This is a genomic window from Micromonospora sp. GCM10011541 (genome assembly GCF_042650725.1).
In the GTDB taxonomy this organism is placed as follows: domain Bacteria; phylum Actinomycetota; class Actinomycetes; order Mycobacteriales; family Micromonosporaceae; genus Micromonospora; species Micromonospora sicca.
The window spans coordinates 113,538-339,896 of the sequence record NZ_JBHSBP010000010.1 but is presented as its reverse complement, the minus strand read 5'-3'; the positions used below and the strand labels follow the sequence as shown (position 1 = coordinate 339,896).

The window sequence follows — 226,359 nt, the reverse complement described above, 5'->3', positions numbered from 1 at the left end:
AGCGGCCCCGGGTCTGGCGGAAGGCGCCGCGTGGGGGGCGCATGTTCTTGGGGATCGCGCCCTTGGGCATCTGCGGACGGGCGGTGAGCGCCTTGAGCCGCTTGTCCAGGGCGTTGACGTCCTTGGGGGCCAGCGTGCGGGGCAGCCGCATCAGGGTCATCCGCAGCTTGCGGATGGGTAGCTCATCCTCGCCCTGACCGATCACGTAGTCGTGCAGCGGGGCGGAGCCGATCACCTTGGCCAGCCGCCGCTTCTCCTGCCCGAGCAGGCCGCGGACCCGCTGCGGGTTCCCCTCCGCCAGCAGGATCACGCCGGGCCGGCCGATGACCAGGTGCACCATGTCCATCTGGGTGGTGGAGCTGACCGCCGGGGTGACCCGCCAGTCGCCGCGCATGCTCTCCATGATCTGCGCCGCCGCGCCCGGCTGGCCCTCGGCGGCGTTCATCATCGCCTTGTTGGACCGCAGGTTCAGCACGATCAGCACGGCGAGCAGGATGAACAGGATGCCGATCGGCAGCCAGATCCAGCCCCGGAGGATCACCGCGACCACGGTGAGCGCGAGCGGGATCAGCACCGCCGCGGCGGTCAGCGGCGCGAACCACCTGTCCTGCTTGGCGGTGAACTGGAACACCATCCCGATCTGCTTCAGCCGCTGGCCGAACGAGACCTTCTCCTGGGGCTTTGCCATGCCGAAGAGTCTAGTGGGCGCCGCACGCCCCGTTGATCCGCGGCCGCCCCTCCGCCAGGGGCTGAGTACCTTACGTCGCCGCCCGGCCGCTGAGGCCCCCCGGTAAGGAGGGGGAGGGGGTGAAGATCAGGCGGCGGACCCATGCCCCGGGGCCACCTTCGCGCGGAAAGTGAATCTCGACAGCGAGCACACCGCACGACAGGGGAACCGAGAATGTTCGGCAACGACGCAGACTTCCTGCTCACCATCCACCGTACGCACGCCTCCGAGCTGCAGGCCGACGCGGCCGCGGACCGGCTCGCCCGGGCGCTGCCCCGCCGCCACCCGCGCGGCTGGCTGAGCCGGCGGACCCACGCCGGCCGCGCCGTCGACGCCCGCCGGTGACCGCCGCCGCGCTGCCGGCGCCGGCCGCCGGCCGGGCCGCGCCCGCGGCGGGGGCGCCCACCGTCGCCGGTCCCGGACCGACGAGCCCGGCCGGGTCGGCGGCGGTCGACCGGACAGCCGGACCGGCCGCCACGGGGGCGGCCGGTCCGGGCCCGGCGGACGGCGACGTGCACAGCCCGGCGGGCGCCGACGGCCCGGTGCCCGGGGCGGCCACCGCCGACCGGCCACCGGTCGGCCCGGCGCCCGGGGGCACCCGGGGGCGGCCCGGGGACCGGCCGGTCGGCGGGGCCGCCACCGGCGGCCGTCATGGCATGCTCGACGGCGTGACCGTACGCGCCGCCAGCACCGTCCTCGTCGGCCGCCAGCACGAGGTGGCGGCGCTGCGCGACGCGCTCGTCCGGGCCCGCGCCGGCGAGCCCACCACCGTCCTGGTCGGCGGTGAGGCCGGTGTCGGCAAGACCCGGCTGTTGGAGGAGTTCGGCGGCCTCGCCACCGCCGCCGGGGCGCGCGTCCTGGTCGGCCAGTGCCTGGAGCTGGGCGAGGCCGGGCTGCCCTTCGCGCCGTTCGCCGCGGCGCTGCGGGAGGTGTTGCGCCGCGACGGCCGGGACGTCTTCTCCGGGTACGAGCCGGAGTTCGCCCGCCTGCTGCCGGAGTTGGCCCGGGTGCCGGCCGGGGTCGCCGCACCGACCGGCCTGCCCGTCTCGGACACCCCGCGCGGCTACCTTTTCGATCTGGTGGGCGACCTCTTCCAGCGGCTCGCCGCCGGGCAGCCCCTGGTCCTGGTGATCGAGGACCTGCACTGGGCCGACCGGTCCACCCGGGACCTGATCGGCTTCCTGGTCCGGGCGGCCCGGACCGCCCGGCTGCTGCTGGTCTGCACCTACCGCACCGACGAGCTGCACCGCGGGCACCCGCTGCGGCCCTTCCTCGCCGAGCTGGACCGCGCCCGCGGCGTCGACCGCGTCGAGCTGGGCCGGCTGGACCGGGACGGCACCGGCGCGATCCTGGCCGACCTGCTGGGCGCCGAGCCCGCTCCCCGGGCCGTCGACGACGTGCACGACCGGACCCAGGGCAACCCCTTCTTCATCGAGGAACTGGCCGCCGCGGGCGACCCGGTGGGCTGTGCCGCGCTGCCGGAGACCCTGCGTGACCTGCTGCTCGCCCGGGTGGACCGGCTGCCGGATCCGGCCCAGCGGGTGCTGCGGATCGCCGCCGCCGGCGGCACCCGCTTCGCCCACCAGCTCCTCGCCGAGGTCGCCGGCCTGCCCGAGTCGGACCTGGAGGACGCGCTGCGCGCCGCGGTGGCCGCCCAGCTCGTGGTGGCCGACCCCGACGGCGACTACGAGTTCCGCCACGCGCTGGTCCGCGAGGCCGTCCACGACGAGCTGCTCCCCGGCGAGCACGCCCGGCTGCACGCCCGCTACGCCGCGGCGATCGAGGCGCAGCCGCACCTGGTGGCCGCCGGTCGCGCTCCGGCCGAGATCGCCCACCACTGGTACGCCGCGCACGACCACCCCCGCGCCCTGGTCGCCGCCCGCGCGGCGGCCTGCGCCGCCGCCGACCGGTACGCGTACGCGGAGCAGAGCCGGCTGCTGGAACGGGTGCTGGAACTGTGGGAACTGGTGCCCGACGCCGCCGACCGGCTCGGCATGGACCACCTGCGGGTGCTGGAGGAGACCCTGGCGGCGGCCAGCACCGCCGGTGACTACAACCGCGCGGCCACCCTCACCCGCGCCGCGCTGGCCGAGGTGGACACCGCCGCCGAGCCGCTGCGTGCCGCCCGCCTGCTCCACCAGCGGGGACGGCTGCTGGCGCTGCTCGGCAAAAGCGACGGCACCGTCGAGCTGCGCGAGGCGTACCGGCTGGCGGCCGAGGTGCCGGACGGCCCGGAGCGGGTCGGACTGCTCGCCGACATCGCCGCCCACCTGGTGAAGATCGATCCGGTGCAGGCCGCCTCGGTGGCCGCGGAGGCGATGACCGCGGCCGAGCAGATCGGCGTGGACGTCGCGCTGCTGCCCACCCGGATCGCCCTGCTCTGTCGCACCGACAAGGCCCCCGACCTGGGACTGGCCGAGCTGCGCCGGGCGGAGGCCGTGGCCCGGGCCACCAGCAACGCCCCCGCCCTGGTCAGCGCCCTGGTGCACCTCTCGGACGTGCTGTTCGAGCTGGGCTGCTACGCCGAGTCGGAGCAGGCCGCCGCCGCCGGGGTGAGCGAGGCGCGCCGGGTCGGGATCAGCCGCTCCACCGGGGCGTACCTGCTGTCGAACCGGGCGGAGGCGCTGATCGCCCTGGGCCGCTGGGACGAGGCCGACGCGGCCTGCGCCGAGGCGGCCCGGATCGACCCGCCCGGCGTGTCCGGCCTGCACTGGCTCCAGCTCCGCGCCGGGCTGCGGCTGGCCCGGGCGCACCCGGCCGCGGACGAGCTGGTCGGCCGCGCGCTGGCCTTCCTCGCCCGGCCGTACCTCTGGCCGAACCACCGGCTGCCGCTGCACGAGCTGCGCGTCGAGGCGGCGCTCGCCGCGGACGACAAGCTCGCGGCGGTACGGGCGGCCCGCACCGCCCTGGCCGACGAGCGCCTGCCCGACCTGCCCCGGGAGGGGTGGCCGGTGCTCAGCGCCGTCGCCCGGGCCGCCGCCCTGGCCGGGGACGCCGGCCTCGGCGCGGAGGTGTCCACGGTGGCCGCCGCCCTGCCCGCCCGCTATCCGGCGGAGCGGGCGCACGCCGCCCAGGTCACCGCGATCCTGGCGACCGGTGGCGCGGCGCTGCCGGCCTGGCAGGCGGCGGTCGAGGCGTGGCGGGCGTGCGGGCAGCCGTACCCGCTGGGTCGGGCGCTGCTCGGGCTGGCCGAGGCGGCCGCCGCGGCCGGGGAGCGGGACGCGGTGGCCGCGGCGGTCCGGGAGGCCGCGGATCTCGCCGCCCGGCTCGGCGCGGCGCCGCTGGCCGAGCAGGCCGCCGTCCTGGCCCGCCGGGTCGGGCTGCGCGGCGGTGGCCGTCCCGGCCCGGACCTGCTGACCAGCCGGGAGCAGGAGGTGCTGCGGTTGGTCGCCGAGGGGCACAGCAACAGCCGGATCGCCGAACGGCTCTTCATCTCGCCGAAGACGGCCAGCGTGCACGTCTCGCGGATCATCGCCAAGCTGGACGTCACCAACCGGGTCGAGGCCGCCGCGCTGGCCCACCGGCTCGGCCTGCTGGACCGTCCCACCGCGACCGTCCCGCCGCCGCGCGCCCGGTAGCCACCCGGGCCGTCGGCCGCGCGCCGGTGGTCAGCGGCGCGGCAGGTAGACCCGCCAGCCCTCGACCGTGACCACGTCCAGCTCACCGCGGTCCGGCCCCAGTCGCTGGTCGAGTCGGACGGCCAGCGGCGAGCCGACCGGCGCGACCCAGCCCGCGCCCGGGTCGGCGTCCACCGCCCGGCGGTACGCGGGGTACCGGTCGAAGCCGGGACGCAGCTCGTCGTCGACCACCGCGCAGAGCACGTCCTCCCCACTGGCGAAGGTGAGCCGGTTGCACGTCCAGTAGCCGGCGCGGACGTGCCGTACGCCCAGCTCGTCGAGGGTGGCGACCAGCGTGCGGTGCCGGTCGGCCTCGGCGTGCGTGGCCGGCACGGTCCGGACGGCGGCGGCGGTGGCGACGGCGGCCGTGCCGAGCAGGGCGGCCAACACGGCGACGGCGGCGATCCGGGGCACTCCGCGGCCGCCGCGCGTCGCTGCGCGGAGCGGCCACAGCAGGGCCGGGGTGGCGACCGCCAGACAGGACAGGTAGCGGGCACTCTCCACCGGGGTACGCCCGGCGGCGCTGCTCGCCACGTACGCCCCCAGCACCGCCGCCGCCCCGACGACCAGTGCCAACCGCACCGCCGCCGACACCGCTGACGGCGGCGGCGTGGCTGACGGCGACGGCGCGGCCGGCGATCCCGCCGGCGGCGGCACGGACCGGGGTGGTCGGGCCGGCGGCGGGACGGACATGGGTGGTCCGGCCGGCGGCGCGGGCGATGCGGCCGGGCGGAGGGCGCGCCAGGCGGAGAGGCCGGCGAGCGCCAGCAGGACGGGGAACGCGAGGGCCCACCAGAGCTGCCAGGTGGCGCAGTGGCCCGGCGAGCAGAAGCCCATGCCGAGCGGCGGGCCCAGCACCAGCCCGCCGTGCAGCCGCTCGCCCCAGCCGGCCGCCGCATCGCCGCCGCTGGCGGCGAGGACGGCGGTGAAGGGGTCCCGTCCGTGCCGGAGGCTGTCGAGCAGCATCGGCGCCGCGCCGAGCAGGAGGGCCGCCACCGTCACGATGCCGGCCCGGCCGGCGAGCTCCCGCCGCCGCCACGCCACCAGCACCGCGCCGGTGCCGGCGATGTATGGCAGCAGCAGCGGGTCGACCCAGAGCATCAGCCCGGAGATCAGCCCCCAGGCCGCCCAGCGGGGCAGCCGGGCGTCCGGCCGGCCGGTGCAGAGGTCCAGGGTGAGCAGGGCCAGCCCGACGCCGGCCGGGTTCAGCTCGGGGTAGCCGCCGCCGGCGATCAACTGGTTCTTGACGATCCGGTCGGAGCCGAGCGCGAGGAAGCCGACGACCAGCAGGGCGAACCAGCGGTTCCCGCCGAGTCGCCGGGTCAGCCGCCAGACCAGGAGGAGGAAGAGCGCGTAGAGCGCGAGGGTGGGCAGCCGCAGGGCGAGCACCGACGGCCCGGTCAGCGCGAGCAGCGGCGCGGCCAGGTACGCCTCCAGCGTGCCCATGTACGCCTGCCCGTAGAACCAGACCGGGAAGTCCTGGCCGCGGGCGATGTGCAGGGCGGCGAGCCCCATCGTCGCCTCGTCGCTGTTGGCCGGCGGCGCGTCGGCCAGCAGCAGGGCGAGCCGGTAGCCGACGCCGGCGACGCCGACGAGCAGGGCGAGCAGCGCCGGCAGCCGGGGACGCCGGGGCGTACGCGGGCGGGCTGCCCCGCGCGGCTCCTGGCGTACCCGGGCGGTCATGCCTGTGATCATGGCATCCGGGCACCGGCGGACGGCCGGTGACGCGGCATCTCCCCGGCCTCAGCCGGCGGCGACGATCCCCTCGCGGGCGTCCAGGGCCTGCTTGTAGAGCCGCCCGGCGCGGTACGACGAGCGGACCAGCGGGCCGCTCATCACGCCGGCGAAGCCGATCTCCTCGGCCTCCTCGCGCAGCTCGACGAACTCCTCCGGCTTGACCCACCGGGTCACCGGGTGGTGCCGGGGGGAGGGGCGCAGGTACTGGGTGATGGTGATCAGCTCGCAGCCGGCGTCGTGCAGGTCGCGCAGCGCCTGCGACACCTCGTCCCGCTCCTCGCCCATGCCCAGGATCAGGTTGCTCTTGGTGACCAGGCCGTCGGCGCGGGCCTGCCGGATCACGTCGAGGGACCGCTCGTAGCGGAACGCCGGCCGGATCCGCTTGAAGATCCGCGGCACCGTCTCGACGTTGTGCGCCAGCACCTCGGGGCGGGAGCTGAACACCTCGGCGAGCTGCTCGGGGACCGCGTTGAAGTCGGGGATCAGCAGCTCGACGCCGCAGCCGGACTGCAGAGCGTGGATCTGCCGGACCGTCTCGGCGTACAGCCAGGCGCCGCCGTCCGGCAGGTCGTCCCGGGCCACGCCGGTGATGGTGGCGTAGCGCAGCCCCATCGCGGCGACGGACTCGGCGACCCGGCGGGGCTCGTCGGCGTCGAACTCGGCCGGCTTGCCGGTGTCGATCTGGCAGAAGTCGCAGCGCCGGGTGCACTGGTCGCCACCGATGAGGAAGGTGGCCTCCCGGTCCTCCCAGCATTCGTAGATGTTGGGGCAGCCGGCCTCCTGGCAGACGGTGTGCAGCCCCTCGCGCGAGACCAGCCCCCGCAGTTGCGTGTACTCCGGGCCCATCTTGGCCTTGACCTTGATCCACGGCGGCTTGCGCTCGATCGGCGTCTCGGCGTTGCGCGCCTCGATCCGCAGCATGCGCCGCCCCTCGGGGGCGACCGTCGCGGTGCGTGCAGCCTGCTCAGTCGTCGGCGCGGAGTGCTCGATCGTCACAAAACCGAGCCTACGCCCGACGGTGGCCGTCGATGAACGTCGGGCGACCGGCGTCACGCCGTAGATGTTGTGACACCGGACACCGAGGGCCGAAAAGTCGTCGTCACACCGGCCCGGTCCGGTGCTAGCCTGCCCGGCAGAGCTGTGACGGAGCCGAGTAGCGCACCGATCCGCCAGCGCAGAGAGCCGCCGGTTGCTGGAAGGCGGTCTGGCGCCGGGGCGCGAAGACCCTCCCGAGCTGCGGGAAGAACGGCGCGTCCGCGCCCAGTAGAGCCCGCCCGGCTGGCCCCGGTCATCAGGCGACGAACGAGGCCCCCGTTCGCGGGGGCGAAGGTGTGGTGGCACCGCGAGGTTCCCGCTCGCCCACACCTCCCGGGGCTGAGGCGATGCTTCGCCGCCGGAGGGCGGCGCAGGCGTTGCGATCGACCGAGGAGCAGCCCACTATGCACCGCATCCTGTCCTCCCAGCTCACCCACCATGTCGGCGCGACCGTGCGGATCGCCGGCTGGGTGCACCGCCGCCGGCTGCTCAAGTCGGTGGCCTTCCTGATCGTGCGGGACGCCGCCGGCCTGGCCCAGGTGGTGGTCACCGACCCCGCCGCCCGCGCCGCGCTGGAGCAGCTCACCGAGGAGACGGTCGTCGAGGTCACCGCCACGGTGGCCGCGAACGCCGCCGCGCCCGCCGGGGTCGAGCTGACCCACCCGGCGGTACGTCCGCTCGGCCCGCCCGCCGTGCCGCCGCCGTTCGACCTGTACCGGCCGGCGCTCACCGCCACCCTGCCCACCCAGCTCGACAACGCCCCGACCGCGCTGCGCCACCCGTCGCGGTCGGCGGCGCTGCGGATCTCCGCGGCGGCGGTGGCCGGCTTCCGGGCCACCCTCGACGCCCGCGACTTCGTGGAGATCCACACCCCGAAGGTGGTCGCCTCGTCCACCGAGAGCGGGGCGAACGTCTTCGCGCTGGACTGGTTCGGCCGGCCGGCGTACCTGGCCCAGTCGCCGCAGTTCTACAAGCAGCTGATGGTCGGCGTCTTCGAGCGGGTCTACGAGGTCGGGCCGGTGTTCCGGGCCGAGCCGCACGACACCGTCCGGCACCTGGCCCAGTACACCTCGCTCGACGTCGAGCTGGGCTTCGTCGCCGACCACCGGGACGTGATGGCGGTGCTGCGGGACACCCTGGCCGGGATGCTCGGCGCGGTGACCGAGCGGGCGGGCGGCGCGCTGGCCACGTTGGGGATCGAGGCGCCGCAGGTGCCGGCCGACATCCCCGCCGTGCACTTCACCGAGGCGCTGAAGATCGCCGGGGCGCCGGCCGACGAGCCGGACCTCGCCCCGGCCCACGAGCGGGCGCTGGGGGAGTGGGCCCGGCGGGAGCACGGCTCCGAGTTCCTCTTCGTCACCGGGTACCCGATGGCGAAGCGGCCCTTCTACACCCACCCCGACCCGGCGCGGCCGGCGTACTCCAACGGGTTCGACCTGCTCTTCCGCGGCCTGGAACTGGTCACCGGCGGGCAGCGGCTGCACCGGTACGACGACTACCTCGCCGCCCTCGCCGCGCGCGGCGAGCCGGTCGAGCCGTACGCCGGCTACCTGGACGCCTTCCGGCACGGCATGCCGCCGCACGGGGGTTTCGCGATCGGCCTGGAACGCTTCGTCGCCCGGCTCACCGGCGCCGCGAACGTCCGCGAGGTGACCGCCTTCCCCCGCGACCTGCACCGCCTCACCCCCTGACCGTCCCGTTCCGTCCTCGTCCGGTTGATCATGAAGTTGTTGCCACGACCCGCCGACCGGGCGGACAGCAACTTCATGATCACCGGGGCGAGGTGGGGTGGGGTGGGGTGATCAGGCGGGGCCGAGGAGGTCCCAGGGGTTGCCGGCGAGGTCGCGGAAGACGGCGACCCGGCCGTACGGCTCGGTGCGCGGGGGCTTCACGAACTCGACGTTCGCCTCCCGCATCCGCCGGTAGGTGGCCTCGAAGTCGTCGACCTGGAGGAAGAAGCCGACCCGCCCGGCGGTCTGGTCGCCGACCGCCGCCTCCTGCCGCTCGCCGTCGGCGCGGGCCAGCAGCAGCCCCGTCCCGCCGCCCGGCGGGCGGACCACCACCCAGCGCTTCGGCCGCCCGTCGTTGGTGAGCGAGGGCTTGTCCTCGACCAGCTCGAAGCCGAGCACCTCGGTGAAGAAGTCGATGGCCGGGTCGTAGTCGGCGACGACCAGGGTGACGAGATCGATGCGCACCCGGTCAGCCTTCGAGCGTGACCAGGGTGGGCAGGTGGCGCTCGACCACCGGGAGCACGTCGGCGACGGTGACCGGGCGGCCCAGCTCGGCGGTGAGCGAGGTGGTGCCCGCGTCCCGGATGCCGCAGGGGACGATCCGGTCGTAGTAGGACAGGTCGCAGTCGCAGTTGATCGAGAAGCCGTGCTGGGTGACGCCGCGGGCCACCCGGATGCCGATGGCGGCGACCTTGCGGGCCGGGCCGCGGTCGTCCTCCGGCACCCAGACGCCGCTGCGCCCCTCGACCCGGCCGGCGGCCAGCCCGAACTCGGCGCAGACGTCGATCAGCAGCTGCTCGGTGCGGCGCACGTACGCCACCACGTCCACCGGGTCGGGCAGCTTGACGATCGGATAGCCGACGAGCTGCCCCGGCCCGTGCCAGGTGATCTTGCCGCCGCGGTCCACGTCGACCACCGGGGTGCCGTCCATCGGGCGGTCCCACGGCTCGGTGCGCTTGCCGGCGGTGTAGACGCTGGGGTGCTCCAGGAGCAGCACCGTGTCGCCCTGTTCGCCGGCCACCACGGCCTCGTGCAGCCGGCGCTGCTCGTCCCAGGCGGCCTGGTAGTCGAGGAGCCCAGCCCGAACGGCGGTCAAACCGGAAGTTGTCACGCTCACCCGTCCACCCTAGCCCCGCCGGCCGCCGGTGAGCTGCGTGAGCCTCGTCGCGTCAGACCGGCGGGACCTTCCAGAGCCAGACGTCGTCGACCCGTTGCGGGGGGCCGAGCAGGTCGGTGGCGGTGCGGCGCAGGGCGTCCTCGTCGATGTCGTACTTCGCGCCGTGCACCCGGTCGGGCAGGACCACCGCCTCGACGTGCCAGTAGCGCAGGTCGGCCAGGGACTCCTTGATGGTGCCGTCGGTGATGATCGGGACCAGGCCGGTCCGCCCGGCCTGGTCCATCAGCGAGTCGAAGGTGCGCGGCGGCGGCCCGATCCGGCCCCGGCCGTCCGGGCCGCCGGGGCCGAGGAAGAAGCCGGCCGGGATGCGGAACTCGCCCTGCCGGTGGGCCAGCGCGTACGCCTGCCAGCGCTGGCCGTCCGGCGTCACGTCGACGGTCAGCGGCAGCGGGGTCAGCACGCCGCCGGGGGAGACGTGCTGCTTCCAGGTGCCGGCGGTGATGAACGCCGGGATCGGCTCGCGCACGCTGGTCAGCAGCGGGGTGGGCAGCAGCGGCAGGAGCGCGGCGGCGAAGCCGAGCGCCCAGGCCAGCTCGGTGGAGCGGTGCCGGGGCGGCGCGGTGCGCAGCCGGTCGACGGTGTACGCCAGCAGCAGTCCGATCACCGGCGCCACGACCAGCGCCAGCCGGGAGGGCAGCGCCGCGTTGACCACCGGCAGGTTGTCGAGCACCCCGAACGGCAGCAGCTGGTCGGTGCGCCGGCCGTTCCACTTGGCCGTCGGCCCCCAGGACAGCACCGCGAAGACCACCGCGGTGACGGCCAGCGCCCAGAGGGTGGCCCGGAACGCCCGGTCGGCGCGCCGCCACAGCAGGACGAAGCAGGCGACGGCGAGCAGCAGCAGCGGGATACCGAAGAAGGAGTTCTCCTCGGTCGGGTTGGGCGCCAACGAGCTGCCCAGCCCGGCCCACCCGGCGAGCGACCGGCGCGGGTACGACCCGTACGCGGCGATGTCCTCGGAGTGGATGAACGGGTCGAAGCCGGTGCCGTGGAAGCGCTGCGGACCGGCGAAGTGCAGCCAGAGCGGGTACGCCAGCAGCACCCCGGCGACCAGCGCGGTGACCCCGAGTCCACGCAGGAAGGACGGCAGCGCGGCCCGGACCTCGGCCCGCCGGGACGGCTGCACGGCCCAGACGCCGAGGAAAAGGGCCAGCGCGAGGGCGGTGAAGAAGAGCCCCTCGGCGGCGATCGAGAAGGCGACCGCCACCAGCACGCCGAGCAGCACCCCGCCGCGGATCGCGTTGCCGGGGCGGCGCAGCGCGAACACGCCCTGGATCAGCAGCGGCACCAGCCAACCGGCGGTCCAGTTCAGGTGGGCGTTGGCGTGCGACACCATGGCCGGGCAGTAGCCCATGAAGAGCGCGCCGACCGCGGCGGCCAGCCGGCTGCGCACCAGATGCCGGCTGAGCAGCCAGTACCAGGCCAGCGCGGTGGCGGCCAGGTTGAGGGTGAGGATCACCAGGAACGTCGCGGGCGGCCCGATCAGGTACGTCAGTGGCGCGAAGACCCAGGCGTACACGGTGATCGAGGTGTTGACCGCGAGGTTCGCCCCGTCCGGCACGTTGATCAGGTGGGTGAAGAGCGGGTTCTCCCCGTGGGTGAGCGAGTGCCCGCCGAAGGCCAGCAGCCACTCGAAGAGGGCCTGGTCGCTGGAGTTGACGGTGATCGCCCGGGTGTTCGGGTCGCGCCACATGCCGCTGGTCACCCAGATCGCCAGGGCCAGCGCGGCCAGCACCATGATCAGGTCGGCGCGGCGGTCCCGGGCGACGGGCGCGGACCCGGACGAGGGGTCCGTGGCCAGGGACGGGGAGGTCGGCACGCAGCGGACGTTACCAACCGGACCGGGACACGCCGGTCAGACACGAAACCTCACTTCGCCACGTCCACTCCGGCCATATCTCGGCATCGACAAATGTGGCTGCCTCGGCCATGTCGGCGAGGTGAAACACGGACGTAACGTCTCGGCAACTCGGGGGTGACCCAGTTCACAATTCGCAACCGGGAGGTCGCCGTGCCCCGCTCCTCGTCCCTCCGCACCCGGCTCGCCGGGGCTGCCGCCGCGGTCGTGCTGGCCGCGGCCGCCGCGCTCGCCGCCGCCCTGCCCGCCCAGGCCGCCACCCTCACCCAGGTGACCGGCTTCGGCTCCAACCCCGGCAACCTGAGCATGTACGCCTACCGCCCGGACGGCCTGCCGGCCAACGCGCCGGCCGTGGTGCTGCTGCACGGCTGCACCCAGAACGCCGCCGGCTACTTCACCAACTCCGGCTGGCAGAAGTACGCCGACCTGTGGAAGTTCGCCCTGATCGTGCCGCAGCAGTCGTCGGCGAACCAGTCGCTGAGCTGCTTCAACTGGTTCACGGAGGGGGACATCAACCGGGGCCAGGGCGAGGCGCTGTCGATCCGGCAGATGGTCGACTACGCGAAGTCCACGTACGGGCTGGACGGCAGCCGGATCTACATCAGCGGGCTGTCCGCCGGTGGGGCGATGACCTCGGTCATGCTCGCCACCTACCCCGACGTCTTCGCCGCCGGCTCGGTGATCGCCGGGCTGCCTTACCGCTGCTCGCCACCGGCGTCGACCAGCACCTGCCAGTACAGCGGGGTGGACAAGAGCCCGGCCGCCTGGGGCGACCTGGTCCGCGCCGCCTACTCCGGCTACACCGGCCGGCGTCCCCGGGTGTCCATCTGGCACGGCACCTCGGACACCACGGTGGTGCCGATGAACGCCACCGAGTCGCGCGACCAGTGGACCAACGTGCTCGGCGTCTCGCAGACCCCGACCAGCACGGCCGCGCTGCCCGCCGGCACCAGCCTGGAGGTGTACGGCAACGACGCGGTCCGGCTCTACCGGGTCGCCGGGATGGGACACGGCACCCCGGTCGACCCGGGTTCGGCGGCCGACCAGTGCGGCACCGCCACGTCGTACTTCCTGGACACCATCTGTTCGACGTACCGGGACGCGCTCTTCTTCGGCCTCGACGGCGGGGTCACGCCCAGCCCGACGGCCACCGCCACCCCCAGTCCCACGGTCTCCCCCACGACCGCCCCGGTCTGCGTCACCGCCAGCAACTACGCGCACGTGACCGCCGGCCGCGCCTACCAGTCCGGCGGCTACGCCTACGCCCTCGGCAGCAACCAGAACATGGGCCTGTACAACACCTTCTACACCAGCACCCTCAAGCAGACCGGGCCCAACTACTGGGTCATCGGCTGCTGATCCGGCTGGCGCAGCGGTCCCCTGCCCCGGCAGGGGACCGCTGCGCTCATTCCGTCAGCGCGGCGTGCAGGGCGGATGGCAGGTCGGGGTGGCGGTACTCGAAGCCGGCCTTCGTGAGGACGGCGGGCAGGACGCGGGTGCTGGCGAGGATGTCCTGGGCGAAGCCGCCGAGGGCCACCTTCAGGGCCAGCGCGGGGATCGGGAGGATCGCCGGTCGGTGCAGCTGGCGGGCCAGCTCCCGGGTGAACTCCGCGTTGGTTGCCGGGTCCGGGCCGACCCCGTTGACCGGGCCGGCGATGTCGTCCCGCTCCAGCAGGAACGCCGACGAGTCCAGCCAGTCGCGCAGCGAGATCCAGGACCACCACTGCCGACCGCTGCCCAGCCGCCCGCCGAGGCCCAGCTTGATCGGGCGTAACTGCGGCTGGAGCATCCCGCCGTCGCGGTGCAGCGGCAGCCCGGTGCGCAGCCGCACCACGCGTACGCCGGCGTCCTCGGCCGGTCGGGTCGCGGCCTCCCAGACCCGGGAGACGTCGGCCAGGAAGCCCTCGCCCGCCGGGGCGTCCTCCTCGACCGTCCGGTCGCCGGTGTCGCCGTACCAGCCGATGGCGGAGGAGTTGAGCAGCACCGAGGGGCGGTCCACGGCGGGCAGCCCGGCCATGGTGATCGCGAGGGTGGTGGTGGTGTCCACCCGGCTGGACCGGATCAGGTTCTTGTAGTCGTCGCTCCAGCGTTTGTCGCCGACCCCGGCGCCGGCGAGGTTGACCACCGCGTCGGCCTCGGCCACCACCGCCGGGTCGAGCTGCGCGGCGGAGGGGGTCCACTGCCGCTCGTCCGGGGTGCGCGGCGGCCGGCGGACCAGTCGGGTGACCTGGTGCCCGTCGGAGGTGAGCCGGTCGACCAGCCGGGTACCGAGGAAGCCGGACGAGCCCGCCATGAGGATCCGCATGCCCATATCTTGGTGTACGGAATCTGGCTTGGATGCGTTCGCGGGATCTCCGTTCAGGTTGCGGGAACCGGCCGCAGATCGGCGAGGAGCCGCTCGACCTCGGTGAACGCGTCCGCCGGCAGCGGGCCGAGCGTGAGCGTGCCGAAGTTCTCATCGGCCTGGGCTACTGTGCGACAGCCCGGGATCGGCACGGTCCGGGGGCTGCGGGCCAGCAGCCAGCCCAGCGCACCTTGGGCGAGGGTACGTCCGTCGGCGGTGAGCGCCGCCCGGATCTCGGCCACCCGGGCGGACCACTCCGGTGTTGGGCGGCCGTCGGTGAACCAGACACCAGCCACTCCGGGGCCACCCCTCGCACGTCGTCCGTCCCGACCTTTCGCGTCGCGCCGGTGAGCAGCCCCATCGCGAGCGGACCGCGGTTGAGGCTGGCCAGGTCGAGCGCGTCGCAGACCGCGAACATCTCCGGGTTGTCCTTGAGCACCGACTCGTCGTGTTGGATCGCCGCGCAGTGCGGGCCGGCCTCGGCGAACGCGCGGGCGGACGCCGGGTTGTCGGTGCTCCAGCCGTACGCCCGGATCTTGTCCTGGGTGACCAGGCCCTCCAGGGTGTCGACCAGGTCGAGCGCGGCGGGCGCCGGCAGGTCGTTGATGTGCAGCTGGTAGAGGTCCACGTGGTCGGTGCCGAGCCGGCGCAGCGACTCCTCGAGGCTGGTCACCGCGAATGCCGGGCTGGCGTCCGTGCCGGTCCACCGCTGGCTGGCCTCGTCGCTGCGGTTGCCGAACTTGGTGGCGATCACTGCGCGGTCGCGGCGGCCGGCGAGGGCCCGACCGAGTACCCGCTCGCTGTGCCCGGCCCCGTAGTTGCTGGCCGTGTCGAAGAGGGTCACGCCCAGGTCGAGGGCGCGGTGAATGGTGCGGATCGATTCGTCGTCGTCCACCTCGCCCCAACCGAACGGCTGCCCGCCGTCGCCCCAGAGCGGGCCGCCGATCGCCCAGCACCCCATGCCGAGCGCGCTGACTTCGATGCCGCTGCGGCCCAGTGTCCGTGTCGTCGTCATGCGCCCAGCCTCCGCCTTCGAGCGCACTCCAGGTCAAGCGCTGCCCTGCCGCCATGAGCGGACACGCGCCGTCCGAGGCCGCTCGCCGCAGCGGCTTCAGCCTCGGCACCCTCCGCCTCTTCGGCAACGTCGGGCTCATTGCGGGCGGCGGGGCAGCGGCTCGGGTTAGACGCCGAGTGAGCGCCAGCGTTTGACCACGTGATCCACGTCGGCGACGAGGCGGCGCCAGCTATCGAGTCGAGCGACCGCGCCGGCGGGATCCAGGCGCTCCAACAACTGGCGGCGATGCTGATTGAACCGCTTCGCCACCCCTTCCCGACGTCGGCCGGTCACTTCCGCTGCGGTGAGGAGGCAGACGCGGAGGACCTCCTTGGGGTTGGCGATCGATTCGACCTCATGGGGCTTCGGCAGGCCTAGGCCCATCCGCCCCCGAGGGTTACCTGCAACCTGTCGGATTGCGGCCTCGTCCAGCAGCAGCCAGGCCTCGGTCATCCGCACCGGAATGACCGGCACGAGCTCTGCGGTGCCGCCCGACGAGCGCACCGCCGCCTCGATTTCCTGCTGTCGAGCATGACGTCCTGCATTGTCCGCGTCACGGTGTACCACGATCAGGTCGACCGGACCGCCTGCGAGGGCCAGACCGGCTCCGACCCGCGACCCCACGTCCTTGGCCACCTTGGGAAGCCGTGAGAAGTCGGGCCTGCTCAGGCTCACAGAGACGCCCTGGCAGAGGAACAGCCACTCGATGCGCTCTGCCAATGGCTCGTCAGAGGTGCCCTCGGATATGAACAACCCGGAGTAGGAACGGCCGGTCATGTCATCAGACCCGACGGAAGGCGGAGTTGGGCATCCGGCGGCTCGGCGAGGTAGGCGACGATGTCGGCCTCTGAAAAGGTGGGCTTCTCCGAAACGGCTCGCCAGGATTGCCGGAACGGCAGAAGGGACAGGGTCCGTGCCGCCCCGCCGCCAGGGGCGGGGCGTAGCTTCGCATCCGCCAGGAGCAGGTCGGAGGGGTCACAGAGCTGCACCACACCCGGCGAGTGGGTGTTGATGATGACCTGCCGGAAGGGATTGTTGTTGCTTGGCGGTTCGGTGGGATCGACAGCAAGGTCCCGTACGAGCTGCACCATTGCGGGCAGATTCCCGGGGTGGATACCGTTCTCCGGCTCTTCCATGCAGATGAGGCCGCTGAAGTCCGCGTCTTCGAGCAGTACGCAGAGCGCCAGGAACCGCAGCGTGCCCTCCGACAATGCCCGGGCCGGGAGCCGGAGGCCACCGCGCTCCTGGAGGAAGAGGGTAAAAGTCTGACGCACCTCGTCGAACTCGACGTCCAACGCCTCGACAGCGACGCCGGCAAGGTCTGAGAGCCTTCCCGCCACCGTGGCATAGATGCGATCAGGATCGCCGGACCAGTCCGGCGCGTGCGCTATCCGGTAGAGCGTGCTGGGCAGATGCCGACCCTCTGGGCCCAGTGACTCGGGGCCGGTCTCGTCGTCAGGCGTACGAAGCGCGGACGGCTCCAGTGCCAGGCGGCGCCAACGCCGCATCTCGTTCCGTGCGGCGAAAATGGTCGGGTTGTCGGCTGTAATCGTGGTGCTCAACACGGTGCGAGCGGCCCGGCCAACGGACCGCGATTTCTCCACTTTGTCGCCGTCGGCGTGGACATTGATAGAAACGCCCTGCATGCCCTGGCGGTCGGTGGATAGGAAGACCCGCCCGCCATAGTGGTCGAGGACGACTGAGTCGAGAAATGCCGAGCTTGCGGGAAACCTGATCTGAGCCCGCGCGTCCTCGACCTGTCGCAGGTCTTCGCGAAGCAGGTGGAGACGCCCGCTTCCGTGTTCGGCACGCGACGGCCCATAGCCAAGAGTGACTTCGTAGCGGAGGTATGTCGCGGTCGGTCGAGCTAGTTCACCGAGTTCGTCTTCGACCTCGACGGGCACGATCATCTCTGCGGCGAGTGTAATTCGATGTTCGTGTTGCCGATAGCCGTCCCAGAAGAGGTCGCGTGGGTCACCGCCGATGACTCCGGCGGTCCCGCGCACTCGTTGCGCAGCCTGGGCAAGGGGCTCGGTCGCCAGATAGGAGAGAAACTCGATGGCATCGAAGACGTTCGACTTTCCCATCCCGTTCGCGCCAGCGATGCAGGTGAAGGGGCCGAAGTCTATGGCGACGTCGAGCAGGTTCTTGAAGCCCTGCACCTCCAGCCGGGTCAGCATGACCAGAGCCTAATGGCAGGCGAGGGCATCAGCTACGCCACCTCGGGGACGGGCGTGGCCGTGGCGCGGACGGAGTCCAGGATCGAGACGATGCGGTCGATGTCGTCGGAGGGGAAGAGTCCGTCCGGCCCCTGCGGGGCGATTTCGGTGAAGGGCGACTCGTAGAGCCGGTCCACCTCCATCGCCCCGTTCCGGGTCAGGTGGCCGATGACCATGTTGATGAAGTGGATCTGGTTCTTGCCGAGAATGCGGCCGGCCAGGAACTCCCCGAACGCCTCCGTCGTGGCTTCCCGGTCGAGCCGCTCCTCCTTGGGGTGATCTCCACCGCCGTCTCTGTGACGAAGCCCAACTCGAAGCCGGAAGGCGAGGCGTAGCGGCTCTGGCGGGGTGGGAAGCATGACGGTCAGGTTCGCCCACGCGGGATGGCCCAGCCCAGGAAGCGGTCGAAGAGCTGGGCAGGCTCCGGAGCAGCCTGCGGGTTCAATGTGTGCAGTTGACCGGCCGCGTCGTGCAGCAGCCCGCCGAGGTAGACCAGCAGGGCCACCCGGTCGTGCGCGTACTCGCGGAGCAGGGTGAGGCGGGCCGTGGCGCACGGCCAGGGGGCGGCGCAGGCCCGGCAGAGCCAGAGCGGGCGCAGGGCCACGTGCGGCGGCGCGCTCACCACCGACCGCCGTTGGCCCGCCAGGTCTGCGCCGGGGTGAGCCGGCCGACCCGGCCGACCTGCGGGTTCGCCCGGGTCGGCTCGTCCCACCACCGGCTGTTGGGTGGCGGGCCGGGCGGCTCGGTCGGCACCGGAGCGTGCCGGTCCGGGCAAGCGGTCCAGCGTAGGCCGCACGAGCACCAGCGCCGTCCGCGCCGCCAGGTCCGCCGGTGCCTGGGTGCGAGCGGCACCGGCCGCGCGTTCCGTCGCGGCCACACCTCAGCGCCGCCCATCAGGTACGCGGACCTGCCGGTCGCCGCGCGCCACCAGCTTGCTGAGCACCTTCTCCATCGCGCCACCGGCTGATCGACAACTGACCGCACACTGCTCCGCCTCTCTGGTCGCGGCGCCGAGACGGGCTGGGTCGGCCTGTACGCCGGAGCCCGGCACCCGCCCCGGGCCTGCTCACGGGCCCGCCGACGCCAGGTCGCGGGCAGGGGGTGGCACCCGGCCGACTACCGGGGGAGTGGCCGGCCGGGTGGTTCTACGGGCGACCAGCTCCGGGTTTGCAGACCAGGGAGCGGGTCGGCACGAACTTATACTTAGTACTGCTCATAGGTCAACCACCGAGTACCTCTTACTTGTCGGTAGAAGACAGGCGTGATCAAATGGCGGTGCAGACCAGGGAGACCAGATGCCCGCCAAACCGAAGTGGGCGCAGCTTGCGGATCTCATCCGTGAGCAGATTGCGTCCGGAGAACTTGCACCCGGCGACAAGTTGCCGTCGACCGCTCAGTTGTGCCGCGCGCATGACGTGTCAGCGGGAGTGGTCAACCACGCCATGATCGTGCTCAAGACCGAAGGTCTGGTCGAGGGCGTGCATGGCCTTGGTGTGTTCGTCGCCGAGCGGGCAGAAGGCTGAGGCGGCGGCAGCTCGTGCTGCCGCCGCCGTTGAATACCGGCTACCGCTGCCGCCCCACGGTGCCGCCGCGGACCACCGGGCCCACCCCGATAACGACCGGTCGGGCGCCCAGGCACTGGGGTGCGAAGTGCGCCACGATGTAGTCCCACGCCGCCTTCGCCTCGTCGAAGGTGAACGTCGGCTCGCCGTCGAGGTAGACGCTCAGGATCGTGCGGGGGATCAGGTACCACTTCCGCCACCAGGTGTTGGTCTTCGGCGAGTACATGATCCGGTCCACCCCATCGGTGTGGCAGAGGCCGAAGGTGTGCCCCAGCTCGTGGATCGGCACGTACTTCCAGATCTGGTCCGGCGTGTTGTCGATGAAGGTGACGCCGGAGGTGTTCTTGCCGCTCAGCCCGCAGGCGCTCTCGTGCAGGTTGTTGGCCAACCCGCGCAGGGTGTCGGTGTAGCGGAAGACCCCGACGGCCACCGGGTGGCAGAGGTCGGCCGTCGCCCCGTCCGGTTCGCTGGACTTGTCGTGCCGGTGGATCACGTCCTTGAGGAACCGGGTCAGCGCGTCGTGCGCGCCGAACTGGTCGTACCCCTTGTGGACGATGTGGCCCGGGTCGGTGACCTCGCGGGTCTCCCGGTCGAAGTCCAGCATCAGCGCGAGTTCGCGCCCCTTCTCGCGGGCCGTGGCGACCTTGGTGTCCAGCGCGCCGTCCCGCATCGGCAGCACGACGAACGCCGGCCCCTGCGCGCCGCGCGAGCTGAGGTAGGTGTCCAGTTCGTCGGCGGAGATGGGGTTGTCAAATTCGCCGCCACCACCGCCACCCACGACGGTCCCCTTCTTGAGGGTCTTGTACCGCTTGCGGTTCCAGAACCCCTCGTGGAACTCGAAGCCGCAGAGCTCCCGCAGGTTGATCGCGCCCTGCTCGTGCAGCACGACCAGGTTGGGCGCGGCGGGTTCGCGCAGCGACGGGGTCTCCGAGTCCAGCGTCGTCCGGTACGCAGTGCCGTGCAGGCGCAGCCCGAACGCGCCGTGGTCGAGGCGGATCGCCTCCTTGATCTCGGTCAGCGTGTCACCGGAGTACTTCGCCTCGAGCAGTCCGCGCACGTAGCGGCGCAACCGCTCCCGGTTGATCTCCTCGATGATGTAGTCGATCGTGTCGCCGAGGAACACGATGCGGGCCAGCCGGATGATCCCCAGCACCAGGCCGATCACCGCCCGCAGCAGCCCGTCGAGGATCCGCCGCCAGTCGAGCGTGACGATGCCGACGACCACGTCCCAGAGCCCGGCCGCGATGTCGACCACCGCCTCGACGACCACCCCGACGAGCTTGCACACCGTACGGACCACCCACTTGCCGACCTTGACGATCACCCAGCGGACGACCTTCACGAAGTACGTGACGAACCAGCAGACCCAGCCCCGCGGGTCGTACCACGGGTAGTCCTTGCACTTCTTCTCCTGCCGTTCCTCCCACTCCTCGACGGGCTTGGAGACCTCCTCCTCGACCCATTCGGTGATTTCGGTGCAAACGAGTGCCATGAGAGATCCCCCCTCAGAGTCAGGAAGCCGCGCGCAGCGCGCGCAGTCGAAGAAGCAGGCGCCGCCGGCTCCAGGACAGCCCGAGGAGCTTGCCGGCGACCGCAGCCGCGAGGCAGCCGAGCACGGCCGCAGCGATTTCACGGCCGCCGCTCGGCCCGACCACGAGGACGCCGGCCACGGCGGCGACGAGGGTCAAGGCTCCCCAGTCGCAGCCGCAGTCGTTGAACAGGCGGCGGATTCTTGCTGCCGTACGCTCGCGCTCCGTCGCGTCGAGCCCGGGCAGTGTGACGGTGACCCGGTCGAGATGGGGACGCCGGAGCAACGAGACCAGCGCCTCCGCCCGATCGAGATCCGCGCGATCAGCGATCTCGATGTGCATGACGGTGTCACCTTCCAACTGACACCCTGACTGTGAGCGTGGTCGATCGCCAGGTCAACGATCTTTCAGCTACCCGACTGTGGCTGCGGCGCGAGGTCGGTTGGCGTCAATCAGGCGTTGAAGCGGGAACTCACCATTCACGGTCGAACGGGTCCTGCCCTATCGCCTCGTCGATGTCTCCACGGAACCTGGATTCGTCGAGCACCGGCGACGTCGCGAAGGCCGTCATGACTTCATCGCGGGGGACGGCTGGCAATCGGGGGAGCAGCGGAGCCAGCTGGTCGACGGCGTTCTCGCGTACGACGAAGCGGGTGATGCCCCAGCGGCGCCGGTGTTGCGCGACCGCCGCGACGATCTCCTCCGCCGTGCCGATCAGGACGAACGGGGTGGCCAGCAGCTCGGCGACGGTCAGGCCGGTGTCGGCGGCCGTCTTCGCGGCTGCGGCCTCGGCGTCGTCGGTCACCGCCACCTGCTGGACCAGGGCCTCCAGCGCGGGCGGCTCGGCCCGGCCGGCGGCCCCGGCCGCCACCTGCGCGAGCTGCGCGTCGATCTGGTCGGCCCGCCACCGCACGTCGTGGGCGTGCCCGTCGGCGAGGGTACGGCCGAAGCCGGTCAGGCCGACCACGTCGGCGTGCGCTCCGGCCCAGCGCAGCAGCGTCGAGTTCGCCGTACCCATGGTGAGCGGGACCCGGTCCTGGACGGGCCGCAGCTCGGTCAGCCGGGCCGCGTGGGCGGCCAGTTCCGGAGTGTCGACACTGACCTCCCCGCCGGCCAGCAGGTCCCGGACGGCCTCCGCGACGGCCACGCAGCGGCGTACCCGGGCGGCGACGTCGGGCCGCTCGCGGCCGACGGCCCGCCACTCGGCGGGGGTGTGGCCCGCGCCGAGGCCGAGGCGGGCCCGCCCGCCGGAGACCACGTCCAGGGTGGCCACGTCGGTGGCGAGCAGGATCGGCTCGCGGACGCCGGCGTTGGAGACGCACGAGCCGAGGCCGAGCGTCGAGGTCACCGCCGCGGCGGCGGCCAGCGAGACGAACGGCGACGCGCCGTGGCCGGGGTGGTCCGCGGCCAGCAGGGCGTCGAAGCCGGCGGCCTCCACCCGGCGGGCCAGGTCGAGCCAGCTCGCGGCGTCGGCGGGACGGGCCTGGACCGAGAAGATCGCCATCGGCCCAGCATCCGGCGTCCGCCGCGACGCGGCCAGCCCGGACCCGCCGATTCTGCTGACCGGCGAATCCGAGCCGGACCGGCGAGGCTCAGGCGGACCGGTGCACGGCCTCCAGCCGGGCCAGGTCGTCCTCGGTGAGGCGCAGGCCGCCGGCCGCCACGTTCTGGGTCAGGTGCTCCGGGTTGCCGGTGCCCGGGATGGCCAGCACGTTCGGCCCGCGGTGCAGCGTCCAGGCCAGCCGGACCTGGGCGGGGGTCACCCCGTGCGCCCGGGCGACGGCCCGGACCTCGTCGTGCTCGGTGCCGCTCGCGCCGGCCTCGCGCCCGCTGGTGGCGAGCGAGAAGAACGGCACGAACGCGATCCCCTGCGCCGCGCAGTCCCGCAGCAGCTGGTCGTGGCCCGCGCGGTAGCCGAGGCCGTACGAGTTCTGCACGCAGATCACCGGCGCGACGGCCTGCGCCTCGGCGACCTGGTGCGGGCGGACGGCGGAGACGCCGAGGTGGCGGATCAGCCCGGCATCCCGCAGCTCGGCGAGCGCGCCGAAGTGCTCCGTCAGCGGCTCCGGGCCGTACACCCGGAGGTTGACCACGTCGAGGTGGTCCCGGCCGAGCTGGCGGAGGTTCTCCTCGACCTGGCCGCGGAGCTGGTCCGGACGGGCCATCGGCAGCCATTCGCCGGACAGGTCCTTGCCCGGCCCGACCTTCGTGACGATCACCAGGTCGTCCGGGTACGGGGCCAGCGCCCGGTTGATCAGCTCGTTGGCCGACCGCAGCGGCGAGAAGTAGAACGCGGCGGTGTCGATGTGGTTGACGCCCAGCTCGACCGCCCGGCGCAGGACGGCGACGGCCCGGTCCCGGTCGCTCGGGCTCCCGTCGGCGTTGCTGGTCAGCCGCATGGCGCCGAAGCCGATCCGGTTGACCGCCAGGTCGCCCAGGCGCCAGGTGCCCGCCGTCGCGGCAGTGATCGTGTCGGTGGTCATCGTGTCTCCGTCCCCCTCGGAATTGTGGTCGGCATCCCGTCATCGGGCAGTGGGACGCCGAGCAGTTCCACGGTGTCGCCGGCCCTTCGGTTCACCGCGTCGAGCGCGGCGACCAGTTTCTTCTCCTCGTAGGTGAAGTGCGACTCCAGCAGCGCGGCGAGCCCGTCCAGCTCGGCGCGGACCGCCGCCCGGGCGGCCGCCGGGCCGGTCGTCAGGTCCTCGATCCGGCGCAGGATGCCCGCCACCATCCGGTGGTCCTCCGCCAGTTCGGCGAGGACCGGACGCAGCGCCGGCTCCCGTTCGGCGAGAACCCGGAACGCGCCGCCGTCCTCGCCGCCGTGATGCCGGGTGAGTGCCGCGCAGAAACCCAGGCAGTGGGCGCGCAGGTCCTCAGACGACCGGAGGTCGGCGCCGGGGGAGTCGAGGCTCGTACGGAGCCGGGCCAGCTCCTCGCGGAGCCAGAGGTGGATCTCGATCAACTGGTTGCCGAGGGCGGTCAGCCGCCCGTTCGGCTCGTGGGATGGGTGCACATGGTCCCCTGCTGTCCCGCGCCTCCATGCCCACGGCGGTCTCCGTGCCGGGCGCACCGCGACGCTGGGCCGACGATACGCGGTCCGTCCGCCGGCCGCCGTCCCGTCAGGTCGACGGCTCGCCGGGTTCCGGCTCGTGCCAACGGGCCCGCCAGGCGGCCTCGCGCGTCTCGTGGGTGGTCCGTTCCTCGACGACGACCTCGTGCAGGGCGTCGCGGGCCTCGCCCATGGTCAGCACCTCCAACGCCACCAGCCCCACGCAGCTGGCGGTCAGCAGCGTGAGGGCGGCCAGTCCCGGTAACCGACTGGCGATCGGGATGCTCACGGCGAGCGCCAGTACGGTGCCCACCCGGATCCAGGACAGCGTGTGCAGCGTGCGGAGCTGGAACAGCATGTTGCCGCAGAAATAGCAGATCACCCCGCCGAAGAGCAGCGCCACGCTGGGACCGTGCGCGCGTTCGGTCAGCGGAATGTGCGGATCGGCGATCTCGTGCACGATCCGCTCGGCGCCCAGGGCGAACAGGATGATCCCGGCGATCATCGGCAGGTAGAGGTAGGCGTACGCGTCCCGGGCCATCGCCACCCGGGGGCGTCCCTCGGCAGCGTGGAGGGCGATCCGGGCGGCCGGCCCCACCCAGTCGTAGTGCGCCCACCACAGGGCGGCGGTGAAGACGATGCCGAGGACGGCGGCGGCGACGGCCGGCCAGGTCGGCGGCTGACCGAGCAGGTTGCTGCCGACACCGACCGAAATGACCGACTCGCCCAGGGCGATGATCAGGATGAGGTCGTACCGCTCGGTCCAGTGCTCCGCGGAAGTGACGCGCCAGCCCCAGGTGCCGGCGAGGAGCCCGCTGCCGTACTGCAGCACCACGACGGTCGCCCACAGCCCGTCGCGGGTCAGCGCTGCCCGGCCGGGATCCTGGAGCTGCGCCGGGATCAGCGCGGCGGCGAGCAGCAGGACGGTGCTCAGCACCAACTCCGGGGCGAACCGGAGCAACTGCCGGCGCTCCTCCGGGTTGTCCCGGACGACGTGCCGGTAGAGGGCAAAGTGCACCAGGCGGATGATCACGTAGCTGCCCGCCGCCACCATGGGCCCGGCGGCGTTCTCCCCGGGGTCGCGGAACGCCTGCGGCAGCGCCAGCGCGAAGGTGAAGAGCGCCGCCATGCCGACCACCATCAGCACCGGGACGAAGCCCTCGCCGAGCCGGACCCGGGTGGCGACCACGCTGTGCACCACCCAGGACCACCAGAGCACGGCGAGCACCAGCAGGGCGTGCAGCAGGTTGGTGCCGTTGATGTCCAGGGCGGTGGCCCGGGTGATGATGAAGAACGAGAAGACGAAGACCAGGTCGAAGAAGACCTCAAAGCGGTCCACCCGTGCGCCGGGGGCGACGGCGACGGCGGGCCCCAACCGTCCGCGCCCCCGTTTGCCGCTCACCGGTCGAGTCTCCCAGCGCCCGGACGGCTCCGGTTCGGAATCCGCTCAGCCGGTGGCGCGGTGCCGCAGGCCGTCCATCAGCAGGTCGAGCAGTCGGCCGGCCTGTTCGCGCTGCTCGGGTTCGCCGGCGACCAGGGAGACCCCGCTCAGGCCGGCGAGCACATCCGTGGGCGCCACGTCGGCCCGGACGGTGCCGGCCGCGCCGCCCGCCTCCAACAGCAGGCCGAGCGCGGCGACCAGGCGGTCCCGGCTGTGCGCGTACGGGTTGGCGCCGGAGGCGATGACCAGCCGGAGCGCGTCCGCCATGCCCCGCTTGGTGGACAGGTAGTCGATGAAACGGTCCATCCAGGCGCGCACCGCCCGGTCCGGCGGCAGGCCGGCCAGCAGTTCCGGCGCGGCGTCGCAGAGCTTGGCCAGCTCGTTGCGGTAGGCCGCCTCGACCAGGGCCTCCCGGGTGGGGAAGTGCCGGTAGAGGGTGCCGATGCCGACCCCGGCCGCTCTGGCGATCGAGTCGAGCGTTACCTCCGGCCCGCCGTGGGAAAACGCGCGTACCGCTGCGTCCAGCAGCCGCTGCCGGTTGCGCAGCGCGTCGGCGCGCAGCGGTCGGGGGCCGGGGTCGGGCACGTCTCCTCCTCGGGGCGACCGGCCGAGGCGCGGCCGGGCTGGCAAACGGAGGAGTCTCCGGTTAGTCTCGACCGTAACGGAGGATCCTCCGATTCTCATCGTAGCGGCCGGACCGGGCGTCCGCGTCGCCACCGACAAGGATGGATCATGACCACCAGCACACCCGTCACCACGCCCTACTCCCGGGAGACCACCGCGATGGAGGTGGTGCGCGGCATCGACCTCACCGGGCGCCGGGCCGTCGTCACCGGCGGCGCGTCCGGGATCGGGGTGGAGACCGCCCGCGCGCTCGCCGCCGCCGGGGCCGACGTCACGCTCGCCGTCCGCAACATCGACGCCGGCCAGCAGGCCGCCACCGACATCACCGGCACCACCGGCAACGACCGGATCCTGGTGGCCCCGCTGGACCTCGCCGACCTGGCCTCGGTTGCCACCTTCGTCCGGACCTGGGACGGACCGCTGCACATCCTGGTCAACAACGCGGGCATCATGGCCTCGCCCGAGATGCGCACCCCGCAGGGCTGGGAGATGCAGTTCGCCACCAACCACCTGGGCCACTTCGCCCTGGCCACCGGGCTGCGCCCGGCCCTGGCCGCGGCCGGCGGGGCCCGCATCGTCTCGGTCAGCTCGGCCGCCCACCTGCGCTCGCCGGTGGTCTTCTCCGACATCCACTTCCGGCAGCGGCCGTACGACCCGTGGGAGGCGTACGGGCAGTCCAAGACGGCCAACGTGCTCTTCGCGGTCGAGGTCAGCCGGCGCTGGGCCGACGACGGCATCCTGAGCAATGCGCTCATGCCGGGCGCGATCCGGACCAACCTCCAGCGCTACCTCAGCGAGGAGGAGCTGGACCGGATGCGGTCGCAGAGCGGGGGCGGCGCCGCGTACTGGAAGAACACCGAGCAGGGCGCGGCCACCTCGGTGCTGGTCGCCGCCTCGCCGCTGCTCGACGGCGTCGGCGGGCGGTACTTCGAGGACGTTCAGGAGGCCGGGCCGAACCAGCCCGGCACCCGCACCGGATACGCCCCGTACGCGCGCGACCCCGAGGCCGCCGAGCGGCTCTGGCAGGTCTCCGAGGAGCACCTGCGCGGCTGACCGGCCCGGAAACGGCGAAAGGGCACCCCGGTCACCTGGACCGGGGCGCCCTTTCGCGCGGGTGTTACAGGCCCAGCTCGGCCTCGAAGTTGCCGGCCTCCAGCCGCTCCTTGACCGCGACCAGGAAGCGGGCGGCGTCGGCGCCGTCGATCAGCCGGTGATCGTAGGACAGGGCCAGGTAGACCATCGAGCGGACCGCGACGACCTCGCCCAGCTCCGGGTCGTTCACCACGACCGGACGCTTGACCACGGCACCCGTGCCGAGCATCGCCGACTGCGGCGACGGCACGATCGGCGTGTCGAACAGGGCGCCCCGGCTACCGGTGTTGGTCAGCGTGAACGTCGCACCGGCGATCTCGTCCGGGCTGATCTTGTTGGTCCGGGTGCGCTCGGCCAGATCGGCGACCCGCTTGGCGATGCCGCCCAGGTTGAGATCGCCGGCGTTGTGGATGACCGGCACCAGCAGGCCCCGCTCGGTGTCCACGGCGATGCCGAGGTGCTCCGCGTCCGGGTAGGTGATCGTCCCCGCCGCCAGGTCCATCCGGGCGTTGACGATCGGATACGCCTGCAGCGCCTCGACGGCGGCAAGTGCGAAGAACGGCAGGAAGGACAGCTTCACACCGTGCCGCTGCTGGAAGGAGTCCTTCGCCTGCGCCCGCAGCTTGGCGATTCTGGTGACATCCACCTCGATCACCGTGGTGAGCTGCGCCATCTCGTGCAGCGACTCCTGCATCCGCTTGGCGATCGCCGTGCGGATCCGGGTCAGCTTCTCGGTGGTGCCCCGCTTGCCGCTCGGCTGCGGCTTCGCGGCCGGCTTGGCCGGAGCGGGCGCTGCGGCGGCCGGCTGCGCGGCCGGGGCCGGCGCGGCCTTGGCCGCCTTGGCCTTCTCCGCCGCCTCCAGCACGTCCTGCTTGCGGATCCGGCCGCCGACGCCGGTCCCGTTGACCGAGGAGAGGTCCACGCCGTGCTCGCTGGCCAGCTTCCGTACCAGCGGGGTCACGTACCCGGCCGCCTCCTCGCCGCCGCCCGGCGCCGGGGCGGTCGGCCGCTGCGGGGTGGGGGTCGGCGCGGCTGGCTGGGCCGCCTGCTCGGCCTTCACCGGCTGGGCGGCGACCTCCGCCTCGGCCGCCGGCTCGTTGTACGACAGGCCCGGGGTCGGCTCCTCGACCTTGGGCTCCGGGGCCTCGGCCTTCGGCTCGGGCTTCGCCTCCGCCTTTGGCTCGGGCTTCGGCTCCGGCTTCGCTGGGGCGGGAGCCGGGGCCGGGGCGGCGCCGGCGGCGCCGATGATCGCCAGGTCGGCACCGACCTCGGCGGTCTCGTCCTCGGCGACCTTGATCTCCAGCACGGTGCCGGCCACCGGCGAGGGGATCTCGGTGTCGACCTTGTCGGTGGAGACCTCCAGCAGCGGCTCGTCCACCTCGACCGTCTCGCCGACCTGCTTGAGCCAGCGGGTGACCGTACCCTCGGTGACGCTCTCACCCAGGGCCGGCATCTTCACCGGGGTGCCCTCGCCCGACGGCGCCGGGGCGGCCTGGGCCTGCGGCTGCTCCGGGGCGGGCTGCTCCCGCTCGGGCTCGGGACCCGCGCCCTCGGCGGCGGCCGTCGGCTCGGCGGCCGGCGCAGCCTGCTCGGCCGGGGCCTCCTGCGGGGCGGCCGCGCCGGCCTCCTCGCCCTCACCCGCGATGACGGCCAGCTCACTGCCGACCTCGGCGGTCTCGTCCTCACCGACCACGATGCGGCTCAGCACGCCCGCCGCGGGCGACGGGATCTCGGTGTCGACCTTGTCGGTCGAGACCTCGAGCAGCGGCTCGTCGACCTCGACGGTGTCGCCCTCCTGCTTGAGCCAGCGCGTGACGGTGCCCTCGGTGACGCTCTCGCCGAGCCGGGGCATGGTGACCGATACCGGCATGTTCTCCAGACTCCTTCATTCCCCTGGTGGGATCATCGCCCGTCGCCGGACGCCGCGGTTGTCGTGATCAGGCGTGCGAGTGCAGCGGCTTGCCGGCGAGGGCCATGTGCGCCTCGCCCAGGGCCTCGGTCTGCGTGGGGTGGGCATGGATGAGCTGCGCCACCTCGGCCGGGTACGCCTCCCAGTTGTAGATGAGCTGCGCCTCGCCGACCAGCTCGCCCACCCGGGCGCCGACCATGTGCACGCCGACCACCGGACCGTCCTCCAGGCGGACCAGCTTCACGAAGCCGGCCGTCTTGAGGATCTGGCTCTTGCCGTTGCCACCGAGGTTGTAGTTGTAGGTCTTGACCTTGTCGCCGTACTGCTCCTTGGCCTTCGCCTCGGTCAGGCCGACCGACGCCAGCTCCGGGTCGGAGTAGGTGACCCGCGGGATGCCCGCCTCGTCGATCACAGCCGGGTTCTGGCCGGCGATCTCCTCGGCGACGAAGATGCCCTGCTGGAAGCCGCGGTGGGCGAGCTGGAGGCCGGGCACGATGTCGCCGACCGCGTAGACGTTCGGCACGCTGGTGCGCAGCCGCTCGTCGGTCAGCACGTAGCCGCGGTCCATCTTGACCCCCTGCTCCTCGTATCCGAGGTTGGCGGTGTTCGGGCCGCGACCGACGGCGACCAGCAGCAGCTCGGCCTCGACGGTCTCCCCGCCGGAAATCGTCAGCTTGACGCCGTTGTCGGTCTTCTCGACCTTCTCGAACGGCTTGCCGACCTTGAAGTTGATCTTACGTTTGCGGAAGGCCCGCTCCAGCGCCTTCGACGACTCCTCGTCCTCGGCGGCGACCAGGCGGGGCAGCGCCTCGACGATCGTCACGTCCACGCCGAAGGACTTCCACACGCTGGCGAACTCGACGCCGATCACGCCGCCGCCCAGCACGATCACCGATGACGGGACCCGGTCCAGGGTCAGCGCGTGGTCGCTGGTGATGATCCGCTCGCCGTCGATCTCCAGGCCGGGCAGGCTCTTCGCGTACGAGCCGGAGGCCAGGATGACGTTGCGGCCGGTGTAGCGCTTGCCGTCCACCTCGACGACGTTCTTGCCGACCAGCTTGCCGGCGCCCGCCACGAAGGTGATGTTCTTGGCGCCGCCGACCAGGCCCTGCAGGCCCTTGTACAGCCGGGAGATCACGCCGTCCTTGTACGAGTTGACCGCCGCCATGTCGATGCCGACCAGCTCGGCCTTGACGCCGAACTGCTCCGACTCGCGGGTCTGGTCGGCGATCTCCGCGGCGTGCAGCAGCGCCTTGGTGGGAATGCAGCCGTTGTGCAGGCAGGTGCCGCCGAGCTTGCCCTTCTCGATCAGCGCGACGGAGAGATCCAGCTGGGCGGCACGCAGCGCCGCCGCGTAGCCGCCGCTGCCACCTCCGAGAATGACGATGTCGAAGGTCGCTTCGTTCGGCTCGCTCACGTCCAACTCCCAGGTCGCGTCGCTGCATCGGGGGGTCACGGCGGGGTGACACGGACAGACCCCACCTCGGTCATCTTGTCACTCCGACCTCGAGGGCGCGTACTGAGGTGCCCAACGACACGTCGCGGACACGTACTCTTGGCACCGTCTTCGATGGTGCACGGGGGAGGAGAAGGTCCGGTGGGGTTGTTCCGTCGACGGAAGCGGACGAGCGTGGCGAGCCGCGACCGGGGTGCCGACCGCGCCGACCTGGACCATCTGGAGAACTTCGTCCGGACCCGGCGGGGGGTCGAGGCGTACATCGAGCCGCGGACCACGGTCACCGAGACCACCGTCATGCTGATCGCCGACGACGGCGAATGGACCCGGCGGCGGATCGACGGCCCGGAGGGCGCCCGGCGCTTCGCCCACCGGCTGGCCATCCCGATCTACGACGTCCGCCTGATGGGCTACCCGCAACGCATGCGCGACTACAACGAACGCCGCAAGCGCCGCCCCGAGCTGTTCTGAGGCCCGGAACGCGGACGGGGCGCCCCCGCGCAGGGGGCGCCCCGTCATGCCGTCCGGTACCCGTCAGCCGTTGGCGGCGACGTCCTCGACCAGGTGCACCAGGGTGCGGACCGGGACGCCGGTGCCGCCCTTGGTCAAGTAGCCGGTGGCCTCGCCGGAGTGGTAACCCGGCCCGGCGATGTCGATGTGCGCCCAGGCGACCTCGTCGGTGACGAACTCGCGCAGGAAGACGCCGCCCTGGAGCATGTGACCGGCCCGGTCCATCCCGGCGTTGACCTGGGAGATGTCCGCGACGTCGGAGTCCATGCCCTTGCGGACGTCGTCCGGCAGCGGCATCGGCCAGGCCGGCTCGCCGGTCGCCTCGCCGGCCACCTTGACCCGCTCGCACAGCTCCGGGGTGCCCATCACGCCGGCGATCCGCTTGCCCAGCGAGATCACCTGGCCGCCGGTGAGCGTGGAGGTCTCGAAGAGGTAGTCGGTGCCGTCCTCGCAGGCCCGCGCGATGGCGTCGGCGAGGATCATCCGGCCCTCGGCGTCGGTGTTGAGCACCTCGACCTTCTTGCCGTTGTACATGCTGATCACGTCGCCCGGCCGGTAGCTGGTGCCCGACGGCATGTTCTCCGCCATCGGCAGGTACCCGGTCACCGCCACCGCGGGCTTGAGCGCCGCGATCGCCAGCATCGCGGCGCCGACCGCCGCCGCGCCGGCCATGTCGGACTTCATCTCCCACATGCCCTGGGCCGGCTTGATCGAGATGCCGCCGGTGTCGAAGGTGATGCCCTTGCCGACCAGCGCCACCCGCTTGCCGGAGCCACCGCCCTCCGGGGTGTAGGTCAGCTTCACCAGCCGCGGCGGGGCCTCCGAGCCCTGCCCGACCGCCATGATGCCGCCGTACCCGCCGGCCGCCAGGGCCGCCTCGTCCAGCACCTCGACGCCGAGGCCGGCGTCCCGGGCGGCGCTCGCCACCGCGTCGGCGAACGACGGGGGTCGCAGCTCGTTCGGGGCGGTGTTCACCCAGTCGCGGCTGAGCCGGACCGCGCCGGCCACCGTCTGCGCCCGGGCGATCTCCGCCCGGGCGGTCGCGTCGCCGGCGTCCGGCACCGCGACCAGCACCTCGGCCACCGGCTCCCGCCGGGCCGGCTGCGGCTTCGTCTTGTACCCGGCGAACCGGTACCCGCCGAGCAGCGCGCCCTCGGCGACCGCGCGCAGCGCGGCCGGGGCGTCGGCGTCGTCCGGCAGCGGCAGCGCCAGCGCCACCCGGGGCGCGCCGGCGAGGGCCCGCACCGCCGCGCCGGCGGCCCGGCGCAGGGTCTCCGGGGCCGGGGCGGCGCCGGTCGGCTCCGGGCCGAGGCCGACGGCGGCGACGACCGGGGCGGTGACGGTGCCCAGCGCTGCGAGCTTGATCACCTCGCCGGGGCCGCCGGTCGCGCCGAGCAGCGCCAGCGTCTCGGTCAGCTTGCCGTCGAACGCGGCGGCGATGCTCTCCGCGCCGCTGGCCAGCAGCAGGGTGCCGGCGGGTCCGCTGGTGGCGTCCTGCCCTCCGGTCTGGCTGTGCACGCCGATCACGATGGCATCGACGGCGAGTTCGGCGGGGTCGGTGTCGACCAGGCTCAGGGTGGTGCTGGGCGATGTCACTGAAGCTACTCCGGGCGGGCCGGGCCGGTCGCGGGATGGCGTACCGGCGATGAAGGTCTCCGGCGGCAACCTACCCGCCGGACGTCGGGTGCGTCCCGCCGATCGTCCTGACGGGTCCCGCCGATGCTAACGAGCCGTCCAGGCCCCGGTAAGTTGCCACCCATGACCGACGTGACCTCCGACGCCGCCGCGACCCGGCTGCGCCGTTCCCCGCTGCACGAGCGGCACACCGCTCTCGGCGCCAAGTTCGCCCCGTTCGGGGGCTGGGAGATGCCGCTGGAGTACGCCGGTGGCGGTGTGCTCAAGGAGCACACGGCGGTCCGTACCGGGGTGGGCGTCTTCGACGTCTCGCACCTGGGCAAGGCGCGGATCACCGGGCCGGGCGCCGCGGACTTCGTCAACGCCTGCCTCACCAACGACCTCCGCCGGATCGGCCCCGGCCAGGCGCAGTACACGCTCTGCTGCGACGACGCCACCGGTGGCGTGGTGGACGACATCATCGCCTACCTGCACGCCGACGACCACGTCTTCCTGATCCCGAACGCGGCGAACACCGCCGAGGTGGTGCGCCGGCTGCGCGCCGCCGCGCCGGCCGGGGTCGAGGTCAGCGACGAGCACGAGGCGTATGCGGTGCTGGCCGTGCAGGGGCCGCGCTCGGCGGAGCTGCTCGCCGCGCTGGGGCTGCCCACCGAACACGGCTACATGAGCTTCTCCACCGCCACCCTGGACGGGATGGGGCTGAGCGCGTGCCGCACCGGCTACACCGGCGAGCTGGGTTACGAGCTGGTCGTGCCGGCCGCGCACGCGGTCGCCGTCTGGGACGCGCTCTTCGCCGCCGGGGCGGCGTACGAGCTGCGGGCCTGCGGGCTGGCCGCCCGGGACACGCTGCGCACCGAGATGGGCTACCCGCTGCACGGGCAGGACCTGTCGCTGGAGATCACCCCGCTGCAGGGCCGCTCCGGCTGGGCGGTCGGCTGGGACAAGCCGGCCTTCTGGGGCCGGGACGCGCTGCTCGCCGAGAAGGCCGCCGGTCCCCGGCGTACGCTGCGCGGCCTGGTGGCGGTGGACCGGGCCATCCCGCGCCCCGGCATGGCCGTGTACGTCGGCGACACCCGGGTCGGCACCGTCACCAGCGGCACCTTCTCCCCGACCCGCAAGGAGGGCATCGCCCTGGCCCTCCTGGACACCGACCCGAAGCTGGCCGACGGCGACGTGGTCGAGGTCGACATCCGCGGCCGCCGCGCCCAGATGACCGTCACCCGCCCCCCGTTCATCACCCCCTCGGTGCGGTGACGCTCAGTCGGGCTGCGGGCGTTCGCCGGCGTCGAGGACGGCCTGGGTCCAGCCGCCCTCGGTGACGCCGGTGCCATCGAGCAGGGCCCAGTCGACGACGTCGGTCGCCTCGATCACCACGGGGGCGCCGATCCGCACGGTCGGGTCGGTGGCGGCGTCGCTGGCGCTGACCCCGACGATCCGCTCCGCGCTGTCCCAGGAGGTCACCCCGGCCCAGACGAACTCGGGGCCGTCGTCGCCGGGCAGGCCGTACTTGACCACGAGCTGGGTCTCGGCGGGGAGCTGACCGGCGAGGAACCGGCCCCGGATGTCGCCCAACCCGGCCCGCGCGGTGGCGATCGCCTTGCTCATCGCGTCGCCGGGGCGGGCGTACCGGACGTCCGGCTGGATGCCGGCGAAGAGGGTGGCGCAGGCGGCGGCGAAGTACCGGCCGGCCGGCCCCGGGTGGCCGGGCGGCGGCCGCAGGCTGAGGAACGAGTCGGCGTCCGGGTCCGTCGCCGGGTCCAGCTCCAGCCGGAGCAGCACCGGTGCGGTCGCCCCGTGCTGCTCCGGATTGCCGTAGGCCACCGCGATGTCGTGACCGGTCACCGTGGCCAGCACGGGGAGCTGCACGAACGCCGGCACCTCCTCGCCGGCCAGTCCGTCGGTCCAGTCCCGCAGCAGCCGCCGGGCCGCGCCGGTCATCACCGCGCCCCAGGCCCGGGTGAGGTGGTCCGGCACCCCCTGGGCCTGCAGCTCCAGCAGCCCGAACCGGCGCAGCCCCTTGGTGGTGAACCAGAGCCCGTCGGCGTCCGAGGAGTAGGGCACCAGCACCCAGTCGACCAGCCGGATCCGGCCCTGCTCGTCGGGGAGCGAGCGCAGTGCCGCCGCCGGGTCGAGGAACTGCAGGCCGAAGACGTCCACCACGTCGCTGCCGACGGTCTCGGCCACCGCGGCGGCGACCGCCCGGGCCGCCCACTCGTGCGCGGGTGGCCAGCCCGGCCGGTACTCGGCCTGGACCACCACCAGGTGCGTCGCGGCGGCCAGCCGGGCCAGCTGGGCCTCGGTGGCGCCGAACGCGGTGAGCAGGTCCGGCGGCAGCTCCGGGAACTCGCCGATCGGCCGGGTGTCCACGGTCATCAGCGGGCTGTCGAGCATCTGCTTCGCCAGGCCGTGCACCGGCTCGGCGAGCCGCCCCGCGAGGGCCGCCACCGCCGTCTTCGGGCTGACCTTCGGCAGCCCGGCGATGGGCACCAGGTAGGTCGCGTCGAGCGACTCCGGCACGGGTACGGGCAGGAAGTCGTCCGTGATGAGCATGCCGTCCCCCATTGACCGCGCCGGTGCTGTCGTTGAAGAACGCTACCCGGCCGGGCGTGCCGCCCTCAGCCGGACAGCACCAGTCCCAGGTAGACCAGCGTGGTGACGATCTCCACGGTGGCGCCGAGCACGTCCCCGGTGACGCCGCCGAGCCGGCGTACCGCGTGCCGGAGCAGCCCCACCGCGACGGCGAGGGCGGCCAGGACGGCGAGCGGCCCCTGCCACGGACGGTCCGGCGCCGCCGGCACCGCCAGCAGCGCGACGGCCACCGTCCCGACGGCCAGCGCGACCGGCCCCACCGTGCCGGCCACCAGCGCGCCCAGCCCCTCCGGGCGGGCGGCCGGGACGCCGCGCCGGCAGGCCACCGCGACACCGAGCCGGCCCGCCGCGGTCGCGGCGACCACGCCCGCGAGCGCCGCCGGCCAGGACCGCCCGGCCAGCTCCGCGAGCACCGCCGTCTGGAGCAGCAGTACGACCACCAGCGCGACCACCCCGAACGGCCCGACGTCCGGCTTCTTCATGACCTCCAACGCGGCGGCGCCCCGCCGGTACGAGCCCAGCGCGTCCACGGTGTCGGCCAGTCCGTCCAGGTGCAGGCCCCGGGTGAGCAGCGCGCCGAGGCCGACGGTGACCCCGCCGGCGACCAGCGGGGGAGCGAGCGCCGCGGTCGGCAGCAGCACCCCGGCGAGCAGCGCGCCGAGCAGCGCGCCCACGGCCGGGGCGAGGGCCATCGCCCGACCCGCCGTGGCCCGGTCGACCCGGCCGCCGCGCAACGGCAGCGTGGTGAAGGTGGTGACCGCCAGTCGGACGCCGTCGGCGAGCCCCGACTCAGTCGGCACGCCGACCGGGGGAGTCCGGCACGGCGACCCGCTCGTCCGGCTCGACGGTGGTGGGTCCCGGTCCGGCCGGCTCCGGTTCGGCGAACTCCGGTTCGGTGGTGGCCGGTCCGGGTCCGGCCGGCTCCGGTTCGGCGAACTCCGGTTCGGTGGTGGCCGGTCCGGGCCCGGCAGGTTCCGGCTCGGCGAACTCCGGTTCGGTGGTGGCCGGTCCGGGCCCGGCAGGTTCCGGCTCGGCGAACTCCTCGTCGTCCTCCGGCTCGCCGCCCAGCGACGGGTGCACCGGCAGGGTGGCGGCCAGCGCCAGCACCGAGCGCAGCAGCGGCAGCGTGGCCAGCGCGGTGGCCCCCTCGCCGAGGTCGAGCCGCAGGTCCAGCAGCGGGGTCAGGCCGAGCACGTCGGCGGCGAGCCGGACCCCCGGCTGCCCGCCGTGGTCGGGCAGCAGGCACCAGTGCCGGGCCTGCCCGGCCAGGTCCCGGCTGACCATGCCGGCGGCCACCCCGACCGGCCCGTCGATCAGCACCGGCACCCGCCGGGCGGTCGCGCCGAGCAGCACGCCGGTCGCCACCGCGATGTCGCCGCCGCCCAGCTCGGCCAGCACGTCCTTGGCGTCCCGGGGCGAGCGCCGGGTGCGGTGCAGCGCGTCGCGGACCGCCGCGCAGCGTTTCATCCAGGCCGCGTCGTCGATCTCGCCGGCCTCGGTGATCACCCGACCGAGCACGGCCGGCGGTTCCGCGCCGGCCGTCGCCGCGAGCACGGCCGCGGCAGCCGCCTCGGTGCCCGCCCCGCACGCCGCCAGCACCAGCAGCTGTACGCCCGCGTCGGCGGCCTGCTCGGCCAGCCGCCAGCCGTACCGGAGGGCCGACTCGACCTCGTCGGCGGTCAGCGCCGGGCCGTCCTCCATCGGCGCCGAGGCGGGCGCCTCGACCACCTGGAGCCCGGCGCCGCTCTCGGCGGCCAGCCGGGCCAGTGCGCCCCGGCCGGCGCGGGCCTGCCGGGCGCGGCGGGCGGACTCGCCCGGCACGGTGCCGGCGGCCGCCCCGCCGGCGTGGTCGCCGCGCAGCAGCAGCACCCGCACCGAGGCCCAGGGCGCCGGGGTGGAGGTGCCCTGGGTGGCGGCGGCGAAGCCGACCACCCGCTCCAGCACGCCGAGCCCGGCGCCGGGCACGTCGAGGGTGGCGAGCCGGTCGACGGCCTGCGGGCCGGCGTAGTCGTCGGGCATCGGGAGTTCCATGCCGGGCTGGATGACCAGGCCGGTGGCGACCATCGGCAGGGCCATGGTCGGCGCCGCCCAGGCCGCGCTCTCCTGCACCGGGGCGGGGGCCGGCGCGGGCGCCGGGGCCGGGGTGAACACCTCCGGCAGGGTGGCCTCCGGCGCGCCGGTGGCGCGGTCCGGCGCGGCGCCGGCGGGCGGCGTGGGCTGTTCGGGCGCCCCGGCCTGGCCGGGGCCGGCCTGCGCGGGCACCGCGGCGGCCCGCGGGGCGGCGGCCGGCTTCAGCCAGGTCGGCTGCCCGGCGACGACCAGCACCACGGCGTCGCAGGCGTCGGCGACCGCGCGGTTGGTCGCGCCCAGCGCGTCGGTGAACGCCCGGCCGAGCGGGGTGGTCGGCACCAGGGAGAGCCCGACCTCCGGGGTGACCAGCACGACCCGCGCGGCGCTCGCCCGGATCGCCGCCGCCAGTTCCGTCACGGTCGCGGTGTCGTCGGCCGGCTGGTGGGCCGGGTCGAGCAGCACGGTCACCCAGCCGCCGAGGTCGTCGACGAGCAGCGTCTCGTTCGACCCGGCGGCGGCGATGACGTCGGCCAGCCGGCGCGGGTCGTCGGCCGTCTCCTCGGTCGTCCAGCTGCCCGGCCGCCGGGCCCGGTGGGCCGCCAGGCGGGTCGCCCACTCGGTGTCCTCCGGGTCCCCAGCGGGCGCGGTGGCCACGTAGCGGACCGTCGGTGCGTCGGCGACCAGCGATTCCGCGAACTCGGACTTGCCGGACCGGATACCGCCGAGCACCAGGAGCGTGTTCCACCCGTCAACGGACATGCCCGTACCTTAAAGCCGCCCGGCGGGTCGCCGCCCGCCGCCCCGTACGCCGCCCGGCCGGCGGACGACGTGCCGGCCGGTCCGGGCGGCGGGGCTCAACCGCAGTGCTCGAAGGGGCTGCCGTAGCTGGCCCCGGCCACCGCGCCGCCCCATTTCACGCAGGCCCCCGCGGCGCTCGCCCGGACCGGGCCGGCGTAGTACTCGAACGCGCCGCTGTCGGTGCTGCGGGCCTTCCCCTGCACCTCCAGGTACGCCGAGACGGTGGTGGCCCGGCCGACGTCGGTGTCCTTGAGGGTGACCACGCAGTTGTAGCCGTTGCCGGCGTTGTAGAGCAGGTAGACCCGGCCCCTGCGGGTCCCGCCCGCGGTCAGCGCCGCCGAGTCGATCACCTGGTAGCCGCTGCCGCACGCCTGACCGGCCGTGTACGGGTTGGGCTTCTCCGGCGCGCTCGTGGTGCCGGTCGGCTTCGGCGTACCGGTCGCGCCGCCGGCCGGCCGGCTCGCCGCCGGGGCGGCCGTCGGGCCGGTCACCGGGTCCGTGCCGCGGGTCGGCGCGGCCGACGGGGACCGGCTGGCCCGGCCGGTGTGGCTCGGCGTCGCCCTCGGCGCGTCCCCGGTGGCCACCGCGGACGGCTGCCCCGGCCCGGCGAGCGCCGATTCCCCGGTCAGCGCGGCCCGCCGCTCCGGCGGCTCGGACCCGCCGGGCGGGCGCAGCGCCGCCACCGCGACCAGGGTCACCAGCGCGACCAGCACGACGCCGGCCGCGCCCGCCAGAGCCAGCTTCCGCCCCCGCCGGCCGCCCGCCGGCTCCTCGAGGGTCGCCGGGACGCCGGAACCGTCGTGGCGGTCCTGCTGCGGGCCGTACCCGTCGGGCCGCATGTCGGCGGCGGCGGGCTGGCCGGGCCGGGCGAGGCCCCCAGGCCACGCCCCGCCGTCCGACGCCTGACCCTGCGGGACGGGCGCGCCGTGCTGACCCGGTGTCGGCGGGGGAGGAGCGGCCGGCGGGTACCCGCCGGGTCGGGCGGGCGTCGCCGGCCCGGAGCCGGCCGTCGGCGAGGCGCCGGTCGACGCGGTCGACGGTGTGCCGGCCGGACCCGGTGTCGCCGGGCCGGGTGCCGCCGGGCTCGGCGTCGGCAGCGCGGCGGGGCCGGGGACGGCCGGGCCCGGCACGGCCCACGGCGGCCGGGGCGGCACCGGCACGCTGGCCAGCGTCGCGTCGCGGGCGTCCTGGGCGGCCTCGGCCATGGCGGCGGCGCCCGGGTAGCGGTCGGCGGGGCCCTTCTCCAACGCCCGGCGGACCACCTCCAGCACGGCGGGCGGGGTGCCCGGTGGCAGCGGCGCGGGCTCGTCCTGGACGTGCCGCATCGCCACCTGGAGCGGGTTCTCCCCCTCGAACGGCGGGCGACCGGCGAGGCAGTAGTAGGCGACGGCGCCGAGGGCGTACACGTCGGTGGCCGGTGAGACCGGCTGGCCGGCCGCCTGCTCCGGCGACATGTAGGAGGCGGTGCCGAGCACCATGTGGGCGGCGGTGATCCCGGCCATCGTGGTGGACCGGGCGATGCCGAAGTCCACCAGCACCACGCTGCCGTCCCGCTTGACCAGCAGGTTGCCCGGCTTGACGTCCCGGTGGACGATCCCGGCGAGGTGGGCGGCGTGCAGCGCCTGGGCGGCCTGCGCCACCACCGACATGGTGGAGGCCGGGTCGAGCCGGCCGGCGCGGCGGACCCAGGTCACCAGCGGCTCGCCGTCGACGTACTCCATCACCAGGTAGCTGACCTGGCTGCCGTCGGCGAGCGTCGCCGAGCCGAAGTCGTGCACCTGCACGATGCCGGGGTGCCGCAGCGCGGCCATCATCCGCGCCTCGGCGTGGAAGCGGGTGGTGAACTCCGGGTCGGCGACCAGCGACGGCAGCAGCACCTTCACCGCGACCTCCCGGCCGAGCAGGGTGTCGGTGCACCGCCAGACGGCCCCCATGCCACCGGTCGCGATGCGTTCGCTCAGCAGATAGCGGTCGCTGAGCACCACTCCTTGAGTCAGCACCGCGTCACCGTACCGGCCCCCGCCGATCCCGTTGATCCACCGGTGGCCCGACCGGTAGGTGGTGGGCCCGGCCGTTCCGCGCCCGGCCGACTACGCTTGCGGAGGTTTACGTCCCAGGGGGACGACGGCGGCGAGGGGAGACGCGGCATGGCGTGGAGCTGGCGGTACGAGGGCACGGACGGCAAGTCGGTGGACGGGCCGACGGAGTCGTTCGCGAGCCAGGCGGACGCCGAGTCGTGGGTCGGCCAGACCTGGCGGGAGCTCGCGGCGTCCGGCGTCACCTCCGTCGCGCTCGTCGAGGACGACCGGGTGGAGTACCGGATGAGCCTGCTGCCCCCGACCGAATGATGGGCTACGACCGGCCGGGCGAGCCGCTGGTGCTCGGGGTGCCCCGGGCGGCGTTCCGGCCCAGCCCGGTCTTCCTCGGCCTGGTCGCGCTCTTCGTGACCAGCGGGGTGCTGGCCTGGCAGCGGTACGGCAACGTCCGGTTCGACGTCTTCCTCTTCGTGGTCTCCGGCTGGCTGGTCTCACTCTGCCTGCACGAGTACGCCCACGCTCTGGTCGCGTACCGGTTCGGGGACCGGGACATCGCCCACCGGGGCTACCTGACGCTCAACCCGTTCAAGTACACCCACCCGCTGCTGTCGATCGTGCTGCCGGTGATCGTGGTGCTGCTCGGCGGCATCGGCCTGCCCGGCGGGGCGGTCTGGGTGGACCGGCACGCCATCCCCGGCCGGCTGCGGCACACCCTGGTCAGCCTCGCCGGCCCGGCCACCAACGTGCTGTTCACCCTGGTGCTGGTGGCGGCCCTGCGGATCGGTTTCGGCAACGGCGGCTCGGTGGAGTTCTGGGCCGGGGTGGGCCTGCTGGCGTTCCTCCAGCTCACCGCCAGCGTGCTCAACCTGCTGCCGGTGCCCGGCCTGGACGGCGGCAACATGATCCAGCCGTGGCTGAGCCCGCAGTACCGCCGGATGTACGACCTGTTCGCCCCGTACGGCTTCATCCTGCTCTTCGCGCTGCTGTGGAGCCCGCGGATCGGCGGCTGGTTCTTCGACGCGGTCTTCGCGGTCGCCGACGTGCTCGGCCTGTCGCCGGCCTTCTACTCGGTCGGCTTCGAACTGATCCGCTTCTGGCAGGGCTGAGCGGGCCCGGTCCGGCCGGCGCCAGCGCGCCGGCCGGACCGGGCGGCGCTCACGGGCGCTGGGCGGGGGACTCGGTCTTGGCCGCGTCGCGCTCGGTGATCGGCTCGACGATCTCGTCGATCGCCTTGAGCAGGTCGGCGTCGAGCTTCACGCCGGCCGCCTTGACGTTGTCGTGCACCTGCTCGGGGCGGGACGCCCCGACGATCGCCGAGGAGACGTTCGGGTTCTGCAGCGCCCAGGCGATGGCGAGCTGCGGCATGGTCAGCCCGGCCTGCTCCGCGAGGGGCTTGAGCCGCTGCACCCGGGTGAGCACCTCGTCGGTCATGAACTTGGCGATGAAGCCCGCGCCGGACTTCTCGTCGGTGGCCCGGGAGCCGGCCGGCGGCGGCTGGCCCGGCAGGTACTTGCCGGAGAGCACGCCCTGGGCCATCGGCGACCAGACGATCTGACCGACGCCCAGCTCCTCGCTGGTGGGGATGACCTCGGTCTCGATGACCCGCCAGAGCATCGAGTACTGCGGCTGGTTGGAGACCAGCGGGATGCGCAGCTCCCGGGCCAGCTGGTGGGCCTCGCGGAGCTGCGACGCCTTCCACTCCGAGACACCGATGTAGTGCGCCTTGCCGGAGTGCACGACGTCGGCGAAGGCCTCCATCGTCTCCTCCAGCGGCGTGCTGTAGTCGTACCGGTGGGCCTGGTAGAGGTCCACGTAGTCGGTCTGCAGCCGACGCAGCGAGCCGTCGATCGACTCCATGATGTGCTTGCGGGACAGGCCGCGGTCGTTGCGGCCCGGGCCGGTCGGCCAGAAGACCTTGGTGAAGATCTCCAGCCCCTCGCGGCGCTCGCCCTTGAGCGCCCGGCCGAGGACCGTCTCGGCCTTGGTGCCGGCGTACACGTCGGCGGTGTCGAAGGTGGTGATGCCGGTGTCCAGGGCGGCCCGGACGCAGGCGGTCGCCGCGTCCTCCTCTACCTGGGAGCCGTGGGTGATCCAGTTGCCGTACGAGATCTCGCTGACCATCAGGCCGGAACGGCCTAGGTGTCGGAATTCCATGCCCCGACCCTAGCCCCGCCGGATCAGGGTCACCCGGCCGCGCTGCCCGGCGTGCCGAAGGGCACCCGTCAGAGCACCGGGCTGGTGTCCGCGAGCAGCTGGTCGATCTCCGCGACCACCTCTGCGCGGCTCGGATGCACCGGGTCGATCAGCAGCTCGCCGCGCCGGTCCAGCGCGCCCCAGCGCCCGCCGCCGTCGCCGACCAGGAAGGCGACCGGGTGGATCACCAGCGCCCGGTACGCCGGCTCGACGACCACCCGGCCGGTGCGGTCCACCACGCCCCGGCGGCCGGCCAGCTCCACCACGGCCAGGCCCTCCTCGGTGAAGCCGTCCACGTACCGGCCGTCGGCCAGGGCGGTGGGGAAGCCGTGGTACCGGGTCGGCACGACGAGCTGACCGGTCCGGTCGACCGCGCCCCAGCCGCCCCGGCGGACCGCCGCCAGCCCGCCCCGGAACGGGCGGACGTCCTCGAAGCCCGGCGGGATCTTCACCATGTTCGTCGGGTCGACCGCCATCCAGTTGGCCTTGCCGTCCATCGACACCCAGGCCAGACCGTCGGAGAAGGAGCGCACCGCCCGGTAGCCGTTGTTCGCCTCGATCAGGGCGGCCCCGGAGGTGTCGATCAGCGCCCACCGGGACGCCTCCGGACGGCGTACCCAGGCCATGCCCTCGCGGAACGCCTGCACCTCGGCGTACCGGTGGTCGATCACCAGGTTGCCGTCGACGTCGGCGTAGCCCCAGAGCTCCAGCTCCTCGTCGAAGGTGGGCGCCGGGGCCCGCTCGCCGCCCCGCATCACGTCGCGGTCGCGCGGCCACGGGCCGAACCCGCCGGCCGCGGCCCGCTCCCGGACCGCGTCCAGCGCCACTCCGGTACGCGCGATCAGCTCCGCGTCCCCGCCCTGGCGCAGGTCCAGCGCCCGCTCGAAGTGGTGGCACGCCTCGATCAGCCGGCCCTGGTCGACGCAGGACCGGCCGGCGTGCTCGTGCAGCGCCGCACGCAACCGGTCGGGCAGCTCCGGGGAGTTCGCCTCGGCGAAGAGCCGGTCCGCCTCCGCGTGCTCACCCCGCCAGCGCAGCACCTGGGCGAGCCGCGCACGCGCCAGCGCGGTCCGCCGCAACTCGGCGGTGGCCTCGGCGTACGTGACCGCGAGCCGACCGTCGGCCAGCGCGTCGTCCAGGTCGCCGAGAATCCGCGAGGCCACCGAGCGGAGGCTGAGCAGCCTGGCGCGACTCCGGTTGTCGAGCGCGGTGCCCAGCTTGGCGGTGAGGCCGTCGCGGACCACCCGCAGCTCCTCCGGATCGGTCGCCTCCTCCCGCAGCGTCTCCGGGTCCAGCCGCCACCGGAAGGCGGCCAGCGCCTGCTCCGGGTCCATCGGAGGCGCCGGCGGCTCCGCCTCGGAGGCGCTGTCCGACGGCTCCGTGTCGGAGGTGCTGTCCGACGGCTCCGTGTCGGAGGTGCTGTCCGGCGGCCTTGGAGGCGCCGCCAACGGCCCCGCGGGCGGGCCGGACACCGGGCGCGCCGCCGCGGACCCGGGCTCTGCGGGCCTGGCGGCCGGCGCGGAGACAGGCTCTGCGGGCGCGTCCGCCGGTGGCGCCGAGGCGGGCGGTGCGGCGGTGAAGGCCGCTGCGGGTGGTCCCGAGACGGGCTGTGCGGGTGCGGACGCCGGTGCCGGCGGCCCGGAGACCGGCGGTCCGGAGACCGGCGGCCCGGAGACCGGCGGCCCGGAGACTGGCGGCCCGGAGACTGGCGGCCCGGAGACTGGCGGCCCGGAGACTGGCGGCGCGAAGACGGGTGGCGCGGAGACCGGCGGTCCGGAGACGGGTGGCGCGGAGACGGGTGGCGCGGAGACCGGCCGGCCGATCTCCGCCCCGGTCGACTGGGCCGGTGGCCTGCTGAACTGCCCTGCCGATGGGGCGGCGACGTGCCCTGCCGGTGGCCCGCTGACCGGCCCGGCGGGGGTCGCGCTGACGGGCCGGTACGCCGGTGGCGCGGACACCTGAGCCGACGAAACGGCCGCCGAAGGCGACGCCGACTCCGGAACCGGCGGCGCGGGCGGTGCGGACACCGGAGCCGGTGGCGCGGACACCGGAGCCGGTGGCGCGGACGTCGGGACCGGCGGCGCGGACACCGGGGCCGGTGGGGCGCCGGGCGGCGCGGAGACCGGACGTGGCGCGGCGGGAGCCTTCGCACCGTCCTCGGCCCGAGTGCCCCGCTCGTCCGGCCGGGGTCCGGCCGGACCGCGGTAGGCGGGCGGTGCCGGGCGGGCCGGTGCGTCGGCGACCGGGGCCCGCTCGCTGGGCCGTGCCGCCGACGGGCGGGTGGCCGTGCGGGCATCGTCGCCGTCCGGGCCGGCGGGAGGCCGCGCGGGCGTCGGTCTGGGGAGGAACTCCAGGTGCACCCCGGCGGCCGGCGGCGCGGACGTCGGCGTCGGCTCCTCTGGCGGGGCCGGCCGTGCCGACCGGTCGAGGCGGTGCGGTTGCTCCGCCGGCGGAAGCGGGTACGCGGGCCCGCCCGAGACCGGCGCGCCCGAGGTGGGCGTCGCCGGCCGGTCGTCGGGCCGGGTGCGGGCGACGGGCGCTGCGGGTGGGCGGCGGTCGTCGTCGTGCCGGATCGGCGAGGGCTCGACCGGCCGGCTCGGCACCTCGTCCGGCCGGACCCGAGCAGCCGGCTCCGCGGGGGGACGCCAGCCGTCCGGGCGGGCCGTGCCCCGCTCCGCCGGGTGGCCCGGCCGCTCCTCGGGGCGGTGGACCGCGGGTCGGTCCTCCGGCCGGTACCGCTCGTCGGGGCGGGCGGCGGTCGGCTCGGGGCGCCGGCCGTCGTACCGGGGAGCGGCCTCCTCGGCCGGGTGGCGCTGCCAGCCGTCCGGGTGCGGCCCGGCGGGCCGTCGCTCGTCCCGGCCGGGCGGCGCGGGATCGATCGGGCGCGCCGCGCGGCCGTCGGGGTCGGGCCGGCCGATCGGTGCGGCCGGGGGCCGGGGCCGGTCGTCCGGCCGGTATCGGGCCGGTTCCGTCCGGGCCCGCTGCTCGGCGGGCCGCTCGTCGCGCCCTGGTCCGGGGTCGCCCTGGCGACGGTGGCTGTCCGGCCGCTCGTCCGGGGTGACGGCGTCGGGTCGTGGTCGGGGGTCGCCCGGGCGGTAGGGGGCGTCCGGCCGCTGGTCGGGTGTGAAGGCGTCGGACCGTGGCCGGGGGTCGCCCGGGCGGCGGGCGGCCTCCCGCCGCTCGTCCGGGGTGAACCCGTCGGGCCGGCCGACGGGACGGGGATCGCCGTGCTGTCCGGGCAGTCGACCGGGAGCCGGGCGGTGCGGGTCCGTCGGCCGGCGCAGGTCGTCGCGCTCGGGCGCGGCCGGCGCGTCCCGGTAGGTGTCGGCCCGCGCCGCGGCCTCCCGGCGCGGGTCGCGTTCCCGCGGCATTGGACCGTCGAAACGCTGGTCCCGCCGGTCCGCGGGCCCACGCGGTGCGCCGTTCGGCCGCCCGTCGGCCGGCGACGTACCCCACTGGCGATCCGACCAGGCCGGCGCGTCCGGGCGTCGGCCGGCCGGGCGGGGCGGGTGCGGGAACTCGTCGGGCTCGGGCAGCCAGCCGGGCTCCGGCGCGGGGGAGACCGGCCGGTGCGGGCCGGCATCCGGCGGCGGCATCCGCCGGTCGGATTCCGGGCGACCCCACGGCCGGTCGTGCCGGTCGCCGTGCCAGCCGGCGTCGCGGTCCACCGTCCACTCCGGCGCCCGCCGGTCGTACCGGCCGGGTCCGTGGTCGGCGCGCTCGTCGGGCTGCGCCGGGCCGCGCCGCTGGAAGTCGTCGCCGTTGCGCCCGTCCGTCCGGGGCCGCCGGTCGCGGGCGTCCCCGTCGCCGCGTCGCTCCGGCCAGCCCGGGCGCTCGCGGCCGTCCGGCGTGGCGCGCCGCGCGTCGGGACCGGGGATCACCGGATACGCGCCGCGCCGGTCACCGCCGCCGGAAACGACCGGGTACGCGCCGCGCCGGTCGTCGGGGGCGGGGCTGACCGGGTGGCCGCCGCGCTGATCGCCGGGGCCGGCGGGGCGCCCGCCATGCCGGTCGCCGGCGGCCGGGCCGCCGGGGTACGACCCGCGCCGGCCGTCCGGGGCGGGGCTGATCGGGTGGGCGTCGTCGCGCGGGCCGCCGGGGGCGGGGCTGACCGGCTGCACCTCGGCGCGCCCGACGGCGGCGGCGCGCCCGCGCGGGGCGGGCGGGGTCAGGTACTCGATGCCGATGTCGCCGGGGTAGCGCTGGCCCGGAAACTGGGGGTGCCACTCGGTGGTCGGTTCGGCGACCCAGGCCGGCTCCGCCGGGTCGCGCCAGCGGTCGTAGCCGCCGCTCATCGGGGCACCGGGTCGCCGCCCGCGCGGCGCGGCCCCGGGGCCGGCTCGCGTCGCTCGCTCACGGCGATGTCACCTCGTTGGAAATTGTCGCGCTGGGCACCCCACGTGCCGGTAGAGTCGCCCGGTCCAGCACGTCGTGGCTGCGGAAGGAGGGTAGCGGCGTGGGCTCTGTCACCGCCACTGTGGCGCCGCCCGCGGACTCAAACGTTACCCGATGGTTTCGGACATTTGGCGCCATAGTAGTAGCGGGCTTCCGACGCCACGCCACCTACCGGCAGGCCGCCCTCGCCGGCGTGGTCACCAACACGGTCTTCGGCTTCCTGCGCTGCTACATCTTCCTCGCGGTGGCCGGCACGGCCGGCTCCGTCGCCGGGTACGACCGGGCGCAGCTCGCCACCTTCGTCTGGGCCGGGCAGGGCCTGCTGGCGGTGATCCTGCTCTGGGGCTGGACCGACCTGGCGGACCGGATCCGGACCGGGGAGATCGCCAGCGACCTGCTCCGGCCGGTGCACCCGGTGACCAGCTACCTGGCGGCCGACCTGGGCCGCGCGGGGTTCGCCTCGCTCTCCCGGCTGCTGCCGCCGGTGCTGATCGGTCCGCTCTTCTTCGACGTGTACCTGCCCCGGCGGTGGGCCACCGTGCCGCTCTTCGCGCTCTCCGTACTGGTCGCGGTGGTGCTCTGCTTCGGCTGCCGGTTCCTGGTCAACGCCACCGCGTACTGGCTGCAGGACGTCCGGGGCGCGATGATCCTCTGGACGCTCTGCTCCGGGGTGCTCGCCGGGCTCTACTTCCCGCTGCGCTTCCTGCCCGGGTGGCTCCAGCCCCCGCTCTGGTACGCCACCCCGTTCCCCAGCCTGTTCCAGACTCCGCTCGACGTGCTGGTCGAGCGGGACCCGGCCCCGACGCAGCTCGGGCTGGTGGGGCTCCAGGTCGCCTGGGCGGTGCTGATCCTCGCCGCCTGCCGGCTGGTGCAGCGCCGGGCCGAAGGCCGGCTGGTGGTGCAGGGTGGCTGAGCGGCTGGCCGCGTACCGGGCGCTGCTGGGGGCGCAGGCCCGGTCGCAGGCCGCGTACCGGACCTCGTTCGTGGTGGACCTGGTCGGCAACGTGGGGGCGACCGTCTTCGACGTGGTGACCGTGCTGGTGCTCTTCGGGGTGACCCGGGAGCTGGGCGGGTTCACGCTGCGCGAGGCGCTGGTCATCGTCGGACTGTCGTCGTTCGCGTTCGCCACCGCCGACCTGCTGGTCGGCAACATCGAGCGGCTGCCCCGGTACGTCCGGACCGGCCTGTTCGACGCCGTGCTGGTCCGTCCGTTGGGTGCGCTGCCCCAGCTGCTGCTGATGGACCTGCCGCTGCGCAAGGTGTCCCGCGCGCTCTTCGGCCTCGCCGTGCTGGTGGTGGCGGTCACCTCGGCCGGGATCGACTGGACACCGGCCCGGTTGGTGCTGGTCCTGGTCGCCCCGCTCGCCGCGGTGGTCTTCTTCGGCGCGGTCTTCGTGACCACGGCGACGGTGTCGTTCTACTGGATCGACTCCGGCGAGCTGGCCAACTCGGTCACCTACGGCGGGCGCGACTTCACGTCGTACCCGGTCACCGTCTACGGCGGCTGGTTCCGGGCGCTCTTCGCGTACGGGATGGGCTTCGCCTTCGTCAGTTACCACCCGGCGCTGGCGCTGCTGGGCCGGGCCGACCCGCTCGGCCTGCCGGCCTGGGCCGGCTGGGCGTCGCCGGTCGTCGCGCTGGTGGCCGCCGCCGTCGCGGCGACGGCCTGGCGCGTCGGGGTCCGCCACTACCGGAGCACGGGGTCATGAGCCAGGTCATCGACGTACGCGGGCTGCGCAAGGAGTTCATCGTCCGGGTGAAGGCCGGCCGGCTGCGCCGGGAGAAGCGGGTGGTCACCGCCGTCGACGGGGTCGACCTGCGGGTGGAGCGCGGCGAGATGCTCGGCTACATCGGCCCCAACGGCGCCGGCAAGTCGACCACCCTGAAGATGCTCACCGGCGTGCTGATGCCGTCGGCGGGGGAGGTGCGGGTCTGCGGCCTGCGGCCGGTGGCCGAGCGGACCCGGCTGGCGCTGCGCATCGGGGTGGTCTTCGGCCAGCGCTCCCAGCTCTGGTGGGACCTGCCGCTGCGCGACTCGTTCGACCTGCTGCGGCACGTCTACCGGGTGCCGGCGGCCGGGCACGCGACCCGGCTGCGGCGCTGTCGTGACCTGCTGGACCTGGACGAGTTCCTGGACACCCCGGTCCGGCAGCTCTCGCTGGGCCAGCGGATGCGCGGCGAGCTGACCGCCGCCCTGCTGCACGGCCCGGAGGTGCTCTTCCTGGACGAGCCGACCATCGGGCTGGACGTGGTGAGCAAGCAGGCCGTCCGGGGCTTCCTGGCGGAGCTGGGCCGGGCCGGCGACACCACGCTGGTGCTCACCACCCACGACCTGGCCGACATCGAGCGGCTCTCCCGCCGGCTCGTGGTGATCGACCACGGCCGGGTGGTACACGACGGCTCGATCGCCGCCCTGCACAGCCGGTACGGCTCCCGCCGGCTGGTCGTCGCCGAGCTGGACACCGCCCTTCCCGCGCCGCCGACGCTGCCGGGCGCGCCGCTGCACCGGGTGGAGGCGGACGGGCACCGGCTGGTCTTCGCCCTGGAGTCGGCGGGCGTCGCGGAGGTGGTGGCCGGGCTGGCCGGCCTGGCCACGCTGCGCGACATCTCGATCGTCGAGCCGGACATCGAGGAGGTCGTGGCCCGGCTGTACCGCAGCCCGGCCCAGGTGTGACGAAGGCCCCGGGTGGGCGCCCGGGGCCTTCGTCGACGTGCGTGGGGTCAGATCTTGTCGCCGATGTTCACCTGCGGCTGGGGGGCGCGCATCCGGCGGAAGGTGATCGACCGCATGATCGCGTAGAGGTAGAGCGAGCCGAGCTTCTCGTTGCTCTTCGGGAACCGCTCCCGCATCAGCTTCTTGATCTTGCGGGAGATCAGCACCGAGTCGACCACCACGCCGAGCGCGAGCGCGCCCCACAGCACGTTGGAGATCAGCCGGACGATCGGCGGCATGGCCTGGTTGGAGCCGACCAGCACGATCAGCGCCCCGCCGAAGAACCAGGTCCCGACCGTACGCCGGGAGTCGACCACGTTCCGGGCGAGCAGCCGCTCCGGACCCCGGTCCCGGGGGCCGCCCTCGCGGCGGAACTCCGAGGCCGCCTCGGCCCGGGACGCGCGGCGCTGCTCCCGCGCCTCCTCCTTGGTCAGCGGCCGGCTCGGCGCGCTCAGTCGCCGGCCGGCGGTCGGCCGCTTCGGCGTGACCTGGCCCAGCTCCTTCTTGCTCGGGGTGTAGCCCCGGGGGCGGGCGTTGACGGACTCCTCGTCGGTCGTCACCGAGGTGACGGACTCATCGACGAGGTCGGCGGGCTTGCGGCGAAACAGCGACGGCACGTGGTGAAGGGTAGCCAAACAGCCGCGCCCGGTGCACATCGCGGGTGCACCGGGCGCGGGAAGAGCGGTGTGACGTCACGGACGCTCGACGTGCGCGCCCAGGTCGGCCAGCTTCTTCTCGAAGTCCTCGTAGCCCCGGTTGATCAGGTCGACGCCGTACACCCGGGAGGTGCCCTCGGCGGCGAGCGCCGCGATCAGGTGGCTGAAACCGGCCCGCAGGTCCGGGATGACCAGGTCGGCGGCGTGCAGCTTGCTCGGACCGGCGATCACCGCGGAGTGCTTGAAGTTGCGCCGGCCGAAGCGGCACGGGGTGCCGCCCAGGCAGTCCCGGTAGACCTGGATGTTCGCGCCCATCGTGTTCAGCGCCTCGGTGTAGCCCAGCCGCTGCTCGTAGACCGTCTCGTGGACGATCGACAGGCCCCGGGCCTGGGTGAGCGCCACCACGAGCGGCTGCTGCCAGTCGGTCATGAAGCCGGGGTGCACGTCGGTCTCCAGGGCCACCGCGTTCAGCTCGCCGCCCGGGTGCCAGAAGCGGATGCCGCCCTCCTGGCCCGGGTCGCCCAGCTTCGGCGGCCGGGCGTCGGTCACCTCGTACTCGCCGCCGACCGAGCGGAAGACGTTGAGGAAGGTCATCATGTCGGCCTGCTGCGCGCCCAGCACCTCGACGTCGCCCCGGGTGGCCAGCGCCGCCGCCGCCCAGCTCGCCGCCTCGATCCGGTCCGGGATCGGCCGGTGGGTGTAGCCGTGCAGCTTCTTCACGCCCTGGATCTCGATCACCCGGTCGGTGTGCACCTTGATGATCGCGCCCATCTTCTGCAGGATGCAGATCAGGTCGATGATCTCGGGCTCCACCGCCGCGTTGCGCAGCTCGGTGACGCCCTCGGCCATCACCGCGGTCAGCAGCACCTGCTCGGTGGCGCCCACACTCGGGTACGGCAGGGCGAACTTCGTGCCGTGCAGCCCGTTCGGCGCGGACAGGTGCAGCCCCTCCGGGGTCTTGTCGACGGTCGCGCCGAACTCGCGCAGCGCCTGGAGGTGGAAGTCGATCGGGCGCGGCCCGATGTGACAGCCGCCCAGGTCCGGGATGAAGGCGTGGCCGAGCCGGTGCAGCAGCGGCCCGCAGAACAGGATCGGGATCCGGCTGGAGCCAGCGTGCACGTTGATCTGGTCGGTGCTGGCGCTCTCGACGTTGGACGGGTCGAAGACCAGCTCGCCGTCCTCGTCGCCGTCGGTCACCTTCACCCCGTGCAGGCCGAGCAGCCCGCGGACCACCTCGACGTCGCGGATCCGCGGCACGTCGAACAGCCGGCTGGGGGAGTCACCCAGCAGGGCGGCGACCATGGCCTTGGAAACGAGGTTCTTCGCGCCGCGCACGCGGATCCGCCCTTCGAGCGGAGTGCCTCCGTGTACGACCAGGACGTCGTCGGTCAACGCAACCTCCAGCGCGTTGGTGCTGCCGTGTAGATGGTTGGGGCCCACGATCTGCATCGCTACCCGAAACGCGGCCAGGTGAAAACGGCCCGCATATTGTCGCCCCGGCAGCATAGCCGTCCGTGAGCAAATTGGAATCGGTCACATCGCCAGCGAGGGCACGAACCGGGGTGTCCGGCGCGTTTCCGTACCAGCGATGTGACCCAGGGTGATCAGGCGCCCGGCAGGGCCAGCATCTGGTCCAGCGCCACCCGGGCGTGGTGCGCGGTGTCCGGGTCCACGGTGATCTGGTTGACCACCCGGCCGGCGACCAGCTCTTCGAGGGCCCAGACCAGGTGCGGCAGGTCGATCCGGTTCATCGTCGAGCAGTAGCAGACCGCCTTGTCCAGGAACATGATCTGCTTGTCGGGGTGGGCCAGCGCCAGCCGGCGGACCAGGTTCAGCTCGGTGCCGACCGCCCAGGCCGAGCCGGCCGGGGCCGCCTCGATGGTCTTGATGATGTACTCGGTGGAGCCGACCTGGTCGGCGGCGGTGACCACCTCGTGCCGGCACTCCGGGTGGACCAGCACGTTCACCCCCGGCACCCGCTCCCGGACGTCGTTGACGCTGTCCAGCGTGAACCGGCCGTGCACGGAGCAGTGCCCGCGCCACAGGATCATCTTGGCGTCGCGCAGCTGCTCCGCGGTCAGCCCGCCGTTCGGCTTGTGCGGGTCGTAGAGCACGCAGTCGTCCAGCGAGAAGCCCATCTCCAGCACCGCCGTGTTGCGGCCCAGGTGCTGGTCGGGCAGGAAGAGCACCTTCGACCCCTGCTCGAACGCCCAGTCCAGCGCCCGCTTCGCGTTCGACGAGGTGCAGACCACCCCGCCGTTGCGCCCCACGAAGCCCTTGATGTCCGCCGAGGAGTTCATGTACGTCACCGGGACGGTGTCGGCCGCGACGCCCAGCTCGGTCAGCACGTCCCAGGCGGTCTCGACCTGCGACAGCACCGCCATGTCGGCCATCGAGCAGCCGGCGGCCAGGTCCGGCAGGATCACCTTCTGCGCGTCCGAGGTGAGGATGTCCGCGCTCTCGGCCATGAAGTGCACGCCGCAGAAGACGATGTACTCCGCGTCGGGTCGGGCCGCCGCCTCGCGGGCGAGCTTGAACGAGTCGCCGGTCACGTCGGCGAACTGGATCACCTCGTCGCGCTGGTAGTGGTGGCCCAGCACGAACACCTTCGTGCCGAGCGCGGCCTTGGCCGCCGCCGCCCGGGCCACCAGGTCCGGGTCGCTCGGCGCGGGGAGGTCACCCGGACACTCCACGCCACGCTCGGTGGCGGGGTCGCTGCCGCGGCCGAGGAGCAGCAGCGCAGTGGCGGTGTTGGAGGGTTCAACCCAGGTCGAAGTCACGCCTCCCATGGTCCCACAGCGGGACCGGCGCGCAGCCGCTCCAGGTGTGGGCTGCCACACTGCTGGGCATGCGCGTGCTGCTCTGCCCGGACAAGTTCGCCGGCACGCTGCCGGCTCAGGAGGTGGCCGCCGCGGTGGCCGATGGCTGGCGGGAGGTGGCCGCCGGCGACGACCTGCTGATCCGGCCGCTCGCCGACGGCGGGCCCGGCTTCGTCGCCGTCCTCGCCGAGGCGCTCGGCGGCCGGCGGCTGCCGGTGCCGACCGTGGACCCGCTCGGCCGGCCCGCCGCCGGTGAGATCCTGCTCACCGACGACGGCGTGGCCTACCTGGAGAGCGCCCAGGCGTGCGGGCTGCACCTGCTCACCGCCGCCGAGCGGGACCCGAAGGCCACCACCTCGTACGGGCTGGGGCTGCTGGTGGCCGCCGCCGTCGAGGCCGGGGCCCGGACCGTGGTGGTCGGGCTGGGTGGCTCCGCCACCAACGACGGGGGCGCCGGCATGCTCACCGCGCTCGGCGTCACCCCCCTCGACCAGGCCGGCCACGCCCTGCCGTACGGGGGAGCGGCGCTCGCCGCGGTGGCCGCGCTGGACGGCGCGCCCCGGCTGCGCGGGGCGGACCTGGTGGCCGCCACCGACGTGGACAACCCGCTGCTCGGGCTGCACGGCGCCAGCAACGTCTACGGCCCGCAGAAGGGCGCCACCCGGGCGGACGTGCTACTCCTCGACGCCGCGCTGGAACGCTTCGCGGCCGTGCTGGAACGCGAGCTGCCCGGTTGCCCGCCGGGGCTGGGCGCGCTGCCCGGCGGCGGCGCGGCCGGCGGGCTGGGCGCGGCGATCCTGGCGCTCGGCGGCCGGTGCGAGTCCGGCATCGGCCTGGTCACCCGCGCCATCGGGTTGGACGCCGCGCTCGACCGCGCCGACCTGGTGATCACCGGGGAGGGCTCCTTCGACCACCAGTCGCTGCGCGGCAAGGTGGTGGCCGGGGTGGCCGGGGCCGCCCGGGACCGCGGCGTGCCCTGCGTGGTGCTGGCGGGACGGGTGAGCACGGGCCGCCGGGAGGCCGCCGCGGCCGGGGTCACCGAGGCGTACAGCCTGGTGGAGCACTTCGGCGGCGAGGAACGCGGCGGGGTGGAGGCGGCGATGGGCCGGCCCGCCGAGGGGCTGCGGGCGCTCGGCGCCCGGCTGGCCCGGCAGTGGAGCCGCTGAGCGGCCGCTGCCTGCGGCGCGGCTCACCCGCCCCGGAGCACGCCACCGGAGGTGACGCCCGCCGGGGCGGCGTACGATCGGATCTGGACCACACCGGGAATCACTGGCGGACGCGCGACGTTGGCCAGTGCGTCCGGACCCATACCGCGCAGGGAGATTTCCACGTGACCACGCCAGCGCAGACCGAGTCGACCGAGGCCAAGGCCCCTACTTCCGTCGTCCTCACCGACGTCGCGGCGCAGAAGGTCAAGGCCCTGATCGAGCAGGAGGGCCGCGACGACCTGCGGCTCCGGATCGCGGTGCAGCCGGGCGGCTGCTCCGGCCTGCGGTACCAGCTCTTCTTCGACGAGCGGTCGCTCGACGGTGACGTCGTCACCGACTACGACGGTGTCGAGGTCGTCGTCGACCGGATGAGCGCCCCCTACCTGGCCGGCGCGACGATCGACTTCGCCGACCGGATCGACGCCCAGGGCTTTACCATCGACAACCCGAACGCCGGCAACTCCTGCGCTTGCGGCGACTCCTTCAGCTGAGTCGACGTCGCGCCGAGCCGACCGGCCCGCACCGGGCCGACGGGTGACGTGACGAAAACGGCGGGACCACCCTTCGCGGGCGGTCCCGCCGTTTTTTCGCGTCCCCGGGTGTCCGGGCGGTGACGTCCGGGTATGCGCTGGTCGACCGGTTCTCGACCGACCCGCGACTGGCGTGCCGACCGGGCCGGTAGGCTGACCGGCGCCGTGCTGCCGACCCCGAGGGCTGACATGAAGATCGCCGTGACCGGCTCGATCGCCACCGACCACCTGATGAGCTTCCCCGGTCGCTTCGCCGACCAGCTCCTCGCCGACCAGCTGCACAAGGTGTCGCTGTCCTTCCTGGTGGACGACCTGGTGCTGCGCCGGGGCGGGGTGGCGGCCAACATCGCCTTCGGCATGGCACAGCTCGGGCTGCGCCCGGTGCTGCTGGGCGCCGTCGGGGCCGACTTCGCCGACTACCGCTCCTGGCTGGAGCGGCACGGGGTCGACTGCGACTCGGTGCACGTCAGCGAGGTGGCCCACACCGCCCGCTTCGTCTGCACCACGGACACCGACATGTGCCAGATCGCCTCCTTCTACGCGGGGGCGATGAGCGAGGCCCGCAACATCGAGCTGGCCCCGGTGGCCCAGCGGCTCGGCGGCCTCGACCTGGTGCTGGTCGGTGCCAACGACCCCGAGGCGATGATCCGGCACTCGGCCGAGTGCCGGGAGCGCGGGTACGCCTTCGTCGCCGACCCGTCCCAGCAGCTGGCCCGGATGGACGGCGCGGACGTGCTCGGCCTGATCGACGGCGCCGAGTACCTGATGACCAACGACTACGAGAAGTCGCTGCTGCAGAGCAAGGCGGGTCTCAGCGACGCGCAGCTGCTGGAGCGGGTCAAGGTCCGGGTCACCACGCTGGGCAAGGACGGCGCGGAGATCGCCGGCCGCGACTTCGACACCATCCACGTCCCGATCGCCCGGGAGATCCAGGCCGTCGACCCGACCGGCGTCGGGGACGGGTTCCGGGCGGGCTTCTTCACCGCCCTGTCCTGGGGGCTGGGCCTGGAGCGGGCCGCCCAGGTCGGCTCGCTGCTCGCCACCCTGGTCCTGGAGACCGTCGGCACCCAGGAGTACGAGGTCCGCCGCGACCTGTTCGTGAAGCGCCTCGCCGAGTCGTACGGCGACGCGGCCGCCGAGGACGTCCGGCCGCACCTGCTCCCATGACCTCCGGGGTACCCGACCGCGACCAGCCCGGCGTCTCCGGCCGGGTGGATCCGGGTGCCGTCCGCCCCGGTGCGGCCGCCGCCGTCGGTCCGGTGCTGGTGGCGTTCGCCGGCCTGCCCGGGGTGGGCAAGAGCACGCTGGCCGTCCGGCTCGGCGCGGCGCTGCACGCCCCGGTCCTGCCGGTGGACCCGGTCGAGCGGGCCATGGGCCGGTACGGGCTGGTCGGCGACGTGCCCGGGATGGCCGCCTACGGCGCGGTCGCCGGTCTCGCCGAGGTGCAGCTCGGGCTGGGGCTGAGCGTGGTGGTCGACGCGGTCAACCCGGTGGCCAGCGCTCGGGGCCTCTGGCACGACCTGGCGGAGCGGGCCGGCGTGCCGCTGCGGGTGATCGAGGTGCACTGCGGGGACGAGGCGGAGCACCGCCGCCGGGTCGAGGCGCGGCTGCCCGCCGAGCCCGACCCGCACCTGCCCACCTGGGAGCAGACCCTGCTCCGCCGGGCCGAGTACGAGCCGATCATCGGCCCCCGCCTGGTGGTCGACACCACGGTCGCCACCGACCCCCTCCCCGCCATCCTCAGCTATCTCGCCTGACCCGTCACCGGCTCCGCCGGACGTCGTAGCTGGATCCGCCCGCTACGGCGCCGAGGAACTCCTGTCCGCGCATGCGGCACCAGGCGGGGATGTCCACCGCCGCGGCGGGGTCGTCGGCGAGGACGCGGAGCACCGCGCCGACCGGCAGCTGGGGGAGTCGGCGGGCCAGGGCGATCACCGGCAGCGGGCAGCGCTGACCCCGGCAGTCCAGCACCTCGTCCGGCTCGCTCACAGCCCCACCACCCCCGCCTCGGCGCGCAGGTCGGCGACGATGCCGGGCAGCTCGGCGAGGAACCGCTCGACGTCCGCCTCGGTGGTCTCCCGGTGCAGCGACACCCGGACGTTGCCGTGCGAGAGCACCCCCATCGCCTCCAGCACGTGCGACGGCCGCAGCGTCGACGAGGTGCACGAGGAGCCGGAGGAGACGGCGAAGCCCCGCCGGTCCAGCGCGTGCAGCAGCGCCTCGCCGTCCACGTAGAGGCAGGAGAAGGTGACCAGGTGGGGGAGCCGGTCGACCGGGTCGCCGACCACCTCCACGTCCGGCACCTCGGCCGCCACCCGGTGCCGGATCCGGTCCACCAGCGGCGCCAGCCGGGTCGTCTCGGCCGCCGCGTCGGCCGCCGCCGCGCGCAGGCTCGCCGCCGCCGCCACCACCGCCGGCAGGTTCAACACTCCGGGGGTACGCCCCGACTCCCGCTCGTCGGCCGGGAACGGCGACTCCCAGCGGGTGCCCTTGCGGACCACCAGCAGACCGACGCCGGGTGGCCCGCCCCACTTGTGTGCGCTGGCGCTGAGCACCGACCAGCCGGCCGGCACCGGCGCCCGGCCGATCAACTGCGCGGCGTCGACGTACAGCGGTACCCCGGCGTCGGCGCACCCGGCGGCCGCCGCCGGCACCGGCTGCACGGTGCCCACCTCGTGACTGGCGCCGATCAGCGCGGCGAACGCCACCCCGGGCGCCCGGACCGCCGCCGACCAGGCGTCCAGGTCGAGCCGGCCGGCCCGGTCCACCGGTACGGAGACGGCGCTGCCGCCGCCGGCCACGTGCCGCTCGGCGGCGTGCAGCACCGCGGAGTGCTCGATCGCGGAGTGCACCAGGATCGCCCCCACCCGCCGCCGGCCGATCAGCCCGCCGAGCACGGCGGCGTGCGCCGCGGTCGTACCGCTGGGGGTGAAGGAGAGTTCGTCGGCGCGGACGCCGAGCGTGGCCGCGGTGGCCTCGCGGGCGGCGTCGAGCAGTTGCCGGGCGCGGCGGGCCTGGGTGTAGAGCCTGCCGGGGTCGGCCCAGCCGTCCTCGAGGGCGGCCAGCATCGCCTGTCGGGCGACCGGGTGCAGCGGCGCGGCGGTGGCCGCGTCCAGGTAGACCGGGGATGCGCTCACGAACACCCACGCTATCGCGCCGGTACGCGCATGATCCCCCCGATGGGGGCGGACAGTGACCCCAACACGGTCAGGCCCGTCATGGTCGAGTAATCTGCGACCGTCGGTGACGCCTTTGCCGTCGGTGCTGATGGAAAGAACCACCGCGGCGCGCTAGGGAGGCAGGACCAGGTGGTCGCAAGGAGTTCGGAGGTACGGCCGACGGCCGTACGGCACAGCGCTTCCCCAGGAGCCGGTGGGCGCCGGCGGCGTGGTGCTGGTCGACTCGCCGGGCTCGGGCTCGGCGGAGCGGCGCTGCTGGTTCTGCTCACCGGCTGCGACGTCGGCCGGACGTTCGGCGGCTTCGGCTGGCCGCAGGGCGGCATCAGCCCCGAGTCCCACCGGATGTACGACCTGTGGATCGCGTCCTGCATCGCGGCGCTCGCGGTCGGCGTGTTCGTCTGGGGCCTCATCTTCTGGTGCGTGATCCGCTACCGGAAGCGGGGCAACGACCTGCCGGTGCAGACCCGCTACAACATGCCGATGGAGTTCCTCTACACCATCGCGCCGATCCTGATCGTCTCCGTGCTCTTCTACTACACGGCGATCGTGCAGACGAACGTGAACAAGACGACGAAGAACCCCGACGTCACCGTCGAGGTCGTCGCCTTCAAGTGGAACTGGCAGTTCAACTACCGCGACGGCCAGGGCCGCGACGCGAACACCGTCGCCTCGGTCCTCGGCACCAGCGAGGTCATCCCGGTGCTGGTCCTGCCGACCGGCAAGTCGATCCGGTTCGAGGAGCAGAGCCGCGATGTCATCCACTCCTTCTGGGTGCCGGAGCTGCTGTTCAAGCGGGACGTCATGCCGGGCAACATCCGCAACGTCTTCGAGATCTCCAGCCTCGACCGGGAGGGCGCGTACGTCGGTCGCTGCGCCGAGCTGTGCGGCAGCTACCACGCCTTCATGAACTTCGAGGTGCGGGTCGTCTCGCCGGAGAAGTACGAGCAGTTCCTGGCGGCCAAGAAGGCCGGCAAGTCGACGCAGGAGGCGCTCAAGGCGATCGGCGGGCCCGAGTACGCCACGAAGACGGAGCCGTTCAACACCCGGCGCGACAAGAACAACTTCAACCCGAGCGACGCCTCGGCCGGCGCGGGAAGCTGAGGGATCCGGCATGAAGACCGAGTGGAAAATCTTCCTGATCGTCGGGACGTTCCTTTTCGGCATCGCGATCCTCTACGGCGCCTGGACGTACGGCGAGGGCAGCCGGGTCGAGTGGGTCGGCACGGTGGCGCTGCTGCTGGCCTTCCTGCTCTGCGCGATGTGCGGTGGTTTCTTCTGGTTCGTCTCCCGGCGCATCGACCTGCGCCCGGAGGACCGGGCGGACGCCGAGATCGCCGACGGCGCGGGCGAGGTCGGCTTCTTCAGCCCGGGCAGCTACTGGCCGTTCGGGCTGGCGCTGGCCGCCGCGGTCGCCGGTCTGGGGCTGGTCTTCTGGCAGTTCTGGCTGCTGGGCCTGGGCCTGGTGACGGTCATCTTCGCCGCCTGTGGCCTGCTCTTCGAGTACTACACCGGCACCCGCCGCACCGCCGAGCACTGAGCTGACGGCTTTCGAACGGCCCGCGTCCTGGCAGGACGCGGGCCGTTCGCCGTCAGGGCGGCTTCGGACGGCGGACATCGCCGATGTGGCGGTGTCGGACGGGCCTCGTTCGCGCCAGCTCGGCGAGGTGGCGTGGAAGCCGGACTGGGACGGGCCGGGCCGACGGTGCCGGCGAGGGCGTGGGTCAGGCGGCGCGGCGGTGGGGCGTGACGCGGCGGCGGCTGGCCAGCCGCGGGGCGCGGAAGGTGAACGTGGCGATCAGCACGGCCGCGCCGCAGCCGGTGCAGACCAGCTCGGGACAGTCGACGCCGTGGCCGTCGGCGCAGGGCGGGGCCTCGAACGGCACAACGCCCTCGCAGCTGTCGCAGTAGAGCTCGCGGTCCGACACGGGCGTCTCCTCTCGCTCCGGTGCCCGCCGACGGGAGGGCCGCCATCGGCGGAAAGCGGAAAATTACTCCCATGTAGTTTGGCACGCGGGTCCGACACTTCCGTTTCGGACCCGCCCGACCGGAACCGGACCGGCGCATGCCGGCCGCGCCCCGGATGCGGACGGGTGCGCCGCGGCGGCGGTCAGAGCGTGCCGGCGACCTCGAGCCAGCGGTCGAGCGCGCCGGCGGCGGCGCCGGAGTCGATGGACTCGGCGGCGGCGGCCATCCCGGCCCGCAGCGCCTCGATCAGGTCACCGTCCAGCGGCCCCTGGGTGGCCAGCGCCGCCGCGGCGTTCACCAGCACGGCGTCGCGGACCGGGCCGGTCTCGCCGGCCAGCAGCCGCCGCGCCACCCCGGCGTTGTACGCCGCGTCTCCCCCCCGCAGGTCCGCCAGGGTGGCCCGGGACACGCCGAGGTCGGCCGCGTCCAGCAGCGACTCCCTCACCGTGCCCTGCTGGGCCACCCAGACCCGGGTCGGCGCGGCGGTGGTGAACTCGTCCAGCCCGTCCTCGCCGCGCATCACGATCACCGAGTCGCCGCGGTCGGCGAAGACGGCGGCCATCACCGGCGCCATCCGCAGGTCGAAGCAGCCGACCGCGCCGGCCCGGGGGCGGGCCGGGTTGGTCAGCGGGCCGAGGAAGTTGAACGCGGTGGGCACGCCGATCTCCCGGCGCACCGGGCCGGCGTGCCGCATGCCGGGGTGGAACCGGGCCGCGAAGCAGAAGCCGATGCCCGCCTCGTCGACGCACCGGGCCACCTGCTCGGGGGTCAGGTCCAGCGGGACGCCCAGGTACTCCAGCAGGTCCGCGGTGCCGCAGGAGGACGAGGCGGCCCGGTTGCCGTGCTTGACCACGCGTACCCCGGCACCGGCCACCACGAGCGCGGTCATGGTGGAGATGTTGACCGTGTGCGCGAGGTCACCGCCGGTGCCGACCACGTCCAGGGCGGTGCGGCGCAGTTCCTCGGGCAGCACCACCTCGACGGAGCGGCCGAGCATCGCCTCCACCAGGCCGGCCAGCTCGGCCGGGGTCTCACCCTTGGCGCGCAGCGCCACGGCGAAGCCGGCGACCTGGGCCGGGGTGGCCGCACCCGTCATGATCTCGTCCATCGCCCAGGCGGTGTCGGCGGTGGTGAGCTCCTCGCCGCGCAGCAGCGCGTTGAGCAGCAGCGGCCAGGTCCGTTCGCCCATGGCGGGCCTCCCGAGCGGGCGTGGAGATGCGGGGTGAGGAACGACGTCGGCGCCACGGCCGCGATGCCGTGGCGCCGAGGGGGTGGCTCAGGCCGCGGCGGGCGTACGCCGCAGCAGCTCGGCGACGGTGGTGCCGGTGGTCACCGGGTCCAGCGGGTGCACCAGCGTCGCGTCGACCTCGGCGTACGCGGCCAGCCAGCGGTCGGCCGCCCGGGCGATCACCACGCAGGTCGGCGGGGCGTCCTCCCGGTCGTCCTTGATCTGCCGGGCGATGCCGATGCCGCCGCCCGGGGTGGCCTCGCCGTCGAGCAGGAGCAGGTGGATCTCGTAGTCGTCGACCAGCCGGACGCACTCGGCGTAGTCGGAGGCCTCGACGAACTCGATCTCGAGCCCCGGCGCGGGCCGGGTGCCGACGGCCAGCCGCATCCGGTCGCGGACCTCGGGGTCGTCGCTGTAGAGCAGGACGGTGCAAAGACGATCGCTCATGCCGGCACTCCGCTTCGCTCCGTGCCGTCATGAGGACCCATCGCACTGGGCCTGATGATTCGTTCGCTGCGCTCACTCATGGCTGGCTTGGCTCCCACCTCGTAGCTGCCCGCTGATGGTAGCGGTCGTCACATCGGGCTGGACGGCCCGCCCTGGCCGGCCGGTGGGCGTACCCTCCGGGACCGGTCAGGCGGCCGACTCGGCGGCGCGTTGCCGGGCCTCCTGGCGGTCCAGCTCGCGGTCCACCCGGCGGGCCTCCCGCTCGGACTGCTTCACCCACTGGACGACCAGTACGGCCAGCATGGTGACGCTGACGAACTCGCCGCCGGCCCAGAGCACGCCACCGGCCACCACCTGGTCGTCCCACGGGTTCGACCAGCTCAGGTGCAGCGACGGGTACCAGTCGCCGCCGAAGAGCGTGGTGCTCTGCATGATGGTCAGCCCGAGCACGGTGTGGAACGGCACGGAGAGCACCATCAGCAGCGCCCGGGCCGGGTAAGGCCAGCGCCCCGGCAGCGGGTCCAGGCCGACCAGCGGCCAGAAGAACACGCAGCCGGTCATGATGAAGTGCGCGTGCACCAGCTCGTGCGCCCAGGCGTGCTCGAGGGTGTAGTGGTACAGGTCGCTGAAGTAGAGCACGAACGGGTTGGCCACGAAGATGGCGAACGCCACCAGCGGGAAGGTGTAGACCCGGGCGACCCGGCTGTGCACGATCGCGAGCAGCCGCTTGCGCGGGCGGACCGGCAGGGTGCGCAGGGCGAGCGTCACCGGCGCGCCGAGGGCCAGGAAGATCGGCGCCACCATGGACAGCACCATGTGCTGGATCATGTGCACCGACAGCAGCGCGGTGTCGTACGCGTGCAGCCCGCTGACCGTGACCGAGGCGATGCCGCCCAGCCCCGGGCCGAGGAAGCAGACGGTGCGGCCGACCGCCCAGCGGTCGCCGCGCAGCCGCAGCCGGTAGACGCCGTAGAGGTAGAGCCCGGCGGCGACGACCAGCCCGAGGGCGAGCCAGCTGTCCAGCCGGGTCTCGGTGAACACCCGGGCCACGGTGAAGGGCGGCGGGACGGCCTCGCCCCCCGCCGTGAGGGTCGACGGGGCGACCGAGGTCGCGGCGAAGATCGGATCGACGTGCAGCACGCTTTTCAGGGTAGGTCAGGCGAACCGGACCAGCCCTATCGGGCCACGGAAGGCGCAGGTTTGCCACCCCGCTGATCGCCGGTCCCGGCCAAGGGCAATAATGACCGCGTGACTGCGGCCCCAGCCATTGACAAGAGCCGGATCCACTCCCTGACCCGACCCAACATGGTCAGCGTCGGGACGATCGTGTGGCTCTCCAGCGAACTCATGTTCTTCGCGGCGCTGTTCGCGATGTACTTCTCCATCCGCGCGGCGGCGCCGGAGCAGTGGGAGAAGCACACCGAGATCCTGAAGATCCCGTACGCGACTACCTTCACGGTGATCCTGGTGCTGTCCTCGGTGACCTGCCAGCTCGGTGTCTTCGCGGCGGAGAAGGGTGACGTCCACGCCCTGCGGCGCTGGTTCACGATCACCTTCGTGATGGGTCTGATCTTCGTGCTCGGCCAGGCGAACGAGTACCGCAACCTGGTGGAAGAGGGCGTCAAGATCAACGGAGACGGTTACGGGTCGATGTTCTACCTGACCACCGGCTTCCACGGTCTGCACGTGACCGGCGGTCTGATCGCCTTCATCATCTTCATGATCCGCACCACCATGGGCCGGTTCACCCCGGCGCAGGCCACGTCGGCGATCGTCGTGTCGTACTACTGGCACTTCGTCGACGTCGTGTGGATCGGCCTCTACGCCATGATCTACTGGCTCCAGTGATCTTGGCGCGTCACGAACCGCGCCGCTGCCCCGTCCCCCTGAGACAAGGTCCAACCGGTTAAGGACACAGGTCATGACTTCTGACAACGACCGCCGACGCGGTCTGCTCGCGCGCCTGCGCGGGCGGCCCGTAGCGCGCAGCAGGGGCCGCCGCCGGCTGGGCGCCGCGGTCCGGCTGATCGCCGCGCTGACGCTGGCCGGCGGCGCCTACACCGTCTTCGCCCCCGGCGTGCAGGCGCAGGAAAACCCGCCGATGAGCGCGGCCGCCGGCGAGGGCAAGGCGCTGTTCGACGTGAGCTGTGTGACCTGTCACGGTCGCAACGCCCAGGGTGTCGAGGGACGCGGGCCGAGCCTGATCGGAGTCGGCTCGGCCTCGGTCGAGTTCCAGGTGGGCAGCGGTCGGATGCCGCTGGCCCGGCAGGAAGCCCAGGCCATGCGGAAGCCCCCGCAGTTCACCGACGAGCAGGTGCGCCAGCTCGGCCAGTACATCCAGGAGCTGGGTGGCGGTCCGCAGGTGCCCGCGGGCAACAACCTGCACGAGGGCGCGAACATCTCCGCCGGTGGTGAGCTGTTCCGGATCAACTGCTCGCAGTGCCACGCCTTCGGCGGTCGCGGCGGCGCCCTCTCCTCCGGCAAGTACGCTCCGAACCTGAAGCCGGCGAGCGACCGGCAGATCTACGCCGCCATGCTGAGCGGCCCGCAGAACATGCCGGTGTTCGGCGACAACCAGCTGCGGCCGGAGCAGAAGGCGCAGATCATCGCCTACATCCAGGAGAACCTGAAGCACAACCAGGACCAGGGCGGCTTCAGCCTGGGCCGGTACGGGCCGTCCACCGAGGGTCTGGCGGCTTTCCTGATCGGCATCGTCGCGCTGGTCTTCGCGAGCCTGTGGATTGCGGGCAAGTCGTGACCGAGCGGATCATTCGTTTCAGTGCTGCGGTGCCGGGCTCCGGCGCCGCCCGTAGCGAGGTGACGGCATGAGCACCCACACCGAGCACCAGGCCCCGCAGGGCCGGGAGCCGCTCGACGTGAACGACCCCCGGCTCTCCCGGTTCGACATCGTCGAGGAGGGCGCCCGGCGGGACGACATCGAGATCGTCCACTACGAGCCGCAGGTCGTCCCCGGCACCAAGGCCGAGCGCCGGCTGACCCGGCTGGTCTCCGGGATGTTCCTGCTGACCGGCCTGGCCTCGACCGCCTTCCTGGTCATCTACATCTGGTGGCCGTGGGAGTGGAAGGCCGGCCGCGGCGGGGACAAGTACTACACCCCGCTGCTCGGCCTCACCCTGGGCGTCGCGCTCCTCGGCATCGGTTTCGGCATCCTCACCTGGGGCAAGAAGCTGCTGCCCAAGGAGGTCTCGATCCAGGACCGGCACGACCAGCCGAGTTCCCCGGACGATCGCAAGATCACCGGTGCGACCATGCTGTACCTGGCCGACGAGATGGGCGTACGGCGCCGGCCGCTGCTCGGCATCTCGCTGCTCGCCGGTCTCGCGCCGGTCGGCGCGGTCGTCGCGGCGCCGCTGGTCGGCGGCCTGATCTCCGACCCGCACAGGGACAACCAGATGTTCACCACCGGCTTCGCGCCGGCCGAGGGCGGCAAGCAGATCCGGCTGGTCCGCGAGGACGGCCGGCCGGTCCGCCCGGCGGACATCAGCGCCGGCGGCCAGATCACGGTGTTCCCGGGCATCGAGCACGGCGTGAGCAACAAGCACGCCGATTCGCCGACCCTGCTGATCCACATGCGCGAGGACGACGCGCGAGACTCGCGCGCCAACAACGCGCGGGTCGGCCACGGCGACTACATGTGGGGCAACTACGCGGCGTTCTCCAAGATCTGCACGCACGCCGGCTGCCCGGCCAGCCTGTACGAGCAGCAGACCAACCGCCTGCTCTGCCCGTGCCACCAGTCACAGTTCCAAATCACCGACAACGCCCGACCCATCTTCGGCCCGGCCAGCCGGCGGCTCCCGCAGCTGCCGATCGAGGTGGACGCAGAGGGCTTCTTCGTGGCGAAGTCGGACTACACCGAAACCATCGGCCCCGACTTCTGGGAGCGGCCATGAAGCGCAGAAAACTTGACATGGCAACGGTGCCGGGCAAGACCGCCGGTGCGTTGGACGACCGCTTCCAGGCGGCCACCCCGCTGCGCGCGCTGCTGAACAAGGTCTTCCCGGACCACTGGTCCTTCCTGCTCGGCGAGATCGCGCTCTTCTCGTTCATCGTGCTGCTGCTGACCGGTGTCTTCCTGACCTTCTTCTTCGATCCGTCGATGAACGAGGTCGTCTACAACGGCAGCTACGCCCCGCTGCGCGGCACCCCGATGTCGGCCGCGTACGCCTCCAGCCTGAACCTGTCGTTCGAGGTCCGGGGCGGTCTGATCATGCGGCAGATGCACCACTGGGCGGCGCTGCTGTTCATGGCCGCGATCGTGGTGCACATGCTGCGGGTCTTCTTCACCGGCGCGTTCCGCAAGCCGCGTGAGGCGAACTGGATCATCGGCTCGCTGCTGTTCTGGGTCGGCTTCCTGGCCGGCTTCACCGGCTACTCGCTGCCGGACGACGGCCTCTCCGGCACCGGCCTGCGGATCGCCTCCGCGATCATTCTCTCCATCCCGGTGATCGGCTCCTGGATCAGCTCGTCGATCTTCGGCGGCGAGTTCCCGGGCGAGATCATCATCAGCCGGTTCTTCATCGTCCACGTGCTGCTCATCCCGGCTCTGCTGGTGGCGCTGATCACCGCCCACCTCGGTCTGGTCTTCAAGCAGAAGCACACCCAGTGGCCCGGCCCCGGCCGGACCAACGAGAACGTGGTCGGCGAGCGGTTCTACCCGCGCTACACGCTCAAGCAGGCCGGCTTCTTCATGGTCGTGTTCGGCGTGATCGCGCTGATGGGCGGCCTCTTCCAGATCAACCCGATCTGGTACTTCGGCCCGTACGAGGCGTGGGTGGTGTCCGCCGCCAGCCAGCCCGACTGGTACGTCATGTTCCTCGACGGCTCGACCCGCCTCATGCCGGCGTGGGAGATCACCATCCCGATCGGCAACGGCTACGTCATCCCGCCGATCTTCTGGCCGACGGTGGTGCTGCCCGGCATCCTGGTCGGGATCTCCCTGCTCTACCCGTTCCTGGAGGCGCGGCAGCTCAAGGACCACAAGCACCACAACCTGCTCCAGCGCCCCCGGGACGTGCCGGCCCGGACCGCCGCGGGCTCGATGGCCGTGGCATTCTGGCTGGTGTTGACCCTCTCCGGCGCCAACGACGTGATCGCGGACACGTTCCAAGTCAGCTTGAACGCGATGACCTGGGCGGGCCGGGTCGGTCTGCTGATCGTCCCGCCGCTGGCCTACTACTTCACCTACCGGCTCTGCCTGGGTCTTCAGCAGCACGACCGGGAGGTGCTGGCCCACGGCGTGGAGACCGGCATCATCAAGCGGCTGCCGGACGGCCGGTTCGTCGAGGTCCACCAGCCGCTCGCCGCGGTCGACGGCCACGACGGGCACGCCGAGCTGGACTACGTCGGCTGGGTGGTGCCGAAGAAGATGAACCGGCTCGGTGCCCTCGGCCCGGCGATCCGGGGCTTCTTCTACCCGATCGAGAGGCCGGCCGAGGCGCCGGTCTCGCCGGGGCACCCGCCGGTCCAGGCCCGACCGGAGCGGGAGGAGATCGGCAGCGGCGAGAGCCGTCGCTGACCGACCGACACACCCGACCGTGGCGCCCGCCGGATCTCCGGCGGGCGCCACGTCCGTTTCCGGCCCGCTCGTCCCCGCCGTCCCCGCCGTCCCCCTCCGCGCCGGTGTCGCCCGGCGGTCCCGCTGCGCAGGCCCGCCACCCCACGACACGGACGGGTGGAATCGCAGGAATAACCCCGGTCAGCCGGGTATCCGTGCGGTCCAACGAAAAAGGGGGGGAAACATGTTGGGTCTCAAACGCCTCGGACTGCTGGCCGCCCTGGTGGTGGTCGGGCTGGCGCCCGCCGCGGCGGCGCAGGCCGCGGCGCAGCCGTCCACGCAGGACGCGCAGTACCTGCAGGCGTTGCATCAGGTGAACCTGGCGGAGATCGTCATGGGGAACGTGGCGCAGCAGAAGGGCCAGAACCAGCAGGTCAAGGACCTCGGCAAGCAGTTCGTGACGGACCACACCCAGCTGGACCAGACGGTGCAGAGCACCGCGCAGCAGCTGAACGTGCAGTTGCCCAGCGAGCCCACCGCGGACGAGCAGAAGGTGATCGACCGGCTGAACAACCTCAGCGGCGCCGAGTTCGACAAGGCGTGGGTGACCGCTGAGCTGGCCGGCCACGTCCAGGCGATCCAGGCCACCCAGACCGAGATCTCGCAGGGTTCCGAGCAGTCGGTGGTCCAGTTGGCCCAGGACGCCCTGCCGGTCCTCCAGGCGCACTACGACGCGTTGGTGGCCCTGGCCCAGACCCTGGGCGTCCCGGTCCCGCAGGCCACCCCGACCGGCACGGCGAGCCCCGGCGGCACCGGTACCCCGTCTCCGGGTGGCACCACCGAGTCCCCGGGCACCGAGTCGCCGTCTCCGGGCACCACTGAGACGCCGGCTCCGGGCGTCAGCTGACGTCGTACGGCCGATGGTGGCCGGTCCGTCCTCCGGGGCGGGCCGGCCGCCTCGCATTCAGTCGGCGTTGGCCAGCCCGATGGCGAACGCCTCCTCGAGGTCGTGCTGCGAGTAAGCCCGGAACGCGATGTGCGACTCGGTGTTGAGCACGCCGGGGACCTTGGAGATGCCGCCGGCGATGACCTGGGCGATCTGCTCGAACTCGCGGACCCGGACCATGGCGATCAGGTCGACGTGGCCCGCCACCGAGTAGACCTCGCTGACGCCCGGGAGGTTGGCCAGCGTCTCGGCGACCTCGGGGATGGAGTCGGTGGCGCAGTCGATCAGCACGATCGCGGTGATCACGGGACATTTCTCCGTTCGTCGACGTCGTCGCCCATGCTAAAGGCTCACTGCGGCGCGGCGTCCCCGGCTGGTGGATCCGGCTACCGTCCGGCCGCCGCGACCGTCAGGCCGCCGCCGGCGCGGACCGCGTCGGTGAGCCGCTCGTCCGCCCCGACCGTGCCGCCCGGCCACACCACCGCGCGAAGCACCTCGCCGTGGACGACCGCGCCCGCGCCGACCACCGCCCGCGCCACCCGGCCGGTCACCGTCGCGGTCGGGTCGACCAGGCTCCCGCCCCCGGCGGCGTGCAGGTTGGCGGCGAGGTAGTCGGCCGGGGTCCCGGTGTCGTAGAACGTCCCCCGGTACGGCACCACGGTCAGCGCGCCGGCCGCCTCCGCCGGCCGCCACACCGCCCGGACCAGGTCGCCGAAGGTGGGTGGCAGGTCGCGGACCAGCCGCCAGGGCAGCAGCGAGAAACCGGCGAAGCAATGGCCGCTGAAGGTCCCCGGCGCCGCCGGGTCGTCGGCCGGCCGGCCGAGCAGCCGTACGCTCCGCCCGTCCCAGCCGTCGAGCAGCGCGGCGATGTCCGGCCCGGGTGGGGCCTGCGGGTCGGCCAGGTACGCGTCGGCGTTGCCGACCAGCACGCCCCGGCCGGCGATCCAGTCCCGCAGGTTGCCCAGCCCGCCGGCGGTGCCGAGCGGGTCGCCCGGCTCGACCGACAGGTGGGCCCGCGCACCGACGTGGTCGACCACCTGCTCGCTCAGGTAACAGGCGTTCACCGCGACCTGGTCCGAACCGGCGAGGCCGAGCCCGGCCAGCCGGGTCAGGGCCCGGTCCAGCAGCGGCACGTTCCCGACCGGGCAGAGCGCCTTGGGCAGCCGCGCGGTGAGCGGTCGCAGCCGGCTGCCCTCGCCCGCGGCGAGCACCACGGCGCAGACCGCGGCCGCCGCTCGCCACCCGGGACCCGACCCGCCCGGGCCGCCCGGTCCGGCGCCGGTCACGCCCCCGGCGGGACGGCGGGCGGGACCTGCCCCGCCCGCGGCCCGATGCCGTAGTAGCCGAGCAGGTTGGCGGTGGCCCGGCTCAGCCGGGGCAGGTCGTCCAGCGGGTGCCAGGCCGCCTCGAAGACCTCGGCGCCGTCCACCACCAGCTCGGCGGTCGACGCCGGGACCTCCACCTCGAAGACCACGTCCACCCAGCCCTTGGCGTGCACCACGGCGTTCGGCACGGCCGGGCGGAGCCGGTCGGGGGTGACCCGGATGCCGGACTCCTCGAACAGTTCCCGGGCCGCGCCGACCACCGGCGCCTCGCCGCGTTGCAGCAGCCCCGCCGGGAGCGTCCAGCTGTGACCGGGCGGCTGGCGCAGCAGCAACAGCCGGCCCGGCCCCTCCGCGTCGGCGTCCCGGACCAGGGTGACCGCCCCGACGATGTACTTCGGCACGGCGAGCCGGACCAGCCGGCGGCGCAGCGGGACGGGGAGCCGGTAGAAGACCTGGTAGCCGAGGGCCCGTCCGGTGGCACGCGCGCGGGGGATCATGCGTTCAGGCTAGTGGCCGCCCGGACCGGCCGCGCGAGGGGCGTTCGGCTACTGCCGGTGGTCGACCAGGTCGATGAGTTGCCGGACCACCGCGTCCGGTTCGACCGCCCGGTCGAAGACCGCCACCAGCAGGGTCTCCAGGTCGGGGTAGCCCAGTTCCTCGGACAGCCGCAGCAGCGGCAGGTCGCTGGCCAGTCCCCGGTTGTGTGTGCGCAGGGCCAGGCCGATGGTGGCGCGGCCGAGGCGTACCTTGTCGGCTATCGAGATGCCCGGCTCGGTGTGCTCGGCGAACCAGCGGTTGATCTGCATCTGGGCCTGCGGCGACTTCACGAAGCCGAGCCACTCCCGGCGCGGCCCCCGGGGCGCGGCGTCGGCCTCGAAGCCGCTCTCCGCGTCGGACTCGGTGAAGATCTCCACCACGTCGCCCTCCGCCAGCTCGGAGGAGAGCGGCGCCAGCCGGCCGTTGACGCGCGCCGCCAGGCAGTGGTCGCCCCGCTCGGTGCTCAGCTCGTACGCCAGGTCCACCGGCGTCGCGCCGGCGGGGAGGACCACCTGCCGGCCGTCGGCCACCACCTGGATCTGCGCCTCCGCCAGGTCGCAGCGCAGCGACTCGAGGAACTGCGCGGGGTCGACCGCCTCCTGCTCCCAGTCCAGCACCCGGCGCAGCCAGGCCAGTTCGTCGGCCCGGTCGGCCGCCCGGCCGGTGGTGCGGGGGAAGCGGTAGTGGGCGGCGACGCCGTACTCGGCGGCGCGGTGCATCTCCTCGGTCCGGATCAGCACCTCGACCGTGCGGTCCTGCGGGCCGCGGACGCTGGTGTGCAGCGACCGGTAGAGGTTGTTCTTCGGCGAGGCGATGAAGTCCTTGAAGCGGCCGGGCACCGGCCGCCACAGCCCGTGCACCGCACCGAGGGCCGCGTAGCAGTCGGTGGCCGGGCCGGCCACCACGATCGAGATGCGGGGCAGGTCGAAGGGGGCACCGTGGCCGCCGGCCACGGTGTCCTTCCAGATCGAGTAGAGGTGCCGGGGGCGGGGGGCGACCTCGGCGTCGACCCGGCTGCGGCGCAGCGCCACCCGGGTCTTCGCCACCACGTCCTCGAGGTACGCGTCCCAGCCCGGCCGGTCGTGCACGTGCCGGGCGATCCGGGCGTGCTCGTCGGGCTCCAGGTGCAGCAGCACCACGTCGTCCAGCTCGCGTTTGAGGGTCTGGATGCCCAGCCGGTCGCAGAGCGGGATCAGCACCTCCTGGGTCTTGCGGGCGATGCGCTCCCGGGAGGCGGCCGACCGGACGCCCAGCGTGCGCATGTTGTGCAGCCGGTCGGCCAGCTTGATGATCAGCACGCGGACGTCCTTGCCGGCCGCGATGATCATCTTGCGGACGGTCTCCGCCTCGGCGGCCTTGCCGTAGAACGCCTTGTCGAACTTGGTCACCCCGTCGACCAGGTGGGCCACCTCCCGGCCGAAGTCCTCCGCGAGGGCCTGGAGGGTGTAGCGGGTGTCCTCCACGGTGTCGTGCAGCAGCGCGGCGACCAGGGTGATGGTGTCCATCCCCAGGTCCGCGCAGATCTGGGCGACCGCGAGGGGATGGGTGATGTACGGCTCGCCGCTCTTGCGGAACTGGCCGCGGTGCATGTTCTCCGCGATCGTGTAGGCGCGGCGCAGCACGGAGGAGTCGGCGCTCGCGTGGATGCTCCGATGGGCGCGGACCAGCGCGTTGACCGGGTCGGCGTCGCTGGTGGGCCAGGTGAGCAGGGAGCGCAGCCGGCGGGTGAGCGGCAGCTCCCCGGGCTGGGTCGGAAGTGCGCCGCCCAGGGCGGCGCCGTGTCCGGCGTCGACGTCCACCTGGGACACCTCCTCACCCCGGCCCCACGGTCACCGTCACCGGCGACCGGGAGCAGGCCCGCGAAACGGGCAGGACTGCACTTCTCCAACAGCCTAAAGGAGTCGACGTAGTCCGATCGGTCACTTGGTCATGAGCGTTCGGTCGAGAGTTGGTGGGACCCGCCGTTCTCCGCCTTGGCCAGCAGGTCCCGGAAACGGCCCGCGCCGGTGACCGGCGAGGCCCAGCCGGAGGAGATCTCCACCAGCCGGGTCTCCGCTCGCTCCAACCAGGACAGGATGCGTTCGGTCTCCTCGGCGGAGGCCCGCGGGACCGGGCCGTACCCGGGCAGCACCGTCTCGGCGGTCGCCCGGATCGCCTCCAGGGTCGGTCGCGGGTGGACACCCGGCGGGGACACCCCGGCGCCGGCCAGCCGGCCGTGCCGGACCAGCGCCAGCTCCCAGCCGCCGTGCGCGGCACGCCGGGCCGCGGCCAGCTCGGCGATCCCGGTCAGCCCGACCAGACGTTGCATCCGGACCGTGGCGCGCAGCACCGCCGCCAGCCGGGACCGCACCACCGCCGCCTCCTCGTAGCGCTGGTCGCGGGCGAGCACTTCGATCCGGGCGAGCAGGGCGTCGACCACGACCTGGGGGTCGCTGGTGGTCGCGGTACGGAACGGCGCGGCGGCGCGGTGGTCGTACTCCTCGGGGGTGATCCGGTGCTCGCAGGGCGCCGGGCAGCGTCCCAGCTCGGCCAGCGCGCAGGCCGGCATGGTCGTGCGCCGCGACAGCCGGTGCGTGCACTGGCGCAGCGGCACCGCGTCGTGGAAGCCCGCGGCGGCCAGCTCGGCGGCCTGCTTGGAGCGGAACGGGCCCAGGTACGCGGTGTCCGTGGGGGCGAGGTTCCGCACCACCGACAACCGGGGGTACGCCTCGTCGGTGAGCTTGAGCCAGACCATCCGCTCCGGGTACTTGGAGCGCCGGTTGTACGGCGGCGCGTGCGCGGCGATCAGCCGCAGCTCGCGGACCTCCGCCTCCAGCGAGTGCGCGCACTCGACCGCCTCGACCCGCTCGGCGGCGGCGAGCATCTCGGAGATCCGGGCCCGCTTCTCCCCGGCGGTGAAGTAGCTGCGCACCCGGGTGGCGATGTCGCCGGAGGTGCCGACGTAGAGCGGCCGGTCGTCGGCGGCCCGGAAGATGTAGACCCCGGGCACCTTCGGCAGGCCCTCGGCCAGGTGCCGCTTGCGGCGCTGGGTCGGGGTGACCGCCCGGGCGAACTCGATCGCGTCGCCGACGGTGTCCACCCGGTGGCCGCCCAGCCGGGCGATCAGCCCGTGCAGCACGTCCACGGTGGCCTTGGCGTCGTCCAGCGCCCGGTGGGTCGGCTGGGTGGCGGTGCGGAAGTAGGCGGCCAGGGTGCCGAGCTTGCGGTTGGGCACCTCGTCCCGGGTGAGCACCCGCCGGGCCAGCGCCGCGGTGTCCAGCACCCGCGGGTTGGGCCAGCGGTAGCCGTGCTTCGCGCAGGCCGCCTTGAGGAACCCCACGTCGTAGGGGGCGTTGTGGGCGACCAGCACCGCGTCGTCGATGAACTCCAGGAAGCTCGGCAGCACCTGCTCGATCGGCGGCGCCGGAACCAGCATCGCCTGGGTGATCCCGGTCAGCACGGTGATGAACGGCGGGATCGGCACCCCCGGGTTGACCAGGGTGGCGAGCACCCCCAGCTCCTCGCCGCCGCGCACCTTCACCGCGCCGATCTCGGTGATCCCGCCGCCGTCCGGCGCGCCCCCGGTGGTCTCCAGGTCGACCACCACGAAGGTGGTCGCGTACAACGGCAGCGCCGGGTCCACCCCCGCGCCCGCCGTCCGGTCCAGGCCGGCCAGCGCCTCCTGGACGTACTCCGCTCGTGCCACCCGCGGCACGCTAGCGGCCGGGTCCGACACTCCCGTCCCAGCCGTCCCACCGGTTACGACGGGACTAGGATGAGAGATCGGCTCACTCACTGGGCGCTGGGCCCGTTCGCGGTGGGAGACTTGCCACATGCCCCTCACCGAGCCGCACGACGACCACCTCCCCGAGGCGGGGCCGGTGGCTGCCGGGCGGGACACCGGTGGGGGCGACGCGGACGACCTGGCGACCGGTCCGGCCGGCGCCGAGCCGCCCCGGCCGGGGGAGACCGAGCCCGCCCCGCCGGAGACCGGGCCCGCCGCGGCGGAGCCCGAGCCGACCCTGCCCGAGCCGGTCCGGCAGCGGATCGTGGCGCTCACCGCCGCGGTGCTGCCGGCGATGCCCACCGACGAGGTGCCGGTTCCGCTGCGCCGGGTGGCCAAGTTCGCCCCCAACCGCCGGGCCCGGCTGGGCGCGCCCGCGATCGCCGCCCAGCTCACCGCCGACCCGCTGTTCCGGCAGCGGGTCAGCGCGCGGGTGCTGACCGACGCCGGCGACCTCGGCGCCGCCGTGGTCGAGGGGACCGCCCCGGCCGCCGCCGACCCGGTGGAGGTGGCCGCCCTGGCGTACCTCGCCCGGCCGCGCGGCTGGCGGGAGCTGATCGAGGCGAGCGGCGCCGCGGTCCGGGCCGAGGCGGACAGCGCGGTGGTGGCCGAGCTGGTCCGCGAGGCCGAGCAGCGGGCCACCCGCGCCGAGCACGACCGGGCGGTGGCCCGGGTCGAGGCCGAGAAGCTCCGCGACGAGCTGGCCCGGGTCCGGGAGGAGCTGGGGCAGCTCCGCGAGGAGTCCCGACAGCTCAGCCGCACGCTGCGCGAGACCCAGGCCCGGGAGCGGCGGGCCAACGAGCTGCTCGCCACCGAGCGCGGCCGGGCCACGCGGGCCGCCGCGGACGCGGAGGCGGAGCTGCGCCGGGCCCGGGCCCGGCTGGCCGAGGCGGAGTCGGCGGCGGGAGCGGCCCGGGCGACCGCCAAGGAGGCGCGTTCGGTCGACGAGGCCCGGCTCTGGCTGCTGCTGGAGACGATCGGCCAGGCGGCCGTCGGGCTGCGCCGCGAGCTGGCTCTGGACCCGGTCGAGAAGCTGCCGGCCGACTTCGTCGCGGACGCCTTCGCCGACCAGTCGGCCACCACCCCGGCCGGCGCCGCCGCCCGGGCCCGGGACACCGACGACCCGGCCCGGCTGGATCAGCTGCTCGCCCTGCCCCGGGCCCACCTGGTCGTCGACGGCTACAACGTGACCAAGCGCGGCTTCGGCGAGATGTCCCTGGAGCAGCAGCGCAAGCGGCTGATCACCGGCCTGGGCGGGATCGCCGCGCAGACCGGGGACGAGATCACCGTGGTCTTCGACGGGGCCGAGCGGATGCACGGCCTGCCGCCCACGCCGCGGGGGGTGCGGGTGCTCTTCTCCCGCAAGGGCGAGACCGCCGACGAGCTGATCCGCCGGCTGGTCCGCGCCGAACCCACCGGTCGGCCGGTGGTGGTGATCTCCTCCGACCGCGAGGTCGCCGACGGGGTACGCCGGCACGGCGCGTACCCGCTCGGCGCGGACTCGCTGCTGCGCCGGCTGGCCCGGTCCTGACGACGCTTGATCGGTTTCGGGATGGCTGCGACCTCGTTGTCCGTTTCTGTCACACCCCTCGCCTAGCGTCGACGTGACCGACGGTGGTCGGGCGGCCACGACCGGGCGTCCGCCCGCCGCCGCCGTGACGCGTCAGGAGGCGTTCATGCTCATCGACTGCGACAGGTGCGGGATCCGGGGGGCGGGCTGTTCCGGCTGCCTGGTGACCGCGCTGCTCGACACCGGCGCGCCGGCCGCCGACCTCGGCGCCGCCGAGCACCGGGCGATCGAGGTGTTCGCCCGCGCCGGCTTCGAGGTGGAGGTGGTGTCGCCCGAGCCGGGCACCCGGCGCCGCGCCACCCGCCGTCGCGTCGCCTAGGGTGCGTCCTGTTGCTCGGCGTCGGGTCCCGGTGCGGCATCGCGGCGGGCGGGAGAATCCGCTGCGCTCGCGGCTGCCCGCACTGTCGTCCCGGTCGTTCTTCGTCGCAACCGTCGGCGCGGTGCCCGCCGCGACGGTGCGCCGGTACATCGACACCCAGTACGAGAGGCCGTGGCGCAAGGAGGGGTCGTCGTGATCCGGGCGTACGTGTTTCTGTAGCGCCCCACCGCACGCCAGGCGGCGGCGCTGACTGCGTGCGTCGAGGACCACCGGCAGCTGTACAACGCGGCCCTCGCCGAGCGGCGTGAGGCGTACCGCCGCGCCCGGGTGAGCGTGCGCTACGGAGACCAGTCCGCCCAGCTCAAGGACATCCGCCGCGCCGACCCCGACCAGGGCCGCTGGGCATTTTCCTCCCAGCAGGCCACCCTGCGCCGCCTCGACAAGGCGTTCACCGCGTTCTTCCGCCGGCTCAGGGCTGGCCAGACCCCGGGATATCCACGGTTCAAGGGCGCCGGCTGGTTCAACACCAGCGGGAGGGTCGCCGCTGGTACGCCGTCCTGGCCTGCGGCGATGTACCCGCCGAACCGCTGACGGCCACCTCGTCGGCGGTCGGGATCGACATGGGGGTGGCGTCCTTCCTCACGACGAGCGACGGGGTCCAGATCGACAACCCTCGCTACCTGGCCGCGTCCGCCGACCGGCTGGCCGCCCTGGCTCGGCGCAAGCGTGGCTCCAACCGCCGCTGCAAGGCCCGCGAGCAGGTCGCAGCGCTGCACGCCAAGGTACGCCGGCAGCGGCGCGACCATGCCCACAAGACCGCCCTGTGGCTGGTCAGACAACATGACCTGATCGCGCATGAAGACCTGCGCATCGCCAACATGATCCGTTCGGCACGCGGGACGAACGATGCCCCCGGCGTCAACGTGGCCGCCAAAGCCGGGCTGAACCGTTCGATTCTCGACGCGGGATGGGGGATGTTCCTCGCGATCCTGTCCGCCAAGGCTGAAAGCGCCGGACGGACGATCATCGCAGTGGACCCCCGCAACACCTCCCGCACCTGCCCGCGGTGCGGGCACTGTGCGAAGGAGAACCGCATCACCCAAGCCGACTTCCGGTGTGTGCGCTGCGGGTACGCCGCGCACGCGGACCTGGTGGGCGCCAGCAACGTTCTCCGGGCGGGGCTCGCCCGTCAGGCCGCGACTGCGGTCTGAGAAGCTGACGCTCTCAGGCGTCAGAGGAGTCACAGGATGAGCGCTCTCGGACGGGATATGGCAGGGATACGACGTGACGGCGGCGCGCGCCCCGTGTCCCCGGCACGCCCCTGGCGCGCCCCCGGTACGGCGGTCGCCACCGGCACCGGGGCGGCGCGGTGACGCCGCGCGGGTGGGCCGTGCTCACGCTCGCCGGGCTGGCCGTCGCGCTGGTCGTCGCCGGAGCGTTGCTGATCCCGTGGAGCCGGCCCCCCGCGCCCCGCGCCGACCAGCTCGCCGCGCTGCGCTCCCTCCCGGTCGACCAGGTGACCCGTGGCCGGGCCTTCCACGCCGCGCTGCGCCCCGGCGGGTACGGCGCGCTGGCCGTCGGCCTGGCGGTGGCCCTCCTGCTCGGGCTGACCCCGCTCGGCAGCAGCCTGGTGGAGCTGGCCGGCCGGCCGCTCGGCGGCCACTGGGTGGCCCGGGCGGTGCTCGGCGGGCTGGCCGTGATGCTCCTCGCCGACCTGCTCACCCTGCCCTTCGCCGCCTGGCGGCAGACCGTGCTGGTCCGCTACGGGCTGAGCACCCAGGGCTGGAGCGGCTGGGCCGTCGACCTGCTCAAGTCGTACGCGGTCAGCGCGGTGATCGGCGGGCTCGTGCTGCTCGGCTTCTACACCGTGGTCCGGCTCGCGCCGCGCTGGTGGTGGGCGTTCGGGGCAGCCGGCGCGGCCGGGCTGGTGGTGCTGCTGTCGTTCGTGCTCCCGGTGCTGGTCGAGCCGGTGTTCAACCGGTTCACCCCGATGGAGCCGGGCCCGCTGCGCAGCGAGCTGATCAGCATGGCCGCCCGGGACGGTGTGCCGGTGCGCGACGTGCTGGTCGCCGACGCGTCCCGGCGGACGAAGGCCGTCAACGCGTACGTCTCGGGGCTGGGGCCGACCCGGCGGGTGGTGGTCTACGACACCCTGCTGCGCGAGGCGACCCCGGCCGAGGTGACCAGCGTGGTCGCGCACGAGCTGGGGCACGCGAAGGACCGGGACGTCTGGGTCGGCACCCTGACCGGGGCGCTGGGCGCCGCCGCCGCGGTGGTCGCGCTCTACCTGATCGGTTCCTGGGCGCCGCTGCTGCGGCTGGCCGGGGTGGACTCCGTGGCCGAGCCGCGCGCCTTCCCGCTGCTGATCGCGCTGGTCACGGTCGTCGGGCTGGTCGCCGCGCCGGTCCAGGCGCTGGTCTCCCGCCGGGTGGAGGCCCGGGCCGACGCGCATGCGCTCGCCCTGACCGGCGATCCTTCGACCTTCGAGGCGATGCAGCGCCGGCTGGCCGGGGTGAACCTGGCCGACCCCGACCCGCCCCGCTGGGAGTACCTCTGGTCGGCCTCGCATCCGTCCACCGTGGAGCGGATGGCCGCCGCCCGCGCCTACACCAGGGAGAGCGGCCGATGAGCCGGACGTTGCTGGTCACCAACGACTTCCCGCCGCGCCCCGGCGGCATCCAGTCCTTCGTGCACCACCTCGCGGCGCGCCAGCCCGCCGGCTCGGTGGTGGTGTACGCGTCGAGCTGGCGGGGGGCCGAGAAGTTCGACGCCGACCAGCCCTTCGAGGTGGTCCGGGAACGCACCCGGGTGCTGCTGCCCACCCCGCTGGTGGCCCGGCGGGCGGCGAAGCTGGCCCGCACGTACGACTGCGACACGGTCTGGTTCGGCGCGGCCGCCCCCCTCGGGCTGCTCGCGGCGGGGCTGCGCCGGCGGGCCGGCATCCGGCGGGCGGTGGCCCTGACCCACGGCCACGAGGTCGGCTGGGCGGCGCTGCCCGGCGCCCGGGCCGCGCTGCGCCGGATCGGCCGGGGCGTGGACGTCACCACGTACCTGGGGGAGTACACCCGGGTGCGGCTGGCCCGGGTGCTGGACGGGGTGACCGAGCTGCGCCGGCTGGCGCCGGGGGTGGACGTGGACACGTACCACCCGTCCGTGGACGGGGAGCCGGTCCGGATCCGGCTGGGCCTGGCCGACCGGCCGGTGGTGGTCTGCGTCTCCCGGCTGGTGCCGCGCAAGGGCCAGGACATGCTGATCCGGGCGATGCCGGAGATCCGCCGGCGGGTGCCCGACGCCGCGCTGCTGATCGTCGGCGGGGGTCCCTACCGGGCCGCGCTGGAGAAGCTGGCCCGGCACGCCGGCGTGGAGCGGGACGTGGTCTTCACCGGCTCGGTGCCGTCGGCGGAGCTGCCGGCGCACTACGCGGCCGGCGACGTGTACGCGATGCCGTGCCGCACCCGCAACCGGGGCCTGGACGTCGAGGGCCTGGGGATCGTCTACCTGGAGGCCAGCGCGACCGGCCTGCCGGTGGTGGCCGGCGACTCCGGCGGCGCGCCGGACGCGGTCCGCGAGGGGGAGACCGGCTACGTGGTCCGGGGTCGGGACGTCGCCCAGCTCGCCGACCAGGTGGCGACGCTGCTCGCCGACCGGGACCTGGCCCGCCAGCTCGGCGCGGCCGGTCGGGCCTGGGTGGAGCGGGAGTGGCGCTGGGAGACCCAGGCGCAACGGATGGCGGCCCTGCTCGCCGGCTGACCCGGCGGCCGCCCGCGCCGCCTGCTCCTCGGCCGGATCCGGCGTACCGGAATCAGGCCCACTGGGCGAGGAAGCGGTCGGCGGGGGCGGGGCGGCCGAAGTGCCAGCCCTGGCCGGCGTCGCAGCCGATCGCCCGCAGCCGGTCGGCCTGCTCGGCGGTCTCCACGCCCTCGGCGGTGACGGTCAGGTCCAAGGCGTGCGCCAGGGACACCAGCGAGGCGAGGATCCGCCCGTCGGTACGGCTGCCCGGGTCGGCGGCCGGGGCGCGCAGGCCGGCCACGAACTCGCCGGCCACCTTCAGCTCGGTCACCGGCAGGTCCCGCAGGTAGGCGAGGTTGCAGTAGCCGGTGCCGAAGTCGTCGATGGCGATCCGCACCCCCTGGTCGGCCAGCACCCGCAGGGCCCGTACCGGCTCCTCGGCGGTGCTCATCATGGTGCTCTCGGTGATCTCCAGCTGAAGCCGGTCCGGGGGCAGCCCGGTCTGCCGGAGCACGCCCCGCACCTCCTGCACCAGGCCCGGGCGGTGCACCTGGCGGACGGCGAGGTTGACGCTGACGAACGGCGGGTCGTCGTGCCCCGCCGACCAGCCCTCCGCCTCCCGGCAGGCCTCGGCCAGCACCCAACCGCCGAGCCGGACGATCAACCCGGTCTCCTCGGCCAGCCCGATGAAGCTGTCCGGCCGGAGCACGCCCAGCTCGGGGTGGCGCCAGCGGACCAGTGCCTCCATGCCGAGCACCCGCCCGTCCCGCAGCGAGGTCAGGGGCTGGTAGTCCAGATAGAACTCGCCCCGGTCGAGGGCGGTGGGGATGGCCGCCGAGAGGGCGTACCGGGCCAGCTCGCGGCGGTTGCGGTCGGCGTCGAACAGGGCCCAGCGGGCGCCCCCGGCCGCCTTGGCCCAGTGCAGCGTGCTGTCGGCGGCCCGCATCAGCTCACCCGGCGAGGTGCCGGCCACCTGCCGTTCGACGATGCCGATGCTCGCCGACACGGTCAGCTCGTGGCCGTCCACCAGGGCCGGTTCGCTCACCACCGCGAGGGCCGCCTCGGCGACCTTGACGGCGTCGTCGGTGCAGGCGGTCCGCTCGACCAGGATCACGAACTCGTCCCCGCCGAGCCGGGCCACCAGGTGCTCGCCGAGGGCCCGGCGCAGCCGCTGCGCCACCGACACCAGCAGCGAGTCGCCGACCTGATGGCCGAGGGAGTCGTTGACCACTTTGAACCGGTCCAGGTCCAGGAAGCAGACGCCCACCCGGTCGGCGCCCCGGCCCGGCTCGTCGATGGCGGCGGAGAGCCGTTCGGTGAACAGGGTGCGGTTGGGCAGCTCGGTGAGCGGGTCGTGGGTGGCCTGGTGCCGGAACCGGGCCTCGCTGTCCCGCAGCGCCCGTTCGGCCTGCGCCCGGGCCACCATCGCGGCCCGGCGGATGGACTCCTGCTCGTCCAGCGTCCGGTCGCGCAGGGCGCGGGCGTACCCGGTGGCCACGGTGGCCAGCAGCCGGGCCATCCGGTCCTCGACCTCGTCGGCGACCAGCCCGAGGTCGCGGACCAGGCGGAGCTGGATGACCTCCACGGTCCGGCCGAGCCCCTCCGCCGAGGCGATGTGCGCCGCCACCAGCTCGGCGCCGACCTGCTGGCCGATCCGCAGGTCGAACGGCTCGGCCTGGATCGCCGCGGCCAGCCGCTCGGTGAGCCGTTGCAGCAGCGCCTCCAGCTGGGCCTCGGTCATCGGCAGGTAGCTCGTCCCGGCGACCGCCTTGGCCCAGGCCCGGGCGAAGGTGCCGGGGCAGGAGCGGGCCCGGGCGGCCCCCTCACCCACCGAGACGCCCGACGCCGCCCATGAAGACCGCCTGTTCCGCGTTCTCCGCCTGCTCCGGGGACTCCGGCCGCCACTGCGGCACCCAGACCACGCCCGGGTCCACCAGCTCGAAGCCGTCGAAGAGCGTGGTCAGCTCGGCGCGGCTGCGAATCCAGAGCTGGTTGTCGGTGCGGCGGTAGACCCGCTCCGCCTCGGCCCGCTCCCCGGTCTCGCGGCGACCGTCGTCGCTGGCCTGCGACATCACCAGGTGGCTCCCGGGCGCCAGGGCTGCCCGCAGCGTCCGGAGGATCTCCTCCGGCCGGTCGGAGTCCGGGATGAAGTGCAGCACCGCCACGATCATCACCGCGACCGGCTGGGAGAAGTCCAGCAGCTTGGTGACCTCCGGATGACCCAGGATCGCCTCCGGCCGGCGGAGGTCCTCCTGGATGACCGTGGCCCGGTCGTTGCCGTGGAGGATCTCCCGGCTGTGCGCCACCGCCACCGGGTCGACGTCGACGTAGATCACCCGCGACTCCGGGTCGATCCGCTGGGCGATCTCGTGCACGTTGCCGACGGTGGGGATGCCGGAGCCGATGTCGAGGAACTGGCGCACCCCGGAGTCGGCCAGGAACTGCACCGCGCGGCGGAGGAAGGCCCGGTTGGCCTGGGCCATCAGCGGGGCCTCCGGCACGGCTTCCACCATGGCCCGGGCCGCCGCCCGGTCGGCGGCGAAGTTGTGCGAGCCGCCGAGGTAGTAGTCGTACATGCGGGCCACGCTGGGACGCTCGATGTCGATCGTGTCGGGTGCCCAGTCCGGCCGCTGCATGCCCTTGCCCCCTTTTGTCAACACCGCGTGAGTGCCACGGCCCGGTGGGCCACCCGGGTATTCTGCCCGTCCGCTGTGGCGGTGCAAAGACCGCGGTCGCTGCGCGGTCGACCTTTGACCCTACGCAGCCGCAGTCGCCCGGAATGCCGGAGAGGCCCGGTCCGGGACGGACGCGGGCCTCTGCCGTGGGCTGTCGGAGCTTCAGAACTTGGGGGCGTCCGGGGCCTCCAGCAGACCGAGCCGCAGCGCGGTCATCAGCGCCTGGGCCCGGTTGGCCGCGCCCAGCTTCTCGTAGAGCTTCGAGATGTGCGTCTTGGCGGTCGACTCGCTGACGAAGAGCTGCTTGGCGATGCCCGCCACGCTCATGCCGTCGGCGAGCAGCCGCAGCACCTGGCCCTCGCGGGGGGAGAGCTGCGGGCCGGACGGGGCCAGCCGGCGCTTCATCGCCTCGGCCAGGTCGGCCGCGGTGAACGCGCTGGGGGAGGAGGCGGCGTGCCGGGCGGCCGCCACCACCTCGTCGGCCGGGGCCGTCTTCGGCACGAACGCGCTCGCCCCCGCCTCCAGCGCGCCGAAGAGCTGGTCGTCGCCGGCGTACATGGTGAGCACGACGATGCCCATCGACGCGCTGGACTTGCGGAGCGCTCGGGTGGCCTCCAGCCCGCTGCCGTCGGGCAGGCGCAGGTCCATGATCACCACGTCCGGCTGCAGCGCACCCGCCTGGCGTACGCCCTCCGCCGCCGTCGCGGCCTCGCCGACGACCTCGAACTGCCGGTCCCGCTCGAAGGCGTGCCGCAGACCCTTGCGGATCAGGTCGTGATCGTCGACAAGGAGGACCTTGGTACGGGTGGCCGGTGTCGGACTTGTGGTCATCCTCGGGTTACTCCCCTTCTGCTGCTGTGCTGCCGCGCACCTTATCGCGCCGGGGCGAGGAGCCGAGTACCACCGCCACGGTCGTGCCGCTGGGTTGCCGCGGCCTGATCTCCAACCGGCCCCGGATACGTTCCGCCCTCTCGGCCATGATCGCAAGACCATAGTGCCCGTCAGGGCGCTGGTCACCGATGCCGTGACCGTCATCCGACACTTCGATCTGAGCGTACGGGGGGTCCACCGCACAGGTGACCCACAAGTTGGCCGCCCCGGCGTGCTTGCGCGCGTTGGTGACCGCCTCCTGCGCGATTCGCAGCAGCTCGGCCTCCGTGGCGGCGGGCAACCGGGCGGTCGACTCGTCCAGCGACAGGTGCACCCGCAGGCCGCCGGACGCGCCCACGGTGCGAGCGTACTCGGCGATCGCGGCGGCCAGGCCGCCGTGCCGGTCCACCTCGCTGCGCAGCTCGAACAGGCTCAGCCGCAGCTCGGTGATCACCCGGGTCACCTCCTGACGCAGCGTCCGCAGCGACTCGGCGGTCTCCTCCGCGTCATCGTGCACCGTGGCGAGCGCGTTGTCGATGCCGTAGCCGACCATCACCAGCTCCTGGGCGACCCCGTCGTGGATCTCCCGGGCCAGCCGCTGCCGCTCCTCGTTGGTGGCCAGCGACCGCACCTCGTCGAAGAGCAGGGCGGCCTCCAGCCGCAGCGCCGCCGGCCCGGTCAGCGCGGTCACCCGGGCCACCACCGGCGGCGGGTAGGCGTGCCCGGCGTCCGCCTCCAGCACCACCAGGCCGACCGTCCGGACCCCGGCGACCAGCGGCACGATCAGCGCGGAGACCTCCGCGCCGCGGTGCGAGCGGGACTGGGAGCGGGCCGAGGTCTGCGCCTGCTGGCTGGCCCAGGCGTCCGCGATCGCCGAGTCCGCGTCGAGCGTGGTCTCCCAGTCGACCCGGTCCACACCGACCTGGGCGAGCACCACCAGCCGACCGCCGCCGCTGGCGGAGAGCACGGCGCCGCGGTCGGTCTTCGCCACCACCCGCAGCTCCTCCAGCAGGTGCTCGGAGATGCCGCCCGGGTCGAGGGTGGCCCCGGGCAGCTGGCGGGCGACCGTACGGAGCTGGGTCAGCAGCCGGGTGGCCTCGGCGTACGGCTGCGGTTTGCCCTCGCCGCGGACCCGCATCACCCGCTGCAGGGTGCGGGCGGTGTAGAGGCCGAGCCCGGCGAGGATCAGCCACTGCGCGCAGACCGCGAGGTAGCCGGGCTCGGTGAGCTGGCGGCCGCCGTCGACCTCGGTGAGCGCGCCGGCGACCAGCAGGGTGACCGCGGCGACCGCGAGCAGCGCGGCGCCCTCGGCGAACCGGCGGCGCAGCGCCGTCACGGTCACCGGCACGGCGAGGTACGGCAGCACGGCCGAGGCGCCCAGCCCGCCGGTCACGCCGGTGAAGTGGGTGTCGGCGGCGACCTGGCTGGCGGCCAGCCCGAGGACGACCACCTCGGCGAACCGGCTGAGCGGGCCGAGCAGCCGATGCTGGGGGGCGAGGACGGCCGGCAGCCCGGCGACGCCCAGCAGGGCTATCCACCAGAGCTGGGCGACGTCACGGGTGGCGAACAGGGTGAGGACGGCGACCAGCGCGAGCAGGACCCCGCGCGCGGCGACGGCGAGGGGTTGCGTCTGGGGCTGGCTGGGTGTGGAGGCGGGCACGTGACGGATCGTAGTCAGCCTTGGTAGATATCGGCGATCTCCGCCGCGTACGTCTTGTGCACGACCTGCCGCTTGACCTTCAGCGACGGGGTCAGCTCGCCCGTGGCCTCGGTGAAGTCCTGCGGCAGGATCCGGAAGACCTTGATCGCCTCGGCCTTGGAGACCGCCTGGTTGGCCTGGTCGACCGCGCCCTGCACCTCGGCTCGCAGCGCCTCGTCGTCCCGCAGCTCGGCGGCGCTGGCCGTCTCCGGCCGGTCGTGCGCGGCGAGCCACTTCGGCAGCGCCTCCTCGTCGATGGTGACCAGCGCCGCGATGAACGGCTGCCGGTCGCCGACCACCACGCACTGGCTGATCAGCGGGTGCGCGCGGACCTGGTCCTCCAGGACGGCCGGGGCGACGTTCTTGCCCCCGGCGGTCACGATGATCTCCTTCTTGCGGCCGGTGATGCTGAGGTAGCCGTCCTCGTCGAGCTGGCCCAGGTCGCCGGTGCGGAACCAGCCGTCGCTGGTCAGCGCCTCGGCGGTGGCCGTCTCGTTGTGCCAGTACCCCTGGAAGATCAGGTCGCCGGAGATCAGGATCTCGCCGTCGTCGTCGGTCCGGACCGCGACGCCGGGCAGCGGACGGCCCACCGTGCCGATCTTCGTGCCGGTGGGCAGGTTCGCGGCGGCGGCGGGGGAGGTCTCGGTGAGGCCGTAGCCCTCGCAGACGGTCACGCCGATGCCGCGGAAGAAGTGCCCGAGCCGGGCGCCGAGCGGGGCGCCGCCGGAGATCGCGTCGCGGCAGCGGCCGCCGAGGGCGGCCCGCAGCTTGCGGTAGACCAGCTTGTCGAAGAGCGCGTGCTGGGCGCGCAGGCCGAAGCTCGGCCCGTCGGCGGTCTCCAGCGCCTCGCTGTACGCGATGGCGACCTTCTCGGCCCGATCGAAGATCTTGCCCTTGCCCTCCGCCTCGGCCTTCTGCCGGGCGCCGTTGTAGACCTTCTCGAAGACCCGGGGCACGGAGAGCACGAAGGTCGGCTTGAAGTCCTGCAGCTCGCCGACCAGGTTCTTGGTGTCGGCGCAGTGCGCCATGGTGGCCCGGGCCTGCACCACGCCGATCTGGATGAGCCGGGCGAAGGCGTGCGCGAGGGGCAGGAAGAGCAGGGTGGAGGCGCCCGGGCGGAACAGGTTCGGCAGCACCGGCACCGCGTTGGCGATGTCGGCGTACATGTTGCGGTGGGTGAGCACGCAGCCCTTGGGCCGGCCGGTGGTGCCGCTGGTGTAGATGATCGTCGCGATGTCGCCGGCCTTCACCGTCTTGCGGCGTACCTCGATCTCGGCGGCGTCGACCGACTCGCCGGCGGCGACCAGTTCGTCCACCGCGCCAAGCTCGATCTGCCAGACCTGGCGCAGCTCGGGCAGGCGGTCCCGGACGCCGGCGACCAGGGTGGCGTGGCCGGTGGACTCCACCACCGCGGCGACCGCGCCGGAGTCGGCGAGGATCCAGGCGGCCTGCTCGGCGCTGGAGGTCTCGTAGATCGGCACGGTGACCGCTCCGGCCGCCCAGATGGCGTAGTCGAGCAGGGTCCACTCGTAGCGGGTGCGGCTCATCAGGGCGACCCGGTCACCGGGGGCGATGCCGGCGGCCACCAGTCCCCGGGCGACCGCGACCACCTCGTCGCGGAACCCCCGGCAGGTCACGTCCACCCGGCCCGCCGCGCCGGCCGGCGCCGGCCGGACGAACTGCACGGTGTCCGGGGCGACCTCGGCGTTGTCCCAGACCGGGTCGGTCAGGTTTGCCGCGTCGCCGACGGTGACGATGGGCGGAACGGAGAACTCGCGCACCTGCACTCCCTCGTGCTCGCACTGGCGGGCCGCCGTGGGTCGGCTCTGTCGAAACCTACCCGTCCACCTCTGCGGGTGAGGTAGGGAGGTTGCCCGCCCGGCTGGTGGGACGCCGGGCCCGCGCCGCCGAGGTGCGGCGTGGGGGTGGAGCGACGCGCGCGGGACCGCCGCCGGGTAGCCTCCCCCCATGGCGGACTCCTCCACCCAGTCGATCCTCATCGACGCGCCACCGGACCAGGTGGCAACGGTCATCTGCGACTTCCCCAGCTACCCGGAGTGGACCGAAGCGGTGCGGCGGGCGGAGGTGGTCGAGGAGTACGAGGACGGGTACGCCAGCCAGGTCCGGTTCACCATCGACGCCGGCGTGCTGGCCGACGAGTACGTGCTGGCCTACGAGTACGCCGAGGATCTCTCCCGGATCGAGTGGCACCTGGTCGAGCCCTCGAAGATGCAGAAGGCCCAGCGCGGCTCGTACGACCTGGTCGGCAACCCGGACGGCACCACGACCGTGACGTACACGCTCGAGGTGGAGCTCTCCGTGGGCATGCTCGGCATGTTTCGGCGCAAGGCCGAGAAAATGATCATGGATACCGCGTTGAAGCAGCTCAAGCGCCGGGTAGAAGCACCCGGTGCGGCCCACTGACCCGACCGGCGACCCGGTCTGCACGGTAGAGGAGCCGACCATGGGGAGTACGGATCCGGGTTCGGCCCGGGAAGAGGCGGAACGGCTGGTCGCCATGCTGCTGGCGACCGCCCGGCTGGCCGGTTCGGCTCCGGGAGCCGGACCCTGGGGTCCGCTCGGTGGGATCCTTGCCGGTGTCCTCGGTCACAGTGCCGGTTTCGGCCGGACCGGCGGCGGGGACGGCGCGGCGTCCGGCGCCGGCTCCGGGCCCGCCGGTTTCGCCACCGGCTCGGCGGAATGCTGCATCTGCCCCGTCTGTCGAGGTATCGCCGCGTTGCGTGATCCGAGTCCCGAATTCGCCGAGCGGTTGGCGACCGGAGCGGGGGACCTGGCCGCGGGGGTGGCCAGCCTGCTGCGCGCCTTCGCCCCGGCCGAGCCCAGCCCCCCGGCCCCGGAGGGTGGCTCGACGGAGCCGGCCGCGGGAGCCGAGGCGAGAGACCACGTGTGGCGCGAGGCCACCCGTTCCGGGCATGATTCTCAGCCGGCACCCGAGCAGGACGTGTGGTCCGCCGCCACCCGGGGGGAGGGCGCGGCCGATCCGGGTCCCGTCGTGCCGCCCGCCGATGGTGCCGGGCCGGACGCGCCGGTGAAGACCCGGCGGCCGGCCGGCCGTCCCGTGGTGCCCGCCTCGCGGGCGTCCGGCGAGGTGGGCGACGCACCAGGCGACGGGGCCTGACCACCGGACATCCGGACCTTGCACGGCGGTTCGGGCAGCACAGCAGAGGGGAGTGGCAGCGGTGACGCTGACCATCGGAGTCGACGTCGGTGGCACGAAGGTGGCCGGCGGTGTCGTTGACGACACCGGCAAGGTTCTCGTGCAGGCCCGACGGGACACCCCCGCCGACGACGTGGCCAAGACCCGGGACGTCATCATCGAGGTGGTCACCGAGCTGGCCGTGGGCCGCAGCATCGCGGCGGTCGGCATCGGTGCGGCCGGCTGGATCGACGTCACCCGCTCCACCGTGCTCTTCGCCCCCAACCTGGCCTGGCGGGACGAGCCGCTGCGCGACTACGTCAGCAACGCCACCGGCCTGCCGGTGATCGTGGAGAACGACGGCAACGTGGCGGCCTGGGCGGAGTTCCGCTACGGCGCCGCCCGGCACGCCGACGACTCGATGGTCATGTTCACCATCGGCACCGGCGTGGGCGGCGGCATCGTGCTCGGCGGGGAGTTGCTGCGCGGCGCCAACGGCATCGCCGCCGAGCTGGGGCACATGCTCACCGTCCCGGACGGCCACCAGTGCGGCTGCGGCCGGCTGGGCTGCATCGAGCAGTACGCCAGCGGCAGCGCCCTGGTCCGCTTCGCCCGCGCCGCCGCCCGGCAGGAGCCGCACCGGGCCACCGCCCTGCTCGAGCTGGCCGGCGGGGAGGCCGAGGCGGTCACCGGCCCGATGGTGACCGCCGCCGCGCAGGGCGGCGACCCGGTCTCCGCCGAGGCGTTCGCCCAGGTCGGGCGCTGGCTCGGCACCAGCCTCGCAGACATGGCGCAGATCCTCGACCCGCAGGTGCTGGTCGTCGGCGGCGGCGTGGTGGAGGCCGGCGACCTGCTGCTCGGCCCGACCCGCCGATCGTTCACCGACGCCCTCGCCCAGCGCAGCCGGCTCCCGGTGGCCGAGGTCCGCCCGGCCGAGCTGGGCAACACCGCCGGGGTCATCGGCGCCGCCGACCTCGCCCGCCGGCTGTGAGCGCGAGGAACGCAGCGGAGCGGAGTCCCGCAGTCGCGAGCGGAAGGTCGGCCCGGTGAGCGCGAGGAACGCAGCGGAGCGGAGTCCCGCAGTCGCGAGCGGAAGGTCGGCCCGGTGAGCGGAGCGGGCGGCGGGGTGCCGCTGCGGGTGGTGTCGTACAACATCCACAGCCAGCGCGACGACCCGGCCGCGCTGGCCGCGGTGGTGCGGGCGGCCGCGCCGGACGTGGTGATCGTGCAGGAGGCGCCGCGGCGGTTCCGGTGGCGGCAGAAGTCCGCCACGCTGGCCGATTCGTTCGGGCTGGTGGTCGCCGCCGGCGGCCTGCCGTCGCTGGGCAACCTGCTGCTGACCAGCCTCCGGGTCCGGGTGTACGGCACCCGCTGCCAGCGCTACCCGCTGACCCCGGGCCGGCATTTGCGCGGCGCCGCGTACGCCGAGTGCCGGGTCGGCGGAGCGCGGTTCCTGCTGGCCGGCTCGCACCTGTCCACCGACCCGGCGGAGCGGCCGGCCCAGGCGGCGGCGTTCAAGCGCGAGCTGGCCGCCGCCACGCTGCCGGTGATCGCCGGCGCCGACCTCAACGAGGGGCCGGACGGGCCGGCCTGGCGGACCGTCGCGGCGGGACTGACCGACGCCGCGGTCGCCGCCGACCGGGCCGACCGGCACACCTACCCGTGTGCCGACCCGCGCCGCCGCATCGACGCCCTCTTCGTCGACCCGCGGGTCACCGTGGTCGACTACGACGTGGTGGACACACCGCTGACCCGCCGGGCCAGCGACCACTTCCCGGTGCTGGTGGACCTGCTGCTGCCCGCGGTCGACTGAGCCGCCACCGGCGGCGGCCGGCGGGCGGGGCTGGACAACGGCGGGAGTTGTCGGCAGGATTTCGCAGCGACCCGGCACACCGTGCCGTACATAAGGAGATTCCCCGGTGTCCTCCTCCACCGACCTCGGCCGCCCCGACGCTCCGCCGGGGACGCTCGCCCAGACCCCGGACGGCCGCCCGGTCTCGGACCGGGGTGACACGGTCTGCGTCATCGGGGCCGGGGCCAGCGGCCTCACCGCGGTGAAGAACCTCGCCGAGCACGGCTTCGGCGTGGACTGCTACGAGCGGGAGACCGGCGTCGGCGGGGCCTGGAACTGGCGGCACGACCGCAGCCCGGTCTACGCCAGCACCCACCTCATCTCGTCCCGGCCGTTCACCCAGTTCCCCGACTTCCCGATGCCGGACGACTGGCCGGACTACCCGCACCACAGCCAGCTGCTGTCCTACTTCGAGCGGTACGCCGACCACTTCGACCTGCGCCGGCACATCTGGTTCGGCACTGAGGTGGTGCGGGTGGAGCCGGTCGAGGGGGACCGCTGGGACGTGACCACCCGCAGCACCGGCGGGTACGGCCCGGAGCGCACCTCGCGGTATGCGGCGGTGGTTGTCGCCAACGGGCACAACTGGTCGCCGAAGCTGCCCCGCTACGAGGGGCTGGAGGGGTTCCGCGGCGAGGTGATGCACGCCTCGTCCTACAAGGACCCGGCGCAGTTGCGCGGCAAGCGGGTGCTGGTGGTCGGCGCCGGCAACACCGGCTGCGACATCGCGGTCGAGGCGGCCCAGCAGGCGTCCCGCTGCTGGCACTCCACCCGCCGCGGCTACTGGTACGCCCCGAAGTACGTCCTCGGCCGTCCCGCCGACCAGGTCAACGACAGCCTGCTCGCGCTGCGGGTGCCGCTGCGGGTCCGCCAGTGGCTCTACCACTGGACGCTGCGGCTCACCGTCGGCGACCTCACCCGGTTCGGCCTGCCCAAGCCGGACCATCGGGTCTACGAGACGCACCCGATCGCGAACAGCCAGCTCGTGTACTACGTCGGTCACGGCGAGATCAGCCCGGTGCCGGAGCTGGCCCGCTTCCACGACCGGTCGGTCGAGCTGACCGACGGCCGGGAGATCGACCCCGAGCTGGTCATCTTCGCCACCGGCTACCTGCCGCGCTTCGAGTTCCTGGAGGCGAAGGTGCTCGGCGACGACGAGGGCGTCGGCCGGCCCCGGCTCTGGCTGAACGAGTTCACCGCCGGGCACCCCACCCTGGCGGTGGTCGGCCTGGTGCAGCCGGATTCCGGCGTCTTCACCATCTCGCACTGGCAGAGCGTGCTCTTCGCCCGGCTGCTGCGGCTGCGGGCCACCCGGCCGGACCGGGCCGCGGCGTTCGCCAAGAAGGTCGCCGCCGGCGTCGGCGAGCGCTACTCCGGCGCGGTCAAGGACAGCACCCGCCACTGGTTCGAGGTGGGCCACGCCGACTACCTGCGCGCCGTCCAGCGCGCCCTGGACGAGCTGGAAGGCGGCCGGTGAGCGCGAGGAGTGCAGCGAAGCGGAGCCCCGCAGTCGCGAACGAAGGGGTGGCCCGGTGAGCGCGAGGAGTGCAGCGAAGCGGAGCCCCGCAGTCGCGAACGAAGGGGTGGCCCGGTGAGCGCGAGGAGTGCAGCGAAGCGGAGCCCGGCAGTCGCGAACGAAGGGGTGGCCCAGTGAGTATCGAGCGGGTGCGGATCGTGCGGGCCCGGGAGTGGGCCCGACCGGAGCGCCCCGCCCGTCGCGAGGTGCTCAGCGCCGTGCCGCAACTGGAGGAGGGTCGGCCACCGCTGCTCTTCGTGCCCGGGTTCGGGCACGGGGCGTGGGCGTTCGCCGAGCACTGGTTGGAGCACGCGGTGTCCCGCGGTTTCCCCGCGTACGCGCTCAGCCTGCGCGGGCACGGCGGCAGCGAGCCGGCGCCGGGGGCGACGCTGCGGTCGTACGCCCACGACGTGACCCAGGTGGCGGCGGGCCTGCCGCGGCGGGCGGTGCTGGTGGGGCACGGCGCCGGGGCCCGGGTGGTCACGCACGCGCTGGCCCGCTACCCGGCCCGGGCCGCGGTGCTGGTGGCACCGGTGCTCGGTGGCTGGGGGACGCTCGGTGCCGCGCTGCGGCGCAATCCAGGCGGCACCCTGCCGGCGGTGTTCGGCGGGGGCCTGCGGCTGAGCCGCCGGCAGTTGTTCAGCCGGGAACTGCCGGACGCCGAGGCGCGCCGGTACGCTGCCCGGCTGGGCCGGGCCGGCCGCCGCGCCCAGTGGCAGCTGCTGACCGGCCGGGAGCCCGAGCCGGCGGTGGGCCGACCGCCGGTGCTGGTGCTGGGCAGCCCCGACGACCGGGTGGTGCCGGCCGCCGCGCTGACCCGGGCCGCCCGCCGGTACGCCTCGGCCCCGCTGCTCTTCCCCGGCATGGGCCACGACCTGATGCTGGACGCCCGCTGGCGGGAGCCGATCGACGCGATCCTCGACTGGCTGGAGAAGGACCCGGCGCCGGCGGCCGGCTGAGCGCCGCCCTCGGCGTCGGGCCGGCTCAGTCGGTCGCGGCGAGCCGGGTGAGCAGGGAGCCGCTCTCGTCCAGCGCGCTGAGGTAGGACCGGGCCCAGGCGTGGATGTCGTTGCGGTGCAGGTGCTTCCGCATCGCCCGCATCCGCGCGGCCACGTCGGCCGGCGCGGCCCGCAGCGCGGCGAGCAGCTCCTGCTTGAGCCCCTCCAGGTCGTGCGGGTTCACCAGGAACGCCTGGGACAGCTCGGTGGCCGCCCCGGCGAACTCGCTGAGCAGCAGCGCGCCGGTGTCGTCCACCCGGGCGGCGACGTATTCCTTGGCGACCAGGTTCATCCCGTCCCGCAGCGGGGTCACCGCCATCACGTCGGCGATCCGGTAGAGGGCGGCCAGCTCGGCCCGGTCGAAGGTCTGGGTGAGGTAGTGGATCGCCGGCTCGCCGACCCGGCCGAACTCGCCGTTGATCCGCCCGACCTCGCGCTCCACCCGCTCCCGCAGGATCTGGTACTGGCCGACCCGTTCCCGGCTGGGCACCGCCACCTGGATCAGTACGGTGTCCCGCACCTTGACGTCGCCGCTGGCCAGCAGCTCGCTGTACGCCTTGAGCCGCTGCTCGATGCCCTTGGTGTAGTCCATCCGGTCGACGCTGAGGATGACGTGCTCGGGGTTGCCGAGGTCGCGGCGCAGCCGGCGGGCGCGGTCGGCGACCTCCGGCCGGGCGGCGAGCGCGGCCATCTCGGCGGTGTCGATGGAGACCGGGAAGGCGCCGATCCGGACCACCCGGCCGCCGACACCGATCCGCCGGTCGGTGGCGGGCAGGCCGAGCACCTTGGTGACCAGCTGCGCGAAGTTGTGCGCCGCCTGGGGCCGCTGGAAGCCGATCAGGTCGGCGCCGAGCATCCCGCGCAGCAGCTCGACCCGGCGCGGGAGCTGCATGAACAGCTCCGGTGGCGGGAACGGCGCGTGCAGGAAGAACCCGATCCGCAGGTCGGGGCGGAGCGCCCGGAGTAGGCCGGGGACCAGTTGCAGGTGGTAGTCCTGCACCCAGACCAGGGCGCCCGGCTCGGCCACCTCGGCGGCGGCCTCGGCGAACCGCTGGTTGACCCGCTGGTACGCGTCCCACCAGCGGCGGTGGTACTCGGGCTGCTCGACGGCGTCGTGGTAGAGCGGCCAGAGGGTCGCGTTGGCGAAGCCCTCGTAGTGGTCGCGGAGGTCTTCGGCGGTCAGCGGCACGGTGTGCATGCGGACGCCGTCCACCTCCGGCAGGTGGGGCGCCGGGCCGGTGCCGCCCGCCCAGCCGACCCAGGTGGCCGGGGTATGTCGCAGCAGGGGGTGCAGGGCGCTCACCAGGCCCCCGGGGCTGCGGCGCCACTCGCAGGCGCCGTCCGGCGCCACACTGTCGTCGATGGGGAGGCGGTTGGCGACCACCACGAGGGGACTCTGTCGCATCTCGGGCATTCCGATCAGCAGGGGCTGACCGCCGCGAGCGGGGAGGAACCGGGCAGTCAGTGGGGGAAGTGACGGACAGCGGTATTCCTACTGACCGTAAGTTACACCACTGTTACGTCACCGGCCGGTGGTCCATCGCCGTCCCGGGATGCGGGCGCCCGCCCAAGGGCGGGGTCAGACGACCGCGCCGTCGTCCGGGTCATGGTCGTCGGTGTCGCCCGGACGCAGCCGCCAGATCAGGGTCACGAAGCCGGCCAGGATGCCGGTGAAGCCGAGCAGCGTCACCACCGAGGGGTCGACCGGGAGTGCCGTTGGGTAGAGGAAGAGCGCGAAGCCGACGACGATGGCCATGACGCCGACCACCGTGTACTTCGAGAAGCGGGGCAGCGGGGGCGGCGGGGGTGGGGTGTAGTGCTCCTCGTCGGCGTCCGCCGGCAGGTCGGCGCCGAAGGTGTCCAGGCCGTCCAGGAGCGACGGCTCGTCCTGCCGGCCGCGACTGACCGAGATCCCGGAGATGTCGGCCGCGTACGGCAGGCGCCGGACGTCGGTGGCGGTCGGCCCGCCGGACTCCTCGGCCCCGGTGCGCGGGGACGCCCCGCCGGCCGGTTCGGACGGGTCGACCGGGTCGTCCACGTCCTCGGCGGCGGGCCAGGGGTGGCTCCCGGGGGCGGGCGCGGTGTCGAAGGCGGCGACGATCCGGGCCCACTCGGCCTCGATGTCGGGCTCGTCGTCCCGGGCCGGCTCGGGGGTGCCCTCGTCGGCGAGCTGGGTGAGGTAGTCCCGGGCGGTGGTCAGGTGGGAGCGGTCGACGTAGAGCCGGTCGACCGGCCGGGACGGCACGGTGGTGGTGCGGGTCACCGGGTTGAGGTCGGCGGAGGGCTGGAGGTACGCGGCGATGCCGCCGGCGGCGAGCACGTCGAGCAGGTGTTCGCCGACGCGCGGATCCACGTCACCCGCGACGGCGTACTCGCTCGCGTCGAGCCCGTTGTCCCGCCGTCCCCGACGGGGCCCACCCGCTGACACCGGACACCCTCCTCGTCGCACCCGACGGTGCTCCTCGCCGCGGCGCGCCCTACGCCGTGCCCTGAATCGTGACACGTCAGGACCCGGTTCCGGGAGTGCGTTGTGGCGTGCCGCTCCTGGTTCGTAGGCTCATGCCCGACAGTCCCGCTCGCCGACGGCGCCTCGGGCGTGGTCCCGGGCGGGTGCCGGCGACCCGGCCAGGCTCCCGGCGACGGGTGTCGCCACCCCCGCTGGAAGGACACCGGTGCTGTACTGGCTGATGAAGTACATCATTCTCGGGCCGCTGCTGAGGCTGATCTTCCGCCCGCAGGTGGAGGGGCTCGAGAACGTCCCGGAGACCGGCCCGGTCATCCTGGCCAGCAACCACCTCTCCTTCTCGGACTCGATCTTCACCCCGCTCATCGTCAAGCGAAAAGTCACATTCATCGCCAAAGCGGAATACTTCCTCGGTAAGGGCATCAAGGGTTGGCTGACCAAGATGTTCTTCGTCGGCTCCGGCACCATCCCGGTCGACCGCTCCGGCGGCCGGGCCGCCCGCGCGGCGCTGGACACGCAGCTCAAGGTGCTGCGGTCCGGCGGCATCGCCGGCATCTACCCCGAGGGCACCCGGTCGCCGGACGGCCGGCTCTACCGGGGCAAGACCGGGGTGGCCCGGCTGGCGTTGGAGAGCGGCGCCCCGGTGGTCCCGTTGGCGATGCTCAACGCCGACGAGATCCAGCCCCCGGGCCAGCTGATCCCCAACGTCAAGCGGGTGCGGATCCGCTTCGGCGCGCCGCTGGACTTCTCCCGGTACGCCGGGATGGCCGGCGACCGGTTCGTCGAGCGCGCGGTCACCGACGAGATCATGTACGAGCTGATGGAGCTCTCCGGCCGCGAGTACGTCGACATGTACGCGCAGAAGGCGAAGAGCCGCCCGGCCGTGCCGAGCCAACCCGTCCCCGTCTGACCGGGCCTCAGCAGGCCACCGCGGGCCCGGTGTCGGCGACCGGCTGCCGGGCCAGGGCGAGCAGGCCGGGCGCCTCGTTGCGCCGCGCGAAGGCCCGCACCTCGGCCAGCGGCGGCCCGGCCGCCGCCGGCTCGCCGGCCCGGTCCAGCTCGGCGGCGGCCAGCGCGAGCGCGAGCATCCGGTCGGTGACGTCCGGGATCCGCGCGTAGATCTCGGCGCCGGCCAGGTGCAGCTCGCCGGCGCGCCGGTGATCGCCGTCGGCCGCCGCGAGGGCCCCGGTGACCGTCCGCAGCGCCGCCTCCGACCACGGCGTGCGGTGTCCCAGCCGGTCCAGCATCGCCCGGACCCGCACCGCCGCGTCCCGGCCGGCCAGCGCCGCCGCGTACGCCGCCGCGGCGATCCACTCGCCGCTGGCCAGCGCCGGCACTGCCGACCAGGAGTCGGCCAGCTCGTCGACCAGCGCCGCCGCCTCGTCGGCCCGCCCCTGCAGGGCCCGGCAGAGCGCCGCCATGCCGAGCATCGTCCAGTGCGGGCGGTGGAAGCCGCTGCGGCGGGCCGTGTCCAGCGCGGCGGCCACGTCGTCCCGGTGCCGCGACAGCTCATCGTGCCCGGCCGTGCCGTTCCGCTGCGGCGGCGCGGGCCGGGGCGCCGGCGGCACCGGCCGGCCGCGCAGCACCAGCAGGCAGGAGCGCAGCCCGCGGACCTGCATGTCCCAGCCACCGGTCGGCGTGTCCACGAACGCGTCGGCGGCGGCGAGCAGGCGGGGGAAGTCCCCGTCGAAGTACGCCCGCATCGCCTCGCCGGAGTAGCTGGTGGTCAGCGTCTGCCCGCTGGCCGTACGCGCCGGCGCGGCCGACAGCAGGGCGTCCGAGCGCAGCCAGTCGCCCTCCTCGCGGACCGCGTACGCGAGGTTCTGCATCGCCCGGGGCAGGGCCAGCAGCTGCTGGGCCCGGCTGAACTCCACGATCGCGTGCAGCTCGTCCAGGCCCAGCCGGTCGCCGGCCTGGTAGCGGGCGGTGGCCGCGGTGATCCGGGCGTTGGTGCGGATCTCCGCCAGCCCCAGCCGCTCGCCGATCTCCGCCGCCGTCTCCGCCGCCGCGACGGCCGCGTCCCGCTCGTAGTTCAGCATGTGCAGCCGGCCCAGCTCGGCGTGCGCGTCCGCCTTCTGGGCGCTGTCCGGCAGCGGCTCGAAGAGCCCCACCGCCCGGTCCAGGCAGGCCACCGCCGTAGCCCGGTCGGCGCGCAGCCAGGCCGCCTGGCCGAGCAGCGTCCAGGCCCGGGCGGCGCAGGCGTCGTCGCCGTGCGCGAGCAGCCGGTCGGCGAGGGTGTGCAACTGCTCCGGCCCGCCGCCGGAGAGGAAGGTGTTGCCGTCCCGGTAGAAGGAGATCTCGGTGCTCAGCAGTTCCAGTTGCAGCCGGCCCACCGGGTCGCCGTCGTCGGCCAGGCCGAGCGCGCGGCCCGCGTGGCCGGCGGCCGCGTCCAGGCCGTGCAGCGCGTACGCCCGGCGGGCGGCCCGGTGCAGCGCCGCGCGGGCCGGGCCGGCATACCGGTGGGTGTCCATGCCCAGCGTCCGGGCGATCTCGTGCGCCGCCCACCGGTGGTGCGCGAGGACCTCCGCCAGGTCGGTGTCCCGGCTCTGCGACAGCGCGTCCAGCCAGTCCGCCGTCCGCTCGTGCCGGGCCACCCGCTCGGTACGCGGCAGCCGCTGGTAGCAGACGTCCCGGACCAGCACGTGCCGGAACCGGAACTCCGGCTGCCCGGCCATCGTCGACGCCGCCTGCTCGTGCACGAAGTCGCGCTGCTCCAACCGGCGCAGCGCCCGCTCCACCGACTCCACCGCCAGGCCCAGGGCGGCGGCCACCGCGCCCGGCCAGAACTGCACTCCCACCACCGAGGCGGCCAGCAGCACCGCCCGGTCCTTGGCGTCGAGCAGGTCCACCCGGTTGGCGATCACCGCGTGGACGCTCTCCGGCATCGGCAGGTCCAGGTGCTTCTCCAGCGACCAGCCGCGCCCCGACTGGCGCAGCGCGCCCTGCTCGATCAGCATCCGGACGTACTCGTGGGCGTAGAGCGGGTTGCCGCCGGCTACCTCGACCAGCGGACTGAGCATGTCGGCGGAGAAGGCCGCCTGGCCGAACATGTGCGCGTAGAGGGAGGCGATGCCGGTGTCCCGCAGCGGCGGCAGGGTGATGGTGACCGAGCCGGTGATCGTCCCCGCCCAGCTCGGGTCGCGGTCGACCAGCTCCGGCCGGGCCGTGCAGAGCAGCAGCAGCGGGACGTCGCGGGCGGCCGCGCCGAGCAGCTCGACGAAGCGCAGCATCGCGTCGTCGGCCCAGTGCAGGTCCTCGAAGACCAGCACGGTGGGTCGGCGGGCCGCCAGCGCCAGCAGGAACCGCCGCCACGCCGACTCGGCCTCCTCCGCGGGCAGCGCGGTGCCGGTCAGCCCGACCAGCGGGCGCAGGGCGTCGACGATCCGGTCCCGCTCCCCGGGACCGACCAGCTCGGTCACCGCGGCGGCCAGCCGCTGCGCCGCGGTCGGTGCGGGGTCGGTGTCCAGGATGCCCGCCTCGGTCTTGACCACGTCGGCCAGCGCGGCGAACGTGACGTTCTCGCCGAACGGCGGGCACCGCCCGGTACGCCAGGTCAGCGGCTCGTCGACCAGCCGCCCGGCGTGCCGGTACAGCTCGCGGACGAGCCGGCTCTTGCCGATGCCGGCCCGCCCGAAGACGGTCACCACCTGCGGCATCTGGTCCCGGAGCGACCGGTGCAGGGCGTTGACCAGCAGCCCCAGCTCGTGCTCACGGTCGATCAGCGGGGTGGTGTCCGGCTCCCGGTCGGTCGGCTGGCGGCGGACCGGGGACAGCGCCAGCCAGACCTCGGTCGGCGAGGAGCGCCCGCGCAGGGTGACCGGCGGCTGCTCGGAGTAGCGGATGGCGTCCTTGGTCAGCGCGTGGGTGGCGCCGCAGACCAGCACCCCGCCGGGCGGCGCCACCGACTGCATCCGGGACGCGGTGTTGACCACGTCACCGGCCACGATGGCCTGCCCACCGTCCCGGGCGGCGGCCACGTCGACCAGCGCCTCGCCGGTCGCCACGCCCACCCGGAACCGCAGCTCGTCGGCGCCGGTCGGGGCGAACCGGGTCAGCACCCGCTGCAGCTCCAGCCCGGCGCGGACGCAGCGCAGCGCGTCGGTCTCGGTGGCCACCGGGGCGCCGAAGAGCGCCATCACCGCGTCGCCGATGTACTTCTCGACCACGCCGCCGTACTGCCCGACCACCCGCTTGGCGGCCGAGAAGAAGCCGGTCTGCATGCCGCGGACCTGCTCCGGGTCGGTTCGCTCGACGTACGGCGTGAAGTCGATCAGGTCGACGAAGAGCACGCTGACCCGGCGGCGGTCCTCCTGGGGCGCCGCGGCCGGGCGCTGCGCCCCGGTCCGGGGCGCCCCGCACGAGGTGCAGAACGTCACGTCGGTGGCGAGCGGGCGCAGGCAGTGCGGGCAGACGGCGCCCAGCTCCGCGCCGCAGCCACCGCAGAAGCGGTCGCCGTCGGCGGCGGTACGTCCACATCGGTCACACTGCGCGGAGATGACACCCTCCACTGGCGAATCTGCCGGCCGCCCCGCGGCCGGGCGCCGCGCCCCCCGCGGCGTCCACCGTGAGTATCGCCGCCGGCGGCGGTGTCAGGTACCGGGCTGTTGGCTTGCGGACAGTTCTCCGGACGGCGTCAAGAGCTACATTCAGGCGGCCGAATGCCGACCGCGATCAAGGGGGATACGCCATGGTGTACGTGAAGCTGGAGAGCGACTGGACCGACCCCGACGGGGTCAACCACTCGGCGGGCGAGTCGGTCGACGTGGATGCCGCCACGCTCGCCGCGCTGCAGGCGGAGGGGGTCGTCAGCGAGGGGTCCGGTGGCGGCAAGGACACCACCGACTGGGCCGGCCCCGGCAGCACCACCGCCTGGGCGGGGCCGGGCAGCGCCGGCGTCTGAGGCCGGTGCCGACGAGGGCCGGGGCGGCGACGCCACCCCGGCCCTCGGCCACGTCCGACACCGGCGCGGCGCGTCAGCGGTCGTTCATGCCGGCGCGGCGGCGCAGCGCGGCCACGTCGGTCACCACGATCCGGCGTCCCTCGGTACGCAGCCAGCCCCGGCTGGCGAACGAGCCGATCGCCTGGTTGACGCTCTGCCGGGAACCGCCGGCCATCTCGGCGAGCTGGCTCTGGTTGAGCTCGATCGTGATCATCGGGGCCTGGCTCTCCCCGGCCAGCCGGACCAGCGTCTTGGCCACCCGGCCGGGCAGGTCGAGGAAGACGTGATCGGCGTTCTGTTCGGTGAGCCGGCGGATCAGCCCGCCGAGCGAGCGCATCACCGCGTCGAGGATCCGCGGGTTGGAGTGCACGAGCTCCATGAAGGCCGGTCGGGACAGCGCGAGGGCGGCGGAGTCCTCGATGGCCTCGGCGGAGGCGGACCGGGTGGAGGCGTCCAACAGGGAGACCTCGCCGAGCACATCGGGTGGACGGATCACCGACAGCACCGCCCGCTCACCGGTGGGCGCGGTGCGGAAGACGGCCACCGCCCCCCGGCGCAGCACGATCAGCGACTCGCCGGGATCGTTCTCCACGAACAGCAGCTGACCCTTGCGGTAGGTGCGCGGGACCGCCGCGGCGATCACGCGTTGCCGCACCTCCGGCTCGAGTCCGGCGAACATCTCCACGCCGGTGAGCGCGTCACCCGGCTCCGGCAGGCGAACCTCCACGGCCCAACCCCTCCCCGGTCAAGGACCAAATCGCAGCCGGGTGAACCTGACAGCCCCCGGTACGAGGTTCTGAACCGGTTCGGCGTCCGGTAGCGGTACACATCAGATCATGACGGTCCGGTCGCTTGCTGTACACCCCTGGAAACACTTCCGTGACCCTGCCGAGCTGCGGTGCGGGGGCGCCGGCCGGCTCGTCCCGTGCCCCGCCGACCGGCGTCCGGCCGTCGTGGGCGAGGATGGCGGGGATGGTCTACCGCTACTTCTACGACTGCGAATTCATCGAGGACGGCCGGATCGTCGACCTCGTGTCGATCGGCGTCGTCGACGAGTACGGCCGCGAGTTCTACGCGGTCTCCACCGAGTTCGACGACTCCCGGGCCGTGCCGTGGGTGCGCCGCAACGTCCTCGACAAGCTCCCCTCGCCGGCGGACCGGGCCTGGCGCTCGCGGGAACGCATCCGCGACGACCTGTACGACTTCCTGATGGAGCCGATCCGGGACCGGCCGGGAGAGCAGCTGGAGCTCTGGGCCTGGTACGCCGCGTACGACCACGTGGTGCTGGCCCAGCTCTGGGGCGCCATGCCGGCGCTGCCCCGGGAGATCCCCCGGTTCACCAAGGAGCTGCGCCAGCTCTGGGACGACCGGGGCCGCCCGAAGCTGCCGGACGCCGAGGCGGACCGGCACGACGCCCTGGTCGACGCCCGGCACAACCTGGCCCGGTGGCGGGCGATGAGCCGCCGGTAATCTGCCCGGAAGGTCGGGTCCCGCAGGTTTGACCGGTTCTGTCCCGGGCACCGTTCGACATCGATCCGATGCGAGGGAGTGCCGCCATGCGCAAGGAGCCGACCACCGCCGCGGACGCCCGGGGGCGGGTCACCGAGCTGATCAGGGACGCCCGGATCTGCCTGCTCACCACGACCGCCGTGGACGGCCGGCTGGTCAGCCGGCCGATGGGCCTGCAGGCCGCCGAGTTCGACGGTGATCTGTGGTTCTTCGCCTACGCCGACTCCGCCAAGGTTCGCCAGATCCGGGTGAACCCGCAGGTCAATGTCGGGTTCTCCGACCAGCGCCGGCACGCCTGGGTCTCGGTGGCGGGCACCGCGCAGGAGGGTTGGGACCGGGCCCGCGCCGAGCGGCTGTGGAACCCGCTGCTGAAGACCTGGTTCCCGGACGGGCTGGACACCCCGGGGATCACGCTGCTCAAGGTGCACGTGAGCTCGGTCGAGTACTGGGACTCGCCGGGCGGCACGGTGGTGAACCTGCTCGGCTTCGCCAGGGCGGCGGTGACCGGGCGGCCGCCGAAGGCGGGGGAGAACCACGAGGTCAGCTACTGACGGGTAGCCGGACCGGCGCTCGGGACCGGCCGGGGCGCGGTGTCGGCGGACCCCCACGCGGACTACAGTGCGCACTGACGGCCCGCCCCGGGCCGGCAACGGCGCCGATGGTCTGATCTGACGCATATCCTGGGGCTTATCCGGGCTTCACCCTGATGCTCCAGGAGGATGAGCAGATCATGCGTATCGGCGTGCTCACCGGCGGCGGCGACTGCCCAGGTCTCAACGCGGTCATTCGGGCGGTGGTCCGCAAGGGCGTCGCCACCTACGGTCACGAGTTCGTGGGCTTCCAGGACGGCTGGAAGGGCCCGCTGGAGGGGCTGTCCAGGCCGCTCGGCATCGCGGAGGTCCGCGGCATCCTGCCGCGCGGCGGCACCATCCTCGGCTCGTCCCGCACCAACCCGTTCAAGATCGAGAACGGGGTGGAGCGGATCAAGGAGAACCTGGCCGCGCAGGGCGTGGACGCGCTGATCGCGATCGGCGGCGAGGACACCCTCGGCGTCGCCACCAAGCTGCACGAGCTGGGCGTCAACGTCGTCGGCGTGCCGAAGACCATCGACAACGACCTCGGCGCCACCGACTACACCTTCGGCTTCGACACCGCGGTCAACATCGCCATGGAGGCGATCGACCGGCTGCACACCACGGCGGAGAGTCACCACCGCACCCTGGTCGTCGAGGTGATGGGCCGGCACGCCGGCTGGATCGCCCTGCACGCCGGCCTCGCCGGCGGCGCCAACGTGATCCTGCTGCCGGAGCGGCAGTTCGACGTGGAGCAGGTCGCCGGCTACGTCGAGAAGCGCTTCCAGCACCAGTACGCCCCGATCGTCGTGGTCGCCGAGGGCGCGCAGCCGCTGGAAGGCCAGATGGTCCTGCACAACCAGGAGCTCGACTCGTTCGGCCACGTCCGCCTCGGCGGCATCGGCCAGTGGCTCGCCGAGCAGCTGGAGGCGAAGACCGGCAAGGAGGCCCGCACGGTCGTGCTCGGCCACATCCAGCGCGGCGGCACCCCGAGCGCGTTCGACCGGGTGCTCGCCACCCGGCTCGGGCTCCAGGCCATCGACGCGGTGCACGAGGGCGACTGGGGCAAGATGGTCGCGATGCAGAGCACGGACATCGTCCGGGTTCCGCTGGCCGAGGCCACCCGCGAGCTGAAGACCGTGCCGCTGGAGCGGTACGCCGAGGCCGAGGTCTTCTTCGGCAGCTGATCGACGGCAGACGGTGCGGCGGTCCCGCGGGGGACCGCCGCGCCGCGGCTCCACCGAGAGGGGTACGGCGCGATGGCACCCGGGGTGCACACGGTCGCGGTGATCGGCGCGGGCAAGATCGGCGAGCTGATGCTCTCCGGCCTGCTCCGCTCGGGCTGGCCGGTGGAGCGACTGCTCGCCACGGCCCGCCGGTCGAGCCGCGCCGAGGAGCTGACCGCCCGGTACGGCGTCCGGGTGGTGGACAACCTCACCGCGGTGGACGAGGCGGCGGTGCTGGCCATCTCGGTCAAGCCGCAGGACGCCGCAACGCTGCTCGACGAGATCGGCCCCAAGGTCCCCGCCGACAAGCTGGTGATCTCGCTCTGCGCCGGCCTGCCCACCACCTTCTTCAGCCCCCGGCTGCCCGAGGGCACCCCGGTGGTCCGGGTGATGACCAACACCCCGGCCCTGGTCGACGAGGCGATGAGCGCCATCTCGGCCGGCGCCCACGCCACCGGTGAGCACCTGGCGCTCGCCGAGGAGATGTTCTCCCCGCTCGGCTCGACCCTGCGGGTGCCCGAGTCGCAGCAGGACGCGGTGACCGCCCTCTCCGGCTCCGGCCCGGCCTACTTCTACCTCCTGGTCGAGGCCATGATCGACGCCGGCATCCTGCTCGGCCTGCCGCGGCAGGTGGCGCACGAGCTGATCGTGCAGACCGCGATCGGCTCGGCGGTGATGCTGCGCGACTCCGGCGAACACCCGGTCAAGCTCCGCGAGGCGGTCACCTCACCGGCCGGCACCACCATCTCGGCGATCCGCGAGCTGGAGAACCACGGCGTCCGCGCGGCCATGCTGGCGGCGCTGGAAGCCGCCCGCGACCGGGCCCGCGAACTGGCCGCCCAGGCCGAGTGAGCCATCCGCCCCGCCCGGCTCGGGCCGGTGATCGACCCCAGGTCGGGGAGGTGGGGGCATCCGCAGGTGTCGGACACCCCCACGCCGGGGAGCCGGAGTGCACGCGTCTACCGCGGCGTCCGACGGCGGGGGCGAGCGGCGGCCGCACCGTGCCGCATACTGGCGCGGTGTTCACTCTCGCCCAGGCACGCCATCTGGTGGCCACCCTGCGGCCGCGCGTCGACCAGCTGATCCGGCACCGGGCCGACCTGGCCGAGCTGCGGGGCGACCTGGCCGACCACGGGGCCAGCGTGCTCGGCGGGCTGGCCGAGGTCAAGGCCCTCGAAGCCCGGCTGCACGCCATCGTGGACGAGTTCCACACCCACGAGATCCAGGTCAAGGGGATCGCCCCGGTGCTGCTGGACTTCCCCGGCGAGCGGGACGGCCGCCAGGTGCTCTGGTGCTGGCTGGAGGGCGACTCCGACGTGCGCTGGTACCACCGGGTGGAGTGCGGCTTCGCCGGCCGCCGCCCGATCTGACCCGGCCACCGGCCGGCCGGGGCGGGAGGGCGGTCAGCCGAGGGCGGCGAGGCGGGACCGGTCCACGTTGCCGCCGCTGAGGACCAGGACGACCCGGTCGTCGGGGGCCACCGTGACCAGACCCGCGCGCAGCGCCGCCAGGGTCACCGCGGCGGCCGGCTCCACCAGCAGCTTCGTCGCGTCCACCAGGTCCGACCAGGCGGGGAGGATCGACTCCTCCGGCACCTCCACCACGTCGTCGACCAACGCCCGGACGTGGGCCAGGGTGTGCCGTCCGGCGAACGGGGCGGCCAGACCGTCGGCGACCGAGGCCGGTCGTACCGGCGGGGTGGGCGTGCCGGTGCGCAGGGCGTACGACATCGCGTTCGCGCCGTCCGGCTCCACGCCGACGATCCGGGTGGCGGGGGAGGCCTCCTTCACCGCCGCCGCGATGCCGCTGATCAGGCCTCCACCGCCGACCGGCACCAGCACCAGGGCCGGGACCGGGCCGTCGGCCAGCAGCTCCCGGCCGATGGTGGCCTGGCCGGCGATCACGTCGGGGTCGTCGAAGGGCGGCAGCAGGTGGTACCCGCGTTCGGCCGCGAGGCCCTGCGCGGTGTCCAGCAGGTCGTGGGTGAGGACCACCTCGGCGCCGAGCCGGCGGACGGTGTCCACCTTGCTGGGCACCGCGCCCGGCGGCATGCAGACCACGGTGGGCAGCCCGAAGGCGCGGCCGACGAAGGCCACCGCGATCGCGTGGTTGCCGGCGGAGAAGGCCACCAGCCCGGCCGGCATGCCCTCGCGTTCGGCGCGGGCGAGCAGCGCGTTCATCGCGCCCCGCGCCTTGAAGCTGCCGGTGTGCTGGAGGTTCTCCGCCTTCACGGAGATCCGCAGGCCCAGCTCCGCGCCGAGCGAGGGGGCCGCCAGCAGTGGGGTCCGGACCACCCGCCCGTCCAGGCGCTTCTCGGCCGCCGTGATGTCGTCGCCCGTCACCAGCCGCATTTCCAGGAGCCTAGCCCGTCGGCACGCGCGGCGGCGTCCCCGAGCATCGGGTCAGCCGGCTGCGGAGCTGGGCAACGGGTCGGCCGGGGACTCGGCGACCGCGAAGACCACCACGTTGTCGCGGTAGTGGGCGCGCCGGCGGTCGAAGTCGCCGCCGCAGGTGACCAGGCGCAACTCCGGACCGGGGGTGGGACCGTACACGCGGGTGGTGGGGAAGCGGTCCTTGGCGACGCGCAGCGAGCCGGTGACCCGGAACGGCAGCCACCGGTCGCCCCGGCGCACCTCGACCCGGTCGCCGGGGCGCAGTTCCCCGAGGCGGGCGAAGACGGCCGGGCCGGCGCGCGAGTCGAGGTGGCCGGCGAGCACCGCCGGTCCGGGGTCGCCGGGGGCCGGCCCGCCCCCGTACCAGCCGGCCCGGGCGAAGTCGGCCGGCGGGACGAGCGCGCCGGCCCGGTCCAGCCCGAGCACGGCCAGTGGGGAGTCGACGCCGATCCGGGGCACGCGTACCCGGACGGGGGCGTCCGGCGGGCGTGCGGTGACCGGGGTGGAGCAGTCGGCGGCGCAGCTGGGCCGCCAGGCGACGGCCGGTGGCGGGCTCGCGGTGCCGCCGGTGCCGGTGGTGCCCGCGAGGCCGACGCCGGTGCCGGCGGCCAGGCAGAGCGCCAGGCCGGCCGCGCCGAGCGCGGCCGGCGGCGCCCGGCGGGCGCGGTGCCGTCGGATCGCGGGCCCCGGCCCGGTGGTCACCAGGCGGCGCGCCGGCGACGCAGCGCCACCCCGACCAGCACGGCGCCCGCGAGCAGGCCGCCGGCGATCATCCCGTACGTCCCGACGGCCGGGCCGGCCAGCCCGCCCGCGCCGGTGTCGACGCCTCCGGCCGGGACCACCGTGCCGCCGCGGGCGTCCTGCCGCAGTTCGGTGGTGAGGCCGCCGCTCTTCGCGTCCAGGACCAGCAGCGAGTAGACGGCTCCACCGTGGAGGCTGACCTCGGCGTCCGTGCTCGGACCGGTGCCGCCGTCCAGCCGCAGGCGCCAGCGGCCCGGCTGGACCTCACGGTAGTCCGTGGTGGTGGCGAAGCGGACCGCGTCGGCGATGGTCGGCCCGTCGGCGGCGGCGACGTCCAGCACCGGCGCGCGTACCGAGGCCTGCACCACCCGCAGCTTGGCCTGGCCGCCGGCGGGGGCGCTCAGGTCGTCGGTGAGCACCCGCAGCCCCAGGTCGGCGTGCCGGCCGACGCCGGCCACCGTGTACGCCGCGCCGGGCGCCACCGCGACCTCGGTGGTGAGCACCGGCGGCTGGTCGGCCGGGGCGCCTGCCCCGCGCATCGCCACCGCGTACCGCCCGGCCGGCAGCGGCAGGTACGCCGACACCACTCCGTACCCGACGCCGGGGAAGACCCGCGGCTCGGCCGCGCCCGGCGCGGAGAGGTAGACGTCCACGGCCGGGGTGTCGGGGGAGAGGTGCGCAAGGCGCACGTACCCGACGGTCTCCTGCCGGGTGGCGGCGCTGGCGGGCGCGGTGAGCGCGGCGCCGAGCAGCAGGGTCCCCGCGCCGGCCAGCAGCCGGCGCGGCGCGGTACGGAGCAGGTGCATGTCGCCTCCGGGGAGCGGTCAGGCCGGTGTGGCCGGGCCCCCAGGGTCCCGGCCACGGGTCTCGGGTGCAAGTCGTCCCTTCTGGACGACGGACACCCTGTCCGTCACCACAGTGGACCGTGCCGGCGACTGCCCGGCGGGCTCGGTACCGTGCGCGGGACCGGCTGAGCGATCCGGACGAGCCGATGGCCGCGTTCGTGGTCGAGGCGCCGGAGGCGCCGGGATCGCTGGCTGCCTGCGCGGTCGGCACGATCGAGCGGCGGCGGTCGACCTGCGCAGCTCCGAGCCCGCACAGCCCCTCTACCGGTCGCTCGGCTTCCAACCGACCCGCGATCCGGCGATGCGGCTGACACTGCCGGCCGAGCCGCGGGACTGACGGTCGGGCAGGGGGAGTGTCCGGCGGGCCGGGGAGCCCGCCGAGAGGTGTGACGGCGAAATCCTTCACGTCACAGCATGGGGCTGGCAATGATTTATATCAATTGATCTCTATGCGCTTCCCTCGCGAATCTCTGGGCTTCCGTCGTATGTCTATCTATTGATATCTATCTCGCACCACCACTTCCCACCCCCAGGAGTGCCCCGTGCGGAGATCCCGTCTCGTCACCCTCGCCCTCAGCCTGGCGACGTCCCTCGGCGCCACGCTCGCCCTGGCCGTCCCGGCCCAGGCCGCCGCCACCGACCGGTACGTCGCCCTCGGCGACTCGTACGCCTCCGGCGTGGGCGCCGGCAGCTACACCGCCGAGAGCGGCTCCTGCCAGCGCAGCACCAACGCCTATCCGGCCCTCTACAACACCAACGTCCAGCCGGCCTCGTACTGCTCGGTGGCCTGCTCGGGCGCGCGCACCACGGACGTGGTCAACAGTCAGCTCGCCGCCCTCGGCTCGACCACCACGCTGGTCAGCGTCACGGTCGGCGGCAACGACGTCGGCTTCGCCAACATCATGACCACCTGCGTGCTCTACGGCACCACCGAGTGCGTGGCCGCCGTCCAGGCCGCCGAGGACAAGGCGCGCGCCGACCTGGCCGGCCTGCTGGCCACCGTCTACAACGGAATCAAGAGCCGGGCCGCCTCCGCTCGGGTGGTGGTCGTCGGCTACCCGGTCTTCTATCAGCTCAACACCCTCTGTGTGGGGCTGAGCGACACCTCCCGCGCGAAGATCAACGAGGGCATCAACCTGGTCGACGACATCACCCGCAGCGCCGCCCTCGCGGCGGGCTTCAAGTTCGCCGACGTCCGGTCGATCTTCGTCGGCCACCAGCTCTGCAGCTACGGGGAGAAGTGGCTGCACGCGTTGAACTACACCAACCTCGGCATCTCCTACCACCCGACGGCCGCCGGGCAGGCCGGCGGCTACTACCCGGTCTTCCGCGGCGCGGCCGGCTGACCGAGCTCCGTCCGGGACGGTCCGGTCCCGTCCCGGACGCGAGCCCGGCTGTCGGACCCGGCGGTTAGCCTTCGACCCTCCATTTGAAGAGCGGGAGCGGAGGATCGATGGGCACCTGGGCGGCGGGACCGTTCGACAACGACACGGCGGCGGACTGGTGCGGCGAGCTGGACGACGCCGCGCCGGAGCGGCGTCCGGCGCTGGTGGAGCAGGCCCTGCGGGCGGTGCTCGACGAGCCCGGCTACCTGGACTCCGACCTCGCCGTCGAGGCGGTGGCCGCGGCCGCCGTCATCGCCGCCCACCTGCCGGGCGCCGCGCCCGTCGACTCGCCGTACGCGCCGGAATTCCTCGCCGGAGGCGGGCGGACCGACCTGCCGGAACGGTTCCGGCCGCTGGCCGTCCAGGCCCTCGACCGGGTGGTGGCCGACGACTCGGAACTGGCCGAACTCTGGGCCGAGGCGGGCGAGCCGAACGAGTTCGTCGCCGAGCTGGCCACCCTCCGGGCCGTCCTGGCCGCCTGACCGCCCGGTCGGGCAAGGTCGCCCACGTCAGGCCGGGAGGATCTTCTCGACGGCGGCGCGCAGCTCGGGAGCGTCCGGGGTCACCGTCGGGGCGAACCGGGCCGCCACCGTGCCGTCCGGGGCGACCAGGAACTTCTCGAAGTTCCACCGGATGTCGCCGGTGTGCCCCTCGGCGTCGGGGGTGGACACCAGCTCGGCGTAGAGCGGGTGCCGGCCCGGGCCGTTGACGTCGACCTTCTCCGTCAGCGGGAACGTCACGCCGTAGTTGACCTGGCAGAACTCGCCGATCTCGTCGGCCGTGCCGGGTTCCTGACCGGCGAACTGGTTGCACGGCACCCCGAGCACCGTCAGCCCTCGGTCGGCGTACTCGTCGGCGAGGGCCTGCAGGCCGGCGTACTGGGGGGTCAGCCCGCACCGGGAGGCCACGTTGACCACCAGCAGGGCACGGCCCCGGTACTGCGCGAGGTCGGCGGGGCCGCCGGTGAGGGCGTCGATCTGGACGTCGAAAACGGTCATGCCGCGAGGCTACGCGTCCCCCGGGCCCGGCCCGACCACGGCCGGGTAAATCGATGTATGCACATCTTGACGAAGTGATGACGCGTGAGTAGCGTCTCAGCATCCAATCTGGAAAGTTTCCTAACTGTTTAGGGAGACGCCACATGAAGAGATCGCTCCGCCGGTCCCTCTGGGCCGGTGCCGTGGTCGCGCTGGCGGTCGCGGCGGTGCCGATGGCCACCGCCGCCGCCGCCGGCAGCGTGACCGCCACGTTCGCCAAGGTGCAGGACTGGGGGACCGGTCACGAGGGGAAGGTGACCGTCACCAACGGCACCAGCGCCAGCGTCGACACCTGGCGCATCGAATTCGACCTGCCCTCGGGCACCACGATCAGCAGCTTCTGGGACGCCGACGTCACCAGCAGCGGCAACCACTACGTCGCGGTGAAGAAGAGCTGGGCCGGCCCGCTCGCCCCGGGGGCCAGCTTCAGCTGGGGCTACAACGGCACCGGCCCGTACGCCGGGCCGCTGAACTGCACCGTCAACGGCACGTCGTGCTCGGGTGGCGGCACCCCCACCACCCCGCCCTCGCCGACGGCGTCCCCGACCGCCTCACCCACGGTGTCGCCGACGACCTCACCGACCACCTCGCCCACCGCGCCGCCGCCCACCGGGGACAAGAAGGTGGTCGGCTACTTCGCCGAGTGGGGCGTCTACGCCCGCAACTACCACGTCAAGAACATCCACACCAGCGGGTCCGCCGCCAAGCTGACCCACATCCTGTACGCCTTCGGCAACACCTCCGGCGGCCGGTGCAGCATCGGTGACAGCTACGCCGACTACGACAAGGCGTACACCGCGGCGGACAGTGTCGACGGCGTCGCCGACACCTGGGACCAGCCGCTGCGCGGCAGCTTCAACCAGCTCCGCAAGCTGAAGAAGATGTACCCGCACCTGAAGGTGATCTGGTCCTTCGGCGGCTGGACCTGGTCGGCCGGTTTCACCCAGGCCGCGCAGAACCCGGCCGCGTTCGCCGACTCCTGCTACAACCTGGTCGAGGACCCGCGCTGGGCGGACGTCTTCGACGGCATCGACGTCGACTGGGAGTACCCGAACGCCTGCGGCCTGCAGTGCGACGCCAGCGGACCGAACGCGTTCAAGAACGTGGTCAGCGCCCTGCGTAGCCGGTTCGGCTCGTCGGCGCTGGTCACCGCTGCGATCACCGCCGACGGCAGCACCGGCGGCAAGATCGACGCCACCGACTACGCCGGCGCCGCGCCGAACCTGAACTGGCTCATGCCGATGACGTACGACTACTTCGGCGCCTTCAACCCGCAGGGCCCCACCGCCCCGCACTCGCCGCTGACCTCGTACGCCGGCATCCCGCAGCAGGGCTTCAACGCCGACGCCGCGATCCAGAAGCTCAAGTCCAAGGGCGTACCGGCGAACAAGCTGCTGCTCGGCATCGGCTTCTACGGCCGGGGCTGGACCGGGGTGAGCCAGGCGGCCCCGGGTGGCACCGCCACCGGTCCCGCGCCGGGCACGTACGAGCAGGGCATCGAGGACTACAAGGTGCTCAAGAACACCTGCCCGGCCACCGGCACCGTCGGCGGCACCGCCTACGCCAAGTGCGGCAGCAACTGGTGGGGCTACGACACGCCGTCCACCATCGGCGGCAAGATGACCTACGCGAAGAACCAGGGCCTCGGTGGCGCCTTCTTCTGGGAGCTCTCCGGTGACACCGGCAACGGCGAGCTGATCGGCGCCATCAAGGGCGGTCTCGGCTGAGCCGAGTGCCGACGCATCACCCACACGGCGGGGAGGGACCGGCACGGTCCCTCCCCGCCCGCGTGCTCGGCCCCCTCGCGGTGCTCAGGTGGCGAGCCAGAGGGCCGGCACGTTCGGCGGTTCCCAGCCGACGAGCGAGGTGTGCGCCTGCCGGCACTGCCAGGTCCGGCCGGCGTAGCTGACCCGCGCGCCCAGGGCGTACGCCGTGTTGGCCTGCCAGGCCGGCGCCCCCGCCGTGGGCGTGCCCGTCGGCGGCGCGGTCGTGGTGGGCGGCGGCGTGGTGGGCGAGGGGGAAATGGTCGGCGGGGGAGTGGTGGTGGGCGGGGCGGTGGTCGGGGTGACCTGGCCGAAGGTGACGTCCGAGCAGGTGTAGAACGCCTCCGGGCTGTCCGAGCGCTGCCAGATCGAGTAGACCAGGTGCCGCCCGGCGCGCTGCGGCAGCCGCGCGGTCATCCGGTACGCGCCGTCGGTCAGCGCCGGGTCGGTGGCGGTGTGGAACAGCTCCAGGTCGGCCCAGCGCAACGGGCGGGTGGGGTCGTAGCCGTCGCGGGTGACGTACAGCTCGAAGGTGCCGCGGTGTGGGGCGGTGGCCCGGTAGGCGAAGGTCCAGGTCCCGCCGGAGGGGAGCGCGGTCGCGGGCCAGTCCGCGCGGGTCAGGTCGAAGCCGCGGTACTTGTCCCGGTTGGCACTGCACAGGCGGCCGTCCGGGATGATCTGCCGGTGCCGCCCGGCCGCGTCGGCGATGTTCACCTCGTTCCAGTCGTAGAGTGCCTGGGTGCCGCCGGCCGCCACGGCCGCCCGGCATGCGGCGGAGTCCGGCGACTCCGGTCCCTCCAGGAAGCAGGCGTACGTCCGGCTGACCGGTGACTGCATGCTGCCGTGCGCGCCGGCCTGGCTGACCAGCGCCAGCGAGGCCAGGATGGGGATGCCGCCCAGTGCGGCGGCGGTCAGGGCCCTGCGTCGTCGAACCATGGGGTCCTCCACTTAATAGGAAAGTTAATTAAAAGTTTCGGCCACGGCGGGTGCGACATGCAAGGGTGTCGATGTGACAGGATCGCCGCTCGGCATGTCCCGATGTCCGGGCCGATGGAAGGGGACCGATGGGCCTGACGCACCCGAGGGTGGCGAGCGCCGTCGCTCTGCTCGCGCTCCTGCCGCTCACCCTCGCCGGCTGCGGCTTCGGCGGGGACGACGAGGCCGGGGCCCCGGCGGCCGGGACGCAGCGCGCGCCGGCCGAGGAGGCCGCCGCCAAGTCCCGTGAACGGGTGCAGGCGTACCTCGACGCGATGGCGGCCAAGGACGTCGACGCCGGCCGCAGCCAGCTCTGCGCCCCCCTGCAGAAGCCCTTCGACGCCGCCGCCACCGGCCCGAACGGCGACTTCGCCGACCACTTCACCGTCCCGCAGGCCACCATCACCGACGTCCGGTCCAGCCCGCACGGGCAGGAGGTCAGCACCGCGGTCACGGTCGCCGTCGGCAGCCGCAAGGCCACCCGGCCGCTGCTGTTCACCGTCACCCGCAGCGGCGCCGACTGGTGCATCTCCGCCGAGGTCCCGGGCGGCAACACCCCCGAGCCGGCCGTCACCCCCTGACCGGTCACCGGCGCCTGACCTGCCGGTGTCGGGCATCTCTCACCTGCCGGAACTGTCCCCCTCGGCGGCGGGCCGCCCCGGCGTTCGCCGTACGCTTCTGTCATGCGCCATGAGTGGCATCAGCTGAGTCACCCCGCGGTGGGCAGCCCGGGCCTGCAGACCAGTCGTCCGACCGTCGACTCCGCGGAGGACGCGGCCCTCGGCCTGGACCGCTGGCGGGAGCTTCCCCGGGCGCAGACCCCGCCCTGGCCGGACGAGGCCAAGGTCGCCGAGGTCTGCAAGGTGCTCGACACCGTGCCGTCGGTCGTCGCGCCCTACGAGGTCGACCAGCTCCGGCAGCGCCTCGCGCTGGTCTGCGAGGGCAAGGCGTTCCTGCTCCAGGGCGGCGACTGCGCCGAGACCTTCGCCGACAACACCGAGAGCCACCTGCTGGCCAACGCCCGCACGCTGCTCCAGATGGCGATCGTGCTGACGTACGGCGCGTCGCTGCCGGTGGTCAAGGTGGCCCGGGTCGCCGGCCAGTACACCAAGCCCCGCTCGCTGCCGACCGACGCCCGCGGCCTGCCGGCCTACCGCGGCGACATGATCAACTCGCTGGAGACCACGCCGGAGGCGCGGGTCGCCGACCCGCAGCGCATGATCCGGGCGTACGCCAACTCGGCCGCCGCGATGAACATGCTCCGGGCGTACCTGGCCGGCGGGCTCGCCGACCTGCACGCCGTGCACGACTGGAACAAGGGCTTCGTCAAGAACTCCCCGGCCGGCGAGCGCTACGAGGCGATCGCCCGGGAGATCGACCGGGCGCTGGCCTTCATCCGGGCCTGCGGGATGACCGACGACGAGGCGCTGCGCACGGTCACCCTCTACTGCTCGCACGAGGCCCTCGCGCTGGAGTACGACCGGGCGCTCACCCGGGTCTCCGGCGAGCGGGCGTACGGCCTCTCCGGGCACTTCCTCTGGATCGGCGAGCGGACCCGGCAGATCGACGGGGCGCACATCGACTTCATCTCCCGGATCGCCAACCCGATCGGCGTGAAGCTCGGCCCGACCACCACCCCGGACGAGGCGATCGAGCTCTGCGAGAAGCTCAACCCGGACAACGTCCCCGGCCGGCTGACCCTGATCAGCCGGATGGGCAACCACCGGGTCCGGGACGCCCTGCCGCCGATCGTCGCCAAGGTCACCGCGGCCGGCGCCAAGGTGGTCTGGCAGTGCGACCCGATGCACGGCAACACCCACGAGTCCTCGAACGGCTACAAGACCCGGCACTTCGACCGGATCGTCGACGAGGTGCTCGGCTACTTCGAGGTGCACCGCGGCCTGGAGACCCACCCGGGCGGCCTGCACGTCGAGCTGACCGGCGAGGACGTCACCGAGTGCCTCGGCGGCGCCCAGGGCATCGAGGACCTCGACCTGCCCGACCGGTACGAAACCGCCTGCGACCCGCGACTGAACACCCAGCAGTCGCTGGAGCTGGCCTTCCTGGTGGCGGAGATGCTGCGTGGCTGACGACCTGATTGATCTGCGTTCCGACACGGTGACCCGGCCCACCGCCGGGATGCGCGAGGCGATGGCGACCGCCGAGGTCGGCGACGACGTCTACGGCGAGGACCCGACCGTCGCCGCGCTGGAGGCCGAGGTCGCCGCGCTCTTCGGGCACGAGGCGGCGCTGTTCGCGCCGTCCGGGTCGATGGCCAACCAGATCGCCCTCCAGCTCGTCGTGCCGCCCGGGGACGAGCTGCTCTGCGACGCCGACGCGCACGTCGTCACGTACGAGATCGGGGCGGCGGCCGCGTACGGCGGCATCTCGTCGCGGACCTGGCCGGCGGTCGGCGCGGAGCTCGACCCGGACGTGGTCGCCGGCATGATCCGGCCCGACGGCTACTTCGCCGTCCCCACCCGGGCCATCGCGGTCGAGCAGACCCACAACCGCGGCGGCGGCGGGGTCATCCCACTGGCCACCCTGCGCGAGCTGCGCCGGGTCGCCGACGACAACGGCCTCGCCCTGCACTGCGACGGCGCCCGGATCTGGCACGCGCACGTCGCCGACGGCGTGCCGCTGGCCGAGTACGGCGCGCTCTTCGACACCCTGTCGGTCTGCCTCTCCAAGGGCCTGGGCGCGCCGGTCGGCTCGCTGGTCGTCGGCAGCGCCGAGAAGATCGCCCGGGCCCGGTTCGTCCGCAAGCGGATGGGCGGCGGGATGCGGCAGGTCGGCGTCCTCGCCGCCGCCGGCCGGTACGCCCTGGCCCACCACGTCGACCGGCTCGCCGAGGACCACGCCAAGGCGGCCCGACTCGCCGAGGCGGTCGCCCCGTTCGGCGTGCTCGCCACCGCCGTGCGGACCAACCTCGTCCCGCTGGACCTCACCAAGCACCCGCTCGACGCGAAGGCCCTCGCGGCCGCCGCCCGCGCCGAGGGCGTGCTGATCTCGGTGCTCGGCCCGCGTACCGCCCGCCTGGTCACCCACTTCGACGTGGCCGACGCCGCGGTCGACCGCGCGGCCCAGGTCCTCACCCGCGTCCTGCGCGGCTGACGCCGGTCGCTCTCCGGTGTCGATCAAGAGGTTTGCGTCGAAATCCGTGGCCCGGATGACGCAGACCTCTTGATCGACACCTACCTGGCCGGGGCCGGGGTGGGGGTCAGTGGAGGCGGTTGAGGGTGGCGATGTCGGCGGCGTGGCCGACGTGCTTCTCCGTGGGGGTCTCCACCACGATCGGCACGCCCGCGGTGGCCGGGTGGCGCATCAGCTCGGCGAACGCCGGCTCGCCGATGGTGCCCTTGCCGATGTTCTCGTGCCGGTCCCGGGTCGAGCCGCAGAGGTCCTTCGAGTCATTGGCGTGCACCAGCCTCAGCCGGCCCGGCCCGACCGTCGCCACCAGGGCGTCCAGCGTCGCCGTCATGCCGCCTTCGGCCGCCAGGTCGTGGCCCGCCGCCCAGGCGTGGCAGGTGTCGAAGCAGACCCCCAGCCCGGGGTGCCGGTCCACCGCGTCCAGGTAGGGGCCGAGCTGTTCCACCCGGGAGGCCAGCGACCGGCCCCCGCCCGCGCTCGGCTCCACCAGCAGCATCGGGCCGCCCGTGGCCGCCGCCTCGTCCAACAGCGGCAGCAGCGCCTCCCGGACCTGCCGCATCGCCGCCTCCGCGTGCCCCGCGTCCACCGCGCTGCCCGCGTGGAAGACCACGCCCCGGGCGCCGATCGCCACGCCCCGGCGCAGCGCGTGCGCCAGGGTCTGCGCCGACCTCTCCACCGTCGCCGGGGTGGGGGAGCCGAGGTTCACCAGCAGCGACGCGTGGATGTACACCGGCACGCCGCGCTCGGCGCAGCCGTCCCGGAACAGCGCGTCCTGGACCGGGTCACCCGCGGGCAGCGCCCAGCCGCGCGAGTTGGAGACGTAGACCTGCACCACCCCGGAGCCGGTCGCCTCGACGTACGGCAGGGCCGCCTTCGCCAGGCCACCAGAGGTGGGGGTGTGCGAGCCGATCGGGCGGTGCGCGTTCACAGGCAGGTGATCGTGACCGGGGTGCCCGGGGGCACCTGCGAATTCTCACCCGGGTTCTGGAAGCGGGCCACCCCGTTCGGGTTGAGTTGGATGTTGGTCGGGAAGCCCTGGCTCTCCAGCACCTGCTTCGCCTGCTGACAGGGCAGGTCGATCACCCGGGGGACGACAACCGCCGGCGGGCCCTTGCTGATCTCCAGCTTGACCTGGGCGCCCTTCTCCACACCCGTGCCGTCCGCCGGGCTCTGACCGAGGACCTCGTCCTTCGGCTTGTCCGAGTCCTTGTACGTCTCCACCAGGGTCAACCCGAGCTGCGCCAGCGTCGCCCGGGCCTCGTTGATGTTCTTGCCGACCAGGTTCGGTACCGAAACCGGCGCCCTGCCCTTGCTCAGCACGACGGTCACCTTGCTGCCCGGCTTGACCACCGTGCCCACCTTCGGGTCGGTGGCCACCACCACCCCGGCGGGCAGGCTGTCGTCGTACCGGGCGGCGCCCTTGGCCACCACCAGCTTCACGTCGGTCAGCTCGGCCTGGGCCAGCTCGAAGTCCTTGCCCACCACGTCGGGCACCGGCAGCCGCTCCGGCCCGAGCGACAAGGTGAGCGTGATCGTGCCGCCCTTGACGATCCGGGCCGCCGAGACCGGGTCCTGGCCCAGCACGCTGTCCTTGGGCGCCTTCTCGTCGTACCGCGGCCCGGCGTAGGCGAGGGTGAAGCCGGCGCGGGCGGCCCGTGCCTCCGCGTCGGCCTTGCTCAGGCTCACCAACTGCGGAGCGACCGTGTACCGCCCCACCCCGAACCACCAGCCGCCGACCGCGGCCACCAGGCCGAGCACCACGGCCGCCGCGGCGACCGCCAGCCGGCCGCGGGGCGAGCCCATCACGCGGGTACGCAGCCCGCTCAGCCGGGCGCCCAGCTCGGCGCCCTCCGGCGCGGCCCGGCGTCGGTGCGGGCGCTGCCCACCGCCCTCGGGCAGCCGGGCCCAGGCGGGCCGCTCCGCGGGGCGGACGGCGGCCACCGCCATGGTCGGCTGGGACATCGGCGTGGTGCCGTCGCCGAGCTGCCGCAGCACGGTGGTGTGCGAGTTCGCGTTGCCCAGGTCGTCCCGGGCCACCTGCACCTCGGCCAGCAGCGCGCCGGCGTCGGCCGGGCGCGCCCCCGGATCGCGCCGGGTGGCCCGGGCGACCAGGTCGTCGAGCGCCCGGGGCAGCCCGGGTACCAGCGTCGAGGGGGCCGGCACGTCCCGGTCGACGTGCTGCCAGGCCACGTCCACCGGCCGGTCGCCGTCGTACGGGACCCGGCCGGTGAGCATCTCGAACAGCACGATCCCGGCCGAGTAGACGTCGGTGCGGGTGTCCGCCCGACCCTCGGTGACCAGCTCCGGGGCGACGTACGCCACGGTGGCCATCAGCTGGTTGCCGTTGTCCTCCTCGGCGCTCGCCTCGACCGCCCGGGCCAGCCCGAAGTCGGCCACCTTGACGACGCTGTCCACCAGGTTGGCCGGGCCGCCGGTGGGCGCCTCCGCGACCAGGACGTTCTCCGGCTTGACGTCGCGGTGCACCAGGCCGGCCCGGTGGGCGGCGGCGATCGCGGCGAGCATCTGCTCGGCGATCGCGAGCGCCTCGTCCGGGTTGAGCCGGCGCCGCTCGGCGAGGACGTCGCGCAGGGTGCGCCCGCGGACGTACTCCATGACCAGGTAGGGGAGGCCGCCGTGGGTGCCCTGGTCGTAGACCGCGACCACGTTCGGGTGGGTCAACCGGGCGATGGTCTTCGCCTCGTCGGTGAACCGTGCCACGAAGCCCGCCATCCGGGCCCGCGCCTCGGGGGCCTGGGTCGGATGAATGATCTTGACCGCCACGGTGCGCTCGAGGCGCTCGTCGGTGGCGGTGTACACGGTCGCCATGCCACCACGGGCCACGCGACCGCGAATGCGGTAGCGCCCGTCGATCAGCGAGCCCAGCAACGTGTCGGCGACCTGTGTGTCCATCGGCAGGCAGTCTATGTGTCGGGAGGGTGAAGGTTGAACAGGATGCTACAGCCGGGTTCCGACCTGCCCTGTCCCGCCGCGCTCGCCCCGCCCGCCGGACGCCTGGCCGCCGCGTCGACGGGGGTGCCGTTGCCCGGTCCGTACCGGGCACGTGGCAGGGTGGTCGGGTGACCGATTCCGTACCCGCCGACCAGGCCGCCACCGGCGCGGACCTGCCCGGACCGACCGACCCGGCCGCCTGGCTGACCCTGCCGGACGTCGCCGAACGGCTCGACCTGTCGATCAGCAAGGTCCACCAGATGATCCGGGACCGCGAGCTGCTCGCGGTGCGCCGCGACGGGGTCCGCCGGATCCCCGCCGACCTGGTGGCCAACCGCACCGTGCTCAAGCACCTGCCCGGCGTGCTCAACCTGCTCGCCGACGCCGGCTACGACGACGAGGCGGCGCTGCGCTGGCTCTACGAGGAGGACCCCAGCCTCCCGGGCACCCCGGCCGTCGCCCTCGGCGGCGACCTGGCCCGCGAGGTCAAGCGCCGCGCCCAAGCCCTCGGCTTCTGACCCACCCCGGCCCGCGTCGGCCCGCGTCCCGGCCGGTTGATCATGAAGTTGCCGGCGACACCGTGTCGTGACAGCAACTTCATGATCACCGCGGGCGGCGTGGGCCGGGGTGGCGCGGGGGTGGTGGGCGGGGTCAGTCGGTGCGGCGGGTGGCGGCGATGGCGAGGTCGACCAGGGCCTGGCGGGCCTCGGTGTCCAGGTCGACCGTGGTGAGGGCGGCCAGGGCGCTCTCGGTCAGCGCGCCGATCCGCTGTTCGGTCCGGGCCAGCGCGCCGCTGTCGGTGATCAGCTTGCGCAGCCGGGCCACCCCGGCGCCGTCGAGCCCGGGGTCGCCGAGGCCGCCCAGCAGCAGCTCCCGGCCGGTGTCGTCGAGCGCCTCCAGGGACGCCGCCACCAGGTAGGTCCGCTTCCCCTCGCGCAGGTCGTCGCCGGCCGGCTTGCCGGTCTGCGCCGGATCCCCGAAGACCCCCAGCACGTCGTCGCGGAGCTGGAACGCCTCGCCCAGCGGCAGCCCGTACGCCGAGTACGCCGCCCGCACCTCCGCCGACGCGTCGGCCAGCGCGGCCCCGAGCAGCAGCGGCCGCTCGACCGTGTACTTCGCCGACTTGTAACGGGCGACCTTGCCGGCCCGCTCCAGCGAGGTGTCCCCGGTCGCCTGGGTCAGCACGTCGAGGTACTGCCCGACGGTGACCTCGGTGCGCATCTCGTCGAAGACCGGCCGCGCCCGGGCCACCGTGCGCGGATCGAGGCCGGCGGAGTGCAGCAGCTCGTCCGACCAGACCAGGCAGAGGTCGCCGAGGAGGATCGCGGCGGCGTCGCCGAACCCGTCCGGGTCGCCGCCCCAGCCGGCGGAGCGGTGCCGGGCGGCGAACCGCCGGTGCACCGCCGGCTCGCCGCGCCGGGTGTCCGAGCGGTCCATCAGGTCGTCGTGGATCAGGGCGCTGGCCTGCACGAACTCCAGCGCGGCGAGGGTGGTCACCACCTGGTCGGAGTCGACGCCGCCGGCACCCCGGTAGCCCCAGTAGGCGAAGGCCGGCCGCAGCCGCTTCCCGCCGCCCAGCACGAACGCCTCGATCGCCTCGGCGACCGGGGCGAGGGCGTCGTCGACACCGGTCATCCAGATGCGCTGGCCGGCGAGGAACTCGGTCAGGGCCTTGTCGATCCGCTGGCGCAGGCCGGCGCGGTCGACGGGGGAAACGGGAGCAGCGTGGGTCACGCCACGACGCTAGCCGGTCCCCGCCGGTCGCGTCGTGCCGCCATGTCGGCGCGCCGCGCTGGGCGCCGACCGGGGCGGCCGGGCGCGGGCCGGTCCGGGTGTGGCCGCCGCCCCGACCGGCAGGTACGGCCGGGCCGCCGCGAGGAGCGCGGCGTAACCCCGTACCGCCGGCTCGTCGCGGTACGACGCGAGCCGCCGGCGTACGTCGGTGAGCTGGCCGACGGCCCGGGGCGAGCCCGACCGGACCGCGTCGAGCAGGGCGTCGCCGGCCACCGCGCAGGCCTGCTCCACCTCGCCGAGCTGGAGGTGGCCCCGGGCCAGCCAGGCCCCGTAGACCGCCGCGCGGCGCGGGCGCCCCCGACCGTGCACGGCGGGGCGCAGCAACGCCGCGGCGGGCCCGGGGCGGCCCAGCGCGACGAGGGTGCGCCCGGTCATCGCCGCCAGCTCCGCGTCGTCGAGCCAGTACAGCCAGGGCGGCTCCCGGCCCGGGTCCGGCCCGGCCAGCCGTCCGGCCGCGGTCAGCGCCTGCCGGGCGGCCCGCTGCCGCCCGCCGAGCGCGGCGGCCAGCGCCACCCGGTGCAGCAGCAGGGCCCGCAGCCCCGGCGAGGCGGCGCCGCGCGCCCCGGCGTACCCGGTACGGGCCAGGGCCAGCGCGCCCTCCGGGTCCCCGGCGCCGGCGAGCAGGTGGCTGGCCGACCCGAGCACGTGCCCGGCGAGGGCCGGGTCACCGGCGGCGAGCGCGGCCCGCAGCGCCAGCCGGTAGGCGTCCAGGCCACCGGTCAGGTCGCCCGCGTCGGCGGCGAGCCAGCCGGCGAGCTGGGCCGCCTCGGCCAGGGCCGGCAGCAGCCGGCCGCGCGTTCCCGGGCCGGCGCCGGAGAGCGCCCGGGCCGTCCGGCGGAGTCGGCGGGCCGCGTGAGCGGCCAGGTCCGCCCCGCCGAGGAGGTCGTCCCACCGGCGCAGCTCGGCCATTTCGGCGACGTCCGGCCCGCTCCCGCCCGGGCCGGCGCGCAGGCCCGGCCCGGGCGCCGCCGGGCCCGCCCCTGCCGTCTCCGGCCCCGCCCCTGCCGTCTCCGGCCCCGCCCCCGCCGGATCGGGGCCGACCACGCCGGGCCCGTCGGTCGGTCCGGCAGGGGTGGGGCCGGCCAGCCGGCCGAGCGCCGGGCCGCCGAGCGCGGCGGCGGACGGATCGGCCAGCCAGCGCTGCGCGAGGGCCAGCAGCGCGGCCCGTGACCGGGAGCCGCCCCGGGCGGTCGCCGCCGTGCCGCCGGGGGTACGGCTGCGCGCCGCGGCCTCGGTGAGCAGCTCGCCCGGCACGTCGAGGACGACGGCGAGCCAGCCCAGCCAGAAGTCGCCGGGGAGCCGTAGCTGCCGTTCCCAGCGGCTGACCTCGTGCCGGGTCAGGGTGGGCACGCCGGAGGCGGCGCAGAGCTCGGCGGCGATCCGCTGCTGACTCCAGCGACGGGCCAGCCGCAGCTCGGCCAGGAGCGGCCCGAGCAGGCGCGGGCCGGGCGGCGGGAACGGGGTCATCGGTCCTCCGGTGAACGTCGGCGCCAGTCGGGCGGCGCGGGCACCCGGACCGACTGGACCGGACCCTCCGCGTCGCGGATCGTGCTGACCCCCGCGCGGCCCCCGGGGATCGGCCACCGGCCGACCCCACCGCGCTGATCCGTGTCTACCCCCGGGGTACGACGCTCCCGGCGGCCGCCGTCCGCCCGCTGGGAAGTTCATGGGTGCCTCGAGTGCCGACCGCTAGAGTCGGTACGTGGCGCTCGGTCTCCCCTCGGTCCTCCCGAATCCCCAGCCGGCGATCGGGGAGCTGATCCGTGTCGGCCAGCCGACCTTCTCCTTCGAGTTCTTCCCGCCCAAGACGGAGCAGGGGGAGCGGCTGCTCTGGCAGGCGATCCGCGAGCTGGAGTCGTTGCGCCCCTCGTTCGTCTCGATCACCTACGGCGCCGGCGGGTCGACCCGGGACACCACGGTCGCGGTGACCGAGCGGATCGCCACCGAGACCACCCTGCTGCCGATGGCGCACCTGACCGCGGTCAACCATTCCGTCGCCGAGTTGCGGCATGTCATCGGCCGGTTGGCCGGTGTCGGGGTGCGCAACGTGCTCGCCGTGCGGGGCGACCCGCCCGGCAACCCGGGCGGCGAGTGGGTGCCCCACCCGCAGGGCGTGCGGTACGCCGAGGACCTGGTCCGGCTGGTCCGCGACGCCGGTGACTTCAGCGTCGGCGTGGCCGCCTTCCCGTACAAGCATCCGCGCTCACCCGACGTGGCCAGCGACACCGCGCACTTCGTGCGTAAGTGCCGGGCGGGGGCGGCGTTCGCCGTCACCCAGATGTTCTTCGAAGCCGACGACTACCTGCGGCTGCGGGACCGGGTCGCCGTGGCCGGCTGCGACACCCCGATCCTGGCCGGGGTGATGCCGGTGACCCAGATCGGCACCATCGAGCGGTCGGTGCAGCTCTCCGGTGCGCCGTTCCCGCCCGCGCTGGCGGAGCGGTTCGAGCGGGTCGCCGACGACCCGGAGGCGGTCCGCCGGCTCGGCATCGAGCAGGCCAGCGAGATGTGCGCGAAGCTGCTCGACGAGGGCGTGCCGGGGATCCACTTCATCACCCTCAACCGGTCCACCGCCACCCGGGAGGTCTGGCAGCACCTCCGGGCCGGCGCGCGGGTGTGAGCACCCGTCCGCCGACACCGGCAGGGTGCTTTTACGGTTGATCCCGGGGTGGGCACACAGCTGAACTGGGACCAGTACGCGACGGCGTGGGCGCGGCTGCACGGCGGGTTCGACCCGCGGGTGGCGGCGCCGGTGGTCCGCGCCTGGCTGCGCTTCGCCTACCACGTCGGGTACGTGCTGGGCCGGCTGCGGGTCGGCCCGACCCCGGTCACGGTGGTCGGCGTGCTGCTCTGCTTCTGCGTGCCGCTGTTGGTCGGGCGGTCGGGGGACGGGCCGCTGCTCGGGGCGCTGTTCGTGCTGCTCGCCGCGGTGGCGGACAGCGTCGACGGCGCGGTGGCGGTGGCGACCAGCCGGACCACGCGGCTCGGCTACGTCTACGACTCGGTCGCCGACCGGCTGGGCGAGGCCGCCTGGCTGACCGCGTTCTGGCTGATCGGCGCGCCGGGCGCGCTGGTCGCCGCCGCCGGCGGCCTCTCCTGGCTGCACGAGTACGTCCGGGCCCGGGCGGTCTCCGCCGGCATGCGGGAGATCGGCGCGGTGACGGTGGGGGAGCGCCCCACCCGGGTCTGCGTGGCCCTGGTCGGGCTGCTGGTCTCCGGGCTGACCGGGTTGATCGACGTGGATCTCATCGCCGGCACGATCACGATGGCCACCACGGTGTGGGTGCTGCTGGCCGGCTTCGGCCTGGGGCAGCTGCTCTCCGCCGTCCGCCGCGCCCTGATCGACGCCGACTGACCGGCCCACCCGGCTACCAGGCCGGGCCGATCTCCTCGGCGACGATCTGGGCGGACATGGTGACCATGGGCAGGCCGCCGCCGGGGTGGCTGGAGCCGCCGACCAGCCAGAGCCCGTGCGCCGGACCCCGGTTGGCCGGGCGGAGCAGCCCGCCCGCGGTGCCGTAGATCGTCCCGCCCGGCGCGCCGGTCGCCTCGTCCAGGTCGCCCGGGGTGCGGATCTCCCGGAACACCAGCCGGTCCCGTACGTCCACGCCCCGCTCGGCGAGCACGTCGAGGATCCGGTCGGCGTACGCCTCGGCGAGCCCCGGGCGTCGCCAGTCGACCGCGCCCGGGGCGGTGCCGTGCCGGGCGGCGTTGACCAGCACGAACCACGCCTCGTGCCCGTCCGGGCGGACCATCGGGTCGTCGGCGACGGTGACGAAGACCGTCGGGTCGACCGCCGGCCGGGCCCGGATCCCGCGCCCCGGGTCGCCGAAGACCGCGTCGAACTCGGCGTCGTGGTCGCGGGGGAAGAAGACGGTGTGGTGAGCCAGCCCGGAGTCGCCGCGTACCCCGAGCAGCAGCACGAAGCCGGCCAGGCTGCGGTCGGTCAGCCCGGCCAGCCGGCGGGGGCTGGGCAGCAGGTCCCGGTAGACGGTGAGCGCGTCGACGTTGGCCACCACCACGTCGGCGGGGACGGGCGCGGCGACGCCGGCGAGGCGTACGCCGTGGACCCGGCCGCCCGCGGCGTCGATCCGGGTGACCGTGGCGCCGGTCTGCACCACCACGCCGAGGTCCAGGCAGCGGGAGAGCAGCGCGTCCGCGAGGGTGCCCAGCCCGCCCCGCAGGTACCAGCCGCCGAAGGTCAGCTCGGCGTAGGGGACGGCGACCAGGGCGGCCGGGGCCCGGCGCGGGTCGGCGCCGGTGTAGGTGGCGTACCGGTCGAGCAGCATCCGCAGCCGGGGGTCGGACAGGTGCTTGCGGCCCAGTCCGCGCAGGGTGCGGCCGGGCCCGATGGCGGCCAGGTCGCCCAGCCGCCAGGCCAGCGCGGCCAGGTCGCGGGGGGAGTCGATGGCGCGGCGCAGGACGTCCCGGTGCGACGCCTCCCAGACCCGGGCGGCGCGTCGCCAGAGTCGCTGCCAGTCGGCGGCGGCCCGGTCGCCGAGGGCCGCGCCGATCCGGGCGGCGAATTGGGCCGGGTCGGCGCAGGAGTCCAGGGTGGGCCCGTCACCGGGGAAGACGTGCCGGACGATCGGGTCCAGCGGCGTCAGGTCGAGGTATTCGTCGAGCTTGGCCCCGGTCGCCTCGAACAGATCATGGAAGACCTGGGGCAGGGTGAGCAGGCTCGGCCCGGTGTCGAAGTGGAACGACCCGGCCGGGGTGTCGTGGGCGTACCGGCCGAGCTTGCCGCCGACGGTGTCGGCCCGCTCGAAGACGGTGACCTCGTGCCCGGTGACGGCCAGCCGGGCGGCGGTGGCCAGCCCACCGACGCCGGCGCCGATGACCACGATCCGCGCCATGCCGTGCCTCCTAGCTGACCGGGCGGCCCCGCCAGGTCAGCCGCCGCCGCTTCCGCAGATGGTACGACCGCAGGGTCAGCCAACCGAGGACCACGACCGACACGGGGTGTGCCAGCGCGTCGGGCCAGGCCCGCCCGCCGGTGGCCCGGGCGCTGACCACCCGCCCGGCGACGCCCAGCAGGTATGCGATGAGCGCAACCATTGACACCAGTGGCGCCGTCGGGGCGAGCCCGACCGCGACCAGCGGGGGAGCCGTGTAGAGCAGGAGCAGCACGGTCACCACCGCGGCCGCCGCGACGGGGTGGCCGAAGGCGGCCCAGAGCGACTTGGTGTAGCCGTCGCGCAGCTGCGGCCAGCTCTCGTACATCCGGCAGGCGGCCAGCTCCGCGCCGTCGGCGAGGGCGATCCGACCGCCGGAACGCTTCACCGCCCGGGCCAGCTCGATGTCCTCCAGGACCTTGTCGGCGACCGCCGCGTGCCCGCCGGCCCGCAGGTAGCCGGCCCGGTCGACGACCAGGAACTGCCCGCCGGCCGCCGCCAGGGACGGCCGCGGCGAGCGTTCCATCGCCCGCAGCGGCAGGAAGGTCAGCCACAGCCACTGCAGCAGCGGCTGCACCAGCCGGTCGGCCACGCCGCGGACCAGGATCCGGGGGTACGGCGACAGCAGCGCCGCCCGGGCCGCCCGCAGTTCGGTCACCGCCGCCGCCACGGCGTACGGGGTGAGCACCACGTCGGCGTCGACGAAGGCCAGCACGGTGGCGCCCGGATCGGTGCGGGTGGCGAGCTGCCAGCAGGCGTGCGGCTTGCCCAGCCAGCCCGGCGGCGGGGCGACCCCGGTGAGCAGGGTGAGTCGCGGGTCGTCGCCGGCCACCGCGCGCACCACGTCGGCCGTGCCGTCGGTGGACCCGTCGTCGAGCACCACGATCCGCAGCCCGGGCACGCCCCGCTGGGCCAGCAGCGCGCGCAGGCACGGTTCCACCCGGTCGGCCTCGTCGCGCAGCGGCAGCAGCACCGCCACCGGTTCGGTCACCTCGACCGGACCGGCGTCGGGGCGGCGCAGCCAGCGGGTGGCGTTGACCCAGGTGTGCGCGGTGAGCGCGGCGACCGCGACGACGAGCGCGAGGACGGCGGTCATGCCGGCGCGTCGACACCGGGGCGCGGCGCCGGATGCCGCTCCCGCCGCTCGGCGCCGACGCGCCGGGCGCGCAGCAGCGTCACCGCCAGGGGCGCCGCGGTCACCGCCATGCCGGCCGCGCCCCAGGCCGCCGAGGCGGGCAGCCGCAGGAAGACCGCGTGCGCCAGCACGCTGGAGAAGTACGTCCACAGGTAGAGCCCGAACATCGGCGCGTCCCGCCCGTCCACGCGATCGGCGGCGGCCCCGGCGAGGGGGCGCAGCGCGCAGGTCAGCAGCACCGCGAAGAGCAGCCAGCCGAGGTAGTTGCTGACCGGGATGCCGGGCAGCCCGGGCAGCGCCGGGGTGGCGTCCCGCCAGACCCAGTACCCCTCGGCGACCAGCTGCGGGTCGAGGAAGAGGTCCCAGGCGGCCAGCCCGACCGCGGCCAGCCCGATCCGCCCGGGTCGGGACGAGGTGAGCCGGACCGCGGCCAGCCAGGCCGGCCAGGCCATCCAGGTCCAGGCGAGCGGGATGATCAGCGGCACCCCGGCCAGCTTCGGTCCCAGCTCCCCCGAGTAGTCGTAGCTGCCGAACGGGACGCCGGTGGCCACCCCGACCGCCTCGATCGCGAACCCGCCGCCGGTGGCCACCGCGACCAGCGCCCCCGCCGTCCGCGCACCCCGGCTGAGCAGCGCGTGGCCGACCGAGAGCAGGTAGCCGAGCACGACGGTGGCCACGGTCAGCGCGGCCCGGGTGGCGCCGCCGGTGAGCGGGTAGCAGATCTGGGCGAGGACCAGGACGGTCAGCAGCGCCCAGGGCAACCCCCGCCGGATCACGGCGCGGCCGGGCCGGGCGCGGCGTCGGGGCCCGGCGTGGGCAGCGGCAGGTCCCGGCCGAGCACGCCGAACGGCCGCTCGTCGCCGGGGAAGTGGAAGTGGCGCAGGATGTCGACGAAGCCGAACCGGCGGTACAGCCGCCACGCCCGGGACTTCTGCTCGTCGGCCTCCGGCGTGGAGAGCAGGGTGGTCGTCCCCTCCGCCATGCTGAGCAGGGCGCGCAGCTGGCCGGCGCCCAGGCCGTGCCCCTGCGCGGGCGGCCGGACGTGCAGCTCCACCACCTCGAAGCAGTGGGTCAGCCACCGGCGCCGGGCGTCGGCGTCCAGCGCCCGGTGCACCTGGTCGTGCCACCACTGGCCGGCGGCGCCGAGGTAGCCGTACCCGAAGCCGGCCAGGTGGCCCTCGGTGGTCAGGCTGGCGACGGCCCGGAAGCCGGGGCGGCGGACGTGGGTGGCGATGTAGCCGCGGCGGGCCTCCAGCAGGTCGGCGCGGTAGCCCATCGCCTCGCCGTAGACGGCCACCACGTCGTCCAGCCGCCGGACCAGATCGTCCGGCGTCCACCGCACCAACCTCATGCGTGTCCTCTCGCCTTTTCCGGGCCGCCCTCGGCGACCCACCCGAGCACCGTCCGGTCGCCGATCACGTCGCGCACCGCGAACCGCGCGAAGAGTTCCTCCGCGTACCAGCCCTCCGTGGGGGTGCGCGTGATCGCGGCGCGGTGCTCCGGGTGACGGTACGCGAACGCCACCAGCTCCGCCGGATCACGCCACACGCTCACCGTGCCCTGCCAGCCCAGCGGGGCCTCGCCGACGCCGAACCGGGCGAGCAGCCCGGGCGCGGCGTGCAGGGCGGCGGCGACCGGGGGGATCGCCCGCCAGAAGGTGACCGCCCGGCGGGTCCGCAGCCGGGCCCGGGTCAGCGCCAGCACCGGCCCGTCGACCCGGCCGCCCGGCGGGTCGCCGAAGGGGCGGACGCCGGACCACTCACCACGGCTGGTCAGCGGGCGCAGCTCGAGGCGGGCCGAGCCGCGGGCGATCCGGGCCCACGAGCGGCCCACCGGCGAGTCGTCGAAGCCGGCCGCCGCGGCGGGGGAGTCCCAGACCACCAGTGCGGCCCACCGGGTCAGGTCGGCGTCGCCGGGACCGAAACCGGTGCCGGTCCCGGTGCCGAGCAGCTTGCCGAACCGTACGCCGGGGGTGCGGCGCAGCCGGCGCCGGTGCAGCGCCATCCGGGCCAGCGCCCGGGGCACGGCGGCCCGGGGGATCCGCCACACGTGCAGCGTGACCAGTTCGGGAGTGCTCACGCCACCTCGGTCGGCGTCCCGGCGGTGATCCGCAGCAGCTCCGCGTACGTGGTGGGGAAGACCGCCCGGGGCACTCCGCCGGCCGCCCACACCTCGTCGTAGCCGGCAAGGTCGGTGTCGACGAGGGTGCGCAGCGGTCGCGGGTGGCCGACCGGGGCGACGCCGCCGATGACCTGACCGGTGTGCTCCTTGACGAACTCGGGGGTGGCCCGGCGCAGCCGGGTGACCCCGATGGACGCGGCCAGGCCGGCGGTGTCCACCCGGTGCGCGCCGGAGGTGAGCACCAGCAGGGGCGCGTCGTCCGCGTCGAAGATCAGCGAGTTGGCGATGGCGCCCACGCCGACGCCGAGCGCCTCGGCCGCCGCCGCGGCGGTGTGCACCGCCTCGGGCAGCAGGCGGACCTGGCTGGCGCCGCCGGATCCGTCCCGCGCGCCCGCCGCGTCGAGCGCCCGCTGCACCGTCTGCACGTTCGGGTGTGGCTGCATGCGGTCATTCTTCCCGGTCCACCACCTCCCGCTTCACCCGGCCACGCCGCCTGTCCCACTCCCGAGGCAGGGCGGGAGGGGAGGGGGCGGGGTCAGGGGTGGCGGGTTTCGATCAGGAGGTCGACGCCGTCGAGGATGCGGGCCAGGCCGAAGTCGAGGGCCTGGTCCTGGGCGGCGTGCGCGGCCGCCGACTCCACCGCGGCGACCAGCGCCGGGAAGCGCTCCTCCCGGCCGCGGAGCAGGTCCGCCAGGCCGGATTCCAGCGCCTGCTCCGGCGTGCCGGTGTCCAGCGCCGAGACCTGCTGGGCCAGGTTGCGGGCGTGCCCGAGCAGGAGCACCGCGACGTCCAGCATCTCGCCGCCGTTCAGCCCGGTGCCGGTGAGGGCGGCGAGGGCCCGCTCCAGCCAGCCGAGCTCGTTCGGGCCCATGACGCGCGCGCCGACGGTGGCCGTCAGGGCCCAGGGATGCCGCCGGAAGCGGTCGAACAGCTGCCGGGCCCAGTCGTCGAGCTGGTCGCGCCAGCCGGCGCCCGCCGGCGCCGCGGGGGGTTCGCCCACCGCCGTCTCGATCATGAGGGCGACCAGTTCGGCCTTGCCGGGGACGTACCGGTACAGCGCCATCTTGGTCACGTCCAGCGACTCGGCGACCCGCTGCATGGTCAGGCCGTCGAGCCCGTCGGCGTCGGCGATGGCGATGCCGGCCCGGGCGATCGCCGGCAGGGTCAGCGTGGGCCGGGGCCCACGTCGCGGCGGGCTCGGCGTCCCCCACAGCAACTCGTAGAGCTTCCGCTTGTCCGCCGTGCCACCGGCACCCGCCCGGTCCATGGGCCTCCCTCGATCGGTCTTGTCCGGAACCGAAACTGTGTCTACGATACTCTGTATCCGACGGACACAGTTTAGCTTGTTACGGGGGAAGCCGATGTCTCACACCCTTCCGCTGCGCGGCCGGCGCGTCCTGGTCTCCGGGGCCGGGGTCGCCGGGCCGGCGCTGGCCTGGTGGCTGGCCCGCTACGGCGCCGAGGTCACCGTGGTCGAGCTGGCCCCGGCGCTGCGCACCAGCGGCTTCGCGGTCGACTTCCGCGGCCCCACCCACCTCGGCGTGCTGGCCGCCATGGGGGTGCTCGACGAGCTGCGCGCCGGGCAGACCCACGCCGGGGCGATCAGCTGCGTGGACGAGCACGACCGGGAGATCTTCCGGCTGCCGGCCGAGTTCGCCGGGGGCGACCTGGAGGTCTACCGCCGGGACCTCTCCCGGATCCTGTACGAGCACGGCGCCGACCGGGTGGAGTACCTGTTCGGGGACGTGATCACCGGCCTCGTCGAGACCGCCGACGGGGTACGCGTCGACTTCGCCCGCGCCGCGTCGCGCACCGTCGACCTGGTGGTCGGCGCGGACGGGCTGCACTCGGGCGTACGGCGGCTCGTCCTCGGCCCCGAGTCGGCGTACGTCCGGCACCTCGGCTACCACCTGGCCGGCTGGGACCTGCCCAACGAGCTGGGGGTGGACACCGTCTCCCGGCAGTACAACGTCCCCGGGCGGATGGCCGGCGTCGCCGCTGACCAGCGCGACCCGGCCCGGGCCGGCGCCCTCGTCGTCTTCGCCGCACCCCGGCTCGACTTCGACTGGCGCGACCTCGACCAGCAGAAGAAGCTCGTCGCGGACGCCTTCGCCGGGCTGGGTTGGCACGTGCCGCACCTGCTGGCCCACCTGCGGGACGCGCCGGAGCTGTACTTCGACTCGATCAGCCGGGTGAGCGTGCCCCGCTGGCACACCGGCCGGACGGTGCTGCTCGGCGACGCGGCCTGGGGCGTGACGCTCGGCGGGATGGGCGTCGGCACCGGCGTGGTCGGCGCGTACGTGCTGGCCGGCGAGCTGGCCCTGGCCGGCGGCGACCACCGGGTCGCCTTCCCCGCGTACGAGAGCCGGCTGCGCGGCTACGCGATGCGCTGGCAGCGGGGCGCCAGCCCGGGCCGGTTCCTCGCCCCCGCCACCGGGTGGGGGCTGGGGCTGCGCAACCGGCTGCTGGCCACCGGGCCGGTCCAGTCGATGCTCCTCCGCGGCACCGGTTCGCTGGCCACCGATCTCGACCTGCCCGACTATCCGGCGCGGGTCTGAGCCGCCGGTCGGGTTCCGGGCCAGTTCGGGGTGGCCCGGAGCCGACCGGCGGCGTCCACCAGCAGGCCGGCGTACCCGTCGAGGGTGGCCAGCCAGTCGAGCGCGTCCGCGCCGCGGGCGACGGCCGCGGTCGCGTACACGTCGGCCCAGAGCAGGTCGGGGCCGACCACGGTGACCCGGGCCATCAGCACCACCTGGATGAGCATCAGGTCGGCGCTGAGCAGGCCGGTGAGCCGGCCGAGCGAGGTGAGGCCGGTGGCGAGGCCGCCGAGCAGCTCCTGCACCCCCCGGTCCGCGGTCCAGAGTGCGGTGACGACCAGCAGGCTGAGCACGGCGGCGCTGCCGGCGACGTCGGCCCACCAGCCGGGGACCGCCGGGAGGGCGCGACGCGTGGCTCGCCGGTCGGCGACGGCGGCGGTCACCGGACGATCCTTTCGGTACGGCTTACGACGGTCATGGGGTCAACCCTGCGATGACCACGTCCGCGCCGCCTTTGCCGTCACTGTGCGCGGCCTGAGAATCCGACCCGGCCTCGCGAGCCCCGGCGCGTCACACGTTGCATTTTCGTCGGAGGGGGGGTGTACTGTCAGGGCAGTTAGAACGAGTGTTCGATTCAGTCGTACGCCCGTTCCAACGCCCGGGAGAGGTGTTTCGCGGCGCCGGATCCCGGCAGGTGCGGTTCCGCGGACCGCACCGGGTTCCGGGCAGTCGCGAGTCCGGTCCCGTCAGGCAGGATCGTCGCCCGCCGCCCACGACCCCCGGGCGGCGGGCGACGGACCCGCCGGTACTACCGGCCGGGTGTGGTGTGGGGAAGCGTCACACCCGGCCGGCCCCCACCACGGTGCGTCTTCCTCCGCACCACCCGCTCCGGGCGCCCCGCTCGGCGGATCCGATCCGTCACGCGATGCGCCCGCCCCGGTCACGCGGAGGAGACACCATGCCGACCAGTCCGGCTCAGGCACCGACGGTGCCGGCGCACGTGCTGCCGCACCGCACCCCGGCCCAACTGCTCGCGGTGGCCCGCCACGGGCTGGCCGAGGCCGCCCGGACCCGTCCCGACGGTCTCCGGTACGCCGCCGCCCACCTCGCGGCGCTGCGCGCCGCCGCCGCCCTGCTCGCCGCCCGGGCCCGTCCCGCGCCCACCCGCCGCAACCGGATCACCAGCGTCTGGGTCCTGCTCTCCGGCGTCGCCCCCGAGCTCGACGAGTGGGCCCGCTACTTCGCCGCCGGCGCCGGCAAGCGGGCCGCCGCCGAGGCCGGCATCCCCCGGGTGGTCACCGCCCGGGAGGCCGACGACCTGCTCCGCGCCGCCGAGCAGTTCGTGACGGTGGTGGAGACCGCGCTCGGCGTGGCGCACCAACCGGCGCTCGACGGGCTAGCCGCCTGACCCGGCGCGTCCGGCCCGGCGGTGGGAAGCCCGCCGGCCGGGCGCGCCACCGGTCCGACGACGCCCGTCGGACCTCTCTGATCCAGCGACACGGCACAGCACGGGGAGCCGTCCCCGTGGCGACACGACGGGGGGTTGGTCCGATGGCGGGCCGCATGGTGGTCGGTTCCGCCGCACTGGCCGATCTGGTGCGTCCGGCGAGCGCACCCGACCCGGCCGGCGGCCACCGGGTGCTGCCGGTCCGGCCGGAGCTGACCGGGCTGCTGCCCAATCGCGGGCTGCGCCGCGGCAGCACCATCGCCATCGGCGCCGGGCAGCCCCGGCGCAGCGGTGCCACGTCACTGATCCTGGCGCTGCTCGCCGAGGCGTCCCGGGCCGGCTCGTGGTGCGCCGTGGTCGGGGTCCCCACCTTCGGGGCCGGCGCGGCGGCCGAGGCCGGGATCGCCCTGGACCGGCTGGCCCTGGTGCCGAACCCGGGACCGGAGTGGCCCACCGTCATCGCCGCGCTCATCGACGGGGTGGACGTGGTGGTCACCGCCGTGCCCGCCACGGTCTCCGCCTCGGTCGCCAACCGGTTGGCCGCCCGCGCCCGGCAGCGCGGCAGCGTGCTCGTCCCGTTCGGCCGCTGGGACGGCGCGGACGTCACGTTGCAGGTGGTCCGGGGCGTCTGGGAGGGGCTCGGGCCGGGCCGGGGGCGGCTGCGGCGCCGGGAGGTGACCGTCTCGGCACGCGGGCGCGGGGCGGCCGCCCGCCCGAAGGAGATCAAGGTCTGGCTGCCCGGCGACGAGCTGACCCGGGTGATCCCCCGCGCGACCGGATCGGGCCGCCCGGCCGCAGCCCCGTCCCGCCCCGCGGTCGCCCGCCCGGCCGTCGCCGCCCTCGCCGGCTCGTCCCGCCGCGGCGCGCTCACCCTGGTCGGTCCGGCATGACCGCCGCGCCGGTGCGGACGCTGCTGCTCTGGTGCCCGGACTGGCCGGTCCTCGCCGCGGAGATCGTCGACGGGGTGCCCGCCACCGACCCGGTCGCGGTGCTGCACGCCAACCGGGTGGTCGCCTGCTCAGAGCGGGCCCGCGCCGAGGGGGTGCGCCGCGGGCTGCGCAGGCGCGAGGCGCAGGCGCGCTGCCCGCAGCTCACCGTCGTCGAGTACGACCCCGACCGGGACGTCCGAGCGTTCGAGCCGGTGGTCGCCGCCGTCGAGGAGGTGGCCGCCGGTGTCGAGGTGGTCCGTCCCGGGGCCTGCGCGCTGGCGGCCCGGGGTCCGAGCCGTTATCTCGGCGGTGAGGAGGCGGCGGCCGAGCGGATCGTCGAGCACGTCGCCCAGTCCTGCGCGGTGGAGAGCCAGGTCGGCATCGCCGACGGGGTCTTCGCCGCCGGGCTGGCCGCCCGGGACGGGCGGATCGTGCCGCCCGGCGGGACGCCGGAGTTCCTGGCCGACCTGCCGGTCGAGGCGCTCGGCCGGCCCGCCCTGGCCGACCTGCTGCGCCGGCTGGGGGTGCGTACCCTCGGGGGCTTCGCCGCGCTGCCCGCCGGCGACGTGCTGGCCCGGTTCGGCTTCGACGGGGCGCTGGTCCACCGGCTCGCCGCCGGACAGGACCACCGGCCGCTCGCCGTCCGGCAGCCCCCGGCCGACCTGACCGTCACTGCCGACCACGACGAGCCCATCGACCGGGTCGACGCCGCGGCGTTCGCCGCCCGGATGCTGGCCGAGCAACTGCACGAGCGGCTCGCCGCGTACGGGCTGGCCTGCACCCGGCTCGGCATCGAGGCGGTCACCGCGCACGGTCAGGAGCTGCACCGGGTCTGGCGGCACGACGGCCTGCTGACCGCCGCGGCCATCGCCGACCGGGTGCGCTGGCAGTTGGACGGCTGGCTCTCCGGCAGCACCGGCCGGGGCGGTGCCCGCCCGACCCGGCCGACCGCCGGGATCATCCGGCTGCGGCTGGTGCCGGACGGGGTGCTCGCCCAGGCCGGCCTGCAATCCGGGTTGTGGGGGGAGACCGGCGAGGAGCGGGAGCGGGCGCACCGCGCGTTGAGCCGGGTGCAGGGCATCCTCGGCCCCGAGGCGGTGGTCACCGCCGTGCTCGGCGGTGGCCGGTCCCCCGCCGACCAGGTGCAGCTCGTGCCGTGGGGCGACGAACGGCTCCCGGCCCGCCCCGGCCCGCCACCGCTGCCGCAGGCGCCGGCCGGGCCGGACGGGGCCCCGGGACCGGCCCGGCCGGGTGAGCCGGCTCGCCCCGGCCAGTCGGCGGGCTCGGGCGCGGTGCGGCGGGATGGGACGGCGCGGTCGGGTGGGTCGGCGCGGTCCGGCCCGCCGCCCTGGCCCGGGCGGCTTCCGCCACCCGCGCCGGCCGTGGTGCTGCCCACCCCGCTCGCCGCGGCCGTGCACGACGCCGCCGGTGAGCCGGTCGTGGTCAGCGCCCGGCTCCAGGTGAGCGCCGCGCCGGCCCGGCTGGCCGTCGGTACCGCCCGCCCGGCGGAGATCGTCGGCTGGGCCGGTCCGTGGCCGGTGGACGAGCGCTGGTGGGCGCCGGCCGAGGCGCGGCGGCGGGCCCGGTTCCAGGTCTGCCTCGCCGACGGCGCCGCCCTGCTGCTGGCGGTCGAGGCCGGCCAGTGGCTGGTGGAGGCGATCTATGACTGAGCGGGCCTGCTCCCGGCGAGCGGGTCGGTGGTCCGCGCCGTGCCTGCGGGCCGGCGTGCGCGTTCCGGCGGTCCGCGCCGTGCCCCCGACGGATGTCCCGGTGAGCGGTATGACTGTCAGGCATATTTATGACTCTCAGGTATATCGCTCACCGACCCTGTCGGCGGCGGCGACGGCCACGGCAGCGGCGACAGTGGGAGCGACGAGGGCCGCGAGGGCCGCGGGGGCGGCGAGGATCGCGGGGGCGGCCGGTGGGCGCCGGCCGGCGGCGCGGATCACCGCTGCCTCACTCGGAGCGGCCGGATGAGCTTCCACAATCCCAACCTGCCCTGGTCGGAGCTGGAGCGCGTGCTCTCCGGGCGGCCCGGCGACGGGCGGTCGGGGGAGAGGCGGTCGGGCAGGTGGTCCGGTGGGCGGTCGCGGGACGAGCGGCACCTGCACGTGGTGGATCCCCTCGCCGTGGACGCCGACGGCGGGGACTCCCCGGCCTGGAGCCGCAAGCGGCAGCACTACGAGGCGCCCGAGCTGCCCCGGCCGGACGGCGCGGTGCCCTACGCCGAGCTGCACGCGCACAGCAACTTCAGCTTCCTCGACGGGGCCAGCCACCCGGAGGAGTTGGCCGAGGAGGCCGCCCGGCTGGGGCTCACCGCGCTCGCCGTCACCGACCACGACGGCTTCTACGGGGTGGTTCGCTTCGCCGAGGCGGCCCGCGCGCTGCACCTGCCCACCATCTTCGGCGCCGAACTCTCCCTCGGGCTGCCCGGCCCGCAGAACGGCGAACCCGACCCGCTCGGCCGGCACCTGCTGGTGCTCGCCCACGGCCACGAGGGGTACGCCCGGCTGGCCGCCACCATCTCCCGCGCCCAGCTGCGCGGCGGGGAGAAGGGCCGCCCGGTCTACGGCGAGCTGGAGGAGGTCGCCGCCGAGCTGCGCGACCACGTGCTGGTGCTCACCGGCTGCCGCAAGGGGCACGTGCCGGGCGCGCTGCTCACCGAGGGCGTGGACGCGGCGGCCCGGGAGCTGGACCGGCTCACCGCGCTCTTCGGCGCGGAGACGGTGGCGGTGGAGCTGACCGACCACGGCCACCCGGTCGACGCCGACCGCAACGACGCCCTCGCCGAGCTGGCCGCCGCCGCCGGGCTGCCCACGGTGGCCACCAACAACGTGCACTACGCCACCCCGGGCCGGCGGCGGCTGGCCACCACCGTGGCCGCGGTGCGGGCCCGGCGCAGCCTCGACGAGATAGACGGCTGGCTGCCCGCCGCCGCCACCGCCCATCTGCGCAGCGGCGCGGAGATGGCGGCCCGGTTCGGCGCGTACCCGGGGGCGGTGGAACGGGCCGCCGAGTTCGGCGCGGAACTCGCCTTCGACCTGCAACTGGTCGCGCCGCGGCTGCCGGCGTACCCGGTGCCGCCGGGGCACACCGAGATGAGCTGGCTGCGCCACCTGACCGAGCAGGGAGCCCGGGAGCGGTACGGCCCGCGCGAGGCGCACCCCGAGGCGTACGCGCAGCTGGAGCACGAGCTGCGGATGATCGACGACCTCGGCTTCCCCGGCTACTTCCTGGTGGTCTACGACATCGTCGCGTTCTGCCGCGCGCAGGACATCTACTGCCAGGGCCGGGGCTCGGCGGCGAACTCGGCGGTCTGCTACGCGCTGCGGATCACCAACGTGGACGCCGTCCGGCACCGGCTGCTCTTCGAGCGTTTCCTCGCCCCCGAGCGGGACGGCCCACCCGACATCGACGTGGACATCGAGTCCGACCGCCGGGAGGAGGTGATCCAGCACGTCTACGCCCGGTACGGCCGGGAGCACACCGCCCAGGTGGCCAACGTCATCTCGTACCGGCCGCGGTCGGCGGTGCGGGACGTGGCCAAGGCGTTCGGCTTCTCGCCCGGCCAGCAGGACGCCTGGAGCAAGCAGATCGACCGCTGGGGCTCGGTCGCCTCGGTGGACGTCGAGGACATCCCCGAGCAGGTGGTCGCGTACGCCAACGAGTTGCAGACCTTCCCCCGGCACCTGGGCATCCACTCCGGCGGCATGGTGATCTGCGACCGGCCGGTGATCGAGGTCTGCCCGGTGGAGTGGGGCCGGATGCCCGGGCGCAGTGTGCTCCAGTGGGACAAGGACGACTGCGCGGCGGTCGGGCTGGTCAAGTTCGACCTGCTCGGCCTCGGCATGCTCTCCGCGCTGCACTACGGCTACGACATGATCGGGACGACCCTCGACCTGGGCGACATGACCCTCGACGACCCCGAGGTCTACGACATGCTCTGCCGGGCCGACTCGGTCGGGGTGTTCCAGGTGGAGAGCCGCGCCCAGATGGCCACCCTGCCCCGGCTCAAGCCGCGCTGCTTCTACGACCTGGTGGTCGAGGTGGCGCTGATCCGTCCCGGCCCGATCCAGGGCGGCTCGGTGCACCCGTACATCCGGCGCAAGAACGGCCAGGAGCCGGTGACGTACGCGCACCCGCTGATGCGCAACGCGCTGGAGAAGACCCTGGGCGTGCCGCTGTTCCAGGAGCAGTTGATGCAGCTCGCCATCGACCTGGCCGGCTTCGACGCGGCCGGCGCCGACCAGTTGCGCCGGGCGATGGGGGCCAAGCGCTCGGTGGAGCGGATGGCGCAGATCGCCGACCGGCTGTACGCCGGGATGGCCGAGCGGGGCATCACCGGCGAGCTGGCCGACGACGTCTACCGCAAGCTCACCGCGTTCGCCAGCTACGGCTTCCCGGAGAGCCACGCGATGAGCTTCGCCTACCTGGTCTACGCCAGCTCCTGGCTCAAGCGCTACCACCCGGCCCCGTTCCTGGCCGCCCTGCTCAACGCCCAGCCGATGGGCTTCTACTCGCCGCAGACGCTGGTCGACGACGCCCGCCGGCACGGCGTCGAGGTACGCCGCCCGGACATCAACGCCAGCGGGGCGAAGGCCGTGCTGGAGTCGGCGCCGGAGACCCGGTGGGGCAGCCAGCCGGGGGAGCCGCCGCACGCCTGGGGGTTGGGCGGCCCGGCGGTCCGGCTCGGGCTGGGCAGCGTACGCACCCTCGGTGACGACGTGGCCGAGCGGATCGAGGCGGAGCGGGCGGCCGGCGGGCCGTACCGGGACATGCCAGACCTGGCCCGTCGGGTCGGTCTCACCGCCGCGCAGCTGGAGGCGCTGGCCACCGCGGACGCCTTCGCCTGTTTCGGGCTGACCCGGCGGCAGGCGCTCTGGGCCGCCGGCGCGGCGGCCCAGGACCGGCCGGGCCGGCTGCCCGGCACGGTGACCGGCGCGGCCCCGCCCACCCTGCCCGGAATGGAGGCGGTGGACCGCCTCGTCGCCGACGTCTGGGCCACCGGCCTGTCGCCGGAGAGCCACCCGGCCCGGTTCATCCGCGACCGGCTGGACGCGCTCGGCGCGGTGCCGATCGCCCGGCTCGGCCGGGTCGAGCCCGGCCAGCGGATCCGGGTCGGTGGGATCGTCACCCACCGGCAGCGCCCGGCGACCGCGGGCGGGGTCACCTTCCTCAATCTGGAGGACGAGACCGGAATGCTCAATGTCACTTGCTCCCCGGGCCTCTGGCAGCGCTACCGTCGAATCGCCCGCACCAGCGCGGCGCTGGTGGTGCGGGGCCGGTTGCAGCGGCACGAGGGGGTTACCAGCCTCACCGCGGACCGGCTGGACGCGATCGAGCCTCCGGTGGCTCCGGCATCCCGGGATTTCCGCTGAGCGGAGTGATCCACATTACGGTGTCCGGGCCCGGGAGGCGGGAGACTTCGGCACGCGCGGGCAGAGTGGCCCGCCCGGCCATGGGGGAAGAACGATGACCCTGAACAGCACACACATCGGTGGAGTGGCGAACGCCCGGCGCACCCGGCTGGCCGCCGGCTGGTCGCCGGCCTCCGACGTCGAGGCCCGCGAGTACCAGGTGACCGACGGGCCGGTGGCCAACGCCCACCGCTCCCGCGCGGAGGAGGACCCCGCCGACGGCGGCGAGTCCTGACCCGGAGCGTGCCGCCACCGCCTCCGGGAGTCCGGTGGCGCGGGTGACTAGGCTCGACCGGGTGGAGCAGACTCGAACGCTGACCCCGCGTACCGCCGTCATCTGGTCGGTGCTCCGGGCCGAGCTGGGGCGCCGGGCCGGCGAGCGGCTCACCGTGCTCGACGTCGGCGGCGGGACCGGCGGCTTCGCCGTCCCGCTCGCCGAGGCCGGCCACTGGGTGACCGTGGTCGACGCCAGCCCCGACGCGCTCGCCGCGCTGACCCGCCGGGCCGCCGAGGCCGGGGTCGCCGACCGGGTACGCGCGCTGCAGGGCGACGGCGACGCGCTCGCCGGGCTGGTCGAGCCGGCCAGCGTCGACCTGGTGCTCTGCCACTCCGTCCTCGAGGTGGTCGACGAGCCGGCGTCGGTGGTGTCGGCGTTGGTCGGCGCGCTGCGCCATGGTGGCGCGGCCAGCGTGCTGGTGGCCGGCCGGGCCGCCGCCGTGCTCGGCCGGGCGATGAACGGTCACCTCGACGTGGCCGCCGCGCTCGCCGCCGACCCGGACGGCACCGCGGGGCCACGGGACACCCTGCGCCGCCGCTACGACGTGGACGGCGCCGCCGCGCTGCTGACCGCCGGCGGGCTCACGGTCGAGGAGATCCACGGGGTACGCGTCCTCGCCGACCTGCTCCCCGCCGCGGTGGCGGACGGCCAGCCGGCCGCCCTGGTGGAGCTGGAGCGGGCCCTGGCGGCCCGGTCGCCGTACCGGGACCTCGCCGCCCAGCTGCACCTCTTCGCCCGCCGCCCGGCATGACCGGCCCGTCGCCGGCCGTGGCTGGGCGACCAGGTCCGCTCGACCCGGTCGCGCCGCGCTACGGCGGCGGTAGCCTCGCCGACGTGCTGCCCAGCGCCCTGGCGGTGCTCGGCGTCCCCGGCGCGGTCGACCTGCTCGGCCTGGGTCCCCGGCTGGCCGGGGTACGCCGGATCGCCGTGCTGCTGGTGGACGGGCTCGGCTGGTACCAGATCCCGACCGCCGCCCGGTACGCGCCGACCCTGGCCGGCCTCGCCGCCACCGTCGGCGCCCCGCTCACCGCCGGCTTTCCCTCCACCACCCCGACCAACCTGGTCAGCCTGGGCACCGGCGCCGCCTCCGGCGCCCACGGCGTGCTCGGCTTCAAGGTCCGGGTCCCCGACACCGACCGGGTGCTCAGCCACATCGAGTGGGCCGGCGACCCGGACCCGTTGACCTGGCAGCCCGTGCCCACCCAGTACGAGCGGGCCTGCGCCGCCGGCGTCGCGGTCACCGTGGTCAGCCGCCCCGAGTACGGCGGCAGCGGCCTCACCCTCGCCGCCAACCGGGGCGGCGACTACCGGGGCGCCTCCGACGTCGACGCACTCGCCCGGCAGATGCTCACCGCCCTCGCGGCCGGCGCCGGCCCGACCCTGGTCTCCGGCTACCACCCCGACCTGGACCGGCACGGCCACCTCACCGGAGTCGACTCGGCGCCCTGGCGGCTCGCCGCCGCCGACGTGGACCGGCTGCTGGTCCGGCTGGTCGACGGGCTGCCGCGGGACGCCGCGCTGCTCGTCACCGCCGACCACGGCCAGCTCAACGTGCCGCCGGGCCGGCGGGTCGACTTCGACACCGACGCCCGGCTGCGGGCGGGGGTGCAGGTGATCGCCGGCGAGCCCCGGGTCCGCTACCTGCACGTCGAGCCGGGCGCGGTCGCCGACGTGCTGGCCGCCTGGTCGGCGGTGCTGGGTGACGCCGCCCGGGTGACGACCCGCGACGAGGCGGTGGCCACCGGCTGGTTCGGGCCGGTGCCGGAGGAGCACCTGCGCCGGATCGGCGACGTGGTGGTGGTCTGCCGCGACACGTACGCGGTGGTCGCCACCCGGTCGGAGAAGCCGATGGAGTCGCGCCTGGTGGCGTACCACGGCGCGGACACCGCGGCCGAGATGACCATCCCGCTGCTGGTCGTCCGGGGCTGACCGCCCGGTGGTCGGGCCCGGCCGGTCGTCGGGTGGTCGGGCCGCTGCGTTGTCGGACCGGGCGGCTAGCCTGCGGGGATGGGCCGCAGCCAGTCGTTGCCCCGGGGCGGCGATCCGCGCTTCGGGCCGGACGCCGACGACACCGGCTGCTCGATGCTGCACGTCGACATGGACGCGTTCTTCGCCTCGGTCGAGGTGCGCCGCCGCCCCGAGCTGCGCGGCCGGCCCGTCGTGGTCGGCGGGATCGGGCCGCGCGGCGTGGTCAGCTCCGCCAGCTACGAGGCCCGCCGGTACGGCGTCCGCAGCGCCATGCCCACCGCGCGGGCCCGGGCGCTCTGCCCGCACGCCGTCTACCTGCCGCCCGACTTCACGCAGTACACGGCGGCCTCCCGGGCGGTGATGCGGATCTTCCGGGACGTCACCCCGCTGGTCGAGCCGCTCTCGCTGGACGAGGCCTTCCTCGACGTGGCCGGCGCCCGCCGGCTCTTCGGCTCCCCGGCGGAGATCGCCCGGTTGATCCGCCGCCGGGTCGCCGAGGATCAGCGGCTGAGCTGCTCGGTGGGGGTGGCGTCGAGCAAGTTCGTGGCCAAGCTCGGCTCGACCCGGGCCAAGCCGGACGGCCTGCTCGTGGTGCCGGCGGCCCAAGTGCTCGACTTCCTGCACCCGCTGCCGGTGTCGGCGCTGTGGGGGGTGGGGGAGCGTTCGGCCGAGGCGCTGCGTCGACTCGGCCTGGCCACCGTCGGCGACCTCGCCGAGGCGCCCCTCGGCCTGCTCCGCCGGGCGGTCGGCGAGGCCGCCGCGACTCACCTGCACGAGCTGGCCTGGGGGCGGGACCAGCGCCGGGTCAGCCCCGAGCACGTGGAAAAGTCGATCGGCGCGGAGGTGACCTTCGACGCCGACGTCGTCGAGCCGACGGAGATCCGCCGGGCGCTGCTCGCCCTGGCCGAGAAGGTGGGCGCCCGGCTGCGCGGCGCCGGTCAGGTGGGGCGCACGGTGTCGCTCAAGGTCCGGCTGGCCGACTTCCGCACGGTCAACCGGTCCCGCACCCTGGGCGTGCCGACCGACACCGCCCGGGAGATGTTCGACACGGCCTGGGCGCTCTGGACCGCCCTCGACCCCGGTGAGCCGATCCGCTTGGTCGGCGTACGGGTGGAGGGGCTGGCCGCCGCCGGGGAGACGCCGCGCCAGCTCACCCTGGGGGCGCCCGAGCGCGGCTGGCGGGAGGCGGAAGCGGCGGCCGATGCCGCGGCTGCCCGATTCGGGCGATCCGTCATAGGTCCGGCCAGTCTTCTCGGCAAGCGTCATCCGGGTCGAGACGAAAATCCGACCCGGCCGTAGGTCGTCCCGCTTTCCGACGCGCGAGCCCCCTCGTAGACTTGCGGGTAAGCAGCCGGTTGGCTGCCACGGTCTGTCGGCCCGAGCGGGCCGACCAACGTGACCGGGGAGGAGTGCCGTGCCGCTCTCGGAGCACGAGCAGCGGCTGTTCGAGCAGATCGAGCGGTCGCTTGCCGAGGACCCCAAATTCGCCTCGGCCGTGCGCGCCAGCGACCCGCGTTTCCACGCGCGGCGTCGCGTGCTCGTCGCTGCCGGCGTGGTCATTGCTGGCCTGGCCCTGTTGGTCTACGGCGTCGTGATCACCACCGCGCTGGTGTCAGTGGCGGGCTTCGTCGTGATGTTGGCCGCGTTGGGCTACGCAGTGCAGTCGCACCGCCGGGCTCAGTCGCCCGACCTGCACGTGGTGGGCGGCACGACCAGTCGTCGTCGTCCCCGTGGTGGTCGTACCGGCCGGCGGGGCTCGTTCCTCGACCGGATGGAGGACCGCTGGCGGCAGCGCCCGGAGGGGCACCGCTGACCACGTCCCACCCCTGAAGGGGTGCCGCGACGGCGTGTCGTCGGTTTCTCCGGCGAGCGTGGTCGCACCGTCGCGCCCTGATCCACCAGCTGAGCGTCCAGTGGCCGGCTGACCCTCGGACCCCCGCGGGCCGACGTGACCGCCCGTCCGCTTGTTTCCTCTTCCCGCGTCCCGGCCGCACCCAGACGTGTGGCCTTCCTTCTTCGCGCGGGCGCCTGTCCACTCCCGACTCCGCGGTACGCCACCGGCGGTGTCCCGTCCGCCGACGGGGGAGCGCCGGCGGACGGGACCCGGTCAGCGGGCCAGGCGGCCGGCCAGCAGGCGACGTGGACTCCACCGCAGCAGGCGGTGCCGCACCTGGCCGCCCGTCGCGACGAGGCGGGCGGAGGTGTCCGCGATGGCGCGCCGCCAGCGCAGCAGCACCGACGGCGGCAGCACGGCCGCCAGCAGGCGGGTCCGTCGGTCCGCCCGCGCGGCGAGCGCCCCGCGTACGGTGCGCAGCGCCGGGTGCAGCGCCTCCCCGGTGAGCGGATCGCGGGCGTACCGGGCCCGCTCCTCGGCGCGGCCGAGCAGCCGGGCCGCGGTCGCCGCCGACGCGTCCTCGGTGAGCGTGTCCCGGACCAGCCGGTCGGCGGTCGCCCGGGGGGTCTCCGTCCGGTCCACCGGAACCCGGAAGTCCACCAGCGTGTCCAGCAGCTCGTCCCAGGCGGCGTGGGCGTCCGCGCGGGCCCGGTCGGCATCCACCCCGACCATCACCTCGCGCGCCCCGCCCGGGCTGCCGGGGCCGGCGTCCAGCACGGTGGCCGTCGGTCCGTGCGCCCGGGCGCGCCGCCGCCGGCGCAACGCCCTGCGCAGCAGCGCCGGCACGGCGAGCAGCGCCAGCAGGACGAACGCGCCCGCCGTCCACCACGGCCAGGCCGGGGCCTGCCGGGTCGGGCCGCCGCCGTCCAGGGACAGGCCCGCGTCCGTCTCCTTGTCGGCCCGGTCCGGCCCGTCCGGCCCGGCCGACGGGTCGACCGTGCCCGGGGCGGCCGTGCCGCCCGGCACCGGGGCGGCTTCCTCCGGGGAGTCGGTGTCCGGGGCCCAGGCCGACCGGATCGAGCCCTGGACGCTCGCCGCCGGGGTGGCGTCGAACGGCACCCAGCCGATCCCGCCGAAGAAGACCTCCGTCCAGGCGTGCAGGTTCCGGTTGGTCAGCACGTACGTGGCGCCGCCCGAGTTGCTGCCGTTGGTGAAGCCGAACGCCACCCGGGCCGGGATGCCGGCCCGGCGGACCAGCCACGCCATCGCGGCGGCGTACTGCTGGCAGAAGCCGACCTTGGTGGCGAGGAAGTTGGTGATGTCGTCGCCGCTCGTGCCGCCCTTGGTGGACAGCGAGTAGGTGAAGCCGTTCTCGACCGAGAAGTAGCCGTAGATGGCCCGCACCTTGTCGTAGTCGTTCTGCTTGCCCTCGACGAGCTGGTCGACCAGCTTGTCGACCTCGCGTACCACCGGGGCCACGGTCTGCTGGCGCAGCACCGGGTCGTCGGCGGAGAGCGACGGCGCCGCGCGCAGCGCCGCCGGGCTGTACGTCGAGCGGACGTAGTCGAACGAGTAGCGCTTGCCCCGCGAGTTCTCCCGGTTGGAGAAGAGGATCTGGAGGTTCGGGTCGTAGAGCCAGCTGCCGCTGAGGTCCTCGGCCTTCACCGGCTCCGCGTACACCGGCAGCAGGGGCATGTTGAGGTTCTTGGTCACCTCGACGGTCGCCCGGTAGCGCTCCTGCTTGACGCCCCGGCCGGCCCGCTCCGTCGGGTCGGGCAGGGTCCGGTTGGCCGGCCGGCCGGTCGGGACCCGCACCCGGAAGCCGTCCGGGCGCAGCTCGTCGGCCACCCCGAAGCGCAGGTAGAACGGCGCCGGCTCGGTGGTGGTGACCTTGACCAGGTCGGCCACCTCGGACTGGTTGAGCTGGCCGCTCAGCGCGGCGAACAGGTCGATCCGGCCCGGGCTGCCGCCCTGCCCCGGCCGGCCGGTGCCGTTGCCCGTCCCGGAGCCGACCGCGTCCATCAGGCCGCCGGTCATCCCCGGCACGGCCAGCGGCAGCGCCACGGCCAGCGCGACGCCGACCACGGCCAGCCGGCGGCCGGCGGCGGCCAGCGGCGACGCCTCCCACACGTCGACGTCCCGGCCCTCGCCGGTGAACCGGCGGCCGAAGCGGCGTACCCGGTCGACGTTGTCGGTGACCAGCAGCCACAGGTATCCGCAGGCGCCCACCACGAACGGGGTGGCGGGGACGCTGTCCACGTAGACCGCCACCGGCACCGAGTAGATCGCCAGCATCGGCAGGCCGGCCAGCGCCGGCCGGCGCAGCCCCACCGCCAGCACGTCGACCACGACCGCGACCCCGCCGATGCCGAGCACCGTGAGGAACAGCAGCGAGTCGACGTCGGGCACCTTCACGCCGTACGAGCGCATGTCCTGCACCGACGCGCCGAACAGCTCGCCGAAGTGGGCGAAGGTGCCCGGGGTGGGCAGGAACGCGAGCAGCTCGGTGCCGCCCGGGAAGATCCAGGTGAGGGCGAGCAGCAGGCCGGCGAGCATGGCCAGCACCTGGCCCCACAGCGGGGCCCGGACCAGCCGGCTCAGCGCGGCCGCCCCGGCCACCACCGCCACCACGATGGCCGCCTGGACCAGCCACGTCCAGCGCTGGAAGATGGCCGACAGCGGCGCCGCGGCCAGCAGGGTCGCCGCGGCGGCGACGAAGCCGAGGTTCCGGGTCGCGGTCACGAGGTCGTCCTTCCGGTCATCGCACGCCTCCGGCCACCGTCTCGGCCAGCGCCGCCCGCAGCGCGAAGCCCTGCGAGCCGCGGGCCGCCTGCGGCCACAGCACCGGCAGCCGGCTGCCGTGGTCCACGCCGATCACCCGCCACCCGCTCTGCAGCAGGGCGAGCGCCGCGGCGCCGTGCGCGTGCTCCGCCTCGGCCCGGGCCTTCGCCGGCAGGTTGAGCCAGGTGGAGCTGTCCAGGACGAAACCGACGCAGGTGGCGCCGCTGCCCCGCAGCCCGCCGAGGAGCTCCGCCTCGGCCGTGCTCAGCGCACCGAACAGGCCGATGATCAGGCCGCCGTCGGCCCGCTGCCGGACCTGCTGGACCAACGTGGTGATCTCGACCCGCTTGTCCAGCCGGACCTCGGCGAGGTGGTCGAGGAGCAGCCCGTCGCCGGCCCCCTCGGTGGCGTCCACGTCGGCGCCGGAGCCGGTGACCAGGCGCAGCTTGTACCCGGCCTGGCGCAGGTGCACCGCGATGCTGGCCGCGGCGGAGACCGCCCACTCGAAGCTGGCCGTCGGCCCGTCGCCCCGGTGGCCGAAGGCGCGGGTGTCCAGCACCACCGTGGCCCGGCTCTCCCAGGGCTGCTCCTCGCGGCGCACCATCAGCTCACCGGTGCGCGCGGTGGACTTCCAGTGCACCCGGCGCAGGTCGTCGCCCACCCGGTACTCCCGGGTGGCCGCGTCGTCCTCGCCGTGCACCGCCACCGAGCGGGCCCGGCTGTCGCCGCTGCCGGCGTACTCGCCGGGCAGGCGGACCGTGGGCAGCGGGGTGACCTGCGGGATGACGGTGAGGTGGTCGGTGCTGGGAAAGGCGCGGGTGAGCTCGCACAACCCGAACGGGTCGGTGAGCCGGACCACCAGCGGGCCCACCTCGTACCGGCCCCGCACGTCGGCGCGGACCGTGTACGCCACCGAGCTGGCCTGGTGCGCGCCGAGCCGCTCCAGCACCACCCGGGGCCGGCTGCCCAGGGCGTACGGCAGCCGGTCCTCCAGCAGCAGGGTGCCGGTGGGCAGCCGGGACAGGTTCTGCAACCGCAGCACCACCCGGGAGCTGGCCCCGACCGGCACCCGGTGCGGCTCCAGCGACCGGTTGCAGGCCAGCTTGTACCGGCTGCGCCCGACGTACGCCGCCGCGAGCAGCGGCAGGACGGCGAGCAGGATGGCCACCCGCAGCAGGTCCTTCTCGCCGAGGATGCCGGCGGAGACCGCGGCGGCCAGCGCGGCCGCCAGGAACGAGCGGCCCCGGGTGGTCAGTCCGCGCAGGCCGTCGCGCACCTCACGGCCTCCGCGGCTCGAACGGCCCGTGGCCGTTGCCGCTGGCCGGCCGGGTGTCGTACGGGGAGCGCTTGCGGTCGTGCGGCAACGGCAGCCGGTGCACCAGCTCGGCGACGATCGCGTCGGTGGTGCGGCGGGCCAGCTGCGCGTCGGCGGTCGGGATGATCCGGTGCGCCAGCACCGGCACCGCGAGCGCCTGGAGGTCGTCGGGCAGGACGTAGTCACGCCCCTCCAGCGCGGCCACCGCGCGGGCGGTGCGCAGCAGCTGGAGCGTGGCCCGGGGGGAGGCGCCGAGGCGCAGGTCCGGGGCCTCGCGGGTGGCGGTCACCAGGTCGATCGCGTACTGCTTGACGGCGTCGGCGACGTGCACCTGCCGGACGGTCGCGATGAGCCGGCGCACGATGGCCGCGTCGGAGACCGGGCGCAGCTCGTTCAGCGGGTCGGTGGCCCCGTGACCGTCCAGCATGGCCAGCTCGGCGCCGACGTCCGGGTAGCCCATCGCGATCCGGGCGGTGAACCGGTCGCGCTGCGCCTCCGGCAGCGGGTACGTCCCCTCCATCTCGATCGGGTTCTGCGTGGCGATCACCATGAACGGGGTCTGCAACTGGTAGGTCACCCCGTCGACCGTGACCTGCCGCTCCTCCATGCACTCCAGCAGGGCGGACTGGGTCTTCGGCGAGGCCCGGTTGATCTCGTCGCCGACCACCAGGTTGGCGAAGACCGCGCCGGGGCGGAACTCGAAGTCGTGCGTCTCCTGGTTGTAGACGCTCACCCCGGTGACGTCGCTGGGCAGCAGGTCGGGGGTGAACTGGATCCGGCGCACCGAGCAGTCGATCGAGCGGGCGAGGGCCTTCGCCAGCTTGGTCTTGCCGACGCCGGGGACGTCCTCGATGAGCAGGTGGCCCTCGGCGAGCAGCACGGCCAGGGCGAGCCGGACGGTGGCCGTCTTGCCCTCGATGACCTGCTCGATGTTGGCCACGATGGCCTCGCTGGCGGCGCGGAACTCGTCGTGCGGCAGCAGACCGCCCACCTCGTCCCAGGTCTGTTGTGTCACGGGCCTCCTCCTCGTCGCCGGACGGCAGCTCTGTATAGAGCACCTGGACCCGCCGTTGGGTTCGCGTCGTGCGAGCCTCGTTTGCCGCAGAAATCTCACTGGCCTCTCAGGCTAACCATGTTTGTCGTGATCGCCGACCCTCGCAGCCGGTCGGTCGGTTACGCCCGGAATATTCGCCGGACGGGGGACGCGTGGCCGTTTGCGGCTCGATGACCGGAGTGCCGCCGGGCACCGCGCGGCGGCGGGCGACGGGACCGGGGGAGAACGCGGCGGCGGGCCGGACGTGCCCCACGCGTGCCGGCGGGCGGCGGGGCCGTCCCCGCGCGGGGTACACTGCCGGTCATGGCCGGAGTCTTCCTGCTTCTTACCGGGCCGTGCTGATGCGCTGAACGCGCGACGGCACGGCGGCCCCTCCTGCGTGAGGGGCTTTTTTGTGCCCTGAGCAGACCTCCCCATATCCGACATGAAGCGCCGAGGAGACGCCATGAGCGAGGCAGCCGCACCGGCGACCGACATTCCCCCGTTCCGGTACACCGCCGCCCTGGCCGGCGAGATCGAGCACCGCTGGCAGGACAGCTGGGCGCGGGAGGGCACCTTCCACGCGCCGAACCCGGCCGGGCCGCTGGCCGACCCCGACCACCCGCGGGCGGGCGCGGAGAAGCTGTACGTGCTGGACATGTTCCCGTACCCCTCCGGCGCCGGCCTGCACGTCGGCCACCCGCTGGGCTACATCGGCACCGACTGCTTCGCCCGCTACCAGCGGATGGCCGGGCGGAACGTGCTGCACGCGATGGGCTTCGACGCGTTCGGCCTGCCCGCCGAGCAGTACGCGGTGCAGACCGGCACCCACCCGCGCACCACCACGGTGGCGAACATCGAGCGGTACAAGGAGCAGCTGCGCCGGCTGGGGCTGGCCCACGACGAGCGGCGCACGGTGGCCACCATCGACACCGACTTCTACCGCTGGACCCAGTGGATCTTCCTGCAGATCTTCAACTCCTGGTACGACGCGGAGGCCGGTAAGGCCCGCCCGATCGCCGAGCTGATCGCCGAGTTCGAGGGAGGCAACCGGCCCACCCCGGACGGCCGCCCCTGGGCGGAGCTGACCGTGGCCGAGCGGCGGGCGATCGTCGACGACCACCGGCTGGCGTACGTCTCGGAGGCGCCGGTGAACTGGTGCCCGGGGCTGGGCACCGTGCTGGCCAACGAGGAGGTCACCGCCGACGGTCGCTCCGAGCGGGGCAACTTCCCGGTCTTCAAGCGCAACCTGAAGCAGTGGATGATGCGGATCACCGCGTACGGTGACCGGCTGCTGGACGACCTGGACACCCTGGACTGGCCGGAGCCGATCAAGCTGCAGCAGCGCAACTGGATCGGCCGGTCCACCGGCGCGCACATCGACTTCCCCACCACCCTGGAGCCGATCCGGGTGTTCACGACCCGGCCGGACACCGTCTTCGGCGCCACCTACATGGTGCTGGCCCCCGAGCACGAGCTGGTCGACGTGCTGGTGCCGGCGGCCTGGCCGGCGGGGACGAAGGACGCCTGGACCGGCGGGCACGCCAGCCCGCGGGCGGCCGTCGAGGCGTACCGGAAGGCCGCCGCGGCCAAGACGGACGTGGAGCGGCAGGCCGACACCAAGGAGAAGACCGGCGTCTTCGTCGGCGCGTACGCGACCAACCCGGTCACCGGCGGGCAGATCCCGATCTTCATCGCGGACTACGTGCTGGCCGGCTACGGCACCGGCGCGATCATGGCGGTGCCCGGGCAGGACGAGCGGGACTGGGCCTTCGCGGAGGTCTTCGACCTGCCGATCGTGCGGACCGTGCAGCCGGCCGACGGCTTCGACGGCAAGGCGTACACCGGGGACGGCCCGGCGATCAACAGCGCCGCGCCGGACCGCGGCCTGGACCTGAACGGCCTGGGAGTCGCCGACGCCAAGGCGACGATCATCGCCTGGCTGGAGGCGAACGGGTACGGCGCCGGCGCGGTGACCTACCGGCTGCGCGACTGGCTGTTCTCCCGGCAGCGCTACTGGGGCGAGCCGTTCCCGATCGTGTACGACGAGACCGGGGCCGCCATCGCGCTGCCCGAGTCGATGCTGCCGGTCGAGCTGCCCGAGGTGGACGACTTCTCGCCGAAGACGTTCGACCCGGAGGACGCCGACAGCAACCCGGAGACCCCGCTGTCCCGGCGGCGCGACTGGGTGGAGGTGGAGCTGGACCTGGGTGACGGGCCGAAGCGCTACACCCGGGAGACCAATGTGATGCCGCAGTGGGCCGGCTCCTGCTGGTACGAGCTGCGCTACCTGGACCCGACGAACACCGCGCGCTTCGTCGACCCGGCGAACGAGGCGTACTGGATGGGGCCGCGCGGCGCGGGCGACTGCGGCGGCACCGACCTGTACGTCGGCGGCGCCGAGCACGCCGTGCTGCACCTGCTGTACGCCCGGTTCTGGCACAAGGTGCTGTACGACCTGGGCCACGTCTCGTCGTTCGAGCCGTTCCGCAAGCTGTTCAACCAGGGCATGATCCAGGCGTACGCGTTCCGGGACGCCCGCGAGGCCGTGGTGCCGGCGGAGGAGGTCGTCGAGGTCGACGGCCGCTTCTTCCACGGCGAGACCGAGGTGCGCCGCGAGTACGGCAAGATGGGCAAGTCGCTGAAGAACGTGGTCACCCCGGACGAGATGTGCGCGGCGTACGGCGCGGACACCTTCCGGGTGTACGAGATGTCGATGGGCCCGCTGGAGGTGTCCCGCCCCTGGGACACCCGCGCGGTCGTCGGCTCGTACCGGTTCCTGCAGCGGGTCTGGCGGGCGATCGTCGACGAGCAGACCGGTGACCCGCGGGTCACCGACGTGCCGGCCGACGAGGCCACCCGCCGGCTGCTGCACCAGGTGATCGACGGGGTCCGCGGCGACATGGAGGGGATCCGGTTCAATACCGCGATCGCCAAGCTGATCGAGCTGACCAACGCGCTGACCCGGCTGTCCGCCACGCCGCGGGAGGTGGCCGAGCCGCTGGTGCTGATGCTGGCGCCGTTCGCTCCGCACATCGCCGAGGAGCTGTGGCGGCGGCTGGGCCACGACGGCTCGCTGGCGTACGCGGACTTCCCGACCGCCGACCCGGCGATGCTGGTCGCCGAGACGGTGACCTACCCGGTGCAGATCAACGGCAAGGTCCGCGGCCGGATCGAGGTCCCCGCCGACGCGCCCGAGGACGAGGTGCGCGCGGCGGCGCTGGCGGCGGTCGCCGGTCCGCTGGCCGGCAAGGAGCCGCGCAAGGTCATCGTGGTGAAGGGGCGGATGGTCTCGGTCGTCGCCTGACGCTCGCCGACCCGGAGGCGCGCCCACCTCGGGGCGTGCCTCCGGCGTGGCCGGGGTCAGGGCGGTCGAGACGGGTGCTCGGCGTTCCGGCGGCTTTCGTGCCGTTCGGCGGGCGGCGGATGCGGTCCCGAGCGATATGACGCTGGGGCATATTTATGACTCTCAGGTATGTCGCTCGCGGGCAGTCCCGCTCAGGGATCGGCCGGCACCGGCGCGACCGGCTGCCCCGACAACGGAGGCGTCACGTGGCGGGTCCGCCGGGGCTGCGGCCGGGGAACCGGCCGCATCAGGCCGGGCTCGGCCGGCGCCGCCGTTCGGCGCGCCACCAGCGGTGGATCAGCACCACGCTGGCGATCAGCCCGAGGCTGGCCGGCGCGGCGGCGTACCAGTTGACGTGGCCCGGCGAGCTGACCGCCGCGCCGAGGGCGGCGTAACCGAAGGCGGTCGGGGCGGAGGCGATCACGCTGCCGGCCAGGAACGGCAGCACCCGGGCGCTGGTCGTGCCGTACCCGTAGCTGGTCAGGCCGAAGCCGGCGATCGGCAGCAGCCGGACGGTGACCACTCCGAGCACGTTCTGCCGGGCGAACCAGCCGTCGAGGCGGGCCAGTCGGCCGCGGACCCGTTCCGCGACGAACTCCCGGCCGAGCAGGCGGCCGACGGTGAAGCCGACCGCCGCGGCCAGCAGCGCGGCGCCGAGGGCGTACGCGGCGCCCTCCAGGGGGCCGAAGATCGCCCCGGCGGCGAGCGTGACGAAGGTCCGCGGCACGAGCGCCACCAGCAGCAGCGCCCCGCCGGCGATCGCGGCGACCGGGGCGTACCCGTCGAGGGCGTCGGCCAGCCGGGGGAGCTGGGCCGGGTCCGGCCGGGGCATCAGGAGCAGCAGGACGCCGAAGCCGGCGAGCAGGAGCAGCAGCAGGGCGAACCGCCGTGCCGACGGCTGGCGGAGCAGCCGCCGGACGGTGGGGATCACGCCCGGGCGGCGGCCGCCACCGCGGCGCGGCGTTCCGAGCGGAGCCGCTCGGCCCAGGTGTCGTCCAGCGCGGGGAGCTGGTGGACACCGGTGGCCCAGCGCAGCAGCAGGTCGGCCAGCGCCGGGTTGCGGGCCAGGGCGGGCCCGTGCGAATACGTGCCGAGCAGCTTGCCCCGCCAGGCGCCCTCGGTGGCGCCGTCGTTGCCCACCCCGGTGGTGACCCTTGCCAGCGGCGAGACGCCCGGCCCGAGGTGGGTGCGTCCGCCGTGGTTCTCGAAGCCGGACAGCGCCGGAATGCCGAGCCGCGGGTCGACCTCGCCGGCCAGCTCGCCGACGGCCCGGGTGGGGCCGCGGTCGGAGGAGAGGTCGAGCAGCTCCAGTCCCGCGCACTTGGTGCCCTTGGCGAAGAACGAGCTGCCGAGAAGCTGGTAGCCGGCGCAGACGCCGAAGACCACCGAACCCTGGGCCACCGCCCGGTGCAGCCCGCCGTCGGCGAGCAGCCGCTGGGCACCGAGCGCCTGCGGGCCGTCCTCGCCGCCGCCGATCAGGTAGATGTCGGCGGTGGCGGGCAGCCGCTGGTCGGAGCGGACCTCCAGCACCTCGACCGGCATGCCGCGCAGCTGGGCCCGGCGGGCCAGGATCAGCATGTTGCCCCGGTCGCCGTAGGTGGAGAGCAGGTCGGGGTAGATCCAGACGATGCGCAGGCTCTCAGTTGACACGGTCCAGCTCCGCTCGGATGTCCTGGAAGGCGGTGTAGTTGGCGATGACCTCCAGGCGGCCCGGTGGCACCGCCCGGATCGCGTCGTCGAACGTCCGCACGTGCTGGAACGGCACGCCGTTGACGTCCAGCCGGACGGCCAGGTCGTACGCCCGGTCGCCGGTGATCAGCACCTGCCGGCCGCGCAGCGGGGCGAAGTCGACGTCGAAGAGCCAGGAGGTGTCCAGCCCGTCGGGGTCGCGGGCGTTGATGGAGAGCAGGGTGGGCGCCTCGTCGGCCATGTCGAACGCCTCCAGCCAGCTGGCCGGGTTCTTGGCCAGCAGCAGCCGGATGTTGCGCCCGTCCCGATCCACCTGGGCGTAGCGGCCGGCGACCGAGCTGACCGTGCCGAGCCGGGACACCGCGTCCACCGGGCGTACGCCGAACTCGGCGGCCACCGCGAGCGCGGTCGCGGCGTTGCCCAGGTTGACCTTGCCGGGGAGCTGGAGCTGCACCTTGTGCCAGGCGCCGGTCGGGTCGAGCACGCCGTCGTCCTCGACGGTCCACTGCGGCTCGGGGCGGCGCAGCGGGCAGCCGGTGCACCGCCACTGCTCGCCCGAGCGCTCGATGGTCGAGCCGCACTCCGGGCACACCCACGAGTCGTCGTGCCAGCGCTGGCCGGCGCTGAACCAGGTGACGTGCGGCGGGATGTGGCCGCGGGCGGGGTCGGCGGGCGGGGTGGCGGCCCAGACGACCATCGGGTCGTCGGCGTTGGCGACCACCCGCACGTCGGGGTGCTGGACCAGCGCGGCGCGCCAGAGCTGCGCCATCATGGCGACCTCCTTGGCCCGGTCGAGCTGGTCGCGGGAGAGGTTGAGCAGCGCCACCACGTGCGGCTCGGTGGCCTCCAACACCTGGGCCAGGTAGTGCTCGTCCACCTCGAGCACCGCGTACGGGGTGCTGCCGGCCTTGGCCAGGGCCGAGGTGTGGCCGGTGGGCATGTTGGCGCCGAAGGAGTTGGTGGCGACCCGGCCGAGCACTCCGACGGCGGCGGTGGCGAGCCGGGTGGTGGTGGTCTTGCCGTTGGTGCCGGACACCAGGGCGATCGCCCGCCCCGCCGACAGGTGCACGAGCAGGTCGGGGTCGATCTTGAGGCCGATCCAGCCACCGATCACCGAGCCGTCGCCACGGCCGGCCGCCCGCGACAGCGCCGCGGCGGTCCGCGACACCGAGCTGGCCACCTTTGCCCGCAGGGGCATCTTCGCGTCCGTCACCCGAGCGAGGTTACCGGACCCGCGGCGCCACCAGATCGCCGCGGACCGCGATCCGTTCGGCCGGGGTGACCCGGCGGGACGGCCGGTCGACGCTCGGCCGGATGGAGTCGATCAATGTCGGGTAGCGGACGCGGCCGGCGGGGCGCCGCGGCCCTCCACTCCGCCCCACCCCCTTTGACGTGCGCTTTTGCGCTCGGAAACGCCGCGCCACGCGGGCGTTTCTGGTTGCGGGTGGAGGGAAGTGGAGTAGAGTGGGGCGCAATGGTGAGGCCGGGAGGGCCGCACCGGCCCGGGGGGTCAGCGGCGCCGCGAACGCCGCTCAGGGCGAGGGGGTTGGGCCGATGTTCCTCGGCACCCACACTCCGCGCCTGGACGACAAAGGCCGGTTGATCCTTCCGGCGAAGTTCCGGGATGAGCTGGCGGGGGGTGTCGTGATCACCAAAGGGCAGGAGCGCTGCCTCTACGTCTTCCCGATGCCCGAGTTCCAGCGGATCGCGGAGCAGTTGCGCGCGCAGCCGATGACGCACAAGGCGGCCCGGGCCTACAGCCGGGTCTTCTTCGCCAGCGCGCACGACGAGGTCCCGGACAAGCAGGGCCGGGTCACCATTCCCGGGCATCTGCGCTCGTACGCCGCCCTCGACCGCGATCTGGTCGTGATCGGCGCGAGCACCCGGGTGGAGATCTGGGACAGGGCGGCCTGGGAGGCCTACCTCGCGGAGAGCGAAGACGACTTCGCCGACATCGAGGAGGGGGTGCTGCCCGGCGGTCTGTAGGGCGTGGCGACGCCCGGCGTACTGCGAGATCTCCAGCCGCTTTCGAGTTCCTGGCACCCCTTCCCCGGTGCCAGGCGCACGATCCGTATCGGGGGGCCGCGGCCTCCGGCGGGCGGGAGCGGATGGGGATCTGGCGGTATGGCGAGGCGTCGTGGCGACGGCAGGACGCGACACGGACGGAAGCGGGTTTCAACCAGTGGGGGTCGACATGGGGGAGCTACGTGGCACGCACGTGCCGGTGCTGCTCGAGCGGTGTCTCGAGTTGCTGGCCCCCGCGCTGGGTCGGAACGCGCGCACCGTCTACGTCGACGCGACGCTCGGCCTGGCCGGGCACGCCGAGGCGGTCCTTCAGGCGCACCCGAACACGGTGCTGATCGGCCTGGACCGGGACACCGAGGCCCTCGCCCACGCGCGGGTCCGGCTGGCCCGGTTCGCCGACCGGATCCACCTCGAGCACGCCGTCTACGACGAGCTGCCCGAGGTGCTCGACCGGCTCGGCTACCCGGCGATCGACGGGATCCTGTTCGACCTCGGCGTCTCGTCCCTGCAACTGGACGCGCCCGACCGCGGGTTCGCGTACGCGCAGGACGCGCCGCTGGACATGCGGATGGACCAGACCCGGGGGGTGACCGCCGAGGAGGTGGTCAACACCTACGGCCACCCGGAGCTGGCCCGGGTGCTGCGGGTGTACGGCGAGGAGAAGTTCGCCGGGCGGATCGCCTCGGCGATCATCCGGGAGCGGGAGCGCGCCCGGATCACCTCGTCGGCGCGGCTGGCCGAGCTGGTCAGAGAGAGCATTCCGGCACCAGCCCGACGAACCGGGGGACACCCGGCAAAGAGAACGTTTCAGGCTTTACGGATCGAGGTAAACAGGGAGCTGGCAGCGCTGGAGACGGCGCTGCCGGCCGCTCTCGACAAGCTCACCGTGGGCGGCCGCATGGTGGTCCTGTCCTACCACTCGCTGGAGGACCGGCTCACCAAGCAGGCGCTCGCCGACCGGGTCCGCAGCAAGGGCCCGATCGACCTCCCGGTCGAACTGCCCGGGTCGGGTCCGACGTTCCGGCTGCTCAGCCGGGGCGCCGAGCTCGCCGGGGAGGCCGAGGTGGCCGCGAACCCGCGCGCCGCCTCGGTGCGGCTGCGGGCCGCGGAACGGCTCGACCCGGAGGCGGCCCGGCAGGGGCGTACCGACCGCGAACGGTACCGCCGCCGGGTCAAGGCGATGCACCAACCGGGGACGGGGTCACCGGGGTCCGCGAGGGACCCCCGGTCGGCCCCCGGGGACGGCAGTGGGACGGACGAAGAGGGGGAGGGGACATGAACGTCAACAGGCGCGACGGCCGGGACACCGGCATCGGGCAGCGCGCACCGCGGTCGGGGGGCCGGACCGCGGCGCAGCGCACCACGCGAGGGGCGACCGCGACGGCGGAGGCCGAGCGGCTCGACCGCCGGGAGGAGACCCGCGCCCGGGGGGCGCGCGAGTTCCCCACCCAGGGCAGCGCCGCGCTGCGGCCGGCCGAGCGGACGAAGGCCACCACGGCGTCGCCGCGGCTGCGGGTCGCCCCGCCGCCGCCGGTCTCCGTGCCGCGGGCCCCGTTCGTCGGGCTGATCCTGGTGCTGGTGGTCGGCGGGGTGCTCGGCATCCTGCTGGTCAACACGAAGATCAACGAGAACGCCTTCAAGCTGGAGAAGCTGGAGCAGCAGCAGGCCAAGCTCGACGTCGACCAGCAGCAGATGGAGAAGGAGATCGCCGAGCAGAAGGCGCCGGGCAACCTGACCGCCAACGCCCGCAAGCTCGGCCTGGTCGAGTCCGGCGAGCCCGCGTACATCCGGCTGCCGGACGGGAAGATGATCGGCGTGCCGCACCCGGCGGAGGGCGCGCCGGCCATCACCAGCCAGCAGGGCAACGGGGGGTAGTCAGGTGCCCCCGAGATCGGAGGAACCGCGCCGGGACCCTACGGGCTCCCGGCGCGGCTCGTCCCGGGGCGGTCGGGGGGCCGACCCGCGCTCCGGCGAGCCGGGCGTCGGCGGAATCTCCGACGCCCGCGCGTACACCCCTCGGGGACGCACCCTCCGCGAGGGCGGCGGGGCCGCCCGCTCCGCACCCACCGGGGGCGCGGAGCAGCGGCGTACCCCGCGCAGCAGCCGCTCCGGCGACCCGTTCCGCCCCGCGTTGCAGGTGCTCGACGGCGGCCGCGCGGCCGCCGGCCGCACCGGCCGGCGGGAGACCGCCGCGGGTGGCCGGGCCGGCGTGGTGCGGACCGTTTCGCCGCGCTCCCCGCGGTTCGACGACGACGAGGCGCCGGCTCCGCGGCGCCGGCCGGGCCCGCGCCGGCCGGACCGGCCCGCCGCCCGGCGGCCGTCGCGCAAGCCGCGCCGCCCGCCGAAGCTCGCCGACCCGCGCCGCCGGCTGCGGCTCGGCACGCTGCTCACCCTGACGCTCTTCGCCGCGATCGGCATCCGGCTGGTCTTCCTGCAGACCGTGGACACCCCGGCGTACGCCGACGGCGGCGTCACCGACCGGCTCGCCGTGGTCGACCTGCCCGCCCCGCGCGGCGCGATCTACGACCGGACCGGCGCCCCGCTGGCGCACAGCGTCGAGGCCCGGTACGTCTTCGCCGACCCGACGCTGATCAAGGATCGGTTCGCCACCGCGAAGCTGCTCTCCCCGCTGCTCGGCAAGCCGGTCTCCGAGCTGGCCGACAAGATGAAGCAGCGCACCCTGCCCGGCGGGACCACCAAGTCCCGGTTCGAGTACCTGGCCCGCGGCGTCGAGATCGGCAAGGCGAAGCAGATCATGGCGCTGGACCTGGCCGGCATCGGCGTGCACCGGGACGAGCGGCGCGAGGTGCCCGGCGGCGACCTGGGCGCCAACCTGATCGGCTTCGTCAGCCAGGACATGGTCGGCCTGGAGGGGCTGGAGGCGAAGTACGACGACCTGCTCCAGGGACAGGCCGGCAAGAAGACCTACGAGGTCGGGCAGGGCGACCTGGCCGCCCCGATTCCCGGCGGCTACAGCCAGACCACCCAGCCCAAACCGGGCAGCTCGCTGGAGCTGACCATCGACCGGGACCTCCAGTTCCAGGCGCAGCGGATCCTCACCGCCCGATTGGCGCAGACCAGGGGCAGCGTCGGTGCCGCGGTGATCATCGACGTGCCCACCGGCGAGGTGCTGGCCCAGGCGAGCAACCCCACCTACGACGCGGCGGACCCGGAGGGCAGCAAGCCGACGGACCGGGAGGACGCGGCGACCAGCTTCGTGGTCGACCCGGGCTCCATCCACAAGGCGATCACCTACGGCGCGGCCCTCCAGGAGGGCGTGATCACCCCGGACACGGCGTTCCCCGTCCCCAACACGATCGTCAAGGGCGGCGTCACCTTCCGGGACACGCACCCGGCGAACGGGCAGAAGATGAGCATCCCCGGCATGCTGGCGTACTCGTCCAACGTCGGGACCATCAAGATCGCCGGCGAGCTGGGCCGGGACCGCCTCATCGACTACCAGAAGCGGTTCGGGCTGGGGCAGCCCACCGGCGAGGGCATGCCGGGGGAGGCCTCCGGGCGACTGCTCCCGGCCGACCAGTGGAGCGGCTCGGCGTACGGGTCGGTGCCGATCGGGCACAGCGTGGACGCCACCCCCCTGCAGATGGCCGCCGCGTACGCCGCCGTGGCCAACGACGGCACGTACGTCCAGCCGCACCTGATCAAGGAGGTGATCGGACCGGACGGGAAGCGGACGCCGGGCCCGACGCCGGTGACCCGGTCGGTGCTCAGCCCGCAGAACGCCGCCACGCTGCGTACCATGCTGGAGGCGGTCACCACGGTCGACGGTCCCGAGGGAACGGCGACCGGTCTGGCCGCCGCCGTCCCCGGCTACCGGGTGGCCGGCAAGACCGGCACCGGCCTGCGCTACGTCGACGGTGAGCAGCAGCCCGGCGAGGTCGGCTCGTTCATCGGGATGGCCCCGGCCGAGCACCCCCGGTACGTGGTGGCGGTCTTCGTCTGGAGCCCCGGCGGCGAGGGCGGCGCGGTCGCCGCGCCGGCCTTCCGGGAGATGATGGGCTACACGCTGCGGCACTACCGGGTGCCGCCGTCGGCGACCAGCAAGTCCCCCAAGTTCGAAGTCTTTCCGCACTGAGCGGGGCGGACGGGACATGATCGGTGAGTGGCGACGAACCACCGGGGCGGCTGTGCGGTCGGAACCCGGACGACCGGGTAGGGTCTGACGCCGTGCCCGGCAATCCACGTCCCCGTACCGTGAATCCCGTCCGGCTCGGCGATCTCGCCGCCCGGCTCGCCGTCGCGCCGCCGGCGGGCGCCGCCGAGGTGGCCGTGACCGGGGTGACCCACGCCAGCCAGGAGGTCCGTCCCGGGGACCTCTACGCGGCGTTGCCGGGCGCCCGCCGGCACGGCGCGGAGTTCGCCGCCGGGGCGGCCGAGGCCGGGGCGGTGGCCCTGCTGACCGACCTGGCCGGCGCCGAGCTGGCCGCCGGGGCGGGCCTGCCGACGCTGGTGGTCGACGACCCCCGGGCGGTGCTCGGCGACGTCGCCGCCACCGTCTACGGCGACCCGACCGCGGGACTGACCGTGATCGGGGTGACCGGCACCGCCGGCAAGACCTCCACCAGCTACCTGATCGAGTCGGGGCTGCGCGCCGCGGGCCGCACCACCGGCCTGATCGGCACCGTGGAGACCCGGCTGGGCGACCTGGTGATCGACAGCGTGCGGACCACCCCGGAGGCGACCGACCTGCACGCCATGCTCGCCGTCGCCGGGGAGCGCGGGGTGGACGCGGTGGTCATGGAGGTGTCCAGCCACGCCCTGGCCATGGGCCGGGTCGGCGGGGTCCGCTTCACCGTCGGCGGCTACACCAACTTCGGCTCCGACCACCTGGACTTCCACGCCGACTCGGCGGACTACTTCGCGGCGAAGGCGAAGCTCTTCGACGGGCGCTGTGCGGTCGAGGTGCTCAACCACGACGACCCGGCGCTGCGACCGCTGTTCAAGCCGGCCACCGTCAGCTACTCGGCGGCCGGCGACCCGGCCGCCACCTGGTGGGCCGACGGGATCGACGACGAGGGGTACACCCAGCGCTTCACCGTGCACGGCCCGGACGGGCTGGCCCTGCCCGCCGTGGTGGCGCTGCCAGGCCGGCACAACGTGGCGAACGCGTTGCTGGCCGTCGCCACCCTGGTCGCCGCCGGGGTGGACCCGGCCACCGCGGTCGCGGGGGTCTCCGCCTGCGGCGGCGTGCCGGGGCGGCTGGAGCTGGTCAGCGGCGACGCGCCGGTGCGCGGGGTGGTGGACTACGCGCACAAGGCGAACGCGATCGAGGCCGTCCTGGTCGCGCTGCGCGGCCTGACCGCCGGCCGGTTGATCTGCGTGATCGGCGCGGGTGGCGACCGGGACCGGGGGAAGCGGCCGGTGATGGGCGCCGCCGCGGCGGAGGGAGCCGACGTGGTGCTGGTGACCGACGACAACCCGCGCACCGAGGACCCGGCCGCGATCCGGGCCGAGGTGCTCGCCGGGGCGTACGCGGCGAGCACCGCCGCCCGGATCATCGAGGCGCCCGGCCGGCGGGATGCCATCGCCGAGGCGGTCCGGCTGGCCGAACCGGGCGACGTGGTGGCGCTGCTGGGCAAGGGGCAGGAGCGCGGCCAGGAGATCGCCGGCGAGGTGCTCCCGTTCGACGACCGGGTCGAGCTCGCCGAGGCGTTGCGGGCCCGCTTCGGTGACCTGGCGGGTCGACGGTGATCCCGCTGACCCTGGCCGAGGTCGCCTCGGCCGTCGACGGGCGGCTGGTCGCCGCCGACCCGGACGCCCGGGTGACCGGGTCGGTCGAGTTCGACTCCCGCAAGGTCACCCCGGGTGGGCTCTTCGTGGCGTTCCCCGGTGAGAAGGTGGACGGGCACGACTACGCCGCCCGGGCGGTCGGGGCCGGCGCGGTGGCGGTGCTCGGGACCCGGGAGGTTCCCGGCGTGCCGATGGTGCTGGTCGACGACGCCCTCGCGGCGATGGGACGGCTGGCCCGCGCGGTGGTCGACCGGCTGCCCGGCCTCACCGTGATCGGCCTGACCGGCTCCTCGGGCAAGACCACCACGAAGGATCTGATCGCCCAGCTCACCGTGCGGCTCGGTCCGACCGTGGCGCCGCCCGGCTCGTTCAACAACGAGCTGGGTCACCCGTACACGGCGCTGCAGGCCGGGCCGGAGACCCGCTACCTGGTGATGGAGAAGGGCGCCCGCGGGGTGGGGCACGTTCGCTACCTGTGCGAGGTGGTGCCCCCCCGGATCTCCGTGGTGCTCAACGTCGGGGTCGCGCACATCGGCGAGTTCGGCTCGGTGGAGACCATCGCCCTGGCCAAGGGGGAGCTGGTCGAGGCGCTGCCCGCCGACGGCCTGGCCGTGCTCAACGCCGACGACCCGCTGGTCGACGCGATGGCCACCCGTACCCGGGCTCGGGTGGTCCGCTACGGCGAGGCGCCGCACGCCGACGTGCGGGCCGTGGACGTGGCGCTGGACGGGCGGGGCCGGCCGTCGTACACCCTGGTGACGCCGGAGGGCAACGTGCCGGTGCGGCTCGGGCTGACCGGGCGGCACCAGGTCTCCAACTCCCTCGCCGCCGCGGCGGTGGCCCGCGAGCTGGGGATGCCCCTGGCCGAGCTGGCCGTCGCCCTGGGCGAGCTGGGGCTGGTCTCGACCCGCCGGATGGACGTCTTCGAGCGCTCCGACGGGGTCACCGTGATCGACGACTCGTACAACGCCAACCCGGCCTCGATGGCCGTCGCGCTGCGGGCGCTGGCGGGCCTGCGCGGGCAGGGGCGTACCGTCGCGGTGCTCGGCTACATGGCCGAGCTGGGGACGTTCGAGCGGGAGGGGCACCAGCAGGTCGGCCGGCTCGCGGCCGAGCTGGGCGTCGACCGGCTGCTCGTGGTGGGCGAGCTGGCGGCGCCGATCCAGGAAGGCGCGACAGCGGTAAGTGACTGGGGAGGAGAGTCGGTGCTGCTCACCGATCAGGCGGCGGCCGTCGAGGTGCTGCGGGGCGAGCTACGTCCGGGTGACGTGGTGCTGGTGAAGGGCTCCCGGTACCGCACCTGGGAGGTGGTCGACGCGCTGCGCGAGGCCACCGGGGAGGGGGTCACCTCATGAGGGCGGTCATCGTCGCCATCGGGGTCGCCTTCCTGATCTCGCTGCTCTGCACCCCTATCGCGATCAAGGTCTTCACCCGGCTGAAGGCCGGCCAGCCGATCCGGGCCGAGGGCCCGGCCATGCACCAGGGCAAGAAGGGCACGCCGACGATGGGCGGCGTGGTCTTCATCCTGGCCACGGTGATCGCGTACGTCGCCGGGCACCTCGCGCTGACCACCCTGCCGGACGCCCAGATCGCCCAGGTGGAGCCGACCATGACCGCGCTGGTGCTGCTCGGCCTGATGGTCTTCTCCGGCGCGGTCGGCTTCATCGACGACTTCCTCAAGGTCCGCAAGCGGCACAGCGGCGGGCTGAACAAGCGCGGCAAGCTCGCCGGCCAGATCCTGGTCGGGACGATCTTCGGCATCGTGGCGCTCTACTTCCCGAGCCGGATGTACGACGTCACGGGCGCCCGGACCAACGCCGAGACGGTGGGCAGCACCACGCTCAGCTTCATCCGGGACATCCCGGCGCTGGAGATCGGCAAGGTCGCCTCGGTGATCGTGATCATCCTGGTGGTGATGGCGGCGACCAATGGGGTCAACCTCACCGACGGCCTGGACGGCCTGGCCACCGGCGCCTCGGTGATGGTGCTCGCCGCGTACGCGCTGATCGCTTTCTGGCAGTACCGGCACTGGTGCGCGGACCCGAACTACACCGAGGCGTACTGCTACACGGTCCGGGACCCGCTGGAGATCGCGTTGATCGCCGGCGCGGCGGCCGGGGCCTGTGTGGGCTTCCTGTGGTGGAACACCTCGCCGGCCCGGATCTTCATGGGCGACACCGGCGCCCTCGGCCTGGGCGGCCTGATCGCCGGCATGGCGATGTCCACCCGGACCATCCTGCTGCTGCCGATCATCGGCCTGCTCTTCGTGATCATCACGATGTCGGTGGTGATCCAGATCATCTCGTTCCGGACCACCGGCAAGCGGGTGTTCCGGATGTCCCCGCTGCAGCACCACTTCGAGCTGGCCGGCTGGAGCGAGGTCAACATCGTGGTCCGGTTCTGGATCATCGCCGGGATCGGCGTGGCCATCGCGCTGGGCCTGTTCTACAGCGAATTCCTCGCCGCGGTCACCTGACCCGGCACACCGACGGCGCGAAGGAGGGGCCCGGGTGGCCCCTCCTTTCCCGTTCCGACACGCCGACCGGCCGGTTGCGCCACGGGCGAGCCGACCCAGCCGCGATGATGGGCGGGTGGGGGAGGAACGAGACACCGAGGGCACGACCGAGACGCAGACCCGCCGACCGCCCGTGCCGCCGCGGCCGGCAGAGCCGCCCGGCGCGCTGTTCGGGCTGGACGCGGCCGGCGGGCTGGCCGCGCTGCGCGGCCTGCTCGCCCGCCCGCTGGCCTCCTACTACCTGCTGCTCTCCAGCGCCGGCCTGCTGCTGGTGATCGGGCTGACCATGGTCTTCTCGGCGACCAGCGTGAAGGACTACGCCGAGGGCGGCGACGCCTCGGCCTCCCTGGTCAAGCAGACGATCTTCGCGGTGATCGGCATCGTGGCGTTCTGGGCCTGCCAGCGGCTGCCCGCCCGGTCGTTCCGCGCGCTGGGCCGGCCCATGCTGGCGATAGCGGTGGTGCTGCTGTTGATCCTCAACGTGCTCTTCGCGCTGAACTCGCTGTTCCGGGTCAAGTCGGTCGGCCCGCTCCACGCCGAGCTGCTCTGGCTCTACCTCGGCCCGATCCAGGTGCAGCCTTCCGAGCTGGCCAAGTTCGCCCTGGTGCTCTGGGGCGCGCACGTGCTGGCCCGCAAGGGCGCCGCGCTCGGCTGGTGGAAGGAGCTGGCCACCCCGCTCTTCCCGGTGGTCGGGCTGCTCTTCGTGCTGGTGGGCTACAACGACCTGGGCACCATGCTCTGCCTGCTGGCCCTGGTCGTGGGCCTGCTCTGGGCGGCCGGGGTGCGGTTGCAGATCTTCGCGGCCCTCTCCGCGGTCGGCCTGCTCGGCATCGGCCTGCTGGTCGCGGTGGCGTCGCTGGGCGCGGGCTCCGGCTCGCGGGACGCCGACAACTATCGGCTGGCCCGGCTGACCAACTTCGTCAATCCGCCGCCGCTGGACCAGTGCGCCGCGGACGCCTGCTACCAGCTCGTGCAGGCCCGCAACGCGATCGAGCACGGCGGCTGGTTCGGCGTGGGGCTGGGCAAGAGCAGCGTGAAGTTCGGCTGGCTGCCCGCCGCGCACAACGACTTCATCTTCGCGGTGATCGCCGAGGAGCTGGGCGTCGTCGGCTGCACCGTGGTGCTGGTGCTCTTCGCCGTGCTCGCGTACACCGGGTTGCGGATCGCCCGGCGGGTGGAGGACCCGTTCCGCCGACTCGCGGCCGCCGGGGTGACGGCCTGGCTGGTCGGTCAAGCGGTGATCAACATCGGCGGGGTCACCGGGCTGCTGCCGCTGACCGGCGTGCCCCTGCCGTTCATCTCCGACGGCGGCAGCGCCCTGGTGGTCACCCTGGCGGCGGTCGGGATGCTGGCTTCGTTCGCCCGCGCGGAGCCCGACGCGGCCCGAGCCCTGCATGCCCGTCCACCGGCCCGCTGGGTCCGACTAGTCTGGGCCCCGTTGCCGCCGCTTCCCGGCCGGCGCCGCCGCCCGGCGTCGCCACCGGCCGACCGTGGGTCCGTACCCCGGTCCCGTGCGCGGCGGAAGGACGACCAGGCCGCGGTCCGCGGCGCCCGGCCGAGCCGGACGCGCGCCGGCACGGCGAGCGAGAGGAGACGCTGATGGGTCCGCTGCGTTCGGTGGTGCTCTGTGGAGGGGGCACGGGGGGACACATCTACCCGTTGCTGGCTTTCGCCGACTGCCTGCGCCGTCACGACCCGGGCGTCCGGATCACCTGTCTGGGCACCCCGAAGGGCCTGGAGAACGAGCTGATTCCGCCGGCCGGCTACGACCTGCGGCAGATCCCGGCCTACCAGCTGCCCCGCTCGGTGAACATGAGCCTGGTCCGGACCCCGGACCGGATGTGGAAGGCGGCCCGCGGGGCGGGCAAGGTGATCGACGAGGTGCAGGCCGACGTCGTGGTCGGCTTCGGCGGGTACGTCTCGGTCCCCGGTTACCTCGCCGCCTGGCGGCGCGAGCTGCCGATCGTCATCCACGAGGTGAACGTGCCCCCGGGCGTGGCCAACCGGCTCGGGATGAAGTTCACGAAGAACGTGGCCGTGGGCTTCCCGCACCAGCCGGCGCAGGCCGAGTCGCTGCGCGACGCCCGGGTGGTCGGCGTGCCGCTGCGCCGGGGTATCGCCGGGCTGGACCGGGCGGCGATGCGGAACGCCGCGCGCGCCCACTTCGGACTCCGCCCCGACCTGCCGGTGCTCTTCGTCGCCGGCGGCTCGCAGGGCGCCCGCTCGATCAACCTGGCGGTCTCCGGGGCGGCCAAGGAACTGGCCCGCAACGGCGTGCAGGTGCTGCACGTCATCGGCGCCCGCAACGAGCCGGTGTCGGTTCCCACCGACCTGCCGGTGCCGTACGTGACCCTGCCCTACCTGTCCGAGATGGAGCTGGGCTACGCGGCCGCCGACCTGATGCTGGCCCGAGGCGGGGCGATGACCTGCGCCGAGGTGGCCGCGATCGGGCTGCCCGCCATCTACGTGCCGTACCCGCACAGCAACCAGGAGCAGAAGCGCAACGCGCTGCCCGTGGTGGAGGCCGGCGGCGGGCTGCTCGTCGACGACGCCGAGCTGACCCCGGACTGGCTGGAGCGGACGATCATCCCGCTGATCCGGGACCCGCAGCGGCTCGCCGCGATGGGCGCCGCCGCGGGCGGGTACGGGCGCCGCGACGGCGATGTCGCGCTGCTGAACTTCGTCTACGAGGCGGTGGCCCGATGACGTCGGCCACCGCGACGGGAAGGTACTCGGAATGAACACCGCGCAGTTCACGCCCGCCGGCACGCTGACCGCGGAGGACCTGGGCCGGATCCACCTGATCGGGGTGGGCGGGGTCGGCATGAGCGGCCTGGCCCGGCTCTTCCTCACCCGGGGGCTGCCGGTCTCCGGCAGCGAGCTGCGGGAGTGGCCGTCCCTGGCCGGCCTGCGGGCGCTCGGCGGCACGATCCACATGAGCCACGAGGCGTCCAACCTCGACGGCGTGGACACCGTGGTCTACTCCTCGGCGATCCCGCAGGACCACCTGGAGATGGCCGAGGCGCGCCGGCGGGGCCTGCGGGTGCTGCACCGCTCCGAGGCCCTGGCGGCGGCGATGACCGGCCGGCGCACGGTGGCGGTCGCCGGCACCCACGGCAAGACCACCACCACCTCGATGGTGACCATGGTGCTCCAGCAGGCCGGCGCCGACCCGTCCTTCGTGATCGGCGGGGAGATCTCCGAGGTGGGCTCCGGCGCGCACCACGGCACCGGCGAGTACTTCGTGGTCGAGGCGGACGAGAGCGACCGCTCGTTCCTGATCTACCGGCCGTACGTCTCGATCATCACCAACATCGAGGCGGACCACCTCAACACGTACGGCGACCTGGCGAACCTGGAGGCGACGTTCGCCGAGTTCGCCCGGCTCACCGACCCGGACGGGTTCATCATCACCTGCGCCGACGACGCGGGTGGCCGGCGGTTGGCCGCGACGCTGCGGGCGGAGGGGCGCCGGGTCTGGACGTACGGCGAGGCCCCCGACGCCGACCTGCGGCTGAGCGAGATGGCCTCCTCCGCGCAGGGGGTGCGCTTCCTGGCCGAGATCGAGGGCCGGTCGCTGGGCGAGATCCGGCTGCCCGTCCCGGGCCGGCACATGGGGATGAACAGCGCCTCCGCGGTGCTCGCGGCGTACCTGCTGGAGCTGCCGATCGAGGCGGCGGAGGCCGCGCTGGGCGCGTTCCCCGGCGTCCGGCGGCGGTTCGAGCGCAAGGGCGTCGCGGACGGCGTGCTGGTCTACGACGAGTACGCGTACCACCCGACCTCGATGACGCTGGCCCTGCAGACGTTGCGCGAGGTGGCCGGCGAGGGCCGGTTGATCGTGGTCTTCCAGCCGTACCGGCTGTACCGCACCCGGGACCTGCAGGCCGACATCGCCGGGGCGCTCGGCATCGCCGACGAGCTGGTGCTGCTGGAGGTCTTCGGTCCCGGTGAGCTGCGGCAGCCCGGCGAGGGCTCGGCCGCGCTGGTCGAGGCGGTGCCGCTGCCGGCCGACCGGAAGGTCTTCGTGGACTCCTGGGACGAGGCGCCGGCCGAGGTGGCCCGGCGGGCCCGGCCGGGCGACGTCGTGGTGACCATGGGCGCGCCGCCCATCTCGCTGATGGGCGACCAGCTGCTCGACGCGCTGCTGGCCCGGACCGGCGGTGCGACGGCCGTGGGCGCCGCCGTCGACACGGACGGCGCGGCCGCCGCGGCCGGATGAGTCCCGGACCGGCCCGGGGCCGGACGCCCGGCCCGGACGGCGGCGCCGGCCGGCGCGGACCGGTGCGGCGCTGGCAGTTGGTCCGCGCCGGCAGCGACGCGGTCCCGCCGTCCACCCGGCGGTTCATGGCCCGGGCCCGGCAGCGCCGGATGCGGGCCGCCCTGCCCTGGGCGGTCGCGGCCGGGGTGTTCGCCCTGGCCGGGCTGGTCGCCTGGACCGTGCTGGGCACCGGCCTGTTCGGCGTCCGCGAGGTCCGGGTGGTCGGCGCGAAGCTGGTCACCCCGGTCGAGGTGCGGGACGCGGCGGCGGTCCCGGACAACCAGCCCCTGGCCAAGGTGGACCTGGCGGCGACCGCCCGGCGGGTCGGCGCCCTGGCGCCGGTGGAGCGCGTGTCGGTCTCCCGCGACTGGCCGGGCACGCTGGTGATCCGGGTGGTGGAGCGGACGGCCGTGGCGGCGGTGCCCCAGGGGGAGCTGTTCGCCGTGGTCGACCGCGCCGGCGTGGTCTTCCGGAGCGTGCCCCGGGCCCCGGACGGGCTGCCGCTGGTCCAGGTCGGCCGGCCGGGGCCGGACGACCCGGGCACCCGGGCGGGGCTGACGGTGCTCGCCGCGCTGAGCCCGCAGCTGCGCGCCGAGCTGGTCTCGGTGGACGTGGCCGGGCTGGCCCGGATCACGCTGCGGCTGCGGCACGACCGGACGGTGGTCTGGGGGGACGCCACCCGGGGCGTGGACAAGTCGCGGGTGGCGACGGCGCTGCTCGGTCGCAAGGCCGACACGATCGACGTGAGCGCGCCGGACGTGGTCACCTTCCAGTGATCCGCCGGTCGGTGCGGGGTGCGGCGGCGGGCGGGACGTGACTCGTCCCGCTATGGGCGGCGACACGCCGGGCGGGTCCTTGGCTCTCGGCGTGGAGGCGCTTACGTTGCCCCGAAGAGGATCAGTGGTTGACATAACTGCAAGCCTCTAGTAGAGGGTGAGGGTTTCGCCCCGCCGCCTCGCTGGGAACTGCGTCGACCGCTGGTCTGGCCAAGCCGTGTGGGGTCGGCCCATGCCAATCTCGAAGGGAAAGGACCGGAGATGACACCTCCGCACAACTACCTGGCGGTCATCAAGGTCGTCGGCATCGGGGGCGGCGGCGTCAACGCCGTCAACCGGATGATCGAGGTTGGGCTCAAGGGCGTCGAGTTCATCGCGATCAACACCGACGCGCAGGCGCTCCTGATGAGCGACGCCGACGTCAAGCTCGACGTGGGCCGGGAGCTGACCCGGGGGCTCGGCGCCGGGGCCAACCCGGACGTCGGCAAGAACGCCGCCGAGGACCACCGCGACGAGATCGAGGAGGTGCTCAAGGGCGCCGACATGGTCTTCGTGACCTGCGGCGAGGGCGGCGGCACCGGCACCGGCGGCGCGCCGGTGGTGGCGAACATCGCCCGCAAGCTCGGCGCGCTGACCATCGGCGTGGTGACCCGGCCGTTCTCCTTCGAGGGCAAGCGCCGCCAGGTGCAGGCCGAGTCCGGCATCGACGAGCTGCGCAACCAGTGCGACACGCTGATCGTCATCCCGAACGACCGGCTGCTCGCGCTCGGCGACCGCAACATCTCCATGATGGACGCCTTCCGGACCGCCGACCAGGTGCTGCTCTCCGGTGTGCAGGGCATCACCGATCTGATCACCACGCCCGGTCTGATCAACCTGGACTTCGCCGACGTCAAGAGCGTGATGAGCGGTGCCGGCAGCGCGTTGATGGGCATCGGCAGCGCCCGGGGCGAGAACCGCGCGGTCGAGGCGGCCGAGGCGGCCATCTCCAGCCCGCTGCTCGAGCAGAGCATGGACGGCGCGCGGGGCGTGCTGCTCTCCATCGCCGGCGGCTCCGACCTGGGCCTGTTCGAGATCAACGACGCGGCCCAACTGGTCACCGACGCGGCGCACCCGGAGGCCAACATCATCTTCGGCGCGGTCATCGACGACGCGCTCGGCGACGAGGTCCGGGTCACCGTGATCGCGGCCGGCTTCGACGGGGGCACGCCCTCGTACAAGGCGGCCGAGCCGGTCCGCAAGCCGAACCAGAATCAGCCGGCCCAGCCCGGCACGCCGGTCGCGCCGCCGGCCACCATGCCGGCGCCGCAGCAGTCGCCGCGCCGGGTGCTCTTCGACGACGTGGACGTGCCGGACTTCCTGAAGAACGGCTCCTGAGCGGCGCCGATGACGGAGACACCAGCCACGGTACGACCCGACCGGCGTGCCGAACTCGCGGCCGGGCTCGCCCGGGTGCGGGTCCGGATCGCCGACGCCTGTGCCGCCGCCGGCCGGGACCGTGCCGAGGTCACCCTGATCGCGGTGACCAAGACCTACCCGGCCGGCGACGTGGTGGCCCTGGCCGCGCTGGGCGTCGCCGACGTGGGGGAGAACCGCGACCAGGAGGCGGCCGCCAAGGCCGCCGAGGTGGCGGCGGCCGGGGTGCGACCGCGTTGGCACTTCATCGGCCAGTTGCAGCGCAACAAGTGCCGCTCGGTGGTCCGGTACGCCGACGTCGTGCAGTCGGTCGACAGCGTGCGGCTGGCCGGGGCGCTGGACGCCGCGGCGGCGGCGACTCCGGACCGGGAGCGGCCGCTGGACGTGCTGGTGCAGGTCAGCATCGACGGGGACCCGGCCCGGGGCGGAGCGCTGCCGGACTCGGTCGACCCGGACCGCGGTCTCGGCCCGGTGGCGGAGGCGGTGGCCGGCGCGGGTGCGCTGCGGCTGGGCGGGCTGATGGCGGTGGCGCCGCTGGGCTGGGAACCGGAGCGGGCCTTCGCCCGGCTGGCCGAGGTGGCGGAATGGTTCCGCCGGCGGCATCCGGCGGCGACCATGCTGTCCGCCGGAATGAGCGGGGATCTGGAAACTGCGATCGGATACGGCGCGACACATGTCCGCGTCGGCAGCGCGTTGCTCGGAATGCGCCCCACGCTGCGGTAGCCTGACCGCGAAAGAAGCAAATTACATCAGTGTTGTTCAGGAACGGCATCCCGTTGTGGGGGGCCATGGCGGGCGGACCGCGAATCGCACGCCAGGGGGATTGCTGATCCGGTCCGGTGGGCATCGTTGTCCACACGTGATCAAGCGACACGGCACGGGGGTGCGTGCCGCACGGCGGACGGAAGGGCGCGGGATGGGTGCACTGCGCAAGGCGGGGGTCTGGCTCGGTCTGGTCGAGGAGGACGACGAGCGGGCTTACGAGGACGGTGGCTACGACAAGGGTGGCTACCGTGACTCGCGCTACCGGTCGAGTCGTTACTCAGAGGAGTTCGCCGACGAGGAGGACGACGAGTCGGAGGAGCCGCCGGCCCGGTCCCGGGTCGGTGACCGGGGCCGGCTGACCGAGCGCGCCTCGAGCCGGGCGGCGGAGGCCGACCGCGCCGACGGCGAGCGGCCGGAGCGGGTCGAGCGGTCGAGCGTCCGGTCGATCACCCGGTCGGGGGCCGGGGAGACCTCGGGGGCGCTGACCTACCACACCAGGGACAACCTCGCCCTGGCGCCGCAGGTCCAGCCCCGCGAGCGGGCCGTGGTGGCGGAGGAGGAGCAGCGCTACCAGATCACCACGCTGCACCCCACCACCTACCGCGAGGCGCGCACCATCGGCGAGCACTTCCGCGACGGGGTGCCGGTGATCATCAACCTCACCGAGATGGACGAGGCGGATGCCCGCCGGCTGGTGGACTTCGCCGCCGGGCTGGCGTTCGGACTGCGCGGTACGATCGAGCGCGTGACCAATCGGGTGTTCCTGCTCTCACCGGCCAATGTCCAGGTCACCGCGGAGGACAAGGCCAAGATCGCTGAGGGCGGCTTTTTCAGCCTGAGCTAACCCGCCCGACCGAGGGACGTCGCCTGCCGTGTTGTCGATCCTGTTCCAGGTGCTGTATCTGCTCGCCTATCTCTTCCTGCTTGTGCTTTTAGCCCGATTTGTCCTTGGGGCCGTTCTGGCGTACGGTCGCCGCTGGCAACCGGGACGGGGAGCATCGGCGGGACTGGAATCGGTGTGGAGCGTCACTGATCCGCCTCTGCGGACGTTGAGGCGTGTGATCCCACCACTGCGAATTGGTACCGTGAGCATCGACCTGGCCTCCCTTGTGCTCCTGGTTATCCTGTTCGTGCTGATGGAGTTCGTGTTAGATCCGCTGATCAGGAACTTCTCCTGACCAGCGCGCGCTTTCGCGGCCGCAACTGACCCGAGGAGTTTCGATGCCGCTGACCCCGGCCGACGTCCACAACGTCGCCTTCAAAAAGCCGCCGATCGGCAAGCGGGGCTATGACGAGGAGGAGGTCGACGCCTTCCTGGATGAGGTCGAGCGCGAGCTCGCCCGTCTGATCGAGGAGAACAACGAGCTGCGCGCCCAGGTGGAGCGCGGCGGTCGCGGCCCCGCCCCCGCCGGCCCCGGCGGCGACGCCCGTCTCGCGGCCGAGCTCAACGACGTCAAGGCCCAGCTGGACCGGGTGCAGCGCGACAAGGCGGCCGCCGAGCAGGCGGCCCGGGCGATGCAGGCCGAGCTGGAGCAGGTCCGCGCCCAGGGCGGCCCGGCCGCCGGCGCTGACGGCGAGCAGCAGGCGCTGCGGGTGCTGATGATGGCCCAGCGGACCGCCGACGACCACGTGTCGGACGCCCGCCGCGAGGCCGACCAGCTGCTCTCCGAGGCCCGCTCCAAGGCCGAGGAGGTCACCCGCGAGGCGCGCGCCAAGGCCGACGCGCTGGAGCGGGACGCCCGCCAGCGGCACCAGGAGGCCATGGGCGGCCTGGACGCCAAGCGCACCGCGCTGCAGAAGCACATCGAGGAGCTCAAGCAGTTCGAGCGGGAGTACCGCACCCGGCTCAAGGCGTACCTGGAGAGCCAGCTGCGGGACCTCGACGGCCGGGCCCAGGGCCTGGAGGCCGAGGTCAACCGCGCCGACGGCAATCGCTCCGGTGGCGGCAGCAACGGCCTCGCCGCCGCCGGCCTCGCCGGCTCGTACGGTGGCGGCCGCTCGGGCTCGCTCGAGTCCGGTCGCTGATCCCGGCGTCGGCGGCCGTCCCCGCGACGGCCGCCGACCGCTCGCAGACCGACCCGATGCGGCGGGGGTGAGCCGTGATAGTCGCCAGCGTCCTGCTCATCCTCGTCGCCGCCGTGCTCCTGGTGGCCGGGTTGGCAGGCGGGTCCAGTGCGCTGCTGATCACCTCCATCGCGGCCAGCCTGCTGGCCGCCGTCGCCCTCGTCGTGGGTGCCCGCCAGGCAGCCGCCACCCGGGCGACGACGGACCGGGGCACCGGGCCGCGCAACCGCACCCGGACCGGTCCGGTCGGCACGCCGACCGGGTACGGCCCCCCGCCCGGGGAGCCGGGGATCCCGGTCCAGCACGTTCCTTCGACGGTCGGCTCCGACGGACCCGGGTGGCGGCAACCGCCCGAGCCGCCGGCGGCCGACCCGTTCGCCCCGCCGACCCAACGGGGTCCGCGCGCCGACGACGTGCCGCCGGGTTTCGACGACGCCCGCGTGAGCTTCGTCGACGTGCCGTCGCGCGTCGACGGTCCCTTCCTCGACTCGCCGGCGCCCACCTCGCCGGCCGGCGAGGGGCCGCTCCCGGACGAGCCGCCGGTCCAGCAGGTGTCGCCGGACGAGGCCGCGCGGGTCGCCCGGCTGGACGCGGAGGTACGCGTGGTGGACGGTCGGCCGCGCTACCACCTGGCCGACTGCCCGCACCTCGTCGGCCGCGACGACGAGCCGCTGCCCGTCTCCGAGGCGCTCGAACTGGGCTTCACGCCGTGCGCGTACTGCACGCCGGACCTCGCCCTGCTCGACGACGCGCGTCCGGCCTGAACGCGGATGGCAGTGGACGAGACGCTCACCGTCGCCGTACGGGTGAAGCCTGGCGCCTCGCGGGCCCGGGTCGGCGGCCGCTTCGACGGACCGCACGGGCCGGCCCTGGTGATCGCCGTGAACGCCCCGGCGGTCGACGGCCGGGCCACCGAGGCGGCCCGCCGCGCCCTCGCCGACGCGCTGGGCGTCCGGGCCGCGGCGGTCTCGCTGCGCACCGGCGCGGCCAGCCGCGACAAGCTCTTCCTGATCGAGCGCCCGCCGTCGGAGCTGACCGGGGTGTTGCGCCGGCTGCGCGACGGATCGGCCGAGTGAGGGCCGCCCGGGCCGGCCGCGGATGAGCGCCGGGCTGGATCTCGCGCTGCTGCTCGGCGCGGCCGTCCTGCTGGTGGCGGTGGGTGCGGTGCGGTTCTCCACCCGGCTCGGGGTGCCCAGCCTCCTGGTCTACCTCGCGCTCGGGGTGGCGATCGGCGAGGCGGGCCTGGGCATCCGCTTCGACGACGTCGAGCTGACCCGGGTGCTCGGGTTCTGCGCGCTCATCGTGATCATCGCGGAGGGCGGGCTGAGCGCCCGGTGGAGCACCCTGCGGCCGGTGCTCGGGCTGGCCGCCGCGCTCTCCACGGTGGGCGTGGTGGTCAGCATCCTGGTCGTCGGGCTGGTGGTTCACCTGCTGCTCGGCCTGGACTGGCGGCTGGCGCTGCTCTCCGGCGCGGTGCTCTCCTCCACCGACGCGGCGGCCGTCTTCGCCACCCTGCGCCGGCTGCGCCTGCCGCCCCGGCTGGTGGCCACCCTCGAGGCCGAGTCGGGCATGAACGACGCCCCGGTGGTCATCCTGGTGGTGCTGCTGTCCCGGGCCGGCCCCGCCGCCCACCCCTGGTGGTACGAGGTCCTCCTGGTCGGGTACGAGCTGGCTGCCGGCGCGGCGGTCGGGGTGGCGGCCGGGATCGCCGGCCGGTGGGCGCTGCGCCGCGCGGCGCTGCCCTCGGCGGGGCTCTACCCGATCGCGGTGGTCGGTTTCACCGTGCTCGCGTACGCCGCCGGAGCGGTGCTGCACGCCTCCGGTTTCCTGGCCGTGTACGTCGCCGGAGTGCTGCTCGGCAATGCCCGGCTGCCGCACCGCCAGGCGATCCTGGGCTTCGCCGACGGGCTGGCCTGGCTGGCCCAGATCGGCCTGTTCGTGCTGCTCGGCCTGCTGGTGTCGCCGGGCCGGCTGGACGCCGCGGTGCTGCCGGCGGTGGTGGCCGGCCTGGCCCTGGTGCTGGCCGCCCGCCCGCTGTCGGTGGCGGTCTCCGCGCTGCCGTTCCGGTTCCGCCTGCGGGAGCAGGCCTTCCTGTCCTGGGCCGGGCTGCGCGGAGCGGTGCCGATCGTGCTGGCCACCATCCCGCTCTCCGAGCGGGTCCCGGGGGCGGACCGGCTCTTCGACGCGGTCTTCGTGCTGGTGGTGATCTTCACCCTGGTGCAGGCCGGAACGCTCGCCCCGGCGGCCCGCCGGCTCGGGGTGACCGCCCCGGCCGAGGCGGCCGAGATCCGGGTCGAGACGGCCCCGCTGGAGCGGATGCGCGCGGACCTGCTCCAGGTCGAGGTGCCGCCGGGCTCCCGGCTCGGCGGGGTGCACGTGGACGAGCTGCGGCTGCCGGTGGGGGCCTCGGTGACCCTGGTGCTGCGCGACGGGGCGGGTTTCGTGCCCGGCCCGGACACCCGGCTCAAGGTCGGCGACAGCCTGCTCATCGTCGCCACCGCCGAGGTCCGGGACGAGGTGGAGCAGCGGCTGCGGGCAGTCAGCCGCCGGGGCCGGCTGGCCCGGTGGTTTGGCGAGTACGGCGAGGACCGGGACGGATAATCTGCTAGCGTTCCTTTTGCCCTGATTGGTGGCTGTTCGGGGCTGAATCGCGGAGCAACGGTGCGGCACGTTGTCGGACGCCTGTACGTTCCGTATTCTTGCCACCCTCCGGAGTGCGCGGCCATGGTCGCCGTGCGCCCCTTTTCGTACACGGGGGACACCCAGTGCGGTGGCCCCTGCCCAAGCACCGCACCGCCGACCGCCGCGCATCCGCGGCCGAGGGAGCTGACGATGGCGAAGCCAGCCGATACCAGGACCGCCGGCCGCAAGCCGGTGGCGAAGGCCACCCGCAGCGCGGCGGAGACCGAGAAGATCCGGGCGGCCCTGGCGGCCCGGCGCGACGAGCTGCGCGCCGAGTACGATCAGACGCTGAGCGAGATCACCGAGCTGCAGCGCGACCGGCTGACCGACTCGGCCGGGGACGACCAGGCCGACACCGGCACCAAGACGTTCGAGCGCGAGCAGGAGATCTCACTCGCCAACAGCATTCTGGAGCGGATCACGCAGGTCGAGCGGGCCCTGGAGCGGCTCGACGAGGGTGGTTACGGCTGGTGCGAGCGGTGCGGCAACCCCATCCCGGTGGAGCGGCTCGCCGCCTTCCCGTCGGCCACCCTCTGCGTGACCTGCAAGCAGCTGGAGGAGCGGCGCTAGGCCCGCTCCCCGGCGGCGGAGTGGAGACGGTGAGGGATCACCGCCGAGAGCGTCGATGGGGAGCAGATGACCGCAGCACCGCCCGCTGGAACCGGCACCGCTGAGTCGGGCGGCGGCACGCCCCGACGCCGGGCGGTCGGGGTCCTCCTCGGCGTCGCCCTGGTCGCGCTCCTGGCCGACCTGGTCACCAAGCAGCTCGCGCTGACCGCGCTCACCGGCCGGGGGCCGGTGTCGCTGCTCGGTGGCACGGTCTACCTGACCCTGACCCGCAACAGCGGGGCGGCGTGGAGCATCGGCTCCGGCCACACCTGGGTCTTCCCGCTGATCACCATCGGGGTGATCGGCTGGATCGCCTGGATGGCCGCGCGGCTGCGGTCGCTGCCGTGGGCCGTCTCCCTCGGCCTGGTGCTGGGCGGGGCGCTCGGCAACCTCACCGACCGGATCTTCCGCGCGCCCGGCCACTTCGTCGGGCACGTGGTCGACATGATCAGCCTGTTCGACCCGTACGGGCAGGTGTGGCCGGTGTTCAACCTGGCCGACAGCTCCCTGGTCTGCGGCGTGGTCCTGGCCGTGCTGCTGGAGCTGACCGGCCGGCAGCGCGACGGCCGCCGGGCCGCCGCCGAGCCGGCCGGCAGGCCGGAGTCCGGCGACGGCGCGGCCACCGGCAGCGAGCAGCGGGGGCGGGCATGACCTCGGCCTTCGCCGCCGGCGGCGACCACCGCTCCCTGCCCGTGCCGGAGGGCCTCGACGGCATGCGGCTGGACCAGGCCGTGTCCCGGCTCTTCGGGCTCTCCCGGACTGCCGCCGCGGCCCTGGTCGAAGCCGGCGACGCGTTGGTCGACGGCACCGTCCGGGCCAACTCGCACAAGGTGAAGGCCGGCTCCTGGCTGGAGGTGACCCTGCCCGCCCCGGTCGCCCCGCCGACCGTGGTCCCGCAGGCCGTGCCCGGCCTGACCGTGGTCCACGCCGACGACGACATCGTGGTGGTGGACAAGCCGGTCGGGGTGGCCGCCCATCCCAGCCCCGGCTGGACCGGCCCGACGGTGATCGGCGCCCTCGCCGCGATCGGCCACCGGATCTCCACCAGCGGCGCCGCCGAGCGGCAGGGCGTGGTGCACCGGCTGGACGTCGGCACCACCGGGATCATGGTGGTGGCCAAGAGCGAGCAGGCGTACACCGCGTTGAAGCGGGCCTTCAAGTACCGCGAGGTGGAGAAGCGCTACCACGCCGTGGTGCAGGGCCACCCGGACCCGCTGCGCGGCACCATCGACGCGCCGATCGACCGGCACCCGCACCACGACTACCGCTGGGCGGTGGTCAGCGGGGGCAAGCCGAGCATCACCCACTACGACACCCTGGAGGCGTTCCCGGCGGCGAGCCTGCTCGACGTCCGCCTGGAGACGGGGCGCACCCACCAGATCCGGGTGCACTTCTCGACCCTGCGCCACCCCTGCGTCGGCGACATCACGTACGGCGCCGACCCGACCCTGTCGGCCCGGCTCGGGTTGAGCCGGCAGTGGCTGCACGCCCGCTCGCTGAGCTTCGCGCACCCGCGCACCGGCGACGAGGTCACCTTCGTCAGCGACTACCCGGACGACCTGGCGCGGGCGCTGGAGATCCTGCGCGACTGACCTGGCCCCGCCGACCCGCCGACGGCCCGACGAGGGGATGAGCCGTGCCCGCCGACCGATCGCCGCGCCGCGGGCTGTCGAGGCGCGCGGTGCTGACCTGGGTGGCGCTGCTCTGCGCGGTGGCGGTGCTGCTAGCCGCCGCCCGGGCGGGGCGGAGCGAGCCCGTCGGTGACCGGACCGTCGGCGAGGTGACCCGGGTGGGCGTGGCGGCCGGCGACCCGGTCCCGGCGTACCTGCGCGCCGCCGCCGACGAGCTGGCCCGGCTGACCGACGCAGGAGGGCCGGCGACCGGCACGTACGCGCTGGTGTCCTTCGCGGCGTACCTGACCCCGCAGCGGGTCGCGGCGACGCTCGGCGGAACGCCGGTCTCGGCGGTGGTGGCCCGGGTGCCGCTGCCCGGCCGGCAGACCGAGATCGTCCGGATCGCCGCGCTGCGCGTACCGCAGGACGTGGTCGCCGGGATGGGCGAGGTGGCCGCGCGCAAGGACGGGGAGGCCGCCGACTACCGGGCGCGCGCCGCCGCCCCGGCCGCGTCCGCCGATGCCGAGCTGCGCCGGCTGTACGACACCGGCGCGCGGGTCGCGGCCGAGGAGGCGGCGGCGTACCGGTCGGCGTGCGCCTGCGTGTACGCGGCGGTGATCCGCGCCACGTCGGACGAGTTGCGCGGCCTGGCCGCCCGGCCCGGGGTGCGGGCCGTCGACCCGGCCCCGGAGGTGACCCGGCTGGACCGGACGGTCTTCACCCCACCGCTGCCGGAGCAGCGTGACGTCGCCCGGCCACCGGCCGACGGGGGGCTGGCGCCCGCCACGCCGGCCGGGAGCGCCCCGGCGGTGGGCGATTCGTCGGAAGCCGCACCGACGGTGAGCGTCTCCTCACCGGGCTCCGGCGGGCCCGCGCCGGGCGAAACCCCGCCCAGCACCGTCCCGACCTCCCCGGACGCGGCCGGCGGGGGCTCCGCGGGGGCCTTCCGGTGAGCATGCCCACCGGGGGATGTGCGCGGACAGGTGTGGTCCGAATAGGGTTTCGTTCGTAGCCTGTCAGGCGGAGATCGATGTGGCTGGGGAGGGCGAGCCTTGGACGGCAGCGAAACCGGCTGGGGTCGGCAGGCTGAGCCGGCACCGCGGTGGCGGGCGCTGCTCGACCGGGCCCGGCTCGCCGGCCGTGGCGCGGAGCAGGCCGAGGCCGACCGCCACGCCGAGGAGGCGGCTGCGCCGCCTCCCGAGGCGCCGTCCCGGCGCGGCGGGGGCAACGGCTGGTCCGGGCGGGCGCCGGCGATCGGGCACCCCGCCGAGCTGTCGTACGGCGCCGAGCCGGCCTACCGCGTCGAGGCGACCTACCGGGTCGAGCCGGCCTACCGCGTCGACCCCGGGTACCAGGCCGAGCCGCGCTACCGGGCGGAGCCGTCCTATCCGGCGGAGCCCGGCCACGCCGCGGAACCGGCCTACCGGGCCGAGCCGCCGTACCGGGCGGAGCCCGAGCCGGGCTACCCCGACCGAGAGCCGCGCCGGGGGTCCGCCTCCGTGGAGTCCCGGTACGCCGTCCTGGACAACGGGTACCGGCACGAGCCGCCGCCGGTCGAGTCCCGCTACGCGCTGCTGGACAACGGCGGCTACCGGCCGGAGACGTATCAGCCGCCCGAGCCCGCCTACCAGCAGCCGGTGGCCCCGGCGCCGGCCGGGTACCAGCAGCCGGCGATCGCCGAGTCCTACCCGCCCCGGATCGAGCCGGCCCGCGTCGAGTGGCGGGCCCCCGCCCCGGAGAGCGAGGTGGACCGGGCCGCCGGGGTGCTCCGCCGCGAGCTGGGCACGCCACGGGTGCTCGCCTTCGCCAACCCGAAGGGCGGCGTGCACAAGACCACCGCCACCGTCCTCGCCGCCGCCACGGTGGGCAGCGTCCGCGGTCGCGGGGTGCTCGCCTGGGACGACAACGAGCTGCGCGGCACCCTCGGCCTGCGCGCCGGCAGCGCCCGCCACGCCCGGACCATCCGGCACCTGGTCGGCGACCTCGCCCAGATCGAGATCCTGGAGGGCGAGACCCTGCTGGCCCACCTCGACGACTACCTGCGGCACGCCTCCGACGGCTCGTACGACGTGCTGGCCGGGGAGGAGAGTCCCCGGTTCGCCCAGCGGCTGGACCAGTTCACCGTCAAGCGGGTGCTGGAGCTGCTGCGGCGCACCCACGACGTGGTCTGCGTGGACACCGGCAACAACGTGGAGAGCCCGAACTGGCGTACCGTCATGCAGGCCGCCGACCAGCTCGTGGTGACCACCGTGCCGCGCGAGGACGCCGCGTTCAGCGCGGACTGGATGCTCGACCTGCTGCACGAGGTGGGGATGGGGGAGCTGGCCGACAACGCGGTCACCCTGATCTCCTGCCCGACGCCGGGCCGCTCGTCGCTGCAGAGCGACCTGGAGCGGCACTTCGCCACCCGGACCCGGGCCGTCGCCGTGGTGCCGTACGACCCGGCGCTGGAGACCGGCTCCTCGATCGAGTACCACCAGCTCCAGCCGGAGACCCGGCAGGCCTGGCTCAAGGCCGCCGCGGTGATGCTGGAGCCGTTCGCCCGCTGACCGCCACCGCCGCCCCATGGCCGACCATCGCCTGAGAGGATCATCGGGTGAGTTCGGACACCCCTGATCCCGAGCGGGCCGCGCACCGGCCCGACGAGCCCGCTCGCGCCGGTGCTGAGCCCGAGCCCGAGCAGCCGGCCGTCGACCCGCCCGCCGGCCTGCCGGTGCCGGCGGGCACCCCGGCCGGCGCTCCCGGCGCCGACCCGCTCGCCTGGGCCGGTCCGGGAGCGGAGCACCGCCCGGCGACGGTCGCCGGGCCGGCCGTGACCGCCCGGCCCGCCCGCGGGGTCCGCCGGACCGTCGGGCTGACGCTGGGAGTCGCGCTCCTGCTGACCGTGCTGGGCGCCCCGCTGGGACTGCTCTGGGCCGCCGTCGCGCCGGACACCCCGGTGCTGAAGACCGCCGAGGGGGCGATCTACGCCACGCCGCAGCCGGAACAGCCGATCGCCGCCGACGGCTGGTTCAGCCTGCTCGGCCTCGGCTTCGGCGTGCTCACCGCGATCGCCCTGTGGTTCCTGCTGCGCCGCCGCCGTGGCCCGGTCGGGCTGCTCGCCGGCACGCTGGGCGGCCTCGGCGCGGCGGTGGTGGCCTGGCAGTTCGGCCGGCGGATCGGGCTGTCGACCTACCAGCGGCTGCTGGAGACCGCCCCGGACGGCCAGGCCTTCACCAAGCCGGCCGACCTGCGGGCGGGCGGCTTGGACTGGTTGGTCGTCCCGCACGGCAACCTGCTGCTGCCCGCGTTCGGGGCCGCCGTCACGTACACCCTGCTGGCCGGCTGGTCCCGCTGGCCCTCGCTGCGACCGGAACCGGAGCCGTACGCGGCCTGGCCGCCGCCGCTGGCGGGGGCCGGTGGCTGGGGCGTCGGCCCGGCGGAGGGGCTCAGTTCGGCGCCGGTGGACCGGCCAGCTCGCTCAGCGGCACCGGAACCGCCCGGACCTGACGCAGCAGAGCCGCCTCGCGGTTGAGCAGCCGCAGCTCGGCGCGGAGCCGGCCGGCGGTGTCGTCGATGGCGAGCAGCCGTTGGCGGTCCGCGACGGTCAGCGCGGCGGTGGCCGCGACCAGGTGCGACAGCACCGTCGGGTCCTCCGGCAACTGCTCGGAGATCTCCTGCGGGTCGGGCCGGATCAGTCCGAGGTACTGCCGGAAGACCGAGATCACCCGGGCGGCGAGCAGGTCGGTGACCTCGTCCGTCCCGGTCTGCTCGGGCAGCCACTCCACCTCGGCGGTCAGGTAGGGCTCGGCGTCGGCGTCGACGTCGGCGATCCGGAACCGCCGGCGGCCGACGGTGACGATGTCGAACCCGCCGTCGGCCAGCTCGGTGACCTGCCGCAACTCGGCGGTGCAGCCCACCTCGTGCAGCGTCACGTCCGCGCCGCCGGGGACGGGCCGGCCGTTCGGCTCGGCCGGGGCGACCTCCCAGCCGGCCTGGATCGCCACCACGCCGAACTCGCGCGGCGCCCCCTCGGGCAGCCCGACCAGGTGCCGCACCAGCGCCCGGTAGCGCTCCTCGAAGATGTGCAGCGGCAGCACCAGCCCCGGGAAGAGCACCGTTGCGAGCGGAAACACCGGCAGCCGTGCGGTCACGGTTCGAGCGTAGCCCGATCGCGCCCCCTCGGCGTGTCCCGGCTCACCGTCCCGGCGTACGGACGGCGCGGGGTCGGCTCCGGACCGGCCGCCTAGACTCGCAAGGGTGCTGAATCGGATCGACCTGCGCGGCGGGGTGCGTGACCCGCGCCGCCTGCTGCCCCGTGCCCAGCTCGACGTGTCGGTGGCCGTCGAGCGGATCCGCCCGCTGGTCGAGGCGGTCGGGGAGCATGGTTACTCGGCGATCCGGGAGGCGAGCGAGCGGTTCGACGGCATCTCCCCGGAGCGCCTGCGGGTGCCCACCGAGGCGATCAAGGAGGCCGAGGGGACCCTCGACCCGCAGGTTCGCGCCGCGCTGCTGGAGTCGATCAGCCGGGCCCGCAAGGTCCACGCCGACCAGCGGCGCACCGACCACACCACCCAGGTGGTGCCCGGCGGCACGGTGACCGAGCGCTGGGTGCCGGTCGACCGGGTCGGCCTGTACGTCCCCGGCGGCCTGGCGATGTACCCGTCGACCGTGGTGATGAACGTGGTCCCCGCCCAGGTGGCCGGCGTCCGCTCCCTGGTCGTGGTCAGCCCGCCGCAGCGGGAGAACGGCGGCCTGCCGGACCAGCGCGTGCTGGCGGCCTGCGCGCTGCTCGGCGTCGACGAGGTGTACGCCGTCGGCGGCGCCCAGGCGGTGGCGATGCTGGCGTACGGCTCGACCGTCGACCCGGACGGCGCGGAGCGCTGCGAGCCGGTCGACATGATCACCGGTCCGGGCAACATCTGGGTGACCGCCGCCAAGCGGCTGCTGCGCGGCCTGGTGGGCATCGACGCCGAGGCCGGCCCGACGGAGATCGCCATCCTGGCCGACGACACCGCCGACCCGGCGCACGTCGCCGCCGACCTGATCAGCCAGGCCGAGCACGATCCGCTGGCCGCCAGCGTGCTGGTCACCCCGTCGGTCGCCCTCGCGGACGCGGTCGAGCGGGAGCTGGCCCGGCAGGTGCCGGCCACCAAGCACGTCGAGCGGGTCACCACGGCGCTGACCGGCGAGCAGAGCGGCGTCGTCCTGGTCGACGACCTCTCCGCCGGGCTGCGGGTGGTCGACGCGTACGCGGCCGAGCACGTGGAGATCCAGACCGAGGACGCCCGGGAGTGGGCGCTGCGGGTGCGCAACGCCGGGGCGATCTTCGTCGGCGCCTGGTCGCCGGTGTCGCTCGGCGACTACTGCGCCGGCTCCAACCACGTCCTGCCCACCGGCGGCTGCGCCCGGCACTCCTCCGGCCTGTCCGTGCAGTCCTTCCTGCGCGGCGTCCACCTCGTGGAGTACAGCCAGGACGCGCTGCGCGACGTCGCGCCGCACGTGGTCACGCTGGCGACCGTGGAGGACCTGCCGGCGCACGGCCAGGCGGTCAGTGTCCGCTTCGCGGAGGGCCCGTCGTGACGACGCTGGACGATCTCCCGCTCCGCGACGACCTGCGCGGGCTCAAGCCGTACGGCGCGCCGCAGCTCGACGTGCCGGTGCGGCTGAACACCAACGAGAACTCCTACCCGGTGCCCGAGCCGGTGGTGGAGGCGATCGGCAAGGCCCTCGCGGCCGAGCTGCGCGACCTCAACCGCTACCCGGACCGGGACGCGGTGGCGCTCCGCGCCGACCTGGCCGAATACCTCGGCCACGGGCTCACCGTCGAGCAGGTCTGGGCGGCCAACGGGTCCAACGAGGTCCAGCAGCAGTTGCTCCAGGCGTTCGGCGGTCCGGGGCGGACGGCGCTCGGCTTCACCCCGGCGTACTCCATGCACCCGCTGCTGGCGCTCGGCACCGGCACCGGCTGGATCCCGGCGGCGCGCGGCGCCGACTTCGGGTTGACCGCCGCCGACGCGGTGGCCCAGGTCCGCGCGCACCGCCCCGACGTGGTCTTCCTCTGCTCGCCGAACAACCCGACCGGGACCGCGCTGGACCCGGCGGTGGTCGCCGCGGTGCTCGACGAGGCGCCCGGCATGGTGGTGGTGGACGAGGCGTACGCCGAGTTCGCCCGGCCCGGCACGGTGAGCGCCCTGGCGGTGCTGCCCGGCCACCCGCGGCTGGTGGTCACCCGGACGATGAGCAAGGCGTTCGGCTTCGCCGGCGGCCGGCTGGGCTACCTGGCCGCTGACCCGGCCGTGGTGCAGGCGGTGCAGCTCGTCCGGCTGCCGTACCACCTCTCCGCGCTCACCCAGGCCGCGGCGCGCGCGGCCCTGGCCCACCGCGACGCCCTGCTGGGCACGGTCGCGGCGATCATGGAGCAGCGCGACCGGACCGTCGCCGAGCTGCGCGCCCGGGGTCACCGGGTCGCCGACAGCGACGCCAACTTCGTGCTCTTCTCCGTCGGCGGCGACCAGTCCGCCGCGTGGCGGACCCTGCTCGACGCCGGGGTGCTGGTCCGCGACGTCGGCCTGCCCGGCTGGCTGCGGGTCACCGCCGGCACCCCCGCCGAGACCGACGCCTTCCTGTCCGCGATGGAGCGGCTCCGGTGAGAGCGCGAGAGTGAGCTCGCCACCCCCGCAGCCGCGACCGAAAGGTAAGCAATGAGTCGCACCGCCCGGATCGAACGGGTCACCAAGGAGACCAAGGTCCTCGTCGAGATCGACCTCGACGGCACCGGCAAGGCCGACATCGAGACCGGCGTCGGCTTCTACGACCACATGCTGAACCAGATCGCCCGGCACGGCGGCTTCGACCTGACCGTGCACACCGTCGGCGACCTGGAGATCGACGCCCACCACACGATGGAGGACACCGCGCTCGCCCTGGGCGCCGCGTTCGACCAGGCGCTGGGGGACAAGGCCGGCATCCGGCGGTACGGCTCGGCCACCGTCCCGATGGACGAGGTCCTGGTCCGGGCCGCTGTCGACCTCTCCGGCCGGCCGTACGTGCTGCACGACGAGCCGGTGCTCGCGCCGTACATCGGGCCGGTCTACCCGACGAGCATGACCCGGCACATCTGGGAGTCGTTCGGTCAGGCGGCCCGGATCACCCTGCACGTGGACGTGTTGCGGGCGGCCCGCCCCGGCGGCCACCCGGACGCCCACCACGTGGTCGAGGCCCAGTTCAAGGCGGTCTCCCGGGCGCTGCGCGAGGCCAGCGCGATCGACCCGCGCAGCGCCGGGGCGATCCCCAGCACCAAGGGTGCGCTGTGATGAGCGCGAGCAGCGCAGCGCGGCGGGGCCGCGCGGTCGCGAACGAAGGACGGCGCTGATGGGGACCGTGCTCTTGATCCTGGCCGGCGTGCTGGTCGGCGGGACCTGGTCGTTGCACAAGCAGGGTGCCCCGCGGGCCGCGGTGGTGGTCACCGGACTGCTGGCCGTGCTGGCCACCGTCGGCGGGCTGCTCTGGCTGCTGCCGGGGGAGGGCTCATGAGCGAGCGTAGCGAGCGAATCATCAGGCACAGCGCGCTGGTGCCTCATGACGGCACGGAGCGCAGCGGAGTGCCGTCATGAGCAGGCGGATCGTGGTGCTCGACTACGGCTCGGGCAACCTGCGTTCGGCCGAGCGCGCCCTGGAGCGGGCCGGCGCCGACGTCACGGTGACCGACGACCTGGCCGCCGCCGCCGAGGCGGAGGGCCTGGTCGTGCCGGGGGTGGGCGCGTTCGCCGCCTGCATGGCGGGGATCGAGGCGCTCGGCGCCGGCCCGGTCATCGCCGAGCGGGTGGCGGGCGGCCGTCCGGTGCTCGGCATCTGCGTGGGTATGCAGGTGCTCTTCGAGCACGGTGACGAGCACGGCGTGGTGACCAAGGGCCTCGGGCTGCTGCCCGGCGGGGTGACGAAGCTGCCCGCCGAGCGGCTGCCGCACATGGGCTGGAACACCGTGCGCCCGCCGGAGGGTTCGGTGCTCTTCGCCGGCCTGCCCGCCGACAGCCGGTTCTACTTCGTCCACTCGTACGGGGTGAGTGACGTGGCCGGGCTCGCCGCGGCGGGCGCGCGGGTCACCACCGCGCACCACGGCACCGACTTCGTGGCGGCCGTGGAGCGGGGCCCGCTGTCGGCCGCCCAGTTCCACCCGGAGAAGTCGGCCGACACCGGCGCCGCGCTGCTGCGCAACTGGCTAGCCACACTGTGAGCGCGAGGAGCGAGCCGCGTCCGCGAGCCCGGCGGTCGCGAACGGATGGTGGGCCGGTGAGCGCGAGGAGGGAGTCGATCTTGCGCGCCCCGCAGTCGGGAACGATGGTGGGCCGGTGAGCAAGGAGCGGGCTCGCCGCCGGGCGGCGCGCCAGGCCGAACTGGCGGCCGAACAGGCCGTCCGGCGCCGCCGGGTGGCCCGCCGGGAGCGCCGCCGCGCCGTCGTCCGCCGGTTGACGCCTAAGCTGCGGCGGGGCCGCACCGGCCGGTTGGCCCGGCACACCCGGCGCGAGCGGGCCGCGATCGTGCTGCTCACCGGGGCGGCGTTGGTCGGGATCTGGTATTTCGTGGACGACCTGGCGCTGCGGCTGGCGTTGGTCGTGTTGTTGCTGCTGGTCCTGCCGGCGATCGTGGTGATCGCCCTGGACCGCCGTACCTGATGCGAGGAGTAGAGCGTTGAGCCTCATCCTGTTACCGGCCGTGGACGTCGCCGACGGCCAGGCCGTCCGGCTCGTGCAGGGCGCCGCCGGCAGCGAGACCACCTACGGCGATCCGCTGGAGGCCGCGCTGGCCTGGCAGGCCGACGGGGCGGAGTGGATCCACCTGGTCGACCTGGACGCCGCGTTCGGCCGGGGCACCAACGCGCACCTGCTGGCCGAGGTGGTCCGGCAGCTCGACGTGAACGTCGAGCTCTCCGGCGGGATCCGGGACGACGAGTCGCTGCACGCGGCGCTGGGCACCGGCGCGGCGCGGGTCAACATCGGCACCGCCGCGTTGGAGGATCCCCAGTGGTGCGACCGGGTCTGCGGCGAGTACGGCGACCGGGTGGCGATCGGGCTGGACGTGCGGGGTCGTACCCTCTCGGCGCGCGGCTGGACCCGCGACGGCGGTGACCTGTACGAGGTGCTGGAGCGGCTCGACAAGGCCGGCGCCTCCCGCTACGTGGTGACCGACATCACCAAGGACGGCACCATGCGCGGGCCGAACCTGGACCTGCTCCGCGAGGTCTGCTCGCGTACCGACGCCCCGGTGATCGCCTCCGGCGGCGTCTCCACCCTCGACGACCTGCGTGCCCTGGCCGGCCTGCAGTCGGTCGGGGTGGAGGGCGTGATCGCCGGCAAGGCGCTCTACTCGGGGGCGTTCACCGTCGCCGGGGCGCTGGAGACGTTGCGGGCGGCCGGGTGACCGCCGTCGCGGAGGACGGCGCGGCCGTCACCCGGCTGGGCTCCGGCGGACCGTGGGAGGCCGTCTTCGGCTACTCGCGGGTGGTCCGGGCCGGGAACCTGGCCTGGACGGCGGGCTGCACCTCGACGGTCGACGGGCGGGTGGCCCACGTCGGGGACGCCGCGGCGCAGACCGCCCAGGCGTTGCGGATCGGCCTGGACGCGCTGGCCGAGGTGGGCGCCGAGCCGGCCGACGTGGTGCGGACCCGGATGTACGTGACCGACCGGAGCTACGCCGACGAGGTGGGCCGGGCGCACAACGCGATCTTCGGGGCGGTCCGCCCGGCGGCGACGATGGTGGTGGTGGCCGGGCTGATCGACCCGGAGCACCTGGTGGAGGTCGAGTTGGAGGCCTGGCTCGGCGACCGGTGACCCCGGCCGCCCCATTCGGGACGGCCGGTGGGCGCGGTCACATCGCGACCAGATTGGTTGTGCACAACTTGATTGGGCACTACCGTATTCGACGTGACCGATGATCTGGTGCTGCGCCGGCAGGTGTGCTTCGCCCTCTACGCGGCGTCGCGCGCGCTCACCGACGTCTACCGGCCCATCCTCGACGAGCACGGGCTGACCTACCCGCAGTACCTGGTGCTGCTGGTGCTCTGGGAGCGCGGCGACGAGGCCCCCACGGTCTCCGAACTCGGCGCCCAGCTCCGGCTCGACTCCGGCACCCTCTCCCCGCTGCTCAAGCGGCTGGAGGCGGCGGGCCTGCTGGTCCGCAGCCGCTCGGCGCGCGACGAGCGCCGGGTGGAGGTGCATCTCACCGACCGAGGCCGGGAGCTGCGGCAGCGGATGGAGGACGTGCCGATGCGGATCGCCTGCGCCACCGGGCTCACCGAGGCCGAGCTGGTCGGGCTGCGCGACACCCTCACCCGGGTCACCGAGACGATCCACCGACAGAAGGAGCAGTGACATGCAGGTGCTCTACACCGCCTCCGCCCGGGCCACCGGCGACGGCCGGGACGGCCACGTCCGCACCTCGGACGACACGTTCGACCTGGACCTGGCGATCCCGAAGGAGATGGGTGGCGCCGGTGGCGCGACCAACCCCGAGCAGCTCTTCGCCGCCGGCTACGCGGCCTGCTTCCACTCGGCCCTGCGGCTGGTGGCCCGCCGGGCCAAGGCCGACGTCAGCGGCTCGGTCGTCGAGGCCGAGGTGGGCATCGGCCCGAACGGCAGCGGCGGCTTCGGCCTGACCGTCGCCCTCGTGGTGGACCTGCCCGCCGTCGAGCGCGCCGCCGCCGAGCAGCTGGTCGAGGCCGCCCACCAGGTCTGCCCGTACTCGAACGCGACCCGTGGGAACATCGAGGTCGCCCTCACCGTCCGCGAGGCCGCGTCGGCCTGAGTGCCGCCGACAACCCGGACCGTCGCGTACGAAAGGACGAACCCCATGAGCACCAACCGTGAGATCCACCTGGCCTCCCGCCCCCAGGGCTGGCCGACCGCCGAGAACTTCCGCCTCGTCACCACCGAGGTGCCCACCCCGGGCCCGGGGCAGATCGTGGTCCGCAACCAGTTCATGTCGGTCGACCCGTACATGCGGGGCCGGATGAACGACGTCAAGTCGTACGTGCCGCCGTTCCAGCTCGACGCCCCGCTCGACGGCGGCGCGATCGGCGAGGTGGTGGCCAGCGAGGCCGAGGGGATCAAGCCCGGCGACACCGTCCTGCACGGCCTGGGCTGGCGGGAGTACGCGCTGCTCGACGCGAAGGCCGCCCGCAAGGTGGACCCGAGCCTCGCGCCGGTGAGCGCGTACCTGAGCGTGCTCGGCATGACCGGCCTGACCGCGTACGCCGGTCTGCTCGACGTGGCCGCGATGAAGCCCGGCGAGACCGTCTTCGTCTCCGGGGCGGCCGGGGCGGTGGGCAGCATGGTGGGCCAGATCGCCAAGCTCCGGGGCGCGTCCCGGGTGATCGGCAGCGCCGGCTCGGCGGCCAAGGTGGAGCGGCTGAAGGCGCTCGGTTTCGACGCCGCCTTCGACTACCACGACGGCCCGGTGCGGGAGTCGCTGAAGGCCGCCGCCCCGGGCGGCATCGACGTGTACTTCGACAACGTCGGCTCCGAGCACCTGGAGGCCGCGATCAGCGCGCTGAACCTGCACGGCCGGGTGGCCATCTGCGGCATGATCGCGCAGTACAACTCCAGCGAGCCGCCGGCCGCGCCGCGCAACCTGGCCCTGGTCATCGGCAAGCGGCTGACCCTGCGCGGCTTCCTGGTCGGCGACCACGGCCACCTGCGCGACCAGTTCGTCCAGGAGATGTCCGGCTGGCTGCGCGACGGCCGGATCTCGTACGACGAGACGGTCGTCGACGGCATCGAGAACGCCCCCGCGGCGTTCCTCGGCGTGCTGCGCGGCGAGAACCTGGGCAAGATGCTCGTCCGGGTGTGACCCGGAACTCGTTCCCGGCGGTCGGCCCGCTCGGGCCGGCCGCCGTGCCGTGCGGGTTGGATAGGCTCGCGACATGACGGTGGCGGTACGGGTCATCCCCTGTCTGGACGTGGACGCCGGGCGGGTGGTCAAGGGGGTCAACTTCCTCGACCTGCGCGACGCCGGCGACCCGGTGGAGCTCGCGGCGGCGTACGACCGCGCGGGCGCGGACGAGCTGACCTTCCTCGACGTCACCGCCTCCGCCAGCAACCGGGGGACCATGCTCGACGTGGTGCGCCGCACCGCCGAGTCGGTCTTCATCCCGCTGACCGTCGGCGGCGGCGTACGGCAGGTCGCCGACGTCGACACGCTGCTGCGCGCGGGCGCGGACAAGGTCGGCGTGAACACCGCCGCCATCGCCCGGCCGGAGCTGATCGCCGAGATCGCCGACCGGTTCGGCCGGCAGGTGCTGGTGCTCTCGCTCGACGTCCGGCGGGCGCCGTCCGGCACCACGCCGAGCGGCTTCGAGGTGACCACCCACGGCGGCCGTCGGGGCGCCGGGATCGACGCCGTCGAGTGGGCGCGGCGCGGCGCGGAGCTGGGTGCGGGGGAGATCCTGCTGAACTCGATGGACGCCGACGGCACCAAGGCCGGCTTCGACCTGGCGCTGATCCAGGCGGTCCGCGCGGTGGTCGACGTGCCGGTGATCGCCAGCGGCGGCGCCGGCGAGGTCGCGCATTTCCCGCCGGCGATCGGCGCGGGGGCCGACGCCGTGCTGGCGGCCAGCGTCTTCCACTTCGGCGAGCTGACCGTCGGCGAGGTCAAGGACGCCCTGCGCGGAGCCGGCCACCCGGTCCGCTGACCACGCCCGGCTTGACCGACTCCGGATCGCCGAGGTGGCGGTGTCCCCGGGCGCCGGACCCGGGTCGCCGATCTGGAGGCGGAGCGCGCGGGTCAGCCCCGGCCGGAGTGGCCCTCGGGGGAGCGGCGCGGGGCCGGGATCGAGCGGACCAGATGCTCCTGGACGGCGGCGGCGTGGTCGTCCTCGGCGAGGCTCCAGTCCGCGGTGCCCGGGGTGTGCCGACGGCTCAGCACGCCCTGCACGGTGTCCACCGTGGTCGCCACCCCGGCGCTGGGCCGGGTGCGCCAGAGCCGTTCCCCGTCCGGCGTGATCCGGAACCAGCCGTCCGAGACGCTGACCAGCCCGGCGCCGGCCAGCCGGCGGACCGCGGCCTCCACCTCGTGCCGTTCCGGGATGGACTGGTTCAGGTGGTCGGCGGTGGAGAGCACGTCAGCCAGGCGCACGCCCTCGGGCCGCCGGGTCGAGGCGGACCGGCGGTGCCGACCGGCGCCGCTCGCGATGACCAGTGAGACGAAGATCCAGGCGTCGGTCCAGTGCCATCCGTTCTCCCCCATGCACGAAATGATGCCCGGCCGCGACGGCGCAGCAAACACCCGGTTTTCCCCTGGCGCATCACCGCAGCTCACCACGGGTCCGGGCGATTCCGTCCGGTCGCGGTCGGCGCGAGGCCGGTCACCGTGAGTGTTCGGGGGTCCCGCGACCGGACACGCCGGGGCCGCGCGACGGACACGCCGGACCGCGCGACCGGGCACCAGGACGCTCGGCGGGGGCCGCGCGACCCGACACCAGGGCCGGGCCGGGGAGCGGTCAGGCCGCCTCGGTTTCCCGGTCGGCTGGACCGGCCGCGCAGACCGCCGGCTCCGGGGTGGACACTGCCGGCTCCGGCCGGGGGGCCACCGCGAAGAGCGGGATGAAGACCTGGGCCAGCGGCCCGATGGCGAGCGCGTAGGCGACCGTGCCGACGCCGACGGTGCCGCCGAGCAGCCAGCCCAGCGCCAGCACCGTCACCTCGATGACCGTGCGGACAAGTCGGACGGACCGCCCCGGGCGGCGGGCGACGTACCCGGTCATCAGGCCGTCGCGCGGGCCGGGGCCGAGCCGCGCGCCGAGGTAGAGGCCGGTGGCGGCGCCGTTGAGCACGATGCCGGCGACCAGCAGGCCGATCCGTACCGGCAGCGGCCCGCCGGCCGGCAGCACCGCGAGCGTGCCGTCGACCACCAGGCCGATCACCACGACGTTGCTGACCGTGCCCAGGCCGGGGCGCTGCCGCAGCGGGATCCAGAGCAGCAGGACGAGGGCGCCGACCGCGATGGTGACCGTGCCGAAGGAGAGCCCGGTCTGCCCGGCGAGGCCCTGGTGGAACACGTCCCACGGGTCGAGCCCCAGGCCGGACCGGATCATCAGCGCCATGCTGACCCCGTAGAGGGCGAGCCCGACGTAGAGCTGGCTCAGCCGCCGGGCCGGCCGGTGCCGGAGATTGCCAATCACTGCCATGCATGCCACCCTAGGGGCCAATCCCAGGTCTTCAAGCAGCCAATTTCGGAGGGGTGGCATGACAAGCCAGGTGCGTGGCATCCAATTGGCCCGGCTGCTCGGCCAGTGGCACGCGCTGCCCGGCCGGCGGCGGAGCCCGGACTACGCCGCGCTCGCCGCCGCGGTCCGTGGCCTGCTCGCCGACGGCCGGCTTCCCCTGGGGGTACGCCTGCCGGCCGAGCGGGAGCTGGCCGAGGCGCTGCGGATCAGCCGGACCACGGTCACCGCCGCGTACCGGGAGCTGCGGGAGACCGGCCACCTGGCCAGCCGCCGGGGCGCCGGCAGCTGGACCATGCTCCCCGGCACCCACCGGGTGGCCAGCACCGGCCTGTGGACCCCGCTGGACGACCGGGACATGATCGACCTCGGCGTCGCCGCGCTCGCCGCCCCCGCCCAGCTCCTCCCGGCCGCCCGGGCCGCCGCCGAGGACCTGCCGCGCTACCTGAGCGGCGCCGGCTACCACCCCACCGGGATCATCGAGCTGCGCGAGGCGGTCGCCCGGTCGTACACCGAGCGGGGCCTGCCCACCAGCCCCGAGCAGATCATGGTCACCAGCGGCACCCAGCACGCGCTGGACCTGGTGCTGCGGTTGGCGCTGTCGCCCGGCGGCGGGGTGCTGGTCGAGTCCCCGACCTACCCCAACGCCCTCGCGGCGCTCGCCGCCCGCCGGGCTCGGATCACCACCCACGGGCTCGCCGCCGACGGCGCCGGCTGGGACGCCGACCTGTTGCTCGGCAGCATCCGGCAGACCCGGCCGAAGTTGGCCTACCTGATCCCGGAGTTCCAGAACCCGACCGGCCACCTGATGGCGGCCGAGTTGCGCGAGCGCCTCGTCGGCGCGGCCCACGCCGCCGGCACCGACCTGGTCGTCGACGAGTCCTTCGTGGACCTGCCGTTGGACGGCACCGAACTGCCCCCGCCGACCGCCACCTTCGACCGGCACTCCCGGGTCATCTCCATCGGCGGGATGAGCAAGCCCTACTGGGGTGGCCTGCGGATCGGCTGGGTCCGCGCCTCCGCCCCGCAGGTGCAGCGGCTGGCCGCCGCCCGGGTCGGGGTCGACATGGCCAGCCCGGTGCTCGACCAGCTCGTGGCGGTGCACCTGCTGGCCGACGCGCCGGCCATCGTGGCCGCCCGTCAGGCCCAGCTCACCGCCCAGCGCGACGCGCTGATCGGCGCGCTGGCCGAGCGGCTGCCGGACTGGCGGGTCGCCGTCCCGCGCGGCGGCGTGACGCTCTGGACCGAGCTGGACGGCCCGATCTCCAGCGCCCTGGCCCGGGCCGCCGAGGAGGTCGGCGTACGGCTGGCGCCCGGCCCCCGGTTCGGCCTGGACGGCACCCTCGAACGCTTCCTGCGGCTGCCCTTCACGCTGCCCGCCGCGGACCTGGTGGAGGCGGTGGGCCGGCTCGCCGCGGTCCGCTACGACCTGGACCGCGCCGGCCGCCCGCAGTGGCGGGAGCCGTCCGTCATCGCCTGAGGCCGGCGAGGCGCCGCGGCGCGCCCGGCGTGCGGAGGACCCCGCGGGAACGGGCCGGCTGCCACACTGTGCGCCGTGACGAACGGGATGCGGCGCGCGCCGCGGATGCGGGCGATGACCGAGGGCGCCACGGTGACGCCGCTGGAGCTCTTCTTCGACCTGGTCTTCGTCTACGCGCTCACCCAGGTGACCGCGCTGATGGCGGCCGACCTCACCTGGCGCGGGGTGGGCCGGGGGATGCTGGTGCTGGCGCTGCTCTGGTGGTGCTGGTGCTGCTACGCCTGGCTGGGCAACACCGTACGGGCCGACGAGGGCGTCGTCCGGCTGGCCCTCTTCGCGGTCATGGCCACCATGTTCGTGGTCGCGGTGACCATTCCCGAGGCCTTCGTGGACCTGCCCGGCGGCCTCTCCGGCCCGGTGGTCTTCGCCGCCTGCTACCTGGCCGTCCGGGTGCTGCACCCGGTGATCTACTGGCACGCCGCGCGGGGTGACGCGGGACTGCGCCGCCAACTGCTCCGCGCGGCGCTGCCGATGCTCGGCGGGGCCACCCTGCTCTTCACCGCCGCGCTGCTGCCCCAACAGCTCACCGACGACCCGCAGCGGATCGGCGCCGGCCGCACCCTGCTCTGGGTGCTCGCGCTCGCCATCGACTACGGCGGCGTCATGGCCATCGGCGCCAAGGGGTGGCAGATCTACTCCGCCGCGCACTGGACCGAGCGGCACGGCTTGATCATCATCATCGCGCTCGGCGAGTCCCTCGTGGCGATCGGTGTCGGGGTGACCGCGCTACCCATCTCCTGGCCGATCATCGTCGCCGCGTTCCTCGGGATCACCGTCGCCGCCGCGCTGTGGTGGGCGTACTTCGACGTGGTGGCGATCGCCGCCGAGCGGGTGCTGCACCGGGCGCAGGGCGCCGAGCGGGCCGCGTTGGGCCGGGACTCCTACACCTACCTGCACCTGCCCATGGTCGCCGGGATCATCCTGCTCGCCCTGGGCTTCAAGAAGGTCCTCGCGTACGTCGGGGACGTCACCCACCATCGGCTGACCGACCCGCTGCACGGGCTGGGCCTGCTCGCCCTCTACGGCGGAGTGATCCTCTACCTGCTCGGGCACCTGGGGTTCCGGCTGCGCAACATGGGCTCGGTCAACTGGCCCCGGGTGGCGGCGATGGTGCTGCTCGTGGCGTTGCTGCCGGTGGCCGACCACCTGCCGGCGCTGGCCGCCCTCGGACTGCTGGCGCTGGTCTGCGCCGTGATGGTGGCCGCCGAGATGGTGCTCTTCGGCGAGGCCCGCCGCGCGCTGCGGAACGCCTTCCTCGACGAGCACGGCGCGGGCGCGTCGCCCGGGGGCTAGGCCGTCTCCGGTCCGGAGCTCCTGGCGGCGGCCGTCCGAGCTGCCCGATCGGGCTCGGGCCGGCCGCGCAGGCTGGGACACTGCGCAGGTGGGGAACGGCGACGGTACCCGGTGGTCGCGGGGCGTGCGGCCCGGCGCGCCCGGGTCCCGGACGACCCGGCTGGAGCTCTTCTACGACCTGGTCTTCGTCTTCGCCTTCCTCACCGTCACCAGCCTGACCGCGAGCCGGGCCACCCCGGTCAACCTGTTCCGCTGCCTGCTGGTGCTGGCGCTGCTCTGGTGGTGCTGGACGGGCTTCGCCGCGGTGGGCAACCTGGTCCGCGCCGACCAGGGGGTGTTGCCGGTGGTCGGCTTCGTCACCGTGGCCGCCACCTTCCTGCTGGCACTGACCATGCCGGGGGCCTTCGTCGACCGGCCGGGCGGGTTGAACGGCCCGCTGGTCTTCGCCGGCTGCTACCTGCTGGTCCGCGCCGCGCAGTTGGCCATCCTCGGCTGGCTGGCCCGGTCCGACCCGGTCGAGCGCCGGCGCTGGTTGCTGCTGGCCGCCCTGCCGGTGCTCGCCTCGGCGCTGCTCATCGCCGCCGGCATGGTGCCGGCGCGGATCGACGACCGACCCGTCGCGCTCGCGGTCCAGCTCGGGCTCTGGACGCTGGCGCTGGCCCTGGAGTACGGGGCGGGGACGGGACTGGGCGGGTCGTACTGGCTGGTGGTCTCCGCCGGGCACTGGGCCGAGCGACACGCGCTGATGATCCTGGTGGCGCTCGGCGAGTCCATCATCGCGCTCGGGATCGGGCCGAAGTTCGTCAGCGAGCTGCCGCTGACCGGCCCGGTGGCGGTCGCCGCGGTGCTCGGCATCACCGTCGTGGCGGTGCTCTGGTGGGCGTACTTCGACACCCTGGCCTTCGCGCTGGAACAGGCGCTGCACCACACCCGCGAGCCGGTCCCGCGCGGCCGGCTGGCCCGGGACGTCTACACGTACCTGCACCTGCCGATGGTCGCCGGGATCATCTTCTTCGCCCTCGGCCTCAAGGACCTGCTCGCGGAGGCGGCGGAGCCGGACACGCCGCCCTGGGGCGTGCCGCTGGGCGGCTTCCGGATCACCGTCCTGTACGGCGGAGTCGGCCTCTACCTGCTCAGCCTCGCGGCGTGCGCGCTGCGGGCGCTGCGGACCGTGCACTGGCCGCTGCTGGCGGCGGTGGCGGTGCTCGCCCTGGTCGCCCCGGTGGCCGCCCGGCTGCCGGAGCTGGTGGCGCTGGGACTGCTCGCGGCCCTCTGCGTGGCCGCGATGGTCGCCGAGACGCTGAGCGAGAACGGGCGGCGGCGGCAGATCCGCCGGCTCGCGCTGGAGGAGCAGATCGCGGCCGAGGTGGAGCAGAGCCGGTGGCGGCGGCAGCACCTCTGACCGCCGACGAACCGGCGGCCGTGCCCCGGGACGGAGGGGCGCGGCCGCCGGCCGGTACGGGCGGTCAGAGCTCGGCGAGCGTACCGGCGTACATCTTGTCGATCTCGGCGGCGAAGTTGGTCTCCACGCCCCGGCGCTTGATCTTCAGCGACGGGGTGATCTCGCCGTGCTCGATCGTCAGGTCGCGGGGGAGGATGGCCACCTTCTTGATCGTCTCCCAGCGGTTGAGCTTGGCGTTCAGTTCGGCCACGTACCCGTCGACCATCGCCTGGGCCTCCGGGGAGGCGACGATCTCCGCGTACTCCCTGCCCTCCAGCGGGCCGCCGGCCGCCCAGCCCTTGATCGCGTCCGGGTCGAGGGTGACCAGCATGGTGCAGTAGTTGCGGGCCTGCCCGATGACCACGGCCTGCGAGGTGTACGGGCAGATCGCCTTGAACATGCCTTCGATGTGCGACGGCGCGATGTACTTGCCGCCGGAGGTCTTGACCAAGTCCTTCTTCCGGTCGGTGATCCGCAGGTAGCCGTCGTCGTCCAGGCTGCCGATGTCGCCGGTACGGAAGAAGCCGTCCTCGGTGAACGCCGCGGCGGTCTCCTCGGGGAGGTTGTGGTAGCCGCGCATCACCGGCGTGCCGCGCACCAGGATCTCGCCGTCGGTGTCGATCCGGCATTCCAGGTCGCCCATCGCCCGGCCGACGGTGCCGATCCGCAGCCCGTCCGGCGGGTTGACGAAGTTGCCGGCGCTGGTCTCGGTGAGGCCGTACCCCTCGGAGATGGGCAGGTTGGCGGCGGCGAAGAAGGTGGCGATCTCCGGGCTCAGCGGCGCCGCGCCGGAGACGAGCACCCGCATCCGGCCGCCGAGCCGGGCCTGGAGCTTGCTGAACACCAGCTTCTCGGCCAGCGCGTACTTCAGCTTCAGCCCCGCCGGGACCGGCTTGCCGGCCTGCTCCAGGGCGACCTTCTCCTTGCCGGTACGCACTCCCCAGGCGAAGATCTTCGCCTTCGCGCCGCCGGCGTCCTGAGCCGTGGTGACCGCCTTGTTGTAGACCTTCTCGAAGACCCGGGGCGCGCCGCACATCAGCGTCGGCTTGACCACGGCGAGCAGGTCGACCAGCTTGTCCACCCGGCCGTCGACATAGGTGGGCAGGCCGACGTGGGTGGCGCCGCAGAGCAGGGTCTTGCCGAACGAGTGGGACAGCGGTAGCCAGAGGTACTGCAGGTCGTCGTCGCGGAGCAGCCCCATCTCGGCCTGCGCCACGCCCTCCCAGCACCAACCGCCGTGCAGCAGTTCGACCCCCTTGGGCCGCCCGGTGGTGCCCGAGGTGTAGATCAGGGTGGCCAGGTTCTCCGGGCCGATGCCGGCGACCAGCATGTCGATCAGGTCCGGCTCGGCTTCGAGGGCCCGCTCCCCGCGCTCCTCCAGCTCGGCGAGGGTGAGCTGGGGGACGGCGGCGGCCGGGTCGGGGGCGCCGTCGAAGAGCACCACGTGGGTCAGCGCCGGCAGCTCGGCCCCGGCGATCTTCGCGGCCTGGGCGGGGTTCTCGGCGAAGAGCACCCGGGATCCGGAGTCGGCGATGATGTAGGTCGCGTCCTCGGGCTCGGTGGTCGGGTAGACGGTGGTGGTCGCGCCGCCCGCGCACATGATGGCGAAGTCGGCGATCACCCAGTCCAGCCGGGTGTTGGCCAGGATCGCCACTGGATCCTCCAGGCCGACGCCGAGGCCGTGCAGCCCGGCGGCGACCGCCTTGGCGCGCCGGCCGACCTGCTCCCAGCTCAGCCAGACCGGGCCCGAGTCGTCGGGGCCGGGGTGGGCGAACGCGTGGCGGTCGGGGGTCGCCGCCACGCGCTTGAGGAACATATCGGGAATGGAACGGTACGGTACATCGAGAGCCATCGCTGTAGCCGCCTTCAAGGGTGGAGAGGCGTGACGGGGGTCACGCCATTCTGCGGTTACCGAAGAGTATTGCCTGCACCGGGGCAGCGGCTAGCCCTCCCGTTCCGCAGGGGCCGGGCGTCCCGGGACGTGGAACGCCCGGTCAGGCGTACCGGGACACGGCGAGCGACCAGTCGTAGGTGGCCCGGATCCAGTTCCGGCGGGTCAGCAGGAAGGCCCGCACCGACTCGTCCCCGGCACCCGTCAGCGTGGCCTCCAGTTCGGCGTACGCGGCCAGGCCCTCGTTGAACCGGGCGGCCGCCGCCCGCAGCGCCGCCTCCTCGCCCTGCCCGGTCTCCCCGGCGATCGTGGTCACCAGGTTGTGCACGTCCGGCGCGCTGCTCAGCTCCTTGCCGTAGGAGAACAGGTCGTTGCACCAGCAGACCAGGTCCGCGGCGAGGGCGTCCAGCGCCGCCAGCGCCGGGTCGGCCCACCGGGCCGCGCCGGGCAGCTCGTCGTACGCCAGGTCGGTGACGGTGAAGCTGGGTCGGGCCCCGCCGGTGTGCCGGCGCATCTGCACGTACTCGGCGACCCCGGGCACCCGGCGGTGCTCCCGGTTCGCCGCCTCCCAGAGCAGCGCCAGCAGGTACTCCCGGAGCTGGCTGATCAGCCGCAGCAGGAGCGTCGGCCGGTGCCGGGCCCGGACCCGCCGGCAGAGATCGTCCAGGCCGACGCCGAGCGGTCCGGCCGCCACCGGCCGGGTCGCCGCCCGGTCGCCGTGCCCGTCCAGCACCGCCAACAGCTCCGCCACCGTGGGCGCGAGCCGGGTGGGGCTGGCCCCCATCCCGTCCTCGTCGCAGGCGTCGTCCATCACGAACAACCAGGAGATCAGGTCGGTCAGCAACCGCAACCGGTCCACCGGCGCGTCCGGGCAGGCCCGGCCGGCCAGCTCCGCCGCACCGGCCCCGCGCAACCGGCGCAGCCCGGCCTCCGTGGCCACCAGGCCGAGGTCGCGCGCCCAGCCGGTGCTCTCCCCGGCGACCAGTTCGACGGCGGCATGCCGGCGTGCCGGGAAGGGAGGTTCGCGCAGTGCCGAGATCGCGAAGCTCCGCATCCGTGCCCCCAGCCCGCCGCCCGCGGGCGGGGCGGCGGGCAGCAGCGTACGGGAGCAGGAATCGGCGCGGATCGCTGGGTCGCGGGTCCGCTCACATTGTTCCGTGACCGTTTCCGCACACTCGGTCAGAAGCCCAGGCTGGCCCGTCGCAGCCGGTCCGCCGGGGCGGCCGGCCCGTCGATCTGCACCCGGGACACCCGCTGCCGGCCGGACAGGAACAGCGCCAGCTCTCCCGGCGCGCCCACCAACCGCAGGCGCTCCCCGCCCCGGCCTACGGTGAACTCGCCGAACCCGGGCGCCTGGACGAACAGGTCGGCGGGGAACCGGCGCAACGCCAGCCGGGCCAGCACGGCGGTCCGCTTCCAGAGCACCGCCGACAGCCCGGCCGGCAGGTCCCGGGGCAGCCAGCCCGGGCGGGCCCGCCGCACGTCCTCGTGGTGGATGAAGAACTCCATGGTGTTGACCAGCTCGTCGGTGAGCGGGTTGCTCAGCGGGCTCCAGGCCGGCGGGCGGCGGACCCGCGCCACCAGCTCCGGGTACGGGCGCGCGGCGACCCGCCGGCGGACCGCCTCGGCGTACCGGCGCAGCGGCGGCAGCAGGATGCCCGCGGCGGCGTCCGGCCGGCGCTCCCGGACGATCAGGTGCGCGGCGAGGTCCCGGGTGTGCCACCCCTCGTTGACCGTCGGCGCGTCCGGTCCCAGGTCCAGCAGCAGATCGGCGAGCGCCTCGCGCTCCGATCGGGCGTACTGCGGCATGGCCTGATCGTAGGGTCGCGGCGCCGTTTCGGCGCGCCCGGCGCGACGGTGCGCCGTTGCGGCCGGCCCGACGGGCACCCCCGCGCGGCGCCGACCGCCCTGGTCGGCGCGCCGCCGCCGGGGAAGTGACGCTGGACATATGCCGTCCGGGTCGGCGGAGCTGGCACCGACCGGTAAGGATGAGGGAGATAATTGCGGCTTACGGCGGGGGACAGCGTGGCGAGCGGGACAAGTCGGGACGTCCTCGGCCGGGGGCTACGGGTCCTCGGCCGGGCTATCCGGGAGCAGCCGCGGATCTTCGCGGTCGCCGTGACCGGGAGCGTGCTCTTCGGCCTCATGGTGATCGCCAGCGCGTTCGTGGTCGGCCGGGTGGTCGGTGACGTGGTGGTGCCGGCCATCGCCCGGGGCTCGGTCGGCACCGGGGTGCTGGCGCTGGCCGCCGCGTCGCTGTTCGGGATCAGCGTGCTGCGGGTGGTGGGCATCTTCGGCCGCCGGCTCGGCGCCGGTTACATGCAGTACCGCCTCCAAGCCGCGTACCGCCGCCGGGTCACCCGGCGCTACCTGGACCTGCCGCTGTCCTGGCACCACCGCAACGCCACCGGCACGCTGCTGTCCAACGCCAACTCGGACGTCGAGGCGGCCTGGTACCCGATCGCGCCGCTGCCCTTCGCGGTGGGCACCGTGGTGATGCTGGTCGGCGCGATCGTCTCGCTCTTCCTCACCGACTGGGCGCTCGCCCTGGTCGGCCTCGCCGTCTTCCCCGCGCTCTTCGCGCTCAACGTGGTCTACTCCCGGCGGATGGCGCCCCGTCAGGCCCGGGCCCAGCGGCTGCGCGCCGAGGTGAGCGGCATCGCCCACGAGAGCTTCGACGGCGCCCTGGTGGTCAAGACGATGGGCCGGGAGGCCGAGGAGACGGCGCGCTTCGCGTCCCGCGCCGGCGAGCTGCGCGACGCGCTGATCTCCGTCGGCCGGCTGCGCGGTGTCTTCGACCCGATGCTGGAGACCCTGCCCAGCCTCGGCACCCTCGCCGTGCTGGTGGTCGGCGCGGTCCGGCTGCGGGCCGGCGCGATCAGCGTCGCCGAGCTGGTCAGTGTCGCCTTCCTCTTCACCGTGCTGGCCTTCCCGGTCCGGGCCATCGGCTGGGTGCTGGCCGAGCTGCCGCGCAGCGTCGCCGGCTGGGACCGGGTGCGCCGGGTGCTCGACGCCACCGGCGAGATGCCGTACGGCGACAGCGTCCTCGACCCGGCCGCTCCGACGCCGGCCACGCTCGCCTTCCACGACGTGCACTTCGGCTACGAGCCGGCCGAGGCGCACCTGCCCGGCGCCGAGGTGCTCGGCGAGGTGACCTTCACCGTGCCGGCCGGGAAGACGGTGGCCCTGGTCGGGCCGACCGGCGCCGGCAAGTCGACCATCGCCTCCCTCGCGGTCCGGCTGGTCGACCCGCGCGCCGGCGCCGTCACCCTGGACGGCGTCGGCCTCCGCGAACTCACCGCCGCCTCGCTCGCCTCGACGGTGGCCCTGGTCGCCCAGGTGCCGTTCGTCTTCGACGACACGGTCCGAGCCAACATCGCCCTGGACCGCCCGGGCATCGGCGACGACGAGGTGTGGGCGGCGCTGCGGCTGGCCGAGGCCGACGGGTTCGTCGCCGCCCTGCCCGACGGGCTGGACACCATGGTCGGCGAGCGGGGCACCTCGCTCTCCGGCGGCCAGCGGCAGCGGCTCACCCTGGCCCGCGCGCTGGCCGGCCGGCCCCGGCTGCTGGTGCTCGACGACGCCACCAGCGCCGTCGACCCGCGGGTCGAGGCGGCCATCCTGGCCGGCCTGCGCGCGCCCACCGACGGCGGGGGCGCGGCCGCGTCGATCCTGGTGGTCGCGTACCGGCGGGCCACCATCGCCCTCGCCGACGAGGTGATCTACCTGGAACAGGGGCGGGTCCTGGCCCGGGGCACCCACACCGAGCTGCTGGCCACCGTCCCCGGCTACGCCGACCTGGTCACCGCGTACGAGCAGGCGGAGCACGATCGTGAGCAGCCCCGGACGTACGACGAGGTCACGCCGTTGACCTCCGGCCTGGAAGTCGAGGTTGACCGGTGAGCGCGACTGTTGAGGCGGAGCGGCCGGCGGAGCGCACCGAGTCGACCTGGCGGACGCTGCGGCGGGGGCTCGCGCTCTCCCCCGAGCTGAAGACCGGGCTGGCCGGCACCGTGGTGCTGGCGCTGGTCTACATGGTCGGGCGGGTGGCCGTCCCGGTCGCCGTCCAGCGCGGCATCGACCACGGCATCGTGGGCGGCCTGGACCTCGGCGTGGTGTGGCGGGTGGTCGCGATCACCGCGGCCGTCCTGGTGATCACCACCAGCTGCGGCTACCTGATGATGCGGCGGCTCTTCACGGTCAGCGAGACCGCCCTGGCCGGGGTGCGGACCCGGGCGTTCCGGCACGTGCACGACCTGTCCATGCTGCACCAGCAGTCGGAGCGGCGGGGTTCGCTGGTGTCCCGGGTGACCAGCGACGTCGACCAGATCACCACGTTCCTCCAGTGGGGCGGGGTGATCCTGATCGTCAACCTCGGTCAGCTGGTGGTCACCACGATCGTCATGCTGGCGTACTCCTGGCAGCTCACCCTGGTGGTGCTCGCCGCGTTCGCCCCGGCGGTGCTGGTGATCCGGCTGTTGCAGCGCCGCCTCGCGGGCGCGTACGGCCTGGTCCGGCAGCGGACGGGCACGCTGCTCGGCACCATCGCGGAGAGCGTGGTGGGCGCTCCGGTGATCCGGGCGTACGGCATCGCCGGGCGGACGGCCCGGCGGCTGGACGCGGCGATCGAGGGGCAGCGGCAGGCCCAGCAGCGGGCCATCCGGATCAGCATCGTGGGCAGCTCGGTGGGGGAGCTGGCGGCCGGCCTGGCGCTGGCCGGCGTGGTCGTCGTCGGGGTCACCCTGGGCGTCGACCGCACCCTGTCGATCGGTCAGCTGACCGCGTTCCTGTTCCTGGTGACGCTCTTCATCCAGCCCGTGCAGATCGCCACCGAGGTGCTCAACGAGGCGCAGAACGCGATCGCCGGCTGGCGCCGGGTGCTGGACGTGCTGGACGTCGCCCCGGACGTGGCCGACCCGGGCGCGCAGGGGCGGGAGTTGCCGCCCGGACCGCTGGACATCCGCTTCGCCGGGGTGACCTTCGCCTACCCGGGCGGCCCCCCCGTGCTGCACGACGTCCGCCTGGAGATCCCGGCGAAGAGCCGGGTGGCCGTGGTTGGCGAGACCGGCAGCGGCAAGACGACGTTCGCCAAGCTGCTCACCCGGCTGATGGACCCGACCGCCGGCGAGGTGCTGCTCTCCGGGGTGCCGCTGCGCCAGGTCCGGTTCGACTCGCTGCGCTCCCGGGTGGTGATGGTGCCGCAGGACGGCTTCCTCTTCGACGCCACCGTCGGGGAGAACGTCCGTTTCGCCCGGCCCGAGCTGACCGACGAGCAGCTCACCGTGGCCTTCACCGAGCTGGGCCTGGCCGACTGGCTGGACGGCCTGCCGGCGGGGCTGGACACCCCGGTCGGCGAGCGCGGCGAGGCGCTCAGCGTGGGGGAGCGGCAGCTCGTCGCGCTCGCCCGGGCGTACGTCGCCGACCCCGACCTGCTGGTGCTGGACGAGGCGACCAGCGCGGTCGACCCGGCCACCGAGGTACGCCTCCAGCGCACCCTGGACGCGGTCACCCGCGGCCGGACCACGCTGGCCATCGCCCACCGGCTCTCCACCGCGCAGGCCGCGGACGAGGTGATCGTGGTGGACCGGGGCCGGATCGTGCAGCGCGGCCCGCACGACGAGCTGGTCAGGGATCCCGAGTCGGTCTACGCGCTGCTCTACGCCTCCTGGCTGGAGCAGACCCGCTAGTTCCTCGGCGGCCGTCCCTCGGCGGGCGGCCGTCCGCTGCGCTGCCGGCAGGGCCCAGGCCGCGGCCTTGTCGCCGGCGAGCGATATGCCTGAGAGGCATAAATGCGCCGGAGGGGTATATCGCTCACCGAGTTGTCCACCGTCGGTGCGGTCACCGTGGGTGATACTCGCCGCAGCCCGCTCAGCCGGCCAGGTCGCCGGTGATGTCGCCGGTGAGGTAGCGCTGCACGGTCGGGCCGATCGCCGCGACCAGGGTCTCCGGGTCGGCGGAGGCGACCGGCTCCAGCCGGATCACGTACCGCATCATGGCCAGACCGATGACCTGCGTCGCCACGAGCGAGCCGCGCAGCGGCAGCTCGGCCGGGTCCAGGTCGAGGTGGTCGAGGACCCGCCGCAGCACCTGGGTGACCAGGAACTCGCGCATCAGCCGGGCGGTCCACTCGTTGCTGACCGCCGAGCGGAGCAGCGCGACCGCGGCCGCGCCGACCGGCGAGTCCCAGACGCCGAGGAAGGCGCGGACCAGCCGCTCGCCCGCCCCGTCCGGCCCGGCGCCGAGTACGGTCGGGAGCAGCTGCGCCGGGTCGATCGGGATGTCTACGGTGGCCCGGAAGAGGTCCTCCTTGGTGCCGAAGTAGTGGTGCACCAGGGCCGGGTCCACGCCGGCGGCGGTGGCGATGCCCCGGATCGAGGCGGCGTCGAAGCCGCGCTCGGCGAAGGCCGACCGGGCGGCCGCGAGGATCGCCTCCCGGGTGTCCGGGTTGCCGGGCCGCCGGCCGGTCCGGCGGGCCATCACCCGCTGCGCCGGCGGAGGGTGGCCGCCGCGAGCACCAGCGTCGCGACCGCCGCGCCGGCCACGATCGCCAGGTCCCGCCACATCGTGCCGGTCGGGTCGACGTGCCGCCCGACCTCCTGCAGGGCTTCCACCGAGTACGACAGGGGCAGCACGTCGCTGACCGCCTGGAGCCAGCCGGCCATCTCGCCGCGGGGCACGAACAGCCCGCAGAGCAGCAGCTGCGGCACCGCCACGACGGGCAGGAACTGCACCGCCTGGAACTCGGTGCGGGCGAAGGCGCTGCAGAACAGGCCCAGGGCCACCGCCAGCACGGCGTTGACGGCCGAGATCAGCACCACCAGCCCGATGCTGCCGGCCGTGTCCAGGTCGAACACCCAGTACGCGACCGCCGAGGCGATGGTCGCCTGGACCGCGCCGGCGAGCCCGAACGCGAGGCCGTAGCCGAAGAGCAGGTCGAGCTTGCTCAGCGGGGTGGTGAGAAGCCGCTCCAGGGTGCCGGTGGTGCGCTCCCGCAACATGGCGATGCTGGTCACCAGGAACATGATGATGAACGGGAAGAAGCCGAGCATGATCAGCGCCACCCGGTCGAAGACGGCGGGCTGTCCCGGCGGGGCTGGCTGGTCGACGTACATGAAGTAGACCAGGGTGAGCAGCACGGTGGGCAGCACCACCAGCAGGGCGAGGGTGCGCCGGTCGTGCCTGAGCTGGCGCAGGATGCGGCCGGTGGTCGCGGCCAGGATCCGGAGGTTCATGCCCGTTCCCGTCCGGCGGGCTCCCGGCCCGCCTCGTTCGCCCTGATCAGTCGCAGGAAGGCTTGTTCCAGGTCGTCGACGCCGGTGGCGGCGCGGACGGCGTCCGGGGTGTCGTCGGCGATCAGCCGGCCCTCCCGGACGAGCAGCAGCCGGTCGCAGCGGGCCGCCTCGTCCATCACGTGGCTCGACACCAGCAGCGTCGTCCCGGCCGCGGCCATCTCGTGGAACCGGGCCCACAGGTCGGCCCGGAGCACCGGGTCCTGGCCGACGGTCGGCTCGTCGAGGATGACCAGCTCCGGATCGCCGACCAGGGCGCAGGCCAGCGAGGCGCGGCTGCGCTGACCGCCGGAGAGGGTGCCGACGAGCTGACCGGCGGCGTCCGCCAGCCCGACGTCGGCGACGGCCCGGTCGGCCTCGGCGTGACCCCGGCCGTGCAGGACGGCGAAGTAGCGCGCGTTCTCCCGCACCGTGAGGTCGGCGTAGACGCTCGGCGCCTGGGTCAGGTAGCCGACCCGGCGGCGCAGCTCCGCCGCCCCGGCCGGCCGGCCGAGCACGGTGACCGTGCCCGACGTGACGGTCTGCACCCCGACCACGGCCCGCATCAGCGTGGTCTTGCCGCTGCCGCTCGGCCCGAGCAGCCCGGTGACCGTGCCGCGGGGCACCGTGCAGCTGATGCTCTGCAGCACCCGCCGCCGGCCCCGGTCGACGACCAGGTCACGGACCACCACCGCGTCCTCCATCGCCCGCCTCCAAACTCATCATCCGTTGAAATCAACGCTAGGTGAATTAACTCCGCCGCGCAACGGTTGACTTCGAGTGCACTCCAACTGGAAGCCTTGGGTCGTGGACATCAGCACACGCGAGATGAGCCTCACCGTCGGTGAGGCGGCGGAACGGGTCGGCCTGAGCACCTACACGCTGCGCTGGTACGAGCAGGAGGGGCTGGTCGCCCCGGTCGGACGGGATTCCGCCGGCCGGCGGCGCTACACCGAGAGCGACGTCAACTGGTTGTTCCTGCTCACCCGGCTGCGCCGGACCGGCATGCCGGTCCGGGACATGCGCCGCTACGCCGAGCTGGCCCGACAGGGCGACCGGACGCTCGGCGCCCGGCGGGCGCTCTTCGAGGCGCACCGGGCCCGGGTGCTGGCCCGGATGGCCGAACTGGAGGAGGACCTGAAGGTGCTCGACTACAAGATCGACGCGTACCGCAGGGCGGAGGAGGAGAGCGCATGATCCGGCGACGAATGGGCGCGACCGGTCCCGAGGTCTCGGCGATCGGTCTGGGCTGCATGGGGATGAGCTTCGCGTACGGCCCGGGCGACGACGCCGAGTCGACGCGGACCCTGCACCGGGCCCTCGACCTCGGCGCCAACCACCTCGACACCGCCGACATGTACGGCTTCGGCGCGAACGAGCGGCTGCTCGCCCCGGTGCTGCGGGCCCGCCGGGACGAGGTCTTCCTGGCCACCAAGTTCGGCAACCGCACCACCGGCGACAGCTTCGGTGGCACCGGCACCCCGGGCGCCTTCGTGGACAGCAGCGCCGTCTGGACCCGGGAGGCCTGCGACGCCTCGCTGAGCCGGCTCGGGGTGGACACCATCGACCTGTACTACCTGCACCGGCGCAATCCCGAGACGCCGATCGAGGAAACCGTCGGCGCGCTGGCCGACCTCGTGGCGGCCGGCAAGATCCGGCTGATCGGGCTCTCCGAGGTCAGCCCCGCGACGCTGCGCGCCGCGCACGCGGTGCACCCGATCTCCGCGGTGCAGATGGAGTACTCGCTGTTCAGCCGGGACGTCGAGGGCGAGATGCTGGCCACCTGCCGGGAGCTGGGCGTGTCGCTGGTGGCGTACTCGCCGGTGGGGCGGGGGCTGCTCACCGGGGCGATCACCGGTCGCGACCAGCTCGCCGAGAACGACTGGCGGGCCGGGGCGCCCCGGTTCGCCGAGGAAAACCTCGACGCCAATCTGCGGCTGGTCGACGAGGTCCGGGCGGTCGCCGCCGAGCTCGGTCGCACCCCCGCCCAGGTGGCGCTGGCCTGGCTGCTCGCCCAGGGCGCGGACGTGCTGCCCATCCCCGGCACCAAGCGGGTGCGCTACCTCGAGGAGAACGCCGCCGCCGCCGACGTCGAGCTCAGCGCCGCCCAGTCGGCCCGGCTCGCCGAGGCGGTGCCGCCCGGCGCGGCGGCCGGCGAAAGGTACCCCGAGGCAGCAATGAGATTCGTCGGACACTGACCCCGGAACGGACAGGGCGTCCGCCATCGGTCATTGCGCCGAAGATCGGGCGTCCGGCACGATGACCAGGTGGGTCCCGCTCCGTTGCCCGAGACCGGTTTCCTCGACGACTGGGCCGCCCGCCTGCGGCAGGTCGCCGACCGTCCCGTCGTCGGCATCATGCTGCGCGGCAGTCACGCCCGGCGGGGCGCCACCGAGCACAGCGACGTGGACCTCGACGTCCTCGTCGCCGCCGACGACCAACCCAGCGCCGACGACGAACCCGCCGCCGACGACCGACCCACCGCCGATGACCGTTCCGCCGCCCCGAGTCCCGCGGCGGCGGGCCGGCCGGTGACCCCGGGCGGCCGCGCGGTCGCGGCCGCTGCGCCGGCCGCCCGGCCGGGTGTCGGCCCGTACGCCGCCCACCGCGCCTTCCTCGCCGAATTCGAGGGCCGGCTGGTGCACGTCTCGGTGGCCGCCCGGGACGTCCGCTCCTGGGTGCACCGGCTCAACGAGCCGGCCGACTGGGCGTTCGGCCTGCCGGTCACCGCGCCGGCCCGGCTGCTCTGGGCGGTGCCGGAGTGGCGGCGCCGGATCGACCTGCCGGTGCTCTGCCAGCCGGCCGACGAGCCCCGGTTCGAGGAGCTGATCGCCACCCTGGGCAAGGTCGCCGGGGCCCGCCGGGTCGACGACCCGTTCGGCGTCCGGCTGGCCGCCGCCGACCTGGCCCGGCTCTGCCCGTCCGTGCTCCGGCTGGCCAACCCCTCGGTCCGGGTGGCCTCCCGCCGGGGCGCCCTCGCCGCAGTGCTCGACCTGCCGGTCGCCCCGCCCGGCTACCGCGACGACATGCTGCGCTGCCTCGGGCTGCGGCCCGCCTCCGTCGGGGAGGTGAGCGTCGCCGCCGGTCGGCTGGTGACCGGGATCGTGCCGCTGGTCCGCCCGTACGCCGAGGAGATCGCCGCGGTGTCCGGCGCGGACCTGGCGGACGCCCTGCTGGACGGCCGACTGGACCGCTACCTGGCCCAGCTGACCCGGGCCGTCGCGCCCGCCGTGCCCGGCCATCGGGACGCGGCGGCGGTCCCGGCGCCGCGTGCGGGACAATGGGTCACTGTGCCCGCCTCTGACGCGCCGCTGACCGGCGCACCCGCCACCGCCGGCGAACCCGCGGCCCCCGGCCCGGTCCGCCCGTCCCGGCTCGACCCGGCCATCGCCGCCCGGCTGCGCCGCACCCCCGACGGCCTGGTGGCCGCCGTGGTGCGCCAGCACGACACGGGCGAGGTGCTGATGGTCGCCTGGATGGACGACGAGGCGCTGCACCGCACCCTCACCAGCGGCCGGGCCACCTACTGGTCGCGCAGCCGCCAGGAGTACTGGGTCAAGGGCGCCACCTCCGGCCACCACCAGCACGTCCGCTCGGTCGCCCTGGACTGCGACGGCGACGCCCTGCTGGTGAGCGTCGACCAGGTCGGCGCGGCCTGCCACACCGGGCACCGGACCTGCTTCTTCACCGAGCTGCCGGTGACCTCCCCGGAGGCGACCTCATGACCGACGGCGCGGTCAGCCCGGACCAGGCGACCTTCACCGACCTGGCGGCCCGCTGGCGGGTCGTCCCGGTCACCCGGCGGCTGCTCGCCGACGCGGAGACCCCGGTCGGGGTCTACCGCAAGCTCGCCGGCGGCCCCGGCACCTTCCTGCTCGAGTCGGCCGAGCAGGGCGTCGGCTCGGCCGGGATGGCCTGGTCCCGGTACTCGTTCATCGGCGTGCGCAGCAGCGCCACGCTGACCGAACGCGGCGGCGCCGCGGTCTGGACCGGCGACCCGCCCGCCGGCCTGCCCGTCGACGGCGACCCGGTCCGGGTGCTGCGCGAGACCGTCGCGGCCCTCGGCGGACCGGCCTGGGACCCGGCCAGCGACATGCCGCCGCTGACCGGCGGCATGGTGGGCTATCTCGGGTACGACCTGGTCCGCCGCTTCGAACGGCTGCCCGAGTTGACCGAGGACGACCTCGGCGTGCCCGAGCTGGGCATGATGCTCGCCACCGACCTGGTGGTGCTCGACCACTACGACGGCTCGGCGATCCTGGTCGCCAACGCGATCCTGCCCCCGCCGGACGCGCCGGACCGGGCGCCCCTGGTCGCGGCGGCGTACCACCACGCCGTGGGGCGGCTCGACGCGATGACCACCGCGCTGTCCCGACCGATTCCGCCCATGATCTCGACCGTCGACCGGCCGCCCGCCGGCGAGGTGGTCAGCCGCACCCCCGACGGCGGGTACCCGAAGGCGGTGGAGGCCGCCAAGGAGGCGATCCGGGCCGGCGAGTGCTTCCAGATCGTGCTCGCCCAGCGGTTCGAGCGCGATACGCACGCCGACCCGCTCGACGTCTACCGGGTGCTGCGCACCACCAACCCCAGCCCGTACATGTACCTGCTGCGTTTCGACGGCTTCGACATCGTCGGCTCCTCGCCGGAGGCGCACCTGAAGGTCAGCACCGGCGCGGACGGCCGGCGGCGGGCGCTGCTGCACCCGATCGCCGGCACCCGGCCGCGCGGCGGCTCCCCGGAGGCCGACGCCCGGCTCGCCGCCGAGCTGCTCGCCGACCCGAAGGAACGCTCCGAGCACGTGATGCTGGTCGACCTGGGCCGCAACGACCTCGGCCGGGTCTGCCGGCCCGGCACGGTCGAGGTGCCGGAGTTCGCCACCATCGAGCGGTACAGCCATGTCATGCACATCGTCTCCACCGTGGTGGGGGAGCTGCGGGAGGACCGGACGGCCTTCGACGCGCTGGCCGCGACCTTCCCGGCCGGCACCCTCTCCGGGGCGCCGAAGGTGCGGGCCATGGAGATCATCGAGGAGCTGGAGCCGGTCCGGCGGGGCCTCTACGGCGGCACGGTCGGCTACCTCGGCTTCGGCGGCGACCTGGACATGGCGATCGCCATCCGCACCGCGCTGATCCGCGACGGGCGGGCCTACGTGCAGGCCGGGGCGGGCGTGGTGGCCGATTCCGATCCCGCCGCCGAGGACCAGGAGACCCGGAACAAGGCCGCCGCGGTGCTCGCCGCGATCGCCGCCGCCGAGACCCTCCGGCCGGCCCGATGAGCGCCGCGCCGGAACCCGCCGCCACCCAGCGGTCGGCCACCGCCGCCGAGGCGGGCCGGCCGGTCGCGCTGCGGCGCCGGGAGCTGACGTACGCGGTGCTGCTCTGCCTGGCGGGGGCCGGCCTGGCCTGCTGGGCGGCGACCCGGACCTGGTCGGTCGAGCTGACCTCCCGCGGGTCGCTGCCGCCGTCGCGGCACGCCCGCACCGGCACCGACCTGCTGCCCTGGCTCTCCGCGCTGGCGCTGGTCGCGCTGGCCGGCGGTGGCGCGGTGCTCGCCACCCGGGGCCGGGTCCGGCGCCTGCTGGGCGGCCTGCTGACCCTGCTCGGCCTGGCCGTGGCGGCCGGCGGCGGGTACGGCCTGACAGCGGCCTTCGCCGGTGGGGTCAGCCGGCAGTGGCCGGCGCTCTGCCTGGTCGGCGGGCTGGTCGCCGCGGCCGGCGGCCTGGTCACCGCGCTGCGCGGCGGCGACTGGCCGGCGATGGGGGCCCGCTACGAGCGGCCGGTCCGCGCGGCGGAGCAGCCGGCGACGGACGGCCCGGCGGTCGGGCGGGGCACCCGGGACGCCTGGGACGCGCTCGACCGGGGTGAGGACCCGACGGTCAGCTGACCGACTGCGGGTGGCGCACCTCGCGCCGGTCCCGGGCGGCGGCCCGGGCCGCGGTCAGCTCGGCGACCAGACGGTCCAACTCCCTGCGCTGCTCGGCGCGGGCCCGGTCGGCGCAGACCGCCTCCCAGGCGTTGCCCCGTGCGGTCCGCATTCGACCGTCGCCCACCATGGCCCGTTCGAGGGTGTGCACGACGCCGACGGCGAGCGAGGCGACGGTCCGGGAGATGGTGGTCAGTCCGATGGTCTGGTTCGGTCCGTTGGTGCTCATGGTCACCCCGTACGAGATCGTTGGCGACGGTTGGCGGACGCCTCATCGAGTCTGCCCGAGAAGAATGCTGCCCGGCTCACGTTTCGCACCCGTGACGCCCAGGTCAACTGTGCCCGTGGGCGGTACGACCTGGGCAGGGCCGTTCGTCCTTGAGCTTGGTCACAGCATCGACCGGTATCGTCGTCCTGCGTCCCGGGGCCGGCCGTGGTGAGATGGAGCATGGGCGGTGATCGATGGGGAGGTCGACGAGGGCCGACGGGCGAAGATGACGCCGGTCGATGGGCGCGGTGGCGCACCGTGACATTCCGTTCACCGGAAGTCCGGCATCATGCCACAGCCCATCTCGTGACCGGCGCCATACCCCCGGCGCTCGTGGCCAGGTGGCGCCCCCTAGCATCGGCCCATGACACCCGGAGAGGGGAGTCCGTTGGTGACTGCTGAGCATGCGCACGCGGAGGGGGACGAGGCCGGTCCGGCGGCGTCCGTAAGCGTGCTCGACGAGATCCTGGCCGGCGTCCGCGAGGACGTGGCCCGACGGCAGGAGCAGGTTCCGCTGGAGCGGATCCGGGAGCTGGCCGCCGCCGCGCCGCCGCCGCTGGACGCGTACGCGGCCCTGCGCCGGCCCGGGGTGGCCGTGATCGCCGAGGTGAAGCGCTCGTCGCCGTCCCAGGGGCGGCTGGCTGAGATCGCCGACCCGGCCGACCTGGCCGGCGAGTACGCCGCCGGCGGCGCCCGGGCGATCAGCGTGCTGACCGAGGGCCGCTGGTTCGGCGGGTCGCTCGACGACCTGGCCGCCGTCCGGGCCGCGGTGCAGGTCCCGGTGCTTCGCAAGGACTTCGTGGTCTCCAGCTACCAGGTGCACGAGGCGCGGGCCCACGGCGCCGACCTGGTGCTGCTGATCGTCGCGGCGCTGGAGCAGAACGCGCTCGTCGGGCTGCTGGAGCGGATCGAGTCGCTCGGGATGTCCGCGCTGGTCGAGGTGCACAACGAAGAGGAGGCCGACCGGGCCCTGGAAGCCGGTGCACAGGTGATCGGAGTCAACGCCCGTGACCTGCGTACCCTGGAGGTCGACCGCTCGGTGTTCGAGCGGATCGCGCCCGGCCTGCCCAGCAGGGTCGTCAAGATCGCCGAGTCCGGCGTGCGCGGCCCGCACGACCTCATCCGGTACGCCTCGGCGGGCGCCGACGCGGTCCTGGTCGGCGAGGGCCTGGTCACCAAGAAGAGCCCCCGCGAGGCGGTCGCCGAGCTGGTCAATGCCGGCAACCACCCGGCCACGCCCCGCCCGGTGCGCTGACCAGCGCCGGGGAGACTCCGCAGCGAGAGGACACCGCGATGAGTGCCAACGCCAACGCGTCCGCCCCGGCCGGCCAGGTCCCCGACGCCGCCGGCCACTTCGGTCGGTTCGGCGGCCGGTTCGTCCCGGAGGCGCTGGTCGCGGCCCTGGACGAGCTGGACGCGGCGTACCGCAAGGCGATGACCGACGAGGCGTTCCTCGCCGAGTTCGACGCCCTGCTGCGCGACTACGCCGGCACCCCGTCGCTGCTCTACTCCGCCGAGCGGTTCTCCGCGAAGGCGGGCGCGCGGATCCTGCTCAAGCGGGAGGACCTCAACCACACCGGCGCGCACAAGGTGCGCAACGTGCTCGGCCAGGCCCTGCTCACCAAGCGGATGGGCAAGAAGCGGGTGATCGCGGAGACCGGCGCCGGGCAGCACGGCGTCGCCACCGCCACCGCCGCCGCCCTGTTCGACCTCGAGTGCGTGGTCTACATGGGCGAGGTCGACACCCGGCGGCAGGCGCTCAACGTGGCCCGGATGCGGATGCTCGGCGCCACCGTCGTCCCGGTCACCACCGGCTCGCGGACCCTGAAGGACGCGATGAACGAGGCGATGCGGGACTGGGTCGCCAACGTCGACGACACCCACTACCTGATCGGCACGGCCGCCGGCCCGCACCCGTTCCCCGAGATGGTCCGGGACTTTGTCCGGGGCATCGGCGAGGAGGCCCGGCAGCAGTGCCTGGACCTGACCGGCGCGCTGCCCGACGCGGTCGCGGCCTGCGTCGGCGGCGGTTCCAACGCGCTCGGCATCTTCCACGCGTTCGTGCCCGACACCGACGTCCGGCTGTACGGCTTCGAGGCCGGCGGCGAGGGCGTGGAGACCGGCCGGCACGCGGCCAGCATCACCGGCGGCACGTCCGGGGTGCTGCACGGCGCCCGCACGTACGTGCTCCAGAACGAAGACGGCCAGACCATCGAGTCGCACTCGATCTCGGCCGGCCTGGACTACCCGGGCGTCGGCCCCGAGCACGCCTGGCTGCATGACAGCGGCCGGGCCACCTACGCGCCGGTGACCGACACCGAGGCGATGGCCGCGTTCGAGCTGCTCTGCCGGACCGAGGGGATCATCCCGGCGATCGAGAGCGCGCACGCGTTGGCCGGCGCGCTGAAGATCGCCCCGACGCTCGCCGCCGAGCTGGGCCGGGAGCCGGTCATCGTGGTCAATCTCTCCGGCCGGGGCGACAAGGACGTGCACACCGCCGGCGAGTACTTCGGCATCCTCGACAAGGAGTAAATGATGAGCCGGATCGGGGTGGCCTTCGACAAGGCCCGCGCCGACGGGCGGGCCGTGCTGGTCGGCTGCATGCCGGCCGGGTTCCCGACCGTCGAGGGCAGCATCGCCGCGATGACCGCGATGGTCGAGGCGGGCGTGGACGTCATCGAGATGGAGATCCCGTACTCCGACCCCGTGATGGACGGCCCGGTGATCCAGAAGGCCAGCGACATCGCCCTGGCCGGCGGCGTCCGCACCGCGGACACGCTGCGCATCGTCGAGGCGGTCGCGGCCACCGGCGCCCCGGTGGTCACCATGACCTACTGGAACCCGATCGAGCAGTACGGCGTGGACGCCTTCGCCCGTGACCTCGCCGCCGCCGGCGGCACCGGCCTGATCACCCCGGACCTCATCCCGGACGAGGCCGACGAGTGGCTGGCCGCCTCCGACGCGTACGGCCTGGACCGCACGTTTCTGGTCTCCCCGTCCTCCACCGACGCGCGGCTGAAGATGACCGCCGAGCACTGCCGGGGCTTCGTCTACGCCACCGCGATCATGGGCGTGACCGGCGCCCGCGCGCAGACCTCCGACGCCGCGCCGATCCTGGTCTCCCGAACGCGCGAGGTCACCGACCTGCCGGTGGGCGTGGGGCTGGGCGTGGGCACGGGCGCGCAGGCGGGCACGGTCGCCGGGTACGCCGACGGCGTCATCGTGGGCAGCGCCCTGATCCGCTGCCTGCTCGACGCGCCGGACCAGGCCACCGGCCTGGCCGCCCTGCGTACGCTCAGCGCCGAGTTGGCCGAGGGCGTCCGCACCCCGATCCGCTGACCCCTGCCGGCCAGGCCGGGCATCCGACGGCCGGCTGGGCATCCGACGGCAGGCCGGGCATCCGACGGCACGCCGGGCGTGCGGCCCCACCGGTGCGGCGGCAGGTCCCGCGTGTCACGCCGTGCCGGCGGCGGTACCGCTGACGGACGCTACGAAGCTGATGTCGCACATGACTCAGCCCCGCCGGGCGCCCTGCCACGGGCGCATCGAGCCGTCGCGCGGCGCGCGCCTCGAACGCGGGGCCCGCGTGTGTCGGCAAAGAGTGGCTTCCCGACGCGCTGAGGCCGCTCTTCACGGCAAGGCGTGCGGATCTTGACGGGACGACGGGGCGCGGCCGGCCGTGAATCGTCTGCGACATCAGCTTCGTAGCGGCACCAGGCACAGTCGACGGCCACGGCCACGGCCACGGCGATGGCGATGGGGCGGCAGCGACGGCGATGACGGTGGCGGTGGGGCGGCGGCGACGGTGGCGGTGGGGGCGGCGACGACGGCGGTGGCGATGACGGTGGCGGCGGGGCGGCGGCGATGGTTCAGCGTCGGGCGGCCGGGCTGTCGTCCGGCTCGGCCCGTTGGCCGGGCGCGACCGGGTCGCCGCTCGCGCCGCGCCCGCCGGGCCCTGCGCCGGGCGTTGCGCCGGGCCCTCCGCCGGACTCCCCGACGGACGGGGCAGTGGCCGGCCGCGCCGGCTCCCTCCCGGCGTCCCGCAGCACCCCGGACCGGCCGGCCAGCGCGTCGGTGACGGCGGTCCGGGTGATCGGGGTGACGGCGTCCGGCAGGTCGGCCGGGGCGTGCCAGCCCAGGTGGCAGCCGCCCGTCGGGTCCGCCGACGGCGTCCCGGCGGTGACCCGGGCGCGGAAGACGTGCACCAGCACGTCCGGCAGCGGCCCGCACCGGCCGGCCGGGGGCGGAGCGGTGCCCCGGTCGCTGAGCCGGTAGAGGCCGACCAGGTCGACGATCTGGACGTCCCAGCCGGTCTCCGTGCGGATGTTGCGGAGCACCGCCGCGGCCGGGCTCTCCTCCCGGCGCAGTCGACCGCCGGGCAGCGCCCAGCGTCGCTCGCCCCGGCCCTGCCGGCAGAGCAGCACCCGACCGGCGTCGTCGCTGACGACCGCCGCGACCGCCCAGGTGAGCGCGCTCATGGACAAAGAGCCTACGACCGCGCAAACCAGAAGTCAGCCGGCCGGCGAAGCCGACCGTACCGGGGTGCCGCGGAGCCGGTCCGCCCCGGTAGCGTGTGCACCCGTGACCCACGCCCCGATGACCCCACTGGCGGCCCTGCCCAGCCCCAGCACCGCCGTCTGGCAGCTCGGACCGGTTCCGATCCGGGCGTACGCCCTCTGCATCATCATCGGCATCGTGGTGGCCTGCCTGGTCACCGAACGCCGGCTGCGGCAGCGCGGCGTGGCCCCGGGCGCGGTGCTCGACATCGCCGTCTGGGCGGTGCCGACGGGCATCATCGGCGCCCGGATCTACCACGTGATCACCTCGCCGGAGAAGTACTTCGGCGCCGACGGGCAGCCGCTCAAGGCGTTCGCGATCTGGGAGGGCGGCCTCGGCATCTGGGGCGCCGTCGCCGGGGGCGCGCTCGGCGCCTGGATCGCCGCCCGGCAACTCGGCATCCCGTTCGCGGTGGTCGCCGACGCGCTGGCGCCGGGCCTGCCGCTGGCCCAGGCCGTGGGCCGGTTCGGCAACTGGTTCAACAACGAGCTGTACGGCGGCCGCACGTCCCTGCCGTGGGGGCTCGAGGTGCACGTGATGGACCCGGACAACCCCGGGCACGCGCTGCGTGACGACGCCGGCAACCCGATCCTCCAGCCGGGGCTCTACCATCCGACCTTCCTCTACGAGGCGCTGTGGAACATCGGCGTCGCCGTGCTGGTCCTCGTCCTCGACCGGAAGCTGCGGCTCGGGAAGGGCCGGGCGTTCGCGCTCTACGTGATGGGCTACACCGCGGGCCGGTTCTGGATCGAGCTGATGCGTACCGACGAGGCGAACCACATCCTCGGCCTGCGGCTCAACGTCTGGACCGCGGCGCTGGTCTTCCTCGGCGCGCTGATCTACTTCGTCCGGGTCCGCGGCCCGCGGGAGTACCTCATCCCGGTCGGCACGCCGGCGACGCCGGTCCCGCCCGCGGGCGGTGACGTGTCGCAGGTGGACCTCTCCGCCCGGGAGGCCGGGCCGCGGGCGGTCGCGCCGGAGGGCTACCGGGTGGTCAGCGAGGAGCAGTTCCGCGCGTACCAGGAGACCGGCGCCGTGCCGGACGAGCCCGCGGAGAGCGCGCCCGAGGACGGGACCGAGGCCGACGACTCGGCGGCCGCGGAGACCGACGCCCGCGCCGAACCGGACGCTCCCGCCGAGTCGGAGAACCCGGCGGAGTCGGACGACCGGGCCGGGGCCCGCCCCGCCGACCGGGACAGCTGAGCGGAACCGAGATATGCGTACCGCGGTGGTGGTCGGCGCCGGGCTCGGCGGGCTGGCGGTGGCCGGCGCGCTGGCGCGGTCCGGGTGGCGGGTCACCCTCCTCGAACGGGCCGACCGGGTCCGCCCGGAACCGACCGCGCTGGTGCTCTGGCCCAACGGGGTACGCGCGCTGCGCGCCCTGGGTCTCGGCGCCGGCCTGGACGCGATCGCCACGCCGCTGGCCGACGGCGGCGTCCGCCGCCCGGACGGGCACTGGCTGGTGCAGCCCCGTCCGACGCCGGCCGAGCGGATGCCGGTGGTGGTGCACCGGGAGGACCTGCACGACGCGTTGATCGCCGGCCTCGGTGACCGGGTGGAGCTGCGGACCGGGGTGGCCGTGCGGACGGTCCGCGCGGTCCCCGGCGAGCGGCCGGCGGTCGGCGACGGCCGGCGCACCGTCGAGGCGGACCTGGTGGTCGCCGCCGACGGCACCGACAGCGAGATCCGCCGCCAGCTCGCCCCGGAGTCGGGGGTGGTCAGCTCCGGCTGCGCCGCCTGGCGGGCGGTGATCCCCTGGTACCGGGCGCCGAGCCTGCCGGCCGACCAGCCGGTGGGCGGGGAGACGCTGGGCGCCGGTTACCGCTTCGTGGCCGCCTCGCTCGGTGAGCGGGGCACGGCCGGGGGGTCCAGCCGGGGCGGCATCTACTGGGTGGCCACGGCCGCCGGAGCGCCCCGCCCGGAGTCGCCGGAGACCCAGCTCGCCCTGCTCAAGCGCTGGTACGCCGGCTGGCCCGCGCCGATCACCGAGCTGCTTGACGCGACCGACCCCGTCGACCTGGTGCAGCAGGAGATCCGCGAGCTGCGTCCGCTGCCCCGGGCGTACGGCTTCCCGGCCGGCCCGGGCGGCGTGGTGCTGCTCGGCGACGCCGCGCACGCCATGCCGCCGCACCTCGGGCAGGGCGCCTGCCTCGCCTTCGAGGACGCCGCCACGCTCGCCTCGCTGCTGCGCGAGTCCCGGCTGCCGGACGCCGTGGCGTCGTACGACCGGTTGCGCCGGCCCCGCGCGGCGACCATGGTCCGGCAGACCCGCCGGATGTCCGCGGTGCTGCAGACCCGGGGCCGGCTGGCCCTGCGCGCCCGCGACGCCGCCCTAGGCACGATCAGCCCCCGGCTGCGCAATACCGCCGCCTCCGCCGCCGCCCAGTGGCACCCGCCCGCCTGACCCCCGACGTTCCGCGGCGGGTGGCCGGGTGCCGCCCGGTCAGCCGATGAGGGCGGCCGGTTCGGCGATGCAGGCCGTGCCGACCCGGCGGAAGCCGACCCGCAGGTAGACGCGGGCGATCTCCTCGCTGCCGGCGGAGAGGAAGATCAGGTCGGTGCCGGCGGCGCGCAGCTCGCGGGCCAGGGCGGCGGTGACCGCGGCGCCGAGGCCGCGGCGGCGGGCGATCGGCAGGGTGGCCACCCCGGCGATCTCGGCGACGTCGCCGACCCGCATCGCCATCCCGCTGGCCAGCGGCCCCTGGCCGGCGCTCTCCGCGAGCACCGAGATCCGCCGGCCGTCCGCGACCCGGACCGCCTCCTCCTCGAGCGCGGCCACGTCCAGGCGGGCCACGGTCGCGTCCCGCTCGGCCGGCCCGGCGTCGCCCCGGGCGGTGCCGCCGTGGGAGAAGCCGACCGCCGCGACGGACCGCCGGATCGCCACGTCGGCGGCGAAGCCGGAGGAGGCCGGGTCGAGGACCCGCACCGGTACGTCGCTGAGCGTCGCCGGGTCCGGCGGGTCGACCGGGTCGAGCACCATCAGCGGCGCCTCCAGCACGGTCAGCCCCGCCGAGCGGGCGACGGCGAGCAGGTCCGGGGTGACCTCGTGCACCCACTCGAACGCCTCGGGCAGCCCCAGCTCCCGCTGGCGGGCCCGGACGGCGGTGACGTCGGCCAGCGACGGCGGCTTCGTGGCGTCGAGCCGGGGGCGGGCGTAGAACGGCCAGCCGGCGCCGTCCCGGACGAAGAGGACCAGCGCGCCGTACTCCTCGGTGCGGGCGCCGTCGCGGGGCACCGCGTCGTAGAAACTCTCCAAGCGGTCGAACAGCTCAGCGCGTAGGACATCCACCGCGCGAGACTACATGTCCCAGATTGTGGAAGTGTGATCAATCCGAACTGGCCTTGCGCCGTGCGCCCTAACGTAGACTCAATAAACCCACGAGGGCCGACGTCGTCCCGACCATGATCCAACCTGAGTGACGACAGGAGGCCCGGTGGCCTTTCCGTACCCTCTCAGCCCGCAGTCGGCCCCGCCCGCCACGGGGCTCTACGACCCCGCGCAGGAGCACGACGCGTGCGGTGTGGCCTTCGTGGCCGACCTGCACGGACGCCGGTCGCACGAGGTCGTCGCCAACGGTCTCGGCGCGCTCTGCCGGCTGGACCACCGGGGCGCCCGGGGCGCGGAGCACAACACCGGTGACGGCGCCGGGATCATGATCCAGGTGCCGGACGCGTTCCTGCGCGCGGTCGTCGACTTCCCGCTGCCGCCCGCCGGCCAGTACGCGACCGGCCTGGTCTTCCTCCCCGACGACGACGCCGGTGAGGCGCTGGCCCGTCGGGTGGTGGAGAAGTACGCCCTGGTCGAGGGGGCCGACGTGCTCGGCTGGCGGGACGTGCCCACCGACCCGAGCGGCCTCGGCGAGACCGCGCTGGCGGCGATGCCCCGGGTCCGGCAGCTGTTCCTCGCCGCGCACCGGCTGACCGACTCGCCGGCCGGCCCGGCCGGCTCCCCGCTGGCCGGGCTGGACCTGGACCGGGTGGCGTTCTGCGTGCGCAAGCAGGCCGAGCGGGAGACCGTCGAGCGGGGGGTGCCGGCGTACTTCCCGTCGCTGTCCGGGCGGACCATGGTCTGGAAGGGCATGCTCACCCCGGACCAGCTTCCGGCGTACTACCCGGAGCTGACCGACGAGCGGGTCGAGAGCGCCATCGCCCTGGTGCACTCGCGCTTCTCGACGAACACGTTCCCGTCCTGGCCGCTGGCCCACCCCTACCGGTTCATCGCGCACAACGGCGAGATCAACACGATCCGCGGCAACCGGAACTGGATGCAGGCCCGCGAGGCGCTGCTGCGCAGCCCGAACCTGCCCGGCAACATCCGCCGGGTCTTCCCGGTCTGCACCCCGGGCGCCTCCGACTCGGCGAACTTCGACGAGGTCCTGGAGCTGCTGCACCTGGCGGGGCGGAGCCTGCCGCACGCGGTGCTGATGATGATCCCGGAGGCCTGGGAGAACGACCCGGAGATGCGCGCCGACAAGCGCGCCTTCTACCGCTTCCACGCCAGCCTGATGGAGCCGTGGGACGGGCCCGCCTCGGTCGCCTTCACCGACGGCGAGATCGTCGGCGCGGTGCTGGACCGCAACGGGCTGCGCCCGGGCCGCTGGTGGCGCACCGCCGACGGCCTGGTCGTGCTGGGCAGCGAGGCGGGGGTGCTCGACCTCGAGCCGGCCCGGGTGGTCGCCAAGGGGCGGCTCCAGCCGGGGAAGATGTTCCTGGTCGACACCGTCAACGGGCGGATCGTCTCCGACGACGAGATCAAGGCCGAGCTGGCCGCCGCCCGGCCGTACGACGAGTGGCTGCACGCCGGCCTGATCGACCTGGGCGACCTGCCGCCGCGTGAACACATCGTCTACACCCACGACTCGGTGCGCCGCCGCCAGCAGACCTTCGGCTACACCGAGGAGGAGTTGAAGATCCTGCTCGCCCCGATGGCGCGGGCCGGCGCGGAGCCCATCGGCTCGATGGGCACCGACACCCCGATCGCCCCGCTGTCGACCCGGCCGCGGCTGCTCTACGACTACTTCCACCAGCTCTTCGCCCAGGTCACCAACCCGCCGCTGGACGCCATCCGGGAGGAGCTGGTGACCAGCCTGGCCTCCACCATCGGGCCGGAGGGCAACCTGCTCGACCCGGGCCCGGCGAGCTGCCGGCAGATCGTGCTGCCGTACCCGGTGATCGACAACGACGAGCTGGCCAAGATCCTCTCCATCGACGAGGACGGCGACCTGCCCGGCTTCAAGGCGGTCCGGGTCTCCGGGCTCTACCGGGTCCGCGACGGCGGCGCCGGCATCAAGGCCCGGCTGACCGAGATCTGCCGGCACGTCTCCGAGGCGATCGAGGACGGGGTGCGGATCCTGGTCCTGTCCGACCGGGACTCCAACGCCGACCTGGCGCCGATCCCGTCGCTGCTGCTCACCGCGGCGGTGCACCAGCACCTGGTCCGCGAGCAGACGCGGACCCAGGTGGCGCTGATCGTGGAGTCCGGCGACTGCCGGGAGGTGCACCACGCGGCGGTGCTGATCGGGTACGGCGCGGCGGCGGTCAACCCGTACCTGGCCTTCGAGTCGGTGGAGGACATGATCTCCACCGGGGCGCTGGTCGGGGTCGACCCCGGGAAGGCGATCCGCAACTACGTCAAGGCGCTCGGCAAGGGCGTCCTGAAGATCATGTCCAAGATGGGCATCTCGACCGTGTCGTCGTACTGCGGCGCGCAGGTCTTCGAGGCGGTCGGCCTGGACACCCGCCTGGTCGAGCGCTACTTCCGGGGCACCCCCAGCAAGATCAGCGGGATCGGGCTGAACGAGATCCACGCCGAGGTGGCCGCCCGGCACGCGCTGGCCTGGCCGGCCCCGGGCGCGCAGAGCTCCGACCGGTTGGAGGTCGGCGGCGAGTACCAGTGGCGCCGCGAGGGTGAGCTGCACCTGTTCAACCCGGAAACGGTCTTCCTGCTCCAGCACGCCACCCGCAGCCGCCAGTACGACGTCTTCCGGCAGTACACCGCGAAGGTCGACGAGCTGGCCGCGCGGGCCGGCTCGCTGCGCGGGCTGTTCACCCTGCGTACCGGCGTGCGCCCGCCGGTGCCGCTGGACGAGGTGGAGCCGGCCGGCGAGATCGTCAAGCGGTTCGCCACCGGTGCCATGTCGTACGGGTCGATCTCGGCGGAGGCGCACGAGACCCTGGCCATCGCGATGAACCGCCTCGGCGGCAAGTCCAACACCGGCGAGGGCGGCGAGGACGTCGACCGGCTGCACGACCCGGCCCGCCGCTCCGCGGTGAAGCAGATCGCCAGCGGCCGGTTCGGGGTGACCAGCGAATACCTGGTCAACGCCGACGACCTCCAGATCAAGATGGCCCAGGGCGCCAAGCCCGGCGAGGGCGGCCAGCTCCCCGGCAACAAGGTCTGGCCGTGGATCGCCCGGACCCGGCACGCCACCCCGGGCGTCGGCCTGATCTCCCCGCCGCCGCACCACGACATCTACTCCATCGAGGACCTCGCCCAGCTCGTGCACGACCTGAAGTGCGTCAACCCGGCCGCCCGGGTGCACGTCAAGCTGGTCAGCGAGGTCGGCGTGGGCACCGTCGCGGCCGGCGTCGCCAAGCTCAAGGCCGACGTCATCCTGATTTCCGGCCACGACGGCGGCACCGGCGCCTCCCCGCTCAACTCGCTCAAGCACGCCGGCACCCCGTGGGAGCTGGGCCTGGCCGAGGCGCAGCAGACGCTGCTGCTCAACAAGCTGCGCGACCGGGTCACCGTGCAGGTCGACGGCCAGCTCAAGACCGGCCGGGACGTGCTCATCGCGGCGCTGCTCGGCGCGGAGGAGTTCGGCTTCGCCACCGCCCCGCTGATCGTCGAGGGCTGCGTGATGATGCGGGTCTGCCACCTGGACACCTGCCCGGTCGGCATCGCCACGCAGAACCCGGTGCTGCGCGAGCGGTTCACCGGCAGGCCGGAGTTCGTGGAGAACTTCTTCCTCTTCCTCGCCGAGGAGGTCCGGGGTTACCTGGCCGAGCTGGGCTTCCGGTCGATCGAGGAGGCGATCGGGCAGACCGAGCTGCTCGACGTCACCCCGGCGATCGACCACTGGAAGGGGCACGGGCTCGACCTGGCGCCCGTACTCCGGTTGCCGGAGCTGCCGGCGGACGCCGCGCGGCGGGGCGTCCGGGCCCAGGACCACGGCCTGGAGCTGGCCCTGGACAACGAGCTGATCGCCCTCGCGGAGCCGGCGCTGCGCGACGGCACCCCGGTCCGGGTCGAGGTGGCCGTCCGCAACGAGCACCGCAGCGTCGGCGCGATGCTCGGCGGCGAGGTCACCCGCCGCTTCGGCGGCGCCGGCCTGCCGGAGGACACCGTCGAGTTCCTGCTGCACGGCACCGCCGGCCAGTCGTTCGGCGCGTTCCTGCCGCGCGGGGTGACCCTGCGGCTGCACGGCGACGCCAACGACTACGTCGGCAAGGGCCTTTCCGGCGGCCGGCTCGTCGTCCGCCCGGACCCGGCGGCGCCGTTCGTCAACGGCGAGGCCGGGCCGGGGGAGCGGGCCGAGGATCAGATCATCGCCGGCAACACCATCCTGTACGGCGCGACCGGCGGCGAGGTCTTCCTGCGCGGCCGGGTCGGCGAGCGCTTCGCGGTGCGCAACTCGGGCGCGGTGGCCGTCGTCGAGGGCGTCGGCGACCACGGCTGCGAGTACATGACCGGCGGCACGGTGGTGGTGCTCGGCGAGACCGGGCGCAACTTCGCCGCCGGCATGTCCGGTGGCACGGCGTTCGTCTGGCGGCTCGACCGCGCGCGGGTCAACGCCGAACTGGTCGACCTCGCCCCGCTGCGGCCCGAGGAGCGGGACCGGCTGCACGAGCTGGTGCAGCGACACTTCGCCGAGACCGCCTCCGCGGTCGCCGAGGAGCTGTTGAAGCGCTGGCCGGAGGCGGTGGAGGAGTTCACCGCCGTGGTGCCCCGGGACTACCGCCGGGTGCTGGAGATCATGCGGGCCGCCGAAGCCGCCGGCCGTGACGTCGACGACGCGGTGATGAGCGCATTGGCGGCGCAAGCCGCCCCGACACCACAGTCGGCGCCTTCCGCTTCGTCCATGCCGGTGCCGCCCGCCCCCCGGGCGGTCGCCCAGGAGGTGGCTCGTGCCTGACCCGAACGGTTTCCTGCGCTACAACCGGCGACTGCCGGCGCGCCGCCCGGTGCCGGTGCGGATCTCCGATTGGCGGGAGGTGTACCCGCCGGCCGGCGAGGAGCTGATCCGCGAGCAGGCCACCCGGTGCATGGACTGCGGCATCCCGTTCTGCCACGACGGCTGCCCGCTGGGCAACCGCATCCCGGACTGGAACGACCTGGTCCGGACCGGCAACTGGGACGCCGCGGTGGAGTCGCTGCACGCCACCAACAACTTCCCAGAGTTCACCGGCCGGCTCTGCCCGGCGCCCTGCGAGGCCGCGTGCGTGCTCGGCATCGGCGGCGGCGAGCCGGTCACCATCAAGCAGGTCGAGGTGGAGATCGCCGACGCGGCCGTGGCGCGCGGCGGGCTGCGGCCCCGCCCGGTGCCGGCGCCGACCGGCCGGTCGGTCGCCGTGGTGGGCTCCGGCCCCGCGGGGCTCGCCGCCGCGCAGCAGCTCGCCCGCGCCGGTCACGCCGTCACCGTGTACGAGCGCGACGACGCCCTGGGCGGCCTGCTCCGGTACGGCATTCCCGACTTCAAGCTGGAGAAGCAGCACATCGACCGGCGGCTGGCCCAGCTCGCCGCGGAGGGCGTGCAGTTCCGCACCGGGGTGGACGTCGGCGTGGACGTCACCGCCGAGCAGCTGCGCGCCGAGCACGACGCGGTGCTGCTGGCCTGCGGCGCCCTGCAGGGCCGGGACACCCCGGAGACGCCGGGCCGGCCGCTGCGCGGGGTGCACCAGGCGATGACGCACCTGGTCGCCGCCAACCGGGTGGTGGCCGCGGCCGGCGAGGGTCGGCCCGCGCTGGCCGTGCTGCCCGACGGCACGCCGATCGACGCGGCCGGCAAGCACGTGGTGATCATCGGCGGTGGCGACACCGCCGCCGACTGCCTCGGGGTGGCGCACCGGCAGGGCGCCGCCGGCGTCCACCAGCTCGACCTCTATCCGGAGCCGCCGACCAGCCGGGACGCCGACCGGGACCCGTGGCCCACCTGGCCGTGGATCCTGCGCAACTACCCCGCGCACGAGGAGGGCGGCGAGCGGGTCTTCGCCGTCGCGGTGCAGGAGTTCGTCGACGACGGCACCGGCCAGGTCAAGGGCGTCCGGATCGCCGAGGTGACCGTGGAGAAGCGGGACGGCCGGCGGATCGTCACCGCGCTGCCCGGCTCCGAGCGGGAACTGCCGGCCGACCTGGTGCTGCTGGCCATCGGCTTCGATGGCACCGAGGAGCAGCCGCTGCTGGCCCAGTTCGGGGTCGCCCGCAACGCCCGCGGCGCGGTCGACGCCCGGCCGGACTGGCAGACCGAGGCCGACGGGGTCTTCGTCGCCGGGGACATGCACCGGGGCGCCTCGCTGATCGTCTGGGCCATCGCCGAGGGGCGGGCCGCCGCCGCGGCGATCCACTCCTACCTGGGCGGGGCCGGCACCCTGCCCGCCCCGGTGGACCCGGCCCGGCAGCCGCTCGCCGCCCGCTGACCCCACGACACGGGGGCACGACACCCCGGCCCGGACGGACCCGTCCCGGACCGGGGTGCTCGGCGTCGGCGTCCGGTTCGTGCCGGCGGCTGCCCCGCTGGTGCGGGCTGCCGCCGGCGACCCGGTGAACCTGCTCACGAATGCGGCGAATCGGTTTGACCACGGGCCAGACTTGGCGGCTGCCGCACCCGAAACGGTGCGGCTTTGTCATGTCGTCGCCAACGGGGAGGTCGTCGTGGCCCTCGGAGCCACGTTCGCCGCGCTGCACCACCGGAACTACCGGATCTGGGCCGGTGCCGGGTTCGTGTCGGTCATCGGGACCTGGATGCAGGTGCTCGGCGTCAACTGGTACGTCCTCGCGCAGACCCGCTCGGCGACCTCGATGGGCCTGGCCATCCTGCTCCAGGCCCTGCCCACCCTGCTGCTCAGCGTCTGGGGCGGGGCGCTGGCCGACCGGCTGCCGGCGAAGCCGCTGCTGATCACCGCCCAGGCGCTGCACGCCACCCTCGCCGCGGGACTCGCGGTGGTCGCTGCCACCGGCGCCGGCGGCCTCCCGGCGATCTACGTGATCTCCCTGGTCACCGGCGCGGTGTCGGCGATCGAGGGGCCGGTGGCGGGCCGCTGGTCCTCGACCCTGGTCGACCCCCGGGATCTGGGCAACGCCCTGGCGCTCGGCTCGCTGACCAATTCCGCCGGGCGCATCCTCGGCATGAGCGTCGGCGCTGTCGTGGTCGCCGCCATCGGGCCCGCGCTGCTCTTCGCCATCAACGCCGCCAGCTTCGTCGCGGTCGTCGCCGCCCTGTTCGCCGTACGCGAGCGGGAGCTGTACCGGGGGGAGGCCGCGACGGACGCGGTGGTCGCCGACGGCGACTCGGCCGTACGCGAGGGGGAGCGGCACGCCGCCGACCCGGCGCCGGCGGACGGCGGCATCCGGGCCGGCTTCCGCTACCTGCTGCGCCAGCCGGTGGTGCTGGTCGCGCTGGCCCTGTCGTTCGTGCTGGGCAGCCTGGGCCGCAACTACCAGGTGACCATGGCGGCGATGAGCGACGGCCCGCTGCGCGGCGGCGCCTCCGGCTACGGCCTGCTCTCCACGGTCTTCGCGGTCGGCACGGTGCTCGGCGCGCTCGTGGCGGCCCGCCGGCGGGACCTGGGCTACGGGGTGCTGGTCGGCGCAGGCCTGCTGGCCAGCGTCCTGCAGATTGTCGCCGGGCTGGCCCCCGGCACGCTCAGCTTCGCCGCGGTCATCCTCCCGATCGCCGCGGCGGCGGTCATCATCGACACCACAGTCGGCGCCCGCGCCCAGCTCGACACCGACTACGCCATGCGCGGCCGGGTGCTGGCCGCCCTGGCGGTGACCGGCTCGGTCTCCGCCGCGGTCGGCGCACCCCTGCTCGGCTGGCTCTCCGAGCACGCCGGGCCCCGACAGACCCTGGTGCTGGCCGGCGCGGTGACCGCGGTCGCCACCGCCGCCGCGGGCGTGGCCCTGGACGGGCTGCGCGACTGCCGGCTGCGTCGCCGGGTCACCCTGGTGCTCGCCGCGCCCGCGGTGCGCCGCCCGGCACTCCGGGTCGCCGCGATGGCCGCCCGGGTGGTCCGGCCCGCGACCCCGGCCGTCGCGTTCGCCGGCCCGGCCGGGACGGCCCGCCCGGCCGGGAACCCGCCGCCCGGCCTGCGCCCGACCGGGCGGCGCCCGGGGTCCGGGCGGCTGCGGTCCAGCGCCGCGGTCCGGGCCGCCCACGAGTGCGCGGGCTGCGCGCCGCCCCGGTCCCGCCCCCGCCCCCGGCTGACCGCCGCCGCCCGACTG

The 226,359-nt window shown here is 74.4% G+C and carries 205 protein-coding genes and 3 pseudogenes (2 of these 208 running past the window's edge); 121 read left to right on the top strand and 87 right to left on the bottom strand.

Annotation, left to right across the window (positions count from 1 at the left end):
• Window positions 1-688: the 5' portion of a DUF4191 domain-containing protein gene (locus tag ACFOYX_RS05960; protein ID WP_322442682.1), read on the bottom strand. 2 nt of this gene lie to the left of the window's left edge; only the first 688 of its 690 coding nucleotides appear in the window; it begins with the start codon at window positions 686-688; its stop codon straddles the left edge of the window (only 1 of its three bases is visible, at window position 1).
• Between the two features lie 213 nt (window positions 689-901).
• Here ACFOYX_RS05960 and ACFOYX_RS05955 point away from each other — a divergent pair, with 213 nt between their 5' ends.
• On the top strand, window positions 902-1,072 hold the full coding sequence (locus tag ACFOYX_RS05955) for a hypothetical protein (protein WP_201749407.1): 171 nt from the start codon (window positions 902-904) through the stop codon (window positions 1,070-1,072).
• Window positions 1,069-4,305 (top strand): AAA family ATPase, encoded by a 3,237-nt coding sequence (locus ACFOYX_RS05950; RefSeq protein ID WP_322442680.1) that lies wholly within the window; start codon window positions 1,069-1,071, stop codon window positions 4,303-4,305. Before ACFOYX_RS05955 ends, ACFOYX_RS05950 begins: the two co-directional genes overlap by 4 nt.
• 30 nt (window positions 4,306-4,335) lie before the next feature.
• Here ACFOYX_RS05950 and ACFOYX_RS05945 read toward each other — a convergent pair whose 3' ends face one another.
• Entirely contained in the window at window positions 4,336-6,027 is a 1,692-nt protein-coding gene (locus ACFOYX_RS05945) for a DUF423 domain-containing protein (protein ID WP_322475128.1), read from the bottom strand.
• 60 nt (window positions 6,028-6,087) lie between these two features.
• Window positions 6,088-7,134 (bottom strand): lipoyl synthase, encoded by a 1,047-nt coding sequence (lipA, locus tag ACFOYX_RS05940; protein WP_201749894.1) that lies wholly within the window; start codon window positions 7,132-7,134, stop codon window positions 6,088-6,090.
• 386 nt (window positions 7,135-7,520) lie between these two features.
• Between lipA and aspS the strand changes: the two genes are divergently transcribed.
• A complete protein-coding gene (gene aspS, locus ACFOYX_RS05935; RefSeq protein ID WP_322442678.1) occupies window positions 7,521-8,807 on the top strand; it encodes an aspartate--tRNA(Asn) ligase in 1,287 nt (428 codons plus the stop codon).
• 111 nt (window positions 8,808-8,918) lie between these two features.
• On the opposite strand, the gene ACFOYX_RS05930 is transcribed toward aspS, so the two are convergent.
• The 3 genes from ACFOYX_RS05930 to ACFOYX_RS05920 are packed head-to-tail and all read right to left on the bottom strand — an operon-like array spanning window position 8,919 to window position 11,839.
• Window positions 8,919-9,311 (bottom strand): VOC family protein, encoded by a 393-nt coding sequence (locus ACFOYX_RS05930; RefSeq protein WP_109804433.1) that lies wholly within the window; start codon window positions 9,309-9,311, stop codon window positions 8,919-8,921.
• A 4-nt stretch (window positions 9,312-9,315) separates the two neighbouring features.
• Window positions 9,316-9,963 carry a lipoyl(octanoyl) transferase LipB gene (gene lipB, locus ACFOYX_RS05925; protein ID WP_109804432.1) on the bottom strand — a complete coding sequence of 216 codons (648 nt, stop codon included), beginning with the start codon at window positions 9,961-9,963 and terminating at the stop codon, window positions 9,316-9,318.
• Between the two features lie 52 nt (window positions 9,964-10,015).
• A complete protein-coding gene (locus tag ACFOYX_RS05920; RefSeq protein ID WP_322442677.1) occupies window positions 10,016-11,839 on the bottom strand; it encodes a DUF2079 domain-containing protein in 1,824 nt (607 codons plus the stop codon).
• A 192-nt stretch (window positions 11,840-12,031) separates the two neighbouring features.
• Between ACFOYX_RS05920 and ACFOYX_RS05915 the strand changes: the two genes are divergently transcribed.
• The gene (locus ACFOYX_RS05915) at window positions 12,032-13,237 is read left to right on the top strand and encodes a PHB depolymerase family esterase (RefSeq protein WP_322442686.1); all 1,206 of its coding nucleotides are present in this window, start codon (window positions 12,032-12,034) and stop codon (window positions 13,235-13,237) included.
• A 46-nt stretch (window positions 13,238-13,283) separates the two neighbouring features.
• On the opposite strand, the gene ACFOYX_RS05910 is transcribed toward ACFOYX_RS05915, so the two are convergent.
• The 7 genes and pseudogenes from ACFOYX_RS05910 to ACFOYX_RS05880 form a co-directional block, all read right to left on the bottom strand.
• Window positions 13,284-14,183 carry a TIGR01777 family oxidoreductase gene (locus tag ACFOYX_RS05910; RefSeq protein ID WP_322442676.1) on the bottom strand — a complete coding sequence of 300 codons (900 nt, stop codon included), beginning with the start codon at window positions 14,181-14,183 and terminating at the stop codon, window positions 13,284-13,286.
• A gap of 53 nt (window positions 14,184-14,236) precedes the next feature.
• Window positions 14,237-15,237: pseudogene (locus tag ACFOYX_RS05905) on the bottom strand (aldo/keto reductase).
• Window positions 15,238-15,402: 165 nt separating this feature from the next.
• On the bottom strand, window positions 15,403-16,053 hold the full coding sequence (locus tag ACFOYX_RS05900; RefSeq protein WP_322442675.1) for a DUF4276 family protein: 651 nt from the start codon (window positions 16,051-16,053) through the stop codon (window positions 15,403-15,405).
• Window positions 16,050-17,456: an AAA family ATPase gene (locus tag ACFOYX_RS05895; RefSeq protein WP_322442674.1), complete on the bottom strand. Its 1,407-nt coding sequence runs from the start codon at window positions 17,454-17,456 to the stop codon at window positions 16,050-16,052. The genes ACFOYX_RS05900 and ACFOYX_RS05895 overlap by 4 nt, the downstream gene beginning before the upstream one ends.
• Window positions 17,457-17,488: 32 nt before the next feature.
• Window positions 17,489-17,854, bottom strand: coding sequence for a type I restriction-modification enzyme R subunit C-terminal domain-containing protein (locus ACFOYX_RS05890; RefSeq protein ID WP_322442673.1), 366 nt, complete (start codon window positions 17,852-17,854; stop codon window positions 17,489-17,491).
• A gap of 5 nt (window positions 17,855-17,859) precedes the next feature.
• Window positions 17,860-18,117, bottom strand: coding sequence for a hypothetical protein (locus ACFOYX_RS05885; protein ID WP_322442672.1), 258 nt, complete (start codon window positions 18,115-18,117; stop codon window positions 17,860-17,862).
• Window positions 18,114-18,248 carry a hypothetical protein gene (locus ACFOYX_RS05880; protein WP_322442671.1) on the bottom strand — a complete coding sequence of 45 codons (135 nt, stop codon included), beginning with the start codon at window positions 18,246-18,248 and terminating at the stop codon, window positions 18,114-18,116. The genes ACFOYX_RS05885 and ACFOYX_RS05880 overlap by 4 nt, the downstream gene beginning before the upstream one ends.
• 542 nt (window positions 18,249-18,790) lie before the next feature.
• Between ACFOYX_RS05880 and ACFOYX_RS05875 the strand changes: the two genes are divergently transcribed.
• Window positions 18,791-19,018, top strand: a complete 228-nt coding sequence (locus tag ACFOYX_RS05875) for a winged helix-turn-helix domain-containing protein (RefSeq protein ID WP_322442670.1) — start codon at window positions 18,791-18,793, stop codon at window positions 19,016-19,018.
• Between the two features lie 40 nt (window positions 19,019-19,058).
• Here ACFOYX_RS05875 and ACFOYX_RS05870 read toward each other — a convergent pair whose 3' ends face one another.
• From ACFOYX_RS05870 to ACFOYX_RS05840, 7 genes are all read right to left on the bottom strand, one after another.
• Window positions 19,059-20,549 (bottom strand): hypothetical protein, encoded by a 1,491-nt coding sequence (locus ACFOYX_RS05870; protein ID WP_322442669.1) that lies wholly within the window; start codon window positions 20,547-20,549, stop codon window positions 19,059-19,061.
• A 19-nt stretch (window positions 20,550-20,568) separates the two neighbouring features.
• Entirely contained in the window at window positions 20,569-20,928 is a 360-nt protein-coding gene (locus tag ACFOYX_RS05865) for a hypothetical protein (protein WP_322442668.1), read from the bottom strand.
• A 130-nt stretch (window positions 20,929-21,058) separates the two neighbouring features.
• Window positions 21,059-22,090: an LLM class flavin-dependent oxidoreductase gene (locus ACFOYX_RS05860; protein ID WP_322442667.1), complete on the bottom strand. Its 1,032-nt coding sequence runs from the start codon at window positions 22,088-22,090 to the stop codon at window positions 21,059-21,061.
• 88 nt (window positions 22,091-22,178) lie between these two features.
• Window positions 22,179-23,069 (bottom strand): oxidoreductase, encoded by an 891-nt coding sequence (locus ACFOYX_RS05855; RefSeq protein WP_322442666.1) that lies wholly within the window; start codon window positions 23,067-23,069, stop codon window positions 22,179-22,181.
• Window positions 23,066-23,599 (bottom strand): hemerythrin domain-containing protein, encoded by a 534-nt coding sequence (locus ACFOYX_RS05850; RefSeq protein ID WP_322442665.1) that lies wholly within the window; start codon window positions 23,597-23,599, stop codon window positions 23,066-23,068. The genes ACFOYX_RS05855 and ACFOYX_RS05850 overlap by 4 nt, the downstream gene beginning before the upstream one ends.
• Window positions 23,600-23,705: 106 nt before the next feature.
• Entirely contained in the window at window positions 23,706-25,037 is a 1,332-nt protein-coding gene (locus ACFOYX_RS05845) for a low temperature requirement protein A (RefSeq protein WP_322442664.1), read from the bottom strand.
• Between the two features lie 45 nt (window positions 25,038-25,082).
• Window positions 25,083-25,661, bottom strand: a complete 579-nt coding sequence (locus ACFOYX_RS05840; RefSeq protein ID WP_201749892.1) for a TetR/AcrR family transcriptional regulator — start codon at window positions 25,659-25,661, stop codon at window positions 25,083-25,085.
• 147 nt (window positions 25,662-25,808) lie between these two features.
• Between ACFOYX_RS05840 and ACFOYX_RS05835 the strand changes: the two genes are divergently transcribed.
• Entirely contained in the window at window positions 25,809-26,753 is a 945-nt protein-coding gene (locus ACFOYX_RS05835) for an SDR family NAD(P)-dependent oxidoreductase (RefSeq protein ID WP_322442663.1), read from the top strand.
• 64 nt (window positions 26,754-26,817) lie between these two features.
• Here the strand turns inward: ACFOYX_RS05835 and sucB are convergent, their stop codons facing one another.
• Window positions 26,818-28,662, bottom strand: a complete 1,845-nt coding sequence (gene sucB, locus ACFOYX_RS05830) for a 2-oxoglutarate dehydrogenase, E2 component, dihydrolipoamide succinyltransferase (RefSeq protein WP_322442662.1) — start codon at window positions 28,660-28,662, stop codon at window positions 26,818-26,820.
• A gap of 67 nt (window positions 28,663-28,729) precedes the next feature.
• Window positions 28,730-30,157 carry a dihydrolipoyl dehydrogenase gene (lpdA, locus tag ACFOYX_RS05825; protein WP_322442661.1) on the bottom strand — a complete coding sequence of 476 codons (1,428 nt, stop codon included), beginning with the start codon at window positions 30,155-30,157 and terminating at the stop codon, window positions 28,730-28,732.
• A gap of 141 nt (window positions 30,158-30,298) precedes the next feature.
• Between lpdA and ACFOYX_RS05820 the strand changes: the two genes are divergently transcribed.
• Window positions 30,299-30,628, top strand: a complete 330-nt coding sequence (locus tag ACFOYX_RS05820; RefSeq protein WP_109805840.1) for a hypothetical protein — start codon at window positions 30,299-30,301, stop codon at window positions 30,626-30,628.
• 63 nt (window positions 30,629-30,691) lie between these two features.
• Here ACFOYX_RS05820 and ACFOYX_RS05815 read toward each other — a convergent pair whose 3' ends face one another.
• Entirely contained in the window at window positions 30,692-32,263 is a 1,572-nt protein-coding gene (locus tag ACFOYX_RS05815; RefSeq protein ID WP_322475130.1) for a leucyl aminopeptidase, read from the bottom strand.
• A gap of 162 nt (window positions 32,264-32,425) precedes the next feature.
• Here ACFOYX_RS05815 and gcvT point away from each other — a divergent pair, with 162 nt between their 5' ends.
• The gene (gcvT, locus tag ACFOYX_RS05810) at window positions 32,426-33,556 is read left to right on the top strand and encodes a glycine cleavage system aminomethyltransferase GcvT (protein WP_322442659.1); all 1,131 of its coding nucleotides are present in this window, start codon (window positions 32,426-32,428) and stop codon (window positions 33,554-33,556) included.
• Between the two features lie 3 nt (window positions 33,557-33,559).
• On the opposite strand, the gene ACFOYX_RS05805 is transcribed toward gcvT, so the two are convergent.
• From ACFOYX_RS05805 to ACFOYX_RS05790, 4 genes are all read right to left on the bottom strand, one after another.
• Window positions 33,560-34,852: a DUF2314 domain-containing protein gene (locus ACFOYX_RS05805; protein ID WP_109805603.1), complete on the bottom strand. Its 1,293-nt coding sequence runs from the start codon at window positions 34,850-34,852 to the stop codon at window positions 33,560-33,562.
• Window positions 34,853-34,917: 65 nt separating this feature from the next.
• A complete protein-coding gene (locus ACFOYX_RS05800; RefSeq protein WP_322442658.1) occupies window positions 34,918-35,691 on the bottom strand; it encodes an adenosylcobinamide-GDP ribazoletransferase in 774 nt (257 codons plus the stop codon).
• Complete coding sequence (locus tag ACFOYX_RS05795) at window positions 35,681-37,720, bottom strand: bifunctional adenosylcobinamide kinase/adenosylcobinamide-phosphate guanylyltransferase (protein WP_377533831.1); 2,040 nt, start codon at window positions 37,718-37,720, stop codon at window positions 35,681-35,683. Before ACFOYX_RS05795 ends, ACFOYX_RS05800 begins: the two co-directional genes overlap by 11 nt.
• A 95-nt stretch (window positions 37,721-37,815) precedes the next feature.
• The gene (locus ACFOYX_RS05790) at window positions 37,816-39,759 is read right to left on the bottom strand and encodes a protein kinase (protein WP_377533830.1); all 1,944 of its coding nucleotides are present in this window, start codon (window positions 39,757-39,759) and stop codon (window positions 37,816-37,818) included.
• A 147-nt stretch (window positions 39,760-39,906) separates the two neighbouring features.
• On the opposite strand from ACFOYX_RS05790, the gene ACFOYX_RS05785 reads away from it, so the two are divergent.
• On the top strand, window positions 39,907-40,107 hold the full coding sequence (locus ACFOYX_RS05785) for a hypothetical protein (RefSeq protein ID WP_109805534.1): 201 nt from the start codon (window positions 39,907-39,909) through the stop codon (window positions 40,105-40,107).
• A complete protein-coding gene (locus tag ACFOYX_RS05780; RefSeq protein ID WP_322442656.1) occupies window positions 40,104-40,901 on the top strand; it encodes a site-2 protease family protein in 798 nt (265 codons plus the stop codon). Before ACFOYX_RS05785 ends, ACFOYX_RS05780 begins: the two co-directional genes overlap by 4 nt.
• A 49-nt stretch (window positions 40,902-40,950) precedes the next feature.
• Here ACFOYX_RS05780 and ACFOYX_RS05775 read toward each other — a convergent pair whose 3' ends face one another.
• Window positions 40,951-41,949: an aldo/keto reductase family protein gene (locus tag ACFOYX_RS05775; protein ID WP_322442655.1), complete on the bottom strand. Its 999-nt coding sequence runs from the start codon at window positions 41,947-41,949 to the stop codon at window positions 40,951-40,953.
• Between the two features lie 68 nt (window positions 41,950-42,017).
• Window positions 42,018-46,283: a WG repeat-containing protein gene (locus ACFOYX_RS05770; RefSeq protein WP_322442654.1), complete on the bottom strand. Its 4,266-nt coding sequence runs from the start codon at window positions 46,281-46,283 to the stop codon at window positions 42,018-42,020.
• Between the two features lie 161 nt (window positions 46,284-46,444).
• On the opposite strand from ACFOYX_RS05770, the gene ACFOYX_RS05765 reads away from it, so the two are divergent.
• The 3 genes from ACFOYX_RS05765 to ACFOYX_RS05755 are packed head-to-tail and all read left to right on the top strand — an operon-like array spanning window position 46,445 to window position 49,057.
• Window positions 46,445-47,296 carry an ABC transporter permease gene (locus tag ACFOYX_RS05765; protein ID WP_377533829.1) on the top strand — a complete coding sequence of 284 codons (852 nt, stop codon included), beginning with the start codon at window positions 46,445-46,447 and terminating at the stop codon, window positions 47,294-47,296.
• The gene (locus ACFOYX_RS05760; protein WP_322442652.1) at window positions 47,289-48,092 is read left to right on the top strand and encodes an ABC-2 family transporter protein; all 804 of its coding nucleotides are present in this window, start codon (window positions 47,289-47,291) and stop codon (window positions 48,090-48,092) included. Before ACFOYX_RS05765 ends, ACFOYX_RS05760 begins: the two co-directional genes overlap by 8 nt.
• Entirely contained in the window at window positions 48,089-49,057 is a 969-nt protein-coding gene (locus tag ACFOYX_RS05755) for an ATP-binding cassette domain-containing protein (protein ID WP_322442651.1), read from the top strand. Before ACFOYX_RS05760 ends, ACFOYX_RS05755 begins: the two co-directional genes overlap by 4 nt.
• A gap of 47 nt (window positions 49,058-49,104) precedes the next feature.
• On the opposite strand, the gene ACFOYX_RS05750 is transcribed toward ACFOYX_RS05755, so the two are convergent.
• The 3 genes from ACFOYX_RS05750 to nadA all read right to left on the bottom strand — a co-directional run bounded on the left by ACFOYX_RS05750 (window position 49,105) and on the right by nadA (window position 52,532).
• On the bottom strand, window positions 49,105-49,752 hold the full coding sequence (locus tag ACFOYX_RS05750; RefSeq protein ID WP_201749519.1) for a DUF3043 domain-containing protein: 648 nt from the start codon (window positions 49,750-49,752) through the stop codon (window positions 49,105-49,107).
• A gap of 36 nt (window positions 49,753-49,788) precedes the next feature.
• Entirely contained in the window at window positions 49,789-51,201 is a 1,413-nt protein-coding gene (murA, locus tag ACFOYX_RS05745; protein WP_236647371.1) for a UDP-N-acetylglucosamine 1-carboxyvinyltransferase, read from the bottom strand.
• A 155-nt stretch (window positions 51,202-51,356) separates the two neighbouring features.
• On the bottom strand, window positions 51,357-52,532 hold the full coding sequence (gene nadA, locus ACFOYX_RS05740; RefSeq protein WP_109800643.1) for a quinolinate synthase NadA: 1,176 nt from the start codon (window positions 52,530-52,532) through the stop codon (window positions 51,357-51,359).
• Window positions 52,533-52,600: 68 nt separating this feature from the next.
• On the opposite strand from nadA, the gene ACFOYX_RS05735 reads away from it, so the two are divergent.
• The 4 genes from ACFOYX_RS05735 to ACFOYX_RS05720 all read left to right on the top strand — a co-directional run bounded on the left by ACFOYX_RS05735 (window position 52,601) and on the right by ACFOYX_RS05720 (window position 56,066).
• The gene (locus tag ACFOYX_RS05735) at window positions 52,601-53,737 is read left to right on the top strand and encodes a glycerate kinase (RefSeq protein ID WP_109800642.1); all 1,137 of its coding nucleotides are present in this window, start codon (window positions 52,601-52,603) and stop codon (window positions 53,735-53,737) included.
• Window positions 53,738-53,901: 164 nt separating this feature from the next.
• On the top strand, window positions 53,902-54,270 hold the full coding sequence (erpA, locus tag ACFOYX_RS05730) for an iron-sulfur cluster insertion protein ErpA (RefSeq protein WP_322442650.1): 369 nt from the start codon (window positions 53,902-53,904) through the stop codon (window positions 54,268-54,270).
• A gap of 228 nt (window positions 54,271-54,498) precedes the next feature.
• The gene (locus ACFOYX_RS05725; RefSeq protein ID WP_109800641.1) at window positions 54,499-55,476 is read left to right on the top strand and encodes a carbohydrate kinase family protein; all 978 of its coding nucleotides are present in this window, start codon (window positions 54,499-54,501) and stop codon (window positions 55,474-55,476) included.
• A complete protein-coding gene (locus ACFOYX_RS05720) occupies window positions 55,473-56,066 on the top strand; it encodes an ATP-binding protein (RefSeq protein WP_322442649.1) in 594 nt (197 codons plus the stop codon). The genes ACFOYX_RS05725 and ACFOYX_RS05720 overlap by 4 nt, the downstream gene beginning before the upstream one ends.
• Before the next feature lie 4 nt (window positions 56,067-56,070).
• Here the strand turns inward: ACFOYX_RS05720 and ACFOYX_RS05715 are convergent, their stop codons facing one another.
• On the bottom strand, window positions 56,071-56,298 hold the full coding sequence (locus ACFOYX_RS05715) for a sulfurtransferase TusA family protein (RefSeq protein ID WP_322442648.1): 228 nt from the start codon (window positions 56,296-56,298) through the stop codon (window positions 56,071-56,073).
• Window positions 56,295-57,446, bottom strand: a complete 1,152-nt coding sequence (locus ACFOYX_RS05710; RefSeq protein WP_109800649.1) for a cysteine desulfurase family protein — start codon at window positions 57,444-57,446, stop codon at window positions 56,295-56,297. Before ACFOYX_RS05710 ends, ACFOYX_RS05715 begins: the two co-directional genes overlap by 4 nt.
• A 171-nt stretch (window positions 57,447-57,617) precedes the next feature.
• Between ACFOYX_RS05710 and coxB the strand changes: the two genes are divergently transcribed.
• Both coxB and ACFOYX_RS05700 read left to right on the top strand, forming a co-directional pair.
• Window positions 57,618-58,589, top strand: coding sequence for a cytochrome c oxidase subunit II (gene coxB / locus ACFOYX_RS05705; protein ID WP_109800638.1), 972 nt, complete (start codon window positions 57,618-57,620; stop codon window positions 58,587-58,589).
• A gap of 10 nt (window positions 58,590-58,599) precedes the next feature.
• Window positions 58,600-59,025 carry a cytochrome c oxidase subunit 4 gene (locus ACFOYX_RS05700; RefSeq protein ID WP_109800637.1) on the top strand — a complete coding sequence of 142 codons (426 nt, stop codon included), beginning with the start codon at window positions 58,600-58,602 and terminating at the stop codon, window positions 59,023-59,025.
• 184 nt (window positions 59,026-59,209) lie between these two features.
• On the opposite strand, the gene ACFOYX_RS05695 is transcribed toward ACFOYX_RS05700, so the two are convergent.
• From ACFOYX_RS05695 to ACFOYX_RS05680, 4 genes are all read right to left on the bottom strand, one after another.
• On the bottom strand, window positions 59,210-59,413 hold the full coding sequence (locus ACFOYX_RS05695; RefSeq protein WP_109800636.1) for a hypothetical protein: 204 nt from the start codon (window positions 59,411-59,413) through the stop codon (window positions 59,210-59,212).
• A gap of 182 nt (window positions 59,414-59,595) precedes the next feature.
• A complete protein-coding gene (gene trpD, locus ACFOYX_RS05690; protein WP_109800635.1) occupies window positions 59,596-60,642 on the bottom strand; it encodes an anthranilate phosphoribosyltransferase in 1,047 nt (348 codons plus the stop codon).
• Between the two features lie 87 nt (window positions 60,643-60,729).
• A complete protein-coding gene (locus ACFOYX_RS05685) occupies window positions 60,730-61,128 on the bottom strand; it encodes a hypothetical protein (protein WP_322442647.1) in 399 nt (132 codons plus the stop codon).
• Window positions 61,129-61,314: 186 nt separating this feature from the next.
• Window positions 61,315-62,268, bottom strand: coding sequence for a cytochrome c oxidase assembly protein (locus ACFOYX_RS05680; protein ID WP_109800633.1), 954 nt, complete (start codon window positions 62,266-62,268; stop codon window positions 61,315-61,317).
• Window positions 62,269-62,376: 108 nt separating this feature from the next.
• On the opposite strand from ACFOYX_RS05680, the gene ACFOYX_RS05675 reads away from it, so the two are divergent.
• The 5 genes from ACFOYX_RS05675 to ACFOYX_RS05655 all read left to right on the top strand — a co-directional run bounded on the left by ACFOYX_RS05675 (window position 62,377) and on the right by ACFOYX_RS05655 (window position 67,553).
• Window positions 62,377-62,976: a heme-copper oxidase subunit III gene (locus ACFOYX_RS05675; RefSeq protein ID WP_109800632.1), complete on the top strand. Its 600-nt coding sequence runs from the start codon at window positions 62,377-62,379 to the stop codon at window positions 62,974-62,976.
• Between the two features lie 73 nt (window positions 62,977-63,049).
• A complete protein-coding gene (locus tag ACFOYX_RS05670; protein WP_109800631.1) occupies window positions 63,050-63,886 on the top strand; it encodes a cytochrome c in 837 nt (278 codons plus the stop codon).
• A gap of 67 nt (window positions 63,887-63,953) precedes the next feature.
• Window positions 63,954-65,042, top strand: coding sequence for a Rieske 2Fe-2S domain-containing protein (locus ACFOYX_RS05665; RefSeq protein WP_322442646.1), 1,089 nt, complete (start codon window positions 63,954-63,956; stop codon window positions 65,040-65,042).
• Window positions 65,039-66,667, top strand: coding sequence for a cytochrome bc complex cytochrome b subunit (locus tag ACFOYX_RS05660; RefSeq protein WP_322442645.1), 1,629 nt, complete (start codon window positions 65,039-65,041; stop codon window positions 66,665-66,667). The genes ACFOYX_RS05665 and ACFOYX_RS05660 overlap by 4 nt, the downstream gene beginning before the upstream one ends.
• Before the next feature lie 223 nt (window positions 66,668-66,890).
• Complete coding sequence (locus ACFOYX_RS05655; protein WP_109805356.1) at window positions 66,891-67,553, top strand: DUF4142 domain-containing protein; 663 nt, start codon at window positions 66,891-66,893, stop codon at window positions 67,551-67,553.
• 57 nt (window positions 67,554-67,610) lie between these two features.
• On the opposite strand, the gene ACFOYX_RS05650 is transcribed toward ACFOYX_RS05655, so the two are convergent.
• The 5 genes from ACFOYX_RS05650 to ACFOYX_RS05630 form a co-directional block, all read right to left on the bottom strand.
• The gene (locus ACFOYX_RS05650) at window positions 67,611-67,898 is read right to left on the bottom strand and encodes an Lrp/AsnC ligand binding domain-containing protein (RefSeq protein WP_322442038.1); all 288 of its coding nucleotides are present in this window, start codon (window positions 67,896-67,898) and stop codon (window positions 67,611-67,613) included.
• An 80-nt stretch (window positions 67,899-67,978) separates the two neighbouring features.
• A complete protein-coding gene (locus ACFOYX_RS05645; RefSeq protein ID WP_322442046.1) occupies window positions 67,979-68,806 on the bottom strand; it encodes a sugar phosphate nucleotidyltransferase in 828 nt (275 codons plus the stop codon).
• Between the two features lie 68 nt (window positions 68,807-68,874).
• Window positions 68,875-69,414, bottom strand: coding sequence for an NUDIX domain-containing protein (locus ACFOYX_RS05640; protein WP_322442037.1), 540 nt, complete (start codon window positions 69,412-69,414; stop codon window positions 68,875-68,877).
• A 48-nt stretch (window positions 69,415-69,462) separates the two neighbouring features.
• The gene (locus ACFOYX_RS05635) at window positions 69,463-71,253 is read right to left on the bottom strand and encodes an HD domain-containing protein (RefSeq protein ID WP_322442045.1); all 1,791 of its coding nucleotides are present in this window, start codon (window positions 71,251-71,253) and stop codon (window positions 69,463-69,465) included.
• A 128-nt stretch (window positions 71,254-71,381) separates the two neighbouring features.
• Complete coding sequence (locus ACFOYX_RS05630) at window positions 71,382-73,139, bottom strand: DEDD exonuclease domain-containing protein (protein ID WP_322442036.1); 1,758 nt, start codon at window positions 73,137-73,139, stop codon at window positions 71,382-71,384.
• Between the two features lie 127 nt (window positions 73,140-73,266).
• On the opposite strand from ACFOYX_RS05630, the gene ACFOYX_RS05625 reads away from it, so the two are divergent.
• The 8 genes and pseudogenes from ACFOYX_RS05625 to ACFOYX_RS05590 all read left to right on the top strand — a co-directional run bounded on the left by ACFOYX_RS05625 (window position 73,267) and on the right by ACFOYX_RS05590 (window position 78,856).
• Window positions 73,267-74,748, top strand: a complete 1,482-nt coding sequence (locus ACFOYX_RS05625) for an NYN domain-containing protein (protein ID WP_322442035.1) — start codon at window positions 73,267-73,269, stop codon at window positions 74,746-74,748.
• A gap of 145 nt (window positions 74,749-74,893) precedes the next feature.
• The gene (locus ACFOYX_RS05620) at window positions 74,894-75,106 is read left to right on the top strand and encodes a hypothetical protein (RefSeq protein ID WP_322442044.1); all 213 of its coding nucleotides are present in this window, start codon (window positions 74,894-74,896) and stop codon (window positions 75,104-75,106) included.
• Between the two features lie 31 nt (window positions 75,107-75,137).
• Window positions 75,138-75,302: a hypothetical protein gene (locus ACFOYX_RS05615; RefSeq protein ID WP_322442034.1), complete on the top strand. Its 165-nt coding sequence runs from the start codon at window positions 75,138-75,140 to the stop codon at window positions 75,300-75,302.
• Window positions 75,303-75,340: 38 nt separating this feature from the next.
• A pseudogene (locus ACFOYX_RS05610) lies at window positions 75,341-75,415 on the top strand (hypothetical protein); the annotation flags it as partial.
• Window positions 75,416-75,433: 18 nt separating this feature from the next.
• On the top strand, window positions 75,434-75,697 hold the full coding sequence (locus tag ACFOYX_RS05605) for a hypothetical protein (RefSeq protein ID WP_322442033.1): 264 nt from the start codon (window positions 75,434-75,436) through the stop codon (window positions 75,695-75,697).
• Window positions 75,598-76,317: a transposase gene (locus ACFOYX_RS05600; RefSeq protein WP_322442043.1), complete on the top strand. Its 720-nt coding sequence runs from the start codon at window positions 75,598-75,600 to the stop codon at window positions 76,315-76,317. Before ACFOYX_RS05605 ends, ACFOYX_RS05600 begins: the two co-directional genes overlap by 100 nt.
• A gap of 158 nt (window positions 76,318-76,475) precedes the next feature.
• The gene (locus ACFOYX_RS05595; RefSeq protein ID WP_322442032.1) at window positions 76,476-77,735 is read left to right on the top strand and encodes a M48 family metallopeptidase; all 1,260 of its coding nucleotides are present in this window, start codon (window positions 76,476-76,478) and stop codon (window positions 77,733-77,735) included.
• Complete coding sequence (locus tag ACFOYX_RS05590) at window positions 77,732-78,856, top strand: glycosyltransferase family 4 protein (RefSeq protein ID WP_322442031.1); 1,125 nt, start codon at window positions 77,732-77,734, stop codon at window positions 78,854-78,856. The genes ACFOYX_RS05595 and ACFOYX_RS05590 overlap by 4 nt, the downstream gene beginning before the upstream one ends.
• A gap of 52 nt (window positions 78,857-78,908) precedes the next feature.
• Here ACFOYX_RS05590 and ACFOYX_RS05585 read toward each other — a convergent pair whose 3' ends face one another.
• From ACFOYX_RS05585 to ACFOYX_RS05565, 5 genes are all read right to left on the bottom strand, one after another.
• Window positions 78,909-80,576 (bottom strand): putative bifunctional diguanylate cyclase/phosphodiesterase, encoded by a 1,668-nt coding sequence (locus ACFOYX_RS05585; RefSeq protein ID WP_377533841.1) that lies wholly within the window; start codon window positions 80,574-80,576, stop codon window positions 78,909-78,911.
• Between the two features lie 82 nt (window positions 80,577-80,658).
• A complete protein-coding gene (locus ACFOYX_RS05580) occupies window positions 80,659-81,471 on the bottom strand; it encodes an SAM-dependent methyltransferase (RefSeq protein ID WP_322442030.1) in 813 nt (270 codons plus the stop codon).
• A 201-nt stretch (window positions 81,472-81,672) separates the two neighbouring features.
• On the bottom strand, window positions 81,673-82,341 hold the full coding sequence (locus ACFOYX_RS05575) for a response regulator transcription factor (protein ID WP_007072219.1): 669 nt from the start codon (window positions 82,339-82,341) through the stop codon (window positions 81,673-81,675).
• 7 nt (window positions 82,342-82,348) lie between these two features.
• Window positions 82,349-84,040: a GAF domain-containing sensor histidine kinase gene (locus ACFOYX_RS05570; RefSeq protein WP_322442029.1), complete on the bottom strand. Its 1,692-nt coding sequence runs from the start codon at window positions 84,038-84,040 to the stop codon at window positions 82,349-82,351.
• Between the two features lie 14 nt (window positions 84,041-84,054).
• The gene (locus ACFOYX_RS05565) at window positions 84,055-85,860 is read right to left on the bottom strand and encodes an AMP-dependent synthetase/ligase (protein ID WP_322442028.1); all 1,806 of its coding nucleotides are present in this window, start codon (window positions 85,858-85,860) and stop codon (window positions 84,055-84,057) included.
• A 187-nt stretch (window positions 85,861-86,047) separates the two neighbouring features.
• Here ACFOYX_RS05565 and ACFOYX_RS05560 point away from each other — a divergent pair, with 187 nt between their 5' ends.
• The 6 genes from ACFOYX_RS05560 (at window position 86,048) to ACFOYX_RS05535 (ending at window position 91,563) form a co-directional block, all read left to right on the top strand.
• A complete protein-coding gene (locus ACFOYX_RS05560; protein WP_322442027.1) occupies window positions 86,048-86,503 on the top strand; it encodes an SRPBCC family protein in 456 nt (151 codons plus the stop codon).
• A gap of 40 nt (window positions 86,504-86,543) precedes the next feature.
• Complete coding sequence (locus tag ACFOYX_RS05555) at window positions 86,544-87,218, top strand: hypothetical protein (RefSeq protein WP_322442026.1); 675 nt, start codon at window positions 86,544-86,546, stop codon at window positions 87,216-87,218.
• Window positions 87,219-87,270: 52 nt separating this feature from the next.
• Window positions 87,271-88,227 (top strand): ROK family glucokinase, encoded by a 957-nt coding sequence (locus tag ACFOYX_RS05550; protein WP_201749810.1) that lies wholly within the window; start codon window positions 87,271-87,273, stop codon window positions 88,225-88,227.
• Between the two features lie 114 nt (window positions 88,228-88,341).
• On the top strand, window positions 88,342-89,049 hold the full coding sequence (locus ACFOYX_RS05545) for an endonuclease/exonuclease/phosphatase family protein (protein ID WP_322442025.1): 708 nt from the start codon (window positions 88,342-88,344) through the stop codon (window positions 89,047-89,049).
• Between the two features lie 106 nt (window positions 89,050-89,155).
• The gene (locus ACFOYX_RS05540) at window positions 89,156-90,565 is read left to right on the top strand and encodes a flavin-containing monooxygenase (RefSeq protein WP_375373542.1); all 1,410 of its coding nucleotides are present in this window, start codon (window positions 89,156-89,158) and stop codon (window positions 90,563-90,565) included.
• A gap of 179 nt (window positions 90,566-90,744) precedes the next feature.
• Window positions 90,745-91,563: an alpha/beta fold hydrolase gene (locus tag ACFOYX_RS05535; RefSeq protein WP_322442041.1), complete on the top strand. Its 819-nt coding sequence runs from the start codon at window positions 90,745-90,747 to the stop codon at window positions 91,561-91,563.
• A gap of 25 nt (window positions 91,564-91,588) precedes the next feature.
• Here ACFOYX_RS05535 and ACFOYX_RS05530 read toward each other — a convergent pair whose 3' ends face one another.
• Window positions 91,589-93,007: a trehalose-6-phosphate synthase gene (locus ACFOYX_RS05530; RefSeq protein WP_322442024.1), complete on the bottom strand. Its 1,419-nt coding sequence runs from the start codon at window positions 93,005-93,007 to the stop codon at window positions 91,589-91,591.
• A gap of 174 nt (window positions 93,008-93,181) precedes the next feature.
• Entirely contained in the window at window positions 93,182-94,030 is an 849-nt protein-coding gene (locus tag ACFOYX_RS05525) for a hypothetical protein (RefSeq protein ID WP_109803538.1), read from the bottom strand.
• Between the two features lie 244 nt (window positions 94,031-94,274).
• Between ACFOYX_RS05525 and ACFOYX_RS05520 the strand changes: the two genes are divergently transcribed.
• Window positions 94,275-94,976, top strand: a complete 702-nt coding sequence (locus tag ACFOYX_RS05520) for a lysophospholipid acyltransferase family protein (RefSeq protein WP_322442023.1) — start codon at window positions 94,275-94,277, stop codon at window positions 94,974-94,976.
• A 7-nt stretch (window positions 94,977-94,983) separates the two neighbouring features.
• Here ACFOYX_RS05520 and ACFOYX_RS05515 read toward each other — a convergent pair whose 3' ends face one another.
• A complete protein-coding gene (locus ACFOYX_RS05515; RefSeq protein ID WP_322442022.1) occupies window positions 94,984-98,574 on the bottom strand; it encodes an adenylate/guanylate cyclase domain-containing protein in 3,591 nt (1,196 codons plus the stop codon).
• Between the two features lie 179 nt (window positions 98,575-98,753).
• On the opposite strand from ACFOYX_RS05515, the gene ACFOYX_RS05510 reads away from it, so the two are divergent.
• Window positions 98,754-98,966, top strand: a complete 213-nt coding sequence (locus tag ACFOYX_RS05510) for a hypothetical protein (RefSeq protein ID WP_109803541.1) — start codon at window positions 98,754-98,756, stop codon at window positions 98,964-98,966.
• A 73-nt stretch (window positions 98,967-99,039) separates the two neighbouring features.
• Here ACFOYX_RS05510 and ACFOYX_RS05505 read toward each other — a convergent pair whose 3' ends face one another.
• Entirely contained in the window at window positions 99,040-99,732 is a 693-nt protein-coding gene (locus ACFOYX_RS05505; RefSeq protein ID WP_109803542.1) for a Crp/Fnr family transcriptional regulator, read from the bottom strand.
• A 245-nt stretch (window positions 99,733-99,977) separates the two neighbouring features.
• On the opposite strand from ACFOYX_RS05505, the gene ACFOYX_RS05500 reads away from it, so the two are divergent.
• From ACFOYX_RS05500 to ACFOYX_RS05480, 5 genes are all read left to right on the top strand, one after another.
• Window positions 99,978-100,475: a polyadenylate-specific 3'-exoribonuclease AS gene (locus ACFOYX_RS05500; protein WP_322442021.1), complete on the top strand. Its 498-nt coding sequence runs from the start codon at window positions 99,978-99,980 to the stop codon at window positions 100,473-100,475.
• 86 nt (window positions 100,476-100,561) lie between these two features.
• Entirely contained in the window at window positions 100,562-101,065 is a 504-nt protein-coding gene (locus ACFOYX_RS05495) for a pyridoxamine 5'-phosphate oxidase family protein (protein WP_322442020.1), read from the top strand.
• Between the two features lie 179 nt (window positions 101,066-101,244).
• On the top strand, window positions 101,245-102,273 hold the full coding sequence (locus ACFOYX_RS05490; protein WP_109803558.1) for a 6-phosphofructokinase: 1,029 nt from the start codon (window positions 101,245-101,247) through the stop codon (window positions 102,271-102,273).
• Window positions 102,274-102,345: 72 nt separating this feature from the next.
• The gene (gene proC / locus ACFOYX_RS05485; protein WP_322442019.1) at window positions 102,346-103,164 is read left to right on the top strand and encodes a pyrroline-5-carboxylate reductase; all 819 of its coding nucleotides are present in this window, start codon (window positions 102,346-102,348) and stop codon (window positions 103,162-103,164) included.
• A gap of 167 nt (window positions 103,165-103,331) precedes the next feature.
• Window positions 103,332-103,682: a DUF2203 domain-containing protein gene (locus tag ACFOYX_RS05480; RefSeq protein WP_322442018.1), complete on the top strand. Its 351-nt coding sequence runs from the start codon at window positions 103,332-103,334 to the stop codon at window positions 103,680-103,682.
• A gap of 33 nt (window positions 103,683-103,715) precedes the next feature.
• Here ACFOYX_RS05480 and ACFOYX_RS05475 read toward each other — a convergent pair whose 3' ends face one another.
• Genes ACFOYX_RS05475 through ACFOYX_RS05465 form a run of 3 tightly spaced genes read right to left on the bottom strand, consistent with a single transcriptional unit; the run spans window position 103,716 to window position 106,252 of the window.
• The gene (locus ACFOYX_RS05475; RefSeq protein WP_322442017.1) at window positions 103,716-104,663 is read right to left on the bottom strand and encodes a threonine/serine dehydratase; all 948 of its coding nucleotides are present in this window, start codon (window positions 104,661-104,663) and stop codon (window positions 103,716-103,718) included.
• Window positions 104,664-104,714: 51 nt separating this feature from the next.
• Entirely contained in the window at window positions 104,715-105,407 is a 693-nt protein-coding gene (locus ACFOYX_RS05470) for a class F sortase (protein ID WP_322442016.1), read from the bottom strand.
• Window positions 105,404-106,252: a DUF4397 domain-containing protein gene (locus ACFOYX_RS05465; RefSeq protein WP_322442015.1), complete on the bottom strand. Its 849-nt coding sequence runs from the start codon at window positions 106,250-106,252 to the stop codon at window positions 105,404-105,406. Before ACFOYX_RS05465 ends, ACFOYX_RS05470 begins: the two co-directional genes overlap by 4 nt.
• 581 nt (window positions 106,253-106,833) lie before the next feature.
• Between ACFOYX_RS05465 and ACFOYX_RS05460 the strand changes: the two genes are divergently transcribed.
• Both ACFOYX_RS05460 and ACFOYX_RS05455 read left to right on the top strand, forming a co-directional pair.
• Window positions 106,834-107,637 (top strand): SGNH/GDSL hydrolase family protein, encoded by an 804-nt coding sequence (locus ACFOYX_RS05460; RefSeq protein WP_322442014.1) that lies wholly within the window; start codon window positions 106,834-106,836, stop codon window positions 107,635-107,637.
• Window positions 107,638-107,744: 107 nt separating this feature from the next.
• Window positions 107,745-108,158 (top strand): DUF4259 domain-containing protein, encoded by a 414-nt coding sequence (locus ACFOYX_RS05455; RefSeq protein WP_322442013.1) that lies wholly within the window; start codon window positions 107,745-107,747, stop codon window positions 108,156-108,158.
• Between the two features lie 27 nt (window positions 108,159-108,185).
• On the opposite strand, the gene ACFOYX_RS05450 is transcribed toward ACFOYX_RS05455, so the two are convergent.
• On the bottom strand, window positions 108,186-108,674 hold the full coding sequence (locus tag ACFOYX_RS05450) for a glutathione peroxidase (RefSeq protein ID WP_109803551.1): 489 nt from the start codon (window positions 108,672-108,674) through the stop codon (window positions 108,186-108,188).
• A gap of 143 nt (window positions 108,675-108,817) precedes the next feature.
• On the opposite strand from ACFOYX_RS05450, the gene ACFOYX_RS05445 reads away from it, so the two are divergent.
• The gene (locus ACFOYX_RS05445; protein ID WP_109803552.1) at window positions 108,818-110,440 is read left to right on the top strand and encodes a glycosyl hydrolase family 18 protein; all 1,623 of its coding nucleotides are present in this window, start codon (window positions 108,818-108,820) and stop codon (window positions 110,438-110,440) included.
• An 84-nt stretch (window positions 110,441-110,524) separates the two neighbouring features.
• Here the strand turns inward: ACFOYX_RS05445 and ACFOYX_RS05440 are convergent, their stop codons facing one another.
• Complete coding sequence (locus ACFOYX_RS05440) at window positions 110,525-111,412, bottom strand: lytic polysaccharide monooxygenase (protein ID WP_322442012.1); 888 nt, start codon at window positions 111,410-111,412, stop codon at window positions 110,525-110,527.
• Window positions 111,413-111,540: 128 nt separating this feature from the next.
• Between ACFOYX_RS05440 and ACFOYX_RS05435 the strand changes: the two genes are divergently transcribed.
• The 3 genes from ACFOYX_RS05435 (at window position 111,541) to ACFOYX_RS05425 (ending at window position 114,565) form a co-directional block, all read left to right on the top strand.
• The gene (locus ACFOYX_RS05435; RefSeq protein WP_322442011.1) at window positions 111,541-112,032 is read left to right on the top strand and encodes a hypothetical protein; all 492 of its coding nucleotides are present in this window, start codon (window positions 111,541-111,543) and stop codon (window positions 112,030-112,032) included.
• Between the two features lie 102 nt (window positions 112,033-112,134).
• Entirely contained in the window at window positions 112,135-113,541 is a 1,407-nt protein-coding gene (locus ACFOYX_RS05430; protein ID WP_109805843.1) for a class II 3-deoxy-7-phosphoheptulonate synthase, read from the top strand.
• Between the two features lie 4 nt (window positions 113,542-113,545).
• On the top strand, window positions 113,546-114,565 hold the full coding sequence (locus ACFOYX_RS05425) for a low specificity L-threonine aldolase (protein WP_109805845.1): 1,020 nt from the start codon (window positions 113,546-113,548) through the stop codon (window positions 114,563-114,565).
• A 106-nt stretch (window positions 114,566-114,671) separates the two neighbouring features.
• Here ACFOYX_RS05425 and ACFOYX_RS05420 read toward each other — a convergent pair whose 3' ends face one another.
• Window positions 114,672-115,529 carry a deoxyribonuclease IV gene (locus ACFOYX_RS05420; protein ID WP_322442010.1) on the bottom strand — a complete coding sequence of 286 codons (858 nt, stop codon included), beginning with the start codon at window positions 115,527-115,529 and terminating at the stop codon, window positions 114,672-114,674.
• Entirely contained in the window at window positions 115,526-117,511 is a 1,986-nt protein-coding gene (pknB, locus tag ACFOYX_RS05415; RefSeq protein ID WP_322442009.1) for a Stk1 family PASTA domain-containing Ser/Thr kinase, read from the bottom strand. Before pknB ends, ACFOYX_RS05420 begins: the two co-directional genes overlap by 4 nt.
• 167 nt (window positions 117,512-117,678) lie before the next feature.
• Here pknB and ACFOYX_RS05410 point away from each other — a divergent pair, with 167 nt between their 5' ends.
• Complete coding sequence (locus ACFOYX_RS05410) at window positions 117,679-118,068, top strand: Rv2175c family DNA-binding protein (protein ID WP_322442008.1); 390 nt, start codon at window positions 117,679-117,681, stop codon at window positions 118,066-118,068.
• 133 nt (window positions 118,069-118,201) lie between these two features.
• On the opposite strand, the gene ACFOYX_RS05405 is transcribed toward ACFOYX_RS05410, so the two are convergent.
• Window positions 118,202-119,284, bottom strand: coding sequence for a polyprenyl synthetase family protein (locus ACFOYX_RS05405; RefSeq protein WP_322442007.1), 1,083 nt, complete (start codon window positions 119,282-119,284; stop codon window positions 118,202-118,204).
• Window positions 119,285-119,293: 9 nt separating this feature from the next.
• Window positions 119,294-120,811, bottom strand: coding sequence for a transcriptional regulator (locus ACFOYX_RS05400; protein ID WP_322442006.1), 1,518 nt, complete (start codon window positions 120,809-120,811; stop codon window positions 119,294-119,296).
• A gap of 235 nt (window positions 120,812-121,046) precedes the next feature.
• On the opposite strand from ACFOYX_RS05400, the gene metF reads away from it, so the two are divergent.
• Both metF and ACFOYX_RS05390 read left to right on the top strand, forming a co-directional pair.
• A complete protein-coding gene (gene metF / locus ACFOYX_RS05395; protein ID WP_322442005.1) occupies window positions 121,047-121,964 on the top strand; it encodes a methylenetetrahydrofolate reductase [NAD(P)H] in 918 nt (305 codons plus the stop codon).
• 48 nt (window positions 121,965-122,012) lie between these two features.
• Window positions 122,013-122,699 (top strand): CDP-alcohol phosphatidyltransferase family protein, encoded by a 687-nt coding sequence (locus tag ACFOYX_RS05390; RefSeq protein ID WP_322442004.1) that lies wholly within the window; start codon window positions 122,013-122,015, stop codon window positions 122,697-122,699.
• 13 nt (window positions 122,700-122,712) lie between these two features.
• Here ACFOYX_RS05390 and ACFOYX_RS05385 read toward each other — a convergent pair whose 3' ends face one another.
• From ACFOYX_RS05385 to ACFOYX_RS05355, 7 genes are all read right to left on the bottom strand, one after another.
• Window positions 122,713-124,200, bottom strand: a complete 1,488-nt coding sequence (locus ACFOYX_RS05385) for a phytoene desaturase family protein (protein ID WP_322442003.1) — start codon at window positions 124,198-124,200, stop codon at window positions 122,713-122,715.
• A gap of 10 nt (window positions 124,201-124,210) precedes the next feature.
• The gene (locus ACFOYX_RS05380; protein WP_322442002.1) at window positions 124,211-125,335 is read right to left on the bottom strand and encodes a glycosyltransferase family A protein; all 1,125 of its coding nucleotides are present in this window, start codon (window positions 125,333-125,335) and stop codon (window positions 124,211-124,213) included.
• Window positions 125,332-126,147: a carotenoid biosynthesis protein gene (locus ACFOYX_RS05375; protein ID WP_322442040.1), complete on the bottom strand. Its 816-nt coding sequence runs from the start codon at window positions 126,145-126,147 to the stop codon at window positions 125,332-125,334. Before ACFOYX_RS05375 ends, ACFOYX_RS05380 begins: the two co-directional genes overlap by 4 nt.
• Entirely contained in the window at window positions 126,147-126,725 is a 579-nt protein-coding gene (locus ACFOYX_RS05370; protein WP_109805852.1) for a GNAT family N-acetyltransferase, read from the bottom strand. Before ACFOYX_RS05370 ends, ACFOYX_RS05375 begins: the two co-directional genes overlap by 1 nt.
• Window positions 126,722-127,453: a monooxygenase gene (locus tag ACFOYX_RS05365; RefSeq protein ID WP_322442001.1), complete on the bottom strand. Its 732-nt coding sequence runs from the start codon at window positions 127,451-127,453 to the stop codon at window positions 126,722-126,724. Before ACFOYX_RS05365 ends, ACFOYX_RS05370 begins: the two co-directional genes overlap by 4 nt.
• Complete coding sequence (locus ACFOYX_RS05360; protein ID WP_322442000.1) at window positions 127,450-127,938, bottom strand: YbaK/EbsC family protein; 489 nt, start codon at window positions 127,936-127,938, stop codon at window positions 127,450-127,452. Before ACFOYX_RS05360 ends, ACFOYX_RS05365 begins: the two co-directional genes overlap by 4 nt.
• A 92-nt stretch (window positions 127,939-128,030) precedes the next feature.
• Entirely contained in the window at window positions 128,031-128,762 is a 732-nt protein-coding gene (locus ACFOYX_RS05355) for a TetR/AcrR family transcriptional regulator C-terminal domain-containing protein (RefSeq protein ID WP_322441999.1), read from the bottom strand.
• Between the two features lie 94 nt (window positions 128,763-128,856).
• On the opposite strand from ACFOYX_RS05355, the gene ACFOYX_RS05350 reads away from it, so the two are divergent.
• Window positions 128,857-130,053 carry an FAD-dependent monooxygenase gene (locus ACFOYX_RS05350; RefSeq protein ID WP_322441998.1) on the top strand — a complete coding sequence of 399 codons (1,197 nt, stop codon included), beginning with the start codon at window positions 128,857-128,859 and terminating at the stop codon, window positions 130,051-130,053.
• On the opposite strand, the gene ACFOYX_RS05345 is transcribed toward ACFOYX_RS05350, so the two are convergent.
• The gene (locus ACFOYX_RS05345) at window positions 130,035-130,475 is read right to left on the bottom strand and encodes a hypothetical protein (protein ID WP_322441997.1); all 441 of its coding nucleotides are present in this window, start codon (window positions 130,473-130,475) and stop codon (window positions 130,035-130,037) included. The two genes, ACFOYX_RS05350 and ACFOYX_RS05345, sit on opposite strands and share 19 nt — an antisense overlap.
• A 515-nt stretch (window positions 130,476-130,990) precedes the next feature.
• On the opposite strand from ACFOYX_RS05345, the gene ACFOYX_RS05340 reads away from it, so the two are divergent.
• From ACFOYX_RS05340 to ACFOYX_RS05300, 9 genes are all read left to right on the top strand, one after another.
• Complete coding sequence (locus tag ACFOYX_RS05340) at window positions 130,991-131,440, top strand: SAV_6107 family HEPN domain-containing protein (protein WP_322441996.1); 450 nt, start codon at window positions 130,991-130,993, stop codon at window positions 131,438-131,440.
• A 143-nt stretch (window positions 131,441-131,583) separates the two neighbouring features.
• Window positions 131,584-132,369 (top strand): hypothetical protein, encoded by a 786-nt coding sequence (locus ACFOYX_RS05335; RefSeq protein ID WP_322441995.1) that lies wholly within the window; start codon window positions 131,584-131,586, stop codon window positions 132,367-132,369.
• Window positions 132,366-134,078: a DNA polymerase Y family protein gene (locus ACFOYX_RS05330; RefSeq protein ID WP_322441994.1), complete on the top strand. Its 1,713-nt coding sequence runs from the start codon at window positions 132,366-132,368 to the stop codon at window positions 134,076-134,078. Before ACFOYX_RS05335 ends, ACFOYX_RS05330 begins: the two co-directional genes overlap by 4 nt.
• 303 nt (window positions 134,079-134,381) lie before the next feature.
• Window positions 134,382-137,786: an error-prone DNA polymerase gene (locus ACFOYX_RS05325; RefSeq protein WP_322441993.1), complete on the top strand. Its 3,405-nt coding sequence runs from the start codon at window positions 134,382-134,384 to the stop codon at window positions 137,784-137,786.
• A 94-nt stretch (window positions 137,787-137,880) separates the two neighbouring features.
• Window positions 137,881-138,060 (top strand): hypothetical protein, encoded by a 180-nt coding sequence (locus ACFOYX_RS05320; RefSeq protein WP_109804328.1) that lies wholly within the window; start codon window positions 137,881-137,883, stop codon window positions 138,058-138,060.
• A 43-nt stretch (window positions 138,061-138,103) separates the two neighbouring features.
• Complete coding sequence (locus tag ACFOYX_RS05315; RefSeq protein WP_322441992.1) at window positions 138,104-138,853, top strand: methyltransferase domain-containing protein; 750 nt, start codon at window positions 138,104-138,106, stop codon at window positions 138,851-138,853.
• Complete coding sequence (locus ACFOYX_RS05310) at window positions 138,850-140,031, top strand: alkaline phosphatase family protein (protein WP_322441991.1); 1,182 nt, start codon at window positions 138,850-138,852, stop codon at window positions 140,029-140,031. Before ACFOYX_RS05315 ends, ACFOYX_RS05310 begins: the two co-directional genes overlap by 4 nt.
• 78 nt (window positions 140,032-140,109) lie before the next feature.
• Window positions 140,110-141,369 carry a DNA polymerase IV gene (locus tag ACFOYX_RS05305; RefSeq protein WP_322441990.1) on the top strand — a complete coding sequence of 420 codons (1,260 nt, stop codon included), beginning with the start codon at window positions 140,110-140,112 and terminating at the stop codon, window positions 141,367-141,369.
• A 115-nt stretch (window positions 141,370-141,484) separates the two neighbouring features.
• A complete protein-coding gene (locus ACFOYX_RS05300) occupies window positions 141,485-141,883 on the top strand; it encodes a DUF3040 domain-containing protein (protein ID WP_109804324.1) in 399 nt (132 codons plus the stop codon).
• Between the two features lie 294 nt (window positions 141,884-142,177).
• Here ACFOYX_RS05300 and ACFOYX_RS05295 read toward each other — a convergent pair whose 3' ends face one another.
• The 3 genes from ACFOYX_RS05295 to ACFOYX_RS05285 are packed head-to-tail and all read right to left on the bottom strand — an operon-like array spanning window position 142,178 to window position 147,015.
• Window positions 142,178-144,646: a DUF3488 and transglutaminase-like domain-containing protein gene (locus ACFOYX_RS05295; protein ID WP_322441989.1), complete on the bottom strand. Its 2,469-nt coding sequence runs from the start codon at window positions 144,644-144,646 to the stop codon at window positions 142,178-142,180.
• A 16-nt stretch (window positions 144,647-144,662) separates the two neighbouring features.
• Window positions 144,663-145,961, bottom strand: a complete 1,299-nt coding sequence (locus ACFOYX_RS05290) for a DUF58 domain-containing protein (RefSeq protein ID WP_109804322.1) — start codon at window positions 145,959-145,961, stop codon at window positions 144,663-144,665.
• 1 nt (window position 145,962) lies between these two features.
• Window positions 145,963-147,015, bottom strand: coding sequence for a MoxR family ATPase (locus tag ACFOYX_RS05285; protein WP_109804321.1), 1,053 nt, complete (start codon window positions 147,013-147,015; stop codon window positions 145,963-145,965).
• 484 nt (window positions 147,016-147,499) lie between these two features.
• Between ACFOYX_RS05285 and leuS the strand changes: the two genes are divergently transcribed.
• Window positions 147,500-150,340 carry a leucine--tRNA ligase gene (gene leuS / locus ACFOYX_RS05280; protein WP_322441988.1) on the top strand — a complete coding sequence of 947 codons (2,841 nt, stop codon included), beginning with the start codon at window positions 147,500-147,502 and terminating at the stop codon, window positions 150,338-150,340.
• Window positions 150,341-150,626: 286 nt separating this feature from the next.
• On the opposite strand, the gene ACFOYX_RS05275 is transcribed toward leuS, so the two are convergent.
• The 3 genes from ACFOYX_RS05275 to ACFOYX_RS05265 are packed head-to-tail and all read right to left on the bottom strand — an operon-like array spanning window position 150,627 to window position 153,266.
• A complete protein-coding gene (locus ACFOYX_RS05275; protein WP_377533840.1) occupies window positions 150,627-151,409 on the bottom strand; it encodes a TVP38/TMEM64 family protein in 783 nt (260 codons plus the stop codon).
• Complete coding sequence (locus tag ACFOYX_RS05270) at window positions 151,307-152,029, bottom strand: glutamine amidotransferase (protein ID WP_322441986.1); 723 nt, start codon at window positions 152,027-152,029, stop codon at window positions 151,307-151,309. Before ACFOYX_RS05270 ends, ACFOYX_RS05275 begins: the two co-directional genes overlap by 103 nt.
• Window positions 152,019-153,266 carry a MurT ligase domain-containing protein gene (locus tag ACFOYX_RS05265; RefSeq protein WP_109804330.1) on the bottom strand — a complete coding sequence of 416 codons (1,248 nt, stop codon included), beginning with the start codon at window positions 153,264-153,266 and terminating at the stop codon, window positions 152,019-152,021. The genes ACFOYX_RS05270 and ACFOYX_RS05265 overlap by 11 nt, the downstream gene beginning before the upstream one ends.
• A gap of 356 nt (window positions 153,267-153,622) precedes the next feature.
• Here ACFOYX_RS05265 and mraZ point away from each other — a divergent pair, with 356 nt between their 5' ends.
• The 25 genes from mraZ (at window position 153,623) to ACFOYX_RS05140 (ending at window position 180,056) form a co-directional block, all read left to right on the top strand.
• On the top strand, window positions 153,623-154,054 hold the full coding sequence (gene mraZ, locus ACFOYX_RS05260) for a division/cell wall cluster transcriptional repressor MraZ (protein ID WP_089013373.1): 432 nt from the start codon (window positions 153,623-153,625) through the stop codon (window positions 154,052-154,054).
• Between the two features lie 208 nt (window positions 154,055-154,262).
• Complete coding sequence (rsmH, locus tag ACFOYX_RS05255; RefSeq protein ID WP_109804329.1) at window positions 154,263-155,372, top strand: 16S rRNA (cytosine(1402)-N(4))-methyltransferase RsmH; 1,110 nt, start codon at window positions 154,263-154,265, stop codon at window positions 155,370-155,372.
• On the top strand, window positions 155,369-155,968 hold the full coding sequence (locus ACFOYX_RS05250; protein ID WP_322441985.1) for a hypothetical protein: 600 nt from the start codon (window positions 155,369-155,371) through the stop codon (window positions 155,966-155,968). Before rsmH ends, ACFOYX_RS05250 begins: the two co-directional genes overlap by 4 nt.
• Before the next feature lie 4 nt (window positions 155,969-155,972).
• Entirely contained in the window at window positions 155,973-158,189 is a 2,217-nt protein-coding gene (locus ACFOYX_RS05245; RefSeq protein ID WP_322441984.1) for a penicillin-binding protein 2, read from the top strand.
• 92 nt (window positions 158,190-158,281) lie between these two features.
• Entirely contained in the window at window positions 158,282-159,805 is a 1,524-nt protein-coding gene (locus ACFOYX_RS05240; RefSeq protein ID WP_322441983.1) for a UDP-N-acetylmuramoyl-L-alanyl-D-glutamate--2,6-diaminopimelate ligase, read from the top strand.
• Window positions 159,802-161,199: a UDP-N-acetylmuramoyl-tripeptide--D-alanyl-D-alanine ligase gene (gene murF / locus ACFOYX_RS05235; protein WP_322441982.1), complete on the top strand. Its 1,398-nt coding sequence runs from the start codon at window positions 159,802-159,804 to the stop codon at window positions 161,197-161,199. Before ACFOYX_RS05240 ends, murF begins: the two co-directional genes overlap by 4 nt.
• Complete coding sequence (mraY, locus tag ACFOYX_RS05230) at window positions 161,196-162,320, top strand: phospho-N-acetylmuramoyl-pentapeptide-transferase (RefSeq protein WP_109805136.1); 1,125 nt, start codon at window positions 161,196-161,198, stop codon at window positions 162,318-162,320. Before murF ends, mraY begins: the two co-directional genes overlap by 4 nt.
• Window positions 162,321-162,552: 232 nt before the next feature.
• Window positions 162,553-163,959 carry a putative peptidoglycan glycosyltransferase FtsW gene (locus ACFOYX_RS05225; RefSeq protein ID WP_322442039.1) on the top strand — a complete coding sequence of 469 codons (1,407 nt, stop codon included), beginning with the start codon at window positions 162,553-162,555 and terminating at the stop codon, window positions 163,957-163,959.
• The gene (gene murG, locus ACFOYX_RS05220; RefSeq protein WP_322441981.1) at window positions 163,959-165,065 is read left to right on the top strand and encodes an undecaprenyldiphospho-muramoylpentapeptide beta-N-acetylglucosaminyltransferase; all 1,107 of its coding nucleotides are present in this window, start codon (window positions 163,959-163,961) and stop codon (window positions 165,063-165,065) included. Before ACFOYX_RS05225 ends, murG begins: the two co-directional genes overlap by 1 nt.
• A 31-nt stretch (window positions 165,066-165,096) precedes the next feature.
• Entirely contained in the window at window positions 165,097-166,578 is a 1,482-nt protein-coding gene (murC, locus tag ACFOYX_RS05215; RefSeq protein WP_109805138.1) for a UDP-N-acetylmuramate--L-alanine ligase, read from the top strand.
• Entirely contained in the window at window positions 166,575-167,393 is an 819-nt protein-coding gene (locus ACFOYX_RS05210) for an FtsQ-type POTRA domain-containing protein (protein ID WP_322441980.1), read from the top strand. The genes murC and ACFOYX_RS05210 overlap by 4 nt, the downstream gene beginning before the upstream one ends.
• 261 nt (window positions 167,394-167,654) lie before the next feature.
• A complete protein-coding gene (ftsZ, locus tag ACFOYX_RS05205; protein WP_109805140.1) occupies window positions 167,655-168,770 on the top strand; it encodes a cell division protein FtsZ in 1,116 nt (371 codons plus the stop codon).
• 9 nt (window positions 168,771-168,779) lie between these two features.
• Window positions 168,780-169,532: a YggS family pyridoxal phosphate-dependent enzyme gene (locus tag ACFOYX_RS05200; RefSeq protein WP_322441979.1), complete on the top strand. Its 753-nt coding sequence runs from the start codon at window positions 168,780-168,782 to the stop codon at window positions 169,530-169,532.
• Window positions 169,533-169,725: 193 nt separating this feature from the next.
• Window positions 169,726-170,418, top strand: a complete 693-nt coding sequence (locus ACFOYX_RS05195) for a cell division protein SepF (protein ID WP_109805142.1) — start codon at window positions 169,726-169,728, stop codon at window positions 170,416-170,418.
• A 28-nt stretch (window positions 170,419-170,446) separates the two neighbouring features.
• Window positions 170,447-170,752: a YggT family protein gene (locus tag ACFOYX_RS05190; protein ID WP_109805143.1), complete on the top strand. Its 306-nt coding sequence runs from the start codon at window positions 170,447-170,449 to the stop codon at window positions 170,750-170,752.
• Window positions 170,753-170,795: 43 nt separating this feature from the next.
• Entirely contained in the window at window positions 170,796-171,599 is an 804-nt protein-coding gene (locus tag ACFOYX_RS05185; RefSeq protein WP_109805144.1) for a DivIVA domain-containing protein, read from the top strand.
• 74 nt (window positions 171,600-171,673) lie between these two features.
• Entirely contained in the window at window positions 171,674-172,402 is a 729-nt protein-coding gene (locus tag ACFOYX_RS05180; protein WP_322442396.1) for a hypothetical protein, read from the top strand.
• Window positions 172,403-172,408: 6 nt separating this feature from the next.
• On the top strand, window positions 172,409-172,714 hold the full coding sequence (locus ACFOYX_RS05175) for a DUF167 domain-containing protein (protein ID WP_109805146.1): 306 nt from the start codon (window positions 172,409-172,411) through the stop codon (window positions 172,712-172,714).
• 22 nt (window positions 172,715-172,736) lie between these two features.
• The gene (locus tag ACFOYX_RS05170) at window positions 172,737-174,239 is read left to right on the top strand and encodes a potassium/proton antiporter (protein WP_322442395.1); all 1,503 of its coding nucleotides are present in this window, start codon (window positions 172,737-172,739) and stop codon (window positions 174,237-174,239) included.
• Window positions 174,240-174,470: 231 nt separating this feature from the next.
• The gene (locus ACFOYX_RS05165) at window positions 174,471-174,890 is read left to right on the top strand and encodes a TraR/DksA C4-type zinc finger protein (RefSeq protein ID WP_007463005.1); all 420 of its coding nucleotides are present in this window, start codon (window positions 174,471-174,473) and stop codon (window positions 174,888-174,890) included.
• A 66-nt stretch (window positions 174,891-174,956) separates the two neighbouring features.
• Entirely contained in the window at window positions 174,957-175,580 is a 624-nt protein-coding gene (gene lspA / locus ACFOYX_RS05160) for a signal peptidase II (protein WP_109805148.1), read from the top strand.
• Window positions 175,577-176,521: an RluA family pseudouridine synthase gene (locus ACFOYX_RS05155; protein ID WP_109805149.1), complete on the top strand. Its 945-nt coding sequence runs from the start codon at window positions 175,577-175,579 to the stop codon at window positions 176,519-176,521. The genes lspA and ACFOYX_RS05155 overlap by 4 nt, the downstream gene beginning before the upstream one ends.
• Window positions 176,522-176,565: 44 nt before the next feature.
• Window positions 176,566-177,495 carry a hypothetical protein gene (locus ACFOYX_RS05150; RefSeq protein ID WP_322442393.1) on the top strand — a complete coding sequence of 310 codons (930 nt, stop codon included), beginning with the start codon at window positions 176,566-176,568 and terminating at the stop codon, window positions 177,493-177,495.
• Between the two features lie 99 nt (window positions 177,496-177,594).
• On the top strand, window positions 177,595-179,091 hold the full coding sequence (locus ACFOYX_RS05145) for an AAA family ATPase (RefSeq protein ID WP_322442392.1): 1,497 nt from the start codon (window positions 177,595-177,597) through the stop codon (window positions 179,089-179,091).
• A gap of 47 nt (window positions 179,092-179,138) precedes the next feature.
• Window positions 179,139-180,056 carry a DUF2567 domain-containing protein gene (locus ACFOYX_RS05140; protein ID WP_377533827.1) on the top strand — a complete coding sequence of 306 codons (918 nt, stop codon included), beginning with the start codon at window positions 179,139-179,141 and terminating at the stop codon, window positions 180,054-180,056.
• On the opposite strand, the gene ACFOYX_RS05135 is transcribed toward ACFOYX_RS05140, so the two are convergent.
• Entirely contained in the window at window positions 179,971-180,675 is a 705-nt protein-coding gene (locus ACFOYX_RS05135; protein WP_109805151.1) for an LON peptidase substrate-binding domain-containing protein, read from the bottom strand. The two genes, ACFOYX_RS05140 and ACFOYX_RS05135, sit on opposite strands and share 86 nt — an antisense overlap.
• A 106-nt stretch (window positions 180,676-180,781) precedes the next feature.
• Between ACFOYX_RS05135 and hisD the strand changes: the two genes are divergently transcribed.
• The 12 genes from hisD to hisF all read left to right on the top strand — a co-directional run bounded on the left by hisD (window position 180,782) and on the right by hisF (window position 189,209).
• Complete coding sequence (gene hisD / locus ACFOYX_RS05130; RefSeq protein ID WP_322442391.1) at window positions 180,782-182,104, top strand: histidinol dehydrogenase; 1,323 nt, start codon at window positions 180,782-180,784, stop codon at window positions 182,102-182,104.
• Window positions 182,101-183,174, top strand: coding sequence for a histidinol-phosphate transaminase (locus ACFOYX_RS05125; RefSeq protein ID WP_322442390.1), 1,074 nt, complete (start codon window positions 182,101-182,103; stop codon window positions 183,172-183,174). Before hisD ends, ACFOYX_RS05125 begins: the two co-directional genes overlap by 4 nt.
• Window positions 183,175-183,225: 51 nt before the next feature.
• Window positions 183,226-183,837 (top strand): imidazoleglycerol-phosphate dehydratase HisB, encoded by a 612-nt coding sequence (hisB, locus tag ACFOYX_RS05120; protein ID WP_109805154.1) that lies wholly within the window; start codon window positions 183,226-183,228, stop codon window positions 183,835-183,837.
• 58 nt (window positions 183,838-183,895) lie between these two features.
• A complete protein-coding gene (locus tag ACFOYX_RS05115; protein ID WP_322442389.1) occupies window positions 183,896-184,057 on the top strand; it encodes a hypothetical protein in 162 nt (53 codons plus the stop codon).
• 76 nt (window positions 184,058-184,133) lie between these two features.
• Entirely contained in the window at window positions 184,134-184,757 is a 624-nt protein-coding gene (gene hisH, locus ACFOYX_RS05110; protein ID WP_322442388.1) for an imidazole glycerol phosphate synthase subunit HisH, read from the top strand.
• A gap of 115 nt (window positions 184,758-184,872) precedes the next feature.
• The gene (locus ACFOYX_RS05105) at window positions 184,873-185,196 is read left to right on the top strand and encodes a hypothetical protein (protein WP_109805156.1); all 324 of its coding nucleotides are present in this window, start codon (window positions 184,873-184,875) and stop codon (window positions 185,194-185,196) included.
• 16 nt (window positions 185,197-185,212) lie between these two features.
• Window positions 185,213-185,941 (top strand): bifunctional 1-(5-phosphoribosyl)-5-((5-phosphoribosylamino)methylideneamino)imidazole-4-carboxamide isomerase/phosphoribosylanthranilate isomerase PriA, encoded by a 729-nt coding sequence (gene priA, locus ACFOYX_RS05100; RefSeq protein ID WP_322442387.1) that lies wholly within the window; start codon window positions 185,213-185,215, stop codon window positions 185,939-185,941.
• Window positions 185,938-186,351, top strand: coding sequence for a RidA family protein (locus ACFOYX_RS05095; protein WP_322442386.1), 414 nt, complete (start codon window positions 185,938-185,940; stop codon window positions 186,349-186,351). The genes priA and ACFOYX_RS05095 overlap by 4 nt, the downstream gene beginning before the upstream one ends.
• 93 nt (window positions 186,352-186,444) lie before the next feature.
• Window positions 186,445-186,891 carry a MarR family winged helix-turn-helix transcriptional regulator gene (locus tag ACFOYX_RS05090; protein ID WP_109805159.1) on the top strand — a complete coding sequence of 149 codons (447 nt, stop codon included), beginning with the start codon at window positions 186,445-186,447 and terminating at the stop codon, window positions 186,889-186,891.
• Window position 186,892: 1 nt separating this feature from the next.
• Window positions 186,893-187,324, top strand: coding sequence for an organic hydroperoxide resistance protein (locus ACFOYX_RS05085; protein WP_109805160.1), 432 nt, complete (start codon window positions 186,893-186,895; stop codon window positions 187,322-187,324).
• 45 nt (window positions 187,325-187,369) lie between these two features.
• The gene (locus tag ACFOYX_RS05080; RefSeq protein WP_322442385.1) at window positions 187,370-188,368 is read left to right on the top strand and encodes an NADP-dependent oxidoreductase; all 999 of its coding nucleotides are present in this window, start codon (window positions 187,370-187,372) and stop codon (window positions 188,366-188,368) included.
• A 73-nt stretch (window positions 188,369-188,441) separates the two neighbouring features.
• Window positions 188,442-189,209, top strand: a complete 768-nt coding sequence (gene hisF / locus ACFOYX_RS05075; RefSeq protein ID WP_322442384.1) for an imidazole glycerol phosphate synthase subunit HisF — start codon at window positions 188,442-188,444, stop codon at window positions 189,207-189,209.
• 92 nt (window positions 189,210-189,301) lie between these two features.
• On the opposite strand, the gene ACFOYX_RS05070 is transcribed toward hisF, so the two are convergent.
• The gene (locus ACFOYX_RS05070; RefSeq protein WP_322442383.1) at window positions 189,302-189,763 is read right to left on the bottom strand and encodes a hypothetical protein; all 462 of its coding nucleotides are present in this window, start codon (window positions 189,761-189,763) and stop codon (window positions 189,302-189,304) included.
• Window positions 189,764-190,016: 253 nt separating this feature from the next.
• Window positions 190,017-190,703, bottom strand: a complete 687-nt coding sequence (locus ACFOYX_RS05065; protein ID WP_322442382.1) for a hypothetical protein — start codon at window positions 190,701-190,703, stop codon at window positions 190,017-190,019.
• A gap of 58 nt (window positions 190,704-190,761) precedes the next feature.
• On the opposite strand from ACFOYX_RS05065, the gene ACFOYX_RS05060 reads away from it, so the two are divergent.
• From ACFOYX_RS05060 to ACFOYX_RS05050, 3 genes are all read left to right on the top strand, one after another.
• On the top strand, window positions 190,762-192,219 hold the full coding sequence (locus ACFOYX_RS05060) for a PLP-dependent aminotransferase family protein (RefSeq protein WP_109805165.1): 1,458 nt from the start codon (window positions 190,762-190,764) through the stop codon (window positions 192,217-192,219).
• Window positions 192,220-192,294: 75 nt separating this feature from the next.
• Window positions 192,295-193,572 carry a low temperature requirement protein A gene (locus ACFOYX_RS05055; protein ID WP_322442381.1) on the top strand — a complete coding sequence of 426 codons (1,278 nt, stop codon included), beginning with the start codon at window positions 192,295-192,297 and terminating at the stop codon, window positions 193,570-193,572.
• 88 nt (window positions 193,573-193,660) lie between these two features.
• Complete coding sequence (locus ACFOYX_RS05050) at window positions 193,661-194,974, top strand: low temperature requirement protein A (protein ID WP_322442380.1); 1,314 nt, start codon at window positions 193,661-193,663, stop codon at window positions 194,972-194,974.
• A 64-nt stretch (window positions 194,975-195,038) separates the two neighbouring features.
• Here the strand turns inward: ACFOYX_RS05050 and ACFOYX_RS05045 are convergent, their stop codons facing one another.
• From ACFOYX_RS05045 to ACFOYX_RS05035, 3 genes are all read right to left on the bottom strand, one after another.
• On the bottom strand, window positions 195,039-196,865 hold the full coding sequence (locus ACFOYX_RS05045) for a long-chain fatty acid--CoA ligase (RefSeq protein ID WP_322442379.1): 1,827 nt from the start codon (window positions 196,863-196,865) through the stop codon (window positions 195,039-195,041).
• Window positions 196,866-197,007: 142 nt separating this feature from the next.
• Window positions 197,008-197,958 (bottom strand): terpene synthase, encoded by a 951-nt coding sequence (locus tag ACFOYX_RS05040; RefSeq protein ID WP_322442378.1) that lies wholly within the window; start codon window positions 197,956-197,958, stop codon window positions 197,008-197,010.
• 125 nt (window positions 197,959-198,083) lie between these two features.
• The gene (locus ACFOYX_RS05035; RefSeq protein WP_322442377.1) at window positions 198,084-198,713 is read right to left on the bottom strand and encodes a TIGR03085 family metal-binding protein; all 630 of its coding nucleotides are present in this window, start codon (window positions 198,711-198,713) and stop codon (window positions 198,084-198,086) included.
• 216 nt (window positions 198,714-198,929) lie between these two features.
• On the opposite strand from ACFOYX_RS05035, the gene ACFOYX_RS05030 reads away from it, so the two are divergent.
• Window positions 198,930-200,807 carry an ABC transporter ATP-binding protein gene (locus tag ACFOYX_RS05030; RefSeq protein ID WP_322442376.1) on the top strand — a complete coding sequence of 626 codons (1,878 nt, stop codon included), beginning with the start codon at window positions 198,930-198,932 and terminating at the stop codon, window positions 200,805-200,807.
• Window positions 200,804-202,591: an ABC transporter ATP-binding protein gene (locus ACFOYX_RS05025; protein ID WP_109802695.1), complete on the top strand. Its 1,788-nt coding sequence runs from the start codon at window positions 200,804-200,806 to the stop codon at window positions 202,589-202,591. The genes ACFOYX_RS05030 and ACFOYX_RS05025 overlap by 4 nt, the downstream gene beginning before the upstream one ends.
• Window positions 202,592-202,772: 181 nt before the next feature.
• On the opposite strand, the gene ACFOYX_RS05020 is transcribed toward ACFOYX_RS05025, so the two are convergent.
• The 3 genes from ACFOYX_RS05020 to ACFOYX_RS05010 are packed head-to-tail and all read right to left on the bottom strand — an operon-like array spanning window position 202,773 to window position 204,876.
• On the bottom strand, window positions 202,773-203,381 hold the full coding sequence (locus ACFOYX_RS05020; RefSeq protein WP_109802703.1) for a TetR family transcriptional regulator: 609 nt from the start codon (window positions 203,379-203,381) through the stop codon (window positions 202,773-202,775).
• Window positions 203,381-204,136: an ABC transporter permease gene (locus ACFOYX_RS05015; protein WP_322442375.1), complete on the bottom strand. Its 756-nt coding sequence runs from the start codon at window positions 204,134-204,136 to the stop codon at window positions 203,381-203,383. Before ACFOYX_RS05015 ends, ACFOYX_RS05020 begins: the two co-directional genes overlap by 1 nt.
• Window positions 204,133-204,876 (bottom strand): ABC transporter ATP-binding protein, encoded by a 744-nt coding sequence (locus tag ACFOYX_RS05010; protein WP_322442374.1) that lies wholly within the window; start codon window positions 204,874-204,876, stop codon window positions 204,133-204,135. Before ACFOYX_RS05010 ends, ACFOYX_RS05015 begins: the two co-directional genes overlap by 4 nt.
• A gap of 103 nt (window positions 204,877-204,979) precedes the next feature.
• On the opposite strand from ACFOYX_RS05010, the gene ACFOYX_RS05005 reads away from it, so the two are divergent.
• From ACFOYX_RS05005 to ACFOYX_RS04980, 6 genes and pseudogenes are all read left to right on the top strand, one after another.
• Entirely contained in the window at window positions 204,980-205,369 is a 390-nt protein-coding gene (locus tag ACFOYX_RS05005) for a MerR family transcriptional regulator (protein ID WP_109802704.1), read from the top strand.
• The gene (locus tag ACFOYX_RS05000) at window positions 205,366-206,370 is read left to right on the top strand and encodes an aldo/keto reductase (protein ID WP_322442373.1); all 1,005 of its coding nucleotides are present in this window, start codon (window positions 205,366-205,368) and stop codon (window positions 206,368-206,370) included. The genes ACFOYX_RS05005 and ACFOYX_RS05000 overlap by 4 nt, the downstream gene beginning before the upstream one ends.
• Before the next feature lie 159 nt (window positions 206,371-206,529).
• Window positions 206,530-207,282: pseudogene (locus ACFOYX_RS04995) on the top strand (hypothetical protein); the annotation flags it as partial.
• Window positions 207,283-207,462: 180 nt separating this feature from the next.
• The gene (gene hisI / locus ACFOYX_RS04990) at window positions 207,463-207,897 is read left to right on the top strand and encodes a phosphoribosyl-AMP cyclohydrolase (protein ID WP_109802705.1); all 435 of its coding nucleotides are present in this window, start codon (window positions 207,463-207,465) and stop codon (window positions 207,895-207,897) included.
• Entirely contained in the window at window positions 207,894-209,447 is a 1,554-nt protein-coding gene (locus ACFOYX_RS04985) for an anthranilate synthase component I (RefSeq protein WP_322442372.1), read from the top strand. Before hisI ends, ACFOYX_RS04985 begins: the two co-directional genes overlap by 4 nt.
• Entirely contained in the window at window positions 209,444-210,055 is a 612-nt protein-coding gene (locus ACFOYX_RS04980; protein ID WP_109802700.1) for a Trp biosynthesis-associated membrane protein, read from the top strand. Before ACFOYX_RS04985 ends, ACFOYX_RS04980 begins: the two co-directional genes overlap by 4 nt.
• On the opposite strand, the gene ACFOYX_RS04975 is transcribed toward ACFOYX_RS04980, so the two are convergent.
• Window positions 210,048-210,323 carry a hypothetical protein gene (locus ACFOYX_RS04975; RefSeq protein WP_109802706.1) on the bottom strand — a complete coding sequence of 92 codons (276 nt, stop codon included), beginning with the start codon at window positions 210,321-210,323 and terminating at the stop codon, window positions 210,048-210,050. The genes ACFOYX_RS04980 and ACFOYX_RS04975 overlap by 8 nt on opposite strands.
• Window positions 210,324-210,813: 490 nt before the next feature.
• On the opposite strand from ACFOYX_RS04975, the gene trpC reads away from it, so the two are divergent.
• From trpC to trpA, 3 genes are read left to right on the top strand one after another with little or no spacing between them, the layout of a single operon-like run.
• The gene (gene trpC / locus ACFOYX_RS04970) at window positions 210,814-211,617 is read left to right on the top strand and encodes an indole-3-glycerol phosphate synthase TrpC (RefSeq protein ID WP_201749721.1); all 804 of its coding nucleotides are present in this window, start codon (window positions 210,814-210,816) and stop codon (window positions 211,615-211,617) included.
• Between the two features lie 38 nt (window positions 211,618-211,655).
• Complete coding sequence (trpB, locus tag ACFOYX_RS04965) at window positions 211,656-212,894, top strand: tryptophan synthase subunit beta (protein ID WP_322442371.1); 1,239 nt, start codon at window positions 211,656-211,658, stop codon at window positions 212,892-212,894.
• A gap of 3 nt (window positions 212,895-212,897) precedes the next feature.
• Window positions 212,898-213,701: a tryptophan synthase subunit alpha gene (gene trpA, locus ACFOYX_RS04960; RefSeq protein ID WP_322442370.1), complete on the top strand. Its 804-nt coding sequence runs from the start codon at window positions 212,898-212,900 to the stop codon at window positions 213,699-213,701.
• Window positions 213,702-214,231: 530 nt separating this feature from the next.
• On the opposite strand, the gene ACFOYX_RS04955 is transcribed toward trpA, so the two are convergent.
• Window positions 214,232-214,840, bottom strand: coding sequence for an NUDIX domain-containing protein (locus ACFOYX_RS04955; protein WP_322442369.1), 609 nt, complete (start codon window positions 214,838-214,840; stop codon window positions 214,232-214,234).
• Window positions 214,841-214,958: 118 nt separating this feature from the next.
• Here ACFOYX_RS04955 and lgt point away from each other — a divergent pair, with 118 nt between their 5' ends.
• On the top strand, window positions 214,959-216,122 hold the full coding sequence (gene lgt, locus ACFOYX_RS04950) for a prolipoprotein diacylglyceryl transferase (protein ID WP_322442397.1): 1,164 nt from the start codon (window positions 214,959-214,961) through the stop codon (window positions 216,120-216,122).
• A 13-nt stretch (window positions 216,123-216,135) separates the two neighbouring features.
• Window positions 216,136-217,323, top strand: coding sequence for an NAD(P)/FAD-dependent oxidoreductase (locus ACFOYX_RS04945; protein WP_322442368.1), 1,188 nt, complete (start codon window positions 216,136-216,138; stop codon window positions 217,321-217,323).
• A 39-nt stretch (window positions 217,324-217,362) separates the two neighbouring features.
• Here ACFOYX_RS04945 and ACFOYX_RS04940 read toward each other — a convergent pair whose 3' ends face one another.
• Window positions 217,363-218,208 carry a GNAT family N-acetyltransferase gene (locus ACFOYX_RS04940; protein ID WP_322442367.1) on the bottom strand — a complete coding sequence of 282 codons (846 nt, stop codon included), beginning with the start codon at window positions 218,206-218,208 and terminating at the stop codon, window positions 217,363-217,365.
• Between the two features lie 145 nt (window positions 218,209-218,353).
• Here ACFOYX_RS04940 and gltB point away from each other — a divergent pair, with 145 nt between their 5' ends.
• The 3 genes from gltB to ACFOYX_RS04925 form a co-directional block, all read left to right on the top strand.
• Entirely contained in the window at window positions 218,354-223,054 is a 4,701-nt protein-coding gene (gltB, locus tag ACFOYX_RS04935; protein ID WP_322442366.1) for a glutamate synthase large subunit, read from the top strand.
• A complete protein-coding gene (locus ACFOYX_RS04930; protein WP_322442365.1) occupies window positions 223,047-224,555 on the top strand; it encodes a glutamate synthase subunit beta in 1,509 nt (502 codons plus the stop codon). The genes gltB and ACFOYX_RS04930 overlap by 8 nt, the downstream gene beginning before the upstream one ends.
• 235 nt (window positions 224,556-224,790) lie before the next feature.
• On the top strand, window positions 224,791-226,359 hold the 5' portion of the coding sequence (locus ACFOYX_RS04925) for an MFS transporter (RefSeq protein WP_322442363.1). Its footprint extends 36 nt past the window's final position; the window shows 1,569 of its 1,605 coding nt (coding positions 1-1,569); its start codon is at window positions 224,791-224,793; its stop codon lies beyond the right edge, outside the window.

Excerpts from the sequence above, each read along its gene's own strand:
- ACFOYX_RS05955 (WP_201749407.1), top strand. The coding sequence starts at position 902 with ATGTTCGGCAACGACGCAGACTTCCTGCTCACCATCCACCGTACGCAC.
- ACFOYX_RS05945 (WP_322475128.1), bottom strand. The coding sequence starts at position 6,027 with ATGACCGCCCGGGTACGCCAGGAGCCGCGCGGGGCAGCCCGCCCGCGT.
- aspS (WP_322442678.1), top strand. The coding sequence starts at position 7,521 with ATGCACCGCATCCTGTCCTCCCAGCTCACCCACCATGTCGGCGCGACC.
- ACFOYX_RS05910 (WP_322442676.1), bottom strand. The coding sequence starts at position 14,183 with ATGCGGATCCTCATGGCGGGCTCGTCCGGCTTCCTCGGTACCCGGCTG.
- ACFOYX_RS05900 (WP_322442675.1), bottom strand. The coding sequence starts at position 16,053 with ATGACCGGCCGTTCCTACTCCGGGTTGTTCATATCCGAGGGCACCTCT.
- ACFOYX_RS05895 (WP_322442674.1), bottom strand. The coding sequence starts at position 17,456 with ATGCTGACCCGGCTGGAGGTGCAGGGCTTCAAGAACCTGCTCGACGTC.
- ACFOYX_RS05890 (WP_322442673.1), bottom strand. The coding sequence starts at position 17,854 with ATGCTTCCCACCCCGCCAGAGCCGCTACGCCTCGCCTTCCGGCTTCGA.
- ACFOYX_RS05875 (WP_322442670.1), top strand. The coding sequence starts at position 18,791 with ATGCCCGCCAAACCGAAGTGGGCGCAGCTTGCGGATCTCATCCGTGAG.
- ACFOYX_RS05870 (WP_322442669.1), bottom strand. The coding sequence starts at position 20,549 with ATGGCACTCGTTTGCACCGAAATCACCGAATGGGTCGAGGAGGAGGTC.
- ACFOYX_RS05865 (WP_322442668.1), bottom strand. The coding sequence starts at position 20,928 with ATGCACATCGAGATCGCTGATCGCGCGGATCTCGATCGGGCGGAGGCG.
- ACFOYX_RS05860 (WP_322442667.1), bottom strand. The coding sequence starts at position 22,090 with ATGGCGATCTTCTCGGTCCAGGCCCGTCCCGCCGACGCCGCGAGCTGG.
- ACFOYX_RS05855 (WP_322442666.1), bottom strand. The coding sequence starts at position 23,069 with ATGACCACCGACACGATCACTGCCGCGACGGCGGGCACCTGGCGCCTG.
- ACFOYX_RS05835 (WP_322442663.1), top strand. The coding sequence starts at position 25,809 with ATGACCACCAGCACACCCGTCACCACGCCCTACTCCCGGGAGACCACC.
- sucB (WP_322442662.1), bottom strand. The coding sequence starts at position 28,662 with ATGCCGGTATCGGTCACCATGCCCCGGCTCGGCGAGAGCGTCACCGAG.
- gcvT (WP_322442659.1), top strand. The coding sequence starts at position 32,426 with ATGACCGACGTGACCTCCGACGCCGCCGCGACCCGGCTGCGCCGTTCC.
- ACFOYX_RS05805 (WP_109805603.1), bottom strand. The coding sequence starts at position 34,852 with ATGCTCATCACGGACGACTTCCTGCCCGTACCCGTGCCGGAGTCGCTC.
- ACFOYX_RS05795 (WP_377533831.1), bottom strand. The coding sequence starts at position 37,720 with ATGTCCGTTGACGGGTGGAACACGCTCCTGGTGCTCGGCGGTATCCGG.
- ACFOYX_RS05785 (WP_109805534.1), top strand. The coding sequence starts at position 39,907 with ATGGCGTGGAGCTGGCGGTACGAGGGCACGGACGGCAAGTCGGTGGAC.
- ACFOYX_RS05780 (WP_322442656.1), top strand. The coding sequence starts at position 40,104 with ATGATGGGCTACGACCGGCCGGGCGAGCCGCTGGTGCTCGGGGTGCCC.
- ACFOYX_RS05775 (WP_322442655.1), bottom strand. The coding sequence starts at position 41,949 with ATGGAATTCCGACACCTAGGCCGTTCCGGCCTGATGGTCAGCGAGATC.
- ACFOYX_RS05770 (WP_322442654.1), bottom strand. The coding sequence starts at position 46,283 with ATGAGCGGCGGCTACGACCGCTGGCGCGACCCGGCGGAGCCGGCCTGG.
- ACFOYX_RS05755 (WP_322442651.1), top strand. The coding sequence starts at position 48,089 with ATGAGCCAGGTCATCGACGTACGCGGGCTGCGCAAGGAGTTCATCGTC.
- ACFOYX_RS05750 (WP_201749519.1), bottom strand. The coding sequence starts at position 49,752 with ATGTGCACCGGGCGCGGCTGTTTGGCTACCCTTCACCACGTGCCGTCG.
- murA (WP_236647371.1), bottom strand. The coding sequence starts at position 51,201 with ATGCAGATCGTGGGCCCCAACCATCTACACGGCAGCACCAACGCGCTG.
- ACFOYX_RS05735 (WP_109800642.1), top strand. The coding sequence starts at position 52,601 with ATGCGCGTGCTGCTCTGCCCGGACAAGTTCGCCGGCACGCTGCCGGCT.
- ACFOYX_RS05725 (WP_109800641.1), top strand. The coding sequence starts at position 54,499 with ATGAAGATCGCCGTGACCGGCTCGATCGCCACCGACCACCTGATGAGC.
- ACFOYX_RS05720 (WP_322442649.1), top strand. The coding sequence starts at position 55,473 with ATGACCTCCGGGGTACCCGACCGCGACCAGCCCGGCGTCTCCGGCCGG.
- ACFOYX_RS05700 (WP_109800637.1), top strand. The coding sequence starts at position 58,600 with ATGAAGACCGAGTGGAAAATCTTCCTGATCGTCGGGACGTTCCTTTTC.
- trpD (WP_109800635.1), bottom strand. The coding sequence starts at position 60,642 with ATGGGCGAACGGACCTGGCCGCTGCTGCTCAACGCGCTGCTGCGCGGC.
- ACFOYX_RS05685 (WP_322442647.1), bottom strand. The coding sequence starts at position 61,128 with ATGAGCGATCGTCTTTGCACCGTCCTGCTCTACAGCGACGACCCCGAG.
- ACFOYX_RS05670 (WP_109800631.1), top strand. The coding sequence starts at position 63,050 with ATGACTTCTGACAACGACCGCCGACGCGGTCTGCTCGCGCGCCTGCGC.
- ACFOYX_RS05665 (WP_322442646.1), top strand. The coding sequence starts at position 63,954 with ATGAGCACCCACACCGAGCACCAGGCCCCGCAGGGCCGGGAGCCGCTC.
- ACFOYX_RS05660 (WP_322442645.1), top strand. The coding sequence starts at position 65,039 with ATGAAGCGCAGAAAACTTGACATGGCAACGGTGCCGGGCAAGACCGCC.
- ACFOYX_RS05655 (WP_109805356.1), top strand. The coding sequence starts at position 66,891 with ATGTTGGGTCTCAAACGCCTCGGACTGCTGGCCGCCCTGGTGGTGGTC.
- ACFOYX_RS05640 (WP_322442037.1), bottom strand. The coding sequence starts at position 69,414 with ATGATCCCCCGCGCGCGTGCCACCGGACGGGCCCTCGGCTACCAGGTC.
- ACFOYX_RS05625 (WP_322442035.1), top strand. The coding sequence starts at position 73,267 with ATGCCCCTCACCGAGCCGCACGACGACCACCTCCCCGAGGCGGGGCCG.
- ACFOYX_RS05620 (WP_322442044.1), top strand. The coding sequence starts at position 74,894 with ATGCTCATCGACTGCGACAGGTGCGGGATCCGGGGGGCGGGCTGTTCC.
- ACFOYX_RS05590 (WP_322442031.1), top strand. The coding sequence starts at position 77,732 with ATGAGCCGGACGTTGCTGGTCACCAACGACTTCCCGCCGCGCCCCGGC.
- ACFOYX_RS05585 (WP_377533841.1), bottom strand. The coding sequence starts at position 80,576 with ATGACCGAGGCCCAGCTGGAGGCGCTGCTGCAACGGCTCACCGAGCGG.
- ACFOYX_RS05580 (WP_322442030.1), bottom strand. The coding sequence starts at position 81,471 with ATGCAGCGGCCGGACTGGGCACCCGACACGATCGACATCGAGCGTCCC.
- ACFOYX_RS05575 (WP_007072219.1), bottom strand. The coding sequence starts at position 82,341 with ATGACCACAAGTCCGACACCGGCCACCCGTACCAAGGTCCTCCTTGTC.
- ACFOYX_RS05560 (WP_322442027.1), top strand. The coding sequence starts at position 86,048 with ATGGCGGACTCCTCCACCCAGTCGATCCTCATCGACGCGCCACCGGAC.
- ACFOYX_RS05555 (WP_322442026.1), top strand. The coding sequence starts at position 86,544 with ATGGGGAGTACGGATCCGGGTTCGGCCCGGGAAGAGGCGGAACGGCTG.
- ACFOYX_RS05530 (WP_322442024.1), bottom strand. The coding sequence starts at position 93,007 with ATGCGACAGAGTCCCCTCGTGGTGGTCGCCAACCGCCTCCCCATCGAC.
- ACFOYX_RS05510 (WP_109803541.1), top strand. The coding sequence starts at position 98,754 with ATGGTGTACGTGAAGCTGGAGAGCGACTGGACCGACCCCGACGGGGTC.
- ACFOYX_RS05500 (WP_322442021.1), top strand. The coding sequence starts at position 99,978 with ATGGTCTACCGCTACTTCTACGACTGCGAATTCATCGAGGACGGCCGG.
- ACFOYX_RS05495 (WP_322442020.1), top strand. The coding sequence starts at position 100,562 with ATGCGCAAGGAGCCGACCACCGCCGCGGACGCCCGGGGGCGGGTCACC.
- ACFOYX_RS05490 (WP_109803558.1), top strand. The coding sequence starts at position 101,245 with ATGCGTATCGGCGTGCTCACCGGCGGCGGCGACTGCCCAGGTCTCAAC.
- proC (WP_322442019.1), top strand. The coding sequence starts at position 102,346 with ATGGCACCCGGGGTGCACACGGTCGCGGTGATCGGCGCGGGCAAGATC.
- ACFOYX_RS05475 (WP_322442017.1), bottom strand. The coding sequence starts at position 104,663 with ATGCGGCTGGTGACGGGCGACGACATCACGGCGGCCGAGAAGCGCCTG.
- ACFOYX_RS05465 (WP_322442015.1), bottom strand. The coding sequence starts at position 106,252 with ATGCACCTGCTCCGTACCGCGCCGCGCCGGCTGCTGGCCGGCGCGGGG.
- ACFOYX_RS05455 (WP_322442013.1), top strand. The coding sequence starts at position 107,745 with ATGGGCACCTGGGCGGCGGGACCGTTCGACAACGACACGGCGGCGGAC.
- ACFOYX_RS05450 (WP_109803551.1), bottom strand. The coding sequence starts at position 108,674 with ATGACCGTTTTCGACGTCCAGATCGACGCCCTCACCGGCGGCCCCGCC.
- ACFOYX_RS05445 (WP_109803552.1), top strand. The coding sequence starts at position 108,818 with ATGAAGAGATCGCTCCGCCGGTCCCTCTGGGCCGGTGCCGTGGTCGCG.
- ACFOYX_RS05440 (WP_322442012.1), bottom strand. The coding sequence starts at position 111,412 with ATGGTTCGACGACGCAGGGCCCTGACCGCCGCCGCACTGGGCGGCATC.
- ACFOYX_RS05435 (WP_322442011.1), top strand. The coding sequence starts at position 111,541 with ATGGGCCTGACGCACCCGAGGGTGGCGAGCGCCGTCGCTCTGCTCGCG.
- ACFOYX_RS05430 (WP_109805843.1), top strand. The coding sequence starts at position 112,135 with ATGCGCCATGAGTGGCATCAGCTGAGTCACCCCGCGGTGGGCAGCCCG.
- pknB (WP_322442009.1), bottom strand. The coding sequence starts at position 117,511 with ATGGACACACAGGTCGCCGACACGTTGCTGGGCTCGCTGATCGACGGG.
- ACFOYX_RS05400 (WP_322442006.1), bottom strand. The coding sequence starts at position 120,811 with ATGACCCCGTTCCCGCCGCCCGGCCCGCGCCTGCTCGGGCCGCTCCTG.
- ACFOYX_RS05385 (WP_322442003.1), bottom strand. The coding sequence starts at position 124,200 with ATGGCGCGGATCGTGGTCATCGGCGCCGGCGTCGGTGGGCTGGCCACC.
- ACFOYX_RS05380 (WP_322442002.1), bottom strand. The coding sequence starts at position 125,335 with ATGACCGCCGTCCTCGCGCTCGTCGTCGCGGTCGCCGCGCTCACCGCG.
- ACFOYX_RS05370 (WP_109805852.1), bottom strand. The coding sequence starts at position 126,725 with ATGAGGTTGGTGCGGTGGACGCCGGACGATCTGGTCCGGCGGCTGGAC.
- ACFOYX_RS05360 (WP_322442000.1), bottom strand. The coding sequence starts at position 127,938 with ATGCAGCCACACCCGAACGTGCAGACGGTGCAGCGGGCGCTCGACGCG.
- ACFOYX_RS05355 (WP_322441999.1), bottom strand. The coding sequence starts at position 128,762 with ATGGACCGGGCGGGTGCCGGTGGCACGGCGGACAAGCGGAAGCTCTAC.
- ACFOYX_RS05350 (WP_322441998.1), top strand. The coding sequence starts at position 128,857 with ATGTCTCACACCCTTCCGCTGCGCGGCCGGCGCGTCCTGGTCTCCGGG.
- ACFOYX_RS05340 (WP_322441996.1), top strand. The coding sequence starts at position 130,991 with ATGCCGACCAGTCCGGCTCAGGCACCGACGGTGCCGGCGCACGTGCTG.
- ACFOYX_RS05335 (WP_322441995.1), top strand. The coding sequence starts at position 131,584 with ATGGCGGGCCGCATGGTGGTCGGTTCCGCCGCACTGGCCGATCTGGTG.
- ACFOYX_RS05330 (WP_322441994.1), top strand. The coding sequence starts at position 132,366 with ATGACCGCCGCGCCGGTGCGGACGCTGCTGCTCTGGTGCCCGGACTGG.
- ACFOYX_RS05325 (WP_322441993.1), top strand. The coding sequence starts at position 134,382 with ATGAGCTTCCACAATCCCAACCTGCCCTGGTCGGAGCTGGAGCGCGTG.
- ACFOYX_RS05320 (WP_109804328.1), top strand. The coding sequence starts at position 137,881 with ATGACCCTGAACAGCACACACATCGGTGGAGTGGCGAACGCCCGGCGC.
- ACFOYX_RS05310 (WP_322441991.1), top strand. The coding sequence starts at position 138,850 with ATGACCGGCCCGTCGCCGGCCGTGGCTGGGCGACCAGGTCCGCTCGAC.
- ACFOYX_RS05305 (WP_322441990.1), top strand. The coding sequence starts at position 140,110 with ATGGGCCGCAGCCAGTCGTTGCCCCGGGGCGGCGATCCGCGCTTCGGG.
- leuS (WP_322441988.1), top strand. The coding sequence starts at position 147,500 with ATGAGCGAGGCAGCCGCACCGGCGACCGACATTCCCCCGTTCCGGTAC.
- ACFOYX_RS05265 (WP_109804330.1), bottom strand. The coding sequence starts at position 153,266 with ATGCCCCTGCGGGCAAAGGTGGCCAGCTCGGTGTCGCGGACCGCCGCG.
- mraZ (WP_089013373.1), top strand. The coding sequence starts at position 153,623 with ATGTTCCTCGGCACCCACACTCCGCGCCTGGACGACAAAGGCCGGTTG.
- rsmH (WP_109804329.1), top strand. The coding sequence starts at position 154,263 with ATGGGGGAGCTACGTGGCACGCACGTGCCGGTGCTGCTCGAGCGGTGT.
- ACFOYX_RS05250 (WP_322441985.1), top strand. The coding sequence starts at position 155,369 with ATGAACGTCAACAGGCGCGACGGCCGGGACACCGGCATCGGGCAGCGC.
- mraY (WP_109805136.1), top strand. The coding sequence starts at position 161,196 with ATGAGGGCGGTCATCGTCGCCATCGGGGTCGCCTTCCTGATCTCGCTG.
- murG (WP_322441981.1), top strand. The coding sequence starts at position 163,959 with ATGGGTCCGCTGCGTTCGGTGGTGCTCTGTGGAGGGGGCACGGGGGGA.
- murC (WP_109805138.1), top strand. The coding sequence starts at position 165,097 with ATGAACACCGCGCAGTTCACGCCCGCCGGCACGCTGACCGCGGAGGAC.
- ACFOYX_RS05210 (WP_322441980.1), top strand. The coding sequence starts at position 166,575 with ATGAGTCCCGGACCGGCCCGGGGCCGGACGCCCGGCCCGGACGGCGGC.
- ftsZ (WP_109805140.1), top strand. The coding sequence starts at position 167,655 with ATGACACCTCCGCACAACTACCTGGCGGTCATCAAGGTCGTCGGCATC.
- ACFOYX_RS05200 (WP_322441979.1), top strand. The coding sequence starts at position 168,780 with ATGACGGAGACACCAGCCACGGTACGACCCGACCGGCGTGCCGAACTC.
- ACFOYX_RS05195 (WP_109805142.1), top strand. The coding sequence starts at position 169,726 with ATGGGTGCACTGCGCAAGGCGGGGGTCTGGCTCGGTCTGGTCGAGGAG.
- ACFOYX_RS05185 (WP_109805144.1), top strand. The coding sequence starts at position 170,796 with ATGCCGCTGACCCCGGCCGACGTCCACAACGTCGCCTTCAAAAAGCCG.
- ACFOYX_RS05175 (WP_109805146.1), top strand. The coding sequence starts at position 172,409 with ATGGCAGTGGACGAGACGCTCACCGTCGCCGTACGGGTGAAGCCTGGC.
- ACFOYX_RS05170 (WP_322442395.1), top strand. The coding sequence starts at position 172,737 with ATGAGCGCCGGGCTGGATCTCGCGCTGCTGCTCGGCGCGGCCGTCCTG.
- ACFOYX_RS05165 (WP_007463005.1), top strand. The coding sequence starts at position 174,471 with ATGGCGAAGCCAGCCGATACCAGGACCGCCGGCCGCAAGCCGGTGGCG.
- lspA (WP_109805148.1), top strand. The coding sequence starts at position 174,957 with ATGACCGCAGCACCGCCCGCTGGAACCGGCACCGCTGAGTCGGGCGGC.
- ACFOYX_RS05155 (WP_109805149.1), top strand. The coding sequence starts at position 175,577 with ATGACCTCGGCCTTCGCCGCCGGCGGCGACCACCGCTCCCTGCCCGTG.
- hisB (WP_109805154.1), top strand. The coding sequence starts at position 183,226 with ATGAGTCGCACCGCCCGGATCGAACGGGTCACCAAGGAGACCAAGGTC.
- ACFOYX_RS05115 (WP_322442389.1), top strand. The coding sequence starts at position 183,896 with ATGGGGACCGTGCTCTTGATCCTGGCCGGCGTGCTGGTCGGCGGGACC.
- hisH (WP_322442388.1), top strand. The coding sequence starts at position 184,134 with ATGAGCAGGCGGATCGTGGTGCTCGACTACGGCTCGGGCAACCTGCGT.
- ACFOYX_RS05085 (WP_109805160.1), top strand. The coding sequence starts at position 186,893 with ATGCAGGTGCTCTACACCGCCTCCGCCCGGGCCACCGGCGACGGCCGG.
- ACFOYX_RS05080 (WP_322442385.1), top strand. The coding sequence starts at position 187,370 with ATGAGCACCAACCGTGAGATCCACCTGGCCTCCCGCCCCCAGGGCTGG.
- hisF (WP_322442384.1), top strand. The coding sequence starts at position 188,442 with ATGACGGTGGCGGTACGGGTCATCCCCTGTCTGGACGTGGACGCCGGG.
- ACFOYX_RS05070 (WP_322442383.1), bottom strand. The coding sequence starts at position 189,763 with ATGGGGGAGAACGGATGGCACTGGACCGACGCCTGGATCTTCGTCTCA.
- ACFOYX_RS05065 (WP_322442382.1), bottom strand. The coding sequence starts at position 190,703 with ATGGCAGTGATTGGCAATCTCCGGCACCGGCCGGCCCGGCGGCTGAGC.
- ACFOYX_RS05060 (WP_109805165.1), top strand. The coding sequence starts at position 190,762 with ATGACAAGCCAGGTGCGTGGCATCCAATTGGCCCGGCTGCTCGGCCAG.
- ACFOYX_RS05045 (WP_322442379.1), bottom strand. The coding sequence starts at position 196,865 with ATGGCTCTCGATGTACCGTACCGTTCCATTCCCGATATGTTCCTCAAG.
- ACFOYX_RS05040 (WP_322442378.1), bottom strand. The coding sequence starts at position 197,958 with ATGCGGAGCTTCGCGATCTCGGCACTGCGCGAACCTCCCTTCCCGGCA.
- ACFOYX_RS05035 (WP_322442377.1), bottom strand. The coding sequence starts at position 198,713 with ATGCCGCAGTACGCCCGATCGGAGCGCGAGGCGCTCGCCGATCTGCTG.
- ACFOYX_RS05020 (WP_109802703.1), bottom strand. The coding sequence starts at position 203,381 with ATGGCCCGCCGGACCGGCCGGCGGCCCGGCAACCCGGACACCCGGGAG.
- ACFOYX_RS05015 (WP_322442375.1), bottom strand. The coding sequence starts at position 204,136 with ATGAACCTCCGGATCCTGGCCGCGACCACCGGCCGCATCCTGCGCCAG.
- ACFOYX_RS05010 (WP_322442374.1), bottom strand. The coding sequence starts at position 204,876 with ATGGAGGACGCGGTGGTGGTCCGTGACCTGGTCGTCGACCGGGGCCGG.
- ACFOYX_RS05000 (WP_322442373.1), top strand. The coding sequence starts at position 205,366 with ATGATCCGGCGACGAATGGGCGCGACCGGTCCCGAGGTCTCGGCGATC.
- ACFOYX_RS04985 (WP_322442372.1), top strand. The coding sequence starts at position 207,894 with ATGACCGACGGCGCGGTCAGCCCGGACCAGGCGACCTTCACCGACCTG.
- ACFOYX_RS04980 (WP_109802700.1), top strand. The coding sequence starts at position 209,444 with ATGAGCGCCGCGCCGGAACCCGCCGCCACCCAGCGGTCGGCCACCGCC.
- ACFOYX_RS04975 (WP_109802706.1), bottom strand. The coding sequence starts at position 210,323 with ATGAGCACCAACGGACCGAACCAGACCATCGGACTGACCACCATCTCC.
- trpB (WP_322442371.1), top strand. The coding sequence starts at position 211,656 with ATGAGTGCCAACGCCAACGCGTCCGCCCCGGCCGGCCAGGTCCCCGAC.
- trpA (WP_322442370.1), top strand. The coding sequence starts at position 212,898 with ATGAGCCGGATCGGGGTGGCCTTCGACAAGGCCCGCGCCGACGGGCGG.
- ACFOYX_RS04955 (WP_322442369.1), bottom strand. The coding sequence starts at position 214,840 with ATGAGCGCGCTCACCTGGGCGGTCGCGGCGGTCGTCAGCGACGACGCC.
- lgt (WP_322442397.1), top strand. The coding sequence starts at position 214,959 with ATGACCCCACTGGCGGCCCTGCCCAGCCCCAGCACCGCCGTCTGGCAG.
- ACFOYX_RS04945 (WP_322442368.1), top strand. The coding sequence starts at position 216,136 with ATGCGTACCGCGGTGGTGGTCGGCGCCGGGCTCGGCGGGCTGGCGGTG.